The organism is Mucilaginibacter pankratovii, from assembly GCF_014773265.1.
Classification (GTDB): Bacteria; Bacteroidota; Bacteroidia; order Sphingobacteriales; family Sphingobacteriaceae; genus Mucilaginibacter; species Mucilaginibacter pankratovii.
On sequence record NZ_JACWMY010000008.1, the window covers coordinates 56428 to 287113 of the forward strand.

The following is a 230686-nucleotide window of genomic DNA, read 5'->3' on the forward strand; positions in this document are numbered from 1 at the left end:
TACGACTCACAATTTGGTGCCCGTCCGTTAAAACGTGCCATCCAGAAATATTTGGAAGACCCGATTGCGGAAGAGATCTTGAAAGGTGAACTGGCCGAAGGTGATACCATGGAAGTTGACTACGATAAAGAAGCCGACCAGGTGAAAATTGTAGCGAAACACAAAGCCGCCGGCGAAGACAAAACGCCCGAAGAAGAGCAGCAGCAATAAGCGCTAACGCTTTTAAATATTGTAAGCCCCCGGAGAAATTCGGGGGCTTTTTTTATACAATTCACCTCGACCCGCCCCTCAATAATTCATACTTATCAAAATATTTTCTTTTTGCTGTAATATCCACCTCCTTCGTGATACTCATTGTAAAAAATGATGACATGAAAACCTTATTATCTCCATCAGCGCAGTTATGTTCGGTAAAGTATAACCGCATAGCTTATGCAGGCCTGCTGTTTGCCGCAATTGTTTTGTTAATTTTAAAGGACTGGCAAAACGGCTTTTGCATGCTGGGTATTAGCCTTGTGGCCGACCCCTTTGACCACCGGGTTACCTGGGCCAAACGCCCGCTATGGCAGCGCAGCTGGTTGATAGTACACCTTGCCATTTTATTCGCGGCAATGCTATACCTTACGATATCTAAACTTTAATTGGAAGAGCAAGAATTTTTAACACAGGTAAAGCAATGCCATGGGCTTATCTTAAAACTGATAGGCTTGTATGCCTATTCGCTAAGCGACCGTAACGACCTGTACCAGGAAATCCTGTTGAACGCCTGGAAAGGGCGTGCCGGCTTTCGTAAGGAGGCTAAGTTCAGTACCTGGCTGTACCAGGTGGCTATTAATACCATATTTACGGCCAATCGCAAAACCAAGGCTGTAAGCTATTCGGATGCTATGGAAGATTTCGTCATCCCGGTGGTTCCGCAAACCGAGCAAAAAGAGGATGTACAGCGCCTTTATGCTGCTATAAGGCAGCTGGCAGAGATAGACCGCGTGGTAATAACCATGCACCTGGAGGGCTATGATAACCCGGAAATTGCCGATGTGCTGGGTATAAGCGCCAATTACATCGGCGTTAAGCTGCATCGGGTAAAAAACCAATTACAAATCATTTTAAAACAAGATTAAGCCATGGATATTGAACAAGTGTGGAAAGGGCACGTAGCCGAAACCGGGGGCTTGCCCGAAGTGCAAAACGTGGGGCAGCTAAAACCATCCAACCAAAACAGTCCCTTAAAAAAAATGAAGAAGCTTTTGGTACAAAACATGGTTGGCGTAGCCTTTTGTGTGGTATTATACGTTGCCGTTATCTGTTTTTTTAGTTTTTGGCAAATACGTGTTTTGGTAGGGATCACCCTTGCTTTTACCCTTTGGGCTTTGGCAAATGCCTGGCAACTTTATCGCAGGGTTGATGAGAAAGTACTGGCCAATAATTTACTCGCCGAACTTAAACGTAACCGGGACGCACTCCAGTCCTGGATGCGTGTACAAATGCGGGTGGCCATATTTATTTATCCTTTTAGTGCTGCCGGCGGCTATTTATGGGGTGGCGTACTGGGCTCGGGCCAAGATGTTTCGGTTTTTATGAGCAAACCAATAGCCGGCTGGGCATTAATAGCCTGTATTATCGTACTAACGCCGCTTGGCTACCTGGCAGGTAAATGGATGTTTAAAAAAACGTTTGGGAAGGTTATCATACAGCTCGACGAACACATGGCAAGTATTTCGGCCGATGCATCTGAATAATCTGAAAACCAATCAAAACGCTTATGGTACAAACAGGTATTTTGGCGGGCTTTACATTTAACACGGGTTTGTTATGGGGGCTTGATAATAAGCTGGATGTGATACTACCTATTCTTTTTATTGCGGCAATTATATTTATAGCTGTTAACCTTTTAATACAACAATCAACAACCCCTTCTTCAAAACAATAACTACCAATTGCAAAGCAAAAGGGCGGGTATGTCCCCGCCCCTTTGCCTGTTAAAACATTTGGTTTTAGTTCACTACTCTTTTGTCTTTAGCGGCAAAGCGGGCATATACCAGCAACGCGCCTACCACCATCATATTCCTAAAGATATTCAGCATATCATTCTTTGACTCGGCAGCACGGGGAATGTGCACCAAAAATATCATCAGGAAAACGTAGAGCGCCATTAATAACGTGGCCAGTTTATCGTACTTGCCTATAAGGCAGCTAACAATGTATGCAAGTATACAAACCCCGGTAAAGTAATTCCAAAATAAAGGGAAGGGTATCCAGCCCGGTACAAAAGCTGCGCCCATGGCAGCGTTACCAAAATGAAGCCCTACGTATAGCAGAAACGAAAGCGGAAAAAGCCAGGTTCCTATTTTTGTAAGTTTATCTGTCATGGCTTTTAGTTTATCGGGAATGGAACTAAAGGCCTTATCTCTACGCTGCTGTTAGGGTATTTAAGGATGGGACAGCTTTTGCTCCATTCTTGTACCTCCGCCAGGCTATCGGCCTTGCAAATAAGGTAACCGCTAACCATTACATTGTCCGCTTCTTTATGCGCGGTGTTTTCACCGCCATACTTAAACACGAGGCTACCGGCAAATTCTACGGGCGCGGTAGATACAAGCTTGCCTTGCATTGCGATACCGCCGATCCATGCTTGCCATAAGGGCATATCGGTAGCCATGTCTTGCGTGGTGCTTAGGTAACCTTCATCGCCCGCGCTGTTCCTGAATAATAAAAGATACTCTTTCATGATAATAAATTTTAGTTTATTTAATGCCCTAAAATTCATCAAAAGGAGGCCGAAGGGGTGTTGACAAATGTCAACGTTTTAAATTTTTGCTTTGAGCCGGCTAAAGGTCTCCTGCGAGATGCCGAGGTAGGAAGCAATAAGTTTGCTCGACAAGCGGCTCATCAGTTTTGGGCGATAATCCATCAGCCATTTTATCCGGTCGAGTGCGGAAAGGGATACAAAAGTATTGATACGGTAAACAGAATTGGCGTACGATGCTTCCAATATTTGCCTGTAAACCTTATCAAACTGCGGCACGGTTTGCATTAAGTGATAAAAATCGGCTCGGTTAATTGCCAGCAAAATGCAGGGTTCTACTGCCTTTATGTTTTCGGTGGCAGGCTGGCTGCCGCCAAAACTTATCAAATCGGCGCACCAATTATCTTCAATAACAATATCGCGCGTAGTTTCATTAACATCTGCATCGTACACAAAAACCTGTAAACATCCGCTGGCGATGTAATATACATGGTCGCAGTTTTCACCCTGCCTCACAACCAGCTCACCGCGTTTAATATGCCGTTCTTTAAAAGTTGTCAATACATCCTCCAGCCCGCTTACATCATTGCCAAGCCTGGTTTGTATATGCTGCCTAAGTAGGTGTATCACTGCAATTTATTTCAAGCTAATATAACTACAAAAGCCAATCACTTCCACTTAATTTCTAACGGCTCATAATCAACCGGCAGCAATTCCGCTATGCGGTAGCGGCCCCAGTAGCCTTCGTAAAGTACAATGGCAGGGTTTATAACGATTCCATTCTTATCAAAAAAAGCGTAAGTACCGTTGATGGTTACAACAGTCGATTCATTATTGCTGCGGTGCCTGATGTATAAAAGATCGCTGAATGCAATGGCGTATAAGCCCTCCTGATCTGTTTGCCGCAAAAAGTCGATCTCCTTAAGCGGTTCCTTTACCAGGGTTTGAATATACTTATTCGTCAGGTCCCCTTCCCCTGCCCATTTTGGGTTTAGCCGGCGTATCAACCGCTGAACTGTAAATCCTTCATACTTCATGGTATCTGCAATTACCGATCGTAGAAAATGCATACTCGACCCTATGTACGTTTCCTTACGCCTTTTTTCCCAGCGCCGCCTTTGCGAAAGCGAACCCTGCATTGGCTCAAACAAGGCCGATCCATCAAAATAAAGCATCCCGGTAGCTTCATCTTTGCTGAATGATTTGAGCAGGTATTTTATTTTATAGCCGAGGTATTTATTTTCGATCTCCAAAAAATCGTTCGATGAGCCGGTTAACTTTCGGGTTGCTTTATCATACTCAAGCGTAAGCGCGTCGTTATTGGTAATTTTGCAATCTTCGGCCGCTGTAGATGTTCCTATAAATTCCCGCTTAAACTTTTCGTAATTGCCTTCCCAATCGCTGGCAACAATTTTAACCTCGTTTAACGAGGTAGTTTTTGGCAATAGCTTGATGCCGGGCAAGCGAATATTTTCGTTGCCTGCCATTACAATTTGGCGGTAAGTTTCAAAGCCTACCACAGAAACCACAAATTCGTACTGGCCGGGTCGCACATAATTCAGCACAAACGCGCCATCATCTGTGGTTTTACTGCCCACCGTGGCGTTACTTAAAAACACACTGGCGTTGGACACGGGTTTGCCATCGGCACCGTTTACCACATTACCGGTAATTTTTATTTGTGCAAAACCGGCAAGCGGTAAAAGGAAAAGGAATAGGAGGTAGTATTTCATTTTTAGTTCAGACTAACAGATCACTATAAGGTTTAATAACGCCAGCTTTTAAAAGCTGATGGTCCACCTTATTTGGGCACGGCAACACACAAATCGCGCGTGTTCGGGCTTGTTCGGGCTGTTCGCGCCCATACGCGAACGCGAACACGCTCAATACCTCCGCTGCTTTTAACCAAATATAATAAATGCGGGCCTGTTAAACCTTTGCGTCTAAAAATATTCCTACTGATATATACACACAACAATATGAAACGAATTCTATCTATTTTATGCCTGGCGATCGTAGTATTGACAGCATCATCCTGCGTAAAGGAAAACTCCGTAGCACCAAATAACAACCTTACTATTCTTACCAGCGTAAGCACCAACGGATGGAGCACATTGGATAATGGCAAAACCTGGAAACAATCCATCAGCGTGCCCGAACTGGATAGCTATGCAAATGAAAATGCCGGTGTACTGGTGTACCTGTCATTCACCAACGGTGTTTACGAACAAATTCCCGAAGTTTTTAATGGTGTTAGTTACAGCTACATCCACGAACGTGGTTTGCTTACCGTTTATGCACAGGCTTACAGCGGCAACTTAACCACCCCCAATCCGGGCAGTGGTAATGTAAAGATCGTGCTTGTTGATTCTAATCAATAAGCGCCCTTCAATCTCTCCGCTGATTAGCGGGAGGTTTCCACATATATGTTCAATAAATTTTCAAAAAAAGAAAAGGCGCCGGTTGGGCGCCTTTTCTTTTTTTATTCGTTTCGTTTTTGCGAGCGAAGCGTGGACAACCGACCGAAGGGAGCTCATTGATACCTTAAAGAATAAATTTAAAACATCAATAATCATCGGCATGAAGAGCTACTTTGCAAATCCGACCTGCTTATCGGGGGATTGCTTCGTGCCTCGCAATGACGCGCGGGGTGTTGTGCGTTTGCGTGTGGTTTTCTATTTCTCCATCTGCTCTATCACCGCCTGTGTTACGCCGGTGTAAGAGAAACCGCCATCGTGGAACAGGTTCTGCATGGTAACCATACGGGTAAGGTCGCTAAACAGGGTTACTACATAGTCGGCGCATTGGTCGGCATCGGCGTTACCAAGCGGACTCATTTTTTCTGCGTAGTTTACAAAACCATCAAAGCCTTTAACACCGTTACCTGCGGTAGTGCGGGTTGGCGATTGCGAAATGGTATTTACACGTACATGTTTTTTAACACCGTACTGGTAGCCAAAGTTGCGGGCAATGCTTTCCAGGTAAGCCTTGTTATCGGCCATATCGTTATAGTCAGGAAATACGCGCTGCGCGGCAATATAAGTTAAAGCCAGTATCGACCCCCACTCGTTAACAGCATCCAATTTCATGGCTATCTGCATTACGCGGTGAAAGCTTAGTGCCGATATATCAAAACCCTTGTGGGTAAATTCGTAGTTGTTTTCGGTATAGTGGATGTTTTTGCGCACGTTTACGCTCATGCCTATCGAGTGCAGGATAAAATCCACACCGCCGCCAAAATGCTCCATGCTTTTGGTGATGAGGTTGGTAACATCCTCATTGCTGGTAACATCAGCCGGGATAACAGGGGCATTACATTCCTCTGCAAGTTTATTCAGTTCGCCCATACGCAATGCAAGCGGCGAGTTGGTTAAAACTATTTCGGCACCCTCTGCAACGCAGCGCTGAGCCACTTTCCAGGCTATAGATTGCTCGTTAAGCGCCCCGAAAATAATTCCTTTTTTACCTTTTAATAAATTGTAAGCCATTGTTTTTGGTTTTTATAATGGGGCAAAGTTATATATTTATATGTGAGAATAAAACCCTTACTTTAAGCTCTCATGGCCGGCGCAGAATACTTCAAACCACTTATAGTTTTTCTTACACCAAAGGATGTTAGGCACCATTATGAACCTGAAGCGCCCTTACCGGCCCACGAAACAGTGATACGCCCTTTGCTACTAAATAGCATTGCGGCTTATGTTTACAGGTTGAGCAAAGATGCCGACCTTTATAAGGACAACGCTGATATTCTGCTGCCCGATAAAGGCAAATATCGGTTAGACATATCAAAAGAATGTATCAAAGGGCACGAATTGCTGTGGAACAAAACGGCATGGGCAAGGGGTTCTATTGTAATTATCTGCAAGCCCGAAAACATCGATTTCGATTCGTTATTTAAGGGATGCTATGATATAGGGCTAAATAATACACCAAACTCCGGCAATTCGCCCGCTGCCCTAAAACTATGCCTGAAAGAAATAGAGGCCGGTAACGTTTCATTTTGCTTTAGCGCTTCTAATGGATTAGAGTGGATGAGCATTTATAGTACGGATGAACGACGTGAAACGTTGTACCGTACGGCACTTAAGAACATTAAAAAATAAATTAGTTGCCGCACAATTTGAGAAGTGAGGGCGGCGAAAGCACTATTAATTCTCCCCATCCGTTTAATTCGGTTCGAAAAATTTTTTAGGCGATGCCTTCGGCGCGGGCTATGCGCTCCAACTCCTCATTCCGCGCTGCTGATAGAAGCAGCACTTCATTCCGGGGTTTCCGCTGCTATCCCTATCGCAATTTTTTCTGAACCGTTGATTTAAATGATTTTAAGATTCCGTTGATACTTGGGTAAACCGCGTTCAAACTGGCTACTGAAAACTGCTATCTGCCAACTGAGTTCAATAGCTCCCTCGCATTCTGCAAAGCACTCTCGCCCGGCTTATCTCCGCTCAGCATTTTGGCAATTTCTAAAACGCGCTCGTCGTCGCTTAGCTTTTTGATGCGGGTTTTGGTTGCTACATCGGTGTCATCCTTATAAACGAAGTAGTGGCTCTTGCCCTTGCCTGCAATTTGCGGCAGGTGGGTTATGGTAATTACCTGCAGGTTTTGCGCAAGGCGCTCCATCACCTGCCCTACCTTGTTGGCTACTTCGCCGCTTACGCCTGTATCTATCTCATCAAAAATAATGGTTGGTAAGGCGGTGTATTCTGCAATAATGGATTTGATACTCAGCATTAACCGACTTAACTCACCGCCCGATGCTACTTTGCTCATATCCGCCAAAGCATGGCCCTTATTGGCCGAGAACATAAACCTTATACCATCCACACCAGTTTTGCCAAGTTCTGCCAACGGCGCCTGCTCTATTTCCAGCGCCGAGTTCCCCATACCCATTTCGGTAAGGTTGGCCAGTACTTTTTGGATGATCACCGGGATGGCCTTTTTGCGGTTAGCCGATAGTTCAGCGGCCAGTTTTTCAAGCTCCTGTTGTGCAGCCGCTATTTGTTTTTGAAGTTTTTCCACGGCTTCGTCGCCAAAAACAGCCTGGGCAATTTTTTCAGACAGATCTGTCTGTATGGCCAGCAATTCTTCGTTGCTGTTTACACGGTGTTTTTTTTGCAGATTGTACAACAGGCTAAGGCGGGTATTTACCTCTTCGGCACGGGCATCGTTGGTGATGGTATGTTGCTCGATGATCTCTATCTCCGCGGCGATATCTTTCAGTTCGATGAGCGTGCTTTTCAGGCGTTCGTGCAGTTCTTCTACCTCGCTGTTATACTTTTCTACTACCGATAGCTGCTGCCCTGCTTCCCGAAGTTGAATGATGGCCGAGGTTTCGCCCTCGTGCATTAAAAAGTGTGCGCCCAGCAGGTTGCGTTTTATTTCTTCGGCATTGTTAAGGGCATATAACTCTTTCTCCAATAATTCCTGTTCATCAGCCGCGATGCCTGCCTTCTCCAGTTCATCAAACTGAAACTGGTAGTAATCCAGGTCGGCTTTGGCTTTATCATTCTGCTCTATAAGCTGTTGTAATGCTGTGAGCGATTTGCGGTAGGCTTTGTATTTGGTTTGATAATCGGCAAGTAAATCATGATGTCCCGCCACGCCATCAACCACTAAAAGCTGAAACTCCGGGTCGTTTATTTCTTGCGTGGCGTGCTGCGAGTGAATATCGATCAGTTTCTCGCCAAACTGTTTAAGCAGGGTAAGGTTAACCGGGGTATCATTAATAAACGCGCGGGATTTACCATCGCTGGAGATCTCGCGCCGCAGCACGGTTTCGTCCTCATGGTCGAGGTCGTTATCTTCAAAAAATGAATTGAGGTGAAAGCCGGCAATTTTAAAGGAGCCTTCTATCACACATTTTTTTTGCTGATTAAAAAAGTAACGGCTCTCGGCGCGTTGTCCCAATATGAGCGATAGTGCCCCCAAAATAATGGATTTACCCGCCCCGGTTTCGCCGGTTAATATATTCAGGCCCTTATCAAACCTGATCTCCAGGTTATCAATCAGCGCGTAATTTTGTATGGTTAGCTTTTGAAGCATAAAAAAAGTACCCTCTTTTTTTGAAAGCACTAAATTACAAAAAGATACTTACCTGTGAGCTTTAACACGAAAAATGCTAAAAAAAATAGCGAAAGCCGTTTCTCGGTTGGAGGTTTGCGGTGAGCAGTTTGCACTCGGGCTATTTCTGAACCTTGATTCACTTGATTAAAGGATCGCTTGACAAACTGTAGGCATCATGGAATCCCATAATCCTAAAAATCATGGTTCAAAAAAAAAAGCGATGGGTTCAGTGCCCATCGCTATCAATATATTATCGAATTATACTTACGGTTTAACCGGTTCGGCAGGGGCTTGTGGTGCCTCTTTAACCTCAGATTCTGCACGTTCTCTTGCTTCTTTGATCTCCGACCTTATACGCTCGGCCTTGTCAATGTTATCGTTGTTGTTGTTGTTATTATCATTATCGTTATTCCAGTTGAAGTATTTTGCGCTGGCCCTATACTCTTTTACTTTTGCTCTAAATTCGGGGGTGTTGGTGTAAGCCCTTAGCTTATCAGACGCCTTCCTTAACAATTCTTTTTGTTTTTTAATTTCGGGGTTATCAGCATAAGCCCGCATCTGGTCGCCCAGTTTGCGCATTTCATCCTGCTGCTGTTTTATAGCCGGATTGTTGTAGGCCTCTCTCATGCTATCGCTCATGGCACGTAGCTTGTCGCGCTTGGTAACAAACTCATCAGACTGGTAAAAACTTCTCATCTTCTCGCCCAATTCACGCATTTCGGTAGTTTGCGCTTTTATTTCGGGCGAAAGCTTGCTTTGCAATTCGTCCTGGTATTTGCGGTAATTCTCGTCGCGGTCGTCGTTATAATCGCTTTTGATGCCGTATTTGGCTTTTAACTTGGCGTTCAGGCCTTTAAAGTCGGGCGAGCTAAAGTATTTTTCTATCTTTTTACCCAATACTTCCATTTGCTTACCATACTGCTCCGCATTCGGATTGCTGCTTATTGCGCCAAAGTCGGCACCCAGTTTAGATTGCTCAGCGGTTATGCGTTTAATACGATCACTGTTGTAAAAAGCATCTACCTCTTTACCATACTGATCCATCTGGGTACTGAAGGCTTTGAACTTGTTGCTGTCGTAATATTTACCTACAACCTCGGCATACCTGTTCACTTCGGCACTTAGTTTCTTCAGTTGCGGGTCGTTAAAGCCGTTATCGTAATAAACATCCCGGTCTGTATGATACTTGTCCTTATTGTCTTTTTGTACGATGTACTTGTTTTTTGCGGGCTTAGCCTTAGCAGCCTTTTTACGGGTACTATCTGCAAAAAGGCTATTCAGTTTATTAATAACTTCTGCAGGTTTTACTGCGTTAACGGCTACTTTACCGTTCTTAATTTCGGGGTTTAACCAGGCAATGCTGCTTAAGCTGCCGGCTAAAAGTAATATGGCAAGCACCAGGTGGCGTATGTTGCCTATGTTTTGTTTTGTTTTCATGATGCGTTCAATTCGGGTTAATAAATAGGTTTTTTTTGTGCTGGCGGCCAGCGCCAGCTGCAGGTTGGTTTGCCTGCTTTCTTCCAGTTTTAGCAATGCACGGGCATATACCAGCGGGCTATTGGTAGTTTGCACCACCAGGTCGTCGCAGCAGTTTTCGCGCTCGGCGCTTATTAAACGATTGATCATTTGGGCAAAAGGATTAAAGAACAATAAGGAATTTATTACCTGCTGCAGCAGGTTCACCAAATAATCGTTCCGTTTAATGTGGGCGAGTTCGTGCAGTAAAATAGCCTCTGTTTCGGCTACAGAGAGGTTTGCGGATAAAGAAATTGGTAAAAGGATGATGGGTTTAAGGTAACCGATCATACAGGGTACATCAACCAGCGAGCTGAAATTTACCCTAACATAGCGGCGGATATCTAATCTTTCCGAAAAATCGTCAACCAGCCATTGCATGTCCCCCGCCGGGAACAGTGCTTTTTTAATACGGAACAATTTAACCCTGCAATAACTCAGCTTAAGCAGGTTTACCACTAAACCTGTTATGTAGAGGATGGATATGTAGGGCAAATAACCAGCTATAACATAATAATACCTATCGGCCTGGGCTTTAAAAGGCGAGAGTTGGTTTACCAACCCTGCCTGAGGCACAAAGCCTGCAGATGGCGCATGCGCGACCGGCGACCAGTTAAAATTTCCGGCCTCGTTAAACAGGGTCACCATAAACCAGGCCGCAATACCCAGCATAGCCGCTGCGGCCATGTTGTATTTTTTTACGGCCGATAGTGATGGCACCGTGCTGAACACTACACGTAATAAAAACCAGATCAACAGCCCCTGCCATAACGAGTGCAGAATAGCGATACCTAAAACCTGGCTTATGTTATAAAAAAGGCTTTCCATAGCTTTTATTATTTAGTAGGCTGATCGAATTGTTTTAAATAATCCTTGATAGCGTCAATTTCATCTTGCGATGCGCGGTGCTGCCCCAGTGCCTGGATCACCAGGTCGCTGGTGGAGCCTTTGAACACGGTGGATATGATCTTATCCAGCGCGCCCTGCTGCGCCTCGCCGCGGGTGATAACCGCTTTGTACAGGTGTGTTTTGGCATCGGTGTTACGTTCAACCAGGCCTTTTTCGTGCATTATTTGCATCAGTTTCAGGGTAGTGGTATAGCCCGATTCTTTGTTTTTGGCAAGTTCTTCGTGCACGTCGCGTACTGTGCATTCACCCTTTTTCCAAATTACCTGTAAAATTTCCAGCTCGCTTTCTGTTGGTTTCAGTTCCATGTTTTCCTTATTACGAATTCCTTCGTACAAATATGTACGATAGTTTTCGTATATGCAAATTATTATTTGATTTTTTAACAAATTTTAACGGTTTGGCATGGATAAGACGAGCGGAGAGGCAAAACGTGACACCTATTCCAACGCCATCGTGATAAATCAACTGATTTTTAGCCTTGTTCGCGTTCGGCATGGAGCGCGAACAGCCCGAACAAGCCCGAACACGCGTGATTTTAATCGAGTCGCTATTTCATGGCCCTGCAAAAATGATAAAAGCAAACTGTCTGTCATTTATTCGCCCATAATATTACAAAACCCCTCCTACCCTTTATATTTGCCTTACTATGGAAATTTTTGCTTTAGGAGAGGGTTCGTATTCAGTTGATGCAACAAAAAAGTTTATCCCTTTTAACCCGGAAACGGATAACAAACGCGACCGCCCCGGTTCGCTGTTCATCCACGTAAACCCTTTTCTCATCAAAACCAATACAAATCTTATTCTTTTAGATGCAGGCCTTGGCTATAAAGATACGCGCGACGAGCTTTTGCTGCACCAACACATCCGCAACGCGGGCTTCGACCCGGAAGAGGTTACCCTGGTACTGATGAGCCATCTGCATTATGATCATTCCGGCGGGCTGGTAGTAGAGCGCAGCGGTAAACTGGAGCCAAGTTTCCCGGATGCCGAGCACGTGATCAATAAACAGGAATGGGAGTTTGCTTTAACAGGTGCATCATCATCTTACCACAAAGAAATTTTTGAGGGGCTGCGCGATAAAGTGAAAATGACGCTGGTGGAAGGCGAAGGCGAGTTTAAGCCAGGCATCAGTTATGAATGGAGCGGCGGGCACAGCAAATTTCACCAGGTATTTTGGTTTGATACGGAAGGTAGCAAAGTATTTTTTGGTGGTGATGAATTACCGGAGCCGGAGCAGCTGATCAGAAAATTTGTAGCTAAATATGATTACGACGGGCACCGATCGGCAGAATTAAGGATACAATACGGAAAAAAAGCGGCAACTGAAGGGTATACATGCCTGTTTTACCATGCGAGGGCTAACGCGGTTGGTAATGTAAGTTACCAGGACGAGCAGTTTACGGTTACGCCTCTTCTTTAACCCCAAAAAGTTCTTTTATCTTGTCCACGTTAAGCGGTTTAGAAACAAAATCTTTTACCAGCGGGTAGGAGCGTGCTTTGTTGATATCGTTGCTGAAAACGGATGAAGAAATAATATAAATTTTGCTTTTGCCCAGCGGATCGAGGTTGATACGCTTGTATTCGTCTAAAAACTCCCAGCCATTCATTATCGGCATATTAATATCCAGCAAAATATAATCAGGTAGTTTGCTTGGGTCCTTCCGTTGAATTTCTGCGAGCTGATCGATCGCAAATTTCCCATTCAGGCATGCCATGATGTCTGTGTTAATTAACGCTTTCTTTATCAGCTTAATAGAGATGAAGTTGTTTATTTCATCGTCATCAACCAATAAAACGCTTACGGCTTTGGTATTATTCGGGCTCATATCTGTTCCTTATACGGAAATAAAATTAAAAAGGTTTTACTCCTAAAGGTTGTAAATTAAAAATTTATCGCCTTTTATGAAGTACCGCAAAGTAGTTAAAACTTACAGTTGTACAGCATTATTAAATACCATAGCACTAATGTTACGTGTGTACGAACCCGCATGTTACAAATTCCATTAATATTACACCTTTGGGAATAACTTATACAAAAGTTGAAGCTGATTACAGTAAAAAGTTTAAACGATAAATTTTTAGAAATTAACGCCATTCGCCCTGTTTGTGTTGGCGTTACCGCCTATAATATCCCGTTTCATTAAAATTCGTAATCGCGCTCTACCAGGCAGATCCTTACTTTATAGTTCTCGTACCATTTCTCGCGCCCGTATTTTTGTGCCATCTGATGCCGGCTTACGGCTTTCCAGTTTTTAATGGCTTCCAGGCTTGCCCAATAAGACACCGTGATACCTGTTTCGTTACGAGCCGATTCTACGCCGAGGTAACCTTCCTGTTCGGCAGCAAGCTTACCCATCTCAGCCGCCATATCGCCGTAGCCATCATCGCCGGGGGTACGTACCGATGTAAAAATAACAGCATAATAAGGTGGTTGCGGGGTTTGTGCGATCATAATATTGATTTGCAGATATGCAAATGTGCAGATTTCAGATGAAAAAATACAAGGCGATGATCACAAGCATTTGCACATGAATGCCGTTTACTTAAGCAGCTTAGTAGCCTCACCTAAATCCTCTCCAAAGGAGAGGGGTTGGGGGTGAGGCTATGTAGCTGGCCAACTCTTAAGTAAACGACATTAATTTGCACATCTGAAATTTGCACATCTGCACATTTATTTTCTGCAGATTATTTAAAATGTTTCCCCTGGTTACTCGTCTACTCCCTTAAGGAGAAATAACCTGTATTAAACAAATGAGCACGATAAGAAATAAAAAGATAGCGATAATAGGTGGCGGCCCGGGTGGCTTAACGCTGGCACGCCTTTTACAAATGAACGGCGCTAACGTAAAAGTTTACGAACGCGATGCGCATAAAGATGCACGCGCCAAGGGTGCCACGCTCGATCTGCACGAGGAATCGGGCCTGGCAGCATTAGATGCAGCGGACCTGATGGAAGCCTTTTGGGCAAACTATCGCCCGGATGCCGACGCCCTGCGCATAGCAGATAAACACGCTAACCTGATACACGACGACAAAGACGCCCCGCGCGAAGAAACTATGCGCCCGGAGATAGACCGTGGGCCACTGCAAAATATCTTGTTAGATTCTCTGCTGCCCGGCACCGTGGTTTGGGACAGTCAGTTTGCCGTCCTTACGCCAAATGACAATGGCTGGAATGTAGGATTTAAAAATGGGGAAGTTGTGTATGCCGACCTGGTAATTGCTGCCGATGGTGCCAACTCAAAACTACGCCCCTACCTTACTCCTATTAAACCATTTTATGCCGGCGTTACCGCTATTGAAGGTGCGGTTTATAATTCTGAAACCGCAAGTCCCAAAATGCACGAACTATTAAACGGGGGTAAGATCTTTGCCTTCGGCGACGAAAAAACTTTGATCGTAAGTTCTAAAGGCGATGGTAGCCTGGTGTTTTACCCCGGTTTTAAATGCGATGAGCATTGGGTGCGCACCTGCGGGATAGATTTTACAGATAAAACACAGGTACTTAACTGGTTTAAAACCGAATACGCCGGTTGGGACGAGATCTGGCTGGAACTATTTGAGAACGCCAGCGGTCCATTCGTTGCCCGCCCGCAATATTGTATGCCTTTAGACCAAACCTGGGAAGCCAAACCCAACCTTACTATGCTGGGCGATGCCGCCCACCTGATGCCGCCCTACGCCGGCGAAGGCGTAAACATGGCCATGCTGGATGCGCTGGAACTTTCACAATGTTTATTGAATGAAGATTACCCCGACTCACTTTCTGCCATTGCTGCTTACGAAAAGCAAATGCGGGCAAGGGCATCTGAAACGGCAGAGATGACGATGTATTCTACCGGTGCGCTGCATTCTGATGGAGCTATAGAGTTTTTGATGGGGGTGATAGGGGGGTAGTTAATCCATTGGTACCTAAAAACACAGAATGATGTATATATTTACGTGACCATGAAACCAATCTATGATCTGAATTGGCTTACCAACAAGTTCGACACTGGTGAGCACCTAAAGTATATTTTCTTTTGGGGGCATACCAATAAAACAAACGAAGAAGTAGGGAAATTCTGTTTCAGTCAGTGGTTCGAATTGCCTTTCACAGTAGATGATATTACTTACCGCTCCACCGAACATTGGATGATGGCGCACAAGGCGCTGATGTTTGAGGATATAAAAACTTATGATAAGATCATTGCAGCTAAAAGTCCCGCCGAAGCAAAAAAATTAGGCAGAGAGGTACTAAATTTTGACGAACAGGTTTGGTTAGCCTACAGATATGAGATAGTTGTGAATGGAAACATCCATAAATTCAATCAAAGTCCAAAATTTGCTGAATTTCTCTTGAGTACCCATGAGCGAATTTTGGTTGAAGCAAGTCCAACAGATAAAATTTGGGGGATAGGAATGGCACAAAGCGAAGATGGCATCGACAATCCTTACTTTTGGAATGGACTGAATCTATTAGGGTTCGCTTTGATGGAAGCACGGGATTTTTTGATTAAGCACGGACATTTTTCAGTATCACCTGAGCCGGTACAACCTCCGTGGAAAATATATCCGGCAATAGACCCTATGGACATTTTTTGGCGGATGGGAAAAGGCGAAGACACAATAGTCGCTTTTGGCAACTATCACAATGGGCTTAGCGAAAGAGAGAAGATCATCTTCGACCTTACACATCCGGCGCCTTATGGTTGGCGAAAATACTTGTAAGGTTTAACTCATCCATTTTTGGTTGGCGTATCCACACTACCAACATTTAAGGCGATATACGAATGCCTGTTTAGAATGTGAGTGCATGCCGGTGAGGACGCTGGCAAGGTGATGAATTAATTAATAATCACTCTGTCAATACAATGTAAGCTCCCAATCTTCGTAGGGTGGCGTTACTTTAAAATTGCGGTCACAGTAACTACGGAGGTAGTCAGTCGCTCTTTTTTCGGCGTATTTAGCATTCAAAACTTTTCCTGTTTCGTCCATTTCAATTACATTGGCATAAATGGCAAATACCTGCTCTATCGCACTTGGTTCTTCTCCGTATAACGACAAATAATCAACCCCTTCCAGCGTATTCTGGCTACCGCTCGCCATAAAATAGGCAAATGTTCTAAGGGCACCGCTAAATGAATTACTTAGTTTCATAATCCTTTTAAATTTATCTATCAATTTAACCTATGGTTACTTTATAATAGCTTCCTACTTGTTCATACTATAACAAATACCCTTCAACACTTTTGCTGATGATTACATCGCCATCATCATCGGAAGGGCTATCGTTTTCATCAACCGGGTCGAGGCTTATGTAAAAGCCCTTTTCTGTTTTAAAGAATTTATATCGTTCCACATAGTAAAAGTGATGTTCAGCATTCCAATAAAAGGAATATTCCAGCACATTTACAAAGCGAAGTTTGATTTGTGTTTCAGCCCATTTTTTTGATTGAATCGAAGTAAAACATACATCTATGCACAACCGATGTTCTTGATAAGCTATATCAAACCGCGTAACGCTGGCATCATGAATAAAATATGTCCCTTGAGTTAACTCAAGGACTTCTTCATTCCTATATATTTTCTCCATAAAAAAGGCTCCCAAAAAGGGAGCCTCAATTTAATCATTCATGTGCACATTTAAAATCCGAAATCTGCACATTTAAAATCACGTTCCGTATTCAGGCGTGGTTACTTCGCTTTCTTCAAACTCGTAATCGCTTAGCGGCGGGCAAGAGCATATCAAAGTCCTGTCGCCGTAGGTATCGTTTACACGGCCTACTGATGGCCAGAATTTGTAAGCAGCTACATATGGCAGCGGGAAACCTGCTTTTTGGCGGGTGTACGAGTGCTCCCACTCATTGCCGGTAATTACGGCGGACGTATGCGGTGCGTTCTTTAACGGGTTATCTGTTTTATCTGAAAGCCCGCTTTCCACATCGGCAATTTCGTGACGGATAGAGATCATGGCATCGCAGAAACGGTCGAGTTCGTGTTTTGGCTCCGATTCTGTTGGTTCTATCATCACCGTACCCGCAACCGGGAAAGATACTGTTGGTGCGTGGAAACCGTAATCCATCAAACGTTTGGCTATATCCACTACCTCGATGCCGTAAGCTTTAAACGAGCGGCAATCCAGGATCATCTCATGTGCGCAACGGCCTTTGCTGCCGGTGTATAATACGTTATAATGCGCTTTGAGGCGGGTTTTAATATAGTTGGCATTCAGGATAGCGTAACGGGTAGCGTTAGTTAATCCGTCGCCACCCATCATAGCGATGTAAGCGTGGGAGATGATGAGGATAGAAGCAGATCCCCATGGCGCAGCCGAAACCGCGTGGATAGCTTTACCATTATCAATATCAACCACCGCATGGCCCGGCAGGTAAGGTACCAGGTGTTTTGCAACACCAATAGGGCCCATACCCGGGCCGCCACCGCCGTGTGGGATACAGAAGGTTTTGTGTAAATTCAGGTGGCAAACATCGGCACCAATATTGGCGGGACTGGTAAGCCCCACCTGTGCGTTCATGTTGGCGCCGTCCATATAAACCTGGCCGCCGTTAGCATGTATGATCTCGCAGATCTCGATGATCGATTCCTCGAACACGCCGTGGGTTGATGGGTAAGTCACCATCAGGCAGCTTAGTTCGTTTTTATATTGCTCGGCGCGGGCACGCATGTCCTCTACGTCGATGTTGCCATTCTCGTCGCATTTTACTACTACGATCTTCATGCCGGCCATAGCTGCTGATGCAGGATTGGTACCGTGTGCCGATGATGGAATTAAAGCAATGTTACGGTGACCTTCGCCCCTATCGTGGTGATAAGCACGGATAACCATTAATCCGGCATACTCGCCTTGCGCGCCTGCGTTTGGCTGCAGGCTCATGGCGGCAAAGCCGGTAATTTCGCTCAGCCATTTGTTCAGTTCATCAAACAATTGCATGTAGCCACCTACCTGGTCGGTTGGTGCAAAGGGGTGCATTTTGCTGAACTCCGCCCAGGTAACAGGTACCATTTCGGTAGTGGCGTTCAGTTTCATGGTGCAACTGCCCAGTGCTATCATCGAGTGGCAAAGCGAAAGGTCTTTGGTCTCTAACGATTTGATGTAACGCAGCATCTCGTGCTCGCTGTGGTGCGAGTTAAACAAGGCGTGCGTTAAGTAAGCCGAGGTACGCTGCAATTCGGCAGGTATTACGGTCTCCACACTTCCCCTCAGCTCATCAAAATTAGCATCGGTTAACGTTTTGCCTTTTACTTTGGCAAAGAAACGTACAATGTTCTTCACATCCTCCGGCGAGGTAGTTTCATCAAGGGAGATAGTAACCTCGCTGCCGTTATAATGGAAATTCGATTCGTTATTTAAAGCTTCTGAATGGATAGGCCCGGCCAATACGCCCAGGTCAAACTTCAGGGTATCAAAATAAACTTTATTTAGCTGCTCGTAGCCTAATTCGTTCAGCGACGAGGCCAGCAATACGGTTAAACCGTGGATGCGCTCGGCTATCAGCTTTACGCCTTTGGGGCCATGGTAAACGGCATACATACCGGCCATAATAGCCAATAGCGCCTGTGCGGTACAAATATTGGAGGTTGCCTTGTCGCGGCGGATGTGCTGCTCGCGGGTTTGCAGAGCCATGCGCAGCGCATAGTTGCCGGCTGCATCAATGGTTACGCCGATGATGCGGCCAGGAATAGAGCGTTTGTATTCTTCTTTTGTGGCAAAGTACGCCGCGTGCGGGCCGCCAAAACCCATGGGTACGCCAAAGCGCTGGGTGCTGCCCACTACGATATCCGCTCCCCATTCGCCCGGAGGGGTGAGCAGGGTGAGGCTCATGATATCGGCAACAACGGTTAGTTTTATACCTTTTTCGTGCAGTTGGTCGGCAAAGCCTTTGTAGTTGTACACCTCGCCATTGCCGGCAGGGTATTGCACAATGGCGCCAAACATATCATCGGTAAGTTCCACATTGGCGTGGCTGCCAATTTGCAGTTTAATACCATAAGGCTCGCTGCGGGTTTTTAAAATATCAATGGTTTGCGGGAACACCTCTTCGCTCACAAAAAACACATTGGCCTTTTGGTTTTTGCGCAGGCTGTATTGCATAAACATAGCTTCGGCAGCTGCGGTACCTTCATCTAATAACGATGCGTTGGCAATCTCCATCCCGGTAAGATCAATAACCATGGTTTGGAAGTTTAGCAGCGCCTGTAAGCGGCCCTGGGCTATCTCGGCCTGGTAGGGTGTATACTGCGTATACCATCCGGGATTTTCGAGGATGTTACGCTGTATCACACCCGGAACGATCACATCATAATACCCCTGGCCGATGTACGATTTAAAAACCTTGTTTTTTGATGCGGTTACTTTCAGCGTATTCAGGTAATCAAACTCGCTTTTGGCGGCAGGTAAATTTAGTGGCGCTTTAAGCCTTATTTTGGCTGGCACGGTTTCATCTATCAGTTGGTCAAGCGTTTCCACACCAATAGTTTTTAACATTTTATCGGTATCTGCCTGGTTTGGCGCTATGTGCCTGTGCTGGAATTTTTCCTGGTAATCTATGTTCAGCTTCATCAAATGGGTGTCCCTTAAATTTAGCGCAAAGGTACAATTTTAGGTATTGAATAACAATTGGGTAATGTATTAGTGACAATGGTTTTACAAGCGGAATTTGTATTTTGCAGGTTCTTAATTGATTTATGTTCGGCAGGCGGGTTTTACTTTTCTTATTGGTAGTTTTCTTATCTGCTAAGGTGCGTGCCGAAGTATTTACCGTAACCAGCAATGCCGATAGCGGCCCGGGCACTTTACGGGAAGCATTAACGCTGGCGGCGGCGAATGGGAGTGCAGAGAAGGACTTTATCTATTTTAATTTGCCGGATGTGAGCGAGGCGGGAAGAACGATTGCGCTGCTGACACAATTGCCTAACATCACATCCAACATCAGTATTGACGCCAGTACGCAACCCGGAGTAAAATTTGGCGTTACGGATGCCAAAGTTAAATTAACCCTTAAATTTACAATTCCAGACAATCTAAAGGTTTTCTACAGTAATGGAGCAGATTTTATTGAAATATATGGAGTTTGGTTTGATTGCGATAATAACAGCGTAGGTGGGTCTGCAATCGAACTAAAAAGTTTTAATACAGTAACTATAGGTGCACCCGGCAAAGGTAACTTTTTCGAGAGCGGGAATGTTATCGTAAATAATGGAAAGCTTTGTTCTTTTAAAAGCAACATATGCTGGGTGGATAAATCCGGCGAAATTGCCCGTGGAGGGGGGTTATACTTATTTAGTTGCGCTAATGTTATCATCGGTGGAAGCGCCGATGCAAAAAACGTTATTGCCGGATTAACGGAAATCTTTTTTGATGGCCCTGCTGTCAATAGTCTTGATTTGAGCTATAACCTAATGGGGACTAACTATACAGGAACCAAAGCACCATATGGCTTTAACTTAATAAATCAAACAAGAGTACGTGTAGAGGGCACTTACGTTGTATCTGGCACACGGCAATATACCCCATTAAATGCTGTAATAAAAAACAACATAATAGCAGATGTGTACGGTGCCGATTTGTTGTATATGAATTCAGTTAAAGGCAGCATCGTTATCCAAGGGAATGCTTTTAATACAGACTTTGCGGGGTTGGCCAATTTTAACGAATTCAGCCAGAGTATTGCATTTAATGCAATTTCGCTATCGGTTGATGCTGACGTTTTGATAGGTGGACCTACCCCCTCGGATAAAAACCTAATTGCGTATTGCCTGGATGGAATAGTCCTTAGTCCGCCGGATAATAAAAATCCGGCGAAAAAGTTTGTAATAAGCCGCAACAGCATTTTCTGTGTCGGATTTATAAGTGCTGTAAACTCAACGGAGGTGGATAAATTGCCCTTTGTTAAAATAGCTTCCGTTTCCAATACAGGCATAAGCGGCACCTCAACCCCAAATGCCGATGTGGAGTTATTTTATGCCGGTTGTGGATGTAGCAGCATTCCAACGCCCAAAGACTATTTTGCTACTGTTAAGGCAGACGCAAATGGCAACTGGGTTTACAGCGGCGCGGTTTCCGGCTATGTAATGGCATCAGCCACAATAAATAATTTAACCGGTTTGTTTACCGGATTAAATATTAATGAAGACAAACTTGTAATAGTAAACGAAACCTGCGGTAAGAAAGGATCGGTAACAGGCATTAATACTCCTTACACTTTTGGCTACCGATGGTATAACGATAAAAATCAACTGGTAAGTTCTCAACGAGACCTGATAGATAAAGACGCTGGTATATACACGCTTAAAGTAGGCTCGGGTGGCGAGTGCGATATCACCAAAACTTATGAGATTAAAGATATGTCAATAACTGTTGATCTCAACAACCTTCAATATACAGATGCAACTTGCACCGCCGCTGGTTCTATTAAGGGCGTTGTGATACATACACAGTCGGCCCAGTTTTATCACCGATGGCTTGATGCAACAGGTGCAGTGGTTTGCGATTGCACAGATCTTGATGCTGCAACGGCCGGGAGTTACACATTTGAGGTTGGCAACAACGACGGCACTTGCAAGCAAAAGTTTGGGCCTTTTATGGTAAAAAACAAAGATGCGCCCGTCATCGTCGAGTCGTCGTACACTACAAATCCAAGCAATTGTAACAGCCCTACGGGTTCTATTAAAGGCGTATATGCAACCGGTGGCACAGGCACCCTGCAATATAGCTGGCGCAATGCACAGGACCATGAAGTTGGTACCTTACCGGAGCTCACCAGCGCATTTGCCGGCAAATACCGTTTAAGGGTAAATGATGGCACAAGTTGCCCGCCGGTTTACAGTACCGAAATTGAGATACTCGAAAGCAACGGTGTATCGCTGGACCGTACTGGCCAGGGCGGCCTCTCCGCCACCTGTAACCAGGCAAATGGCTCTATTACGGGCCTGCAGGCTTCCGGCGCAACAACATATAAATGGGTGGTAACCGGTACCAGCACGACAATAAGCGACAAGCCTGATCTAAAGGACGTTGAAGCAGGGCTTTACACGCTTACCATAAGCAACACAACCTGTAGCAGATCCTACGATTTTGAGGTAGCAGGTTTCCCGCCAACGGTATTTACGGGCATCACTTATACCAAAACAAAAACTTGCGACGCTTTTCCTACCGGTACCATCACACTTAATACCGAAAACGCTAACGAACAACCTACTAAATACCGTTGGGTAAATAGTGCAGGCGAGAATGTTGGATTCGATAAAACCGTACAGTTTCTGCCGGCAGGTAACTATACGGTATATTTAACTGATAAAAACTTTTGCGAAAACCAGCTCCCCGGCACATTTACCGTAGAGACTTACCCCGAATTTAAAGTATTGAGTTTTGGCACGGTTACCAATACCCAATGCGGCGTAGGCACTGGCGGTGTATCCGAAACAAGGGTTACCGGCGGTACAGGTGCTTATACCTATCAATGGTTAAATGCCGACGACAACGACAACCCGATACCCGGCAAAAAAGAGGCATCGATAACGGGCCTTTTACCGGGGCATTATAAATTACGCATTACCGATGGAGGGTGCAACAAGGCTGAGCCGCCTTATAATATTGTAGATGTATCAGCTACACCTCCTCCGCCGTCGGCAACAAATATTGCGTTGTGCAGCGCGGGTCCGGCCATTATTACTGTAGATGACGCTTTCGCTACGGCTATTTACCGCCTTTACGATACCGAAACCAGTCTAACGCCTATTGATGAAGAGATCGGCGGCAAGTTCAATATCAACATTACGGGGAGCAGAAGCTACTACGTAACCCTTACCTATGGTTATTGCGAAAGCACCCGGGCGGAGGTAAAAGTGGCCCTGGGCACTATTACCAATGGCATTGCCAACACCTTCACGCCCAATGGCGACGGCATAAACGATTACTGGAACATTAAAGGAATTGAGAATTACACCAATGGTATAATCAGCGTATTCAACCGCGGCGGGCAACTGGTATTCCAATCAAAAGGATACCCCAAACCTTTTGACGGCACGTACAATGGCAAACCGTTGCCGGCGGGTGTTTACTATTATATTATCAATCTAAAAAGTTGCAGCCTTATATCGGGCAACGTCACCATTATCCGTTAGGCCAGCTGGCGCAGGTACATTTGGATGGTGTTTTCCAGTCCGTAATATAAAGCATCGCTGATCAGCGCGTGGCCAATGCTCACCTCATCCAGCGCCGGGATATTTTCTGCAAAGTATTTAAGGTTGTGCAGGTCCAGATCATGCCCGGCGTTAATGCCAAGCCCCAGTTTGTGCGCTACCTCAGCAGCTGCAACATAGGGTGCAACAGCCTGTTTCTTATTTTGCGTGTATTGGGTGGCGTAGGCCTCGGTATAAAGCTCTATCCGGTCGGTGCCGGTTGTAGCGGCGGCTTCCACCATTTCTATTACCGGGTCTACAAATATCGATACACGGATGCCCGCGTCTTTAAACACCTTAATAATATCCTGCAGGTAAGCCTGGTTGCTTATGGTATCCCAGCCATGGTTACTGGTTATCTGCCCCAAAATATCGGGCACCAGGGTAACCTGCTCGGGCTTATTGGCCAGCACCAGTTCTACAAACTTCTGCTCTTCGCAATTGCCTTCAATATTAAATTCAGTGGTCACTATCTTCTTCAGATCGAACACATCGTTATAACGGATGTGCCGCTCATCGGGCCGGGGATGTACCGTGATGCCCTGCGCGCCAAAACGTTCACAATCCTTAGCAACTTGTACCAGATCGGGGTTATTGCCACCGCGCGAATTGCGCAGTGTAGCTATTTTATTGATGTTTACAGATAAACGGGCCATGATGCAAAGTTAATACATATGGCATTAAATAAAGCCGCTGTATAAAAGTTATAACAAGGCTGAGCTGTGCACGCGCCCACAGTTTCCACAACCGATTGCATTTTAAACTAACCGCGCTTTTGTTACCAATATTAAAATATTTTTCATTACTAACTGAAATTCATGCTTTTAAGAAAGTAATAATTTAATATATTCGTAATACCAAATTATTAAAAACCACAGTGACCGATACCCCTGTACCAGTTAATGAAAAAGCGCGCCTTAAAGCGCTTGATGAGTACGAGATCTTAGACACCCTAAGCGAGCACGAGTTCGATCGCATTACCGAACTGGCTTCTATCATCTGCGAGGTGCCTATTTCTTTAGTTTCATTGGTTGACGAAAAACGCCAGTGGTTTAAATCTATGTTTGGGCTTGATGTGCGCGAAACCTCGCGCGATATTTCTTTCTGTCGCCACGCCATTATGGATACCAACCTGATGGAGATAAACGATGCGACAAAAGACCCCCGCTTTCAATCCAACATACTGGTTACCGGCGCGCCGGATATCCGCTTTTATGCAGGGTACCCGCTGATAGATCCACATGGCCACGCGCTGGGTACGCTGTGTGTGATAGACCGCGAGCCAAAGCAACTTACCGACAAGCAAAAACGGGCCATGCAGGTGCTTGCCGAGGAAGTTATCGTTTTAATTGTAGAACGACGCCAAAAACAGCAGCTGCAAAACTTCGAAAAGATCTTCAACTTATCCAACGACCTGGTTTTTGTAGGTGGCGAAGATGGTTTTTTTAAAAAGATAAACCCCGCATTTAAGCGTGTTTTGGGCTGGGAGGAAGAATACCTGTTAAGTACGTCCACGTTTGAGTTTATCCACCCCGATGATGTTGAGCCTACGGTTAAACAACTCGAAAAATTAACGCGGGGAGAACCAACCGTTAACTTTTTACAGCGTTTTAAAAGTATTACCGGCGAGTACAAAACCATCCAGTGGACGTCTACCCCCGAGGCATCTACCGGTAATATTTTTGGCATAGGCCGCGACGTTACCGAAAAGATAAAGCTCGAAAAAGTGCTCGCACAAACATCAGAGATGCTGGAACGCACTAATACTGTTGCCCGTGTAGGCGGCTGGGAGTTCGACCTTCAGCATCAAACCTTATACTGGACACCCGTTACCAAAGAGATACATGGCGTACCGGCAGATTATACACCTAACCTGGTGACCGCCATCGATTTTTATAAAATAGGCGAAAGCCGCGATAAAATGGCCGAAGCGATAAACAAAGCCGTTACCCATGGCGTTCCGTGGAGCCTCGAAGTGCAAATAGCCAACGCTAAAGGCAAAGATCTTTGGGTACGCGCCCTGGGTAACGCTGAGTTTGCAAACGGCGTTTGCAAAAGGCTTTATGGCACGTTTCAGGATATTGACGATTATAAGCGCACCGAACTTGCCCTGATGCGCGCCGTTACCACCCAGAAAAAGCTGAACGAAGAACTGAAGGTACAGGTAAGCCTGGTGCAAAAGCAGGATAAAACCATACAGGATATACAGGAGTTTAAGTTCCTGGCCGATTCTATCCCCGAGATCATCTGGACATCTAACCCGGACGGCAGCGTAGATTATTACAACCGCTACTGGTTTGATTATACCGGCCTTACGCTGGAAGAAACCAAAGATTTTGGATGGCCGATGGTGCTGCACCCCGATGATATTGAGAAAGATGGTAACGATTGGCACTACTGCCTGGCTACCGGTACCCCATATGAATCGGAGGTGAGGTTTAAGCGTAAATCTGATGGTGTTTATCGCTGGCACCTCTCCCGTGCCCTGCCCATGAAGAACGACAAGGGCGAAACCATTAAATGGTTTGGCTCCTGCACCGATATAGACGAATATAAGCGCGCGCTTAACCTCGAGAGCAAGATAAGCCAGTTTGAAGATTTTAACCGCATTATTGCCCATAACCTGCGCGGCCCGGCAGGCAGTATTGGCATGCTGCTGGATATGATAGCTGAAGAAGAAGAGCCTGCCGAAAAAGAGAACCTTTTAGGGATGCTGAAAACCAGCAGCCTCACCCTCAACGAAACGCTGAACGAACTGATGAAGGTGCTGGAAGTACGTAATAATAAAAACATGATGTACGACCTGTGCTACCTGCCCGAGATGGTGAACGTTACCGACGCTATGCTGAAGGGCCAGATAGCCGCCAAAAAAGCGGTAATTACAACCGACCTGCAAGTGGCCAGCATGAAATTTCCTAAAATGTACCTCGAAAGTATATTTTACAACATGGTGAGTAATTCGCTTAAATACAGCAAACCGGATATTGCCCCCCAAATAAATATTTCCTCCAAAATTATCGACGGCCGCGTAGTGCTTGAATTTAGCGATAATGGACTGGGGATAGACCTGAGCCGCCACGGCCAAAACATGTTTAAGCTCAACAACGTGTTCCACCAGGGGTACGACAGCAAGGGCGTAGGCCTTTTTATGACCAAAACGCAGATAGAAACCTTTGGCGGGAAAATTACAGTAGAAAGCGAGCCTAATGAGGGGACTACGTTTACGATTGTGTTTTAGAAGATCTTGGACATACCACGGGCAAACGCTAACTTTACCTTATGCCCTACACCTGCCCCAAATGCGAACGCGAACTAACCAGCGAAAGCCAAAGGCATTACTGCGCCAAAGTAAGTCTGGACAGCCTGTTTAAGGGCAAATCGCCGGAATTGATCTTACTCTTTGATAAACTCCTTGCCGAAGTTGCCGACTGGCCCGATGTTTTGGTAGGCACCACCCCAAACTGTATCACCTTTGTGCACCGGCAAACTTTCTTTGTTATCCGCCCAATGCAAAAGGTGCTTGATCTTAAATTCTACTCTGCCGAAAAAATGGAAGGCCCGCCGATATTTAAAAGCATAGCGACGGCAGGCAGGTTTCAAAATAATATCCGGCTGAGTAATACCAATGAATTACGCCCACAGCTTTTTAGCTGGATAAGGGGATCGTATGAATTATTGTAGACCTTAAACCACCATACTTTTAATTTATCAATCAAAAGCCTAAATTTAAACCGAACTTAAACCTGCACCTATGAGGCGTTTATCCGTTATTGCATTATTTATTATTATTTCTTTTAACAGCCGCGCACAATCGCTTTGCGAGAAATTGGCTAATCTAAAAACACAGTGCTACGGGTTTATTCCTACCTCGCTAACTACAAAACAACAGGAAGCAAAATCTGCCGAGCTGGACAAATTTTGGAACCTCGCCAAAACCGACCCGAACAAGGCTCTGCCCTGTTTAAAAGAGATGATCCTGAACGAAAATAACGACCCTTATTTTTGTTTTGATGCATCTACCCTAATACTAAGTCTCGATAGAAAACAACAATATTTGGATGTAGTATTGGCCGGCGTAAACAAAACCGACTTAAAACAACTGCAACTGGAAACTTATTTACAGGTATGCTTTTCCCTGGCCAAAAACGGCAAAGATATTACCGCGGCTACCGAAAAGTTGATAAGCACCCCGGGGGCACACGTTTACTTAACCATCCATGTGATAGACTTAAGCGCAATTGATGCCAGCTTGTTTTTGTATAATACCATGACAACCGAAAGTGCCGAACGCTGTTTAATTAATATCATCACCAATGGGAACCCAACCGGCAGGCACAACGCCGCTGTTGTTTTAAACATCTTAAGCACCGCGCGCGGCGACAGCTTATTAAACAAACTGATAGACGAAAACAAACTTGCCGACTCGACCAAGGCCTTTGTTTTAAAAGACAGGAAAGAGTTTATCAGCCAGGGCAAAACCGAATTAACCGCCACCAATGAAGAAGCCATTCGCAAAGAACGGCAGGAATCGATGCCTGGCTTATCCGATGAAGGCTTGGGAAGATACTTTAGGCTTACCGGAACGCTGATGGCGCTGAGAAATAAAAAATACGGGTTGCTTTATAAGCAGTAATTAAACGCGCATCACCTCCCCAGCCAAATTTCTATATACCCAGGCTTAGCTTTAGCATCCTGATAGAGGTTGGCGGCGTAAGCTTTATCATAATTAAAGCGCATAAATTCCGCCAGCTTCTCTGCCTGCTCTTTGTCGCTTTCGTTAAAGTATCGTATTTCGGGCTTATCAGCTCGGCCGGCGTCCACAATATATCGGGCGTTCATTACCGTATAACCAGCGGCTTTAAGCTGTGCGCTCAGGTCAACAAAACCTGTTGTTTTTGTTTTGTTGCCGGTAAGCAAATATACCCGGGCATTATCCACTATGGGTGCCTCTAATGTTTGCCCCGCCGTAGGTTTTACCTGCGGGATACTTTCCGGGTCCTTTTCCTTTTCGATGATGTAATTACTTACGCTATCCCTAACTCCTGATTGGGTTAACAAATTGGTGTGCACAAGCATTTTTAAGGTGAGCAACCGTTCCTGCGCAGATGCAGACTCCAGCGCTTTCATCACCAGGTCCGACTGGTACTTCTGCTCGGCAAGCCGCACGTTCCAGTAACCTTGTACTATACCGCCCACTATTGTGCCAAGTACCGCAAAAACACCGGATAATATCAGCGTAATCACCGCCGGACTTTTCTTTTCCATAAATTAAGTATTTATACTTAAAGTTATAGTAACAGCCTTATAATCAACACGGTGAAAACACCCTTTTTTAAACAGTATAATTACGTACGCACACTGGATTGGGTAAATGCCCGGCAACACTAATGGCCACAACAAAAAAGGGATGTAGTTTTCACCACATCCCTTTTAAAGCTTTCGCCTTTTAGCTTTAAGCTTTTACCTTCTTAGTAACGATAGTACTCCGGTTTAAACGGACCTTCTACAGTTACACCGATATACTCGGCCTGATCCTGGTCTAAAACTTCCAGTTCGACACCAATTTTGGCAAGGTGTAAACGGGCAACTTTTTCATCCAGGTGTTTAGGCAGGGTGTAAACTTCTTTTCCGTAAGCATCAGCGTTGGTCCAAAGTTCTATCTGGGCTAAAGTTTGGTTGGTGAACGAGTTGCTCATTACAAAACTTGGATGGCCTGTGGCGCAACCAAGGTTTACCAAACGGCCTTCCGCTAAAACAATAACGTCGCTGCCTTCAATGGTATATTTATCAACCTGTGGTTTAATTTCAATTTTGGTATTGCCATAAGCGCTGTTTAACCAGGCCATGTCAATCTCATTATCAAAGTGACCGATGTTACAAACGATAGCTTTATCTTTCAAGGCGCGGAAGTGGCTTTCACGAACGATGTTTTTGTTACCTGTTGCAGTAACCACAATGTCAGCTTCGGCAATAGCGGTAGAAAGTTTTTTCACTTCAAAGCCTTCCATAGCTGCCTGTAAAGCGCAGATAGGGTCAATTTCGGTAACGATAACGCGTACACCAGCGTTACGCAGAGAATCTGCAGAACCTTTACCTACGTCGCCATAACCGCAAACAACGCCTACTTTACCGGCCATCATTACGTCGGTAGCGCGGCGGATAGCATCAACCAACGATTCGCGGCAGCCGTATTTGTTATCGAATTTTGATTTGGTAACCGAATCGTTAATGTTGATAGCTGGCACCAATAAAGTACCGGCTTTCATACGCTCGTATAAACGGTGAACACCAGTAGTGGTTTCTTCAGATAAACCCTGGATGCCTTTAGCAAGTTCCGGGTAACGGTCGAAAACCATGTTGGTTAAGTCACCACCATCATCCAGGATCATGTTCAATGGCTGGCGGTCTTCACCGAAGAAAAGAGTTTGCTCGATACACCAGTCGAATTCTGTTTCGTTCATACCTTTCCAGGCGTAAACAGAAGTACCTGCGGCAGCAATAGCAGCAGCAGCGTGATCCTGGGTAGAGAAGATGTTACAGCTCGACCAGGTAACTTCGGCACCAAGGGCCTGTAAGGTCTCTATCAATACCGCAGTTTGGATAGTCATGTGCAGACAGCCCGCTATACGCGCGCCTTTTAATATTTGTGCTGGTCCGTATTCGGCACGCAGGGCCATTAAGCCCGGCATTTCGGCCTCGGCCAATTCAATTTCTTTGCGGCCCCAGGCGGCAAGTGAAATATCCTTCACTTTATTTTTAACGTAGGTGGTTTCTACTGTCGACATAGCTTTTCTAATTTTTTCTTCAAAAGTAAAGAATATAATTTTTTTAATGAAAGGTGTACGGGTTTAGTTGCCATAGGGCAAGCTGAACCGCTGATTTTTCGCAGGTTATTGTTTATTTAAGGTGCTCAGGAAGGCTTCGCCGTTTTAATGATTAAATGATAGGGCTGATTGTCTGAACCTTGATTGACTTGATTAGAGGATGAAAGGATTTAAAAAAATGCAATCAGGGCAATCTTTAAATCCTTCGCATCATGGTTCAAATAATTGGGGCGTTGCCTTCGGCCCGGGCTTTACGCTGCAAATCCTCGCCCTTGCCTACGCGCTAAGGCTCTCCCGCGGCTGTGGGTTTTCCGCTGCAATCCCTAACGCATTTTCTGAACCGCTGATTTTTCGCGAGTTATTATTTTTTCATGGTGCTCAACAGGGCTTCGCCGTTTTACTGATTGAATGATAACGCTGATTGTCTGAACCTTGATTTTTAGGATTAAAGGATTACTTGATGCTTACCTGCAATCAGGGCAATCTTTAAATCCTTCGCATCATGGTTCAGACAAACTATGCGGCTTTTTCCCCAATGGTTTTCCCGGCCACAACAGGCGCCATGCTCAAGCTGCCATTATGCACACCGCCCATTTCTACCTGCAGGGTTGCAGTTTTAATATCGCCGCTGATGTTGCCTGTACTGCGGATCTCTAAAGACGACGCGTTGATGTTACCCGTAACATTACCGTAAACAATGATCTCCTTGGTAACGATATTGCCTTTCACCAGGCCCTTTTCGCCCAGGATAAGGCCTTCGTCTACCGTGATGTTGCCGTTTACGGTTCCGTCAATACGGGCAAAGGCAGGGGCGTTAAGGTTACCATCGAGTACCGAGCCTTCGCTGATGAGGGTGGATATAGCCTGCAGGTCTAAAGCCACTTTTTCTTTTTTTGAGAATATTGCCATGGGGAGGGGGAGTTTGGTGAGTGGTTGGTTGGGTGAATGGTGAATAGTTGTATTGTGGCGAAAACTTAGTAGCGGGCTGCGAGTCGTTTTGCAACCACTCACCACTTAACTACTCACCACTCACTGTTATTTATTAAGCGTTAAAAAATTAACAGGGTTTACCGGGCGACCGTTCTTGCGCACCTCGTAGTGTAAATGTGTGCCTGTAGAATGGCCGGTGGAGCCTACCTCGCCCACTTTTTCGCCCACGCTTACCTCCTGCCCGACCTTCACAGTAATGCGCGACAAATGCCCGTACAAGGTTTGAAAATTATTACCATGCTGTATGCGCACGCATTTGCCGTAGCCACCAAACCAGCCTGCAAAAATAACTTTGCCGTTAGCGGTGCTTTTGGCTTCATCGCCCCGGCTGCCTTTAAAATCTATCCCGGGGTGAAATTCGGCACTGGCAGAGTTGAAGGGATCGCTGCGGTAGCCAAAAAAGGAGGAGAAGCCGCTTAGCCTGGGGTAGCCCATCGGGGTGAAAGCGATATTCCCCATCACCCGGCCCAGGTAATCGTTATACAGGCTGTAAACTTCCTTATCAGATAGCTTTTTGCCTTCGGCATTGTTATCGCCTCCGGTGCCTTTGGTACTGAAGCCCTTAAGGCCGCGGCGGCGCAGGTAATCGTTTATGGTTTTAAGTTTGCCCTCTATTTGCTGGATGTAGCCCTGGGCGGAATGCTCTTCCCCTGCCTTTTGCAGACTGGCGGGAATCTCGCCTTTGAGCTTTACAATTTGCGATAGCAACTGCATTTTCTCCTGCTCCTGCCGGGCGTTTTGGGCATGCAAATAAAAAATAAAGCCGGTTAATATGGCAAAAATGCCCGCTATACCGGCTGCGTAATGCTTTATTCTTTTTAAATGCTTTGTTTTTACCTGCAACGATTGGGTTTGCTGGTTGCGGTTTAAGATCACAATAGTACTTACATCAGATGTCTTCGGGTTCATCGATTTAATTAATTGGGATTGCAAAGTAATCAACGTAATCCAATTAATCAAATTAACATTACGTTAACTGTTACATTTACAATTAATTATAGTGAATGGTCAGTGGTGAGTAGTGAAGTGGCCACAATAAGCCGTTTTCTTTAGGTAGTTTGCTATGCACTCGCCACCAAATAAAAGAGCGATGAGTAAACCCATCGCTCTTCAATATCATCGGCAGTTAATCAATCAACCACTCGCTATTCACTACTCACCACTCACTTACATATTCAAGCTCAAATACTGTTTGGGATTAACCGGTCGACCGTTCTTGCGGATCTCGTAATGCAGGTGCGGCCCGGTGGAGCGGCCTGTAGACCCTACCTTGCCAATCACATCGCCTACGGTAACGCGCTGGCCTTCGTGTACGTTAATTTTTGAGAGATGGCCATACCATGTTTCCAGGCCGTTGGGGTGTTTGATGCGTACGCAGTTGCCATAGCCGCCCGCGCGTGCCGCGTAAATAACGTTGCCGCTTGCGGTGCATTTAACAGGTTCGCCTTTTTTGCCTTTAAAATCCAGCCCGGGGTGAAACTCTCCGCCACCAAAATCAAACGGATTGCTGCGGTAACCAAAAAAAGAGGTGAACGAGCTGATGCGCGGGTAACCCATTGGCATGTAGGCAATGTTGTTCACCAGCCTGTCCAGGTAGCTGTTAAACTCGCTGTACATTTTGGTATCGCTTTTTGCTTTATTGGTGCTCAGGTTAACGGTTTTAAAGCTGATGCTTCTTAAGCCGCGTTTACTTAAATAATTGTTTATACTTTTTAATTTGGATTGGATGCTCTCTATGTACCCAACGGCTTTGCTTCGGTTGCCCTCTTTCTCCGAGTTGGCCAGTAAAGCATCTTCGGTGGTTTTGTCTACCTCGTTTTGTAAAGTTGCTATTTGCGAGTGCAGGCGCGTGTTCTCATTAGTTTGCGCAACTACCTGGCTGTTTAAGCGCATAATGGCCGTCATGAGGACCATTACAATAATGAGGCCTGCCGCCATGGCCAGTTTAAGGCTGTTAAAATGCCTTGCCCTTACCTGTACTACCCTGGGTTGGATTTGATTTTTTTGCGTAAATATGCCCATTACCTAAACGTTCTGTTTTTAAGTTTTTTCTTTAGTTAATTAATCAGGGATCAGCGTTAACTGACGATGCAATATAATCATTAAGTTTAATCGCAGAGCAATGTAAACTGATTATAACCCGAACGTCAATTAATCGCGTTTATTCTTTTACGTATATTTTTTGTTAAATGATTTGGTATTTTTGTATAATAATTTAGAATTAAGCTAACATACATATGTACCCAGAATATTTAGTTACCCCAATGCGGGAAGAATTAACCCGGGTTGGGTTTGAAGAATTGAAAGATGCAGATGCGGTTAACAAAGCTATCAAAAGCGAAGGTACTGTATTTGTAATGGTTAACTCGGTTTGCGGTTGCGCGGCAGCTAATGCACGCCCTGCTGCACGCATGGCTTCAGCCAACGAAAAACACCCTGACCGTTTGGTTACCGTTTTTGCCGGCATGGAGCGTGAAGCTGTTGACGCTGCCCGTAACCTGATGCTGCCTTACCCTCCCTCATCGCCATCAATGGCTTTGTTTAAAGATGGTAAACTGGTGCACATCATCGAGCGCCACCAGATAGAAGGCCGCCCTGCACAAATGATAGCAGATAACCTGATCGGTGCGTTTGAAGAGTATTGCTAAGTTTAGATTCAAGAGACAAGAAGCAAGTTACAAGACAATAAAAAGGTTCGGTGCAAAACGCCGGACCTTTTTTATTGGACCAAAAATCCATTTACAACATGCTTCAATGTCATACCCTACTCTCACTATTTATAAAAAAAATATGTAAATTTGTTTAAAGGAGGATTAACTTATGGGAAAAACAGGAACGAAAACAGGAGGAGAAACGCAAAACTCCTTTTCCAAAATAAAATCATATTCTATTTCGGAAATCATGGCCGCCGGAGGTGCCGAGGCTTTTGCTACGAAAATGGGAAAGACATCTCAGCAACTTATCGCCCGTTTAAAAGAACTGCCAAAAGAAGCCTTTTTAACCGAAGAGGAAGCCGAAATAGCATTAGAAATGCTAAGGAATAACAAATGAAATTGTTATTCGATACGAACATTCTGGTTCATCTCGCGAAGGATCCTTCGCTAAAATTACTTCAGCAATTCAATCCTCACGACGCTAAGTTATTTGTATCTATTGCCACGGTTGCCGAATTAAGATCGCTGGCCCTACAAAATAGTTGGGGGCCGAGAAGACACGAGATCGCAATGCAGGAATACATCATTTACCACTTTCCCACATAAAACACCGAGAAATATGGGCAAAAATGATCTTTGGATTGCTTCAACTGCGGCATTGCTTGGATTAACGCTGGTTACCACCGATAACGATTTCGACCATCTTAACAATGTATTTTTTGACGTTCGTAAGATCAAACCGGTAGAACTTAAAGTTCAATAGCCAACCAGCAGAATAGCAAGAAGCTGAAAGACGCCCCTCCAGCTTCCTGAATCTAATCTCTTATCTCCAGCCTATAATCTATTCGCTCCTCAAACTCTTCACCGGGTTACTCAACGCAGCTTTGATGCTTTGATAGCTCACCGTTAACATGGTTATGCCTACCGCGCCTACCGCAGTAGCAGCAAAGATCCACCAGGATAGGTCGGCACGGTATTTGTAATTTTCGAGCCAGCCGCCCATAAAATAATAAGCTACCGGTATGGCAAACATCAGCGAGATACAAACCAGAGCAATAAAATCTTTCGACATGAGCTGCCACAGGCTAAATACTGATGCACCTAATACTTTGCGTACACCAATTTCTTTAGTGCGCTGCTCGGCCATAAACGATGCCATACCAAACAAACCCATACAGCTAATGAAAATAGCCAATAGTGTAAAGAACCCTGCCAGTTTGCCTACGCGCTCCTCGCTGGAGAATTTGCGGGCGTACTCCTCGTCGGTAAATTTATAGTCGAAGGGGCTTGCAGGATCGTATTGTTTAAATGTCGCCTCTATTTTGGCTAACGCATTATGCGTGCTCATTTTGGGGTTGAGGCGTATATCCACCAGATCTCCGCCACCGCCCTGCATGGAGAATAGCGTAGTTTTTACCGGTTCGTACGGCGACGACATTACCATATCTTTTATCACACCAATAACGTGATATTTATAGTCGCCACTTTTTACAGTAGCACCTACCGGGTGTTTCAAATTCATAAATTTCACCGATGCCTCATTAAGAATAAGTGCAGATGAATCGGCTTTTATATCTCTGGAAAAATCGCGTCCGTCTATCAGCTGCCATTGGGCAACTTTACCAAACTCGGGCGTTATGCGTATAAAGGCAAAATCGTCCTGCAGGTCGGGGGCTTTTCCTTCCCAATCAAAACCGCTGCTGTTTGAATATACATCTGTGAGCGGGCTGCCCGATTCTGCTATCTCCACAATTGCCCCGCTGGCAAGCAGATCGTTGCGTACGGCTGTAAAGTTGTTGTGAATATCGGTGGTTTTCATGCTCATTTGCAATACGCCGGTGCGCTCGTATCCAACGGGCCGGTTCTTGGTGAATTGCACTTGCCTGAAAACCACAATAGTGCCGATAATAAGCGTTGCCGATACAAAAAATTGCAGCACCACCAATATCTTACGCGGAAGAGCAGCATACCGCCCTGCTTTAAAGGTCCCTTTTAAAACCTTTACCGGCTGAAACGACGAGAGGTAGAACGCCGGGTAACTGCCCGCGATGATCCCGGTGAGCAGGCTAAAGCCAAGGCCCATTATCCAGAACACCGGATTACCCCACAGCACTTTCATATTTTTATCTGCAACCTGGTTAAACCATGGCAGCGTTACCCATACTAAAACAATACAAAGTATAAAAGCAAATACCACAACCATCAACGATTCGCTGAAGAACTGGGTGATGAGTTGCGAACGCACCGAACCTACCGCCTTACGGATACCTACCTCTTTGGCGCGCTTCTCCGACCGTGCGGTGCTTAAATTCATAAAATTAATGCAGGCCAGCAGCAGTACAAACACGCCGATGATACCAAACAGCCATACAAACTGAATAGCGCCGCCGGTGTTCTTTCCGTCTTTAAATTCGCCGTACAGATGCCACCTGGCCATTGGGTGTAAAAACACTTGCGGGTTAAAGGAAGCACCCACCTTATCGCCCTGTGCGGCAATATTCTTCTTTTTCAGGTCGCGAATGCGTGCGTTAACTTTGGCAATATCCGCACCGGGGTTAAGCTGGGCAAACAATTGGAAAGAGTTATTACCCCATTGTGTTGATGCCCGTTTTAACCATTCTTCGGTATTAAGGTACATCTGCCATGGCAGTATATAAGTAAGTTCGTTAAACTCGGTATTACGCGGCAGGTCCTCATAAACGCCGGTAACGTTCACTACTTTTTTGTTGTCTATTTTAATGGTTTTACCCATCGGGTCGGCATCGCCAAACATAGCCTTGGCAACTTTTTGCGATATAACAATGGATGATGGGTCCTTTAACCCTTTACGGGTACCTTTCAGCATTTTAAGCGTAAGCATGTCGGGCGCTTCGGGCTCCATATAGCTGCCGGTCATGCTCAGTTTTTTTTCGCCAACGGTAAGGATGTGCTCAAAATTCCAGCTGGACATTACCATGTATTTAAAATCGCGGTTAGGGCCGGTATAATCGCTGCGGAGCATGGTGCCCAGCGGTATAGGTATTGCTACCTGGCTGCCGGTTTTACCATTCAGGGTTTGATGCTGCATGACGCGCACCACCCTTTCGTAGTTATCATGGTATTTATCGTACGAGAGTTCGTCCCAGATCCACAGCCCGATGAGCATGGCTACCGCCATTCCCACAGATAGTCCCGAAACATTGATGAATGTATGCGTTTTGTTTTTGATGAGGTTGCGCCAGGCAACTTTTAAATAATTTCTTATCATAGACCGCTGATTTTACTGATTAAAGATTTCGTTGATTCTGATTCCAACTCATTATCTATCTGTAGCAAGCAAGCTTGCTACAAGGAATTGTATAAGATGCATGCCAATTTTATAAAAAACTAACAATCAAATATTTAACTCGAATTAAACCTGTACGGTTGTTCGATATCGAACGGTGGGGTGTTCGGTTATATGGCGGGTGGGTTCATTAATTAAGCAGAACGGCCACGGAGAATTTTATCCCGGCGGCCGTTGCTTTGTCTTGTTTCTTGTCTCTTGATTCTTATCTCTTACTTCTTCAACTCCTTTATCTTTATACTCCTGTAATTCACGTCAAAACCATGATCCTGCAGCAGCAGGTGGCCCTGTGCAGCTTCGCCAAAATCTTTCCAGATCTTGTATTTGCTGATGGCTACCAGATCGCGGTAGGCTTGCGAGCCACGGTCGTACTCCAACACTTTAATGCCGTTGAGATAGTGTTCTACATGATTATTGGGGTACACGATAATGCGGCCGGTATTCCATGCGCCTATCGGGTGTACAAAGCGGGTTTGTTTTTTGGCGGGGATGAGATCATATAGCGAGGCGAGGGTGCGGTTACCATCGCGACCCAGTTTGGCATCGGGGTGTACGGCGTCATCCAGCACCTGGTACTCCAGCCCAATGGCCGAGCCGGTTGTTTTTTCGCTCAGCGTAACAAAATATTTTACACCGCTGTTAGCACCTGTCGACATCCGGAACTCAAACGACATATCAAAAGCCTTGTACTGATCTGTGCTGATAATATCGCCGCCATTGGTAGCTTCGCCGCCTGTCGCCCCTATTACCGAGAGCATGCCGTCGGCCACCTTCCAGCCTTTCGCCGGGAATTGCATGCTGCTTGCGCTGCGCCATCCGGCACTGCTTTTGCCATCAAACAGCAGTTTCCAATCTTCCTGCTTTTCGTAAGCGGAAAGCTTGTTCGATTCTAAATTCACCACGTATACATCTTTGGCAAATGGCTGCGGTTTAAGGTTGGTGGTTTTTATTTTGATGTTCTTAAAAAAGATCTTTTTGCCCGCCTGCCCCGCATCGCTGATGGCATGCACCTGCAAACCTATAAAGCCCTTAGAATCTACCGTATCTATTACATAAGCCGTAGCGGTGCCATTGATCCAGGTTTTGGTGGCGTTGCCAATGCACTCTACTTTAATATGGTTATATACGCCGGGCTTCCAATTTATTTTTGCTTTGGCGTTTAGCTCCATGGGGTACAGCCAATCGCGACGGCCTTCGTCGTAAATGCCGCCTGTCCAGCTGCGCTCGCTGGGGTCAACCTCACATTGTTTGCCGTAAACAAGTCCCTTGCCATCGTGCCCGGTAGGGTTATAATGGCTGCGCAACTGCACGCCCGAGTTGGTGAGGTTGCTCTCGGTCATTACGTCCAATTCCAGCACAAAATCGCCGTATTCTTTTTCGGTCACCAAAAAAGTGTTCCCGCTGTTAAGTACCGCCGTACCGGTAATTACACCGTTGGCAGCGCTGTATTCGGCATTGCCGGCCAGTTTTTTCCAGCCTTTTAAGGTTTTACCATCAAACAGGCTGGTATAGCCGAGTTTTGTTTGTGCCGAGGCCGTTTGTACTCCGCAGAGAGTAGCCGCAGCGAGTATCCAAATTTTAATGTTGTTCTTCATGTTATTTAGGAGGATGTGTTTATCTACTATTTCTTTTTATGAGCGGGGGCATCGTGCGATTCCCCTCTTGAGAGGGGTGGAGGGGTATGTTAAGTTTGCGTTGTGGCTAACACACCCCTGCAGCCGCACTGCCTTTCGCGCCCCCTCTCAAGAGGGGAACTTTTAAAATCGCTTTTCCTTACACTTTCAAATTCCAGCCCGGTTCATAATCCCTGCTCCAAAGCTTCATCGCTTCGGGATCGTGCAGGATGTGGCCGTTGCTTGGGTCGCAATTCAATACCCGGCCCATACGCTGCGCGATGTTGCCAAGCTGCGGTATCACGGTAGATTTATGCCCGTTAATGATGGTTTGGTTCAACTGCGTATCGCCTTGTATAGAGGTGATAAAGTTTTGCAGATGCACCCTGTCCAGCAGTTCGGTTGGGCTTACTTTGTTGCCGGCATCCACCGGGGTTTCGTCCTTTATTTCTTTCACCAGTTTGTTATCATAATCATAAACCTGGTAGCCATTGCCGCCGCCGTAGTAAATGGTGCCTTTATCGCCATAAAATACTACGCCGCGGCCAACACCTTCGGAATTGTGGCTGTTGCAGCTTCTTCCCTCCCAGGATATAGCGGTATTATTGGGGAAATTCACCAAAATAGTTTGCGTATCAGGTGTTTCCCAATCATCCTTAAAAGCAAAACGACCGCCCGATGAGGTTACCCTATCCGGAAAATCGACACCCAAGCCCCAGCGCATTACATCAATTTCGTGTGTGCCATTGTTGAGGGCTTCGCCGGTGCCCCAGTTCCAAAACCAGTGCCAGTTGTAGTGGATCAGGTTATCTTTATAAGGCCTGCGTGGTGCATAGCCCTGCCACAGATCGTAATTTAAGTTGGATGGCACCGGTGCCGGTTTACCAAAGCCTATGGATTTGCGGTTGTTTACGTACCAACCCCTTGCAAAATAAGCCCTCCCGATGATACCATCGTGCAGTTCCTGCACCATTTTTTGCACGTTGCAGAATGAGCGGCGCTGGCTGCCCATTTGCACCAGCTTATTGTATTTGGCTGCGGCTGCTATGGCCATTTCACCCTCGTGCGGGTTGTGGCTGCAGGGTTTTTCTACATAAACGTGTTTACCGGCCTGGCAGGCAATAATGGTTGCGGGCGCGTGCCAGTGGTCAGGCGCGGCAATCACCAGCGCGTCCAGGTCTTTTTTCTCCAGCAGCTGGCGGATATCGGTAATACCTTTAGGCCTTTTGCCGGTTATCTTTTCAATTTCGGCAATGCATTTATCCATTGCTTTGCTGTCCACGTCGCAAATGTAACCTATCTCGGCATCGGGAATGGCGGCCAGTTTTGCCGCCAGGAATGCGCCGCGGCTGTTAACCCCCATCACTCCTAAAACTACTTTTTTATTTGGTGAGCCTTTAAAAACCCCACCCATAGCCATTTGAGAACCGACAAGGAAACTGGTGCCGGTAACGGCCACGTTCTGAATAAATTTTCTGCGTTGCATAAAACGGTTTTGGTAAATGTATTTTGCAATAATTGGTAAAGGCTAATTTAGGAGATTAGGTGATAAGATGTATGTAACAATTATCTGAATCTGAATTTACAGAATTTTAGAATTACAGAATAAAAAATGTAACTGTCAGGATATCTATTGACGCCCAGCAATTATTCTGAAAATTCTTTAATCCAGTAAATTCTGATTCAGCCCCCCGTCCCGCATTTGTCCCGCTCCCCGCTGTAACTTTCCTGCACCTAAAGCGTCTTAAATCGAATAAAAACTAATAATTTAGCTTTTATTATGCACGCATATCAATTAAACTGTTAACTATATATGAAAACACTCTACGCTGCCGTATTAGCCGGCGGCATCAGCGCCTGCGCCCTCAGCACAGCCCAAGCGCAAGCTCCCGCAGCCGAAACCCCGGCCTACAAACTTTACCGGGCAACTACCACAAAAATTAACGACCTGGTACACACCAAGCTGGATGTAAGGTTCGATTACAAAAAACGCTATATGTATGGCAAAGAGTGGGTTACTTTAAAACCCCACATGTACCCTACCGATAGCCTGCGCCTTGATGCAAAGGGTATGGATCTTAAAACCATTGCCATTGTAAAAAACGGTAAAACTACACCGCTTACCTTTACTTACGATAGCCTAACCGTAGCTATTAAGCTGGACCGTACCTACACCAATGCCGAAAGCTATACCGTTTATATTGATTACACCGCCAAACCAAACGAACTGAAGGTTAAAGGGAGCGCGGCTATTAACGATGCCAAAGGTTTATATTTTGTGAACCCGGATGGTACCGAAAAAGATAAGCCAACCCAGATATGGACGCAGGGCGAAACCGAAGCTTCTTCGGCATGGTTCCCAACAATTGATAAACCAAACCAAAAAACTACCGAAGAGATAAGCATGACCGTACCTAAGCAGTACGTAACGCTATCAAACGGCCGTTTGGCTTTGCAAAAAATAAATAAGGATGGTACCCGCACCGATACCTGGAAACAGGAATTGCCGCACTCGCCATACTTATTTATGATGGCCGTGGGCGATTTTAAAATTTACAAGGATAAATGGCGCAACAAAGAGGTAAGCTATTACCTGGAGCCAAAATATGCGCCTTACGCCAAAGATATTTTCGGCTTTACGCCGGAGGTAATGGAGTTTTACTCTAAAACCTTGGGCGTTGATTACCCATGGTATAAATACTCGCAAATAGTTGTTCGCGATTACGTGAGCGGCGCGATGGAGAACACCAGTGCTACCCTGCACGGCGTGTACGTACAAGGCACCAAACGCGAACTTGCCGACCGTTATTATGATGGCGGCCGCAGCACAATCGTGCACGAACTGTTTCACCAATGGTTTGGCGATTACGTAACTGCCGAAAGCTGGAGCAACCTAACGGTTAACGAATCCTTCGCTGATTTTAGCGAGAGCATTTGGGCCGAATACAAATACGGCAAAGATGCCGGCGACGCGCACAGCCTGGAAGCGATGCAAAACTACCTGGGCCAGCCAGACGCGAAGAAAAAAGATCTGGTGCGTTTTCATTACAATGACAAAGAAGACGTATTTGATGTGGTTACCTACCAGAAAGGCGGTCGCATCCTGTACATGCTGCGCAACTACCTGGGTAACGCGGCTTTTTATAAAGGCTTAAACATTTACCTGAAAACCAATGCCTTTAAAAATGGCGAAGCGCAGCAACTGCGTTTAGCGATGGAAGAAGCCAGCGGTCGCGACCTGAACTGGTTTTTTAACCAATGGTATTACGGTGCCGGCCACCCGGTGCTAAACATCAGCTACAAATGGGACGACGCTACCAAAACACAAACTGTTTACCTGCAGCAAACGCAGGATGGTAATGGCTTTACCCTGCCAATGGCCATTGACATTTACGCAGGCGGCAAAAAAACACGCCACAGCGTTTGGATGCGCACCAAGGCCGATACGCTTACTTTCCTGGTTCCATCAAAACCCGACCTGGTGAATGTTGATGGTGATAAGATTTTGCTGACCAAGAAAACCGACAGCAAAACGCTGGATGAGTACGCGTTCCAATACTTTAACGCCCCGCTTTTCCTGGACCGTTACGAGGCTATTGATTTTGCCAAAACCCGCCAAAACGAAAAAGGCGCGCAGAAGATCATCATCGCTGCCCTACAGGATAAATATTACGGGCTGCGCGTAAAAGCTATCGCCGCTGCAAACCTTACCAGTTACGATGATGTACGCAACGCTGCCGTACCCATTTTGGTTAAACTGGCACAAACCGACGAGAACAATTTGGTTCGCGCTGCGGCTATTACTGCTTTAGGCAAACTAAAAGCATCGGGCAACATGAGTCTGTTTAAACAGTCCCTAACCAGCCAAAGCTACGCCATACAGGGCGCTGCTATGAATGCTATCGGGATGATCAACCCAACCGAGGCCGTGGCTTTAGCGAAAACCTATCAGAATGATAGCGAAGGCGCGCTTAAACAAGCGGTTCTGGGTGTTTATGCCACTAACGGTACCGATGCCGAATGGCCTTACTACTACGATGCCTTTAAAAACGGCGACCCGAACGCGCAGTTCCAGATGATCAGGAAAGCTGCCGAGTACGCCGGTCGTGTAAAAAGCCCGGAATACGCACAGCAAGCCATTACTACCATTGGCGAGCTTGGCGTTAAATACAAACAATTCGGCGTAGCACCAACGGTGATACAATTACTCACCAGCATAAAAGATGCCCGCACCAAATTGGGCGATACCGCATCTGCAGCCGCTGCCGATAAAGCAATTGCCGCGCTGAATTAATATTCAACAATAAATTTTTGAGAGAGCCGCCCCGCGTATCTGGGGCGGCTTTTTTATGAGCACTAATTTCTCTTTTTAACATTTTTTAACCTTATTTAACAATTAAGTTAAAAAGCAAAATCGCTAACTTAGTAACATTAACCAAACCGATATGAAAAAGGCATTGCTAATTGTTGCGTTACTTACCGGCACCGGCCGGCTGATGGCTCAGAACGATCTGAAGCTCCCGGAGCAGGTTCCGTCGCCGGTGTTCCAGATAAGGGTTGATACCACCATCAATTCGCCATCGCTGAAAGACCTTACCAAACTACCGGATGCAAATATTCTAAAGAAATTATCCACGCTTGAAAATTTCAATCAAACGCCGCTAACGCAAACCAAATTGATAGGCCATATGGAAGGTTATCTGATGCCGGTAGCCGTGCTGGGCGGAAAATCGAAAATGCCGGTAAAAAAGATCGACGGGTTTTATACCATGCCGGTTGTTGGCCAGGATTTCAACAAGAAAAACGGCGTAACGCTTATCCATCCTTAAGGTAGCAAAGATTTTTTTTAAAAATCCTTATTCAGAAGCTTTTCTAACTCAGCGAAGCTGATATTCATTTTAATGCGGCCCTGTTTGGCGTAAGAGATCTCACCGGTTTCTTCCGATACGATGATGGCCGTAGCGTCATTAGCTTCGGTAACACCGATACCGGCTCGGTGGCGCAGGCCAAATTGCGCGGGCAGGTCGGCCTTCTCGGTAACCGGCAATATACAGCTGGCAGATTTGATCTTGTTTTCGGCTATTACCACGGCACCATCATGCAACGGGCTATTCTTTTGGAAGATACTTTCTAATAAACGTTTAGAGATCTTGGCATCCACCAGTTCGCAGCTGTTCTGGTAAAATTGCTCGTCGTAATATTTCGCAAAAACAATAAGCGCGCCGGTACGGGTTTGCTTCATGGTTTTGCAGGCATCTATAATAGGTTTTATACGGGCATAGTTGTTCTTCTCCGCCTCGGCTTTACCGAAGAAATACTTCCACCAGGCCTTATTGCGCTGCAGCGAGGCATTCTTACCCACCAGCAACAAAAACCGCCTCACCTCCTGCTGAAAAACAATTACGATGGCAATAATGCCCACGTTTGCAAACTTACCCAGGATGGCCGAAAGCAGCTGCATATGCAACAGATCTACCACCTTGTATAATAAACAAATAGCTATAAAGCCGATAAAAATATTGGCCGCAATGGTTCCCCTTATTAAATTATACAGCTGGTATAAAATAAATGCCACCAGCAGCACATCCAGTATATTGGGGATGGTAGGTTTAAGGAAGCTGAGGTCTAAGGAATGCATGATACGAAGTTAATAAGTTTTGGCTAACATCATGCCGGGGTGGTAATTATCCCGGCGAAATCCCTTTGAATTTTTACAGGCTTATTCAGTAATAATTGTTTAAAATCACGATGTTCGGGCTTGTTCGGGCTGTTCGCGCCCCATGTCGAACGCGAACAGGTAGTTATCCCTGCTATTTATTCCGCTCGGTAGTAAAGCGCACCAGTTGCTCCAGCCCCGTGCGGGCATCTCCCGCCGGGAAAGTATCCAATATGGCGAAGGCGGTTTCCTGGTACTTTTTCATCTGGATCTCGGAGTATTCCAGTCCGCCTTTTTGCTTTACAAAGGCGATGATCTCGGCTATCTTTTTGGGGTCGTCGTTATGGTTTTTCACCAGGCCTATCATGCGCTTTTTATCGCCGGTAGTACTGTTGTTCAGCGCGTAGATCAGCGGCAGGGTAACCTTTTTTTCTTTGATATCGATACCCAAGGGCTTGCCCACATCATCGGTACCAAAGTCAAACATATCATCCTTTATCTGGAATGCTATGCCGATATTTTCGCCGAAGAGTCGCATTTTTTCTACCACCTCGTCGCTCGCCCCGGCAGACGCTGCCCCGCAGGCACAGCAGGACGCAATAAGCGATGCCGTTTTTTGGCGGATAACCTCGTAATAAACCGCCTCGCTGATATCCATGCGGCGCACCTTTTCTATCTGCAGCAATTCGCCCTCGCTCATTTGCTTAACTGCTTCTGATACAATTTTTAGCAGATTGAAATCGCCGTTATTAATAGAAAGTAACAGGCCTTTGGAGAGCAGGTAATCGCCCACCAAAACGGCTATCTTATTTTTCCATAATGCGTTGATAGAGAAAAAGCCACGGCGCTGGTAAGAGTTATCCACCACATCATCGTGCACCAGGGTGGCGGTGTGCAGCAGTTCTACCAAAGCCGCCCCGCGGTGGGTAGATTCATTGATACCGCCGCAAATGCTGGCAGAGAAAAAAACGAACATGGGGCGGATCTGCTTGCCCTTACGTTTTACAATGTAGTGGGTAATACGATCCAGCAAGGGTACCGAGCTTTGCATCGAAGTTTTAAACTTCTCTTCAAAAACATCAATTTCTGCAGCAATAGGTTTTTTGATCTCGTTGATGTTCAGCATCTGCAATAAATGGCTTTTTTTTATGCCCTGGTTTGCCAACCGTTCAATTTGAAGCAAACATAGCTAAAAAAAATATGTGCGTAAACGTATATTTTTTATGCAACATTAAACCTTTGCCCGCCAAAACGCTCTATTAAGTGTATTTAGATACAGTATATAAGTTTTGATTTTGTGAGTTAGAGTTTTCGTTTGAGCAGGCTTCGGTAATACGGGGCCTGCTTTTTTTATGCTTAAAATCTACGCTATTCAAGCAGGCTTGAAGGGAGCTCAAATTTCTTTGCCCAATTATACAGAAGTTTACTACTTTTGCAATCCTTTAAAAAGATACGGAGAGGTGTCTGAGTGGTCGAAAGAGCACGCCTGGAAAGTGTGTATACGCCAAAAGTGTATCGAGGGTTCGAATCCCTCCCTCTCCGCAATTTATATATCAAACGATTCAAAAACGCCTTAAATGCATCATTTAAGGCGTTTTTTGTTTCAGGGTAGCACCAAATCATTCAATAAATCGCATTCTTCTGGTGACCTATTGGTGACCTATTGTACCTAGGCACTACAGGTCACCAGAAAGCTTATAAGTCGCTATTAACCAACCTGTTCAGCAATTGAACATCTTGACCGATAGCTAAGGAAGTAACTAATTTTATCCACTTAAAGCAGACTGCAATGAACAAGTCTTTTTCCCTGCTCTTTTACGTAAAGAGCTCTAAAATGAGTGCCGACGGCACCGCACCTATTTATTTACGCATTACCATCGATGGGCAACGCATCGAAGTCTCCTCTAAACGCAATGCCAATCCATCCAAATGGAACGCTTCCGCACAGAAACTGGCCGGTACAGGAGAACAAGTCCGTTCGGTAAACGAATACCTCAAAACACTGGAACACCAGATTTATGAGGTGTACCGGCAGATGATCGAGAAGAAACTGCCACTAACGGCCGCCAACCTCAAAAATGTTTTGCTCGGCAAGGAAGAAAAACCGGTAGGGAAAACTCTTATCCCCATATTTAAACAGCACAATAGCGAGGTAAGAGCACTCATTGGTAAAGAGTTCGCCAAAGGCACCTTTGACCGCTATGAAACAAGCCTGAAGCACACCAAAGATTTCCTACTATGGAAATATAAGGTGGCTGATATCGGCATTGATGGTATCGACCATGAATTCATCATGGCTTACGATTTCTACTTGCGCACCGAAAGGAATTGCAATAATAATTCTACGGTCAAGTATCTCAAGAATTTCAAAAAGATAATCCTGATATGCATCGCCAATGGCTGGTTGGATAAGGACCCTTTTGTTAAGTATAAGCCGAAAGTAAAACAGGTCAAACGCGATTTCCTGAATACGGAAGAGTTAGCAGCCATGGCAACAAAAAAATTGGCAAGTAGCCGCACGGAACAGGTCAGGGATATCTTCCTGTTCTGTTGCTACACAGGATTGGCTTATGCGGATGTAAAGAAGCTGAAACGCTCGGAGATCGTGCCGGGGGTTGATGGCGGTAAATGGATAGCAACAAGCCGCAAAAAAACAAATACGGCTTCTAATATCCCGCTCTTGCCACAGGCTATCGAATTGATGGATATTTACAGGGACCATCCGCAATGCGTGAATGAGGGCTTGCTGCTTCCCGTATTAAGCAACCAAAAAATGAATAGTTACCTCAAAGAGATAGCCGATGCCTGCGGGATAAATAAGGAGCTAACGTTCCATATCGCACGGCACACCTTTGCGACAACGGTAACGCTTGCCAATGGAGTCTCCATTGAAAGCGTTTCCAAAATGCTTGGGCATACCAATATCAAAACGACACAGCACTACGCCAAGATACTCGACCTAAAAGTGAGCGAGGATATGGCTCAGCTGAAGCAAAAATTCAATGCATTATAACTATATCGAAAATTAAAGTAAAATTGATATTATGACTACGCTATTAAGTGGCGATAAAGCCATTTCAGATAAAATATACTTACTGAGGGGTTATAACGTAATGCTGGACAGTGACCTTGCAGAACTCTACGAGGTAGAAACGAGGGTACTTAACCAATCGGTTAACAGGCACCCGGATAGGTTCCCGCCTGATTTCATGTTCGAGTTAACGGAAGAAGAATGGCAAAACTTGAAGTCACAAATTGTGACTTCAAGTTGGGGAGGCAGGCGAAAGGCTCCTAAAGCCTTCACCGAACATGGCGTGCTCATGCTTTCCAGTATTTTGAACAGCCAACGTGCTATACAATTGAACATACAAATCGTCCGTGTATTTGCACACCTGCGGGAATTCATAAATAGCAATACCGAAATTAAACTCGAAATAGAAAAGATCAAAAAGGAACTCAGCAATCAGGGCAAAACATGTAAGTGATCTTCAAGTACCTTGATGAACTATCCGCGTGGCTGCCAAAAGCCACGAGCAATACCAGGAAACGGCTCGGGTATAAGCCTGACGATATTTAATAACTTATAGTAAACAGCAGTTAAATTCTGATTTGGGTAATGCTGCCGAAATCTTGGTGCTACTGTCCCCGATTCAGATAATTTCGGGGAATTTATGGCTGCTGTTTACATCCGACAAAGGGGCAAGTTCCGCCGCCCTTGGTTTCCTTGTGGCAACAAGCAAAGTGGTTTTCGTGGACGAAAATACATCTTTGCTGGTCGCCTGCGGGACCAAAGAGAGCCTTGCCAAAAGCTGGTTATGACCATCGAAAAATGATTTTAATAATGCTTTTACTACTTAGGCCAGTCTACCTGGCTGCCTAATTTCGGATGATAGCTGGGGCGGTAAATGATGTATTGCTTTTCGCTCAGGTCCCTGATACACCGGTGATATGTGGCGATCGAGCTTATCTTGGAGATGCGCATCAGTTCCCGGCGGTTGACCCGAAATTATGCGGCATGCCCGTTTCGTTGCCAGCTTTTGAACAGCGCAAAAAACAGGGCTACATGCGATACCAATAATGTTGAGTCTCTGCTCAGGCGGGTAGTCAGCAGTTGAAGTGTTTTCATGACGTAAATCCTCCTTCCAGTAAAGCATTGATGTCATCCCGCTTATAGTACAGAGTCGAACCCACCTTGGTGAAACGCAGTGTACCGTTAATGCGGAGTTTTTGTAATGTGCCGGCCGAGATATAAAGTAAGTGCCGCACTTCAGCGCTTTTCAGCCATTGTTTTTGGTCTGCATTTACTGCAGGCTTCAGCAATTCTTTGAGTTCGTTAAGGAGTTCAGCATTAAAGCGGTTAAGGTCTTCCTGTGTGAGTAAGTCTATTGCTGCCATAATCTTTCTTTTATGGAGCGAAGGTGGAAATGTTTAGCGGGAGCGATACCCCGGGCGTTCCCGGAGGGGAAAGATTTTCCGCCTGGGGAATTCTATTTTCGAAAGTCTGCGCGCAATAGCCAAACGTGACAGCGCGAATCAAAAAGTGTCAAGGAATAAGAAAAATGAAAGTAAAAATTAACGTTTTGGCAGTCGCGGCCTTTTGCGTTTTGGCATTGACCGTGTCGCATCTATTGCCACGTGTTTAGGCGGCTTTGATGCAGTATGGTTTGGCGTGCCAGCTCCTCCTGCCATGTCTTCTGCGAACCTAACAGTAATGGTACGCCCGTCGATCTCGGCCTGGTCAAGCGCAGCGATCGCCCTTTCAGCTCCCGCATTATCCGCCATGGTAATAAAGCCATAGCCCTTTCGCCGGTAGCCCGGTCCGTAACGACCGTTAGGGTATTCACTATACCATATGCACTGGCCAGCTCTACGAGTTCGATCTCATCCATATCCCTCGGGATGCCGACAATAAACAGCTTGGCCATACCATGCAAATATAAATCAGGTTTGGGTTTATTGCACACAGCTATCCATTGCAATGCGTAAACAACCGGCAGCAGCAAGCAGCAAGAATGTCAAGGCCGGGACTCCGCTGATAAGCGCAGGCCCGCTTGTATAGCCTTGACGCTCTTGCTGCGGTGCTAATTTTGTGGGCGCAGTGCAGTGGATGGTGTTGAACTTTTTATGAGATAAAGCACTGCCGAATAACACACTTTACCTTCCCGCATAATTCTTCCATCGTAAGAAATACCGTGGAAATAGATTTTTTAGATTGAAATTGCTATCGCGGAATTAGATGAAGCAATATCAAAAAGTCGAAACATAAAGCACTATATAGTCTATTATTAGCAAGTTATAATATCCCAACACCGAATTAGAAACAATTTATTTAAGCTGAAATCAGGTCGTTTTGGGTACCATCCTGTTACCCCTCAGTGTGGATAATTTTACGATCGCAGGTACTTTTTTTAAGAATTTTGGCAGGCTACGGTTAAATATCACACAATGAACTGAGAAATATCTTTTATTACTATCTAATTATTTACCCTCTAATAGCCTATTTAACTTCGTTTTAATGCTACGCATCCCAGCATGCGTTCCTGCGCATCCACCTTTACCGAGGCTTTTTTTCTTCGGGATTGCGCCCTTATTTCTCGATCTTTCTAGCATATATGGCGGGCAATTACGATCATCCCCGCATGATGTGGAATCCGTTGGCTAGGATATCGGGCTTTTCGGCGGGCATAGCAGTTGGCAAACGGTTTCGTCAAAGCTTGTGTAGGCGTTCAGATTCGCGCCGAAGCGGACCTCAGCCTTTTGGAGGTAGTCGACAAGTGAACTTTTAGGGTAATGTCGGGTACCGTTGAGTTAATGTGTTAAAAAAATGCGCAAGCCCGAGCTTGCCTTCGTCTTCGAGTGTGGAAAATACTCTATTGACTAGATAGAGGTGGGCGCAATCTTCAAGCTCGGTATTGTACCGAATAAGGCTTGTAAAGCTGTGGGGCAATTTAAAATATATCCTGTTTTCGCGATAAAAATTATATACCTAACTTTACAATCTACGTGAACGACCAACAACTCCCTTCAGTAACATTTGAAAAACTTTGCGGTGTTATAAGCCAAGAGGTGAGGTCGTTTAGCAATATTATCGAAATAGTTTCCAATATACCGCCTGAATCAGTATTCATCGCTGGTGGTACTGTTCGTGATGCTTTTTTGCAACCAGAGCGAAAGATCAAAGATTTAGATGTTTTTCTGACAGATGTTGCATTTGAACAATTGGAGGCCTATTTGATGAGTGAAGGTACACTGCAAAGAAATCAATTTGGGACATACCGCTGGTTTGGCCGTGACGACGGGGATGTTTACTACGATATTATTATCATTGAAAATTTCTACAACGGACTATGGAACTGTAGGAATATAACAGACGTTCTTAACCAATTCGACATTACTGTTAATGCTGTAGCCTTCGATCTGTCAAATGGAACTTTCTATGATCCGGAGAATGGATTGCTAGATATTAATGCAAAAATCCTGCGGGCGGTAAGGTTTGATTACCCTGAAATAGTAGTTTCAGAAAGCATCCCGCTTTCACGCAACACGGTATTGTGGTGTCGTTATCATCATTATTCAAAGACTCTAGGACTTAGCCTTGACGAAATAACACGTCAATGGATGATACAAAATGATTATCGAAAGGTAGAAATACCAACCTTTACGCAATATTTCTTTGAACCAGAGGTCGATCATGTTTAACGAAGCCCAAATACGAGACGTAGCCGCCTCTGCAATTCAAGAAGATGTTATTGCCGTGAGAAAAATTTATGCTGGGGGCATGAATTTCGTATTTGAGCTTATATTAAAGCAACGGTCTTTAATGCTGAAAGCATACCCGCCCGCAAGGATCCACGCCGCGATCTCTGAATACAACATTTTGATTGCTGCAAGATCAGCGGGAGTAATTGTTCCGCAAGCGATGATGTGTGGCACAGAAGATGAATTCGGATATTTGATCTATGCAAGTGTTGAGGGTTCAAACCTCAACTTCGACATGTTAGGTGAAACGGAACAATTTCAAGTATCTCAAAGCATAATTGAGAATATCTGGTCTTTGACAAATGTAACCTTTACTTATTTTGGTAGTGTAACGGATGATGAAAACAAGTTTTCTACTTGGGGTGGCTTTCTCACTGATTGTATAGAAAGTGGCGAGCAGGCTTTAGCATCCACGGGCCATTTGGCTAGTAGCCAATTACATACAATGGTTAAATACATGACAACCCATCGATTGTTATCTATGCCTTGTAAGCCGGCTTTGGTTTGGGGTGATCCTAAATCCGAGAATATTTTAATGACTAACAATCAACTCTCTGCTTTGCTGGATTTTGAATCTTGTTTTTCAGGGGATCCATTACTTTCACTGGGTTATTTATTTGCAAGGGAAGGTGACAGCTCCCTTTACAAGGAGCTGTCCGCAAAATTCAATAAACTGATTCCTTTTACCGCTGACGACATTTATTTTTATGCATTGCTTAGGTTGATGCGTATAAGCAAATACCTGAACACCGTTTTACCTACTGGAAAGAAAAGGCTTCCTGTACTTAGCTATTTTCCAGGCATTCAAAAATCCTTAAACCGTATCAACTCACAACATGGATAAAAATATTATCTTCACAAGTTTGCTGCTCATCAGCATTGTCATTTTACTTGTCCCTCCAATTCTTGCACTATCCTTTAGGCGGCGGATGCGTATCCTTGATCGGTTAGGAAATCAGATTCAGGCCAGGATCAGGGCAGCCCAAACGGCCGGAAATACGAGCACAATACAAAATATAAATACACGGACTACTACTATTTGGACGGCTGCATTTATTGTATTTACTTCATTGCTATCATTAGCTGCATTCAATTCAACCCATCAGATTGTTGACAAGTTGGTTAAACCGGTAACTATTACCTGGATTAAATCTGATACACTTAAATTAAAACCCGGACCTGTATGGTTTTACTATGATAATAAAAACGGCGTTTTGAACACGCTGCATGTGATCAACGAAACTGAAAAAACGCAGTTGTCTGGTTTGATCAATGATGACGAGAAAATTTATGCAAGTTATAGCCAAGCTATAGACAAATTGGCCTTTCAGTCAAATCTACCCAAACCATCTACTTTGTATGTTTGGTTGACATTACTCTATGCGGTTGCGGGTTTGCTTGGCGTTCAATTGCGGACAATCAACAATTTTATTGGCCGTGCCTGCTATAGAAATTTCGATTTTCACGTCTGGTGGCCATGGTATCTGGTACGACCATTAGTTGGTTTTATAACCGGAGCGGTGGTGTTTTTATTAATTGACAGTAAGCAGTTACTTGCTGGCGATTCAGCAGGCGGTATGAGTGCCCTGGCTTTAGCCGCCGCATTTTTAGGTGGTTTTAGCGCTGACGAATTTTATGAGTTACTGCGAAAAATATCGAAACGGATTTTAGGATCTTAGGTATAATCGAATTAAGCCATAAAAATTCTTTAACGCCTTATTCAAAATCAAGCACTTAAAAGGTTAAATCGCTGTTGCAAAAAAGTATATTCTAAACATCAAGACCCTTTTTATTACGTACCAACTTCTTTTTAAGATTCAATTTATAATTAATATTAATGAAGATGTGATATAAGCGGGTGCTGGAGGCGTGCTCTGTTATGGCCATTTTTACTGATGCATTTGTTTTGTTATGTTCGGGTTGAATTGCTTTCCCTATCAGCTCGTAGCCTGATTGAAATTCGATAAAATCTTGTACAATGTCGATATAGCTTGCCCAGGTGGTGTCGAAGCTTTCCGCTTCGCCGAGGAAATAATTGACTATAAAATAAAGTTTGCGACTCGGGTCATAATTAAACACCTTGAGGTTATGCTTTTGGACTTCTGTAGTGTTTTTTCCTTCCAGAATCAAAGCTTCGCAAATAGCTAAAAGTTCGTGTTTGGCAGAGTAGAAACCAAAATCGATCTCTCCTACGTTAGCTTCAGGTTTTGTGCCATCGATAGTTGAGCCAGGCTCGTCTTCCTTTTTATCGGAGTAGCCGCCCCGTAGCGTTTCGATACTCCAGTGAAAATGCTGTAGCCTACTGTTGAGGATCAGCATTAAGAGATCAGAGTATTTATCTTCATAATGCACGTTGGAAAGTGCGTTGACCTTAAAGAGCATTTCACTACAGGCTTCCAGCAGCTCATTAAGAATAAACTCGGCAACTGTTTGAACGACAAGACCGTTCCCGGTAATGACCTGTACAAGTTTTTCGGGCGGAAGGGTAATGATCCGGTTGTGTTGTTCAGTAAGGTAGCTGATCGTTTCCGGGGTTATGGTCAACTGTTCCAGCTCAGTGATGAATGCCGGAAATCCGCCGCTGCTTAAAGCATGCGTGTTTTTGGCTTCCTGTAGCAACATTTCGGCCTGTGCCTGCATCTTCCGCCGCATCAAATTCTTGATCCTTATTTCCAAGAAATTCTGTTTTAAATGAATACCGTTGTCAAGTTCATGGTAAAGGTTATCAAAATCTTCGTCCATTGTTAAGGCCTCGAAGGCTTCCAGTTTGTTAATGGATATTTTTTCGCTTATGTAGGCAAGATTATCGCCGTTACTGACTTGTTGCTGATAGCTGTTCCATTCATCCAAAGCACTGGCATATATCTGCAATTGCTGTTGTTTATTCTCGGTGATACCCGCCCAGGCCAGATGGGAAGCAAAACGATTGAGGGCGAAAACCGGTTTGTCGGTGTGCGCATGTGATAAAAGTTTATTAAAGATATGGTAAGCCTTTGGGGGCTCTTTGCTGTCAAGATAGATAAGCCCTTCATAGAACTCCTTTTCTTGGGTGGATGAAAATTCCCGTCCATAACTCATTTCTTTATCGAGCCACTCTAGGTCCCTTATTCGCTGCAGATCCTTGTAATGGTAAGCGATCAATAAATTTGCTCGAAAATGAAAGACCTCATTCTCAAACTTTTGATGAGAAATACGCCTTCTTTCATTTGGATCTTCGGATTTTTTCAGGGCAGCCTCCGCCTGTTTGATGAACTCCGGGCTGTAGGTTAAGCTTTGTATAACAAATTGTTTATCGGCATAAGAAAGTTCGTCCATGACCTGCTGGATATTTTGCTCATTGAGTACAATGTTAAGCAGTTCTTTTTTCTCATCTTCACTTATGATAAACTCGATCATTTTAAGCGAACGGATCAGATGATCCGATTTGGTGAGTTCACGGATGATACCCCGGCGGTTTTCTTTGCTGAATTTATTGATCGTACCGCCGATCAGCGGTAATAGCTCTTCGCTCCTGGCGCCAAATGTCCAGCGCTCCAGTATTTCGTTAAAGATATTATACCTGGACCGGGTTGGGTCGGCAATGCAATACGAGGTGGTAAGCGTAGTCAGCTTATTTTCAAGCTTACTAAGTACCGAAGCAACCGGTAAACCGACAATCACGTTGGTTCCTTGGTGGCTATAAATTTCTACAAATCCTTTGATCAGGATAAAAATATGATTTCTCAATTTCTTACCGGCAAGCATATTCCCGTCATCATATTCGCTTGCCGCCTTACTGAACTTCAATTCTTCCGGCGACAAAAATTCATCAAAAAGAAAATTCTGCTCCATCAGGAGAAATAGCTTTCCCCAATAGATAAACTCATCTTTGTCTCCATTGCCCATCCAACTTGGCAAAGCGGGCTTCAACTTTCGGCCTTCCTCAAAATAGATCTTTTGAACTTCCTTACAGTTAATGGCTTCTAGATAGGAATTGATAAAGCCCTGCAGATAGGAAAGAACCTCTTCTTCATCAACGACTTTCTCACCTTCAGAATCGCGCTTCCGGCTGAGCTCTATCAACCAGGCCATTAGGTCCAGCTGCTCATGAAAAAGGCCAATAAGGCCGTTCCCGTAACTTTCAGGCTGCATAGCAACAATCTGCTTAAAAAGTTTATCCAAAACCTCGGGATAGAATAGTTTTTTAAACTTTAAGCTTCTGGAGTAAACGATCCCCGGTAGCTCTTCGCTTGTAAATCGTTTCCTTAATGTCTCGGAAAGAGTTGGCTGATCTGCCTGTTCATGATTTTGATAACCACGTTTATTGCTGATGGCAATAAACTTTTTGCGGGTACTCAATGCAAAACACTGAAACAGAATTTTAGCTTTACGGTCATTGCTGATCTTGTTGTCGCCAGAGAGCACTTTCAAGAGTAATTCAAAACCCTCTTCGATGATCTTTGATTTGATATGGCCAATATCAGTTCCCACCGCGTTTGCTACATTCATTTTAAACAATAAGCGAAAGCCAAGTGCGGCAGTTTTCTCATTGATGATCAAAAAAGGAAGAATTTCAGGATGCCAGTAATATAATAAAAAGCAGCTGTACCAAAATGCGTAAATTTTGTCACCCGCCGAACGAAGTAATTGGAAAGTGTGCTCGAACTTAAAAGCCTGGTCATTTGCGATAAGCTCAGTCAGTAAATAGGTTATGGCGTGACGGCAGCCTTGTTCGATAAGCAACTCATCTCCGTGATCATTGGCCAGGCCGGTTAGTAATTCATAAACTTCATAAAAGTCCTCCGGGATGGCCGATAGTTCCTGGTGATCATAATATTCGGGAATAATTTGTTCACGGTAAGCATGATGGCTGTCAAGCCTTAATTTGTCATACTCTGCCTTATGATTATCCAGGTCGGACTCCGTAGTTACGGCAAGCAATGCAGCCGCTAAAAACCGCCTTTTAGCATTGTCGGGCATTTTGGCGCACAAGCTTGAATTATCGCTGCGAAATACCATCCGGTAATACCAGTAGTTTAACCGATCGAAGTCATCAACGAAAGCATTATTTTCAAGCAATCGTTCCCAAAAAATCACCGCTGCCTCGCGTATAACATTGACATTTATATCTTCTTCGTTGTAGTCGAAGTGCACACTATACGTGCTATCCGCTTCATACTCCTGGAACACTTTATTGGCGATCAATTGTTCGAGTGGGGGTGTTCCGGTAAACATAACACAATGCTGTCCATAAATTATGCTCAAATCAGCCGCTGCAATTAGCAAGTCGTCATTTTTAGTGAACTCATGAAAAGCAGAAATAAACTCGAACGCCGAAAGATTTTCCAAAGTGTAGATGGCCTGGCGGGTATTGTAATATTCCAGCGTTCCGTTCTCATTTACCTTAAAATATTTGTTCTTCACTTTTGCCAGATCCGGCACCGTGCCGTTTAACTTGCCATATTCAATGGCCAGTTCATGCAGCTGATCAAACGTTTTATGCTTAACTCGGTCTGCATTGCTCATGCCGTCAAGGAATACGATCTCATTTTTAAAAAGCTTAAGCTCGTCTAGTTTATCAGGCCCGAACCAAATGGCTTTCGGCGTGCTGACCTGGCCAAATACCGACCGCAACCAACCTTTTTTAAAAAGGTCTTCCAGGTCGACCTGTTGCCCGGTTTCTTGCTGGAAGCTGTCCCTTAAATCATTTATTTTTTCCCGTGTAACGATCCGACCTTCGGCCGGAAAGGTTCTTTCGAGCACCGCAGCAAAAAAATAGGCAGCACCCCATAAATTTTGGCGGTTAGCAGAATCATTGTATGCTGATTTTCTTGGGTATGGTTTATAAAAGAAAAGTTTTTCGCCAAGCTTACGGGCATCGTCAAAGTTTTGCATCGAAAATTATCTAGGATCAGGTTTTATATATTTGATATCTTCACTAAATAACGCAAGTTAAGGAAACATATATAATTGCTGTGCCGATAAAATGGATAACGAGATACCATACGATGTAGAGAAAGAAATTTTTGGTTCACTTAGCGTAATCAAAAGTCTACAAAATGAGAAGGTTTATAAGATCAAAAGCCCCGACACACCTTTGGATAATAAACTGGCGACGATAGAAAAAGTCGGCGACAGTGATTTTTTATGCAAAGTATATTGTGAGGATCTCATCGAACCCCTTGCGAGTAGAAAAAGCGCAGGCTATGGTGCATTTGAGGATTTTTACCTGGAGTCCGGCGAGGAAATTTACTTCATAAGGGCGAAATCTGTTTTGGAAATCAGTAGATCGCTCAACGTCCCTTCGCTCCTGCAATTCAAACTGACCCATTTTCAAAAAGGCCGGGGAGAGGACTTTGACAATAAGTTGCTGCGCCTGATCATTCCCGTTAGCAACAAACCCAGTTTTACTGCGCTTTCCGACAAACGGCTCAAAATAGGCAATCATTATCTCCCATCCGGATTGGTAGAAATCAATGTCGACAATCTCCCCTTTCAGCTGTTTCGGTCCGTTAACGACGAAGCAAATCATCTGGTCATCGAATCGTTACACCCTGTTTCCCTTGAGAGCTTTAAAAAGCTGTCAGACAGTATCATCACGGGCTACGCATTGGTTTCCGGAAACCTGCATTTAGGTGAATACTACTATCATGTGATCGAAGCGGATTTCAATGCTAAACAACGTATCATCTATGAGAAAAATGAGCCTGCCGCGATTACGGATGTCACGCTGCTTAATCATAACGATTTTAAACATCATCTAGAAAACACCACCAGTTCCAAAGCGCTACACCATCATTGTATTCCTATGACAACGGCGGTTTTCTCCTCTCTTTGCCAAAGAGCCCATGACAACGAGGTTTATGCGCGTTGCTGCAGGTTCATCATAGAAGGACACCAATCCAAACAAGGTCTGCTCAAGGGTGGAATATATTCCATTGGGATTGAGACTATAGCCGGCATTCTTTATGAGGAAAACGCAGAACGTATCAATCCGATAGACGACAAGAAATTGGCTAAGAAAATAATCACTAAGGTCCGTGAGTCGATCAGTGAATATGATGCCTTTATCTCGGATTATGGCAAGGATATACTCGATGCCAAGATCAAAGCCTTAAATAGCCCCACAAATGCTAAAAAGCTCTCCAGGCCGTTCGAGTTGTTCGGCATTACTTTACCGGAGGAAGACGTCGCAGTGCTAAACACAAGGAACAAGTTCCTGCACGGTACATCACCATTAGAAAACAACGAAAACCCGGAGGAACTACAGGCCATCGTCAACAAACTGCTCTTCATGCTGATGGTGCTGATGTTAAAACATGCTGGGTATAGTGGCCATATTATACATTACCCTGACTATATCAAATACCGTTACACATCGCCGTACAACGGGCAGTTATTTTTTACGATATAAGAACAGTTCTGAGTTATTCTTCATAAGCAAAAACTTCTGAAAAGGCTATAGCAAATGGGCAACCATCTTGATGTCTATCTGCGCCAGGTTTGACGCGCTGGTAATATTTGTTGCCATCCATATCAGAGAATACGATATCGTAAGAGAATTTCTCGAAGTCGGCAGATTCTGGCCGCATGACATAGATCTTTACTTTGTCTGCGGGTTTAAAAAATGTGGATGGCGTGCCCGGATGAGTAAATGCATCTGTTTCTCCGATCTTCATTTTTATTGGGTAGCGAACATTGTGTAATGTATCGGTCGCGAATAAAAGTTTTCCTTCAGCGCCGATGCTGGTAAAACTGGCGCTTGTACCGATGTTGTTGTTGTCATCTACAAGGCTTTCGTCATATTGGCAATGGATGGTCGCGTCTAATATGGGCTTCATGTTTTCCGCCTTGGTTTTAGAAGTTGAGCTGAACATGGGGCCAAATACCTGCCAGAGCACGATGATGAAGCCTAATATGCCGCAGATGATAGAAATTATTTCCAGGTTGCTCCGAACCCGTTTAGCCCGCTCGGACGCATTTGGTGCATTTCGTTGATTTCGTCTTGGTGCCATATGGAAGTTTAAGCCATCATAAATTTTTCTATTTCTGTTAGTTCGCGTATGCCCAGCCGGAACCATTCGCCTCTGACCCGGCGCCCGGCATATTTTGCATGTAAATTCTTCTCCACGTCTTTACCACAACACCAATAGGCGATCAAATGAACTGTCGGTTCCTGCGAATGCAGGGTCCTTTCGCGGTAAACCGGGTTATTGCTTGTTCCGATCTTGATCAGGGAGGTTTGTGTGTTGACCATCAGGTAAACATAGTCTTTCGATTTATCTATCGGTGCGTTTACAATGTTATTAAAGAAATCCCGGTAAAATTCAACAGGGTCAATGAGGTCAATTTTGATGATTCCCCTTGGTGCAGCGCTCATCAAAACAGCATCTTGGCCTCTGAACTTTCTTAGCTCCGGGCTGGTTACCGTAGTAAACCTTTTCTTTTCCAGGAAGCCACGCAGTTTTTGCTGAAAAGTATTAAACGCACCTATTGCGTCGACATCCTGGTAATCTTCAGAAAGCAAAATGCAAAAACGTAATAACAGTTCGTAATAATCAGGGTCCTGTATATTAAGCGTAATGATATCTCCCTTTAACTTGCCTCTTCCATTAATAAAAAACATATCGGCAGACACACCATGCTGATCATCATAAAGGCGAACACCGTAACAACTGTAGGCTATTCCCGCAAGTACATTATTGATCGGGCCATTATCCTGTTCGTCGAATTTTAGGATATCAGCTTCGGACAATCTAAAGCAAGAAGAGTAAAATTTATCGTCCGTGTTTGATTTTGGGGTCATGTGATCATTTAGGGTTCATTTCAACCATAAAGTTAACAAACCCCGTGATTATATTTGAAGATGGATGAACTCAAACTCATATTTGACCCGACAAAAGAGCACTTGGCCCAGATCGAATCATGGCTTATTGAGGAGGATATGAACAATAAGAATGGTTTTTATTGCACCTGGATAATTATTGTTGATTACTTCGAAAAAAATAGGATAGGCGTTTTGTTATTAAATGATTGGGCTATTGGCTTTATAACCTGGTCAGAGTCAACAAAGATGGCAAGAATTGAAATAGCAGAAGTACATCCCGGGCACAGAAAAAAAAGCTACGGAGGATTTATGTTGAAATCCTTGGTTGAAGCCCTAAAGCCTAAAGGAATTGCTGTTCTTGATCTGCATTGCCAGCCGGCAAGTTCCGAAAAAGTTTGGAAGAAGCTGGGGTTTAAAAAGTTCCCTGACGTCCCCGGATTTGATAAAGAAAATTCTCTGAAAGACCCCCACTTGTACAGGATCATCGTAGCACATTTGAAACCAGCAAAAGCCCCAACGTCGAAAAATCTCCTGATTTTATGGTCCGTCGAACCCTATCAAGCCGACCGCGAACAACCCCGATGGGTCTGGGATGTTACTTTTCATCCAAATAGTTCACGGCTCACATTCCCCATTATCATCCCGGCTAAACGGGACTGGAATTTACGTTGGGCCATAGACGGGAAAACGGTAACGGAAAATAAAATTAAAAAGTTCGGTCAGAATGAAATCGACTTCGGCGACTTTTTGGTCATTGAAAGCTTGTAATTGTTTAAGCGGATTGCATCAACATATTTTTTTTAGTAACCCTGCCGATTCTTTTATCGAGTTCACTGATTAGCGCGCAGACCTGGATCGCCGATTCTTCAAAATCTTCATGCTGTTCTGCTAATTATAGCCATTGAGATACGGTGATCTCGCCTTCTTCAAACGAAAATTCTTTAATAGCCGGAATTTCTGTTTTAGGCTCATGTTCAGCTTTGTGAATCGCGATCCAAAGTCAGTTATAGTGTGGATTTCTTTTAAGCTTTCGAAGGATGAGGACGATCTTTTTCTCCTAGTAAACGAAATATATGGCGCACAATGTGATCTGTTTCTTTAAACACAATATCAAGTATTGTTTCTTTACATGTGCTTATGGCAGTAGCTACTTTTGAATCAAAATATCTATATGCCTTGTGGTAAATATTTTATACATTTTTATTAATAAGTTGGTAACATGTTTAGCCTTTTCTGACAAATCTAATTTGCAACCGTTACAAATTCGTAAGTTTCCATATTCAAATAAGCTGTTGTGAGCGCAGCGAACATCAGCGCTCCGCGCCGAGGCTTGCAGCGCAATGGAACCCGGCGCGGCAGCGCGTGGTGGAATGAAGCTGCATGCCGCAGGTGCCCGCTTTCAAACTTCAAGCTGTTGTTAGAATTTATCATAAACGCTCTGCCCTGCCTTCAACAACTTTACAGCTAACCCGTCCAAAGCATTGATAGTGTCTTCATCGACCTCGTAATTGCTCACATAACGGGCATTGGTATAAGCTGAACGCAAGACTTCAAATAGGTGTCTCCCTTTTTCTGTATCAAGCTGTAAAACTTCATTAAATTCTTCGGTGAACATTAATGAGATGCGCAGCATCCTCGGCAGGTTATGTACATTTATCTTGTAGCCTAAAACCGCTTTGATGACACCTATAAAAACACTTTCTACCGCCTGGTGTAAACTGAATGCTGCGAGGTTATAATTCTTTACTTCTTTATAATACCTCGCTCCTCTCAGGAAATCCTGCGCCTGCACATTCCATTTGGTAAAATCAAGCTGTGCTTTCGCTTTTACCTGCTCCGTAGTTAAAATTGGCAATTCCGGCATGACAAAATCTTCTGCCTGATAAACCACCGTTTTGGTCGTTAAAGCATCTATAAAGAAGCGCCGTTTAGCCTGCAAGGCTTTCTTCAAGCCGGATAGCTTATGAGCGAAAATAAACACCTTCGCCATGGGCTTTAATTTATCTTCTATTTTATTGGCTATCTCATGCTCCTGCAGCACTTCACCGGACTTAACCAACAGCAACAGGTGATAAGCAAATGGCTCCCGATGAGAATGTATGTGTACGATAAGCTGCACCGTAGGCATTTCTTTTACAATTACCTCAACTACCTTTTCCAGCCCCAGTCCCTCTGCCCAAGTCATGTTTTCATTACTTGGCCGCGCCGTAGCAATGGGCAAAATAGCCGTCGTTGGTTGAATGGCTTTCTTTTCTCTCGGTACCGGCTCTTTGCGGTTCCTTTGATAGATGACCCAGGCTGCGGCATAAAGGCGGCGCAGGTTATCGTATACTTTTATTACCTCGGCAGGGTCCATACGCTCATTGGTATGGCGGATGAACAATGCCTCCTGGAACCATTCATCTAAATGGTCGCGGTATTCCGGCAGCGAAAAGGCTTTGAATATTTTTTTGACGGCAACGAACGGATCGAGCAATTCTTCTTTTGACAAGTTTTTAGGGAATGACCGCCAAGCCGCCTTTTCATTCACTAATTGTTCTTCCGGTAACTTTTCACGTTTCCAGGCAAATTCATATTCCAGCAAAAGCAGGTACATCGCCTCCAATAAATTGAGGTTTATCTTGTAAGTAAAGACCAAGTTTCCAGGGCCGAACTTTTTATCGTCGTAATGCTCTTTGCCTATAGCATACTTACGCCATCTTTTCAATTGTTTCCGGTGCCCCTTAGGAAAATCGGCACTAAAGAAATCTATAAGTACACCAAAAGGGTTTTGTACCTCATCATGGCGCAAGGTTTTGGGATAATGGTCCCATGGTGCATATTTACCGCTATACATCGTATCAGAATTACCGCCGCCCTTCATTGGCCGGCAACACAAAAGAATAGCAGTACAGCACCGTACCGAACCACAGCGCATTGTACTTTACATTACGAGGGTTGTTTTGTACTTTTACGTTTAACATCTACATTTGAACCATGGCTGAAGCAATACACATCGGAAGAAAAATTAGCAAAATACGCGAACTGCGTGGCATGAAGCAGGAAACACTTGCAACAGAACTGGGCATCAGCCAGCAGGCCGTTTCTAAAATCGAGCAGAGCGCTGAAGTAGAGGATTCCGCTTTGGAAAAAATTGCCGGCGTATTGGGTGTTTCTATAGAAGCAATAAAAAACTTCAGCGATGAAGCTGCATTGAATTACTTTAATACATTTAATGACAATAGCACCGGCGCCTTTAATAATTTCAACTGTACATTCAACCCGATAGAAAAAGTCATAGAACTTTACGAGAGGCTACTTGCCAGCGAACGTGAAAAAATCGAATTACTGAAAGGCAATAAGTAATATTTGATTGCCCTTTTAGGCTTGGCCCGGGCAGGTATCATTAGCATGCGGCCCGGTGCCCTGCCGTACAAGATTATAATATGTTAACCCTCTACGATTTTCATCAAATGACGCTCGATGAAAAATGCACCGCTATATGGCAGGGTGAATTCATTGGCGATAGAAAAGACGGCGATAACAAAGCCCAACTATATAGTCTCGGTGGTTTTTATGCGGAAGTTTTCTATGACCCAAGCACCAATACTATCAATAAGATACGGGCATTTAGATCAACAAACCTTGTAGAACCCTATCTCTCGGGCATAAAGTTATCGCTATAGCTTTAAGGAGGAATTAAACTACTCAAAGCCCCCTATTATAATCTTTCCCTTTCTTCTTTCTCCTGCGCTTCAAATCTTCAGGTACCGGTGCAATGTAAACATTGCTGTCTCCCAAAAGTACATCCAGCAATCCTTTGCCGAGCTCTTGATGTTTAAAGTTAGTTATATTTGAATAATCCATAGCTTGAGCTTGCTGCCTTGCTTCTGCTTTCTCTTCATAGCTACCGTTCTTCATCGCGTTCGCGTAACTGAATGTCTCTTTAATATTCCTATCGTAACCGAACATGCTATCGAACAAAGTTTCCGCCGACTGCTTGAAAGCTACCCTGTCGAACTGCCCTACCTTTTGGCTGTGAGCAGCGTTAGTACCTTTGGAATTATTCAGCGGGCTTAACTTGATACTATTGCTTGCATCCTTCCTGCTGACGATGACCTGTACATGCATTTGTTCGCCGGGCTTCCTATCTCCTCTTTTCGCTATACCCTTCCGCACTTCCAAATCTTTGTACGTGTAATAACGGCTATTCTCCAGCTTGCCGAAGTAAACCAAATCATGGTTACTGTTGATGCCATTACGCTTAAAGTTTTTAGCGTAGGCATCCATGACTTTATTGGAGTAATCTTTCAGGTATTCTTTCGTCTTTTCCTCACCGTATTTCGCTTTCAGGAAAAGCAGTTCCTTGCTACTCGGGCTGATATTCACCAGGAAGAATTTAGCTTCATCTTTCGAAAGCTTGGCAACATTATTATCGATGGTTTGCCTCACTTCATAAGGCTGTATTTTGTTACCGTTTGGGTTGAACCAGTATTCCGGCAGCGCCGGGGTTCTCCCTTGCTCCATCTTCTCCCTATTCTCCTTTTCAAGGTAAGCTACCAGTTGGCTGCTGCTGCCTTTGTTATTGCCTGTTTCACTTTTGCTGATATTGATGTGCATGGCTCTTTTGTTGAATCGTTACTTTTCTATTTTGATAGAATGATATATTGGTAGAGTGATAGGTTGCTATATGGTTAGTTATATACAATGCTATTGATAGGTTACTATCTCTCTAGTTAGATATATAGCTTTCTATCATTCTCACAAGTTATTTAGCTGTTGCCTCACGTTTTGAATTAGCGCTTCCTTATCTACTTGCCGGCTCATCATACCCATTTGTTCACGGGCGTTGATATAAAACTCCAATATGGCAGCGAGCTTCGTTTTGAGCAGCTTCTTTTCGTATTGGCTGCTATCAAGCCTTTTCAGGAAATCCCCTATCTTCCCAATGTGGCTTGCCTGCTCTTGTAAGGTTGCTTTCTGTTCTTCATTATGCTTAATGATATGCTGGTTAAAAGCAGCGATAACCAGCATCTGGCTGGCGACCATCCGCTCGGTATCTTTCTTTACCGGTATCAATAACTCCTGTTCCTGGGTTTTGATAAAGGCGATGATATTATCTGTCTTCCTGTTAATGGCATTCTTCAGCAATTCATCATTGAGGTCCCGTGGGTCCTTCTTGCTCTTATAGAAATAATCTACCATATGACTGAAAAAAGCCAGTTTTGTCAGCCCGCTCTTGTTGGCGATAGCCGTTAGTTTCTCATCCGTCTTTACTGGAAACCTTATGGTTTTTACATTTTCGTCAATTGCTGATTTCATTCAAATAACTTGTTGAGGTATACCTACAGGTATACTGTTTTCATCTTTTGTAACTCATAGCGGGGGTAAAGTATACCGCAGGTATACGGGAATCTGCGTTGCCCCGCAGGGCGAGCGGAAAAAGTCGGGTGTGCCCGACTTCCGCTCGCTCCCCCGCTTTCCGTGGGACAGCGCAGCATAGCTGCGCCCCTTCGCAATGCTCTTTTCTTCCCTCGCTGCCTTGCTGATTGGTTATACGGCTATGCAGGTGCAGCGCTGTAGCGCTGCACCGATACACTGCTACATGTGTACCACTCATTCCCCTACCTCCCATCCGGCAGGCCAGTGCACCTGGCTGCCGAGCTTCGGGTGGTACGATGGCTGATAGCTGATATAGCCATATTCATCCAGTTCTTTGATACACTTGTGGTAGGTAGCAATGGAAGCTATTTTGCTGTAACCCATCAGCCCTTTTCGCGTTACCGCGAAAGGGCTGATGTAATTATTCCGCTGCCAGTGGATGAACAAGCCCGTGAACAGGCTGAGGTGCGTAGCATTCAGTCGTTCGTCTTTGCTCATCCTGCGCAGCAGCTTGCCGTAGCCAGCAAGTTCTGTAGGTGCCGCTATGGTGGTTATGTTGGTGTGCTTTACTTTCATTGCATCCCTCCTTCCAGCAGCTTATTGATATCATCCTGTTTGTAATAAATAAGGCTGCCGATACGGGTAAAGCTTAGCGTACCGTTAATGCGCAGGTTCTGGAGCGTGCCTGGTGATATTTTAAGCAGTTTCCTTACCTCGTTGCTTTTAAGCCATTTCTTTGCCGTGTCTTCCCCGTCCATCGGCACAAGCTTTTTAATTGCCGCGAGCAGCCTGCTTTCCAGTTCCAGCAGATCTTCTTTAGTTACCAGTTCCACAGTCATCTTTCCCTCCTTGTTTGGTTAAATAATAAACCTGTTCAGTAGCGGCACGAAAACGTGCTGCCTGAACCGTATTGAGGCAAAGGTGAAGCTGAAATTAGCGAAATGGATGACCAATGGATGCGTTTGGTCATGGATGGAGGGCGTAGGTTACTTCTTTTCTCTGGAGGTTATTTGAAATAGCTTATCCTTTTCGGCGATGTTGATGTATTTGGACGGCTTATCCCCTTTTGTTGCCGGAAAGTAGTTACGGGCGGTCTCTTTAGAGATAGCTTCACCGCCATGCGCAAAATACTTGGCCACCATTTTATACCAGGGGCTTTGTCCCTGTGAGGTGGCAAGCCTTTTATCGCCTACGGTCAGGTTTTGCAGTTGGCTTAGCAGGTCCATAAAAGTTCCGAAGTACCCATTCGCGATAACTATCTTTTCATTGGCATCGAGTTCCCTGGCTTGTTTTAACTGCGCTTCCAATTCTGATATGCGCTGTTGTTGCTCCTCTATCAACCTATCTTTTTCTCCAATGACCGACTCCAGTGGTTCGGACTTATGCCATCGGTCTTTTGTTTTAAGGACAGCTAAAAAGGCTTCCAGCTTCCGCGTTTGCTCCAGCCCCGCGGCAAACTTCGCCGAGAACGGGTCCTGCCTTTTAAAGTGGCGGATGCGATTGGTTACGATATCGTGGACGTGGTTGAAAAAAGCTTCTTCTTTTCCGGGGTTAGCTTTAAGGTTATGTTCTAATTGATAACTATAAAATGGTTCGTACTCGCTTCCATCTATTTCGTAAACCTTTAACAAAAAGAAATTATCCTCCAACTTTCTATTGCTTAAAAACACCCTGCCTATATCGTACCGGTGAGGGGAAAGATCAAAAGGGGTGCGGAATTTGAAAAAGGTGTTATGTGTTGGCATGTATCGCTAATTAAACAATACAAACGCAGGGATGAGCACTAAGGTTTATCGAAAAATGTAAAAGGTGTTTTATAAGTAAATCGTCTGCCCTTAAAGACAGCCATTTTACCTGGCAACTAGAATGTTCATTATATTTCGAATAATTTTGAGAACTGGAAGGCATACATCTCGGCTTCTTTAACCTCGCAGAGAATGACTTCCATGCCAAAAACCAGCATGTTAAACTACCCTTGTTTTGCGTCAAATCAGGGTTGGTCGCTCAATTAGAAATGGAGCCACACGCAGGGCTTATTTCTAATTCCCGTAGTTTTAATTTCGATGCCTTGCTTATATTCAGCTTATCCTCATGAGCGTTATACGCTGTAAATTTATTCAACAGCGGAAATTGACCGCTGAAGTTCAAATCTTTATATTATTGTGAACGAATCACAATCCAACTGCGGTAATATAATCCATATAATGGGCAATGATTGCATCTTTTAACGTGCCGGTGTTGTCAGTATCTAAAGGCTTAACCAACGAATCGGTTGAATCCTCTGTAGCAATTTAATTGATTGGGAGCAAAACCTTAAATTCGGTGTATTCCCCCGGTTTACTAACAACTTCCATACTGCCTCCGTGCCCTTTTACTACAATATCATGGCTTATTGATAAGCCAAGCCCCGTTCCTTCGCCGGTGGGTTTCGTGGTAAAAAATGGCTACATAATTTTATCCCTAATCTCTTTGGGGATACCGCTACCGTTGTCTGTTACCGTTATTTCAACGTGGGTTGTTTTGTATACTGTTGCCAGGGTTACTAACGGCTTAAAATCGTTCTCCTCTGCTTTCATTCGTTTGTTAACTGCATAGAAGGCGTTGTTATAAAGATTAAGAAATACACGCCCTAAATCCTGAGCTACTACATTGATTTTTGGCATACCGGGTTGAAAATGCGTTATCAGTTCGGCGTTGAAGGTTTTGTCTTTGGCGCGGATGCCATGGTAGGCCAGGCGCAGGTATTCGTCGGCAAGTTTATTAATGTCTGTCGGTTCTATTTCGCGGGTTGTGGTGCGCGAGTGCTCCAGCATGCCTTTTACGATGCTGTCGGCCCGTCGGCCGTGATGGTTTATCTTCTCCAGGTTTTCGGCCAGACTATCGGCAATATCTATTATCTCGGCAACGTCTCCGCTGTTTATGCCATCTTTCAATTCCGCTACCAGTTCTATACTTAAGTCCGAAAAGTTATTTACGAAGTTGAGCGGGTTCTGTATCTCATGCGCAATACCCGCAGTAAGCTCGCCAAGCGAGGCCAGTTTTTCCGACTGTATCAGTTGGTGCTGGGCCGCTTTTAATTGGGTCAAACTTTCCGAAAGCTGGTCGCGCTGGGCGGTTATCTCCTCCTGCTGTTCGTGCAGTTGTTTGGTGCGGATGTTCACTTTCTCTTCCAGCAAAGTATTCTCCCTTTTCAGCGCGCGCGAGCGGTAGGCAATAAATGCGTACAATGCCCAGGCAAAGGCTACAGTATAAAGCAGCCAGGCCCACCAGCGCAGCCACCATGGTGTGGCGATGATGATGGTTACGCTGTCGCCTTTACTGTTCCAAATACCATCGCTGTTGCAGGCTTTTACTTTAAACACATAGGTACCTGGCGACAGGTTAGTGTAGGTAACACTGCGCAAAAGGCCGGCATTTATCCAGCCTTTATCATATCCTTCTAAGCGATAAGCATAACGGTTTTGCGACGGGTCATCAAAATGAAGGGCCAGCGTCTCCTCTATGGACGCGTCCTTCACCTTCACCGAAATAGAAGGCAGCTTCAGGTCCGCGTCATACAAGAAAACATAGGCACTCTGTTTCTCGATCGCCCTGACCACCTGATCCAGGCTGGCGCTTTTCTCATTCAGCGTGATCTGGCTGAAAGCCGTTTTGGCCGTTGCCGGGATGAGGGCTATGAGCAATAAGAATGTGGTAAGCTTCATAACCAATAGAACTTTTTTTAGATGATGGTGCGCGATAGGCACACCCATGCACTGAGCACGAAATTTCATTACATTTGTACTGTTTGGGTTTTCAATTAATGCTATCTCAATATTGTTTAAGCCTTTCCATCCATGGAAAAGCAAGGGACCCAAACTTCGACCGTAGTTGTGCTCGTAACACAGCTGCGGCTTTTTTTTGGTGTCCCGGGTATAGTTATGGTAAAGCTGCTGTCATAGTTTTAGTGTTGGAGGTTATCAATTCTGTTCATTAACCAGGTTTTTCAAGATGTAGGTATCAGCTCTTGATGATCACTTTTTTGCCTTCGATGCGGTATTTCACATTGAAGAAACTCAATATTTTCAGCGCCTGACTGGCGTTCACGTTCCGGTAGAGTTTACCCCGGAAGTATTTCTTCGGCATCGGGCCTTCATAGACCACTTCCATATCATACCAGCGGAAGAAATGTGCCATGACCTGTTTCAGGTCAGCACGTTCGAAAAAGAAATAGCCTTTCTGCTAGGCGATCACGCCGTCGACATTCACGTCCTTCAATAATTCTGTATCACTATCGGTTACGGAAGCCGCTTGACCGGGCTTTAAGGTCAGCGTCTTCGCATTCGCGGTCAGCCTGATACTGCCTTCGATCAGCGTGGTCTGTGCCTCGTCATCGTCTTTATAGGCACTGATATTGAAGGTCGTACCCAGGTCTTCCACTAGCTGTTTACCTGCTTTCACAGAGAATGGCTGTTTCTCATTATGAACCACCTCGAAGATCATTTCCCCATCGGCAAGTTCCACCTGTCTTTGCTGCCCCACGAACAGTTCCGGGTAGATAAAAGTTGTAGCTGCGTTCAGCCAGACCTTACTGCCGTCCGACAAGCGCACCATGATCGGCCTGCCGCCTCTTGGATTGATGAGCGTATCATAAACCACCAGTCCATTTTTGGTAGCGGAACTGTAGGTCAACGCTTCATCGCTCACCTTATTGATACCGGCTACCAATTGCACGTTCTGTTGTGCCGAAAGGATATAATTTTTGCCATGGCCGGTCTTCAGAACAGCTTTATTCGTGGCAGGTGCGATATCATGGGCATTGTTCTGCGCGGTCTGCGGCCCGGTGTCCTTTTCTTTGGTAAGTAAATAATAACAGACCGAACTGGTCAGCATCAGGATAGCTGCCGCACTGGTCCAGCGCCAGAACGGGCGTATGCGACCCCGTTCCTCACCGATCTCATGCAGTAGAGATGCACGTACCGTATCCATATCGGCCATGCGTTCCTCTTCCGGCAGATCGGCCGGGTCACGGTGCTGATGTTGCAGGTACCAGCTTTCCAGTAAAGCTTTTTCCTCATCGTTGCAAAGTCCGGCGTTGTACTTCGCGAGCAGTTCTTTGGCGTCTCTTTCTTCCATGTTCTAGTAGTGATACTATTGAAAGGAAGCCAGGGGGTAAAAGAATTTGAAAAAAAATTGAGGTGACGTTGACCTATGAACTCACCGAGTTCAGGTAAGGTAGTTCTGAACAAAAGTCGGCACTTCTATAACAGTGAAGCTAAAATAATTAAATAGTGAGTTTGTTGAGGGAGGAAATGCTACCTTATTCGTAGTACCCCTTTTTTAGCCAGGTTACAAATAAGCTGGGTCAGGATATCAGCAGTATCGGTTATCAATGTGCTTTTCTTGATCAGATGAAGTTTGGCGACAATCAGATCAAAATCGCGGTGATGATGCAATTCTTCGATCAGCCAACCTTCTAATTTAGAGATGCGTGTATCTTTTGTAGAATCGTAAGAATATTGTGCGACCAGGCCTTCTTTTTTTTCAAAGCGTACCAGAAACGCATCCAATATGATCTTGTTAAATAATTCGAACGCAAGACCTACATGCAGGTCGGCACTAACGACCATCGGAAGTACCTCGTCCAATTGGCTCGTGTTAAATAGTTTTTCGAATTGCTTAATGCGACGTACCTTCAACTTTCGTTGCAAGCCATCTTCCACCACAGGTGCATAGGACAGTGTCTCTCCAAGCGGTTTAATATCCTTATTAAATGCGGGCTTTAACAAATGGCGGTAGGACGACTGGTATTTCAAATTAGGATCTGCCTCCAAGTATTTCCCAAAACGGGCCTGCCGGGTTTCATGATCGGCGATGTGAAAGATCCGGACATTGGCCAACTTGACCTCATCGATCGCTATTTCTAGTGGAAGTATCCGGCAATGCAGCCGTTTATTATCAAATGTGTAACCGGTACGATACCGGAACATTTTATGTCTGAATTTTTCACGAATGACGACGCCATTGTCAACATCATCAAAATGGAAAGCCAAAGCACGTATGGTGTTCGGTATATTATCGATATCGTTTTTGATCCATTGAAAATGATCATCAAAGTATTCATCAGCATCCATCGCGATCACCCAACTGGGTTCATACTTTGCTGCAGCCAGGTAGAGTTCGAGTCGATTTTGGGCATCGTTCCACTCAACGAGTTTTTTACCCGTTTTTACGATGATCTCAATAACCTTGGGACAACTACGAAGCAGATCCAAAGTTTTGTCAGTACTGCCGTCGTCCAGGGCAATGATCGCGTCGACATTAGACGCCAGGTTTTTCAGGGTCACAGGCAACCATGTTGCTCCATTAAAGACCGGTAAAAGTGCGATCAGCTGAAATCGTTGTGTATCACCTTTTTTAAAATTCAAAGATCCCCGTACATCCAAGGGAGGTTGTTTGTCCGGCTTGCGCCTAATGGCTATTTTATCTTTCTTACTGTAACCGGTCATTTTCTATCTAAGTCGTACTACTTGTTGATCTTCGCTCGAATCAATTAACCAGTCATCGCCTTCTTTACGAAGTTGATAAGCCATTAACCGATCAACATTTGTTTTATAAGGTTCAGTGAACATTACCTCCATATCATCATCACTTAACTTGCAAACTACCCGAATGTGCTCTGAAAGCGTTGGTTTGAAAAACATGTTCAGATGGAACGTCTTTAACATCGGCTGTTTATCAGGTTGAAATTGCTTTATAAATTTATCGACGTCATTGGCAAAATCCTTTGCATTTCGCGCTTTATAACCGCGATTCCCGCTGGCAAATTCATTGGTACTCCTAACCCTCATTTGGTCTTTGTAATACACGAGGCACTCTATCACGTTATCACTATTATCATGAGGATACCTATGCCCAAAAACATGGATCTTGTGTAGGCCTAAAGTATTTTTATAGCCTTCTGCGAATTTTTTGATCGCTATCAAGGTTTGTGCTTCCGTGGGTTCCTTATCATCTTTTTTCTCATACCATCTATTTTTGAACCGCGATGACAGTAGTCCCCAAGCCGCTTCGTAATTTTCCCGGGTATTCAGATGTTTGAAAAATGATTCTACTACCTCGGTCACCTTTTGAAATTGTTCTTTTTGTTTAGCGGGGTTCTCTAATGTGATCAGGGCCGGCTCGGCCTTTGTATCCATTTTAAGAAGTTCCGACTGAAACAACCTGCTTGCTTTCTCAATAGCCAAATATTCATCGAAACACTCTCTATCCTTTGCAAACTCCTCTAATTTACGTTGGGCATGCTCCTCATGGCTGATGTTCTTCTTTTTATCTGCTGCGTCATATTTTTTATCAATGTAATCCAACGCTCTCAAAAAAGCCATCGTGTTTATACTGATGAAAAGAACATCAGGGAACGGAAATTCATTGACCTTGCGGGATAAATACTTTTCATCATTCAGTCCTGCAAGAGAGAGAACTTCTTTAAAAAATCTCGTCGTTCTTTTAAAGACGTCCGTCGCCTTAGTAACCTTTTTGTTTTTGAATTCCTGCTTGATAATGGCTTCTCTGAGAGCAGCAATGAACTCTCTGTAAATAAAAGTATTTATTTTAAAAATTGACATAAACTGTAATAAGCGGTTGTTGACTGTAATTCACAGTAGAATTTTCGCAAACTACAGTGTTATCCCGTAAGTCACAAGTATCCGCGGTAAAAAAAAATAAAGTGCCACCGTGGTTCCCGCTCTTAAGGTTTTTCGCTCTCTGCTTCGGAATATTTGCCTTCGAACGGGCTCCCTCTCCCGATCACGGGCAAGATGAAAGAAAGAAATGGAAATTATAAAATAAGCACCGATGTGAACCTGGCGCAGGTGCGGGTTGGTGCTATCAAAGCTACAGGAAAGTATCCAACCTTCCAAGACTATACGGTCTTAGAAGATTCCACATGACCTGACTCCCCTGTATCGACCGATAGCCTGTCACTTAGAAAGAAATTGCGATCATTAATAAATAAGAATCATTATGAAAAATTCTATACCCAGCATATCCTTAAAAGGCGTATATGCCATCTTCTTACAACTATTTTTATTGATCTTACTGCCAGCAGGTTTCACCGGCTGCAAAAAAGTAATTGAGAACCCGAACACTCCCGGGAACACACCTTCAACTAACACCGGCTCGACCGTTACGGTGCCGAATTTGTATATGCTTGGCAAGGGCTATGATATTACGGGCTATTACGCGGATAAAGCATCTGTCAGAGCAGCCGTGATCGATAACAACAGATTCTATAAAGATTACATAAACCGCGTTATCGACGAAGCCATGTTAGAACAAGGGAACACGATGATCGCCGGTGAGAATATTTCAAGCTATACACGAAACATATCCGGTAAGCTTAAAGTTTCCGGCTCACTGGGCTTATTTAAGTCGTCGGTATCATACTTCGACTCGGTATCTTTCCGGTCCGACTTCGTATACGCCGGTTATAACTTTTACATCAAGCGTAAGCACCTTAAGTACAATGCAACAGCAGAACTGCTTAAAAAATACATCAACAGTGAATTTAAAGAAGATCTGGCTACCCTCACACCAGCGCAGATCGTTAAGGCCTATGGTACTTCAGTGATTGTAGATGTTTTGCTTGGAGCCCGCTTTGAAGCGCTGTATCGTGCCCGCACAACAAGCAGTGACCGAAAAACGGCCGCCAGCGCCGGGTTATCGTTCGCTGTAGAGAAGTTGTTCGACTTCAAGGCATCCGGAAGTTATAACTCTACTGCTTACCAATATAACCAGGAGCAACAGCTGGCATATAAGGCAATTGGCGGTGACCCATCGGTAAGCTTGACGGGTACCATTAATCTTGGCCCAACTTTGCCGCCGCAGATCTCTACCGAATCTTGGCAGCGGAGCGTTTCGACCACGAATATCGAAATGATTGACTGGGGAACAGATGAATCGCTGATCAACTTAGCGGACCTTGTTGACGACAGAACGAAGAGCGACGCCTTACGTGCTTACATCGCTCAATATCTTGCCGACCGGCAGGTAAAAATGGTAGATGGCCCGACACAAATTTACCAATACCAGGACTTTAGCACAAGTGCTATCGCTTACAGCTCCCAAAATGAACCTTCCATATATGGCAGGTTCACCTTGCAAGGGCCGGCTTTCCGGGCATATGCAAAACAGGTAGATGGTACAGAACCTGTGTATGGCTGGTATAATCCTTCAAGAGGCGACTTTACTTACAGTCGTGCGACCAGCGTAGCCGGCGCAACTAATTTTGGGGTTTGCTTTTACGCCTATCCTAATTCCAGTGTGCCGGGAACTATCCCGGTGTATGAATACAGCTATAACGCAAAGATCCACAAGCAATGGTACTATTCTCACCTGTACTCGACCAGTAACCAAAAACCACAAGGTAACGATTGGGCTTATACCGGAGTTATTCCGTTCTATACTTTTTCGCTTTAATTTTAAAGCCGCCCGTCAGCAACGGGCGGCTTTATGTTTTGCCTTCCATGCCTTCTTAAAACGCATTCTAGGAGTGCAAAACCCCAGCTGGTTATTATGAATGAACGTAGCAACCGTTTTACTTACCATATCTGCGTTAATACCTTCTTCTTATAAGTACTATGCTCGGTATGATACTCCACCCAAAAAAGATCCGGCATCTGTTTCGTCAGTGCTCTGGCCGTGATACTATCGAAGTACAACAGTAGAGAAAAAAGATCTAAGAACTGAGCAGATAATCGATCACAAGTAATCTGATGAAGGAAAAAAGCGTTAAATTCGTTCATCGGGAACTATTGTCAGGGAAACCAGAACGGTCTATTGCCCAATTCACCTCAGATACAAACTTAAAATTACCTATTCTATCACATGCTCATTACCGAACTCGAAACGCTTGGTTATTATGAACCCGGATTTTTGCATCTTAAAATAAATACTGATGAGGAGATCTCAGACCTGAATCAATTTGCGAAGGATCCCCTTACCGCCCCCTATTTCTCGACCTTCTTTCACGAATACATTCATTTTCTGCAAAACCTGACGACAGTATCAGGTTTAATGACATCGCTTTTTATGATAGATCTCATCAAGGATATGAATTGGGAAGTTATTCATGACGGCGATCCTGAATTTAAAGTACCTTATGTTATCACGAATAAAAATAACGTCAAAGCCAATATCGAACTAAGAAAGATATATGCAGGAGACGGTAGAACGATACCTTATATTTTGTATGATTGCTATGTTGTGGAGGCAGTCAATGTGGAGGATAAAGATGGACGTGTCGTTACGGTTGAACGATATCGGGTTCTTTACATTGATAACGCCCGCCAGCAAGGCTCTTTCTATTTTGGATCGACCTGCCTTACAGAATACGTTGCGCACTCCTTACAAAATCTATTTTCAAAAAGAGATCATCCTGATGTACCCTATCTGGCACCGGAGATTATTCTTCGAAAAGAGTACCCGGAATTTGGCGACGACCCAATGATGATCGCTGCATTATGCGATGCCTGCATGATGAGTTTCCACCCTGCGCAAACTTTTTTCAACACCATCGAAAGAATGAAGAAAGAAGGGTTCATACCTGTATCGTCGGCTGACGTTCACGCGTTCGCGCTTGAGAAGCTTACTTTTAAGAATAAGGATGGAGAATATACGCCTTTGGAATTATTTGATCATTTAATGGGCCTGGTTTTGAAAAGTTATGATGATGCGACCGCCTCAGAGATCTTTAAACCAAATAACACCTGGCTTAAACATATCTTCACTGCCGCGAAGAGCCTGCGGCACCAGCATTCGCTGTTCATGACCGGGTTGGTCAAGGAAGAAGGCAAGCTATCAGACCTTTTTTATTTTATCTTTCGTTCGATCGGAACTCCATTTTTTACGAATAAAACCCACAGCGGAGGATTCGTTCCGCCTGACAGTATCGACTATGCCGGCATTCAGCCATATCAGTTGCTTGTGTTTAAAGAGGTCATTCAGGTTTATATGGGTGGAACGAAGTGCGGCCTGTATGATTTTTGCAAAAAACGCCCCGACAAAGATATCACGAATGAACATTGTTTAACAGCGCCATGGAAACGCGGTATGGAGGCTGAATTATGCCCGTTTGGGCAATTTTGGAAAACCTGGGGCTTAAACGGGGAAACACCGGTCAGATAGTAACATGCCATATCAACGAATTGGCTTGAAGATTGAGTAAACAATTTTGTAGTTGATATATTCGCGGAATTTCTATCTTTATAAAGATCAAATGAATCAAGACCTGCTATTCAGACTTTTCCGATCGATAGATGGCGAACAGACGGATGATATCGTCATGGTCGCCGAGTCGATCATCGCAGATGAACGGAAGAAGGGGCATAACCGCCTCGCTGACCGGCTGGCCGGTATTTTGCAAAAAAATATCAAAAATAACCAGTCTTTTAAAGGTGAGTTAAGGCAGATCTTCGGCAGTTCGATCATGATCCCGACCGATAACCGAAGCAACATACCTTTGGCTGTCGAAGTGCCTGCAGCACACCTGCGGCGTGAAATGATCCTCTCGGACGAGGTCGATGAAAAAATAGTCCGCATAGAAAAAGAATACCTGGCGAGGGAACGCCTGGCACATTATGGCCTGAAGCCGAGAAGAAGGATATTGTTCCACGGCCATCCCGGCTGCGGGAAAAGTATGAGCGCAGAGCGCATCGCATGGAATATAGGGCTACCATTCCTGAAGGTCAAATTCGAAGCAGTCGTTTCTTCTTATCTCGGAGAGTCGGCCAGCAACTTGACCAAACTGTTCGAGTCCATCAAAACCTTCCCATGTGTGCTGTTGCTGGATGAGTTCGACTTTATCGCTAAATCGCGTGGCGACAAACAGGATGTCGGTGAAATGCACCGGGTCGTGAACATATTACTCAATGTCCTGGAAGAATTCAATGGCCCGGGCCTGATCATTGCGACGACCAATCTTGAGGGCACATTGGATAAAGCGCTTTTCCGTAGGTTCGATGACATCATTGAGATACCCAGGCCCGGTAAAGACGAGATCAAACGTTTATTAATGACAACGCTGTCATCTATCAAATATCAAAAGATCGATTGGGACAAGATCGTCACAAAACTGGATCAGTTCTCCTCTGCGATGGTGGTCAAAGTAGCGACGGACGCAGCAAAATTTGCGGTCATCCAGGGTAATGGGATCGTTGATCAGGCAAGTTTCGCGCAATCATTGAAAGAAAATCAAATGTATCAGAAGAATTAATGCCAGATTTTCCACACCTAAACCTAAAACGAAAATTACGGGGAGCCTATCACTTTACAGGTGTTCCGATCAAAAAGAAGATCGATCCGACCACCCAGGCGAATCTCGAAGACCGGCCAGCGCACGGGGCAAAATTAAGAACAGCCGCTGATACGCTCCTCTCTGACTACACGGCATTTTTAGAAGAAAGGAAAGAGCAGGGTCTGCCGGATGCATTACCGGAAGAAGTATTACCAATATTTTTAAAGGTGGACCCCAATGACTTTGATATCGAAGCCTTAAAAGGATTCGGTATAGAGATCGTGGCGGAAGAAGAGAACGGTTATATCATAGGGGCCAATGCAGATCGATTCAGCTCCCTTGCCAAAAAGATACAGGAATTTATCGATATCAAAGGACGATCCAAGGACCAGGCGGCAAAGTTATGGGAGATCGTGATCGGCAATCAATGGCGTCCGGACTACATTCTTTCCCCTAAGTTGAGAGAACGTTACCCGGCGAACATCGCGGATGACGAAGTACTTACGCTGGATATTTCCGTTGCCTGCTATCTGAAGATGCCGGACCTGCCTATGAGGGTCTTATTCGAATCCGAAGAGGATTACGAAGGGGCAAAAGCCCGGTGGGGAGAGCATAACAAAAACAACCCGGAGAAAGGGACCTACAGAAAACGCAGGGTACCCGATACGGACAAGCAATATCAGCGGAAGATCGATCGGTGGCGGGAGACCACCACAGATCTTGATATCCAGCGAGATGAGATAGCGATGGAACGCCAAGATCATCTTGCTGACTTTATCGTCAATAAATATGGTGGCGAAATACTGAGTACTTTTGTAGAAATGGAAGACAGTTTTGGCTTCCGTGCAAAAATGAGCGGCCAGGCATTCAAGGACCTTGTCAGGGGATATGCCTATATTTTTGAAATCGTTGAGAGTGATGAGATTTTCGTCGAAGATCCCACGACCGAAATGGCTGATAATGACGGCGTAGAGATATTACCCCCGGAACAGGACGCGCCGGTCTTTTGTGTGATAGATAGCGGCATTCAGGAACAACATATCCTGCTTGCCCCGGCCATACTGCGGCAATATTCAAAAAGTTATGTTCCCGGGGACGCGAGTACTGCTGATGCAGTACCCAATGGAGGCCATGGTACCCAGGTCGCGGGAGCGATATTATTCGGTAATACGATCCCTGAAGAAGGGCAACACCAACCGCCTTGTTTCATCATCAACGCGAGGGTTCTTGACGGCCAAAACAGCCTGCTGGGTTCTCTCTATCCTGCTGAGTTGATGGAAACGATCGTGGATGATCTTGACGGGATCAAATTGTTCAATATGTCCGTCGCTTCCCAGGGGCCATGCAGAACACTTCATATTTCCTCCTGGGCGGCAAAACTTGATAGCTTGATCCATGGCCGCCAGCTGCTATTCGTGTTAGCGGCAGGCAATCTTCTAAGAAGTAGCCGGGCACAGGACAGGCCTGGTGTCCGGGAACATTTGGAAGCCGGAAGAACATACCCGGGTTATTTACTTCAGCCATCTTCACGAATTTCGAATCCCTCACAAAGTTTGCTTAGTCTGACGGTGGGATCCGTATGTAGCGCTGATTTCAAAGATGCGGATAGGACCTCGTTCGGGGAGCGTGACCGTATCTCGTCGTTCTCCAGATGTGGCCTTGGTATGTGGGGAAGCGTGAAGCCCGACGTGGTGGAATATGGCGGCGATTTCCTCCGTGAGATCAATAGCCCAATGGTAACACAGCATGACAGTGTATCGGTCAAGGTGGTGAAAAGTGGCGGGACGCGGACCGGCTTCGCTGTTGGCACCTCCTTTGCAGCGCCAAAAGTATCCCATATCATTGCACACCTCGCCAAACGATTCCCGGACTTCAATCCGCTTTTTTACAAGGCTTTGGTCGTTCAATCGGCCCGGCTGCCCGAACGTGTTTTTCACGATCCTAATATCAATGTTCTAAGAGCGTTCGGCTATGGCATACCCGATCTGGACCGCGCACTAAATAACTCACCGTTCCGCATTACTTTTTTTGCTGAAGGCAATGTCGCTGCCCATCAGGCCAACCTTTACACGGTCAAGATCCCGAAAGAGATCAACCGTGCAGGTACGGACCACGATATCCTTCTTGAGGTCACCATGGTCTATACTGCTGAGCCCAGACGTACGAGAAGGCGGTTAAGGTCTTATTTCGGGACCTGGCTGACATGGGAATCGTCTAAGTTAGGTGAGCCTTTCGAGGTATTTTCCAATCGTATCTTAAAAGACATGGAAGAACCTGACACAGGCGAAGGGGATGAAGCTGCTGCGGATGTCGATAGTATTAAATGGACCCTATCCACCTCGCCGAACTACGGCAAGGTAAGCGGCGCAAAAAGACAAGATAGCGCCACACAAAAAGATTGGGCCATCCTTAAATCGAACACACTCGGCGACGAGCTGACATTTGCTGTTGTCGGGCATAAAGGTTGGGATAAAGATACAACTAAGGAAATGCCGTTCACACTGGCGATCAGTTTTGAGATACTTTCAAAGGAGATCGAAATATATAAGCTTATCGAAGTAGCCAACCAGGTAGAGACCGAGGTCAGGGCCGAAGCAGCACAAGCGGTCGCAGTTCAGATAAGTACCTGAATAAACACTGAGAGGTCCATTTGTTTCGTTCAGAAATTAGTACTAAATTCGGAGAAACCTTTCACCGTGATAGACACTCGCGAAGAACTACTGAACGCGCTCGCAGAAGCTGCCGAACTGGAGCATGGCCTCCTTGTCCAATACCTTTTCACTGCATTTTCTTTTAAAAGAAGGCTTGATGAAGGCATCACACCGCTCCAGCAATTGATGATGGAGGATTGGGAACGTACGATCCTTAGCGTCGCCCATCAGGAGATGTACCATCTTGCCAACGTTTGCAATTTGCTGGCAGCCATTGGTGGCGCGCCCCGCTTTGACCGGCCAAACTTTCCGCAACCCCTTAAAAAATATTACCCATTCGATTTCGAACTGACCAGGTTCGGTGATGAGGCCTTATACCGTTTCATTGTTTTTGAGTTACCTGAAGGTGTGGAACCTCCGCCATTGCCGCATGTACCGGGTAACGTCAAAACCTTCGCTTTCGAAAAGATCGCTCCGGACCCCTTGGTGTACAACCATATCGGGGAACTTTACGAACGTATCGCCGAGGGTTTTAAGAACATCCCGGAGAATGTGCTTTTCATAGGCCCCGAAGATCAGCAGGATATCGACGAATGGACCTTGCGTTTAAAAATGCATAAAGTTCATGACCGTGCGTCAGCACTGGAGGCGATCAAAGAGATCGTTGAGGAAGGCGAAGGCACGAAGGCCGACAGGGCCGGGTCCCATTATGATAAATTCCTCCGTATAAGGCAGGCTTACCTGGCAGAAAAAGCGAAAGATGCCAGTTTCGAGCCGGCGCGGAACGTCGCCACGAACCCGAGAACGCGCGAACATCGTGATGCCGGTGGCGAAGGGACGATCATCACCCACCAGGCTACGTTGAAGCTCGCAGAGCTTTTCAATACGACCTACACAACGATGCTAAGCATGTTGATCCAGTATTATAGTTATGGCGGCGAGACCCAGGAACAGCGGGAGATCCTTCGTGATTCCTCCAGGAGAATGATGAGCGCGTTTATCCGACCGATGGCAGAGGTACTCACAGAGATGCCCGTTACCGACGACCTCACTGATGGCGTGGCCGGTGCCGGATTTGAATTATACGGACCGATGAACTACTCGGGCCAGCTCAAGTCGCGCTGGATCATTTTGCAGGAACGTTTCCGGCAACATATCGCCGATATCGAAGAGATCCTTGAGTTCCAAAATGAATTTCCTGTGCTTCAACGTATCGCTAAACTACGTGAGAACTATGAAGGCACCCTTATCAATTTAAAAAACTTCTTTTAACGAAATGACCGAATTGCATTTTGATGGTTGGTTCCAAGTCAGACTGGCTACCGACCCGGACCCCTCGGACGAGACCAGGGGCATCAGCGGCATGATCCACGTTTTTCCGGGGGAACCTGACCTGGACAGGATCATCAGGTTGCAACCTCCGGCTTTGCAAAGAAGTTACTGTCCCGCTGTAGGTGTATTCGTGAGGAAGGTCATCACGGAAGGTAAACCTGTGTCTGAACATCCCTTGATCGGAGCGAAAGTGAATTTGGCCAATGACCCTGTTTTCAAAGGCGACAACGGTATCGTGGCGGAAGATGGTTACGAACCCATTGTCCCTTTTATTTTAGAAGTGGAAAAAGACGGCTTTTATTTGAACAGGGCCTGTACACAAACCCCTGAATACCTCGAATTTCCATTCATGGCACTGCAAGCGAAGGAAATCAATGGCGACCCCGCAGGTATCCGTAAAGCTACGAACATACCTGACCCGGTCAAGCACTTTGCCGCCAGGGCCGCATCATTAAAAGCCGATCTGAAAAAAACGAAAGACCCCTTCTCAGCAGAAGTACTTAAAAGACGGATCGCGTTTTTGACCTCCCGCAGTGCGGCCGCGTTCTTTGATGCTTTTATGCGTTATGAAGTAGAACTTGGTGGGCCATCGCAAGTGAAAGATGAAAAGAAGGTCTTTGGCACTACATTAGACGAAACGCAGGCCTGGTCGGTCGAGATACGTTTTTGCGGCTGGGACCCTGATGCATTGACCGGCTTTGTGCAGGGAAAATTAAGATTACCGTAGAGTATTTCGGAAATCACTTGATCAGAAAGGGTCTACGAAATGTTACTTGAGCGGCACTTTTCAAATTTAACGAATGATCTGGATCCGTTCCAACGTGGAAATATCATCTACTACTGCCTTTCTTTTGAGCATGGCAGGCATGCCGGCCCGCAACTGGAATCTTATGAGATGCGTTCACGAGGAAAAGCAGAGGATCAGGTCCATTTCGTCACGGATGAAACGCGGCCTTTTAAGCGGGAGGCTTTGGCAAGTAAAGTAGGTTGGACAATTCGGATCGGTAAAAAGATCCACGATCTGCGAGCAGCCGGAGGCGAGCGTTTTACATTCATATTCGATCCGCTACCCATGCACACGTTTATTCGGCATTTGGTAGAGATAAGATTAAAAAATCATTTAAAAACTAAAGGTCGATAAATTCTAACTTCAACACGTTCTATCCCCTTTCTATTTTTTCGATCACAGGCAAGCCTATTGGCTTTGTTTGCCGTAAACCTTGCCTACGCAGTGGCCATACAACAATGAGATCGCAGTCGGCTTCAGCCTTAGCCGCAGTACGTATTGAGTGGATTTTGAGCGATCGAGTTATTTTGTTATATTTGGTTTCAGCATCGCAAAGTGCGCATCCGCGCCGAATCGTTTCCATCAAGATCGTTAACATTTTAAACTCATCAAGATGAGCAAAAAGATCATTTACGTCAAGGAAGCGCCTGGTTCGGTGGTTTCCTTTTATGCGCCGGTAAGCCCGGACTATTATGCAGGCCGTGAACTTGTGCTTCAGGCACTCACCGGCTGGTATTGTTTTAAAACCGTTGACCGGGTTTATGACCAGGGCAATGGCTGGTGCCGGGTATTCCTCGAATAGGTCGTGATGGGTTACAGCCCATCACGCTATGCAGATAAAAAGCTAACTTTGAGGTACACCAAGCCGATGAGTACGAACCTATTGAACCTTTTTAGCAAAGCTACCGACGCCACCGCCACGGAACAGGGCTTCCATTACCAAAAACTGAAGACCCTGAAGACTTGGTTGGAGAACCGAATCGCGGGAAAAGATGAGCTGATCTTCTGCGACACGGACGATGATATCGTGCAGCGGGATACCGCCGCAGGCGCAACTAAGTTCAGACAGGTAAAACTTTATTCTACTAACTTTTCGTTCTCAACAGATGAGGTCACTAAAAGCCTGGCCAATTTTTTCATGCTTTACACCCAGGGCGAGTATCTATTCGAGGAGGTCGTTTTCGCTTTTGAGACCAATGCCGGTATCGCAAAAGAAACACGCGGTAACGATGCCGACCTGTTGCGCGAGTGGGCCGAGCACCAGGGTGACCTCAGCGACGAGCTGCTGGAAAGGTGTGTAACCCGCGTCAAGCAGATCTTAGATCCTTATATCGCGGATGGCTATGCCAAAGAAAAAGCCAAAGATCACGAAGGCTTGTTCCTCAAAGCTAAAAACCTTTACGAGCGTTTACCGGATGACTTCTGGCGCTCATTTGTAAAGTCAGTTCGATGGGAGTTCGATGTTATACCACGAGACACGGCCATACCGCAACTAACCGCTGAGATAGCGCAACTCATCGGGCAACTTCCGCTACCCGTCAACACCAAACAGGTTTCCAGCTATATCGCTGACCTGCACTGGGAGATCGTCCAGCGCACGATCGACAAAGACCCGGAACGCCGGGTGTTAAGCAATGGTTTGCTGGACTACCTTATCCTTCATCATGGTGACAAAGAAAGTCATTGGTATGCTGCCTTGTTCGACAAATGGTCGGCTGACCCCAAAGTTGGCCGGTTTCACGTTGGTAGTTTCCTTGAGGTGGTTTCCGCTACACGGCATTGCCGCTGGAACCTGATCGAAACCGGTCATGCTCCTTTATGGCTGGAGGTCATGCAACAATTCATCCGGCTTCCAGACATCCCGATACCGTTCAAGCGTAAAGCGATCTACGAATACCTGTTCCTGAAAATGCAGGCCGCCAGGGCCAAAGGTGAGGCTGATGCTTCGATGGCCGCTGACGCACCACTAGTGGTCGAGTATTTTGAGCATTTAGAGGAGCGGCACGAACTGGCCGATATTGAGGAGGATATCTCTTTTTTACAGATCGTGACCGCGGAATCAAAGATCACGGAAGGGTTCGCTGACGATGCGGCCATTGAGGCCTGGACGGAAAAATTAAGATCGTCGATAAATACTCATTTGAATAACGCGCGTGATGTCAATGAACATTGCCTGATGCTGGAAATGAAAGGGACAGCGTTGATGAGTTTGCGGCATGGCATGCACGATATTGAAAAAGTTAAAGCGGCGATGGATATTTTCCGGCAGATCGTGCCATTACTTCCTTCAGCGAACCACTATACCATTTCCCTCCTCAGTGAATTGCTTAAACAAATGGCCGATGTCTACCGGTTACTTGGCGAGAAATTCGAAAATATGGTGGATGAGATCGAGCGTTTCCGGCTGGAGATCGCCATGGCCGCCCCTGAAACAGACCGCAGGCTGAAAGCGGCTAAAGACCTTGTTCAAAGCGGTGCTACCCTTTTAGCTGCGGGCGGGACACGTAACTTTTTACGAGCATTGACTATTTTCCATAAGGTAGTTGAAGTGTGGCGGATGCAGGAGACAATGGACGCACACGTATTAGCGCTTCTTGGAATCGGCCAGGTTTACCATGCATTGGGTGCCAATTTTGCCGGTAAGTATTATGCCCTCTGTGCGATATGGTCAGCGTGGCATACCGGCGACGAAAAAGTGATGGCAAAGCTTGGTGATTGTTATGGGATGGTCTTCCATGCAGATTACCTGCAAGGGGCCTGGTTCAGCGCCTTGGGGGAGTATTTACCCTACATGAATTATCAGAAAGAGCTAAAGAACGGTGGTCATTTGACGGACGACAGGGTGATCAAGAACTTTCTTGACCTTGTTCTTATACTGGAGTCCGCTGAAAAGGTTCATCCAGATCTTGTCCACTTGATCAACGATTACAAAACACGCTTGGGGGACTTATATACCAAAGAAATGGCTTATCTCGTCGAACCGCTGCAAGCACATCTCAAGGCTACTGAAGACCATCGCAGTTTCGTAGTTGAAAGGGTCATGGACGCACCTTTCAACGATGCAGGAGCGGAACGGTTCATCCGGTTTAAAATGCTCGGTCCGACATGGGAGATCCGGTTTCAGAATGATCATGTGATGACCGCCATCGCCGAAGAATTTGCAGCTGTTTTACAGGTCATTCTTTGCGAAATAGGACGTTCCGGCAAGGATATAGCGTTGCCTGAAAAGACCATCTGCATCAATATCGAGCAATGTGATGGTCAAATGGAATGGCCTGTTCTGGAGGGGGAAATATGGACATTACGCATTCCTGCTGCCGATAAACATGAGCCGGGAACAATTCGCATGCATTATGCAGGCGTCGGAAACCATGTCCGATCGATCTTATCAGAGATCAGCTTGCTACCGAAAGATGAGGTTGAAACGTTCTATTTATCCCTGCTCAAAGAAAGACAGATGGGTCAGAAGGCGTTATCGGTCACCTCGTATCAGCGGGCCTACTTTCAAGCAATGGATGAAGAAATATTCGATCTCCTGGCGCGCCGGCACTTCAGTCAAGTTCCCGGTCGTTTTGATCATCCTTTGATAGATACACTGGCGGTAACCGCATAAAAAAACGATCTTAAAAATGATAGCAAAGGGCTATCTTGATCACCCGAACGGACTTGAATGCGAGTGTTAAGAACAGGCATCAATTGCTGCTCCATGTTGTATAACAATTTTAGATAGATCAATGTACAGGAAGGTATTCATCAGCTACGCAAAGGAAGATATCCGTTTTGCCAACGAACTTTACGACCATCTTAACACTAAAAAATATGACCCCTGGTTGGATAAGAATAAGCTGCTGCCGGGTGACAATTGGGACGTAGCCATTAAGAATGCGCTCCGGGAGGCTGATTTCATTATTCTATTACTTTCATCGAGGTCGGTATCCAAACGAGGCTATGTACAAAGGGAATATAAACTGGCGTTACAGCACTGGGAGGCCAAGTTAGAATCGGACATTTATATCATACCTGTTTTGATAGATGATTGCAAAGTTCCCGAAAGCCTGACCCGTTTCCAGTGGATCAAATATGATAACAGCAATACCTATGAAGCGATCTTAAAAGCATTAGACGTTCAGCGCAACATCTATTTGAAGGATGCATATCATACCGATCTGACCGACGCTCATTATACCAAGTCGCTGCCTTTGGATCTGTATATCCCGTTGAATATTGAAAGCAGTGTCGAGTTTCCGCAGTTCCCGCAGAATCCATTGTTCAATGCCGAATATGTAAATGCTTTCATCCAGCATGATATCATGGAACAAATGAGTTATTATGCATCATTCATGAGTGATGAGGACTATTATAGAGAATTACCAGAACACTTAAGGGAACACTTATATTTTTCAAGCAACTATGAGATCCATTATATCTCTAGTAAATATCTTAGTTTGATCTTATTCGTTAGTGCATACTGGGGAGGCCCTCATCCCAACCATCGCATCGTTACGAAAAATTTTTCGTTCAGACCTGTCAAAAAATTAAGCCTGAAAGATGTTGTTAAATTCGATGACATTAAAGATTTTATCGCTGACAGTTTTACGCGGTACACGAACGAATATCTTCATAATGAAGATGAAGGACATCTGGTTAATAGAATAAAAGAAGAATTCGAGCAATGGGGGGCTACTGATATGGATTTTGTATTCAATGCCGATTTACTGACCCTGATGTCTAACAATATGCTTCCGCACGCTTTTCAGGGCGCCGCTAACATTGAGATCCCTTTAAAGGACGTTGAACTTTTGATCGCACCTTAATTTAAAAGCGACGATAAGCGGTCCAGACCGGATAAAGAGCCGCAAGCACTTCTGAGCTCGTCAAAAGTGATGATGATCTCGTGTTGCCCATAGGCGCGGGCGGTAAGTTGGTAAGGGACGAAAATAAAGGTCAACGTCTGATCACCCACGTAAAAGTTCCGGAAAAGATCCCAATTCAAATTGTCTTCGATACGATGAAGAAAGAATTCTTCTTCGTTGTCTATTTCGAATACCTGAAGTGCCCGCTGAAGGAGCTTTTCTTTGCAAAGAAAGGCAACGGCCTTAAGGTTTTCCGTGAAGTAGTCCAATAGCTCTTCCAGCTCGATCTTCATTAAGGGTTGAAGTTGGAAATTCATGCCCAGCGTGCCATATTGACCATGGGCTCCACCTGTATAACTGGAACTGTAAACAGTTAAACTGATAAATTCTGTTGTGATCAATTCAAAATTATATATGGTCCCTAACTCATTGCCAGGGTGATGTGGGTTGCCGTTAGGTTCATCCGGACAACTGATCTTAAGAAAGTCGTTATACATCCGGTAAACGTCTGCCAGGATATATGCATTCAAATGAACTAAGGCTTTAATGGAGGTTTTTATAAATTGCGGATATGTGATATTTATTTTGTGGAACACTTTAGTTCCGATGGTTTCGTCGATGGTTTCGATACCATACTCGTAGGAAAGATCCTGCGCAACTTTGGACATTTCTCTTTGCACATAAATATCCCGTTGTTTTCGTAGCGCCGAATGGATCTGATTATAAGCATCCCAGTCACCCAGGCTTACCCACTGGTATTTAGCAAATTTTTCAGGTATGACACAATTATCGACCAGCACCGGTATGATGTAGATACTATCCTCCGGCCGCTCATCACAATAGTCCAAGGCCAGTTTGAACTCTTTTTGTACATACCCTGTCTTGGCGACCGCGATCTTTGAGAACAAAACGATGATAAAATCCGCATGCCTTAAAGCCTGTCCGATCTCATCCCGCCAGTTGTTCCCCGGCAAGAGGTCTACTTTATCTAGCCACGGCTTGAACGGAGTGGAAATATTGAAGTGATTGTACAGTTCGCGTGCGACCGCGGCGTCCTCTTTCGCATGAGCGATAAAAACTTTGTTGAACATCGGCAGCAACTTCTTAGATCAAACCTTTGTCTTTACAGTAAGCGACCAATTGCTCATTTTTGCTGAATGCAAGCGCTTCTCTGATCAGGGCTAAACGCTTTTCCACGCTGCTTAAACCAGCAGGACCAAGTTCTTTTTCTTTGAGAACGGCAGTGATACCTTTTTGCATAAATCCCTGTGAAAGAAGGCTGATCAGGGTAAGGTCATAAGTTGTAAAATCATGCCCCTTTATATCATCATTCGCATTTACGGGTTCCGGGCTAAGGTCATAATGAACCTGTTGGGTCTGCTGTTGCCTTTCTATCGCCTGGATAACTGCCGGGAACGCTTCGTCATATCTTACCCATTGGAAGCGTCCCAAACTTTCAGGAACTACACAATCATCAAGCAATACGGGTATGATATAGATATCGTCGTCCAGTTTCGTTTCCCAATACTGTAATGCCAGCTTGAACTCACGCTGGACATAACCCCGTTTGGAAACTGAGGTCGAGGATAAAAGGAGGATAATAAAGTCGCTATTCTTTAAAGCGCGTTTGATCTCCAGATCCCAGTTGCTGCCTGGTAACAATTTCCTTTTATCTAACCACGGTTCGTAACCTAAATTTTCGAAGTGGTCGTAAAACGCCAGAGCGTATCGCTGATCTTCTTTTGCGTAGCTAATAAAGACCTTATTGAAGATGGACATGTCGGTTCAGATTTGGAGAAGCTAAAGATGCTAAATTCTCGCAATGGGGCAAAATCAAAAGAATGGTAAACCGGAGGTTATTTCATCAGAAGGCAAGCCAGCAAAACCAATTCGACCCGCGGACGCAAAACCTTCAATGCGTTATGCACATGCTTCTTCACGGTCTCTTCCGAGATATCGAGTTGTTCAGCGATCTGCCGATGTGACTGGATATTCCGGAATGCTTGACCATGCTGTTTCGAGCTAATCAGAGCAATGCGTTGTGTTTATGAATTTTAAATTTAGCTATCTAGTTCAACAAGGCAGCAAGTTCAAAGTGTAACGGAACGCTTTGAACTTGCTTCTGGAATCCATTGGTCAATGGTTCCGGAATGTCCAGCGATAATCCTGTTATCCTGCGGCATCCTGAAAAAGCCTACGCCTTCTTGGATGACCTGATTTTTCCGTTGGCGCCTAACAAGGTTTTCTTTCGCATCAAAGGAATGCGCGAAATATTTGCGCCGAACATCAAATTTTACGTCGATATGCTGTTGGTACTACAGGCCCAGAAATATGTATGCTGCGTTAACCACGATTACATCCCATGGTTAATGGCGGTCTTTGAGCAAAATTTTAGCTCCGTAAACAAGGTAAGGGAATGTATTTTCGAGCATTTGACTAGCTGAATTTCGAAACTCACATAAAAGACATCCAGCACTTCGATTGACAAAATGACTTCCAGGTTATCCAATACTTAATGAAGCCTTCGGCCGCTGCTGCCAAGTATTAATAGACCAACTGATTCGATTATTAAAAAAATGATTGAACATCCTTGAACTATCAAACTATACATTTCTACTATCGATGAAGGATGACTAAACGTTTTCTCTTATTAACTAAGCCGTTAAACTCATGCAATGGGAATACCCAGACGACGCATTTAAATGGCTCGATGGGTTTCGTCGATGTATATAAATTAACATTAAAGGGAGCAAGTTTGATTTTTCAAGATTTTTTTACGAAATTTATATCATAAGCATTAGGGATTATTGAATGACTTGTTTGGTGACCTATTAGGTGTCCTACGATACTACCAATAATATAAATAGCTGGTATAGAGCGCGCAAAAGTTCAGCGGTTGTTCCCTCCCTCTCCGCAATAAAATTGTAAAAAATGCTCTTATTATATCAATAAGGGCATTTTTTATGCTTAAAAAATTAAAGGGGTGTAAAATGGGGTGCAAATTATTCATAAGATACTACTGTTTGATTAGCAGTGATTACTTTCAATTTCAACATTCAACTGATAGGCTATTATCTTTTAAGCTGAAAGATTGATAATATAGGGGCAAACCAGTAACCTCGCGTAGATGCGTAAAGTACTCCCTCACATTTCGATTTGCTGAAATTTGACTTACAATCACCATTTTCTTTGCCTTTCTTTCCTTTGGCCAAAGGCAATATTCCAGTAGTTGTCCAACTGCTTCGCGAATACAAGTTTGTATTGAATTGTAGCTTTTGATTTCGTAAAAAATTAAACCATCTGTGTCCTTTACAATTATGTCGACACGGTTCTGACCATATCCGGCTGAATGTTCAGGCTTAACGTTATAATTGCCGTAAATTTCCCTTAGTTTTACAACCATATTATCACTAATAGCTCTATGAATATACGTGATTTCAACAGCACGGGGTGGTCTAACCGTCCGCTTCTTTTTAGGTTGTTTTGGAACTTCACCCTCACCGATTACCGGTTGTTCGAAACCAAATGCGTTACTGGTATCTGATACAGAACTTTTGTATTTATCCTGCATAGAAAGAAATGTATATCGATCAACATTATTTAACGCATGGCCTTCAGGAATCTCAAAATAGGGGTCATGGATAAATAACTTCTCAGGCTTAAATTTAACATTAAAAATATTGATAGCATCCTGCTTAATAAACCCCTTACTGTTGGCTTCCGCAATTTTCACCTGCTCATCCATCTCATTCAACCACCCCCTTGTCGTGTATTCCGCCTTAATACCTTCGGCTTCAACACTATCAATCACTTCAAGCTCATCAATACCACCCACCCAAAACCTTACCTTAGCCGCCCCATCTAAAGTGTAAAACCACACATCGTAAATCTTACCTTGATGGGTCAATTGCTGCTTTGCAATTGGTTCGATGAAACCATAGTGATAACCATCTATCAACTTACTGGTGTCAAAAAGCCATTCTTCATGTCCGAAACCAAACTTACCTTCATGTGTCCCTTGGTCGTTACTTTTACCAACTATTCCCGACGGATATATATATCCATTATCATTCCAAATCAATCTTGCAACCCGCTTGAAGGTTTTCAAATAATCGAAAACGAGTTCTAAATCCTCTGCCCGCTTAATCTCGGTGATAGTTAACCACCAATTACCACTACCTGAGCCTGATGGAACTGCGCCCTTGTATTTGCGCGGATTATAATCCCACCTTACCGACAGCTTTCCGTTCGTGATTTCCGAAATATCAGTCACCGTTCCTATGGCTGCAATTTCTACCGTACCGGTTTTGCGACTATAAGATCGGATTGCAATCCTGTCATTTATTTTGATCCTTTTTAGCGTTTTAAACACCCGAAAACCCTCACCTATCGTTAAATCATGGTCAGTTTTCCAGTACCCTCCCTCCATAAACTGGTCAAACATTGGTATCAGATGAGGTTCTCTGCCATAGAAACTACCAACAACAAAAAAGTTTGGCTCGCTCTCTCGATAATTCCAGTCACGATATTGTATAGGAAATCCAAGTTTGGCAATCGTTTTTCGGTATCCCTCATTACTTTGGAAGTCAGTAGTAAGTAACCGTTCGGAAGCTGATAAATATGAGCTTGCCAATTCAACGGAATATTTAAAAGGATAAAGTCTACCTCGGTAACTTAGCCAGTAGTTATTATATTCATTATCTTTTGGTATGCCCGATTTGTCAATCTCTGAAAAAGCTCGGATTAATAAATTTGACGTTATAGCGCTTAATTTGTTCGGCATTGTGATTTAGTAGGAGTTTCCCAAATATATAACGATAGGCTTAAAAACTCATCCCAACTCGTATATTTGTTTATCAAAGATGTTGGGAGTTAAGATTGGTTTAGCTCTTGTACTGGATTGTGCCTTTGGGGTGGTGTTTGGCGTTATTCTCCATTCGTTAATGGAAATAATTTTTAAACATTTAAAACAAGGAATTATGAAAATAGAAACAAAAACTATGGTCAAAAAAATCTGGTGTGGGGCCCTTGCGGAGATATGGTTGAATTACCACCCCATGATAGCATAATAAAGTAAAGATCAAAGCTTTACCGATTTCCCAATTCTCGGGCTGGGGGGTTCGATTCCCCCCTCTCCACCAATCCAAGTAATAATATTCTTATTTATCGGCATCAGATCAAAAAGGAAAGGTATGCTTTACCTTCATAACCGTTCTTGTGGAAACACCAGCTACTTTTGCGGTTTCTCTTATTGTAAATCCCTTTTCGAGACATTTGGATATTTGCCTGGAAACATCTTTATTTAAAAATTCCTTTTCGCTTTCATTTGTGCCTTTAGGTCGACCTAATTTTCCGCCATTTTGCAAATATATAAGGCGGCCTATTGCAGTTTATTTGACAACGCTAGAAATGATCAGATGTTTAAATGGTTGACACTCCTAAATAATAGAGGGGTTCGATTCCTCTATGGGTTGTAACGGCAATAACAAGGTCTACCGCTTCAGGACGGACACCATATTCGTCCAGCTTTTTCATAAACAGGTCATTGCATTTAGGAGCACTTAGACGAACGCCACAAACACAATGGTAATAGTAATAATGTAGCCGTTTCCCCTTGCAGCGTGTAAACCGGGGCCGGGTGCAGGGTTCGCGCCGGGCCCCGGCAAAAGAGTTAATTTACCTTAAAATTAAATATAGCAGAATTAGATGCGTTGCCTTTTGCATCTTTTGTAACAACTCTCCAGTAATAACTTGCGCCCGATGTTGCGGCATTGCCGTTCAGAAACTTGTCAGTAACATTTGCTTTTGCCAACACCATAGTTGCGGCGCTTGCGCCCAGGTAAATGTCGTAGCCGCTTATATCGTTATCCGGATCGGAGCCTTGCCAGCTTAGGTTGATCTTACCGTCTGCCGCTGTAACGGTTGCGCCTATTGCCGGGGCTATAGCATCTGCAGGAAACGGGGCATAGTAAACCGCACCCGGGCCCGGGTTGTAAAATTTCCAGGTATCGCTTATTGTTACCGCTGTTGTTTTGGTAGACTTTGCTACTACAAACCACGAATAAGGCATGCTGCGTTCCAGCGTTTTTAGCAGCTTTGGCGCCACTGTGTTTTCTGTAGACAGTTGGCCCGAAATTAAATTTTTAACGGTAACATCGTAGCTATCGGCATATTTTACGGTATCCCAGGTTAACAATACCGTACTTTGGGTTGAGGATAATACCAGAGCCGGTGTGCAGGCCGAGTTTTGGGCCGGAAAAAGCAATACCGGTTTTTGCGGCACCTGGTCTTCGGGTGTTGCGTCGTTGCCCTTATCGCCGCAACTGTACAAAACAACCGCCATGAGTAATAGCAGAGCATTTATCTTCATTTCTTTATTATCTTAAAAATATTTTGCTCATCATCGGTAATTAGTTTGAGCGTATAGGTACCTACCATAGTTATACCCGATAGGTTAAGCTGCAACGGGTTTGCCGGGTTGACGAATTTTTGCACATAAACCAGGTTGCCCATTGCCGAGTATACCTCGGCCTGTACACTGGCGGGGTTTCGCCTTCCCAGGTTTATATTCATCAAATCGGTAAAAGGGTTGGGGTAAGGTATTATCTGATCATTAATATTGATCAGCTTTCTGATAATTCCCTGGCAAAGTTTATCACTGGTAACCAGCAGTTCGTTTTTACCAGCTATCAACGGCAGGTTAATGGAGCTATCGGTAGTGGTATACAAAACGCCATTCAGTTGGATATTATATAAACCGCCACCGCCTAGGTTTAAAAGCACGTTCTTTTTGTCGTTACTAACGGTTGCATAAAGCGAGAGGTCTTTAGGTTCTGATATCACTACCGTAAAGCATTGGCTATAGCTGGTTTGCCCGGCTATGGTAATACATACATTATAGGTACCGGCCGCCAAATTATTGAATGATGTTGTAGCAGTAAAAGGCTGCGAAAGGCTTGCTGCACCGGTTATGCTTGCAGTGTAGCTTAAAGATTGTTTTGCAGCTATTGCAATACTACCATTGCTGTTGCCTTTACAGGTTGCCCCGGTTGCTGCAATAATAAAGTTATCGTTAGGGAGGCTACTAATAGTTAAGATACCAGGTACATACGTAAAAGTATAATTTGCAGACACCGCGCCGCCGGGTGTAATAGGGTAGCTACCCGGTACCGAGGTTGTTGTTGCAGTAGTGGTGGCGGTGGGCAGCACGGCTATATTTGCCTGCTTATCTGAATTAACAAACCCGCTGTAGGTAAATGTAAACACGGGGTTTGCAGCACCCGGCAAGCGTGTTTTATCATCGGCCTTAACGGTAAGCTGTGCCGGTTTTATAACCAGTACCTGTGTGGCCTGGCTAACATAAAGCCCTGCAGATGTAGCAGTAATAGTAGTGGTGCCTGCCCCGGTAATGTGAATGCTGTTGTTAACAATGGTTGCTACCGCAGGGTTACTGCTGGTGTAACTTACGGTGCTAATGGTTGGGGGTACCGCATTCAACGCCACATCGGCACTGCCGTAAACCGTTTCAGGTATGGGATTTAATACCACCACTTTATTGGCATCGGCCGTGGCAATAAAAGATTTAGATATGCTGGTGCCTGCTGCATCAGTAGCCGTAATATTCACTGTGATATTAGTAGCGGCGTTTAAGCGGGTGCCTGCTGCCGGCTGTTGTGAAATGCGAACGCCGGCTGTACCGCAACTGCTGGTTACTGCTACGCCTGTTGTATGATCGGGCAGGGTGGCCATACCATCGGCCTGCAACGGTAAAAGCTTATTTTCAAAAGTTGAGGTAATGGCCAGGTCGCCTGTTATATTCACTTTTACCTGCGCCGTTGTAATTGATGACGGTGAGCCAATACTGCCATCCTGGTAACCAGCCTCGCCCCCAGCAAACGTGCTTACCAAGCCCGTCGTGTCAATCTTACGGATGGTGTTATTGAGGGCATCGGCAACATAAATGTTGCCTTTACTATCAAGTGCTATGCCTTTGGGAAGCCTAAATCTTGCTTCGATACCCTGCCCGTCGGCGTTCCCGGCAACATCTTTGTTCCCTGCTATCGTTTTAACATAACCATCGGCAGATATACTTGCTACAGAATGGCCGTTAATGATAAACAATGTGCCATTATTGTTTACGGCTATACCGGTTGGGTAAATAAAGCTTTCGGGGCCTTGTAAACTTAACGTAGATGCCACGCCTGCCGGAGTGACCTTGCGAATGGCATTAGCGTTAGATTCGGCAATAAACAGTGTGCCGCTTTTATCTACCGTAACACCCATAGGGCCGTTGTAATAGGCATCGCGGGGGTTGCCACCCGGGCCACCGGGAATGTATTTGCCAGAAAAGACGGTAACAACTCCTGTTTGAGCCACCTTTGCTATCAACCCTATACTATTATCGGTTACGTATAAGCCACCATCGGGTGCAACGGCCAAGCCTGTGATTCCCATTGCTGCGGATATATCCAACCCTGGTATAGAGTAGCCATCGGCAGTGCGAAAGCCACCTGCCAGGGTTGTTACATTGGCTTGCGCATCTATTTTACGCAATCCGTTAGCGCCTATGTAAACATTGTTAAATGCATCTACGGCTATATTGCCTGGGTAGGGCAGGCCTGCTTCGGCCCCTTTGCCATCTTTATATGTATCGGTACCATTACCTGCCAAAGTTGTAACCACACCACCGGCGCTTATTTTACGTACCCTGAAATTATTGTATTCGGTAACATATAAGTTTCCGGCGGCATCAAACGCCACGGCGTTAGGATAGTTAAATTTTACGGCCGCGGGGTTGAAAGACGAGCCGGCATCTTCAACTTTCACCGTTACCGTTTGGTTGCCGAGCGTAGCACAATTGAAGCTTGCGGGTGTTAAGGTAATTTTGGGCGAAGATGTTGCAGCGGCTACCGTAGCCACATCAGCCAGCGTAATGGCCCTGGTACCGGTATTACCCAATTTTAACGATACCACATCGGCCAACGGTGTTATGATGGTTGCATTTGCGGCGGGTGTGCCGTAAGAGAAGCCAGGCAAAGAGGCCGTGCCCAATGGGGTAGACACTGATATCGCACCGCTATTGCCGCTGGCCACTATTGCGGTTATAACACCTGGCGACCGTACAGTGAAAGAAGCTGCAGGTGTGCCACCAAAACTAACTGCGGTTGCGCGGTTAAAGTCGGTTCCCTTTATGGTAACCACCGTGCCCTGCGATGAGATAGCAGGGCCGAAAGCAATTAGTGTTGGGGCAGCCGGCACATGCGGGCTGTTAGCAAATATCGCATTTAGGCCATATAGGCTTGTAACCAGGTCGGGCCGGCCATCGCCATCAAGGTCGCCGGCCGCCATTTGCACAATACTGCCAATTTCCAAATCTATTCTTGGCGCAAGCGAGTTTTTATCGAAACTACCCGGGTTACTTTTATTTAAGTATATGCCTAAGCCGGTTGGTTTAGTGGGGTTATTTTGCTGGTTAGTTATGATATCCAGCCTGCCGTCGCCGTCTATATCGGCCAGCATAATCCTGTACAATTGTATCGAACTAAATTCAACTTTTGGGGCAAAACTGATATTGCCTGTAGTAGATGTGTTGCGCAATATACAAAATGTAGAATCGACCTGGTTGGTAACAATAACATCCGGTTTGCCATCGCCGTCAATATCGCCGATAGCGGCCACCCCGGGTAACGATTTGCCAATGGTGAAATTTTTCTCGGGAGCAAAAGATGCTGAGTTGATAGCGTTTGGCATGGCCGTATTCCGGAGGACAGAGATACCACCATCAGAATTGCTGGTAATAATGTCTGGCTTGCCATCCCCATCTATATCATTTACTACTACACTTGCCGGAAAGCTGCTAAGCGCGAAAGCCTTTTCGGTACCAAATTCAAACGACGTATTCCTGGATATATTTTGTGATACGGTTACCGATTTTGCGTCGCTACCTCCGGAGGCCACAACATCCATTAAACCATCCCCATCAATATCAACTGCAGCAACCGCAAGTGTAGAGTATGCCGTGCCATTGTAAACGGGGGGGGGCAAACGAAAAATTACCGGGTGTGGATGTGTTGGCCAACACGCTAAAACTCCCGCCATAATTGAACGGCCCACCGCCGCGGCTTAGTATATCTGGTTTACCATCGCCGTTAATATCTCTTATTGCAATAATGTTATCAGCTGCAATATCAACCTTTGGCGCAAATGAGGCAGCGCTAAGCGGAGTGCCTTTAACTGATATGTTGCGGTATACCGTCATCTTACGGTAGGCATAACTAGAATCTATCAAATTTACCATGTCTAATTTTCCGTCACCATCAATATCTGCCAGTACCAATCCGTTATTGCTTCTGTATGTACGGATGTATACAGGGTCGCTAAAGTCAGTTAACGAAAAGTTGTTTTTGGATGAGAATGTGGTAACAAATGGTTGCCAGGAGTTGCTTACCCGCTTATTTTCATTATTGGTAACGGTAATGCCTTCGTACATACTGCTTACGGGTACAGTTACTGTTAAACTGGTAGCAGAAGCAGCGGTTACGGTAGCTACTACGTTGCCCATAACAACCGTGTTGCCTGCCGGCGAGGGGCTAAATCCGCTCCCTGTAATGGTAAGCTGCGAACCAACAGCGCCCTTTAAAGTACTTACAGCAGTTATTCGGGGCGGAGTAACGACCACTTGCGGGTGGTAATACACAGGTTGTATTATGTTGTAAGCGGTAGATGCCAATATATCAGGGTAACCATCACCATCTATGTCGGCCACGGTTAAATTATCAGGTTCGGCGGGCAGGTCAATATTTACCGGCAAGTCAAAAAGAATATCTGTTCCGGTAAAAGTATTGCGGAATACCGACAGCGTATTATGGTTATTATTATAAGCATTGGCAACTACTACGTCGGGCCTTCCATCGCCATCCATATCGGTAATATTAAACGCGCTGAATGCATTTATGTACTGAATGTCTCCGATGATAACCATGGGAGCAAAGGACGATGTATTTATAACACCTTTAATTGCGGTGTTCTTAAGAATGATCTGGCCTGCCGAAATTATGTCCAGTTTATCATCGCCATTAAGATCTGCAAGTTTAAAATTATGGTAAGCGCCTTCCGCGGCCAACTCGCTCTGATCAAATGATAGCTGGCCGGGTGTCGATGTGTTTCGCGCTACGTATATCCCGGTCCCGTACGAGTAGCTGTTATAACCATACACCAGATCGGGCTTGCCGTCGCCATCTATATCTCCAATTTGTGCGTCTGAACCGCCGCTTCCGCCAATTGATGGAAAAGCGGCTGTAAAGAAAATACCCGCCGTAGATGATATGTTACGATAGATGGTAAGTGTGCTAAAAACATTCCCCAGCACAATATCGGGCTTACCGTCGCTATCCATATCTCCCAGCGTTATATTATCTACAGAGCCATACTGATCTACAGTTATAGTATTTGCAGGTACAAATGACAGGTTACCCGGCGTTGAAATATTGCGGAGTATATAAATAACTTTTGCAACGCTGGAAAGAGCGGCTATATCTGCCTTGCCATCGCCGTCAAAATCGGCAATTTTAAGCATATAAATACCCTTATCAACCGTGAATTCTACAGGTGCATCGTATTGGTCGGTAGTATGCCCGGTTACCAGCCCTTTGCTTTTGCTTATATATATCACGTTTTTGGCTCCTGCAGTATTTATCATGTCGGGTGCCCCGTCATTGTCCATATCCACCAGGTCGATACCGGTATATCGTGCTGAGGAATAAGCATATCCTATCGCCACATCAAAATCGGCCGCCCTAATACCTGTGTTGCCGCTATAGGTAACATTGAACGGTTTTGATGAATAAGCAGCGCGTATGGTTTCGGTGTTTAAAACAGATATAGGCTGAAACGGAGAGCCTGCCGGCACTTTGGTTACGATCTGCGTTTCGGTGGCCGATATCACAGTGGCTTTCGCACCGCCAAAATAAACTACATTTTTGTATATAGCATATTTATTAAAATTGGTGCCGGTAATAGTTACGGTTGTGCCTACCGGCCCGCTCATGGGTATAATAGATGTTATGGCAGGGGCTATAACCGGGTTGTTGCGTAAAACAGAAACAACATTGGTGCCGCTAATGCCTAAGATCTCCGGCCGCCCATCACCATCTATATCACCCATGGCCACCGACGGAGCGGAGCTGCCCAACTGCATATCCAATTTGGCAGCAAAAGTGCCGCTGCTGATCGGGCCTGTTGCATTGATGCCCTTGAATATGGATAATCTGCCATTTCCATGTACCGATGCCACCATATCTAAAATATCGTCGCCGTCTATGTCGTCAAACGCAAGGCCGGTAGGTAAAGACGCAGGGTAGATGCCCGTAGAAAAAGTGACGTTAGGTAAAAATGAGCCGTTGTTAATGCCGGTGCCATTTGTTGCATTTGGCAAAATGTTGATGTTACGGTCGTAATAATTCAGGCTTATTAATTCTGGTTTATTGTCTTTATTCAGGTCTACGGCTATCAGTTGTTTAGGCCCTGCGCCCGAAAAAAAAACAACATTAGGCGCAAACGAAGTAGAATCTATTATGCCTGGCGTGGCTATTGTATTGCGCATTACAACAACGGTACTTGCATTGTATACGCCCGCCAGGTCGGGTTTGCCGTCGCCGTCCAGATCGGCAACTATCACGGCATTCAATGGCCTGGTAATATCATAATTATGAGCAAATGACGAAGCGTTTATAACACCTTTTGTAGTTTTGTTGAGTAATACCGAAACTACTGCGTTGTTAGATGTAACAATATCGGGCCGGCCGTCGCTATCAATATCTCCAATGGCCAGCGACTGCGTATTGTCACCGGTAGTAAAGCTCACTTTTGGTTCGAATGAATTTGCTGTAATACTACCCGGCGTTGAAATATTGCGGTAGATCGATACGCTATTTTCATTCTTGTCGGTAACTACAAGGTCGGGTTTGCCATCGCCATCCATATCCTGCAGGACCAGGCCGGTTGGTACGGGGCCGATGGGCAGATCTACCGTTGACGCAAAAGAAGCTTTGGTTATAGCACCTTTTATACTGCTGTTGCGCAATACCGATATACTGGTAGTGCCGCCGATATAAGAGGTGTTTAAAACGGCCATATCAAGTTTACCGTCGCCATCGATATCGGCGGTGCAAATGGTTTGAGGCAGGGAGCCGGCAGCAAACTCTACTTTAGGGTCGATATCTGACAGGGTTATGGTATTTTTAGTATCGGCCGTTACCATGAACGATACATTACTGTAACCTGTAAGCCCGTTTGATGTATTTAAAACTGATATAGGTTTATAAGTGGCCCCAACGGGTACGGTTACAGTGAGCGATGTATTATTTGCAGCGGTAACTGTTGCCCTTACACCACCAAAAAACACCTGGTTGTTTGCCGCCACTGTATTAAACGAACTGCCGTTGATGGTTACTGTAGAACCAACTTTACCGCTTGCCGGCAAAAAGGAATTTACACGGGGTGCCTGCGCAAATAAATTGGCAGCAAACAGCAGCAGGAATACGCAAAAAAGTAAAGGTTTTTTCATTTAGGGGGTTTAGGTTATATAATAACTATTGATGCTGGTCTGAGGGTTTTTGTGATATGTAAAGTTATTAATTCTTAGGTAATTAATAAAATAAAACTGTAGATAAACGGTATTATCAGTGGGTATTTATTGCAAGAGGTTTGCAGTATGCTTCATAAGTAATTTACCGCGGTTAACCGCAAGCTTGTGCCCGGTACGCTTTTTATAAACGAGGGGGATGATGATGGAGGAAGGTTATGGTAATGCCGCGCAGTATGTTGGCCTGCATATTACCAAAGGCGTTTTCGCTTATGGCAAATAGCTCCCGAGATTCGTTCGTCTTTGGTTATGGCAAAATTTAATTTTAGCAATAATGCTTTGGTTAAACCCACCGTACGGTCAAGCAAATTTGCAGGCTTTTCTTTTAACAGCGAAATACTCTCGTCAAGGTGTTTCATGCCTTGATCCTGCCTGCCATTACTCATACAAAAGACAGCATAGTTACGTTTGGCAAACTCTTAAATGCGCTTGCAAAGACCGATCCCCCACTAAAGCGTCAGATTTTTGCGAAACCGATCAATTGCTTTGCGGTCATTGTCAGAAAATTCCGAAGAACTGTAGCTATATAGGTTACGGCCGTTCATAGACTCCTCGTCTCCGGCTATGTGTATGTCTGATCTCAAATATGCTACATTAGCAACCCAGGGAGATTGTTTGGGTTGAACAATACAACCCGCAAAGGTTTGCAGGATCGCTCTTCCGCCCCCCTCCAGGCTACTTAAAACAACGCCAAAAGGCCGCAAATAGCTAATTTACAGACTTTTGGTATATCAATCAAAATGCTACTTATTCACCAGCAACTGCAATTTTAATTTTGTTATCCAAGGTATGTTGTGCCAAATATCAGTTGTTCAAAAAATGAAAGCAAATCACAACCATACTATTGGCCGTGCGGCAGCAGAGGTATTTTTTGACGATCAAAAAATACCTCTGTACGCTTTACGCTAAAACCAATTGTTAATTTCTAAACAATCGCAGTTTGGTAACCTGAAAATAGCTGCCGGGGTTGCCACTGCCAACAACGTTTCCTAAAAACCCTATGGAGACAACCTGCGGCGAGGTAAGTACAAATTCAAAAGTTTTTGTTTCTTTAGCGCTTGGAGATGTTTTACCTATGGCTGCACCATTGTACATACTTGCATAGCCCAGCGAAGAAGTAAGGTTAGCAAGTACCGGTAAACCGGCCCCACCCGCTGCTGCAACGCAGTATACCGTTGAGTTAGCCTGCACTTCGGAGTAATAGCTAAACGAAACCTGGTAGGTACCTGCCGGTAAGGCAGCAGATGTTGGCTGGTAAACTATACCGTCAACCACCGGGGAATTGTCCCATGTTTCCCAGTTGATAACGCCGCCTTCGTCGGCAGAGAAGCCGCCGTTGGTGCGGCCATCTTTATTTTTTGCTGCGGCATTGGTTATCCATGGCGCGGCAAGTACACCCCATCTCCCGCCCGGGGTTGCTCTTGTAAAAGGCCCGGTGTTTGATAAATAAATGCTGGTTACCTCGGCTTTAACGCTTTGGTCCTGGTAATCGGTATAAAATATATCAATAGCCGTTTTATTAGGCTTGAAAGCTGTACGGTAACTGATGGAAGCACCCGCCTTATAGCTGGGTAAAGATGTGCTTTGGCCAGTAGCCTGCGATACAATTAAAGTATCGTGCAGTTTATTGGCAACGTCGGTGTATTTAATTTGCATAGAAAGCACGCCATCATCGGCATTAACATCAGCCCAATTGATCAGCGCCGATCCATCCGCCTGTAATTCAGCCTTGGCTACTCCCCTGTTAATCAACGAACTCTGATACAAACTACCGTAAACATTCCCGGCCAGTGTAACGGGGATAGATATGTTTCCCCCGTTATCATAAGTGCGTATCTCAAAGGTCATCACTCCTTCGGGCAGGTTTGGTATAAAAAGTTTAGCGGTATCCACGCCATTTGTACGGGTTACCGGTGTTTCTATAGAATCTTGCTTACTGTTCCAATACACCTTGTATTTTACAATTTTGGGGTCGGATGTAAACAGGCCCATCAACAGAACCCTGTTTCTACCCGAAAAAACTTGTACTGAATCTAATTTACCTGGGTATGAAATTGCTCCGTTTGGCTCGTACTTCTTTTTGTAATCATCCATTTTAGTGCAGGCGCCAAGCGCAAATACCATCAGCAATAAAAGGCAGTGTGATATGTTTTTATATTGTTTCATAATTGACATTAAATTGAAAATCTCCTACACAAATTACTTCCCGAATAATGTAAGCTCACTGATACTCATAAAGTACGAGCCTGTCCAGTTACGTAAGCTCCTAATTCTCAAATACCTGTAAGGGCTTACACCAGCCGGAAAATCGAACCCCCACCCGTCATTACCATACTTAAAATCGGCGGCAGTTTCGGTACCGGATGGCGAACCCGAAGGTTTCACCACATTGCAGGTTAATAATTTAGTCCACGATGCATCAAGGGCGCCATTCACATTAGGGGAGTTTGATCCATATATTTCAAAATCTCTTAAGTTACCGCGTACATAGTATACGTTACCGATCTCCAAAAAGGGATTCATAATAAAGCGGCTAAATACTCTTTGTTTACCCAGGTCAAGCGTTACCATTTGAGGGCTGCCTGCACTTTCTACTGTAAATAAACAATTGGGCCAGCCACCTGTAAAGTTGCCGTCGTATATTTTGGTTAGATCCGTATAGGAATACAAGTTGGTTGCATCGCCGGGCAAAACGTACGGCGACCAGTCCAGTTTGGAGAACTGCTCCTCATAAAACGGAGTGAGGTTCAAAAACAAGGTATCAGAGAGGTTTAAGAACCTGTCGCGAACAAAAAATGCATATTTTCTTGCTATCGCCGGCTGTCCTCTTACCGATGCCTTAATAGCAACGCTGTTACTGTAAATATTATCCATCCCTTTTGGTTGCACAAACTGTCCGTTATTGGCGGTATCTACCAAAGGCACTATGGCTAAGTTATCTTTTGTAGGGTTATCTACTGCAATGTTAAACCCGCCAAAAGTTGCAGTAACCTTAAGCGAATTAAAAGCCAGTATATATGGCGGCGTAAGGGGTTTTACGGTAACACTAACTGGTGCCGAAGCCTTTTCGCTGGAGTTAACCGCGTATAGTTTTACCTCATGTTCCTTCGTGTCGCCAAAGCCATCAACGGTTAAAGTGTTGGAGTAGCGCGATGCAATTACCTCGCGCGATTTGCCGGGAGTTGTTTCGTAAACCGCCCGTACATAAAAAAGGTCGTCATCACCCGGCAGGGCATACGTTAAAACAGATAGCCCGTTTTTATTCTCTACCTGCACATTGCTCACAACACCCGGAGGGGTGGTATTATTTGTAAGGGGTTTGTTAAGTGTTTCCTGCTTGCAACCCGATGCTACTATTGCTAATAGCCACATGCTAAAAGCAATTTGTAATTTTATTGATCTCATGCTAATGTTTTTATTGTTAAACATTTAATTAAATAAATTACCAATTAGGGTTTTGTACCAAATTCTGATTGATAAGTAAATCGCTTTCCTGAATTGGCCACAAGTAATCGCGGGGGATTACAAAGCGCCTCGAGTAGATAGAACGTTCGCGGTAGTACAACTCGGGCGAGTTCTCACTTATCGACCAACCTGTTACGTTACTATTGAGCTCGACACCTGCGGTTTTCCAGCGTAACAGATCCCAAAAGCGTTGCCCTTCAAAACAAAGCTCCACGGCGCGCTCACGCTGGATAATAGAGCGCAAGCCATCTTTTGTAGTATACTTTGTTGGGTTGATGCTGTAGTTTGTCCACGAGTCCTGAACGGTAGGCAAACCTGCCCTTACCCTTACGCGATTTAGATAAGTATAAGCAGCAGCCCCCGGGCCTTGTGCCTCATTCATCGCCTCCGCGTAAAGTAAATACAGATCGGCCAAACGCATCTCCGGCCACGCGTAATTCAAATAAGTAACAGTTGCCCATTCGTAATGCCAATTAAGAGCCTTTTTCATATAAAATCCGGCGATGGGTATTGGCGACGACTGGCCAATTTCGGCGCCGCGCGATTTGAGCCACCAGGTATCAACGTCTGTTTTTGTTGGGCTGTTGGCCATATACCAAATGCCACGGTCGAAACCAAGGTCGGCATAGTAACGCGGCTCCCTATCAAAATTAAGCCTTGCGGTAGTTTCGCCTTCTTTAATGTTAAAACGCTCGGCATGGTTACCAACACGTAGCTTAGAGATGTTGCTAAAATCGAGTGTTTTATCCTCGTTGATAGGCACACCATTTTTGGTGTAGAACATTTTCGCCATTTTTATAGTTGGCCCAAGCAAGGGGCGGTTTGCCGATTTAGCAGCATCGGCGTTATTAAAGTCGTACTGGCCGGCACACATCGACTGGAAAAACGAACTGAAGCCGATGTTATTGACGGTTAATCCCCATATCAACTCATCGTTCCATTTTTCGCTCATCGCATTCCTGATGCTCATTTGCGTCATGGTAGTATCGCTCAGTTTAACTGTTTGCACCGGAAACTGGTACAATTTGATGCTCTGCGACTCGCATGCATCTATAGCCGCTTTACAGGCATCAGCAGCCAGCTGCCATTTTTCGGCGCTGTAAGTCGAGTTAAATAGTGCCTCCCCGTCTTTGTTTTTAAATGAATTATAGTCGGGGTTGCCGTTAAACAGCGGGCTTGCAGCGGTAACCAGCAATCTTGCTTTCATACTTAAAGCAATTGGCTTGGTTAAGCGGCCCAAATCGCTGCCTTCGTTTTGGATGGTTAACGGTAATTTTGAAGCGGCAAGGTCATATAAACCGGCTATATAGGCAACCACCTCATCAACCGGGCGGCGTTTTACCCTTACATCATCTATAGAAGCATCTATGGGAAGATTTTTATCAATAATGGGTATTGGCCCATAAGCACGAAACAGCTGGAAATGATAAAAAGCCTTTAAAAATTGCGCCTCGGCTATCCAACGTTCGCGCGTGTCAATATCAAGGTCGCGTACCTTATTCAGGTCGCTTACGTTTTCCAGAAAAACATTACAATCGCGTATGGCACGGTAGTTTCCCGCTGCATCCCTGGTTCCGTTCATATAATTGGCAATAGGATCTGATGAGTTTTGGAAACCTCTTGGCAATTGCAAAACGTTTGTAGAGCGGATGTGATTCGCCGGGTCTTCCACCCATACCTCATCACCAGCTGTAAGGCCAACGTTGTAAGTGGGGTCGGCCCCGGTTGGCAGGTACGAGTAGCAGGTAAACAAGTATTTTTCGGCCTCTGCTTTAGAAACAAATGCATTGGCTATTGTAGAAACGTTATCCGGCACAACATCCAAAAAAGGTTTCTTGCACGATGACATTGGCAGCGCCATTATTAAAAAGCCCATCAGCAAGGTGATTCCTCCCCTTGGTGCGCTGCCTGATAAAGTGTGCTTAATTTTTTGTATATAATTAGTTTTCATATAATTAATTTCTAAGCTTTTAAAATTCTACCCTTAAGCCTAAGTTAAACACACGCTGAATTGGATACCCCAAGCCCGATGTACCCATCTCAGGATCCCAAAGTTTAAAGCTGCTTAGGGATAATAGATTTAGCCCGTTTACATAAATACGCGCGCTGCTTAAATGGATGTTTTTTAGTGCGTTTTTAGTAAAGTTGTAACCAAGCTCTGCTGATTTTAAGCGAACAAAAGAACCGTTGCGCAACCACCAGGTAGAGGCTTGTGTGTTATTACCCTGTATTTGGGTGCTTAGGCGCGGATAAAACGCGTAAGGGTTACGGTTATCTTCAGACCAATGGTCATCAGCAATAGCACTCAACAAGCCGCTTTGGTTGCCTCTATCTAGCCTGTTCCACGACTGATAACCGCTAATCTGGTAAAAGGGAGAAATATCTGCCGAGTTGATGAAAAAGGATGACCGTGCAGAACCTTGGAAGAAGGCGCTGATATCGAAATTTTTATAGCCTACGGAGAAACCAAAACCATAGATGATCTCGGGTACCTGAGGATGGCCTATAGGCACCACATCCGAGCTGGTAATTTTACCATCACCATTCATATCCCGGTATTTTATATCGCCTGCTTTGTAATCACCAAAGCCTTGTACCGGTGAGTTGGCCACATCCTTATCGTCAATAAACAAACGCTCGGCAATAAGCCCGTATAGCTGACTTAATGAATTACCCACCCTCGAAAGGTACTGCAGGTTGGCAGGATAAATTGGCTCTTCATTTTTTAGCAGTTTGCTTTTTGAATAGGTAAGCGTACCGCGCGACTGGATCCAGAATGAATTGCTGAAATTTTTCTTATAATCCATAGCAACATCTACCCCGCGGCTGGATGATTTACCCGCGTTTGATGAAATGTTGGCCTGTAAGCCCATTGATGTAGGGATAGTGCTGCGTACCAACAAAATATTATCGCGGTTTTGCTGGTAAGCATCTAATGTAAGGTTAAAGTTTTTAGCAATAGTCAAATCCATACCAATATTGGTTTGGCGCGATTGCTCCCACGTAATGTTCCGGTTTTCGTAACGGTAGGTAACTACACCCGGCCTGCTGTAGGTATAGTTGGTACCAAACTGACCAATGCTGCCATTGTTAAGGTTTACATCAGATAGGTAAAAGAAACGATCGTTAGCAGAGCCTATTTGGTCGTTACCCACTAAACCGTAAGTGAACCTAAATTTAAGGTTATCAATAGTTGAGAGTAGCGGTTCAAAGAATTTCTCGTTTGATACCACCCAACCGGCACCAACAGACGGGAAGAAACCGAAGCGGTGATTGGCAGCGAAACGCTCGGAACCGTTGTAACCAAAGTTAAACTCAACCAGGTAGCGGTTATCATAACCGTAAGTAAACCTGCCCGATACACCCTGGTTACGCGAAGGTAACGACAGCTGAAGCGATGGCGCGTTACCGGTAAGGTAATTACGCATAGTACCAATCAACAAACCACTTACCGCATGTTTTTGTGCGAATATGCGGTTGTAGTTGATGGCAGTTTCTATATAGGTGATTGAGTTTGAAATATTTGCCGCCGGGTTTTGGTTGTAGGTTAAGTATTCTGTGGGCGTGGCGCCTATGCTACCTACCGAACCGTTGTTAAGCAAACTTAAACCGCTGAAAGTTCCATTTGATACGTTTGACTGATAATAATACGGGCTATACTGGCGCGATACGGTGAAGTAAGAATAGCGGGTTGTATAACCCATTGTCCTTGCCGATAGCCCCTCAGTAATAAAATCGAGTTTTTGGCTTAAGTTTAATTGTGCCGTTAGCGTACTGGTATTTGAGCTTTGGAAACCGGATAGTGATTGTGCGTACGGGTTCATATAAAGCGCGCCTCCCGGGATAATTGCGTTGCCAAAAAGCGGGTGGTTCTCAAACGGTAGTAAACTGGCCGGATAAATGGCCGGAAAGGCAACCGGGTTACTCCACAAAGCATTTAAAAAAGTATACCCGCCGCCGCCAATTGGCCCCTGATAGCTATCAAACTGGCCTTTTAAACTTACCACTGCTTCGGTGCTTTTGGTAAAGTTTAAAGTTGTGTTTGATAAAATAGAGTACGATTGAAGCTTAATGTTGTTACTGAAATTGTTGAGGCTATTCTCGGCCAGGTTACCATTATCAATATTGTAGGTCATGGCTAAATAGTATTTAGCTTTTTCGCCCCCACCGCTGGCGTTCATGTTGTACCGCTGGTTATTGGTTTTGGTTTTTATCAACTGCTTTATCCAGTTGTTGCTCGGGTATAACAAAGGATCATCGCCGGCAGCCGTGTGGTCTATTTTGTTTTGCGAATAAGGTAAAATACCCAACGGGTTACGGGTTAACACGGCTTCGTTGGCCAGTGTCATGTACGTAATGTTATCTGCCAGGGCAATATTTTTAATATTAGACGATGTTGAATTCTCAGCACGCATGTTGAATCTAACGGCACCTGTTTCGCCACGTTTTGTGGTAACCAGTATTACACCGTTTGCACCGCGTGCACCATACAATGACGATGCAGTAGCATCCTTAAGTACCGAAAAACCTGCAATATCATCCGGCTGTAAGCGGGCAAGATCGGTAGTGGTAGATTCTATGCCATCTATCAATATCAAAGGGTCTACCTTACCCGCACCAAATGTACCCACACCGCGAATGAAGAACTGGGCATTATCTGCACCCGGCTCACCGCTTCGCTGGTAAGAGATCATTCCGGGCACAACACCGGCAAGCATGGTTGTTAAGTTGCTGGTAGCACCTTTAAGCTGCTTGGTGCTTACGCTGGTTATAGAACTTACCAGGCTGGTTTTCTTTTGCGTACCGTAAGCCACAATAGCTACCTCCTCCAATGCATTTTTATCCGTATCCATTTGCACATCTACCTGGCAAGCACCATCTGCGCCAACAGGGTAGTTGGCGAGGTCGAACTCCTGTGTTTTAGAACCTACAAATGAAAAGGAAACGATAGTTTTGGCGGCGCCCTTCAGCACTATGGCATATCTACCATTAACATCTGTTTGTGTGCCAAGGGTTGTACCTTTAATTTTTACAGTAACACCCGGTAAAGCAAGCCCTTTTTCATCAGTAACCGTACCTTGCACTTTCTTTGGCACCACAACGCGCACGGGATCTTTCTGGGGTGCTTGCACAGGAGGCGCCGCATTTGTTTTTTCAATAACGATGAGTTGATCGCGCAACGTGTATTTTAGTTCTTTGCCTTTTAGCAAAACTTCAAAAACTTCGGGCAGCTGAGCATTGCTGAAATTTGCCGAAACAACCTCCTTATCATTGAGGAGCTTGTTGCTGTAAAACACCGTTAGGCCGGTTTGTTTTTTAATGGAATCGAATACCTCTGCTAATGTGATGTTAGCTTTTTGGATGGTAACCGGCCCTGGGCTTTGCGCCTGCACAGTGTTGTACCGGGTTAACAATAAAAGAAACAGAACAGGCAGCATGAGTCGCCGGTTAAATAAAATTTTCTTCATATATGTGTTAGATCTGATTGGTTTACACTAAGACCGGATCCAACAAAAACGGGTGAATAAAAAAACAATAAACTGTAACATTTATATATACACACAATAAATGCACTGTTTTTCAGTAGTAAAAAAAATAACGGAGATGACGAAGAAATTTGCCGGGACGTAAGCTGGTATTTCAGCGGTTTGCAAATAAGAGTGTAATTGTGCTCTGCAATTCCCTATAACGCGAACTTGCCTATTTGATGTGTAAAACCCCGTCTTTGAAATCGGCTTTCACTTGTGCAGAGGCCTTTATGTTTCGTATGAATATTTCAACAGGCTGTTTTTTATCAATTGCTCCGCTAAAAGTTTCCTCGGCCTTAGCCGCATCGTCAAATACTACTTTAACATCAAACCATCGCGATAGCACACCGCTTATTTCACTAAGCCTGGTATTATGAAAGTAGTAAACATCCTTCATCCAGGAGAGTTCGACAGCGGGGTCGAATGTTTGCCTGGAAAAGCCCGTGCCGCTTTGATAAACTGCCTGATAACCGGGCTGCAAAAGCAGCTTTTGGTTATTTTCTGCAGTTGTTGATACAGAACCTTCTACCAGTGATGTAACAGTTTTATCTGCCTGATAGGTATTGATATTAAACTCTGTCCCCAAAACTTTCACCTGGGTTTGCCCGGTGTGTACGATAAAGGGCTTGGCTGGGTCTTTAGCAACTTTAAAAAAGGCTTCGCCGGTTAAATATACCTCGCGCGTTTGCCGTAAAAACGAAAACGAAAACCGCAGGCTTGATGCGGAGTTAAGCCACACCTTAGTTCCGTCGGAGAGGATTATTTGATAGGTTAATGTAGGCGGAACCACCAGTGTACTCCACTCTTCGGCTTTCCTGTTTTCAAGCTGATAGCTTAGGCCTTCCGCGTTTTTGGTTAAATGTGCTGAAGCAGTATTCAATTCCCGGCTTGATGTATCAGAAAGGTTAAGCTGCTGTCCATTCTCCATCCGCAGTAAAATTGCCGGCTTAGCGGCACCGCGGTTTACGGTTGCAATATTACTTGCAGCCCGCTGGGATGGGTAAAAACGAAAGACGGCAACAGCGACGCATAACAATGCAGCCACAGAAAACCATGTCAATATCTTTTTTTTATAAAGTATGCTTTTGGGTAATACGGGCTGGATATCCGGCTCTACTTTATACCAGGCCTTATTTTCGTCAATACTATCAAAAAAGTTTTTGGCACCCGGTGACGCCAGGCCTTGTTGCATAGACTCCCAAAGGAGTTTAACTCCGGGATCTTGCACTATCGCCTGCCTGAGTACCTCACTATCTTCCGTGCTAATGGTACCGGCGAAATGCTCAATGATTAAATCCTGAATATACTCCCTATTATACGTCATTACTTAGTAGACCTAAAAATAGGGAAACGGGTGAATTATCTCGCATTTTTAAAACTATCTTTCAAGGTACGTACCGCCAGCTTCAAATGCGTTTTCAACGAATTAATACTAATGCCCATTTCAAAAGCGGCATCTTTATAACGTTTATTCTCATAATGAACAAGCGTAAAGGCTTGCATTCGTTGCACAGGCAATACCGCCAGCATTTTCTCGGTACAAATTTGCGGCACCTGCTCTTCTTCCTCCCCATCAATTTCGGTAAGCCCGTAACTATACTCAACCAACTTTTTCTGCAGCCTTGCTTCAGCTTCAACTTTCTTTAAGCATCTGTTACGAATAGCGGTAGTTAAATACGCCTTCAGTGACAAGTTAATATTACAATACAGTTGCCGGTCCCAAAAATCAACAAAAAATTCTTGCACAGTTTCTTCTGCATCAATTTCATCGCGCAAAATATAAAACGCCGACACATTGAGCAGCCTGTAATACCTTTTAAATAAAACTTCAAAAGCGGTTTTGTTCCCCAATTTTAATTGCTCAATAATTTGAGTATCGTTCAAAATTTCCATGAAATGGCATTCAATTGGTTTGTAATTGATAAGCGAGGTGCCTATTGAAAGTTAAATGTACAATTATTTATTGTTAAAACAACAATTAATAAAAAAATGATATTCTCTTATTATTATTAAAAAATAGCAAAAATAGTTCCGTCAATCTTGCGCTCGTTTTATTAATTAATGTAAACAAAGGCGCAAAAAAATTATTAACATAGTAATAATCTAATCATATTATTTAATTAATCGCCAACAATAAACCTGTATAAAAGCTAAAAATTAGGTATATAAAAAGATTAATAAGTTAAAAAACACGTCACTAAATGCCTGTAAAATATTATTACGTTCGCTCAACCAATCATCAACACGGCCTATAATGTCTATGCAAATAAATTTAATACTACCTAAAATCGCTAAAAAATTTACTGATATTTATAAGTGTTTTATTTACACTAATAACAATATTACGATCTGTTATTGCCTAAAAAAAACACACAGCTAATGTTTGGAGTGGCTTATTACGATGAGGTATGCCTTGGGAAAGGCCGGAGAAAGAGGTACGCATGATGAAGAAAGCCAGGATTAACGTTGTACGCATTGAGGAATCTACCTGGAGCACTATAGGAACCGCGGGAAGGCGTAACCCAAAAAGTTGTTATTGTAAAAATTTACATAAATGGCGCCTATCGTTGACACATGTAAAATCAAGGTTAGTGTAAATTCCGAGTCTTGATTTTTATTGCACAAATTGTTATGATTGCTTTATAAGAATTAGCAATAATTGAATGATTTTTGAGGTGACCTATTCGGTGACCAATCAAAAATTTATCTATATAAAACACTGATTTAGAGCGTACAGATTGTTAACATTTGTCCCCTCCCTCTCCGCGAAATAAAACCGAACCCAAAAGTTCGGTTTTATTATGCTTAGTTGAATTATATAACTAATTGATAGTCAATTCCAATCAAATTAATTTAGGGGATTCGAGGGTTCGAATCCACCAAATGCAAAACGAGTATAAAGCAGGAGGCAAAACATCTATAAATTGCCTAAAGCCTGCAATAGTAAAAACCGTTTTGATTAATGCTGCAATCTTTGCAGTTCACCAATCACGGGGATCTGGCTTTGCAGGTTCGCCTGTATGGCCGTTTGGATGTAGATCTCGATCTGGAATAATGTAGCTGCCTTTACTCCACCAACCAGTTTTTTAAACCTTTTAAAGTAGACCTTATACAGGGCGTTATATTTAGTTGTATTATTTAAATACTCCCCGGCTATCTTTGTGGCAAGGCTATCATTCAGCGTGTTATAGTTGTCTGTATATTGTTTGATTAAGGCTAACCCTTCCTGGTTGATTGCATTGTCTTTATATTCATACTGATCGTACATATCCCAAAATGCCTTGCTGTCTTTGTCTGCGATTTGCATATATTGAGTAATAATGGCTTTTTTTGTTTTTCCGAAAATCGAGGTGGCAATAGCCATGTCTTCCTTTTCTGTTTGAGCTGCCGCCAGCATGGAGAAAAACGAAATAAGAATAAGGGTAAGTGATATTTTTTTCATGATTGGTTATTGTTTGATGGTGATTAGTTTTCTTTATTATCTGATCCGCATGACCAGAACTTTTATATCCTTCAGTCGAATAAGATTAACTGGGTGAATGGGATCTTATGCGCTTATTAAAGAGCTTTTATTTTGTTGGTGGGCTGCAAAGGCGCCCGGATCATTTGTGCTGTGTTAGTGATGGTTTAAGAATGTATCAAATTGTTTGCCTTTCTTTTTTCATTTACAAACTTACCGGGTTAACAAACCACTATGCTTTTAAAAACACCCGAAACTCTTTTAAAATCAAATGGAACTTGAAATAATCAGGGTGTAATTATTGTGAAACCCGCTTATTTACTTAGGCAAATTTATTTAGGCAAAGAGCTTAAAGACGATGAAATATCGAAGCAAGGATAAATGCCAGCACAGCCACCACAAGCCCAAACATGAAAACGCTGTAAGCAGTGCGTAACAAATGGTATTTTTTTCCCAATACTTGTCCTTGCGCATACACATCTTTAATGAGCATCTCATGAAGGATTTCCCGATCCTCCATCATCATATGCATTCCCTGGCTGTACTCATCCGGTTCCATATGATAAAAATTGCCAAAAAACAGCAGGTTTATTTTTTCAAGCTCCGGGGTTTTCAAATTGAATTTGCGCCTCGGTAAAGCAGGGCGGGTTGATAATATGGAGAAGATCATAGAAAACAGGTTTACAGCCAATAAGATGAATGTCGGTATCATCAGGTAAGTGTTCTCCGATAGTTTCCTCAGTAATAAACTGATAATCGCGGATAAAATAATGGAATTTACGGTAATCAAAATATGAGCTTTATTATCAGCCATACTGCTCAACCGCTGGCTGTTACCGGAAGCGATCCTGAACATGGTATCAATCGCTCTTTCGTTATCATTTATCTTTTTCGAGCCTTTGTCCGGCTTTAGATCCAGCCTGTTACGCGCATCCTTTTCAGTTAACTTTAAAAATCTGGTTTTCATCCTGCGCAGGTTATCATTCTTTCTTTCCTGCAACGATTGCCGGCAATATGTTGTATAAAATTGTAAAGGTTCTAAAAAATCGATCATGTCCCGTAGCCAGCTGATCTCATCAATTTCTTTATTGTTTAAAAGTTCGGTCTCCTTCCTTAATGCCTCACTTCTCTTAAAAAAGGAATTCCGGCCGGTATGATATATGTCCGCATCGCAGATGATCTGCTCTGTAAGGCTTGCCGGCATTCCATTTCGCTGTGTCGACAAAATAATGGCAGTTACATGCTCAATAATCGGCGGCGCTACTTTGTGTTGTTCTAAAAAGTGGGAGGCAAACTGAGCGCCAGCTAATTCATGGTCGCGCTCGCCCTGCAGGTAGCCGATATCATGGAACCAGGCAGCTATGGTTAGCGCGAATAAATCCTCCTCATTCAAACCGGAAAAGCCGGCGATCTTGATAGCCGCTTTTACAACATAACGGGTACGGTCGAGGTTGTGATATAGTAAGGCCTGGGGAGAATTGTCCTCAAAGTAATCCGTCACAAATTTTTCGGATTTTTTAATGAGTCGTTGGTAGTTCATAAAGATTGATAAAAAATTAAATTAAGCCGACACTTAGGTATCGCTTTCCTATTGACTGTCCTTCGCGCAGTCAACAGGTTGCCATTTGAGATTGGCCACTTTATTGCCCATGGCCTTTCGCTGCCGGTGATGCCTGCGCGTCCCGAACAACCTATCCAGTGGTTGTCAATTACTGTTAATGATCCCAAAAAGGTCTGTCCTTATTATTGCCTAAGAGCATAATGCTCCCCTGGTTTTTATATGCGCTAACAACCTCCATACCCGTTGCCGTCACTATTCCGCTTATGAGGCAGGCAAATAATTCGTCGGTTAGTTTAATCCCACTATGATGAGTCTGGGCAAATACTCCGGGATTTGATATGAGGGATAAGCTTTCAAGGAAGAACTTTGATATAATATCGATATCAAAATCATTGCGGTATAACCCCATTTTAATGCCGCGTTCTATATTTGTTTTAAGCGTTTGATAAACGAACAGCGCCTTATGATCTTTAAATTTTTCATACGCTAATTCGTGGTTTTTTTCAAGGTCGTAAATGATGGCCGGAGTTAAAATATCATAAAGCTCGTGTATATATACCAGCAAAAAATACAACTCTATAATTGCGTCGCTTCTTTTTGAAATGAGGTGATTACAGCGACCGATGTGTTCTTCGGTTGCTTTATCTACCAATCCTTCCACCAATGAATCTTTATTGGAATAAAATTGATAAACTGTTTTTTTACTGATCCCTAAGTCGGATGCTATATCATCCATACTGGTGCTGCGAATACCATAACGGATAAAAAGGTTATGCGCCTTGTCGGCTATTTTTTTGGAAGTGTCCATTGGTTTGAATTGTGGGCTCTAATTAAGAAACTGAAATTGTGCATTTGAAAGCTGGCCGGCACAGCATTACTCTGTTTTAAGATTAAGATCTTGATGGTAATATTGACAGATCGGTCTCCAACGAGCGTCGTTTAATATGGTAGCCAATTCCATAAAAAACGCCTGGCTGAACAAAAAAGGAATATCGATAGTTAACGTAAGATCTCTTTCGCCGGTCGGCCGTTTCCAACCACTGTAAAACTTTCTAAGCACAGCGATTCTGTCATCATTGTACATACCATACCAGGTTTTCACGGCTGTGCAGGCTGAACTGGCGAACACTTTATTATCGTTTTTAGCTCCTATTATACTTTTTATAAATTCTTTTTCACTGTTTGGGGTATCAAAAGAGCAATAGCTATTATTAAGGTATGAGTTGAACCCGTTCTTTTGGAATAGTTCATCCAATTTAAACTCAAGGCAACAGCGTAGTTTTTTGGACAGGTTAATAAGATTTTGCCGTTCTTCGGATGTTAAAACAGGTTGCTCTTTCATTTTAATTGAAATTTAGATCGGGGGAATTAATCAAGTTATGACAATAGGCTCCCGGCATTCGTGCTATTTCTAAGTTTCCTTAGGGCCTTTGCCTTTAGCCGTCCTACATGCTCTTTGGTAACATTCAACCTCGTTCCAATTTCTTCGAGCGATGATGGCGTATATTGTCTGAGTCCAAAAAACATAAAAAGAACCTCGCGTTCACGTTCGTCCAATAGTGTTAATGAGCTATAAATCTCTTTGGTAGCAGATTCCCGCACTATATCATCATCGGCCTTTAAGTCGTTACTTTGCAAAACATCAAGCAGATTATACCCCTCTTCACCTTTTAAAGGTTCGTCAATGGAAACACTTACTCCCGATTTATTGATCAATTCCGCTACCTTTTCCACTGTTATGTCGATGCTCTCTGCCAGTTCCTCAATACTTGGTTTACGGCCCTGCTGCTGCTCTATTTTGGCAGACGCCTTATAAAGCTGACTTAGCAACCGAAGCTGGCTAAGTGGCAAACGGACGGTTCGGGCGTGGTCGGCAATCGCCGAACTGATCGACTGACGTATCCACCAAACTGCGTAAGAAATAAACTTGAAGCCGCGCGTTTCATCATAGCGTTTCGCCGCAGTTATTAAACCGATATTCCCTTCATTGATCAGATCACCAAGCGTAAGCCCCTGGCTTTGATACTGTTTTGCCACCGATATTACAAAGCGAAGGTTCGCTTTGGTTAACCTTTCCAATGCAGCCTGGTCGCCATTCTTTATGCGTTGCATCAGGCTTACTTCTTCCTTGGTTGATAACAGATCTATTTTGTTTACCTCGCTAAAATATTTGCTTAACGACTCGTATTCGCGATTGGTAATGCTTTTTGATATAACTAATTGTTTCATGGTAATTTGATTAATACAGTAACCATATCTGCCAGTAATTGCAACCTTTATTTAGACATGGATTTGCCTGGGAATAAGGATGTAGTTTAAGCTTCACCTACTGTTATCAGATGTGTAATTGCAATCCATCTCACGCTTTCTCAACCTTATCCCAGCCATTCATCTACTATCCGATAAAAATCGACAGTAAGGCCACGGCGGCGAGTAAGAGTGACAGGTGGCCGATTGATATTGATTTAACTTTTGATACCTCGCTGCTCCATTTCGAAAAAATCAACTCTATTTTATCTGTGAGCTCACAAGGCATCGAAATGTAAATTATGCTGAGTATGCAGATCAACATAACGTCATGTGTTATTTCATACATTAATTCCATGATTGTTCTTAGTTAAGCTTTGCTTTGAAATTAGCGCTCTTTTCCGTGGGTTATGGGCGTTCGTGCGAACTATAGTTGTTTTTGTGATTAATAGTTATTGAGGAAATTTTAACTGATCTATAAGTTTTTTGAATGTGTTTGCCTAATAAATAGCATACGATCAGTGCTGCGACTACGATTAAGTTTTTAACCGTCAGCCGGTCAAAACCAACGCTGTTCTTTCTTTGATAACCATGCTTCAAATTGTTCATAAACTTATTTTTTTATGTCCTCGCTATACATACAAAACACAGAGATTAAAAATTGCTATCATTTAAGATTTCTTAAAAAACAGATGAAAATCCGGAAGCTCCCTTCTTACTTATCACGTTTTTGTGTGCACCGGCTCCCATTTGCATTAGTCGCTATTCAATCACTTTTTAGGGCGGATAATTAACCGCAATGCCGGGTCGTTCGTCATCAAACTCAAGAACCAATTATAGGCGAGTTTAACCTTGTTCCCAAACCCAACAATAGGGATGATATGAACAAATAACCAAACAAGCCAGGCAGGCAATCCTTTAAAAAACGCCTTTGGTAAATCAACTACAGCCTTATATTTCGAGATAATGGCCATACTCCCCTTGTTTTTATATTTGAAAGGTTTTAGCACCTGCCCGGAGTGTAATCGCTTAAGATTTGAGGCAAGGCAAAACCCTTGCTGAATTGCCACTTGTGCAAGTTGGGGGTGCCCGTTTGGATAATCTGCATCCGTTGTTTGAAGGCATTGATCTCCAATTGCAAAAATGTTTTCTGCCCCCTTTACCTTATTAAATTCATCAACTATAATTCGGTTGCCCCGGCCTATACAATCGTTAGGAAGCCCCGGCACTTGCCGTGCAATAACACCTGATGTCCAAACCAGCGTTGCTGCCGGGATACATCCTCCATTGGAAAGATGAACATCTCCGTTAATATAACCCTTAACGGCAGTATTTAATTTTACCTGCACACCCAATTTGTCTAAAACCTTATAGGCCTCCGCCTGCGATTTTTTGCTCATAGGGCCAAGTAAAGCGTTCCCTGAGCTGATCAGATAAATATTGGCATCAGCCTCTTTAAGCTCCGGGTAATCTTTATTAATAAGCGACTGAATCATCTCTGCCAACATGCCGGAAACTTCCACACCGGTTGGCCCACCTCCGGAAATCACAATGTTCTGCAGTCTGCATTTATCCACCGGGTCATTTGTTCTTACGGCTTTCTCGGCATTCAACAATAAATGGTTACGGAGATGGATTGCATCGTCAATTGTTTTTAAGGGCAGAGCGTGCTTTTCTATACTTTCCAATCCAAAATAATTGGTCTCCGTCCCCATCGCGAGCACTAAAATATCATAACTCAGATCGCCATTCGATGTCTTAATTTTATTATCTGATGCTACAACCTCCTTCAATTCACCGAGGTGAAAACGAAGGTTTTCTTTGTATTGAAACATTCTCCTAAACGGGTACGTTATATTCGACGCTTCGATAAAAGCAGTAGACACCTGGTACAGCAGCGGTGGAAAAAGGTGATAATTATTCTTATCCACAAGTGTTACATTAAATATTGGGTTTCCGGCAAGATGCTTTGCCAGGTTCAGGCCCGCAAATCCCCCTCCGATGATTACTATTTTCATATAATTCCCTTTTTATTCGCCTGTCAGGATTTTCAGATCTGAAACCGCGATCAAATAAGACAACTGCGCGGCATACATATCGGCCTCGGATCTTGCCAGCATCGACTTTGTACTGAGCAGGTCGGTTTTTACATTAAGACCGGCAGCTTGTTTGCCTTCTTGTACTTTCAGTTCCTCTGTCTGGTAAAAAACAACCTTTCGTGTAACTGTAATGAGCGCCTGTGACTGATTGATTCTCCTGTAAGCCTTTTCGATATCATTATTTACCTGCTGCTGGGTATTAAGAAAGTTCTCTTCGGATTGCTTTAGCTGAAATTGTCTCTGTTTTACAATCTTTCTGTTTGAAAAAATATCCTGCAGGTTCCATTTCAAATTCACACCTATGTAGGGGTTGTTGGAGGGTAATACAGCACTTCCGAATACATAAGAGTACCCGCCAATTAAACCTATATCAGGTATATTACTTTGCCTGGCTGCTTTTATTCCCAATAAAGCTTTTGATTTATTCAGGGTAGCTATTTGCAAGTCGGCATTTGAACCGGATGCTACGTTCTTATACTCTTCTAAACCATTTATCTGTTGAACAGTTGGCTCTATCCCGGCAAGCTTTAATGAACCCGTATTGATACCTGTAAGGTTGGTCAGATCACCAGTATAATCCTGTATTTGGATGTTTATCTTCAGGATGTTCTGTTCTGCGTCGGCAATATTAGCCTGCAACCCTGCTTTATCTGCCGTTATTGTTTTACCGGCTAATAATGCATTTTCAACATCAGTATATTTCGACTTAGCCAGCGCCAGCTTTGCCTCTGCTTCATCCAGTTGCTTTTGTAAGATCAGCGTTCCGTAATAAAGCTTTACTATTGCCTGCTTTATTTGCAGCGACGTTTTGAATTTTTCCCTTTCGGTTAATGCCTCGTCCGTTTTGTCCACTTTTAATAATGTACCGATTTTGGCCTGTTGGGTTATGGGCTGGTAAACCGATATCCCTGTGCTGTAGTTATTTTTTTGACCTACGTTAAAAGTTCTGTCGCTGTTGGGAAACAACTCATTATTTGTTTCCCCAAGCGTGCCTTTAGGGATGGTGATCTCTCCCAAATTGAAAATATGCTGATAGTTCCCATTTAAGGTAGGCGTGGGATACCTCTTGATCTCATCTTCTTGAGTCTTCGCCTGCTTTTCTTTAATTTCCCACTGTTTTATAGCTAATACGTGATTGTTCTTCAAGGCAGAATCTTGTAATTGTTTTAATGTGTAAGATTCTATATTTTGAGCATGCAATGAGATACTGCGGCATAAGAGCATAAATATTGGCAGTAAAAGGCATTTTATAATTTTTTTCATTTTGCGGTTGGCTTTAATTTTTTTCTAAATTGTTCTGTTTTGGCTTTATCCAGGCAATGTATAGTACAGGAACAGAGATTAGCGCCATAACCATGCTCCATACCACGCCAAATGCCAGTACACTTGCAAGAGGGGCCCACATCGCAGATCCGGATATGATCATTGGCAACACACCAATTGCAGCCGCCATGGCCGTAAGAAAGATGGGCCTTAAGCGCCTTTTCCCTGATTCTATAGCCGCTGCTTTTAAATCAAGCCCGTGTTTCATCAGTTCATGGGTATGATCTACCAGGATGATCGCATTACGTACCACAATTCCCGAGAGTGCTATCAAACCAATAAAAGAGGTGAAACTGAAGTAGTTACCGGTGAGATAGAGGCCCATGATTGCGCCAAACAAGCTTAATGGTATCGTAAGCATTACTATCGCCGCCTCTTTCAGATCGCGGAATTGGAAAAGAAGGATAAAAAATATCAGCACAAGGCTCACAAGCAATGCAGTAATTAATTGCCCCAGTGCTTCTTTTTTGTTAAAATCTTCGCCGCCATAATCAATGCGATATCCGTTGGGCAATTGTAGTTTAGCTATTTCAGGCTGTATAGCTGCCAATAGTTCTGACGGAAGTACCTCGTGTGTTGTTTCGCTTTGCACGGTAAGCGTTCTCACACCGTTTCGGTGCATGATACGGCCGGTTTGCCAGCGAGGTGTTAAATCTGCAATTTGCCTTAGCGGAACATCAGCGCCGGTAACAGGGGATCTCAAATAAATATTCTGGAGATCGTCAGTGGTCTGCCTGTTTTTTGCATCCAATCTAAATACAACATTTACCGGATTATTGCCTTCATAAATGGTAGAAATAGCAGCGCCGCTAAACCCGGTGTATACTGATTGAGAGATACCGGTTGTAGTATAGCCCAGGCGGCTGGCTTCTTCTTTTAATTTTATTCCAATTCCATAATAATCTTCTGCAAAGTCGCTTCTTACAAAACGACTGCCTTTCGCTTTTTTTATAATATCACTTACCTGTATTCCAATAGATTTCAAATGATCGATATCCTCGCCGATAATTCTAACCTCTACCGGCGCTTTGAGCGTTGAACCCTGTTGCATTAATTTAACGTAGGTTGTTCCCTCTGGTATTAATTTATCTACTTTGCTGCTTAATTCCTCGGCGAGTTCGTCAGTAGTCTGTTCTGTGGTTGTATTAATCAGTATCTGTGCATAATTATTTGTGGGGAATTCCGGCGAGAAATTATAATAGAACCTTGGAGAGGCAGTACCCGAAAATGTTGCATAAGACACTACTCTTTTGTCATTTTTCAACAATGCTTCCGCCCTTAAAATCGCCTCCTGGGTCTTTTCTATTTTTGTACCGGTAGGCATCCATAATTCTACAACAAACTGGCTCCTTTCTGCCGCCGGGAAGAATTGTTGTCTTATTCCCTTTGCAAACAGTATCAATGCAAATACAATAGGTACTAAACTGCTTATGATAGTTATCTTTGGATGATTGACGCACCAATCTAAAAGCTTGTTATACCCATTCTGCATTAAATCCAGCAATGATTTTCTTTGTTTCTTTTTGGTTGCTTCTTCTTCGGGAGCATCGCTTTTTTGGTGTAACCCTTTTTTGATAAAGGTGTAACAAAGCATAGGGGTTAATACCATTGCTACTATAAATGATGATGCAAGGGCTACTGCCACGGTTATAGGCAATGCATAAATAAATTCACCCGTAGTTCCCCGTAACAAAATCATCGGCATAAATGAAGCGATGATAGTAACAGTTGCGGCAAGTACCGGTACTACTAAATCATTGGCACTCCTCCATGCGGCGGTGGCCCTGTCAACACCTTCGTCCAGCAGTTCAACATAATTATCGGCAATTACAATAGCATCATCCACTACCATCCCTAAAACGAGTATCAGCGCAGCCAGGGAAACCTGGTGCAATTCAATCCCCAATGCATGCATTATGGCAAAGGTTACCGCAACGGTCATCGGGATTGCCATAGCTGCAACGGTAGCTATACGTAGGGGCAAAAGCAATACAACCACCACGATCACGGATACGATGGCCAAAAAGAATTCATGGATGAAATGCGATATGTTTTCGTCAACCACCTGGGGCTGATTAACAACAGTGGTGATTTTGATATCGGATGGGATTACCTTTCTGGCTTCTTCAATCTTGCCGGTTATTTCTTTACCAAATTTCACGATGTTATTACCTTCCTGCATCTGAACCGAGAGGATCACGGCTTTATTGCCATCAACTGTAATAATGGTCTCCGGATCAGCGTAATCCCGGGTTAAGGTGGCTACATCTCCCAGTTTTGCTACAGAACCCGATTGGGATGTGCCAACTATTTGATTGGCCAGGTCGGTTTCGGTATTATAGTAGCCATTTGTATAAAGCGGCGTTTTGTTGCTGCTTGTTTTAACCTCGCCGGTTGGATTAATGTTGTTTTGAGATTGGAGGAGCTTTACCACCTGTTGGGCGTTAACACCATATTGCGACATTTTCTCTGTGTTTGACGACACCACAATTTCCTCTTGCTGCTCGCCTATCCGCTTTATTTTTGAAGCAGCGGGTATAGTGCGCAAATAATCTTCCAATCTTTGGGCATAATGTTTTAATTCTTCGTAGCTGGCGCTCTTGCTTTCCAGCCCGATCACCAGGGCTTCGGTATCGCCGAAATCCGAGTTTACAACAGGCCCTTTAACACCGTCCGGTAAATCAATTTGCTTGGAAACTAAAAGCTGGTGGCGAAGCTTACTCCAAAATATGTCGGGTTGTTTTACACGCTCGGTAAGCTCTACGTTTACTACCACAATGCCATCTCTTGTAGTAGAGTATGTTTTTGATTTATCTACCTCTTCATACTGAAAAAGATATTGTTCCAGTTTTTTTGTAACCTGGTCTTCCACCTGTGCGGAGTTAGCTCCCGGGAAAGATGCAATTACTAAGCCCTGGCGGATGGTAATTTTAGGATCCTCCCTGCGTGGCATATTCAATAGGGAATTTACACCAACCGCAAAAAGCAATAGCAATACCGATAATGTGACTTGCTTATACTTAAGCGATGCTTTTATAATATTCATTTCAGTTTTATTTATTGGTTATAGAAATTGATGAACCGTCAGACAGTCTTTTCTGGCCGCTGGTAACCACCACTTCGCCGTTAATAAGCCCCGAAATAATTTCAATTTTGTTATTAAACATATTCCCCAGGCTGATTCTGCGCTTAAATACCTTGTTCTGCGTTTTATCCAGCACAAAAACGTAGCTCTGATTTGCCAGATCCTGTTGAACGCATTCTGCCGGTAATAATATCATCTGCTTTTTTTCTGTGGTAGCAATCTTTGCCTCGGCAATCATTCCTGGCCGGATAAGCGATGCCGGGTTATCCAGTTCAATTTTAATGGTGAAAGCCCTGGATGTAGCATCTGCTGCCGAGCCAACTTCAATTACTTTACCTGTGAATACCTTATCAAGTGAGGAAATATTAATCTTGCTTATTTGCCCAATCTTTACTTCATGCAGTTCCGACTCCGGAACGTAGGCCAGCACTTTTACCTTTCTGATATCTGCTATAACAAACAACGGGGTACCAACACCCACAATCTCGCCTATCTCTGTTTGTTTTTTGAGCAATACACCGCTAATTGGCGAATACAACCTCGTATCCGACAGATTTTTTTGCTGTAACCGTTGTTGAAGTTTTGCCTGCTGTAAATTGAACCCTACTTTGGAAAAGTCACTTTCACTTAAACTGCCTCTGTCATGCAATATGTTTAAGCGGTTAAACTCGTCGGTAGCGGTGCTAACCTGTACATCGGCTGTTCCCTTGGCAATGGAATAATTGGTTGGATCCAGGCTGGCGATCATTTGCCCTTTTGTAATATTTTCCCCTTCTTTATTGGAAATGTAGTTGATTTTGCCACCCACCATAAAACTAAGCCTAACGGTGGTGTTACCTTCTATATTCCCGCTTACAGATACTTCTTTAGCGATGGTATCAGGATGAACCACTTCCGTTTCTACTGCTGTACTTAAAGGCGCGTTCTGGGTGGCATGCTTGTCTTTAGTTTTACAACTAAAAAGTAAAAACAGCGGCAAAAAAGCCGGGAAAATCAGGGTTTGTATAAGTTTTTTATTTTGTCTCATGTTACTCTATTTTATTATTCTGTGAAAAATTGTTCTTGTATTTGTACTTCGTTTATGTCAAAAAAAAACAGGATGCTTTTTATTTTCTCAATAAATTCTTCATTGCCTGAAAGGATAAAATCCAAGCGTTGCATGGTGTTGGCGTTTAAGACAGCTTCTATTTCCTCGTTTGGAGATAAAGTTGTCGCTTGGATGTCTTTTGAGGTATAGCTTACATATAGTTGGGTAAGAAAACGCCTCTCAAGTATTTGCAATTCTTTTCGGAATACATATTGCTCGTTCACAGAGAAATAGAGTAGAGAGACCTGCTGATATTCCTCGTCAGTCAGTTTTAATTTTATCGTCGGAAAAACGGACGCAATCCCAAGATCATCTGTTATATATATATAATGAACACCCATTCCTTTAACATCCTTATGCATTAATAAAAATTTATAATGCAAAGGAAGGCAAGAAGAATGAGGCTGCTTTTAAGATATCTTAAAAAATGAAAAAGTATCTAAATCAATATTCGAACCTCGCAACATGCCTTAAATCACCTTGATTCGATCCTGTTTTGTCGCGATAGTAGTAACCTATCGGCTTATACCTCCTGGCCACAGTAATCAGGCCCCAATTCCCCTCGTCGATGAGATCACCAGGACCGGGTCCGATGGTAATGTTTTTTGATATAACTAATGATTTCATTTTTTTCCGTTTTAATATGAAATGGTATATGCAGGGTATTTATTTGTTTTTTCGGTAACCATTAGGCCTCGCTCCTTTTTTAAATCGTCCGCTTCACGAACAAATTTCCGGGATAAAAGCGCACCAGCGCTTTCATTTTCAAACGAATTGATATGAAAAACAAAGTATCCGGTTGAACCCCTGAGAGCGATCGCCTGGCCAAATGAATACTTTTTCCGGCGGGTTTGTAAGATGGCTTTGATTTAAAGACAGAGATGGCAGGGGAGCGACGCAGTCTGAATCGGTTTGTTCCAGCAGCCAAATGGTATAATAAAAACCGGAGCAGCGACCTGCCCGCATTAACGATGTTCTGCAACCAAACCTTAAAGGGGGGTAGGGCCCCAAACAGGCAAAACTGCTATGGGCCAGGCAATGTGAACTGTAACCCACAAAATCTGTGAAATATCAATACTTATATTGAAATATCAATACTGTTTCCCCCAAATACTCTAATTAACTAATTGATTATCATATACTTAATAAATCGGCACGATATTTCAATGGGGTTATGCAATTAAAAGGTGCTGGCGATAAAGCACCTTACTCTTTTCATCATTGATCTTTAGCGCATGAGCATGACCTTTACTAATAACGATATTGATAGCGGCCTGGGGTTAATTCAAAAATACCGGGATGCTTTTGATAAATACCAAAATGATGGCATTATTGAGATGGATAAGAGGGTGAAGTATCGGTTTGATTTTCAGATATATCGCATGGAAGATATTCTTCCAATTGTTAGCAGAGTAATACCCCCGATGCGGCAGTCTACCTATTCCATTGCCTTAATAAAAAAAGGGGCGGGGGAACAATCCATAGGACAATTTACTTTTCCAATTACGGATAACAGCCTATTTGTAGTGCCAAGATATGTAATACACTCCAGCAAATATACATCAACCGATTGCTCGGGATATTTACTAATGTTTGATATTGACTTTTTTTTAAACTCCTCCTTTATCAAAGATCGGATCGGCAGAAACAGGGTATTAAAAAATCCTCCCCAGCCTTATCTGCACATTGATGAACAAAAAGCCCGGGCCCTTGCAAAGATCTTTGAATGTATAATTGAAGAATTTACTTCGGGCGATGAAGCAAACCGGGAAATGATCGCCATAAAAATTCTTGAATTGCTGATCAACTTTGACCGGTTTTTAATAAAGGCTGAACTGTCAGTTAAAACGGTCAACTTTCACCCGGTGATCGAAAAATTCAACGAACTCCTTGAACGTAACTTCGATAAATATAAAAGCGTTCAATATTATGCTGATGCATTAAGTATTCATCCTAACCATCTTAATTTTCTGTTAAAAAAGTATAACGGAACGAATGCAAAACAGAGTATAAACAACAAAATCATAGTAGAATCAAAATATCTCCTATCAGATCAAAAACTCATCATCAAAGAGATCGCTTATAAATTGGGATTTGAGGACCCCAATAATTTTTCAACATTTTTTCAAAAACATGCCGGCATCTGCCCGGTAGCTTTCAGGAATTCATTAAATAAAAGAATGACAGGCACTTTTGGTTAAGTGGTATAACATGCTTTAAACTGTTTTAGAACATTTTCAAAGGTGATCAATCTTTTTGTTCGATCTTATGAGGCCCAATTTTTTTATCCTCGAATTCAGCGTCGACACATTGATCTTCAACATTTCTGCAGCACCATCTTTGCCGCTGATCTTCCATTTACATTTTTCAAGTACCGCCAAAATATGGTCGCGTTCGTTTTCCTCAATAGATTTCATTTGTCCTCCATTATTAAGCAAAAGATCGCTATTTATCTGTTTGGGAAAGTTGATCGATTCTATCATCGTACTTTTTGCCAGCAAGACACTTCGTTCCATTAGGTTTTCCAATTCCCTCACATTTCCGGGCCACGAATAATCAAGTAATTTTTTCATCACGCTTTCCGTAAACCCCGTAATTATTCTGCCTTCTCTCTGAGCGAAAATATTGATAAAATGGTTTGCTAATGATATGATATCTTCCTTCCGTTCGCGAAGAGCAGGCATTTCAATAGGAAAAACATTTAGCCGATAATAAAGGTCCATTCTAAATCGGCAGGATGCTATTTCATCTTCCAATTTTCGATTAGTGGCCGCAATAACACGAACATTAATTTTTTTTGTCGATCCGCCGATCGGCTCAATGGTTTTTTCCTGTAGAACGCGTAAAAATCTTACCTGCAGCTCCAGCGGCAACTCCCCAATTTCATCCAGAAAAATTGTACCACCGTCGGCCTGTTCAAATTTCCCCGTTCGTTTGTTGATAGCCCCTGTGAACGAACCTTTTTCGTGACCAAACAGCTCCGATTCTATCAGGTTTGCAGGCAGTGCTGCACAGTTAACGATCACTAATGGTTTTGCTTTGCGCGAAGAGATCTGGTGAATGCACTGGGCCACCAGTTCTTTTCCTGTTCCGCTTTCACCCAAGATAAGTACCGAAGTATCGGACTGGCCTACGATGTTAATATTTTCAATTACCTCAAGTATACTCCTGCTCGTACCGATGATATTACTCAGAGCTGCATTGTTTAAAAGAGCGGGAGAATTTTTAGAAAGCCCCTCGCGTATTTGAGCCGATTCCAGTTTTTCCCGCTGAAGGTAGCAGGCAATGTCCAGCATAACCAATACATCCTTTTCGCGGAACGGCTTTACCAGGAACCCATACGGTTTAGTTAATTTTGCGGCTTCCAGAAACTGCTTTTGTGAATTGGCCGACAAGAATACAAAGCCTATATTTTTTTCTGATAGCGCCCTGGCCAGGTCTATACCATTAAGGTTACCCTGCAGAGAGATATCAAGCAATACCATATCCGGTTTTTCCTTTTCAACAATGATCAATGCTGTAGGAACAGACCTGGCAACTGAACATACCTGGTAGCCGGCGCGTTCGAGTATCGCCTGCAAATTAAAAGCTTCAATAAACTGATCTTCTACTATAAGTATTTTGCTTTTAGTCATGAGTAAGCTTCCTGTTGCGGTTGATTTAAAAAGTCCGAAGTTTCATTAAATTGATCGTTTTTAAAGGTGATAGTGACCTTAGTGCCGTGATCATTTTCAAACCCGGCCTGCGCATTTATGTCCTGGCAAAGCCCCCTGATCAAATTGAGCCCAAGTGAACCCCTTGGCGTGTAAATCATCTCCTGGGGCATACCGATGCCGTTGTCGGCTATCATTAAGGTAATTTGGTCATCGCGTTGAACCATTTGGATCGTTATAGTGCCATTGGGGTTTTCGGGGAATGCGTATTTAATTGAATTAGTGACCGCCTCATTAATAATTAAAGCAAGGGGTATAGCTTGTGAAACGCCAAGTTTCAAATTTTCAATATCCAGGTTAAATCTTATTTGCTGCAGAATGCCAAAGCTTTCGCTTAAATAGTTGATAAATTCGGGAAGGTAAACGGCCATGTCGATAGTTTTTAGCTCATCAGACTGATATAACTTTTGATGGATCAAAGACATGCAATAAATACGGTGCTGGCAATTTTCTATCGCAGTTAATGCCTCACTTTCCAAATTTGCTGCCTGCAATTCCAACAGGCAGATAACCGTGTGCAAATTGTTTTTAACCCGATGATGAACCTCCTTTAACAACCAATCTTTTTCGGACAGCAATTGTTCCAGCAGCTTATTCTTGTGCATAATAACCATGTTGGCTTGCTCTTTATTCCTGAATTGTTTGTAAAGTAATCCAACAATGATAACGAGCAAGAATATGCCGCCTATAGTTAAATTTCTGACAAGGTTAGCTGTTTTGTTCTCTTGTGTAAGCAAGCGGATATCCTTGTCTTTTAACGTGATCTGGTGTTCTTTCTTTTCAGTTTCAAACTGGATCTGTAGTTGCTGAATTTGCTTGCTTTTGGCTTCATTAAATAGCGAATCCTTGATCTGGTGGTACTTTAACAGGTATTGATTCGCAGATCTGAAGTTCCCCTCGGCGCTATCCAGTTTAAACCATTGGAGACTGTTACGTCCGATCATCGCAGGCTCATTTATTTTATGCACCAAATTTGTGGCTTTAATTAAATATTGGCGTGCCAATGAATACTGCCCCGAAGCGAAATAATATCTAACAAGCAGTGTATAAGCTAAATCAAGGACCTCTTCACTGATTTGCTGATGATTAATTATATCAACAACCCTATTGCAGTACGGTATCGCCTTACCATATTGCCGAAGAGCGGTATAAACGTATATAAAAGAACCATTTATCACAATAGCGGACCCATAGTCCTTCGATTCCAGATATTTCTTTGGGAAATCCCTCAATAATTTCGCCGCTTCTTCGGTTTTATTTAACCTTATGTAGCTCTTCACAATATTCCACAATACCGTACTACTATTTGAAGCGTCATTATATCTTTCTGCTATTTGCAATGCATTTTTTAAATAAACTATTGCTTTTTCATTTTGATCTGTATCCATAAGAATTATGCCTATGGTATTATATATTCCGCAGAGTTGCATCGTGGTATCTTTAAGGCTTTCGGCAGTATGCAATGCGGTTAAGCCGTAATTTAACGCCTGCTTATAGTTACCCAAACTAAAGTAGGCACTTGCAAATTGAAGATAAACACTATGTACCTTGCTGTAATGCGCAGACTTATAAGCTGCAATGGACAGCTGAAGTACTTCTATCGCTTTCTCGTATTCATTATTGAGCATGTATAAATCACCCAAAAAACCGTAAGCTTTTGCTGCTAACATTACCTTTCCGGCCAACTGGTAGGCAGCGGCTTCCGCCTTGATAATTTTTATCTTGGTAACAAGTTGTTTTGGATCATTATCATCATAATAATGTGATAGTTCGGAGTAAGCCTGCGCCAACAGGTATTTATCACTATTTTGGTTCAGAACTTGTATCGCCTTTTCTCCAAGGGCTATTCCGGCATCACGCTGCCCTATTTTTCGTAGTAATGACGATTTCGCCATTAAAATACGCCCATTGACGAGATCTGATTTAATTCTGGCATTCAATCGTTCGGCTTGTGCAATATATCCTGCGGCACTATCCACACCTGCTTTATTTTCGCCGGCTTTTGAGATTTGAAACTCTGCCAGTTTTAAAAGTGCGCTGACATGAGCCGTATCCGGCAAACTTTTATTCAGTATTTTAATCAAAGAATCCACGCTATGACGTGTTTGATCTTGCCCGCGGACAGATGAAAGCAGGAGTAAGAATGAGATAGTTAACACGAATCGGTTCATCGTCTGAATGGTCTAACTTAAACCAAAACCTTTGTTATAAAATTTCAAATTGATTGTCAATTGGATAATGCACTGTCAACACAAATGCCTGGTTTACGTACACAGAGCAGGAACGACTATTCAAATTCGAACTTTACATTAGCTAAAATATTTCGTGGCTAATTATTAAGCTAATTTACTTATACACCTTTAAATAATCACCATTAATATCAAAAAAAGTATTGAATTTTCGTTTATTAAATACTTGCTTGGGCAGTGGGGCGTAAACCGAAATTCAGAAAAGAATTCATTTTCAAATAAGGCAGGATTTTTATCTGAGACACAAAAAAAGGACCGAAAACACGGCCCTTTTAACATTATCCAGTTTAGTACCAGGCTGGGTTCAACCTCGGAAACGATAGATCTACTATCCGGCATTCTCCTTATTGGTTTTCCGTCAATCCAGGTCACATAATGCAGCGAAAATGGTGGCAATCTTCATTAAATTTTTCATTCGTACGTGATTTAATTCTTATTTATTATTGAGCTCATCTTTGAAGAAATACAGAATGGCTGAGAAGCGCAGTGGGTAACTATATTTTGTCCCGGTGGCCATACATACGGCAAAAATTATCCCTTTTTGAAGTTTCAATTCCAACATCACAAAAGTCCGGTGATTAGTTTAGGACAACCTTTAATTTTCAAACAATACCATTTAATAATCAAATAATATTCTATTTTTTGATGTGTTTGATCCGGAAACCTATAAAAGTTAAATAGTCAATACTTGTAATCTCTATAACAGTTATTTAGAACCATCGTTAATCAGGGCCATTATTACTATTCCATTTTCATAACCTGCCCATCCGATGCAAGGCTGGAAATGAATAATAGTTGCGCTACCGTACTATCATTGGCCTTTAACACAGCAACGGTAATATGTATTACTACTAAAGCACAACAAATTGATTATCAAAGGTCATCGTTTGATTTTAAAAGTTCTGATAACCGAAAATGGTGGACTTTTACTTAAAGCAAACAATAACACTTGGTTTATTTATTGGCGACGACTTAGCCTACCCGGATGTTTCTAAGGTTACCAGGTTATATCGTTATTGCGGAATTAGTATTGCTATCAATATGGCTGTACCGGTGATACATTAATACTCAAAGAGATGAACAAACAAACAAAAAATGGTAAAATAATAAATTGTTTACTGACACGAACAATTATTAAACTGCATGAAAATGGGTTTTCGGAAGACTTTACTGAAGAGGAAGGAATTTATACCTGTATTCAATGCAATATGCAATTTTCCAGTTCATATATCCAAATCAATATCTGCGATCTGGTCTTTGATGATTTTTCCGGCCGCTATAAATATATCTACACCATCGAGTCTTATTCTGGGCTTAAAGGGGTCTTAATTGCAGATTCGCCATATTTCAATACTGCAAACTAACATGCAAGTGAGCCGACTTAGTTATTTCGGTTATCCTAATAATTAAAATTAGTTGAATTTTAAAGGTATTGCTATAATTGTTAAAGACTTTTTATGCATCAAAGGGATAAATTTGTCTGTATGTTTTTTTATACCTGTAACGGTGTACAAAATCAGAATGGTTATGGTAATAAACAGAGAAGAAAGTTACCTTAACTTGAATGGCCAATGACATTAAAGTTGCCTTGTTATAACTCGAATGACATAGGCGCGGGCAACGTTTGAACAGGTACCGCGAAAAATTTTATGCCTAAGACTTATTGCTTTGCAATTGAATGCAACTAAAAAGTATTTGAAAGAGACAGGAATATCATTCAATGTATAAATTAAACTTATGACAGGCCAATTTTGCGGAACTAATGAGGATATGTACATGCTTCAGCAATACTCCGACGTTTATAATAAATATCTGAAAGATGGTGTAATAGATCTGGATAAACGGCTTGGCAAGCAATTCAATTTTCAAATCTATCGCATAGAGGATGTTGTACAAAGCGTGAGGGGCATTGTGCCGCCGGGCCGCCAAACGCCGTATTGGATCACTTTTGTTAAAAAAGGCACCGGAGAAAAAATGATTGGCACATTTACTTTCCCAATTCAGGATAATTTATTGTTTATTGTTCCCAAACAGGTTATTCATAGCAGCAGGTACACATCATCTGTAGATACCGCCGGATATATTTTAAATTTCAGTATCGATTTCTTTTCAAATAAACCTTTCCCTGTACAATACATTGCGGACAGAAAAGTGCTAAAAAACTCAATCAGGCCGTACCTGCACGTCGACGAAAAACAAAAAACGGAGCTTTCCGAAATATTTGAATACATCCTAAAAGAACATGGTGCTAATGAACACGAGAATAAATTGATGATTGCAATAAAGATTCTCGAATTACTGATCTATTGCGATAGAATCTTTGCAAAAGCCAACCTGATAAATGATGAGATCATGTCACATCCAACAGTTGATCATTTCAACGAATTGGTTGAAAATAACTATAATAAAAAAAGAATGGTGCATTTTTATGCCAACGCGTTAAATGTACATCCTAACCACCTAAATTTCCTTTTAAAGAAATATAGCACTATGACCGCGAAGCAAAATATCAATAAGCGGATCATCGTAGAAGCCAAATTTCTTTTAGTAAGTTCTAAATTGCATGTCAAACAAATAGCTCTCCGTCTCGGATTTGTAGATGCCAACAATTTTTCGAGCTTTTTTCAGAAACTTTCAGGCATTTCGCCGCTGGCCTACCGAAAGAATGCCGGCGGACCGGCTGATTTGTTTTAACCGCAGGCTCACATTTCCATGAATCGATCGTAAAACTACAGCACTTCAATCATCCTTTCTGTTGATTTGATCTCCAATAAGTGCCCCGCCGACAACAGGATCATTACTTTCATTGGAACACTGCGAAATTTCCCTTATTACGGTATTTTACCTTTTTCCCAGGCTTCACAACAACTTCATTCAACAGGTGGCTGTCTTCGGACAGGGATGCATTGATCATTTGTTGTTTGCCAAGAATAACAGGAGTGTGACCGACTTGTAGCCAATAAAGGAAAGAGTGACCGTTTTGACATATAGAATTACTGGCGAGGTGATAGCGACCATCGCTGCCGGTACTTGTCCCTATGGCGGTTCCGGTAATCAACGGTAAAGCTAATGTGTAACTACAGCGCAAAAATATCCTACTTGAAAATCAAAGTCTTTCATTTGAAATTCAAATCCGCAGGTACATCCTTGCCGGTAGCTTTGTAATGTACCGGAAAAGGCCGGTGATCCGGAAGAAACGATTAGCTTGAAATTTTTTTCGCGATAATTAATACTATCCGGATTAATTAAAAATTATCGGAAAATATATGAGAGAATTTGTAGTAAAAACAACTTTAACCCAACGGGATGACCGGTCGCTCGACCTCTATTTCAACGAAGTTGAAAAGATTCGCCGGATTGAAATAACCGAAGAGGAAGCACTTTTTAAGCGAATTGAACAAGGCGACAGGCAAGCGCTTCGCCAATTAATTGTTTCCAACCTACGCTTCGTTATATCTGTAGCCAAACAATATCAAACCCAAAGTATAAGTCTGAACGACCTGATCAATGAGGGAAACCTTGGAATGATACGAGCTGCGCGCAGTTTTGATCCTAAAAAAGGCTTCCGGTTTATTTCCTATGCGGTTTGGTGGATCCGGCAAGCCATTTCAACAGCTGTACAGGAACAAAAACGTTTCATTCATTTACCTTTAAATCAGTTGACCATGCTGAATCAGTATGCCCGTACAGCGGCAAAAATGGAGCAGCAGATGAACAGAAAACCTACCTGTGAAGAAGTGGCCTTGGAACTTGGCGTAGATGTACAAAAAATGGAAGAACTACTTTCCAATGCAGAATTAACCACCTCCATTGACCACCCTGTATCAGGTGGTTCTACCACAGTATTGAGGGAGTTGTTACCTGATGATTCAAGACCTCCTGACGAGGTGCTTATCAAAGAGTCGGTTATTTTCGAGGTTAACCGGGCGCTGAATATTCTTGGTAAAAGAGAAAGGGAAATAGTCATGCTCTTTTTTGGGCTTAGTTCATTTATACCGCATCGCCTCGAAGAGATTGCCGGGAAGTTATGCCTGTCCGTTGAACATACAAGAAGATTAAAAGACCAGGCCTTGGATAAACTGCGGAGCTCTACGCACGCCCCCTCTCTAAAATCCTGCTTTAGTTAAACTAATCATAAAATGAAGGACATTTTTTTGATCGGGATATCAGCTGGCCGACCTGTTATTTGAATTTCAGACCAAACCCTTTGATTTATAAAGAGCATTGCAATTACCCCCCTATACCTTAGCCTTTTTAAATCGAAGAACGTATGGGAATGAAAAATGCTGAAAAGAAACGACTGCTTGAACCAGCCTGGAAAAACTGGGGACCATACATCAGTGATCGCCAGTGGGGAACGGTACGGGAAGATTATAGCAAAAATGGCGATGCCTGGTCATTTGTAACGCACGAGATGGCGCGCAGCAAAGCGTATCGATGGGGTGAGGATGGTATAGCCGGGATTTGTGATAAAGAGCAGCTGCTCTGCTTTTCAGTGGCATTCTGGAACCGCCATGATCCTATACTCAAGGAACGATTCTTTGGCTTAACTAACCAGGAAGGTAATCATGGCGAGGACGTAAAGGAATGCTACTATTATCTCGATAATACACCCACACATTCTTATATGAAGATGCTTTATCAGTATCCGCATACATCATTTCCCTACAATGACCTCGTTACTGAAAATAGCCGCCGGTCGAAGGCAGATTCCGAATACGAGCTACCGGATACCGGTGTTTTCGATCATGGCCATTTCGAGCTCACCATTGAATATGCCAAACGGGATCATGACGATCTGCTTATCCGAATAACCATAACGAACCATGGGGAAGCAGCCCAAATAAATGTAATACCTACACTGTGGTTCAGGAATACATGGTCATGGAATGAGGGAACCGAAAAACCTGAGATTAAAAAATCAGGCCCGAATTCAATTGCCATCGATCATTCCGGCTTGGGCAACTGGAAACTAATTTGCTCCGGCGCGCCTGAATTATTGTTTTGCGAGAATGAAACCAATACCCGCAAACTCTATCAATACGGTGAATCCGGTCAGTTTTACAAAGATGGTATCAATGATTTTATCGTGTCGGGTAGTACAACGGTTAACCCCGACCTAAAAGGAACCAAAGCTGCGGCAAACTACCTGGTAAATTTGGCTGCAGGCGAAAGCCATCAGTTATATTTAAACCTCTCATGCAAAGGCAAAGGGCTTAACGGACTGGAAAAGGTCTTTTCCAACCGGATTACCGAAGCTGATGAGTTTTATGAGGGATTAATGGCTCCGTTAAATGCAGAAAATGGAGCAGAAATCCGCCGACAAGCTTTTGCGAGCCTACTTTGGAATAAACAGTTTTATGCACTAAACGTAAACACCTGGCTTGATGGTGATGACAATACATTTCCACCGCCCCAGGAACGAAAGGAAGGCAGAAATCATAAGTGGAGACACTTTGATAGCAAAGAGATTATTTCGATGCCTGACAAATGGGAATTTCCATGGTTTGCTTCCTGGGACCTTGCTTTTCATTGTTTGCCCCTGGCAGAAATAGATCCGCAATTTGCTAAAAACCAACTCCTTTTACTGTTAAAGGAGAATTTCATGCATCCCAACGGACAGTTACCCGCCTATGAGTGGAATTTCGAGGATGTAAACCCACCAGTTCATGCGTTTGCCGCTTTAGCTGTATATCAAACAGATAAAAAATTAAATAACGGACAGGGGGATGAAAAATTTCTTGCAAAAATATTCCACAAGCTGATGCTTAACTATTCCTGGTGGTTGAACAGAAAGGACGCCGAGGGCAGCAACATTTTTGAAGGAGGGTTCATGGGATTGGATAACGTCGGTATTTTCGACCGGGGAATGCAATTCGATAACGGCATTCGTCTTGAACAAATCGACGCTACCAGCTGGATGGCGATGTACAGCCTTAACATGCTCCGCATTGCCCTTACCCTGTCCAAACATAATGATGTATACGGGGATATGGCTGCCAATTATTTCGAGCATTTCTTATCCATAGCCGGTGCGATGTCTTATCTCGGCAACCGGCAGAGCGGGCTTTGGGATGATGAAAGTAAATTTTTTTACGACCAGCTTCGGTACCCGGATGGCAGTTTCGAGCCAATCAGGATAAGAAGTATCATTGGTTTTTTGCCGCTGTTGGCCGTTGAAATCGTAAGTGAAGAAGAAGCGCTTTCGCCTGATTTCCGCGAGCGTCTTAAATGGCTGAGTGAAAACCGCTCGCACCTTGCTTCGCTGGTTTCAGAATGGAGGGATCAAAATGAGCACGGAGAGCACCTGATGAGCCTGTTAAGGCGGTTCAGGATGAAAAGTCTGTTAGCGTATATGCTCGACGAGAAGGAATTCTTGAGTCCCTATGGTATACGCTCACTTTCTAAAGCATATGCAAATGAACCCTATAAAGTGAATACAGGTGCCAGGGACATGGTCATTCAGTACCTGCCGGCCGAAAGCGACTCTTCCATGTATGGCGGAAATAGCAACTGGCGCGGCCCGGTATGGATACCATTAAATTACATGATTATCGAAAGTCTTAATCGTTTTCACCGGTTTTACGGCGACCGGTTCAAGGTTGAATGTCCTACAGGCTCAGGCACCCTCATGAATTTAAAAGAGGTAGCTGAAGAACTCTCGCGACGACTTGCAGCAATATTTCTTCCCGGGAATGATGGCGATCACCCGTTTCGGGGAGCCGCTGATAGGAATCCAAATAGCGATAGTATGCTGTACTGGTTTAACGAGTATTTCAATGGTGATACAGGAATGGGACTTGGCGCAAGCCATCAAACCGGATGGACGGCACTAATAACCAAGTATTTATAATTCAACAAATATAACCGATGGAACCCCAATTCGCGCTTCTGGCGAAACAAGTTCGTATTTGAACAGTGAATGCGTTTTAAAGGTTAGTGCTAAGGTATGCAACCTTTGTTTAAAATTCATGGTCGTCAGCGCAGTTGCGCCGGCTAATCTAATTACCCTAATACAATTCGCCGCTATGTTACCTGCAATAAATCAGATAGTCGCTAAAACGTGGGCAAAGTTAGCTGCTCGCGCAAAAATCAAACCTCTACCAAAGATGGAAGCAGGTAAAAAGGAAATTGCCTTTGGGATTGATATCGGCGGAACGAATTCGAAGTTTGGATTAGTTACCCGTGATGGAAAGATTTTAAGTGAAAGCAGCGTTAAAACCAGGCATTACGCCACCCCGGAAGATCTCATAGCAGACCTTTATACAAAATATATACAGGTCATCCCCGAATATTTGGACGAATACCAGATCATCGGCATTGGCATCGGCGCGCCGAACGGGAATTATCATACCGGATGCATAGAACATGCCCCTAACCTGCCATGGGCAGACATTGTGCCTATCCGCGAAATCGCCAGCCGGATGTTTGGTTTGCCGACAGCGTTGACCAACGATGCGAATGCTGCAGCGTCAGGTGAACTGATCTTTGGCGCAGCAAAAAACATGAAGCATGTCATCGTCGTAACCCTCGGTACGGGCGTAGGCAGCGGGATAATTATTGACGGTAAAATGCTCTATGGAAGCACCGGAGTTGCCGGGGAACTTGGGCATACAGTGATTCGCAACCACGGGCGACAGCATTGGACCACGGGGTCTAAGGGGGTTTTGGAAGCATACTGCTCTGCAACAGGAATAGTACTAACCGCGTTGGAATTAGCAAAATCATCAAAAAGGAGCTCTTCTTTGCAGCAAATACCAGAAGCGGACATAAATGCGAAAAAAATTTATGAATGCGCAATTGCAGGTGATACTTTGTGCCAGCAGGCCTACCAGATGACCGGTCAGTTGCTCGGCGAGGCATTGGCGAATTTTGCCATGTTTTCAAGTCCCGAAGCGATCATTCTCTTTGGTGGTGTAACCCAGGCGGGGGAATTGCTAATGAACCCAACAAGGCATTCTTTGGAAAAAAACCTGCTGCCGGTTTTTCGCAATACCATCAAATTGATGTACAGCGCGCTTCCTCAATCTGATGCCGCTATTCTCGGTGCAAGTTCGCTCGCATGGCATGCGTTACTTGGGAATTAGTCTTATAACAAGACGAATACCAATGAAGACATAGGTATGAAGGCGCATTCCATAGTAACATTTATTATTATACAACTCACTATTTACGAATAGACGGGGGCAATACAATTCCCGAAATCATTGCTCCGGAACTTACCAATGCATACGGCTGACCATATAGCGATAAGGTACTTTCCGAAGCCGTAACAAAACATACAGTACAGGATAGTTTGTGTTTTATATTTATTGATATTTGATACCAACCAATTTTTCAAAGCCAGGGCCGGCGGCTTTTATTATTATTAAAGTCCTGTTTTTGCTGTTTTGCTAAATCCCTTATACTCTATTTCATGAAGCCACTAAAAGCGTTATTGATCTTACTGAACCTGTTTGCTTTTCCATTCCTGTGTTATAGCCAGGCCCCGTCTGTCCGGCTGATCAATCTGAAGACCGAATATACATCAAGGCCACTGGGGATTGATGTTAGCAAACCCAGGTTTAGCTGGCAGATGGCCTCAGCGCTGCCGGGCTGTTATCAAACAGCTTTTCAGATCGTTGTAACCGATGAGGGCGGGAAAACCGTATGGGACTCCGGCAAAAAACAGGAAAGTGGATCGCTGAATATCAGGTATGCCGGAAAGCCGCTCAAAGCCCGTACCCGTTATAGCTGGCTTGTAAATGTATGGGATCAGCAGGAAAGCAAACACAGCAACAAGTCGTGGTTTGAAACCGGGCTGATGGATCCGGACGGACAGCTTTCGGCGTGGAGCGGCGCTAAATGGATCGGGGGTAGTGATGATGACCTGCCGCTGTATCCCCAATACCTGCCTGTTTTCAGGCTCAGCTTTTCTATTCAGCTCGACGAGGCCTCCGGCAGCACACATGCCGGGTTTATTTACGGGGCCAATGACAGCCGCCTGCTGGATAAGAACAAAAATTATTACGGGATACAAAATAAGAAGGATAGTACTTATATCCTCCTGGAACTGGACATTGCACCGCTCGGCTCAGGCGGATCGGCGCAGCTGAATATTTACCGGGTGGGTTATAAACCCGGCGACCGGAGAGACAAGCCCTTTAAAAGCTTCACGATACCGGCCTCGCTGATCGGCAACAATAACAAATATGAAAAACATACGGTTTTCCTGTCATCCGTAATGGGGACCACCCAAATATACCTTGATGCCGAAAACAAACAGCACCTGGTAGGCAGCGTCGGGCTAAATCCCCTGGGGCAGGGTGGCGATTACATAGCTTTCCCGGTACTTGCGCAGATCGGATTCAGTGTCCCCAACGGGCAGGCCGCTTATTACTCTAACATCCAGATCAGAAATTTCCGAAGCCCGGCTAATGTTTTGTATTCGGGTTATACCTCGCAGGTAAAAGTGAAAGGAACAGCCGTGCAAACGATAACGTTAATTGATCCGGCCCGGAACGCTATGCCCATGCTGCGCATGGTGTTTCCTGCCGTAAAAAAGACGATTGCAAAGGCCCGTCTTTATGTTACCTCACGCGGTATCTATGATGTTTATTTAAATGGCCGGAGGATCGGCAGTGATTATTTTAACCCGGGTTTAACTCAATATAATAAAACACATCTTTACCAAAGCTTTGACGTTACCAGCCTCGTCGTTCCGGGTAAGAACGCGATGGGGGCCGTGCTGGGTGAAGGATGGTGGAGCGGTGGTAGCACCTATTCCGGCGATTTTTGGAATTTTTTTGGCGACCGGCAATCCCTGCTTGCCAAACTCGTGATTACTTATGCCGACGGTAAAGAAGAAACGGTAGTAACCGATCCTCAAAAGTGGACCTATTTTAATCAGGGCCCGGTGGTTTGTGGAAGTTTTTTCCAGGGAGAGGTTTACGATGCTTTAAAAGAGGCTGGGATACAAGGCTGGTCGAAGGCTTCTTTTGACGATTCAAAATGGCACCGTGCCGTTGAAGTAGGCCTCGCCGGGCACATTAGCCTCGACCCCAAAAACAAAGCATCCGGCATACCGGCGGTTGATGACTACAGTGAACTTAAGCTCATCGGTCAGTTCGGCGAAACAGTGAGGAAGGTGAAGGAGTTAACTGCAAAAGCGGTGGAAGAAGTACGCCCGGGTGTGTTTGTTTACGATCTGGGGCAAAATATGGCCGGCGCGCCGTATATTTCCCTTTCAGGTATGCCTGCCGGGAAAAAAATTACAGTTCGTTTCGCGGAAGTAAAATATCCCGATCTGCCTGAATATAAAAGCAACATCGGCATGATCATGTTAGAAAATATCCGGGCCGCTATGGCACAGGAGATCTATATTACCCGGGGCGGAAAGGAGATCATCAGCCCGCGGTTTACCTATCACGGCTTCCGTTATATTGAAATTACGGGAATAGACAGAGCGCTGCCTTTAACTGCGGTAAAGGGCGATGTTTTAAGTTCGGTGCACCGGTTCAGCGCATCATATGAAACCTCCAATACAGCGGTGAACAAATTGTGGCAAAATATCACCTGGTCTACACTCGCCAATTTCATGTCGATTCCTACCGATTGCCCGCAGCGGAACGAACGATTGGGCTGGAGCGGCGATATCTCCGTTTTTAGTGGCACTGCAACTTACCTGGCGGAAGTACCTCAATTTTTGCGAAGGCACATGCTGGCCATGAGAGATGTGCAACGGCCGGATGGACGGTTTTCTGACGTTGCCCCACTCGGCGGAGGATTTGGCGACACCTTATGGGGAAGCGCGGGCATTGCCGTTGCCTGGGAAAGCTACCAGCAATATGGCGATATTGATCTGCTGGCAGAGCATTATGATGCCATGAAGGGCTACATCAAATTTTTGATTTCCCAGATCGATCCGAAGACTCATGTACTGGATGACAAGAACAGGGAACACTGGGCCAGCCTGGGAGATTGGTTGAGCCCTGAGTATAATAAAACCGAAAAGACATTGTTATGGGAAGCTTACTTTATCAACGACTTGCAGCAAATGGCAAAAATAGCCGCAGCATTGGGTAAAAAAGAGGACGAAAGCTGGTTACTTAACCTCAGCCTGGAACGGACAGCTTTTTTTAACGCTACCTATATCAATCACCAAACCGGCGAAACCGCTTTCAGAGATAAGGTTGTTGATACCCAAACTTCGTATGCGGTTCCATTGGCGTTTGGTATAATTGACGGCCAGGAAAAAGATCGCAGCGTAAGCCACCTTGCGGCGGCGGTTAAGCGGAAAAACATCAACGACCAGGGAAAGTTGCTTCCTTCTTATTCGCTAATGACCGGCTTTATCGGTACGGCATGGATCTCAGCAGCGCTTTCAGACAACGGCCTCGCCGAACTGGCTTACCGCCAGCTTCAGCAAACCAGCTATCCCTCCTGGCTGTACCCGGTTGAGCAGGGTGCAACAACCATATGGGAAAGGTTAAATTCCTATACCCATACCGAAGGTTTTGGCGGCAATAACAACATGAACTCCTTTAACCATTATTCTTTTGGCGCGGTGGGCGCCTGGATGTGCAGCCGGTCTTTAGGTATTCAGCGGGATCAAACTACGCCGGGTTTTAAACATTTTATCCTGGCACCAGAGCCCGACCCTACCAAAAAAATGACCTATGCCAGGGGCTTTTACGAATCTCTGTACGGCAAGATCGAAAGTAGCTGGCGTTTGGATAATAAAAACTATTATTATCATTTTCATGTTCCTGCCAATACATCTGCCACGCTTTATCTCCACACAAATGAGGGTGATGACAGTGCTGACGCGGATAAGCCACTTGTTAAGGGAGTGGGCGCACAGTATCGCGGCCAGCAAAAAGGGAAATTTATTTTTGAACTCTCTCCGGGGGATTATGATTTTCAGCTTAAAAATTAAAATACTCAATAACAGGTATAACCGTTGTGATACAATAGTTTTTACAGCCGCAATTTTCGTGGTCAAGAATTTAGGGCCCCAGTCATCGATCTTAACATCTGTATCTTTTCCCGGAGCTCCACGCCACCCGGGGCCAGTAACCGTTTGATGCACTGTTCCGCTTATATTTATATTGACCTGTGCAAGCCCGACCCAAAAAGCGAGACTTGATTTAATTGAAAAAGCAGTAACTTCCGCAACCTGCGCTAAGCGGTTGTTAAATTAATTTGAATATGAAAAAGATAGCTATTGGAGTTTTGGCTTTGGTATTTGCAGTGGTTAGTGATTGCGCCGCTCAAAACCCGGTTATTGATGTTTTTCCAAAGGGTACCATTTTGCATGGCAATATCCCCTATAACCATGACAGCCTTTCAAAACACCTGTTGGATATTTACCTGCCTGCCAACGCCGGTAAAAAACTTCCTTTGGTTATATTTATTCATGGCGGTGGTTGGCTCGGCAATAACAAATATGCAGATATAGGTTACATGAAGAAAACGGTATATGAGATGGTTGCTGCGGGGTATGCTGTGGCATCTATCGATTATCGGTTTAGCACGCAGGCCGTTTTCCCCGCGCAGATACAAGATTGCAACAGGGCGGTTTCGTTCCTTTATGAAAACGCCGGCAAGTATGGCTTAAACAGGGAACGGTTTGCGGTGATGGGCTTTTCAGCAGGCGGGCATTTGGCTTCTATGTTAGGCCTGGCTAAAAACAATAACGTAGAAGCTTTCTTTATCCCTGGCACTTCAAAAACCTTCGATATTAAAGCAGTAGTTGATTTTTATGGTCCTGCCGAATTGTTGTTATTCCCGGGAGCCAATGACGCGAAATCGCCGGAGGGGCTTTTAATTGGCGCGGCTCCGCTTGCCCGGCCAGATTTGGCTAAGGCTGCCAGCCCGGTTACTTATGTGGATAAAAATGACCCTCCGTTTTTGATCATTCATGGAGAAAAAGACGACTTGGTATCACCACGGCAATCGCAATTATTAAGCGCGTGGTTGGGTTTAGCAGGCGTTAAAAACGAACTGATAATTGTAAAGGGTGCGCCGCATTTTGGTGATATGTTTGATGTAGATGAAGTGAGAAACAAGGTTATGAACTTTCTGAAAAAACAATTGGAGTGATAAATCGGTAAAATGGTAGATTACGCCGTAATCTTCAAGGCTTGTCAAACTCATTAGAGTAAGTAAAGGTTTTGTTTGATTTTCCAGGAAGATTTCCACGTAGTCTTTCCCCTACTGGCGCGAGTATGCAGCGTAGGGAAAAGCGTGGCGTACTCGTGCCTCTCTTCCCTGGCCCAAATTACATTACCACCGGATCAACTAATTTACGTCGAATAAAGCGGGCAGACTATAATAGTTGCGGGCACTGCTATATAAATAGTCTTCAGGCTTTTCTACTATACCAGCTTCAACGGGGTTGTTGTGAATATAATCCAGCTTTTGATGTAATATTTTATCGTCGAACAGTTCGATGGGGTGGTTACCCTGTTGCCACAACCGGAAGCTGATACTCTGGCTGTTCTTTTTGCCGGCCCGCTCCATCATCCATAATAGCCACTCGCGGCGGCTTTACTGCGGATGCTCTTTGATAGCCTGTTTTAACGCTATCGAAGTATGCTTTTTCATGTCGCGCATAATATCTTCCCGCTTATCGCCATACGTGCCTACGATCATATGCACATGGCTTGTCATAATACACCAGCCATAAATTTCCAGCCCTTTATGGGCGCGGCAAGGCTGTTCTGCCCGAGAGCCTGTCCCAATGAGGCGTTTCCGCCCGCAATTGACCGCAGGAAGGCAACGGACGTTGCACCATATCCTGCAACGGTTAAAGGCTGTACAGGGGAGGTTGTATTGCCAATACCGATACCTATGTTGCCCGTAGGGGGCCAGGGATATGTGTTTTGGGCATTGGCACCTGCAAATGAGAGCAGGGCGGCGAGGGAGAGGATGAGTCTTTTCATTAGGATGGGGTTATCATGTAAATATTTAGGCAAGGAACACTTTTCAGGGCATTCAGGTATTTCAAATCAAGAAGGATTACCGTGTATTATCCAGTAGGAATCATGCCCGGAAACAGTTTACCTCTAACGGGGAAGAATGGCATTGTTTCGCAAACTAATCTATAAAAAGGAGGGCCTGGAGTACTGACTGGCTTCATAAAATATGGGATAAGGTGGTTAGGTTTGTTATTATTTTTTAAATATAGAAATCAAATATTATAGTCCAAGTAATATCTGAAATTATATTATGGCAAAAAAACACTTTAGCGTTAGCTTATCGTTTCGTGCTTCTAAAACTAAATGGGTATTTTCGATACGTTTTAAACGTGGCGCTTTTAAACCTATATAAGGCTTGCAACGGTCGATGTAAAAACCCGGCGGTCAACTATCCACGTTACCATGTTCAAAAAAAATAAAGATCTCACTCCTGCTATTTACTTAGTTCTGTTTGATATAGAACCTTACCGGAGGCGTTTATGGCTTTAACGTTTATTTTTTTATTATTTACAGCAAAGTACATAAAACCATGGTCGGATGCCTGGAAACGGCTATAAGATACCCCGCTGCTTACATCTGTTAGTTCGGAACCGGCACCGGAGATGAATTGATGCGTAAACCCTTCGGGTTTTAAGTGCTGCAACGAATGATCGTGCCCGGATAGGTAAACATCAACCTTATGCGCCTCTAAAACCGGGGCAAGCTTTTCCCTTACGGTTAATGTATCATAATTTTTTATACGCGGGCCAACCGTGTAATATGGATGGTGACCTACTACAATTTTCCATTTCACATCGGCGGAGGCGCTTTCAAGCGTTTGGTTTATCCATTTCATTTGCTCGGCCACCTGCTCTTTCCTGTTATCGTGCAGCATAGGGTCGGTATCTATCATCAGCATTAAAACCTTATCGCCGGCTTTGCCCAGTGCAAATTCTTTGGAATAATATAGCGCGGGCATGTTCCACCTGCGGCTCACTTTGCTGTAACGCACCTGTGCTTCGGGTTCCGAGCCATAATCATGATTACCCAAAACAGGGTACCAATCGCATTGCAAAGAATGAGCAGTGTAAATATTTTCGAACGAATAATGCCACAGTGGGTCCATTTCGCTCACCACACCTCTCGGATAAAAGTTATCACCAACGGACACCACAAAGTTGTTAGGATTGTTTGCGGCCCATAGTCCCATTTGTTTGGCAACCTCCTGCTGATCGTATTCGCCGTTACGGCCCCAATCGCCAATGGCTATAAAATGCACATCAAATTCATCCTTTATTACGGATGCAGACAAGTCATCACTTTCCAGGTGGGTTACCTTTTCGCCGGCCGCTAAGGTGGCAACGGGGTTGATAAACGATGCGCCCAGGGTGGTAAGCGCGGTGTTTCGGATAAAATTTCTGCGTTTCATGACGAATTAATTGGGGGCTATTTTTAATGGCTTACGGTAATACTTATTTATAATAAAAGCCCGGCTTTATTGTAAGGACTAAAATAATTATTTGGCAGGTTTAAACAAGGGGTTTAATCTAAAGTACTCACCACCTGCGAAAGCAATGGTGTAATCAGATCTGAAGTGCTCGCTTTTTTTATAATAATCTGTAGAGATAATTTGCGCACCTGATAGCATGGCAGCATCAAAACTGCTTTTATCGTTGGCACGGGCTTCCTGGGTATCACTATCGGCACGTGTACGGATGATATAGCCTTTTTTAACCAGCGCAGTAATTTGTGGCATTTGCTTTTTAGCATTATTCATTACATAAATAGCAGCCTCCGGCGTGCCGGGTTCCGAGTTGGTAAAAAGTACCCGGCCCTTAAGCGAGGGATGGCCCTTAATGTATTCGCCCAGTTTGGGCGCTGTTTCGTCCAGCAGGAAAATAAATTTGCCTTTTGCCTGCTTCAGCAAAGGCCAGTTTTGATGCAATACAGCCTCTTCAAGCGTATTGTATTTGCCTCTTATTTTATCCGGCGTAATTACACGCTCCAAGCCAAGGTTATCGGCAATTTCCTTATCAAGCTTATCGTAAATTGATGAGGTGAATTTATCCGGCACGGTGAAGCCGGGCCTTTTCATTACTTCATCCTTCGCGTTCATGGTAATAAAAATGGGCTTATGGTCCGGGTGCGCTTCCGACCATTTTTTTAGTTCCTGCAGGCAACCCTTAAACGTAGGGCAATTGCTCCTGAAATCGATATCCTGGATGTGGAAGACCTTAAAGCCGGGTTGTTTCATCACACCATCGGCATCATATGCCGGTTGGCCGGATGCCCAATCCAATCCTTTTGGATGCGCGTACTTCCCTCCCGCTGTATCCGCATAAACATCTATCTCCAGATCTAATAACCCTAAGTTAAGCTGATCTGTGAGGCTGATATGGCTGTAGTCAATCTTGCTCATTGCAGCCGAATCTGCACGCTGCAGCATTTTGAACAGTTTTGGATCGATGGCCCTTTTATAACTGTTGTGCGAACCGATAACCTGTATATGATTAATAGGTACATTATCGCCGGGGTTATTTGAACCGGATAATGCTAAAAGCCCTATAGCTAATAAACCGAGTGTGAATTTCATGGCGGATAAAATTAAAACAGCCGGTTCGTTTTGAACCGGCTGTTGGTAATGTGTTTATTAATAACCCGGGTTTTGAACCAGGTTAGGGTTAAGTTTTATCTCCTGTGCAGGTATAGGGTACAACCTGCGGTTAACGTCCTTATTCATGGTAAGTACGTCGTTCGGCAGCGGGTACTCCACTTCAAACTGTCCAAAGCGGATCAGGTCGTTACGGCGCCATCCTTCCCATGAAAACTCGCGGGCGCGCTCGTCCAGTAAACCCGGCAGATCGATACCGGCAACAGCAGGAGCACCTGCACGGGCGCGGATCTTGTTAACCAAAACATCCGGTGTTTGCAATTCGCCGTTAACAGTGGTAGCTGCTGCTCCGCGCAAAATTGCTTCTGCTTTCATCATCATTACATCGGCTAAACGAAAAACAGGCACATCGTTACCATTTAAACGGGTAGCTTGTATGATAGTTGGATCGGGATAATATTTCATAGACCGCACACCTTCCGACTGGCTGGTAATGGTGTTGCCAAGGTCCATAGGCTTGCCCGGTACCAGGGTTAACTTTGGTTCAATGTAGATCTGGGTGGTGGTACCCGGGTAGTAAACCGGTTGCGTTGTAAAACCGCCGTTGCCATCAGGTGCAAACTGCGGGCCGGCCAGCCATGTTTTGGTACGCACATCATTAGGCAGGTTAAACCTGTTGTAAAACTCGGGCGTGGTGCTCATGGCAATACTTAAACCTACGTTAAAACCGTAAGCATTAACCAGGTAGTAAAAGAAACCAAAACGGGTAAACTGGTTGCCAGGTATTTGCTGATCGTAAGGGATAGCAAATATAGTTTCGCTTACACCCGGGCCGTTAGTAGGTAAAAATATATCGCGGTATTTAGCGTCAAGGCTATAGTTGGTGTTCTTTAAAACGCTATCGGCCATGGCAACAGCCTCGGTGTATTTGGCTGTGCCGGTGTACACCTGTGCGTTCAGGTACATTTTCTCCAGCAGGGCAAATACCATCCCCTTTGTTGGCCGGCCATAGTATAAGGTATTATTGGCACTGTTGTTTGTTTTTTGTGGAAGCAATTGCACCACGCTCTTCAGTTCGCTTTCAATATATTCGTAAGCTTTTGCACGACTTTGTGTAGCCGGCTGCGTAGCTACCGGAAACTCGGTAATAAGCGGGATGTTACCGTAAAGGTCCATCATAAAGTAGTTGTACAGCGCACGCATGGCCCTTACCTCGGCAATAGTAGCTGCCTTTTTTGCTTCAGATGATGGCGAAGCATTCACCAGGCTGATGATACGGTTACAGGTATTAACACCACCAAAACCCCATTGCCAAATGGTAATAACGTTGGGGTGATCGAAGGTCCAGGTGTGGTAATGCAGCTGGCGGTACTGGCCACCATCATCAAAGTTACCATCGCGGGCGGGTAAAATAGCCTCATCTGTAGATAGCTCCTGCATACGCCAGTAAGGCACCGCGTAGTTAGAAGATAAGTTAGAATAAATGGTACCCAATAACGCGTTATAATCGGCATCGGTAACCGGGAAGTTTGATTTAACGTACTGCGATTCTACCGGCACATCTAACTTTGTGCAGGAGTAGGCGCCGGCAAGTACTGCAATGCTGGCACATAATATAAATATCTTTTTCATCTGTATTTATTGATATGGATGTTTAAAATGAAGCGGTTACACCAACACTAAATGTGCGGGTTTTAGGATAAAAATCTTTGTTATCAATACCCGGAGTTAAGCCACCGATATTGATCTCAGGATCTACACCGCGGTATTTGGTGATCACAAAAATGTTATTGCCCGATAGGTACAGGCGGATGTTTTTGATAGCCTTTACATTGGGGCGGATGGTGTAACCCAGCGTAGCGTTATCCAAACGCAGGTAAGAGCCACTCTCCAGGAAACGATCCGAGATCAGGTATCCGTTGATATCTTTAAAAGATTCACCTAAAGTAAACCTCGGGATATTCTGGAATTTAGAATCGGCAGGGTTGTTTAAACCTGCGAGGGTTGCGTTCAATATTTGGTTGCCGTAAACGCCGCGCACCAGGAAGTTGAAGTCGAAGCTTTTATAATTGAAGCTATTACTCCATCCGTACACCAGCTTCGGTTGTGCGCTGCCGGTAATACGCTGATCAGTAGTAAGCGGCTGCGCAGCAGTTGTACTGCCATCGGCTTTTTGATAAGTGCTTACTCCGTTTTCGTTTTTACCTAAGTAATGCCACAGGTAATAGGTGCCAATGGCATAACCCGGCTGTATTACCTGGCTGTAGTTACCCGACTGGCCTTTACCGCCTAATTGAGCTGATAGGATATTTGGTACCGCAAACTGGGTATTTGATAAACTCTCTACCACGTTTTTATTATGCGATACGTTGAACGATGTGCGCCAGGTAAAAGCTTGTGATTTTACCGGGATAGCGTTTATAACAACCTCGATACCGCTGTTTTTTATTTTACCAACGTTAGCTGTTAACAACGGGAAGAAGTATTGCGTGGTAGACACCTGGTAAGTGTAGATCAGATCGGATGTTTTTTTGATGTAGTAGTCTACCGAACCTGTGATACGGTTATTTAATAAACCAAAATCTAAACCGATGTTGGTAGTGGCAGTGCTTTCCCATTTCAAATCGGGGTTATCATTACGTACGGGGCCAATTGGGTTGGTAATTACACCATTATTTAAGAATTTACCACCACCCGGAGGGATACCGTAGATCAACTGCGCGGTAAAGGCATCAAAACCTAGACTGTTACCAGATACACCATAACCTGCGCGCAACTTCAGATCGCTTATTACAGGCAGTTTCTCCATGAATTTTTCGCTGATGATCCTCCAGCCTACAGAAACTGCCGGGAAGTAACCATGGCGCTGGTTGATACCAAAGGCCGACGAACCATCTTCTCTTAACGATGCCTGCAACAGGTACTTATCGTTGTACTGGTATTGCACACGCCCGTAGTAAGATATTAGCCTAAGTGTAGAGATATAGTTAGGATCGAACTTGATCTGCGCCAGGTTGCTTGGGTTAGAAAGGAACAGGTTGTTAAACGTTAAATTATCGTTAGAGAAACCCTGGGTTTGTACGCCAAAGCCATCGTTAGTACGATCTTGCTGGTAGGAGTAACCACCCAATAATTTAACTGAATGCAAGCCAAACTCTCTGTCGTAATTTAAGTAGGCTTCTACCACATCACTTGTGTTTTTGTAAGCAGTGCGGTTAGCAACACCACCTAAACCTACGGCCAGGCCCGATTTGCTGTTGTAGTAAGTATTTACGTTGTTCTGGTCTTTCTGGGTAGAACCGTTCAAGGTGAATTTTAATCCTTTTAATATATCTACCGATGCAAAACCATTTATAAGGGTTTTATTATTGTCGGTTTTGATAAAGTTGTTATCAATTAACGATAGCGGGTTTAAGGTACCACTGCCGGTACGCTGATAGTTTTCTTTGTAACTGCCATCGGGGTTAAAAGGGCTCACCGTTGGCAGGTAAAATAATATGCCCGGTAATACCTGACTTTGAACAATATCATCGCTTTTTGTTGCGCTGTTGGTGAGTGTTATACCCAGTTTAAGCCTGTCGTTAAAAAAACGCTGATTAATATAACCTTTAAAAATAGTACGCTCCAGGTTGGTGTTCTTTAGTATACCATCGTTTTTAAAGTAGTTAACACTGGCACCGTATTCGCCGCTATTACCTGCTCCGCTGTAGGATAGGTTATGATTTTGCGAATAACTTGTTTTTTGCGCAAGTTTTTGCCAATTGGTGTTAGAACCATCATCGTCTAACGGTTTTGCTAACGGTACCACACCATTATCTGCAAGGTATTTGCGCAATTCGTCGGCGGTTAACACATCAATACTTTTTGATACTTTCTCCGTTGCGCCATATGCGCTGTAGGTAAGCCTGGTTTGGCCGGCTCTTGCTTTACGTGTGGTTACAATAATTACCCCGTTTGCAGCACGCGAACCGTAAATAGCGGTTGAAGATGCGTCTTTTAAAACGTCGATGCTTTCGATATCAGCAGGCGCAAGCAGGTCTATCGAAGCACCGGGCACACCATCAATTACATAAAACGGCTGCTGCGCAGCGCCTTCACGTAAAGTAGATGGGCCACGCAGTATTGTAGCGGGTTGTTTATTGGGGTCGCCGCTTTTGGTAATGTTTAAGCCGGCAACCTTGCCTTGCAGTAACTCGGCTGGCGTGGTTAAAACACCCGCGTTAAATTCTTCCGCTTTTACTGATGTTATGGCGCCTGTTACATCTTTTTTGCTGGATGTACCGTAACCAATCACAACAACATCCTTTAACTGCCTTGCATCGGGCAATAAGGTAACGTTAAGGGTGTTATCCGCGCCAACTTTTACCTCTTTTGGCAGGTAACCAATGTAGCTGAATTTTAAAGTAACAATATTGCCCGATACAGTTAGGGCGTAGTTGCCGTTCACATCAGTCATTACACCGGTGCTGGAACCTGCTACTACTACAGAAACGCCGGGAAGCGGCTGGTTTTTTTCGTCGGCAACGTTGCCTTTTACGATGCGGGCGGTTTGCGATAGTGCCGGCGATGCGCTAAATATAATAGCGCAAAGCAACAGTATCCATTGCCTCGAATGATAGCTTGTACCATTAATAAAGCGCTGGTAAATTTGTTTCATAAATAATTTGATTAATGGGGATGTAGATTATTTTAAATTAAATGCAAAGTAAAACATGCTTTATTATCAAAATATCAACTGCTGATTAGCATATTGATAACATTTGCAATTCGCGATGTGTTAAAACTCAAATAATCCACACTGGCTTAACACTCCGTTAATAAAAATTAAAGATGTATACAGCGCACGCCCTTCGCATTTTAAAGTAACATTTTGATAAGAATCAGTTTACATGAATTTTGTAGCATTGCCGGCTAATATATATCAGCATTTCTAATAACTCCCCATCTATATCATGTATAAAAACGTCCTTAAAAACACATCTGTTAACCTTTTCAGTATAATACTTGTCGCCATTCTCTTTATCAATAGCGCGGTGTCGGCACAATCTACCGGTAAAAACCCATGGGCTATTAAAGATGTTGGTACACTGCCACCAATCAGTAGCTTGACTAAAGGCTTTTGGCTGAAAGGCGAGCTTCACATACACTCCAGCCACAGTAAAGAATCTTCCAATAATTCCGTTGCCAAGATCCTCGCGTTCTCACAATCTGTTGGGATGGATTTTATTTGTATTACCGATCATGATAACCATGTAGATGGCGATGTGGCCCACAACACCTGGACGGACCCGGAATTCAAATCTGATTCTGTATTGTTACTATACGGTGCCGAGTGGACCACCACCCGCGGGCACGGCAATGTATTTTCCGCAAAACCTTATAACCACCAGCTGCTTTACAACGTGCGCGACCAGCGCGACACGGTAATAGGAAGGATAAAAAGACAACTTGGCATTCACCTATCCGCCAATCACCCCAGCGGGAAAGACAATTTTGGGTATTCTTACGACCTGGTTAACTCTATAGAAGTATGGAACTCCGTAGTTTGGAGTAAAAATGCCAACGCCATAATGATCTGGGACGATATGCTATCCTCGGGCCGCAAGCTTACCGGCAGAGGCGGAAGCGACGCCCATCACGGAACCCCGGATTCGCCCGACAAAGCAACGGCCAATAGTGGCCAGCGAAACGCCAATTACGTGGGCACCCCAACAACCTGGGTTTTTGCTAAAGAGCGCAGCTCGCAGGCCGTGATAGACGCGCTTACAAACGGCAGGGTTTCCATCAGCTCTAACCCGTATGCCCCACGCGTTGAATTTTATGCCGACCTTAACCAGGATGGCACTATGGATATGATGATGGGCGATAACGCTAAGGCCACCGGCAAGCCGGTTAAGTTTCGCGTTCAGCTTACCGGGGAGCACATACCGGAGGGTAAGTTTACCATAACGGTAATTAAGGATGGCAGCAAATTCGGCACGTTTGAAGCCGAAGGAAAAATGCCGATGATAGATTTTACAGATACTCCCAAGATGCTCGGCCGAAGTTATTACAGAGTAATCGTAGAAGGCCCGGGCACGCCCTACCCCCAGGTTCCGGGAGCGATGACCGTAAACGGCAACATGGTGGGTTTATCAAATCCTATCTGCTTCAATTTCGATCCGAATTTTTAAAGGTTAAAGCGTAAAAATCTATCTTATCTATAAATTTAAAAATGGTGCTGTAAGCTACCAGGGCCGCCGCTGTGTGCTTCGGTAATGAATACCGGATAAGGTATATCAGTCCTTTTAAAAAAGATAAGCCCGATGATACACCGGGCTTATCTTTAATGCAATTAATCGTTATTTCGCATCTACCTCGCCCGAGTATTTATTGCCAAACCTATCGGTTACTTCCACTTTTACCTTATTTACCGATGGGGCGAAATGAGTTACAAACAGGTGGTCGGTTTGTGTGGGTTCAACAAAATGCCTGCCCGCAGGTAATTGGTCGCCCTTGTAGAGGGTTACCGCCAGCGGGTCGTAACCAATCTCTTTTGGCAACACGCCCATCGGCTTATCATCCAGCAGGTATTCTACCTTCCATTCGGGGTCATAGTTCCAAACATTGGCTATCAGGCGCATCTGGTTGGTTAGCTTCTCCACGTACAAACTAAGCTGGTTTTCTATAGGCAGGCCTGTCGATTTATAATACCATTTCAGCTTCGCTCCGTTAACTTCATACACGGCGTAGCCGCGCGGGGTACCGTCACCGCAGATGGGGCCAGTCCACCAGCCGCCGCAAACGGTGCCGTGGTTATGCTCGAAAACGCCGTTGCTGAGGTTGTTGGCATTATAATGCGTATGGCCCGACATGATGTGCACATTTTTAAACCCTGCCAGCAAAGCGTAAAAATCCTTATTGTTCTTCACCTGGTTATAAACGGGGATGTGCAGGTTGATGATGAGCAGCTGACCTTTATCCACATATTGCAGGTCGTTCTCCAGCCACGCCAGCTGGTCTTCGGTGATGTAGCCATCGTACTCGCGTTCTGTACCCAGGTAACGTACATCGTCCAGTACCACATAGTGTGCCTTGCCGCGGTTAAACGAGTAATATGTAGGCCCGTAAACTTTTTTAAAGGTAGCATCAGATGTTTCATCGCCGCCCATGCGGTAATCCATATCATGATTGCCCAGCGCCTGGAAGAATGGGATGCCCATCTGCGCCACAGCTGCGTTGTAATCGGGGAACAGATCGTGGTTATCCCATACAATATCACCCACGCAAATGCCATGTACCAGCGCATCTTTGCCGAGTGATTTAATGGTTTCGATGGTATCGGGCACCGATGTATCCATCATTTGCTTTACATCCTTTTTGTTCTTCACCTGCGGATCTGCCCAAATGATGAAATGGTGCTTATCATCGTTTCGCTTCAATGGTTGCAGCTTAAAATCGAAGGTGTTTTTATCGCCGATGTTTTCGTAATGGCGGGCAACGTTGTAATCCGCTTTAAACTCGTAGCCCGAAGGTGTACTCATGAATATGCTGGTCGCCTTAGCGTTTGGCGTAAGCGAATAGTTCCCTTTGGCATCGGTTAATACTACCGAGAAACCATCAGATACCGCCACGTTTTTTATGCCTTTTTTTCCGTCGGTCACTTTCCCTTTTACCGGGCCGTTTCCGCCTGTTGTAAAAGCATGTGCCTTAAGCGCGATGAAGGCGCTGCCGGTTATAACACCAATGCTTTGTATAAATTTTCTTCTGTCCATTTGTTTTTCAAAGAAAAGCAAGCCGGTTTTCGCCGGCTTGCTAATGTTTTAATTTTGTACTGATGTAAAGCCCGTTCCTGTTTCAATAGTGCTTAACGGCGATGTTAAGGTTAGCGGGATACTTGTTACCGTGCGCCCGGATATCCATCTGCCGGTAACGGCATCGTAAACGCCGCCCAGCGCACTAAAGTTGCCGGTAGCAGGTAATGTTAGTTTAGATTTGTTGGTACCGCCGCCGTAAAATGCCTGGTTTTGGCGGGTTACGGGGTTAATGGTGCTGTAATAATCGGTATTGGTAATTCGGTAGCCTATCTCCGGAGGGCCGGCAGCATAAACGGTACCGTTACCGCCGTACATAATGATATCCAATGGCACCGTGGTGGCATCTACCGTAGTACCGGCAAATACAGATATACCTGCCACGTTACCGCTGTTGGCCAGCAGATTTGCTGTGGCGGTACCAAAACCGGCACCGTTTACGGTAGAGTATTGCGTGCTGCTGATCCAGTTGGCTGCGCTGATATCGGTTGAGCCCAGGCCCCAGATGTTTTTATTGCCGCCCACATAAAAGAACTTCCCTTTTTTTACAGTGCCCGATGTGAGGTTTATTTTATAGCTGCGTGCCCCGCCAACGGCCCAGCCGGTTGCCGGGGCCGGGTTAGTACCCGCGTTATTACAGGTTACGATGGCAAAGTTGGTCACCGCGAAGTCGATATCGCGCGTAGCCATTAACTGAATGTACTCCTGGTTGGCATCGCCGCCGGTTGGGTCGGTAAGGTAACCAGTAATAATAACCGGCGATGGTTTGATCACCGCCAACGCGAACATATCATCGATGGTACGCGGCCATACCTGTATAGTGGTATCGGCGGCGGTGATGTTTGCAAAAGGGATCCCCGTAAAATTAGCGCTGAAAGGCAAAGACGCGGTCGAAAAATTTGCTGTAGCTTCGGTATGGAGCGTTACCCTGCCAAAACCATCGTTAATAGTTTTATCGCCGGCATAGGTTTCGCCGGCCTGTGGCTCGGGTTCGGTAATAGCCGAGCTAATGGTTACCAGGGTACTTTCGTAAACATCCGGCGAAGCAATAATACGACCGGATGGTACCGCTTGTACTGTAATAGCTTTGTTTGATGCCACTTTGGTGATTGCTGCGTCGGTAAGCCCTTTTAGGCGCATGCTGCCGTTTATTTTGCTGAGCGTAGCGCCGGTTATCTGTACCATTACCGAATCGCCGGGAACGTAATTTGACGCCGCAGCACCAACATCAATGGCAATACCGCGGATAGCATTGCGACGGTTATTTTGCACCACCAGTATGCCCGCCGGGCTGTTGCCGCTTGCTGCGTTGGAAATTACCACGCCTACTATCTCTTTTGCACCGCTCATGTTATCGGTAGTAAGGGTTACGTCGGCACCTTTGTATAGCGCCTTCATATCAACTACAGCTATAATGGGGCTAAGTGTGCCTTCGGCATAATCGTGTTTTTTACAGCCGGCTACGGCTATAATGCCGAGTGCTGCCAGGTATAAATATATCTTTTTCATCGTTTGTATCTTTCTGAAGGTTTGGTACAATTATGGTTTTTGCCACCACACATTGGTGTTTATTTCGTCTGCCCCCTGCGCGGCTACTGCCGCGGTATAATTGGTGGGGTTGGCGCTTTGCACGTACACCGGGTAGGTTAATCTTGCGGGCATAATGCCGTTGTTGCGCAACCCGTTGCCCTTTGGTAAAACAGGGTGCCCGGTGCGGCGATACTCAAACCACTGCTCAAAATCGGTCCAGAACATGGAGTAGTATTTTTGCAGGTGAATCTGTTCCATCTTATCATCCAGGCTGCCTGCTTCGTTCCAGGCTATATCGCCGGTGGCTAAGTAGGTATCTATCGGGGTGGCAAATGTGGGGATCCAAAAGGTAATGCCGCTTTGTACGCCTGCTTTGTAATATGCCTCTGCCGAACCTGCTATCCAGCCTTTTGCAGCCGCCTCTGCCAAAATAAACTGCAGCTCGCTGTAATTCATGATGTTGCCCATCAGCGGGTCGTTCATCAGCGTGGTGGTTGATGTGGTAGAGAGAAAGTACGATTTATGGTCCACCCCTTCGCCCGGTGCGTAACCGCTTGGCGCACCTACATAACCGCCCTGGTAAGTAGCTATCGACCAGCGATTGGCAGTCAACCTTGGGTCGGCCCAGCGGTTAAGGTTATTGATGAAAAACTCTGCAATGCTGGGTTGTCGCCAGTCCTGTTCGCGCACGCCGCCAATAAAGGGCGAGGTTAACGCGCCAACACCGTTCCAGCGCAGTACGGCAGCATCATCATTGCTCGCCATCAGCGGGTATAGGGTTGGGTTGGTATCTACAATGTCTTTTATCTTGGCAATTACATTTGCACTTGCTTCTGCCTTGCCCGATACACGGAGCAATAAACGCAGGTACAAAGTATTGCCGAATTTGCGCCATTTGGAAGCGTTGCCATTGTAAATTGGGTCGCTGCCGCCGTTTACGTTGGCCGCGCCGTTCAGCAAAGTATCTGCCTGCTCCAGCTTTTTAAAAATATCCAGGTAAATATCTTTCTGCTTATCAAAAACCGGGGTAAAGTTGCCGTCCTTACCTTTATTCGAATCAAAGTATGGCACATCGCCGTAGGTATCCGTTAGCATGGAGTAGATCCACGACTGGCAGATGAGCGAGATGCCCATGTATGTTTTGTTGTAGGTAAGCGGCTGGCTGGCAATATTGTAGATATCCTTAAAGTTGGTAAGCTGCGTGTACCAGCCGTTCCAGGTATAATCTGCCCAGGTGCGTTTTACATCGTAGCGAAAAACTTTGCCTTCCGAATCGCCAGGGTCTACCGTTACCTGCATCAGTTCGTTATTAAAGTTGCGGGCACGCAGCATGTTTATGCTTACGGTATTTACCAGCGCCGGTGCAAGCAGTTGCTGCGGCAGGGCGTTTGGCGTGCCGTTAGGGTCGGTATTCAGGTCGACAAAGCCCTTTTTACACCCTGCCATGGTAATGGCAAGCAGTATAATTAAGGGTATGAGTTGATATATATTCCTTTTCATGATTGATAGTATTAAAGGCCAATAATGATGTTAAAGCCAAATGTGCGGGTAGATGGGAATTGTGCTATCTCGAAGCCTTGCACAATATCGCTGCCTGATAGCGTTCCAAATTCCGGATCGAAAACCGGCCAGTTGCTCCAGATAACCAGGTCGCGACCGTAAACGCCTACCGATGCACGTTGCAGGCCCAGTCTTTTAGTAAAGGCGGGATTCAAAGTGTAATCGAACCTCGCTTCGCGGAATTTGATAAAATTGGTAGAGAAGGTGTTGCCCTCGGCGTTATCAATACCGTAGTGCGAGCGGTAGTACCCATCAATATCAGATGCAATTACATCGTTAGGGCGGTAAGTGCCATCGGGGTTGCGGATAACACCCTTACCAATGATGCCGTTGTAACGGCCCGGTAAAGTAAGCGTGGTTTTACCCTGCTCGGCAAGTTTGTAGTTGGAGAGCGAATAAGCCACGCCGCCCACCTGCGCATCAAACAATACGTTGAGGTGGAACCGCCTGAATTTAAAATCGTGCCCCATGCTGGCTTTATACTTTGGCATGGTATTGCCCAGGTACACCAGGTTGTCTGATAGCTTTGCGAAACCGGTAGCCGCGTCGTAAACGATCTGCCCATCTGGCGAGCGCAGGTAGCCGCGGCCATACATATCGCCCATGCTACCGCCAACACGTGCTACAATTTGCCCGCCGCCTGTTGGGCCGGTGCGCAATACTACCGAACTATCGGCAAGTTCCTTAATAGTGTTTTTGTTGGAGGTAAAAGTACCGTTGATGGTCCATTCAAAACCGCCCCGCTGGCGGATAGGTGTGCCGTTGATGGCCAATTCCAGGCCGCGGTTACTTACCTTACCTACGTTGATAACCGCCTGGCTAAAGCCCGACGACTGATCTACCGTACGATTCAGGATCTGGTTTTTGGTGTTACCTGTGTACAAGGCGAGATCGAACCCTAAACGATTGCCGAAGAAACGCATCTCGGTACCTATCTCAATGGTAGTGGTACGCAGCGGTTTCAGATCGGGGTTGGCCAAAGTACGCGGATTTTGCAAGCCACCGTTATAGGTGCCGCCTGCTGTTACGTAATTAAATGTAGTTTGATAGGGTGTTGTGGTACCGCTGCCCACGCCCGCAAGCGATGCACGGAATTTCATATAATCAATCCCCTGCGGTAATTTAAATGCCTCCGATGCAAGGAAGCTTAAACTTGCCGATGGGTAAAAGAAGCCTACCTGGTCGGTACGGTTGGCGGTAGCCAGCGTGCTCACCCAGTCCTGGCGGGCAGTCATATCCAGGTATAAATAATCTTTAAAGCTGGTAGATACCAGGCCGTAAAAACTATTGATAGCATAAGTAGAGCGGAATGGCGACGTAACCAGCGGACCAGCATTGTTGGCCAGCGAATACACGCCCGGGTAAACCAGCGAATCGGCACGTACCTCATCGCGGTTGTAGGTATTGCGCAGCATGCTACCACCTGCCGTGGCGGTAACGTTAAAATCTTTGCTCACCTTTTTGTTATACCTCAACAGGAAATCGCCGCCGGCTTCCTGCGAGTAGATATTTTGGGTACGGTAACTTCCTTTTGGGAACTTGCTACCGGCATCGTAAGGGCGCTGCTGTGAGCGCTGCTCGTAACCCATGTCCATCGTTGCGCGTAATTGCAGGCTAAGCGCTTTGGTGATGCTATAAGCAGCCTGTACATTGCCCGTAACCGAGTTGCGGCTCGATTTGTTGATGAACTCGTACGATACCGCGTAAGGGTTCTCGGGGAAGGAACTGAAAGGATAAAATATCGCCTTATCGGTTTGCCCGTTTTTCCAATAGTTTTTCAGCGAGTTTAAATCTGCATTGGGCTGCCAAAAGATGAACCAATACATCAGCGACTGGTTACCATATCCCGCGCCGGGCAGGTTATCGCTGTGCTTGTTATTATAGTTGACGTTTGAGCTGATCGTAAGCTTATCATTAATTTTTGAATTGACAGATAACGACAAGCTGTTGCGCCCGTAACCCGTATTGGGGGTGATCCATTTATTGGTAACATTGGTTGCCGAAAAGCGTGCGGAAGTTTTATCGGTACCGCCATCAATGCTTACGGAATTAGTTTTGGTTACTCCCGTTTGGAAAAAATCGCGGATCTGGTTTTTGTAGGGCACCCATGGTGTGCGGGTTTTACCTTGCGCCTGTGTTGTGGGATCTAACTGGTAAAAGCTCTGCCCGTCAAACTTAGGGCCGTATGCCGAACTTGTTGCGCTGGTACTTGCCCCATCGGGCCCTGTTCCAAACGAGTAGTAGTTACTTCCCGCAGTTCCCTGCCCGTACTCATATTGCAGATCGGGCCAGCGGTTAACTTCCTCCATAGAGGTATTAGAGTTAAAAGTAATACCCAAACCGCTATGTTTTGCACCCGATTTGGTGGTGATTATGATAGCTCCGTTTGCACCACGCTGCCCGTAAAGCGCAGCGGCGCCGGGGCCTTTCAGCACGGTTACATTCTCAATATCATTGGGGTTCAAGTCGTTAAGGTTGCTGCCATAATCGGCGGGCATAATGTCGCTGCTTACGCCGTAAGCCGTTTCGCCTGCATTGGCCGTACGCCTGCCGCTACCCTGGTTTATCACCACACCATCAACCACAATTAAGGCTTCGTTATCGCCGGTGAGGTTGTTCTCGCCGCGTAAAATAATTTTGTTGGAACCTGCGGGGCCGCTGTTAGAGCGGATAAGGTTTAAGCCCGCCACCTTGCCCGAAAGCGCGTCCGTCCAGTTGCCTGAGATAGCGTTGGTGAGCTGCTCGCCTTTTACCGACGTTGCCGCATAACCTAATGCCTTTTCCTCGCGTTTGATTCCCAGCGCGGTTACCACTACCTCGGTAAGGGCGGCAGATGATGGTTTCAGGGCGATGTTTAGGTTGGTAGTAGCATTCGCGCGAACACTAACATCGGCTTTCTTTACCGTTTCAAACGAGATAAAGCTTACCTCTACGCTGTAAGTACCCGCATCTACGCTCAACGAAAAACTACCATCGGTAACCGCCACGGCCGATACGCCTGCCGCCGGTACCCTGATGGATGCACCCGGCAAGGGCTCGCCTTTTTCGTCAACTATCCTGCCTTCTATCTTGCCTTTTCCCTGGCTGCGTGTAACAATCAGAATACTGTTATCGCCAGCCTGGCGAAAGGTGAAGTTTGTGCCCTTTAAAAGCAGTTCCAAAGTTTCCTGTACGGTACGCTCGGCTTTGCTCAGCCTTACGGTACGTTTATCATTTAACGTGCTGTTGTTGTAACTGATAGACAGCCCGCTCAATTTCTCAAGCTGCTGAAATGCATCTTTAAGCGCGATGCCATCGGCACCAAAATTAACTTTCTTATTTATTGCCGTTTGTGCGCTGGCCGTTGTTGTGCCTAAAAAAGGCATCAGCAATAGCGCCAGTATGGTTATTAGCCATAACTTTTTCATATATTTACTTAATTTATACTTGTTTATCGTGAGTTTAAATTCATAACAGTGGCCCGGGTTGTTTGCAGCAATTCGGGCTTGTTTTTATAAGCAGCGTAAGTTTATTGCATTATCCTCCCTCCCTTTTCGTTGGTGTTTGATATAAATAGGTGTTTTCCGTTTTGCGTATAAGCCAGGCCCGATAAGGCTGTAAGATTATCCATCGCCTGCTCCAGCGGCAGGTTCATTAGCCTGGTGGTAAGGCGTACGCTGCTTAGTTCCGGCTCTGTAAAATCAATCTTCACGCCGTACTGGCGTTCCATCGCGGCAGCAATGTCCTTTAATGAAGTGTTATAAAAAATAAGGTTGTTGCTCATCCAGGCGCTTACGTCGGCGGCCCTTGTTTTGTTGAAAGCAAACAGCCCCGTTTGGGTGTTGATGTTGATCTGCTCATCAGGTGTTAAATATTTCACCAACTGGCTTTTGCCGTTCACATTGGCCAATACCCCTACTTTGCCGGTATTTACTGTTATAATAACTCTACCGTCGGCACCATAGGCCTTTACGTTAAAGGATGTGCCCAGCACAACCGTGCTGATCTCCCCGCTTTTTACTACGAAGGGTTTATCCGCCCCGTGCACCACATCAAAAAACGCCTCGCCATTCAGGCTTAGTTCGCGTTTATCGCCGCCAAAGTTTCTTGCATATTTAAGTGTGCTTCCACCGGCTAAGTATGCAACCGAGCCATCGGGCAAAGTAAGTTTGCTGCGTTTACCATTAGGGTTGCTCACCACAGCAAAAGCATCGGCGGTAGTTTTATAAAAAATATTTTTGTAGCCAAACCAGCCAGCCGCGCATACCACTAAAACGCTGGCAGCATAAGCCAGCCACTTTCTTTTTATCGGGCGAACTACCGCGGGTGTTTGCGACTGCGTGATATGCGTATTTATTTTAGCCCAGGTTTCCCCTGCGTTATCGGGCCGTTTAAGGCTCGCCTTTGCAGCCTCCAGTATGTGGATGGTATCGCTAAACTGCGTGAGGTTATCGGGGTGTTCCTCAATCCAATCCTGCAAGGCAGTTAAGCCTTCATCGCTGATGGTTTTCTCGAAATATGCTATAATTAACCGGTGGTGACGTTCTTCCATGATCTTCTTCTGATAACAAAGACAGATTATGGCGACCCGCTACGTAGCGAAGTTGGTTAACATTACATTAAGAAATAGTTAAGCGCCCGTAGTGAAATTGGTAGAACCCTTAAGCAATTCGCGGAGTTTTTTGATGGATTGATAAAGTGTGGTTTCTACCGTACGCACGGTGATGCCCAAAATGCCGGCAACTTCCTGCTTGCACATACCGTCTACCCTGCTCATAAGCAGCACCTGGCGCTGTGCGGGAGGCAGTGTGTTGATAAGGGAGAGCATTTTATTGTATGATTCGCGGGCGGACAGGATCTTGAAAGGGGTATTGGTATCCTGTAGCAATTGCTGGTGGATATCAGCATCCTCAATAGCGCATACAGGCTCCTTCTTTTTTTGAATATGATTGAGCGATAAGTTTTTGGCAGCCGTAAACAAATAGTTCTTCACGTTAAGCACCCGCGTTTCGCCGCGGTTATCCCAAACCTTCATAAACAGGTTGGCAATGATCTCCTCGGCAATGGCGCTGTCCTTAATGTAGACAGCGCAAAACTGGCAAAGCGACCTGTAGTAGCGGTTAAAAAGAGCCTCAAGTGCCTGCGGATCGTTTTGGCGCAACAGATCCATCAGTTCTTCATCAGTAAGGGATAGCTGCATACCAAATTTCGTTTTGGGCAAAACTAAGGATGCAATGTTAGCCTAATGTTAAATAAACTATTAAAACAAAAACGTTTATTATTAAAATTAAAATACTGTGACTGATCTATACATTTAGTCAAATCAAAAAGCCTGCGGATATAATATTGCATGTAGTGCTATCCGCTGTTTCTACATTTCATCATCCTGGCCGGGCTATGCTGCTCGTGGCTATCGCTGCATAAGATCTACCTGGCTTCGGCCAAATAGCAGCAGGTTAAACGCCTATTCCTCGCGAAACGTAAACCGGTTAATAAAATGATCTAACGAAAGCGGGCCGGAACCTATCACCACGAATAGCATTAACAGGGCCATTACCAGTGCCGACAACCATAATTCTGAATTGACAAAACTGGAGAGGATATTGATGAAAAAAATAGCTCCGAATACGATAGGTAGCTGCAACAACGCCGCCACCCTGGTATAAAGGCCTATAAATACCATTACACCACCCACAATATGTACATAAGTAACGTAGTTGATAAGAAAGGCAACCATATCTTCAGATTTGGAGAGGCTGCCTGACGACATAATAATGTCTCGCAAAAAAGCATATTTGGTGAAAAAAACGGCCCCTTTCATCATCAGGAATAGTCCAAGCAGCATTCTAACCAGGTCGAATAATTTAGGGTGATACCTGTTACCCCAGGTTTCAAATCTATGCAGCGCTTTCATGAGGGTTTATTTTGATGAGGTATTGGTAAAGTTAGGTATTTTATTTTTCCAATTACATCAAAACCAGGCATCCGGGGGTGTCCAATGCGTCTACTTTAAAATATTAGACGGATTGGACGGCCGCCGCTTACTCAACAACCGCTTTGGCGGTAAACATGCCGCTGTAATATTTTTTCCAGCCAATGCCCAGCAACACATTCGGTACAAACAAAAACACGCCCATCAGCCATCCCGAAGGCACCAGAATGGTGTGAAACAGCAGCACATTTAAACTGATAGGGAAAAGCACCACGGCAGAAAATGGTGCATAGCGGTTAAACATCAGCGATAAGCCACCTACTATCTGTATCACCTTCATCATGGGGTAAAAGTACCCGATGCCTTTTAACCCGGCAATAAAAGCGCCCGTTACCCCAGGGTGAATGGGCTGCACAGGAATAAAACGAAAGAAGTAATCGAGTCCGAACACGAGGTATAAAAAGCCAAGGAGTATACGGGATATTAAAACGGTAATTTTCACGGGGGCGTGGGTTAATTGACTGCATTCAAAAATTGGTAATTAGAAGCACATTTTCAAATACAAAGCCGGTTTTAAAAAAGATTGTGCATACCGGCTAATTCGCCCGCCGAGTTGACTCACCCCGAATACGCTTCGCTGTTCGACCCTCTCTGCTTCGCAAAGAGGGTGAGGAGAATAAAGGTATTCTAAGCCCTCTTTCCGCTTGCGGAGAGAGGGCCGACGCACGATAGTGCCGTCGGGGTGAGTTAAATAGCCACGCGAAAAAACTGGATTGTAAGCATATGAAGGCTAAAGCAATTCTCCGCTTAACATTATTTGCATAAAATTGATCAAATAGTATTACAGGGCCGTTTCGCCATCGGCTAATTTTACCGTGGCCGAAAAACATCCAAATCCGGCCACTCCTAAATTGCTATGAAAATTAAATTTACTCTAATTGCCGCGGGTTTGCTGTGCTTTACCGGCATCCATCAAGTAAAAGCGCAATCCACCGCCAAAAAACCGGGCATGGTGCTCAACAGCCTGGAATACCTGGAATATGGCAGCGTAAACGTAATGCTGGCGCACGATTTTTACCCCGAAGGGCACCAGGGGGGTGTGGGCATTATCCAGAACGGGCAGCGCACCGCCACCAACGGCGATCTGCGGCTGGAGCCCACGCCGGGGCAATGGTCGCCCATACCTAAGGTGGGTAAGCGCGTGGTGAACAAAGCTACGCACGAGATAAGCGTACGCATGGAGTACCCCAACCCCGAGATAAACCGCAAAGGTTTTAACCCCATCATTTATCCCGATCTGAATTTTGCCTACAACATCCGCGTGTTGCCGGTTGGCAATGCCTTTAAGATCATTATCGACCTGGATAAACCTCTGCCCGATGCCTGGATAGGTAAAGTGGGTTTTAATATAGAATTGTACCCCGGCATTTTATTCGGCAAATCGTTTTACGCCGATGAGCAGTTTGGCGTTTTTCCGCAGCAATCAAACAGCCAGATGCTGAAAGATAAAGAGGGCGTTTACGAGACCGAGGCTATCGCCAGCGGCAAGAAAATAACAATCGCCCCCGAGTCTGATGCGCAGCGCATGGTAATAGAAAACCTGAAGAGCGATAAGCTGCAACTACTGGATGGCCGCAGCAAACACAACAATGGCTGGTTTGTAGTACGCTCGCTAATTGCCAAAGGGGCAACAAAGGGTGCTATTGAATGGCTGGTTACGCCAAATGCCATAAAAGGCTGGTTATCGCCGCCGGTGGTGCAGGTATCGCAGGTGGGTTACCACCCCGATCAGCAAAAAATTGCGGTGATAGAACTGGATAAGAACGACAAGCAAAAACAGCAGGTTTCTTTACTCCGCGTAAAAGAGAACGGTGGCCTGGAAGCCACCATTACACAAGTCCCTGCCGAATGGGGTAACTTTTTGCGTTACCATTACCTGCGTTTCGATTTTTCGACGGTTAAAAAACCGGGGATGTACGTGGTTAAATATGGCAAGTATCAAAGCAGTCCGTTCCAGATAGGCAGCAAGGTTTTTACGAATGATGTTTGGCAGCCTACGCTGGAATATTTTTTACCGGCGCAGATGTGCCACATGCGCGTAAACGATAAATACCGGGTATGGCACGGCCTCTGCCACATGGATGATGCCCGTATGGCCCCTATCGACTCCAACCATTTCGATGGCTACATCCAGGGCCACTCTACCCTAACCAAGTTTAATCCCGGCGATAATGTACCTTTTCTTAACCGCGGTGCCTGGCACGATGCCGGTGATTTTGATATCCGTGTAGAATCGCAGGCTGAAACCGTTCACGGTTTAACCTTAGCTTATGAAGCTTTCCATGTAGATTATGATAACACCACAATCGATCAAGACAACCACACCGTAGAGATCCAGCAACCCGACGGCAAACCCGATATGCTGCAGCAGATAGAGCATGGCTTGCTTACCATTACCGGCGGCTACCAGGCCATGGGCAGGTTCTATCGCGGTATCATCGAGCCTACCATCCGCCAGTACGTTTTGCTGGGCGATGCCGCCAACCTTACCGATAATCTCCCGTACAAAACCAACGGCGTAAATACCGATCCTATTTTAAATAAACCCGCACCTGCAGATGATCGTTGGGTATTCACCGAAGAGAACACCGGCCGCAGTCTGCAAACCGCTGTTGCTTTAGCCGCCGCCAGCAGGGTAATGAAGGGTTACAACGATACCCTCGCCACGCAATGCCTGCAAATAGCTACCGAGGTTTGGAATAAAACCAACGATAAAAACATTGGCCGCTTTGTACCCCTTGCCGTGGAACTATTGCTTACCACCGGCGATAAAAAGTACGCCGACTTCCTGGTGAAAAATAAGGACCTGATCGCCCAACGTATCGACAATACCGGCTGGATGGTTGGCCGAACCCTAAAAGCGGTTAACGACCCGGCCTATACCGAGGCTATCACCGCAGCGGTTAAAAAAATGTATGCCAACATACAGCAGCAGGGCCTAAAAACCCCATATGGGGTGCCTTACGAACCCAACATCTGGGGAGCTGGCTGGGGCATCCAAAACTTTGGTTACAAACAATACTTCCTTTGCACAAATTTCCCGCAGATCTTCAGCGATGAATATATGCTCAATTCCATCAACTTTATTTTGGGCTGCCACCCGGGCTCGAACACCTCATCTTTCGTATCCGGCGTTGGGGCGAGATCGATGACTACGGCCTATGGCTTTAACCGTGCCGACCGCTCGTATATCCCCGGCGGCAGCGCATCGGGAACGGCCTTGATAAGGCCCGATTTCCCGGAACTGCTGGATTGGCCATACCTGTGGCAGCAAGGCGAATATGTATTGGGCGGGGGCACGTCTGATTACCTGTTTTTAGTTTTGGCGGCGGACCATTTGTTGAACAAGAAAAAACCGTAGCATGGCCTCTATCCTAAAAAAGTTTGGCATTGCAGCAGCTGTATTCCTAACCACGGGCAGCTACAGTTACGCGCAATCCCCGGTAACCAATACCCGCAAGCAGGTTTATGGCGAAATGAAAAGATCGATGGTGGATGAATTGCTGAAGCAATGGTACCCCGCCGCTATCGATACCACTTACGGCGGCTTTTTAAGCACATTCTCTTTTGATTTTAAGCCGCAGGGCGCGCAGGATAAAATGATCGTTACCCAGGCACGCCATGTTTGGAGCAACGCCCGGGCGGCGGAGTTATATCCATCCGTTAGCTATTACAGCAAGGGCGCGGCGCAGGGTTTTCAATTTTTAAAGAACGTTTTGTGGGATAAGCAATACGGCGGCTTTTATACGTATACCGACAGGCAGGGTAAGCCAAAAAACGGCGGCTTCGCTCCGAAGGAAGCCTATGGAAATTCTTTCGCCCTTTATGCTATAGCCGCCTATTATCACCAAAGCGGCGATACCAGCGCGCTCAACCTCGCTATAAAACAATTTAACTGGCTGGAGCAGCACGCCCACGACCCGGTGTACAAAGGTTATTACCAGCACATGGAGCTGGATGGTACGCCGATAAAGCGGACAGCTGCTACCCCATCACGTGCCGAAACAGGCTATAAGGACCAGAATACCTCCATCCACCTGCTGGAAGCTTTTACCGAACTGTACCGCGTTTGGCCGGATAAACTATTGAAGGAACGCCTCCAGGAAATGCTGTTTCTCATCCGCGATAAAATTGTTACGCCAAAAGGTAACCTCACCCTGTTCTTTCAGCCCGACTGGACACCGGTTAATAACCGCGACTCATCGGAAGCTTATATCCTGAGCCACCGGGGGCTGGACCATGTTTCCTTTGGGCACGATGTAGAAACCGCCTATTTAATGCTGGAAGCATCGCACCTGTTAGGGCTGAAAAATGATGTAACTACCCACACCGTGGCCAAGCGCATGGTAGACCACGCGCTGAAAAACGGCTGGGATAACACCACCGGCGGCTTTTACGATGAAGGCTATTACTTTAAGGACAAACCCGGCATCACCATTATTGCCGATACCAAAAACTGGTGGGCACAGGCCGAAGGCTTGAATACCCTGTTGATGTTTGATGATATGTACCCAACGGACAGCCTGCAATACGGCCAAAAGTTTTACAAGTTGTGGAACTATACGCAAACCTACCTGATAGATCACGAACATGGCGACTGGTACCAGGGCGGGATTGATAAACAGCCCAATTACAAAGCAGCCTTAAAAGGGCAGATCTGGAAAGGCACTTACCACGTTTTACGCGCCTTTATCAATTGCACCAACCGCCTGCAGCCCGATAAACAGGCACCAACCGCGCCACAAAAGATATCTTTTAAAGGTTTTGGCAACCGGAAACAGTTGAGCTGGCAGGCAGCTAAAGACAATACTGGACTTTATGGGTATAATATTTATTTAAACGGCCAACGCATAGCCTTTACCCCGCTAACGCATTGGCAACCCCTAACCGGGCAAGCCTGGCCTAAGGGGAAACTTTCGGTTAAATCGGTCGACCTTGAGGAGAATGAATCGATGCCGGCAACATTAAAAAAATAAGCACAACATCTTTGTTCGGGCTTGTTCGGGCTGTTCGCGCTACCTGCCGAACGCGAACAAGCCCGAATGGCAATTGCTAAGCCTCTCCTTTTACCAGCGCTTGCAATTTTGTATTGCGGAAATAGATGCCTGCCCAGGTTAATGCACCAAATAAAAAGGGGAATAAGTAAGGTTGCCCCGGCGTCCGCATCATAACAGCAACCGCGCCGCCAAGGTAGCCAGTAATTAATACGGCACCTAATACTGATGTACGCGGAATGGCGTAAAGGATAGTACACGCCAATAAAATAAAGCCAATAGTCGGGATGTGTTCTATCGGCCAGCCAAGCGCTACGCTGCCGTCTACCGAATGCTTTTCTTTAACGATTTTACCAATTGCATCAAAAAGGTAAAATGCTATAATTAGTCCGCTGATGATCCAACCGGCCCATAGGGCTGATTTTGAGATTGATTTAGTTTCGGTCATGGTTTAAATTTTTTGTTGAGTAAAATTACCATCATAAAACCGCATCGCAAAGGTGTGAATACGACATAATAAGGGTGTATAAATGCGCCCCAAATGCCCATTTAAAACAAGGGGGACATATCGCCATAGTAAAGCGCCAATAGCGCCCGGGCTAACAGCCATGCTTGTAAGCGCCATAAAATGCTTCCATTTTATGGCGCTTTGTTTTTACTGAAATTAAATAGCCGCAAATAGCATGGCTTTTGTGTACCTTGTGAAAATCCGGTCTTTTTAAGTATAGCAGCTCAAAATCACTTACCATAATTGCATCTTTCCGTTCGGACGGGGATTAGCACGCACTAAAACGACAACAGTTGGCCCTAATTATGGATAAAAGAGACCTATCGGATGAATTGATCTTTGCTAATCGCGAATTGGTTATTCAAAACCAGGAAAAAGCAAAACTGGCTGCAGAGCTGATCCTCGCCAACATCGAACTCGACCTTCAAAACGAGGAAAAAATAAAACGGGCAAATGAACTGGCCATCGCCAATAAAGAGCTCGATTTTCAAAATTCCGAAAAACTGAAACGTGCAAAAGAACTCATCTCCGCAAATAAAAAACTCGATCTTTTATACGAGGAAAAAGAAAAGCGGGCAGCGGAGCTCATCATCGCCAATATAGAACTGGTTTTTCAAAATGAAGAGAAAGAGAAACGCGCTGCCGAACTGGCCATTGCTTACGCCCAACTCAGTTTTCAAAACCGTGAGAAAGAAAAACGGGCCGCCGAGTTGCTCTTAGCGAATACCGAACTGATATTCCAAAACCAGGAGAAAGAGAAACGGGCAGCTGAATTGATCATTGCAAATGCCGAGCTGGTTTTTCAAAACCAGGAGAAGGAAAAGAGGGCGGCCGAACTGATCATTGCTAATGCCGAGCTGATCTTTCAAAACCAGGAAAAAGAAAACAGGGCTGCTGAATTAGCTATTGCCAATACCGAATTGATCTTTCAGAATGAAGAAAAGGAGAAGCGGGCGCAGGAACTGATCATTGCCGATACCGAACTATTGATACAGGCAAGGGAAAAAGTGAGACGGGCAGAAGCGGAAGCAAAAAAGGACGAATTTTTCAACATAGTAAGCCACGAGTTTAAAACACCCTTAACCAGTATAAAAGCCATTAACCAGCTGCTGGAGAAAACAGTCAACAAAACCGATAAAAGCTACGCCTTTATATTAAACGCCAGCCACAGCATAAAACGGCTGGAAAGGTTAATAGAAGATCTGCTTGATGTTACCAAGATAAACGCCGGGCAAATTGACCTTAACATCACCGAGTTCAATTTCGCGGATGCGCTGGTCAACAGCATTTTTAATGTGCAGCAAACATCAAATCAACACCAGATACTGCTGGAAAATGACATTGATATCCGCTACATGGGCGACCAGTTCCGGATAGAGCAGGTGATGGTTAACCTGCTGAATAATGCCATTAAATATTCGCCAAACTCATCATTGGTACTTGTAAAAGCAGAGGTGGAAGCCGGCCGCATAATAGTGATAGTGCAGGATTTTGGAATAGGCATTGCAAAAGAAGATATCAACCAGTTATTTAAACGTTTTTACCGGGTAAGTAAAACTGCCATGCATTACCAGGGTGTTGGCCTTGGGCTTTATATCGCATCAGAAATTATTAAAAAGCACAATGGCAGTTTTACCATAGAAAGCGAACCGGGCAAAGGCAGTAGTTTCCATTTTTACCTGCCTTTAGAACCGCAGGAGGTTAATCAATCAGCCATTAGTTAATTCATTCGGGCTTATCTCCAATTAAACCGGAAACTTGCACTACATCCATGCCGAATACTTGCATGCGCTTTCTTCCGCCCCTGTTTTTATCTCGACCTTCAGGAACACCCGGTAAGTTTACTATTTTTTTCGCATAGCGTCTCTTGTGTCCAGGTAGGCTTTTACCATATAATGCTGGCCATCCGGCCAAAGTGTTTCGCCTTTGGTAAGCCACGATACCGCAAAAGCCTCAACCGCTATCGTTTCAAACACATACACGATCGGAAAAGCCCCTAAATCAATTTTCTTATAAAAAATGAAATAAACGCCCAAAACCGCCAGGCTTGCTACCATTATCCAACCACATATTTTATATACCCTGTTTCTTTTTGCCTTTTGAGTAAGCTTACCGTTCTTTTTTGTGGAAGTGGCGCTTGTTTTTGGAAAATACACTAATGACATAATTGCCAGGCAACCCAAAAAAGTAGCTGCAAAAATAAAATGGGTGTTTTCGCCCGCCATTGGGCCAATTACGCCACCGCTGTTTGTATGTACACTTAGGGTACAAGGCAAACAAACTTGTTTTGTGGGCACAAAGGCCACGCCAATACCTGCTACCCCAGCTAACAACGTTAAGCCCCTTTCTATCCAGGTATAACCCTTATAGGTAAACAAAAAAACACCTATTATACAAAGTGTTACTACCAAAATATCGCCCCGGTCGGTATAAAAATAATCGCTGATGGAGGGCTCAAAATTATGGTACGCGGATGGCCTTGACGGATAAATGGCCACTAATACCGGTAACAACAAGCCGCTGAAACCTATCAGGTTACGCAAGGTGAGGTAAGAGAATACCAGGTTATTGTCTGCCTCTTTCGCCCTGTCGGGCTGATTGCCGTTTTGTGCTGTTGTAGTTGCCATTGTTTAAAGGTTTTGGTTTATTATATAAATATACATTATAAACTTATTAATCAGCAAGTTGTAAATAAATTAAACTAATAACCAGGTAACCTGCATTTGCATCTTCAGCAAAAAAAAGTCAAAATACCCCTTGCGCAATCAAATGATTGCATTTATATTTGCAACCATATACTTGCATATGATCGTTAGAAGAGATGTTTTCCAGGCCATTGCCGACCCTACCCGCCGCCAGATTATCAGCCGCATTGCTGCTGAAGCCATGAATTTGAATGCCGTGGCCGAAACCTTTGCCATCAGCCGGCAGGCGGTATCAAACCATATCAAAATTTTAACCGAATGCGGTCTGGTTACCATTCGCCGACAGGGGCGCGAACGTTTTTGCGAGGCCAAACTCGATCAGCTCACAGAAGTGACCGATTGGGTAACCGAATCGAAAAAACTATGGGCCGGCCGCTTTACCGCGCTTGACAATTATTTAACCGAAATACAAGCAAAACCTACAACAGATGGAACAAAGTAAAAACACCGAAACTAAACCAAAAGAAGTTTGGATAAGCCACCTGTGCGATGCCCCGCGCGAAGTGGTATTTAAAGCATGGACAGAGCCGGAACAATTGAAACACTGGTACGCGCCCGATGATTGTACCATAGACATCCTATCGATGGATGTAACACCCGGCGGCACCTTCCAAACCTACATCCATAACCCAACTTATGGCGATTGCTGGTGCAAAGGAGAATACCTGGAGGTTGTTTACCCGGAAAAGTTGGTATTCTCCATCTACATCACCGACCCGGAAGGGAACCGCCTGGCCGACTCGGGCAAGGATGAGAAATGGCCGGGTACCATCATCACCACGGTAACTTTTAAAGCCATTGGCGATAAATGCAGTTTCACACTGCACCAAACCGTACCCGAAGAGCTGGCTAAACAAACAGGTGCTTACCAAAGCTGGCTGCAGATGTTTAACAATTTAGATAGCTTAATATCCTGAGGTATGAAGACAACATCAATTAGAGTGCGGGTGCTTTGCCTGCTGAGCATTGTCCTTTTTGCTTGTGCATGTGGGGATACCACCAACAATAAAATTTCAACACCAAACACTACAGCCATGAAACCAGACAGCATCAGCGGATATAAAGAGGTAAACGGCATTAAGATGTATTACGAGATCCATGGCAAAGGGATGCCGCTTGTATTGATCCATGGCGGCGGCTCTACCATCCGCACCACCTTTGGGCGCTCGCTGCTGCTTTTTGCACAGCACAGGCAGGTAATTGCTGTAGAATTGCAAGGCAACGGCCACACCAGCGACCGTAACGCGCCCTACTCTTTTGAACAGGACGCCGCCGATGTTGCCGAACTGCTCAAACAGCTGGGCATTAAACAGGCCGATTTTATGGGCTTTAGCAATGGCGGGCACACCACGCTTCAAATAGCCATGAGCTACCCGCAGCTTACGCGCAAAATAGTAGTGGCCTCGGCGTTTACCAAGCGCGAAGGTGCCAACCCCTGGTTTTGGGATTTTATGAGCAAGGCTACATTTAAGGATATGCCGCAACAGTACAAAGATGAGTTCCGTTCTATCAACCCATCTCCACAGGCGCTGCAAAACATGCACGATAAATCACTTTACCGCATGCAGCATTTTAAAGGCTGGCCCGATGATGCTATTCGTTCTATAAAGGTCCCGGCCCTTATTATCACCGGCGATGCCGATGTTGCCCCGCCCGAACATGCTGTAGAAATAACGCACCTAATAGCCGGTTCCAAACTCGCCGTCTTTCCCGGCGGCCATGGTGAGTATCTAGGCGAACTGGTAAACGGCAAAAAAGGCAGCAAAGTGCCTGAATTAATCGTGGCGCTGGTGGAAGAATTTTTGGAAGAATAGTTTCATAAAGGCATTTATTTTGTATGAATAAATAAATGTAAATTTGCTTAAGCCATAATAATTGAAATGATGAATACTCTAAAATATCCATTAAGTAACGCACAGATGGAGCTGATGAAATTGCTTGGCACCAACTTATCTGACAATGACCTTAAAGAACTGAAAACTGTACTCGCCCGCTTCTTTGCAGAAAGAGCTATGGATAAGGCTGATAAAATATGGGATAAAAAAGGCCTGACTGATGATGATATGGATAAATGGCTAAATGAGGGAAATTAACGATTTAATCGTTGTCATCGACACTAATATTTTATTAGTTTCCGTATCGCGTCGTTCAAAATACAACTGGGTTTACCAGGCTTTGTTACAAGGCAGATTTCAACTTGCAGTTACGCAGGATATATTGTTAGAATATGAGGAAAAAATTGGCATCCATTGGAATGAGCAAGCGGCCTTAGATGTCAGCCGGTCGCTCACAGAGCTCCCAAATGTTTTATTCACCAACATTCACTATCAATTAAATTTAATTACAGCCGACGACGACGATAACAAATTTGTTGATTGCGCATTCGCTGCAAATGCTGATTACATTATTACTCACGATCATCACTTTAACATCCTCAAAACCGTTGCATTTCCTCGCATCCCAATATTGGATATACATCAGTTCAAACAAGTTTTGGAGATCGACGACTGAAACCTCAATAACAGTAATATTTCATCTCTAATTATTTCACTTGCGGCACGTACTGGTAAACCACCTCGTACGGAACGTTTTTCAACTTCGCAGAGATCTGCCCAATGCGCAGGTCTCCCCGCTGCGGGGTGGGCTCGCAAACGGAGTAGGTGTTGCCCTTATAAACAATGGGGCTGCCTACCGGCTTGCTAAATTGCACAGCCATGGTAATATGGGTTGGGTATAGCAGTGCTATCATCGGCAGGTTGTAAATTTCCTTTACGAGATAGAAGAATAAAGCGGCGCGATCATCACAATCGCTGTACTTGGCAAACAGTGTTTCCTCCGGCGAGAGGCGCTTTTCTTTACCGTAGTTATCTTCATCATCCTCGTATAAAAAAGCATAACGGGTAAAGTGCATCAGGTAATCAACCCCCTTTTTTTGGTTCATACCCTTTAAATTTTGTTTCAACAGGGGGATAAGCGAACTATACGTTTCCTTACTCAGCGGGATATTAAAGTAAGTTTCAAAGTCTACGCCCGGGTAATTCATAAAAATGGTTTCCACATCAGGGTTCAGTTTGATGTTGAAATAGTAAACCTTGTGGCGATAGGTAAATTGCAGTTCTTTCTCCTGATAATCGGCTGCCTTAAAATTTGGCATCCGGGTAACTTTGTAGGAGAATGCTTTTTTTGCCTCGGGGATGTTTAACATTACCGGCACAGGCGGATACTGGTTGATATCGGCGCGGACATAATCGTGGTAGTTGAGGCACATATATTTTTCACCATCTACTTTAAACGAAGGGATATCTGATATATCCTCATCATTCAGCACATAAAATATTACCTTATTATCGCCGGTGAGCGCCAGCCGGGCATCGTAACCGCTTTTTGCCAGCAGGAACCATTTATATAAAGTATACCGCCCGTAGTTATCTGTTTTGGGGCTTATTTGCTGCGCCGTTTTGCGGATGAGCTGGTAATACAGCCAGTCGTTTAACTGGTATCGGTTTTTGTAAGCAGTTAACGAATCTATAACCGGCTGGTAATTGCCGGCGTTAAGTTGCCTGTAAAAATCTTTTACTGATGCCTGGGATAATTGCGCGGGCACATCCAGTATCAGCGCCCTGTCTATCTGGCTGTTGAAGGTACCGTTGTAAAATTCAAAACATATCCGCTGGTCATCTGCCCGTGCGTTTAAGCAGCACAGGAAAAAAACCACCAGGCAGGTGAAATATGTTTTAACAAGACAGTACAATTTAGATTTATAATTGGTAGTTTAAATTTACAAATAATTAACTTAATAATAACAAAGAATTAACACTTAAATTATTCTAACGCTTAAAAACACCAAATCTGTGCCGTAATCCAACTTAATAGTATTGATACTTTCAGTTAACATCAGTTAGCTACTTTTGCAGGATAATCTCCCGAAACTATGCCCGCCATTTCCAAAGCAGATTTTTCTAAGGCAGCCGGCATAAATGGCCTCCCCCTGCTCTCTTCGTTTTTAATGAACGCCCTAAAAATTGATGCTTTTAACAGCATGATGGAAAACGCCAGGGCGTTAAAAGGTGTGGCGTTTGCCGATCACCTGCTTAAAATATTAGGGGTTACTATCGTAGTTGATGATGAGGCGCTTAGCCATATACCTGCCGATGGCGCTTTTATTACGGTTGCTAATCATCCGTACGGCGCTATCGAATCGTTGGCCTTGCTGAGCATACTGGTGAAAAAACGCCCCGAAACCCTGTTCATGGGTAATTTTTTGCTGAAGAAGGTCCCAAACCTTGCCGATCATATCATCGCTGTAAACCCATTCGAAAACATCAAAGATGCATCCAGTATCAGCGGGTTGAAAACCACCCTTAAAGTATTAAAAGAGGGTGTGCCGGTGGCCATTTTTCCGGCCGGGGAGGTTTCATCCTATTGCCTTAAGAGCAAGAAAATAACCGATAAAGAATGGCACCCGGTGGTAGGCAAGATCATCGCGAAAGCAAACCAGCCTATCCTTCCGGTATATTTCCACGGCAACAACGGCCTGTTGTTTAGCCTGGCCAGGTTCATACATCCTTCATTACAAACCATTATGCTTTTTTCGCAGCTGTTTAACAAACGCGGGCATAAATTATACGTTAAAATAGGCCAGCCCATATTTCCGGGCGAGGTTGTAGAACACAACAATAACGGCACTACGCTAAGTTACCTGCGCGAAAAAACCTATGCGATGGGTAGCGGTTTAAAATAGGCGGCAAAAAGGCTTATGCCCCCAAGATGCGCCGTTATAATGGCTATTAATTTCTAAAGGAGATGGTAAACCGGGCGCCCTTATTCACTTCGCTGTCAATAGTAATACGGCCACCAAGACTGGTAATGTGGTTATAAATTAAATACAACCCGATGCCCTTACTGTCTATATTTTCATCGTTGTGGAATTTTTGACTAAAACCGAATAGCCTGTCTTGTACTTTTTCCATATCAAAGCCCCGCCCCTGATCGGTATAAACCAATTCGCTGACACCGTTGCGGTGGTGCGAGCGAATAATGATCATGGGGACGCTATCCGGTTGCGCGTATTTTACCGAATTGGTGATCAGGTTCAAAAAAACACTCTCCAGGTAAACTTTATTGAACTTCACGGTGGGCAGCTCAGAAAAATCAACGTCGATAACCGCCCTCGAATCCTTTAAAAAGGCGCGTAGTGATAATAATACTGCAGCAAGGCATTCATCCAGGTTCAATGTTTCTACCGTTGCGTTTAAAACATTATTCTGTTTTAATGCATCCATATAGCCGTTCAGGGTATCCTTTAAATTATTTGTCGCGGTTTTAAGCATCCCTATAAACTCCAGGGTCTCCCGGTCCTTAATTTTGCTAACGTTCAGCATACTAAATACCGATAGCAAATTACCCACCGGCGAGCGAAGATCGTGCGAGGTAGCGTACGTAAGCTGTTTCAGGTCGTTATTGTTACGGGTAAGGTTAGCTATCTCGGTATTACGCGCCTCTTCCTGCTTCTTTTTATGGGTGATATTTTTGGCGATGGCAAAAACCACTTGTTCGTTCTCTATGGGCATGGATGTCCATGATAACCAAACCACCTCCCCGGTTTTGGTTAGGTACCTGTTCTCGAAGTTGAGCAGCGGCACGTTTTTAGTAAGATTTTGCCGGCTGTTGGCGGTCAGTTGCTGGTCATCCGGGTGTACAAACGAATTAATGGGGCTGGCAAACAATTCCTCGTTGCTGTAACCCAATGTTTTAGCTACCGTTGGGTTTATCCGTTTAAAAAAGCCATCATAGCCGGCTATGCATAAAAGATCGGGCGAAAGCTCAAAGAAAAGCTCGAGGTTATAATTTTTGGACGCTTTACCGGCGGAATTAAAAACAGGAGCTGACATGAGTATAAGTTTACGTATTAACAGGGATGAAGCGCTGGATAAATAACATTTGTAAAACTAATAGTTATAATATCCGCTCACTATTACGGTAAATTTATCCTAACAGTTATAAATATTCATTTTAATATTTTTCGCGGGGCAGGAATTAGGGAGCGAGTTTTATTCATAATTCCTATATTTACTTACCTGTTAGGAAAAGGCATTTTTAACTTACGCTTTAGCAAAAGATTGCCTTTATTCTTCCACAATAATAGATTTTTCTTTTGTGCCCATGGCACACTAACCTACGCCGATACAAAATGGATAAAACGAATACATCCACCGAACTTATAATTGCCAATAAAGAACTGGCCCTTCAAAATGAAGAAAAAGAAAAGCGTGCCGCTGAACTGATCATTGCCAACAAAGAGCTTGCGTTTCAAAATAGCGAGAGAGAAAAACGTGCCGCCGAGCTGATCATCGCCAACCAAGAGCTTGCTTACCAGAATGAAGAAAAAGAGGCGCGGGCGGCAGAGCTGGTCATCGCCAACATGGAACTGGCTTACCAGCATGAAGAAAAAAGCAAGCGGGCCGAAGAACTCATCATTGCCAACCATGAGCTTATTTTTCAGAATAACGAGAAAGAAAAACGGGCGGCAGAACTCATAGTGGCCAATAAAGAGCTCGCTTATCAAAATGATGAAAAGGAAGCGCGGGCTGCGGAACTCATCATTGCCAATCACGAGCTTACTTATCAAAATGAAGAAAAAGAAAAACGTGCCGAGGAACTGATCATCGCAAACAAAGAACTTGCCTACCAAAACAAAGAAAAAGAAAAACGTGCCAACGAACTGGCATCTGCCTACCAGGAATTAAAAAAAGCCGAAGAATATTTAAAAGACTATGTCAAAAGCATGGAAGAAATGATGTTCATCACTTCGCATAAGGTGCGCCAGCCGGTAGCCAATATATTAGGCATCACCAGTATCATTGGTGGCTTTCTTAATTCGCCGTTTCAGTTAAAAAAGATGGTTATTTTTCTTAAAAGGTCTGCGCAATCCCTGGATAGCTATATCAGGGAACTCACCGTATTTATCGGCGAAACGGAGCAGAAAAGGAAGAGCGACTAATACCCTCTTAAGCTAATTGCAGGCGCTAACGCTTTCTTTAACTTTGTATCCGTCGTATGCCATCTTTAGTAAGTTAACCGCATATGCGGCATCCGCTTCGGTTTTGATATAAAAGCTTATCCAGCCTGTGTTTTTAAAAACATGATGATGTGTCACGCGATCATCGGCAGCCATTAGCTGCTTTTTCATTTCCCTGGTGAAAAGCATATCCAGCAAACCATTGCTGTGGATATGCCCAAGTTCGTGCTTTGCGCAATTAAACCGCATGCCGCCGTATTTGTGGATACCCGTACAGATATTATCCCAGCCGGAAACCTCGCGTTCTATGCTATCGATATAGCCGGACACGTCCGGATGAGTAAAGAGGGTTGCTATGCGCAGCCAGGCATCAAATACCAACGCGGCGCCAGGCACCGCTTTTAAAAAGCCAAAATATTGGGTTACAAACCTGAGCATCTACTTCACCTCGCTTATTTGTTTAATATGCTCCATCACTCTTAAATGCACATTGCGGGTAATGCTTTTTGCCCAAATATCGTAATACCATACCGGGAAAACGTAAAGCCGGTACCAGCTGTTGCCAATTACGGTTGTGGTATTATTGCCGTTATCCTGCAATAAAAATTGCCCGCGCAGGATATCAATATGCCCCATTATCTCCGGGTCGCGCGGTTGTTCGGTGATATCGAAAGTGAGATTCTTGTTCTCCTGGTACACCACTATCTTTTCATCAAAAACATAGCCGTTGCTAAAAATACATTTCCGTTTGGCACCAACGTAATAACCTTCGGTGGTAGATTCTACCGGGCTGGGCATACCCATCTTAAACAGCCAGTATTTATCGGGCGAGGTATTGCGCTTGTAGGCCACCACGTTTTTCCAAACCTTGCTTACCGGCGCGTTGATCACTATTTTATCGGCAACCATGTTCTCATAATGGTGTACCGAGGTAGAATCTATCACAAACACAACAAGCAGCGCCAAAACAACACTTACGTTCAGGGTGTCATTATTATGCCGGAACATGGCGCGGCCCGTAAAAGCCCCGGCTACAATAAAAGACCACACCAAAGGCGATACAATAACCAGGCAAATTATGCCTTCGGCAAAAAGAATTACTGTTAACATGATAGCTATAAAGCAGGTAAGAACGCACCTGGATACCAGGGTCATGCTATCTATTTTATCGTTGCGCCAAAACCAAGCGCTGATAAACCCGATCAAAAACGGGACGATGGTAAATTCCGAAAAAATAAGCACACCGTTGCCGCTCGGCCCCGACAGATATTTGGATAGCCAGATAATAGCAAAGCCCATGGCGTTGGAAAACAAATACCCGTTAACCTTTGGTGTAAATATTCTATTCATGTGTGATAAGGTTATAATTAAATTTTCAGTAATATTTGAAATATAGCGACAAAAAAAATGTTTACTTAAACATTTTAAAGATGGATTTCCAAAACCAGTTCTCCTCTGCCTTCAGCATGGTCTCCAGCGTTTTATCCACGTTTTTGGCCAGCTTGTTTATATCGGTAACCGATTTATTAAAAGTTTTAAAAGCCTCGTCCTTGCTGTCACCTTCTACCTTGCTTAGCTCGTCCAGTATCTTAATAATGGGGTCCAGTTCGCGTTTGCGGCGCTCTTTGGCTACCTGGCGGGCAATATTCCAGGTATCTTTATCAGCATAAAAATACTCTTTACGTTCGCCGGCCTTATGTTGTTTTTCTACCAGGCCCCAGCTGATGAGGTCGCGCAGGGTCATGTTAGCATTACCGCGCGAGATCTTCAGCTCTTCCATGATCTCTTCGGTGGTCAGCTCATTTGGGCTCACCAAAAGCAGCGCATGCACCTGCGCCATAGTGCGGTTTATCCCCCACTCCGATCCTAATTTACCCCATGCCTCTATAAACTTGCCTTTTGCCTCTGGTAATTGCATATACAAATATATGTATGTTATTTAACTTTCAAAACAATTTGAAAGTTTATTTGTTTATTGCTCTCCCGTATTTAACCAAACTACCTTTTGTTCGCTTTGGTGCGGCTGGCCAATAATATCGGCATACAGCTGTGGCCGGCGCGCCTTCCGGTAACGGTAGCCACCGGCTTTTGTTAAAGCATCGGCATTAATTTCGGCTATGACTATCTCGTTATCCAGGCTGGCACATTCGGCTATAATATCGCCATAAGGATCGAGGATCATCGAGCAGCCGTTCTTCAGCTGGTCGTCGTCCATACCTATCGGGTTTGAAAACACGGCATAAAGGGCGTTATCATAAGCGCGGGCCGGCAGCCATTTCATCAGCCAGGCGCGCCCTTTTAGGCCGGTAAACTCTTCGCGTAAAATGTGCTTGTTCGTTTCCTTGTCCTTCCACAATTCGGCATCCACAAAACCGGCTCCGGGCCGGGTAGATGGTGTACACATGGTTACGTGCGGCATAAAAAGGATATCGGCTCCTAACAATGCGGTTGCCCTTACGTTCTCTATAATATTGTTATCGTAGCAGATGAGGATGCCGCATGTCCACCCCAAAAGCTGAAATACGGTATAGGTATTGCCCGGTTTTATATGCGGGTTGATGAACGGATGCAGCTTGCGGTGTTTGGCAACCAGGCCGTTTTTATCCACACATATATAAGCCTTGTAAATATCACCGGCAGCATCGCGCTCAAACAGGCCTGCCAGTATGGCGATATCATATTCAGCAGCATAAGCCGTCAATTCCTTTACGCTCGGGCCGTCCGGTATAGCTTCGCACACGTCTAAAAGCTGGTCGCGGGTAAGGTGCCTTGCAAAACTGTAACCCGTAACACTGCATTCGTGAAAAGCAATTACGTCGGCTCCTTCGGCAGCGGCTTTGGCGGTTAACTGTTTTATTACAGAGAGGTTATAGGCTTTGTCGCCGCTTTTATTCTCGAACTGGGCTGTAGCAATTTTTATGGGCTGCATGGCTTATGGTTATGCACAAATGTAATAACATACGGATAGTTTAAGCCCATGCCGGTAAACAAAAAAGCCGCTTCATACTGCTATGAAACGGCTTTACAGAAATGCTTTCGCAAAAATTAGTTTGAGGCGGTAGAGCTCCAGCCATCGCTCCAGCCGGTGCTTGCTTTATCTTTGCCGCTTACCATTTTTTCGTATTTGGTAACCTGTGCAGTAGTTAAAACAGCTTTAATTTTTTTAACGGTAGTTGCGCGCAAAGGGCGGATAGCAACCAGCATTTTATCGTTATTACCTTTATGGGCCACTTTAATTTTATCAAATTTTTGTGCCGATTCGGTGTAAATAGCCGCAATTTTAGCGGTTTGCGCATCGGTTAATTTTAACTGCTGTTGCAATTCCTTTGCCTTTTCAACAGGATCTGTAGTGCCGGGGCGGCTTTGTGCATTAGCCGCTACTGTTAAGCCTAAGAACAGGCAGCACATTAACATTATTTTTTTCATGATTTATGGATTTACGTATTTTCTAATAATTTATAAAATTAGTATTTAGTTTTAATATTATTTAAATAATCCAAAATATTAACGCAACCGATTAACTACAAGCACATTATCATTATTTAAGGCTCGCCGTTAAAGGCGCGCATATAGGCATACCTTTCTTATTTTTAAAAACGAGTTTTGCCAGCTGTTTTACCTTTAAATTCGCGTCGCCCTCCGTTATTTGCAAAAACTGGTTAGGCTTTACGTTCTTAAACCGCTGCACCGTTTGGCTGCCGGCCCAGGTTATTTCAAGTTCATCAATTACTGTAGCCTGGCCAATGCCTATCTCCTGCTGTAAAGGCGAAGAGCCGAAACTGCCGCCCGAGTTTACGTCCTTATAAACGCTGCGCTTTACCCCATTTTCGGTAAAGGATAGTTTAATATGGCTGCCTATAGCTGCTTTATTGGCCTTCACCCCTTCCAGCTTCAGGCTTATCCAGTTGTTGTTGCTTTGCCCGGGGTTAAGGTACAGCGAACTGGTGTACGAATCGCCTTTGTAGGCGCCGCCCATCTCGGCATAAATATCCTGCACACCGGTGTTCCTGAAATCGGCAAAAGCAACGCCGTGGCCTTTTTGCAAATTACCCAGGCGCGACGAAGTAGTAACATCAGCAAAACGCTTGCCGCCTATATTGCGGAAAAGCTTATTTGGCACCAGCGATTTAAAATCGGGGTTACCCGTACCAAAATACATATCGGGGTAGCCATCGTTATCAATATCGCCAAAATTACCGCCCATGCTGTATACCACCTTATCCAGCCCCGCCTTAACGGTAACGTCGGTAAACTTCCCGTTATGGTTGTTACGGTATAAAAACACGTTGCCCGCCAGCGGGACAGGCTGGCCCAAAGCCTTGGCGGCCGAGTAATAGCCCAGGGAGGTGGTAAAGTTATAATCGCTTACTACAATGTCCTGCCAACCATCGTTATCAAAATCAAAAAACCAGGTAGTAAAGCTGCGCTCTTTATTATTAGCAAGCCCGGCTTCTTCGGTAGTCTCTTCAAAATCAACCATGCCACCCGGTTTGGTTTTGTTTTTAAGCAGATGTTTTTTACCATCCATGGTCGATAGGAAAACATCCATCCTGCCGTCTTTATTGTAATCTGCCGAGGTAACGCCTTTTACGTAGCCCTCCAGGTTACAATGCGCCAATGCGGCCACATTGGTAAACGTGCCATTTTTGTTATTGAGGTATAACATACATTGGTGCATGCCGCCGCCATCCATTACCGGCAGGTTTTCGGTACCTATAAATACATCCAGCCAGCCATCGTTATTAAAATCGGCCCAGGTGGCTGCCTGGGTTGGGTGAAAATACAGCAGCCCGCTTTCGGTGGTCACATCGGTAAAGGTGCCGTCGCCGTTATTGCGCAAAAGCGAGGATGGCTGATTGCCAAAACCGTCCCTAAGCCAGGCGCCCCGCAGCACAAAAATATCAATGTTGCCGTCGTTGTTATAATCGGTTTGCTGGATGTTGAGCCCGCCTGTTATCCCGGTGAGCCCGGCTTTCTCGGTAACGTTGCTGAACGTACCGTTACGGTTGTTCTGAAAATAATGCATGGGGTCTTCCAGGTCCCAGCCGGAAGTAATGATATCAATGTAGCCGTCGTTATTAAAATCATCGGTAATTACACCGCCTGCGCGGCCATTAATATTAATCCCCAGCCCTTCTGCAACATCAACAAAAGGCTTTACCTTTTCGGTGGTATCAGAATCAAGCCCCTTGATCAAAAATTGTTCGGGTACACCTTTAGGGTATTGTCCCAGCGTCATGTAAGCGATGTTGAGCAGCCAGCGCGATTGCAGATCGTGCGGGTCGGCTTTTAAAACAGCCTCGTAAATCTCGATGGCTTTTTTAGAGCCCGTTTGCAGCCGGTGCACACCGTCATCTTTTATCGGGAATATACAGGATGATCCTGTATGGTTAAGCATACAATTGCTCCGTTCGCCCAGGCGCATATAGGCTATGCCGGCAAAGGGCATCATTTCTCTTAGCGACATATAATCTACGTTCTGCAATAAATATTTGTATGCATCAACAGACTGTTGCTCCTTGCCCACTTCCAGCGATAATTCTGCTTTGGAGTAAAGCACATCTAAATTACTGCCCGGAGGGCTAACAGTTAGGATAGAGTCGAGCGAATCGAGTTTTACCTCGGGGCAAAATGAGTTTCTTGGGTTACGGTTCTCTTTAGACAGGTTGGCCAGCAACGTCACCATTTCCTGGTGCGAAGTAGTGCGGCGGCTGAATGCGATAATGACCACAAACATGGCGACAAAAAGCACGCCCGCGCCTATATATTTTATATTGTTTTTCATTTTGGGTAATACATCTTATGCTGCAAGCCGGTAAATGGGCCCGCAGCGGCATCATGTTAATATGGGCAGCCCATAGTGGGTTGCCGGTTAAGAAATTGGATTACGTGTTTTGAATGTTAAGCATAGCCGGGGTTTACAGCGCTATGCATTGCAAACTCCCGTTATATCAAACGGCTAACATTAAATAAAATTCAGGAAAGAATGCCAGGGCCGTCCGGTGGTTGCCCGGGGCCTTCAATGCTGGAGCTGGAGATATCCTGCTGTATATGTGGATGTATTTTTTTGAACGTAGTGACAATGGGGGTAGCGAACCGGTATTGCAGATGCTGGTGGCTATAAGCCACAAGCAAAAGCTTGCCAAAGGGCACATGATTTTTTTTGGGGACGGGCATATCTTTAATACCCCTGGCCTCGATGATGTTTTGACCCGAAAGTTTGGTGGTTTCGTAATTGGGCACGCACATAAGGTACATGGCCGTTTTGGTGAGCTTCATTTTTACATAGTTGTAACTGCTGCTCTCAAAATTTATTTGCCCGGCAATGTCCTCGTAATCGGCATCGTCGCCAAGGTTTGGCAGGTTTACGGCGATCTTTACTTCGGTAAGGTCTTTTAAATTGTAATGGTTCTGGGCTATCTGCTGGTTAAAGAATCTATCGCATTTATAAGTAAAATATTGATGAAAAAGCAATTGCCCCCCGATGTTGAACAACAGGATAGCAAGCAAAAATATAGCGATAGGCTTTTTCAACAGAACACAGGTATTTAATAGATGCCTAAAGTTGGCAAATTTCTATCGCTTTTCAAAATTATTCTTAATAAGAATATAACTTAATGTTAAAAAACCAGTAAAAATTAACTGCTATTAAATATTAATGAGCTTCTCAATAATATCTGCCGGGCCGGCCGGGTTGCCTTTGAGGTTCAACTGGTCGAAATAATTGTACCAGCCGGCACCCGTTACCAATGCTTCAAATGATTTGGCTAACTCATCCGTAGGGAATTTCCATATGGCAAAAAAATCATATCCAAGGCGTTCAACGGTATCAACATCGTTATCGCTCCAGGTAACTATTTCTACGCCCTGCTCCATCAGTTGCTGAACAGCGGGACCAACCTGCCCCATGTACGCGCCTCTTTCTTCAATACTCAGATCGCGCCAGGCCTGTTTGGCCGACCATACCTCTATGTAAAATTTCATTTTGCCTGGTTTTTATTTGGTAAAGCAATAATACTGATTTAAAGCACATTAATTAGTTTATCGTAATTAAATAACACCCTAAATAACGCTATTTCATCTTATCCAGCTTAGCTAAAAAAGCTTCGGCATTGGTGAGATGTTTTTCTCTTTTTTCAACTGGCATTTTATCGAAAGTTTTAATGAGCATACCCAGCCGTGGGTTAGCCAAAAAGAAATTTCGATGCACGTGCATAAACCGCCAGAATAAACCATCCCACACATCCTGCCAGGGGCCTTTTGGCCAATCGCCCATTTTTAACAGGTAATTGCTGCCGCTGATATAGGGTTTGGTGGTCATCAGCCCGCCATCGGCAAACTGTGTCATACCGTAGGTGTTGGGTACCATTACCCAATCGTAAGCATCAATGTACATTTCCATAAACCAGCGGTAAACGTCATTCGGGTCAAATTCGCACAGAAGCATAAAATTGCCCATAATCATCAGCCGTTCTATGTGGTGCGAATAACTGGTACGGAGCAGGCGTTTTATCACAATATCAACCGGGGCGATACCGGTTTCGCCTTTCCAGAAAGAGTAGGGTATTTTGCGGGTAAAGCCCCAGTAATTTTTGGTGCGTTGTTTTACGTGTTCGCGCTCGTAAACAATATGGATAAACTCGCGCCAGCCCATTACCTGCCTGATGAAGCCTTCAAGCGAATTTAAAGGCACATCGTACTCGCTTGCCGCCTCCATTGCCTTATCTATTATTTGCTGCGGGTTTAATAAACCGATATTGAGCATGGGTGTAAGTACAGCGTGATAAAGAAAGCTTTCGCCCGATACCATGGCATCTTCATAAATACCAAAATTGCCAAACCGCTGCTTTAAAAAATCATCCAGCCATTGTTCTGCCTCTTCAAAATTAACGGGGTAAAAGCCACTAAGATTACCAAAGGGCGATGCGGTACTGCCGGGGTTATCCGGGTAATGTTTATCCACCCATTCGGATGCTTCCACAACGTGCATGTTCTTTTTCGGAACATTCAACAGCGGCACTGCACCGCTCTTCGGAAACTTAAGGCGATTTTCGGTATCGTAGGTCCATTTGCCGCCAATGGGTTTTCCATCCGCTTCCAACAGTATATTTCTTTGCTTGCGCTGGGCGATATAAAAATCAGTCTGGAAATAAGTTTTCCGCCCGTCAAAATAATCGGCCACGTCACCAGCGCTATTGAGCCAGTTAGGGCTGCGGTATTGGGCAAGTTGTATGCCATGCTCCGTACATTTCCTGTCGAGGCGTTTTTCCAGCCAATCGTCGGCCACATGAGCATAGTGAACGGTTTTTACGCCTTGCTCCGCAAGGTGCGGAATAAGTTTCCGGATATCGCAAAGCGGGTTGGTGGCTTCGATGTAAGTAACATCTATACCCAGGCCACTGAGGTGTTCGGCATAGCATTTCATCGATGCCCTATGCAGTACCAATTTCTTTTTATGGAAATTGTATTGGTTAAAAAACAGCCATTCTTCCACCAGGTAAACCGGGCGGGATGGATTAACTGCCGGATGATGCTTGAATAGCTGATGCGGAAAAATCAGGGTAATATGATCCATTTTTACTAAACGTTCGGCGCTGGCGAATGTTCAGCGAAAGACGAAGTGATGCGCAGGAAATTTAACGTTCGGCTAATTCGGGCCGGGGCCGATAAAGAGAAGTGATGACTTTGCGAAGGGGTTTTTCTACAAAAAGGTGCGTGAGACTGGCGAAGCATATCAACGCCACAATATAGTTAACCAGCGCCGTAGGCGTTGCAACCGGCTGTATGTAACGGATGTAAAATACATATAAAGGGTACTGCATAATGTACATGGCGTAACTAATGTCGCCTAAAAAAATAATTGGCCGCGAGGTAATAAATTTTGTATGCTTTGTTTTAAAACTGGTGATGGCCATTATAAACACAAAATAAACCGGTGCCAATAAGCCTCCCTTTAAAAGTGCAGAGCTATGAGGGGCATAATATTTCGCCAGCAAGATTACTACACCTGCTACAATTGCAGCAATCAGGCTGTTACGCGATCTGTTAAAGAACGGAATGCTTTTCTTATTAAAACACTCCCCGGCCAACATCCCGAACATAAACACCGATATCAGCAATAGTGGGTTCATGTAAATTGCATCTACAAGCCGTCTCGTAATAAACGGCAGGTCGGCCTTGTACCAGGGATAAAGCAAGTACGTGGCCGCCACAGTTACTAAATAATAAAACCAAACAAACCATGTAAAAACGTTACTGTTCCTCCGCATGCGCTGTGCAATAAACGGAAAAAGTAAATAAAACATAATCTCGCAGGAGATGGACCAGCCCGGATAATTAAATGAGCCTACGTAAAGCCATTGTTGCACGCCCAACATTTCAAACAAGATCTTGTATTTTACTGATGGGCCGTCGATAGCTTGTATGCCGTAATGAAAGAACAATAGTATTAAAATGGCGAGTAGATATAACGGGTAGATGCGGGCTATCCGCTTAATGTAAAACTCTTTTTTCGGAAACACGCTTTGCGCGTTACCCAAAAACCTGGCGTTAGAAACGGTTAACACAAACCCGGATATAAAGAAGAAAATATTAACCGCTTCGTTACCGTTTTTTATAACCGGCGTAAGATCAGTTCGTACCCCGGGCGGGCTATAATGAAACAATACAACTACCAAAGCTGCTATAAACCTAACTGCGTATAAAGTATTGGTGTTTCTCTCCATTGATGTGTATACGAAAATAGGATAAATTATTTATCCGTAAAATAGGGGTAAAACCCCTGCCCCTTGTATTAAGGGTATGATAAAGATATTAGTTACAGGTGCCACGGGTTTTATAGGGCGCGAGCTTTGCCTGGCGCTTGCCGGTAAAGGTTACCAGGTAAGGGCGCTTTGCCGCAACACCAATCACCCTTATCTCATCAAACATAAAAATATTGTACCCGTGCAGGGGGACATCCTGTATCCCGATAGCCTTAAAAAAGCCATGCAGGATTGCACACAGGTTTACCATACCGCCGCCCTCGCCAAAATGTGGTGTCGTAACCCCGATGCTTTTTACGATACCAATGTTATTGGCACCCGCAATGTGCTTAGCGCTGCAACAAATGCAGGCGTTGCAAAATTGGTGTATACCAGCACCTGTGGGGTATGGGGGCCAACGCTCAATTTCCCGCTGAGCGAGGATGAGCCGCGAATAGTGGGTTTCCCCATTGTTTACGAACGCACCAAATACCTGGCCGAACTGGAGGTACAGCAATTTGTAAACCAAGGATTAAATGTAGTTACCGTAAACCCGTCCCGCGTTTTTGGCGAAGGGCCGGTTACCGATAGTAATACCGTAAGCAAAATGGTGAGCGGCTATTTGCGCGGTAAATGGCGCATTATCCCCGGCAATGGCGAGCAGGTGGCCAACTACGCCTACCTGCCCGACGTGGTAAACGGGCACATTGCAGCCATGGAAAAAGGGTTGAAGGGTAACCGCTATATTTTAGGCGGAGAGGATATCAGCTTTAACCAATTCTTTAGTACAGTAGGCACTGCATCGGGCATAAAACATCGCATGCTGCGTGTTCCGCAAAAAGCTATTAAACTTTACAGCCACGTAGAGCAATTTAAGACCCGCCTAACGGGATTACCACCCTTCTTTTTACCCGAATTTGCCGATCGCCTGAAATTCGATCAAAAATACAGCAGCCAAAAAGCTGCCATGCAACTGGGCTACCGCATCACCCCCTTTGGCGATGCCATGCAAAAAACTGTTGACTACTTAAAGCAAACCTGAGCCATGCAACAACTAACCGCAATTATTACCGGTGCGAGCGAGGGTTTGGGCAAATCCTTCGCTATTGAACTGGCGCGTCGCAACATCAATTTGGTACTGGTGGCATTGCCCGGCTCGGGGTTGCCGCAATTGGCCGCATACATCCGCAAGAATTTCAACATCCGGGTTGATGAGCTGGAAATGGATCTCACCGATGCCGAAAACTACCACAACATATTTAACTACCTGCAGTTGGTTGGCATTACGGCGCATATGCTCATCAACAACGCCGGACTGGGGAACTGGTCGTGGTTTGAGGATAAGAATATCATCTTCTATAAAAAGCAAATAGAGCTGAACGTGATCACCCCGGTTTTGCTAACGCGACTGTTTTTAGAACAGGCCGGCAGCAAAACAACATCCTACATCCTGAACGTGGGGAGTTTGGGCGGCTTATTTGTGGTGCCTAAGAAACAGGTTTACGGGGCAACCAAATCTTTCATCCGTTACTTTACCAAATGCTTGCAGCTGGAGCTGTCGGGCAGCAACGTGCGGATCAGCCTGCTGAGTCCGGGCGGCATCAACACTAAGCCCGAACTGCTGGTGATGAACAATAAGCTAAAAGGCATCGCCAGGGCAACCATACTGGAGGCTGAAGACGTAGCGCGTATAGCGATAGATGGGATGCTAAGAGGAAAAAAAGAGATCATCCCCGGAGCTGTTAACCGCTTGCTGGTTTTGCTAAACAGTATGCTGCCCGCGTTCGTTAAGGAGAGCATTATCAGGAGCCGTTTAAAATTGATCCTTAAAAGATAATGATACGCGCTATAAACACCTCCCGCCACGTAAAAAATCTGCAAGGGTTTTTCAACAGCATCCGCAACACCTTCGAGGTGCCTGACAGCGAAACCCTAACCGTGGTTTCGGGTAAATTCAGCGGGCTTACTTTTGAATTTGAAACCGGCGTTTGTAATGTAGTTACGCTCAACGGCTGCATCTCCTTCGATCTCACCGGCGACTTTACTCCCGAGGCATTAATAAGGGGGCTGGTGAAACACCATATTATTAAAGATGTAGACCTGGACGAGGCGTAAAGCCATCAGCTTTATTATGCAAGCATAGCTTTTCCATCTGTAAAAATTACCTAATTTTACCGGCGAACCAATTACGCCTGCATGGAAAGCATAGCTCCTTATAGATCTCAGCACAAAATCCGTTTTGTTACCGCCGCATCGCTTTTTGATGGGCACGATGCCACCATTAACATTATGCGCCGCATATTGCAAAGCACCGGTGCAGAGGTGATCCACCTGGGGCACAACCGCAGTGTGGATGAGGTGGTAAACTGTGCTATACAGGAAGACGTGCAGGGCATAGCCCTCACCAGCTACCAGGGCGGGCACGTAGAGTACTTTAAATACATGCGCGATCTGCTCAACGAGCGGGGCGCACAGCATATTAAAATTTTCGGCGGCGGCGGCGGCGTGTTCCTGCCGCATGAGATAGCCGAACTGCACGCCTACGGTATCACCCGCATCTACTCACCCGACGATGGCCGCACCATGGGCCTGCAGGGGATGATAAACGACATGATGCAGGCTTGCGATAGCCTCACCCCAACCCTCTCCAGAGGAGAGGGGGCTATTGACGGAAACAAGAAAGTACTCTCCTTTGGAGAGGATTTAGGTGAGGCTACTATAATAGCCCAGCTAATAACAGCTGCCGAACTCGGCAATCCCCACATACAACCACTCACCACTCACCATTCTCCACTCACTACCCCCGTCCTCGGCATTACCGGTACGGGTGGTTCGGGGAAATCATCGCTGGTAGATGAGTTTGTACGGCGGTTTTTGATGGAGACGGATAAAACGCTGGCCATTATCTCCGTAGATCCATCCAAACGCAAAACGGGCGGCGCTTTATTGGGCGACAGGATACGGATGAACGCCATAAACAGTCCGAAAATTTACATGCGTTCATTGGCTACCCGGCAGGCTAATCTGGCTTTAAGCAAACACGTACAGGAGGCTATTGATATTTGCAAGGCTGCCGGTTATGATATGGTGATCGTAGAAACCAGCGGCATCGGCCAATCGGATACCATGATCACCGATTACTGCGACCTCTCTTTATATGTAATGACACCCGAATTTGGCGCGGCCACCCAGCTGGAAAAAATAGACATGCTGGATTTTGCCGACCTGGTGGCACTCAACAAATTCGACAAGCGTGGCGCTTTAGATGCCATCCGCGATGTGCGCAAGCAATATAAACGCAACCACATGCTCTTCAGCGCCAAAGACGACGACCTGCCCGTTTACGGCACCATGGCCTCCCAGTTTAACGACCCGGGCATGAACACCCTTTTTGCCGCCATTATGAAAACGGTTAAAAACAAAACAGGTGTTGACTTACTGGAAGGCAAGGAGCTAAAGGTAAAAGGCGACGAATCGGAAAAGATCTACATCATTCCGCCGGACAGGATCCGCTACCTGGCAGAGATAGCCGAAAGCAGCGCGGCTTATACCGATTGGGTGAATGAGCAGTGTAAGATAGCGCAGCAGTTGTTTCAGGTAAAGGGGACTATCGATTTATTGGCGAAACACACCCCTAACCCCTCTCAAGAGGGGAACAAAAACGTAGAGACGCAATACTTTGCGTCTCCCGCTATGCAAGGCGCCGATGCAAAGGCAGTAGAGATGCGAAGTATCGCTTCTCTACAAGATATCTACACCCACCTCGAAAGCCACCTGCATCCCGATTGCAAGCGCCTGTTAAAAGAATGGCCCGAAACTGTTGCCAAATACAAGGCCGAAAATTTCATTTATAAAGTGCGCGATAAGGAAATAAAACAACCTTTATATTATACCTCGCTATCGCAATTAAGTATCCCCAAAATATCCCTGCCCAAATACGAGGCCTGGGGCGATATTTTGCGCTGGCTGCTTACCGAGAATGTTCCCGGCGAGTTCCCCTACGCGGCGGGTGTATTCCCTCTAAAGCGCGAGGGCGAAGACCCCACCCGCATGTTCGCCGGGGAAGGCGGCCCCGAGCGGACCAACAAACGTTTCCATTATGTATCATTAGGGCAACCGGCGCACCGGCTCTCCACCGCATTCGATTCGGTTACGCTGTATGGCGAGGACCCGCATATCCGCCCGGATATCTACGGCAAAATAGGCAACTCCGGTGTAAGCATCGCCACGCTGGATGATGCCAAAAAGCTGTACTCTGGTTTCGATCTCTGCCATGCCAGCACGTCTGTAAGCATGACCATCAACGGCCCTGCCCCTATGCTGCTTGGCTTCTTTATGAATGCCGCCATAGATCAGCAATGCGAAAAATATATTGCCGAACATCAACTGGAGCATTTGGTAGAGGCAAAGTACAAGAAATTGTATGATGATAAGGGGGTGGTGAAGCCGCAGTACCAGGGCGGTGATTTACCAGCAGGAAATAGCGGTTTAGGTTTAACATTGTTAGGGCTAACCGGCGACCAAATTCTCCCACCGGAGGTTTACGAAAAGATCCGCGCCTATGCCATTGCCACCGTGCGCGGCACCGTGCAGGCAGATATTTTAAAGGAGGACCAGGCGCAAAACACCTGCATCTTCTCCACAGAATTTGCCCTGCGGATGATGGGCGATATCCAGCAGTATTTTATAAAGGAGAAGGTGCGGAATTTTTATTCGGTATCTATCTCCGGCTATCACATCGCCGAGGCGGGGGCCAACCCAATAACACAGCTGGCTTTTACACTGAGCAACGGCTTTACTTATGTGGAATACTATTTAAGTCGCGGCATGCATATCGACGATTTCGCACCTAACTTATCGTTCTTCTTCAGCAATGGTATCGATCCGGAATATTCGGTTATTGGTCGTGTAGCGAGGCGCATCTGGGCAAAGGCCATTAAAAATAAATACAAGGGTAACGACAGGTCGCAAAAGCTGAAATACCATATCCAAACCAGCGGCCGCTCGCTGCATGCACAGGAGATAGACTTTAATGATATCCGAACCACCTTGCAGGCCTTATACGCTATTTACGATAACTGTAATTCGCTGCATACCAATGCATATGATGAAGCAATCACTACACCTACGGAAGAATCCGTACGCCGGGCAATGGCTATTCAGCTCATCATTAACCGCGAGCTCGGCCTCGCCAAAAATGAGAACCCGATACAGGGCGCCTTCATCATCGAGGAACTAACCGACCTGGTGGAACAAGCCGTGTTGACCGAATTCAAGGCCATTAACGACCGCGGCGGCGTGCTTGGTGCCATGGAAACCATGTACCAGCGCAGCAAGATCCAGGAAGAATCGCTCTATTACGAAACCCTTAAACACACCGGCGAATACCCCATCATAGGTGTAAATACCTTCCTTAACAAAAAAGGCTCGCCCACGCTGATCCCATCCGAAGTGATCCGCGCTACCGAGGAAGAAAAGCAATACCAGATAGAAGCCCTGCACCTGTTTCAAAAACGGAATGAGAAAAAAGCCCCCGGCTTATTAAAGGAATTGCAGCAACGCGCTATAGCCGGCGATAACATCTTCGAAAGCCTGATGGAAGCCTGCAAATATTGCAGCCTTGGGCAGATAAGCCATGCGCTTTACGAGGTTGGCGGGCAGTACAGGAGGAATATGTAGGAGCGGCGAGCCCTCCCTGAAGGGGGAGCTTTTGATTTGCAGGACAGGTGCAATAGGGATTGTAAGGGTTTAGCCACGGGTGTGTCGGGCCAGTGCGCAATGGCAGCGGGGCCGCAGCGAAGCGGAGCCCTGCAAAGCCCGGCCCGCAGGGATTGCCAATGAAAACACGATTACTGCTGCTGCTCCTCGGCGGTGCCCTCGTCTATCAGCAATTTAAAGCGCTTAAACATGTTGCCTTCAACGCTGATGGACTTGAGTATGCCGCCGAGCCGCCATACTTTGCCGTTGTTTGCGTTGAGATCGGCCTCCGTCCATTTATTTTTTAACACAATATACTCAAAAGCAAATATCGATGTGGCCTTTCTGTTGGATGCAGTAACAAATAAGGTATCGGTACCATTAGATGCACTGGTAATACTGTTAAAGGCTTGCTTTACCGATACGGGGTGTCCTGGTAACAGGATGGGTTTACCCACAAATCCGATCACTTTTTTCAAAGCTTCCGGTTTGGTAACCGTGCCCAGATCCATTAAGCCCGATTCGGAAAGAATATACATGTAGCGCAACGCCGCTGCCCGGTTCCCATTTATATCTGCCTGTGGGATACTGTTTAAAAGAGATTGCGATAATTTATTCGCAGTTGGCCAGTCCTCGGCTTCGAGACTACTGATCAGGCTGCTCCATTTTTGGTCATCGTCGGCAGATTGCGCCCGGGCTACAGAAAATGAAAGAAAAATTAACGCTGCAAAAAGAAGTCTTTTCATTGTTAAAGTTTTACTTCACTTTCACAAAATCCAGATCCTGGAAATCGTAGCTAAAATCTGTCGCGGGGCTTATGGCTTTCATTTTCAACCCCAATGGTTTGCCATTCTCATCAGTAGTGAACATGGCGAAGGCGTCGGCGTCCATACTGCGTTTGTTCCATTTTACCACAAAAGTGTTGCCTTTATAAAAGAACATTTGGCCGGTTAAGTGCGGCGAACGTTTGGATGCGAACCAAAGTTGCCCATCCTTTTGGCTGATGGTAACATCGCCCAGCCAGTTATCGTGGTAAGTGCCCGCGTAAAGGCTGCCATCCACCGCCGCTTTCTTTTGCTCTTCCACCTGTTTCCAAACATCGGCCACTACTTTACCCGCACCAGCCATACCGGCTTTTTCGTTGTCGCTGAAAACTTTAACCCAGTCGCGGCCGGTATCGCCGATGTAGCTGTCGATGATCTCGTTGGTAACAGAACTAAATGCTCCGCCCGATTGCTGGTTGGTGAGCACGATAATGCCCAGTTTCAGCTCGGGGAATAGTGTTACCTGCGTAACCATGCCATCCAGGCCGCCAGTGTGACTAACCTTTAAATAGCCTTTTGCATCGTTCAGAAACCAACCTAAACCGTAACCTGCAAAGTGTGTATTGTATGAACCCGGCCCGGAAGGCAACGGCGTTTGCACCGACCACATTTGGCGATGAATGGTGCTGCTGAAAATATTTTTGGCCAGCGCATCACCGTATTTACCGTCGTTCATTTGCATAATGGCCCATTTGGCCAGGTCGTTTACGCTACTGTAAATACCGCCTGCAGCATTGGTAGGTTCGCTGGTATTGCGGGGGATAACCACTACCTTGCCATCAACCGGCGCATGCGCATCGATATAGTTCTTTGTGTTTTTTATACGACTGTATGAGGCAAAGCTGCCCGTCATTTGCAGCGGCTTCATAATGCGGGTCTCAATAAAATCTTCCCAGCTCATTCCGCTTACCCGGGCAATTACCTCGCCGGCTACAATATATAGCTGGTTATCATAATCAAACTTGCTGCGGAAACTGCTCACCGGTTTCAGGTAGCGCAGGTTGTGGATAATATCTTTTACCGTAAAATCGGTCGAATCCGGGAAGATCATCAGATCGCCCGCACCAAGGCCCAAACCGCTGCGGTGGGTAAGCAAGTCGCGGATGGTGAACTCGGCGGTAACATACGGGTCGAACATCTTAAACTCGGGGATGTAGTCTGTTACCTTATCATCCAGTTTCAGTTTACCCTCATCCACCAAAATTCCAATAGCGGCAGTAGTAAAAGCCTTGCTGTTTGATGCAATGCCGAACAGCGTATTACCGTCAACCTTTTTCTGCGTACGCAACGATGCCACCCCATACCCGTTAGCATACACCAGTTTGCCATCTTTTACAACAGCCACGGCAATACCGGGCACATCAAAGGTCTTAAGCGCGAGTTGAGCCAGGCTGTCGATCTTTGCCGGGGCCATTTGGGCGGTTGCAGTATTAAATGCCAATGCGCAAAACGCGAGCGTAAGTATAGGGCGGAGATTCATGGTGATAATGTTTATGTTGAGTAGCTAAATATAAGAAAGGGAGATGATAAATCAGCGGTTCTCTATTAGCTAATATTTATTGCTTTTTGCTCTTCAGTTCTTCGTTAGGAACTTGCAGTAAGTTATGCTAAGCCTGTGGATGTTACTTTCTTTTTTTCCGCTAAAAAGAAAGTAACCAAAGAAAAAACTCTCGGCTGCGCCCTGTTCTATGAAAGATTCTGCTTTAGCAAGCCAGTGGTTAACGAACAGGACAAAGCCGATTAGAAGCGGGCTTCGCTGGGTTCGGTAAGTTAATTTCCTTATATCAGCAGATAAGCTTCGAGCGAAAGCGGGCAGAACGTGGTGGGCTGTGCGCAGGGAAAGGGCATAGTGAATTTTTGCTGAAGCGTGGGGCATGAGCGGCAAAGCAAGGGGCAAATTTTCACAGCCCGTGAGTTCTGCCCGGTTTGCAGGGCAAAGGCCTGTGCGGCAAAGAAGCCTCTCTGCTGAAAGCAGTTATTCGCTATCGCTCATGAGACCGCTGCGCTAAGTTTTGCTTCTTTTGGTGCATCAAAAGAAGTAGCCCCTGCGGCAATGAGCAGAACGGATATATTTAAAACCCGAAAATCACCCCTTACCCAAAAGCATCTTTAATAAATGCAGCTACCCATCAGTTTACTTCCGCCAACGATTTGCCCGATAGGGTAACTTTTGCATAAGCCAGGGCGGCAATAATATCATCCCGTTCCAATTCCTCGTGGTCGGTTAGTATTTCATCAAACGACATTCCAGAGGCTATCATGTCAATAATAACTTCTACCGGCCAACGCATGTGGCGAATACATGCTTTACCATGGCACACATCAGCATCTACCGTAATTCTTTCTAGATTGTTATGCATAAGGTAAATTTACAAATAAATATGCATCAATAAAAATATCAACATCCGGTAAACGTGCCTCGCCAAAAACCACCGCCTCCCTTATCTTTGCCCCATGCAATCCCTCCACGAAGACCAAACTTTCACCAAAATTTCCGCCGACCAATTAAAAACCGCCCAAACCTATGAGCACTGCAAATTCATCAGCTGCAATTTCGCCAATGCCAACCTGGATGGACTTATTTTTATGGATTGCACCTTCGAGGATTGCAACTTGCTGCTGGCGGGCGTGGGCAGCACCGGTTTTCAGAACGTGCTATTCAAACGCTGTAAGCTAAGCGGCGTAAACTTCAGCAAGGCCCGCGACTTTTTGTTCGAGGTGAATTTTGAGGGCAGTATTTTGGATAATGCCATCTTCTATCAAAAAAAGAACAAAAAGTCCAAGTTTACCGATTGCTCCATGATAGAGACCGACCTCACCGAGGCGGACCTTACCGAAGCCAAATTCATCAATTGCAACCTGCACCGCGCTTTCTTCAGTCGCACTATATTAAAAGGTGCCGACTTCCGCTCCTCTTACAATTTCACTATCGACCCGGACGATAACGCGATCAAAAAAGCCCATTTCTCGCTGCACGGCTTGCCCGGGCTTTTGGGGAAATATGATATTAAGATAGAGGGGTAAATTCCCCTAACAAACACCTCACCACCAAGTCATTGCGAGGCACGAAGCAATTTCTACGTTGGACAATCCACCTGCACGGTGCACGTGCTTACCTGGAGATTGCTTCATGCCTCGCAATTGACGTTGTTAAAAAAAGCAACCATATAGATAAACCTCCCGTAATCTCTAAGCCCGTTGGGGTATTTATCCTCCCGAAACAATTTAAGCCTTTACGTTATTAGTACATCATACAATCCGCCCCCAAGTATATGCCATCTATAGCTTCAGTATCAGGCGTAAGCCTCCCCTATAAAGTAAAACAACAGGACGTGAAAGCCCAGGCCCGCGCCCTGTTTGTAGAACATTTCCCGCAGGTAGACCGCCTGATGCCTGCCTTCGATAATACCGAAATTGTTACCCGCAACTTCTGCAAGCCCATCAGCTACTACGCCGAGCCCAACACCTTCGAGCAGCGCAATAACGATTATATCGAAAATGCCCTGCAATACTCCATCCAGGCGATTGAAGCGGCCCTTGCAAAAGCAGATGTAAGTAAAGATGATATTACCGACCTGATATTCGTATCTACCACCGGCCTGGCCACGCCAAGTATAGATGCGCTCATCATCAACAAAATGCGCCTCAACCCGCATATCAACCGTATCCCCGTTTGGGGTTTGGGCTGTGGTGGCGGTGTATCGGGCATGGCAAAAGCAAATACGCTGGCAAAGGCAAACCCCGATGCGTTGGTGCTGCTGGTAGCGGTAGAGCTTTGCTCGCTCACGCTCATTAAAAACGATTACAGCAAAAGTAATTTCATCGGCAGCAGCTTGTTTAGCGATGGTATAGCAGCCGCTATCGTAAAAGGCGATAACCATAAAACGGAAGAGAAGATCAGGGTACTGGCCGCAAGCAGCAAGCTCTATTACGACTCGCTGGAAGTGATGGGCTGGGATTTTAAAGACACCGGTTTTAAGGTGCTCTTCTCCAAAGATATCCCTACCTTCATCCACGAGAACATCCGGGGCGATATTGATGCCTTCCTGGCCAAACAAAACCTGGAACTGAAGGACATCAAAAACTTTGTGTTCCACCCCGGCGGTAAAAAAGTACTGGATGCCTATGCCGATGCCTTGCAGGTAGAAGACGATTTCCTGCATAACACCCGCCAGGTAATGAACGAGAACGGCAACATGAGCAGCGTAACCGTGCTCTACGTGCTCGAAAAATTTATGGAAGAAGGCTACGAAGACGGCTACGGCCTAATGCTGGCCATGGGCCCAGGGTTTAGCAGCGAAATGGTTTTATTAAATATGAAAAACTAAGCATGTATTTTATCCTCTTTATCAGCTTCGTCATATTTCAGCGACTGCTCGAACTCGTGGTAGCCAAACGCAACGAAGCCTGGGCACGCAGCCAGGGCGCGGTAGAATACGGCAAAGCCCACTACCCCTTTATCGTAGCGCTGCACACCCTGTTTATCATCAGCATGATAGCCGAATATTTTTACTTAGGCGGCGAATTCAGCATCTTCATGATGGTGATCTTCCTCCTCCTCATTTGCCTAAAGATCTGGACCATTGGCTCCTTAGGCAAATATTGGAACACCAAGATCCTCCGCATCCCCAATTCCATCTTCATCAAAAAAGGGCCCTACAAACTATTTAAACACCCCAACTACTTCATCGTCATCTGCGAAATCATCGTAATACCGCTGGTGTTTCACCTCTACGCCACTGCTATTGTATTCAGCCTGTTAAATGCAGTAATGCTAACCGTGAGGATACGGGAAGAAGAGCGGGTTTGGAACGTCTGAACCGGGATTCAACAGATTTTTACGATTCATTGGATTTTTACCTGCTAACTGAAAGCAGCCCCCTGATTTGGGCGTTGCCTGCGGCCCACGCTTTCCGCTACAAGTCCGCACTTCGCTGCGCTCCGTTTACGGGCTTTCCGCTGCAATCGTTAACGCATTCTGAACCGTTGATTTTATTGATTTTAGGATTCCGTTGATGCTTTTCGAAGGAGGATAACATCAGCAGCTAAGCTTCGGGCGAAAGCGGACAGAACGTGGTGGGCTGTGCGGAGGGAGGGCATAGGGAATTTTTGCTGAAGCGTGGGGATCGAGCGGCGAAGCAAGGGGCAAATTTTCCCAGCCCGTGGTTCTGATCGTTTTGCAGGGCAAAGGCCCGTGCGGCAAAGAAGCCTCTCTGCTGAAAGCACTTTTTGGTTACTTTTTGGTGCTACAAAAAGTAACGAGCCCCTCGCGGCGAATGAGCGAGCCGATGATTTATTTGAGTACAAAACACTTTATAAAACGGTATAAAGAATTGCGTCCAGAAATACCCCTTGCTTCCCTCAACAATTCCCCCTAAATTTAATCACCATTATGAAAAGCATCTTAACAATCCTTATACTCCTCATAGCTTTCCCAACCCTTGCCCAAACCGATACGGCCAAGTATAAAAATTTCAACACCTTTAATAATGAGGTACTAAAAGGCCACATCAGAAAGCTGGAAGCCCAAAAGGTCATTGCCGAATTTGTAAAACAGGTAAACAGCGATTACGCCGCACATAACCCAGCCCCGGCGAGTACCCAATGGACCTTCCCGCTGCAGGGCTACAACTACCGCGCCGCTGGCGGCACAAACGGCAACGGCTATTTTGATAAAGGCTTCAACTATATCGATGGCAATAAGCACGGCGCCCACCCCGCGCACGATATTTTCATTAACGATAAAAACCAGGACTGCCTGGACGACCGCACCAGCCAGCCTGTAAATGTACTGGCCATAGCACCGGGCATTGTTGTAGCCTGTATCAACGAGTGGGACGCAGCCGGCGATATGCGCGGCGGCCGCTACATCTGGATCTATCACCCCGCCGCCAATAACCAGCAGGGGTATTTTTCCTACTATGCACACAACCGCATCATTTTTGTACATCCCGGCGAGTATGTTAAACAAGGCCAAAAAATAGCCGAAGTGGGCCGCACCGGCTTAAATGCTTACAAAAAGCGCTCGCCAACGCATTTACATTTCTCCACCTTTAAATTAGTGGATAATATCCCGGTTCCTTTTAATAGCTTTAAGCAGCTTAAAACCGCAGTCACCAAATGAAACACTTTATCGCCATAATCTTATTAGCCTGCATCAGCTTTACCCCGGCAGATAAGGTATCCAGCCGTTTTAAAACACCTGCAGGCTACCAGCAGGTGGCCGTTGCTCCCGGCAGCTTTGGCGCTTACCTGCAAAACCTGCCGCTGTTGCCCGCAGGCACCCGCACCAAAACCTACGCAGGCGACATTGCCCGTACCGACCCATACACCGCCGCCGTTATTGATATAAGCATAGGCAGCCAGGATCTGCAGCAATGTGCCGACGCCGTAATGCGTCTCCGCGCCGAATATCTTTTTCAGCGGCAGGATTACAAGGCCATCAGTTTTAATTTCACCAGCGGCTTCAAATGCGATTTTGAGCACTATGCCAATGGCTACCGCTACAGCAACAATCGCTGGATACTAAAAGCCAAAAAAGATTATAGCTACGCCAGCTTTATGCGATACATGACTTTAGTGTTCAGCTACGCCGGCACCCTCTCGCTGGAAAAAGAACTAAAGCCGGTTACTAACGCCGATGAATTAAAGGCCGGCGATGTATTTATCCGTGGCGGTTCGCCGGGGCATTGCTTTATTATTTTGGATGTTGCGGAGAACGCGTCCCATAAAAAAGTGTTCCTGCTGGCGCAAAGCTTTATGCCCGCGCAAAACATCCAGGTATTGCAAAACGATAGCCCCTGGTTCGCCCTCGGCCAAACAGCAAACATCCCTTACGGTGAACTGATGGATAAAAAGTATTTGAAACGGTTTTAGGTTTAGAGGCCAGCGGTGCAGTTTGCATTATCTGTAGTGTTAACCATACACTATTATCCCCCTGCGGCACAACACTTTAGCATTACCTTAGTCATAATAGTATGCTCGTTTCTTTACCAATTCCCCTATAACAATGCACTTTTTTTAATTTTTTTTGCCAAAACGGGCACGGCTATTGCCTTAACGGTAATACCAAAAGAATTTAACTATGCGACATTTACTCACCGACGCGCTCCACATATTTGTCATTTTCATGATCGCCGCCTTTGTTATTGGCGGTATATTGGCCATAACCGGCACGTTCGATCACTGGGGTTCGCGCTATGTTCTCAAACGCCGCCGCAAACGTTTACTGCGTAACCGCCGCGCCGATATTCGCGATGATAAACCGCAGCAGGTTGACACTACCCCTTACTACTCAACAGACCCCGACCGGCCGGTAACCGGTCAAAAAGGCAAATACGTTTAAAAAAAATAAAAACCTTCAATAGTTTATATGAAGCCTCCTGTAACCGGGAGGCTTTTTTATTCACCACGCTTTATAAATATTTAAAACACCATCCGGCTAATGGAGTTACTGGTATGTGTAACACATATATATTATACGTGTTACATCAATGCCGTTTACTTAAGAGATGTTCCGCTATATAGCCTCACCCCAACCCCTCTCCAAAGGATAGGGGCTAAAAGTCCTCTCCTTTGGAGAGGATTTATGTGAGGCTATTAAAACATTACGTGTTACATATTAAACCTTAGCCCCGTAAACCTATCTACATACACATAACAACAAAAGAGACCTCATGAAAAAATTAGTATTAGCAGCAGTTTTAGTTGCATCAACAATTACAGCAACATTTGCGCAAACCGTAGATCTGCGCCGTAAAATAGAAGTTACAGGCATTGCCGAGTTGGAAGTTACTCCCGATATCATCAACGTAACCATCACCCTCAAAGAATACCTGGATGGCAAAAAGAAAACAACCATTTCGCAACTGGAGAGCCAGCTGGAAAAAGCTGTTGCCGAAGCCGGCATAGCCAAGGAAGATTTTACCGTGAACAGCCTTTCATCCTGGAACTATGCTACCGAGAAAAAGAAGAACCCCGATTTTTTAGCAAGCAAAGCCTATGGCATTAAATTCCGCGATTTGAATAAGTTCGACCAGATCCTGAGCAAGATCGACCCGAAGGGTATTCAGGCAACCAACATCGATAGCTACGACTACTCCAAGCTAAACGCGGTGAAGAACGACCTGAAGCTTAAAGCCCTTTTGGCAGCGCGCGATAAGGCAGCGTTCTTAGTTGCCGGCCTTGGCGATAAGCTGGGCGGAGCCATTAATATTGTAGAAAACGATAACAGCAGCTTCCCGTCGCCGCGTAATGTAATGTACATGTCTAAAAGCGCGATGGCAGATGTAGCCCCCGAATCGGATATTGATTTTAAGAAGATAAAACTAAGCTTCCAGATCCAGGCTGTTTTCGAAATAAAATAAGCTTCTAAGATAATTTTAGTGCGCTGGGTGTAATTTTTACATCCGGCGTTTTTTTTGCTCTTTTATTAACATTAATTTAATCATCAATACTCAAATAAATACGAATTTTATAGGGGCAAAGGCTTGATAATGTAAAAAGTACATTTTATCTTTAGGCACCCCAATTGATTTGAGCATGATTCGTTCGCGTACTAAAAAGGTGCTTTTGGTAGCCCCAAAAGCCTTCCCCGATGCGTTGATCGCCGGTTACAACACCGTGCGCCAGGTCTCTGTACAAACAGCGATCTTTCCCTCTATCCATGAGGTGAAACCCGACGTGATTTTATTCGACTACGAGTACATGGGGCCCGAACTCGAAAAGGTGCTGCGCCGCCTGCAATCCAACAGTTTTTACCGTAATATTAAAATTTGCTGCTACAAAAACAAAGAGCATACCCGGATAGACGGATTGCTTAAAGTTTTGGGCGTAAACCACTTTTTTTACCAGGAAGATGTAGAGAAGGTATCAAAAAGCAAAGCCGCGCTCAACGCCGTAAATAGCGTGCTCGATGCAACCATCGTAAACTGGGTTGCCGGGGTGGCGTAATTGTTTATTGGTTCACTGGTTCACTGGTTCATTAGTTCATTGGTTGCCTGTTATGTATTAAAAAGCTGTCATGCTGATGCATATCGGCACCCCACACGGCAGGTAACAACACGCAAAGCGGTTAGCACAATCGCCACTTTAATGATGGGGTGCTGAAATAAATTCAGCATGACGTGAATTCATACCTATTGCCTTCTTTATTCTTCACTTCCCGTCTTGATTCTTGCCTCTTAACTCTTGCTTCTCTTCCCCACCCAAACTTTTACACGCAGGTAACACATTTATAATAAATTGCTGTTAAACTTGTACGCTTTATAACGGCTATCTATAAACCTCATATATTCATAAATATTTGGCCCGGCATTAGTTATAACAGCTTAAATCGTATCAGTATAAAATGAAGATAGGCATTGTTTGTTACCCTACATTTGGCGGTAGCGGGGTTGTAGCCACAGAATTAGGTAAGGCCCTCGCCGATAGGGGGCACCAGGTTCATTTCGTTACCTATAATCAGCCTGCACGGCTTGATCTTTTTTCGGAAAACCTGTTTTACCACGAGGTTGCCGTTTCTAATTACCCTTTGTTTGATTTTCCGCCTTATGAGCTCGCTTTGGCCAGCCGTTTGGTAGATGTGGTACGCTTTGAAAAACTGGATGTGCTGCACGTACATTACGCTATCCCCCATGCTTCCGCAGCGTTTATGGCGAAGCAGATCCTGGCTACTTACGGCATCAACATCCCTTTTATAACAACGCTGCACGGTACCGATATCACCCTGGTTGGGCAGGATCGCACCTACAAGCCCGTTGTTACCTTCTCCATCAATAAATCCGACGGTGTAACAGCCGTATCGGCCCACCTGCGGGAGGATACCTATAAATATTTTAAGATAGAAAAGGACATTAAGGTGATCCCCAACTTTATCGATCTTACCCGTTTCAGCCTCAAGCCAAAAGACCACTTTAAAAAAGCCATAGCGCCAAACGGCGAAAAGGTTTTGGTGCATACTTCCAACTTCCGTAAGGTAAAACGTACCGAAGATGTGATCAAGATCTTCGCCGAAGTGGTGAAAACCATCCCTGCCAAACTGCTAATGGTTGGCGATGGCGGCGAGCGCTCGGTTTGCGAGCGGCTGGCCCGCGATTTGGACATTGCCGAGCATGTGCGCTTTTTGGGTAAACAGGATGCCATTGAGGAGATCTTGTCGGTGTCGGACTTGTTCCTAATGCCATCCGTATCAGAAAGCTTTGGTTTGGCCGCATTGGAGGCTATGGCCTGCAAAGTTCCTGTGATCAGCAGTAACGCCGGTGGCCTGCCCGAACTGAACGTAGAAGGCGTTACAGGCTTCCTGCGCGACGTTGGCGACGTAGCCGGCATGGCAGAGCGCGCCATTTATATATTGGAAGACGAAGAACGCCTTGCCCAATTTAAAGAGAACGCCCTCGCCCGCGCCAAAGAATTTGAGTTAAGCAACATCCTGCCCGAGTACGAAAACTACTATAAAGAAGTAATAGAGAAGAGCAAGCAGGAGCAATAAGCAAGTATTATTGTTGGTTATCGTTGCGACGCGTTAGTCGAGCCTACTGAAATATCAAACTCGCCATAGGTGGCACCTACGGAGCCGGGATCTTGTTTGCTATTTTTGCTATAAACAGGTGGCTCCGCTGGAGCCTAAAGAATGGTAAAAATTACGATCCTGATAAGATATTATTGGTAGAAATAATTAACGTGCCTGCAGCGTGCTCTGATTGTTAACTCTTATAAACAGAAAAGCCTAAGCAACAACTAATTTGCTATTGGCACCCCGGAGGGGTATCCTGTTTATAGAATAAATTGCTCGCGCATTATGGCTCCGTAGGTGCCTCCTAATACCCATACAATAAGATTATTTTAATGAACCTGCCTCCCTATTCCCAATTCCCTCAACTTACCGGCGATGGTATCTTGCTGCGCGAAGTTTTGCCTGCGGATATCCCGGCGTTAATACCCATTTCCTTTTACGACGGTAAACCAGCCACTACCTTTGCCGAAGCCACCGAAATGCAAGTGCGCATAGATAAAGATTACGCAGACCGTAACTCTATCCACTGGTGCATTGTTGATACGGCTACCAGCCAAATAACCGGCACGCTTGGCTATTATAGGGGCTTTGCCAATAATACCGGCGAATTGGGCTTTGTGCTGCTGCCGCGATACCAGGGTAAAGGTTATATGAGCAAAGCGATAAACCTGGCTGTTAATTTTGGCCTGGATATCATCGGCCTAAGTCGGGTAACGGCCATCACCACAAAACAAAACCTTAAGGCGGTACAATTACTTACCCGGCTCAATTTTGCTAAAGTGAAGGAATTGAATGAGGACGAGGTGGAGTATGAGACAGTGGCGTAGCCTTAGCTACGCCAGCGCGATACACTCCACCGAAAACAAGATCCCTCCCGGGAACGGCATCAACTGGGGCGAACTTCTGGCCGGCGCCTCTTCACCAAAAACATCAGCATATATTTTGTTGACGATGCTAAAATCGGGGTCGCATCCGCTTACCATAAACATGCTGGTTTTAACAACTTTATTTAGGCTGCTGCCTGCAGCCTCTAAAATGGTTTTAAGGTTGGCAAAGGCCTGCACAACCTGCTCCTCAAAACTATCGCTGATGAGTTTGCCGGTTGCAGGGGAAAAGCCCACCGTGCCGGATAGGAAAATAAAGCCATTGGCAATTACCGCTTGCGGAAATACTTTGGTACCACGGGGAACTGCATCAGTGTTGAAGTTTTTACGATCTGCCATTGTGTGTGAGTTTGGGATTAGTTGTATAAAAATAATCAATTGCGTGAATTGGCAAAAGAAGCAGATAAGGTTTTAATTAAGATTAGGGGTAACAGATAAAAAATTTAAAGCCAAACGGGGCAAACCATTAACCCAAACGATAATAAAATATCATTATAACCTTTTGGCAAGATTTGTGTTATGTTGGTAATAATTATACATAAAGAAACCATGAAAAAGATATTCCAAACATCCCTTGCAATTTTAGCCCTGAGCTTTGTTTTTACAGCCTGTTCCAGCACAAAAAATACTAGTACCACGCCGGCTGCAGAAACATCCGCCACCAGCGTATCGCGCGGTAAATTTGTTGGCACCTGGACGCTTACCAACGTTACTTACGACGGATTGGTACCAAACGCCGTACAAAACGTGTTCGACCAGGCAGCACCAAGCGCCTTTGTGGGCAGCACCTGGAAATTCACCAACAGCGGTAACGGTTTATATACCTTAACCAACGGGCAATCGCAAACCATCTTCTGGTCGGTTTTTAATGGTGGCACTACAGGCACGCAGTTTCAGTTTAAAAAATTATACGAGGGCGATAAAGCCAAAAACGTGCAGGAAGGTTACCGCCTAAACATAGGCACCGTAAGCAGCACCGGCATGACATTGATGTCGCCTGTAGCGGTAGGCGGCGGTACCGGCTATATTGTATACACCTTTGTGAAAGCGTAATTTAGCTATAAGCAGAAAGACTAAAGCAAAAGCTTTTTTTTACAGCGAAGCCGAAAGTTAATCACTTTCGGCTTCGTCATTTATAATACTTTTTTAGCTTTCAACTTTAGTCTTTCTGCTTTAAGCTTTCGCCGCTTACTGCGCCGGCGCAAACTTCAAACACACGGGGTTGCCAATATCTATCTTGTAAACAATGCCCAGCATTTTACCGGTGGTTTTATCAAGGCGGTACACATAAACGGCATCGGTGTTTTGGTTGGCTACGATAAGGAAAGTGCCGGTTGGGTCGATAACGAAGTTACGTGGAGCCTTGCCATTGGTAGATCTGCGATCTACAAAGGTAAGTTCGCCTGTTTCCTGATTGATGGAGAACACCGAAATATCGTTGGCATCGCCACGGTTGCTGGCATACAGGAACAGCCCGTTTGGCGATACGTGGATATCTGCCGCGCCTGTTGCGCCGGTAAAGCCATCCTTAAGCAGTGTAACGGTTTGTTTTTCGGTAAGCTTACCGTTGTCATAATCATACATGGTAACGGCGCTGCCCATCTCCTGTACCAGGTACAGGTGTTTCTTATCTGCCGAAAAATCTAAGTGGCGCGGGCCACCACCGGGCGCAACCGATACAAAGGGCGGTTTAACACCTCTCAGTGGACTATCCTTACCCGGTTTGTAGCGGGTGATGTGTAATTTATCGGTACCGAGGTCGGTGTAGAAAACATATTTTTCGTCGGGGCTCAGTACGGCGGTATGTACGTGGGCTTTCTCCTGCCTCTCTTTATTAGGACCGAACGGGCCGCTATCGCCGATGGTTTGTACAGCCTGGCCAATAGAGCCATCTTCGTTTAAAGGCAGCACGGCAATATTACCGCCGCTATAATTGGCTACAAACAGGCTTTTATTGGCTTTATCAACCGATACATAGCATGGCGAACCGCCAAGGGTAGATTGTTTATTGATGAATTTTAAAGTACCCATCTTCGCGTCGAAGTTGAAGGAACTTACCTCGCCCTGGTCATTCTCGTTAACCGCGTATACAAATTTATTATCCGCAGATACGGCAAGGTACGATGGGTTGCTCACGCCGTCTATCTGGCTCAGGTAAGCCAGCCTGCCGGTTTCGGCATAAAAGCGGAAAACCGAGATGCCCTTGCTGGTACCACTGGTATATGTGCCAACCAGCACGTCGAATGTTTTTGGCAAAGGTTTAGGTTTCTGTGCAAAAGCCGCTATCGGCAATAGTATGGCAGCAATTAACGAGAAGTTTTTCATTGAGCAAATATTGGTTTATGTGTGCAAGTTAATAAAATCTGTTAGAATTTATCCAACGCTATCTCCGCCCGTCATTGCGAGGCACGAAGACAACCGACCAAAGGGAGCTCATTGATTCCTTAGCGGAAAAATTAAACCATCAATAATCTCTACGTAGGACAAGCAAACGTGCAAATCGTTTAAGCATAGTCGGGAGATTGCTTCGTGCCTCGCAATGACGCGTGGGGAAGTTTACTCAACAAAAAAGGCCCCGATAACCGGAGCCTTTAAATATGCTGTAAATACTGATGATACTACGTCAGCTGTATCAAATGCTTCAGCTGTATCACTTCTTTCTCGTCTAAAAATCTCCAGCGGCCGCGGGGCAGGTCCTTCTTGGTAAGGTTAGCGTAAACCGACCTGTCCAGTTTCACCACCTCGTAACCCAGGCTTTCGAAGATACGGCGTACAATGCGGTTTTTTCCGCTGTGTATCTGGATGCCTACTTCTTTCTTGGTGCCACCGGCTACGTAAGATATGGTATCGGGCTTTATAAAACCATCCTCCAGCTCCAAACCGAAAGCGATCTTGTTCAGGTCGCCCTGGCTAAGGGCCTTGCTTAGCTCTACGTTGTATAGTTTTGTAATACTGTTACGCGGATGCGACAGTTTATCGGCAAGATCGCCGTCGTTGGTCATTAATAATAAACCGGTTGTGTTACGGTCAAGGCGGCCAACGGGGTAAATACGTTCTTTGCTGGCTTTCTCAACCAGGTGCATTACAGTGCGGCGCTCCTGCGGGTCGTCGGTAGTGGTAATGTAATCCTTTGGTTTGTTCAGCAGCACGTATATCATTTTCTCGCGTTTAAGGGCTTCGCCGTTGTAGCGTACCAGGTCCTTCATCGGGTCTACCTTATGGCCAAGTTCGCTTACTACTTCCCCGTTTACCGATACCACACCCGCGGCTATCAGCTCATCGGCCTTGCGGCGACTGCAGATACCTGCATTGGCAATGTAACGGTTAAGGCGTATCAGCCCGTCGTCCTTAGGTTTTGGTGCTGCCGGGTTTTTACGGCCACGCATGGTGCGGGTAGGTCCGTCTGTTGCCGGGCGGTCCTCATCGCGTTTTTTAAAGCCCGAAGTAGTGTTGGCAAAATCTTTTTTACCTGTACCTGTAGCACCTGTTTTAGGCGTACGGTTGTATGGTTTGCGCTCGCCGCTGGTATCGCCAAAGGCACGCTTTGGTTTTTCATCGCTGCCGAAGCTGCGTTTAGGGCGGTCGCTATCGGTGCCGGTTGCGCGGCTGCCGTACGGTTTATCTTTTGTAAATGTTTTTTTATTGGGGAACGATGACGGGCCCAGGCCACGTTTCGGGCGGTCCTCTCCGCTATCGCCGGTTGGGCGGCCGCTGTATGGGGCGCTTTTAGGGCTAAAGGCTTTGCGCTCGTCGCCGCCGAAGCTGCGTTTAGGGCGGTCGCTGTCGCCGGTTTGGCGGCCGCTGTATGGCCTTCCTTTTGGTACAAATGCTTTTTTCTCGCCACCGCTAAATGATGAGCCTGATGAGGTACCGCGTTTTGGGCGCTCACTTTCACCTTCGGTACGGTCGGCGTATGGTTTTGAGTTCGTTGATGACCTCTTATCAGTACTGTAGTGGTTCTTACTGTCGGCACCGCGGCTGCCGTAAGGCTTGCCTGCTGATGAAGATGAGGTACGTTTTGATGGTCCATCGCCTGATTTTGGGCGGGCTGATGATCTGTTTGGCTTGTCGTCGCGACTACCGCTTGGCTTCTTAAATACCATGTTAATTTTAATTTGCGCTTTCGCAGCGTGAGGGTCAAAATTACGAAAATTAACGGGCTTTTTATTAAAAAATTCAAAAAACTATATGGGTGCAAAAACGTTGTTTAAAGTAGTTTAAACGGCGTTTTTAGACGGTTCCGGAAAACGGTCAATACACTATCCCCCTACTAAGTGGTTGACAATGTGATTTATATAGCATACCTTTGCAGCACATCATACCAAATGTTTAATTAATGAGTAAACTCGAAATGCTAAAAAAACACTTAATTACGTGCTCCGTAATCCTGGTGCTGGTTACCATTTCCGCGCTTAACATCTTCGGTACAGAACCTGTACTTTTAACAAAAACTACTCCAAAAATTAAAACTTATATGCCCGCTTCGCTTGTATTTTACAAGGCAGAAGAAGCTGAGGCAGGTTTTAGTTTCGCTAACGAGGCATTGCCACTTAACGACAAACGGGTAAACCTTAAACTGAAAAAATCCATCACTAAAAACAGGTTCCGCAATGTGCAGTCAAATCTCCTGCACAGTAAGGCCGACAAGCTTTTCCCTATTATCGAACCTATCCTGAGGGCCTACGGTATCCCCGAAGACTTTAAGTTTGTTCCCCTGGTAGAGAGCGGTTTATGCGAAGGCACATCGCCAAAGGGCGCACGTGGCATATGGCAGTTTATGCCGGGCACCGCGCGCAGTTACGGATTGAAAGTACGCAACGGGGTAGATGAGCGCCTTAACGTGCGCAAATCAACCATCGCGGCCTGCAAGTACATTAAAGAACTGTACGGCGAATTTAACAGCTGGACACTTGCCGCCGCCGCTTACAACAACGGCAGCATTAAACTGGCACGCGCTATTAACAGGCAAAATGAGGATAATTATTTCCGCATGAGCCTTAACCGCGAAACCGGCAGCTACGTGTACAAGCTTATCGCCATGAAAGAGATCATCAACAAGCCGCGTAAATACGGCTACAGCAACTACTACGGGTACCTGCAAAAGCCGATACCGTACCTGGTAGCATCAAATTAATTAGTAATTCCTTAAAAAATTACGGAGCACATGTAAAGCCGTCCCAAAGTTGGGGCGGCTTTTTTTATGGAGTTGACAGATGCGGTAGTGGTGCAGTGATAATACCAACGATTCCCCTCTTGAGAGGGGTGGAAGGGTGTGTTTCTGCCCGATGCATTTCACAATCGCATGGTGGCTAACACACCCCCAGCCACTCCACCGCGCCCCCTCTCGAGAGGGGAATAGCCCATGACTTGACAGGCTGCAAATTTCATCAGACGTTCCGATGGAACGTTGCATGTTTGATGCTTTTTCTACCAACCAAACATCCCGAAGGGATGAAAAAAAGATCGTTCCATAGGAACGGCTGGTTGGTAGAATAAATTTAATAGTCGTTTGTTACGTTCCATCGGAACGTTTGGTGTAAGCTGTCTAATGATGCGCTATTACTTCGAGAGGGAATAAAGACTCTTCCGAACAGCTATGGTGATAACACCGACCACGGGCTTCATACGATATTAAAGGAAGGATATGGTTTTAGAGTGAAATAGCCTGTAACCTAAGTTGCCAATACATATTCAGATCCAGGCTTGTTCCACATGAACGCAGAGGAAACTTGTTTAATATTTATATGGGTGCAGAATTTAAATTATATTTAACTATCAAAATACGATCAACAATGAAAAGGAAGCTTTTACTACACCTTATCTTAGTTTTCGTTTGCGCGGAACTCGTTTTTTCACACTCAAAAAATATTAAAAAAAGCGATGAATTTTCTGCCTTTCAAATTGGGGAACCTGAGGAAGAAGGCTTTTCCTCCTCGAAATTAAGCGCTATTTTCCCTTATGTCCGGAATCAACAGGTAAATGTCCAAAGCCTTATGATTATAAGGGATGATAAAATCGTCTTTGATGCCTATTTTTATCCTTATGCTAATGGCTTGCAACATGATATCGCATCCTGTACAAAATCAATTACCTCCTTATTGATAGGTATTGCCATAGATAAGGGCTTTATCCGCAACGAAAATGAATTAGTCAAAAATTATTTTCCGGAAATCAATTCATACAGTAAGAACTTTCAAACTTTAACTATAAAAAACTTACTTACCATGACCTCCGGTTTGAACTGCGGGTCTGATAATGAAGAAACCGTATTCTCCGGGCTTTTTAAAGCGTCCGATTGGCCGGCATATATTTTTAATATTCCAAGCACAAATCCTCCTGGTAAACAGTTCTCTTATTGCAGTTGTAATTTCTACCTGCTTGCGGAAATCCTATACCGTTCCACAAAATTATCTCCCGAAAAATTTGCGAATAAATACCTGTTTAAACCAATGGGGATTAACAATTTCTATTGGACGAAAAATAATAAGGGTGTTAATTATGGATGGGGAGACCTGGCCCTCAATCCATATGATATGGCTAAAACAGGACGTTTATTATTGAATAATGGAAAATGGAATGGCGCCCAGCTTATTTCAGAGAGTTATATCAAGAAAGCGACCGGCATGCAAGTCACTTTCAATGATCATAAAGGGTATGGTTATGGATTTTGGGTAGATAATGACCATTCCTTTAATGCGGTAGGTCGAGGCGGGCAAAGAATTCACGTTGACAGGTTATATAACGCCATTGTCGTTGCAACCGGCGGGGGTTATGATTGGGATGAAAAAGGAGGATTAAGTGATATTATTGGAGGTTCAATTCACCTGGATGCTTTAAGTAAAAATCAACCCGCCTCCGATAGTCTGAAAGCAGCTATTGCCAATGCCGCAAAAATGAGTGGCATTCTGCCTGTAGTAAGTTTGGCAAACGCTCGCCAGGATGTTTTATTCAACCGTACGTTGATTTTTGAAAAAAACAGCCTGAATATTTCGACGGCCCGGATCATCACCTCCGGTTATGCTGATACTATATTCAGAATTACCAACTTATCAGGAAAGGTTGTCAATTATCCACTGGGTAAAGGAACAAAATATAATTATTTTAAAGATACTTCTTCGAATCATGTCTATGCAATTAGAGGTTATTGGAAATCGCAAGATGACTTCGTGGTAGACTTTAATACATTAACAAAAATTAATGCCTATAAAATTGATTTCACGTTAAAAGATAAGGCGATTCAAGTAACTATTAAAGAAGGCACCCAGGGTATCAACGATACGTTGCAAGTTCACTTTGATAGTAATCAATAAATTTGTTATTCAAGGCGATACTCAAACATCCCTCTTGTATTATTTTTAGAGGAACCTTATGAAATTACTCCACTTATCGTTATTAATAGTTACTATGCTAACGGGCTTCAACAGTTTCGGGCAAAAAAAGCATAACATAAAGTTTATTTACTATGGCCCGGAAACTAAACCAGTGGGAACAATATTAATAAGTGTGGAGAAAGCTGAAAAAACCATCGATAAGCCATTTGATGCACACTTTGGTAGCAGTGTAAAAACGGATATGGGAACTTATAATGCCATAAGCCGATTTTTAAAAGAAAAAAAGTATACGGCTTCAACCGTTAAACCGAATTACGTTTATAAAGTAATTGACAGTGACGGATTTAGTTTAACTGTTTATCCGAAAGATTGTCCACAATTTTTTCATGACCTGCTTTATTTGATTGAAGCTAATCATTTGGACAGATCTGTGAGTAAGGCATTGGAATAAGCCCCCACTTGTCCACCGCTGCCGCAAGCGTCCCCGGCTTGTGGCCCGCATGCAAGGTAACCAATTGCATATTCCGCCCCCTAAAACAGCCGGACAAAAACATACCTAACCCGGGTGTACGGAATGCCCGCTTCCATCATCGGCTTTTCCGCCAATCGGGTTTAGGTGGGTTGGGGCAGTGCTAAAAATGGACGGGTAAGAAAAGCAAAAAACCGCCCTGAATTAAGGCGGCTTTTTTTAACAAGGTTTAGACAGGATCTTAATGTATAGCTTACGGGTTTATCTTTTTAAAGTATAAACGATTGTGATCTACCGTGCCGCTGCTTGGTAAAAGCTTGGCCATGAAACCGCTGGCGCCGTTATCCACAACACCAAAATCATCGTCGTTTGATATCACCAGGATGTTGCCTTTCAATAACGAAATGCCTTCTGCCTTATCGTGCGGGTACACGGTTGGCAGATCGGTAAGCAGGTTAAGCGCCAGTGTTTTGGTAACCGGCACAATGCCCGCACCTGTGATGCCGGCGGAAGTTTGCAACTCTTCCGGAGTTTTACCGCCGAATAATTTGCCGGTAGCGCTGTTGGCCGGGTCGGATACATCGGTAGCGCCACTGATATCTATCTTAAAGATCTTTTTGAAAGTAGCCGGATTGGTTGGCGCACCGCCGTAAAGGCCATCGCGCTCGATGGTTAAGAACGTGGTAGCGCTTAATGCCATGATCTCGCTGCAGCCGGTTAGGCCCGCATCTTCCATCAGGTAAATGTATTGTTTGGTTGCACCGGTAGCTATGTCAAAGGTGAGGATGCGCAGCACTACCGAACCCGTTGCCGAAGCTTTTACCGGGTTATACATAGGCGATTGCATAATGCCTACCAGTGTTTTACCATCGGGGGTAATAGTTAGGCCTTCCATACCGCGGTTGGGCCTGCGTTTTGCAAATACCAGTGGCAGGGTGCGGCCGCCTGTACCTGTACCGAATGGATTGATGCGCTCTAAAGTTTTACCGCTCGCATCAAAATGGACAATGTGCGGGCCGTATTCGTCGCTCACCCAAAAAGAGCCGTCGCTGGCTAACACCAGGCCTTCAGAATCAAGTCCGTCGGCGCTTGGGGTAAGCAGGGCACCGTTTAGGTCGTAAGGAATTTCGCCGGTAGCGCCGCTGCCCGCCGGATTTGGCAGGCCATTAAGGTTAGCACCGGCGGCGTTCTTCAGGTTAATAGTAGCTTCCAGTATCAGTTTGCCATCCTTCAGGCGGAATTTGCCTATGGCCGGGGTAAAATCGGGCTTGCCGATGATGATGGAGTTGGCGATAGTACCGGCAACGTTTGGCCCCCTATCGGTAAGTAAATAAAATACGGCGGGGTCGTTAGGGTCGGCAGCTACAGCCGAACCGAAGCCTCCGTTATAAACCTTTACGCCGGCGGTGGTGGTCATCAGCAGGGCTGGATCGCTGGCTTCGGCCATATCTGGGTATACTATGGGCTGGTCTACAGTAACTTTATCGGCTTTTTTGCAGGCGGTGAAACCCATGGCGATAAGCGCCAGTAAAGCAAGTACAGATCTTTTCATTTAGCGGGATTTATAGTTTAAAGTATCTGCAAATGAAGGACACGCGTGTGAATAGAGTATTAAGCTAAGGATAACTTATGGGGAATTAAAACCACTCCCCCCACGCCGAGTAACCGCTTTGCATATTCCGCTCCCTAAACAGCACAGACCAAACAACCCTAAACCCGGGTGTACGGAAAGCCCGCTTCTATCAGCGGCTTGGAGGGAACACCTGCCTGCCGGCAGGCAGGCGGGGCTATCTTTGCCTAAGAACCACTGCCTTTGCTTTTTTAAATTTATGGTGGTTAATGCATAGTGGCCAACTTTATGCTGAGGTTGCCGCGCTTCGCTCGCAAGGACATGATGGAAGCACGCCACGATTATGCATGACCACAAACAACACAACACCACTCACTTCTCACCACTCACTATCCCCTTTCAAATATTTTTTTTATCTTCGTTTGCCCTTGCCCCCGGCCTTAACATAATTGTGTTGTATGCTGTTCAACTCGCTGCATTTTATTGTATTCTTCCTGGTTGTTACGCCGCTTTACTTTATTTTACCGCATAAGTTCCGTTGGATATTGCTGCTGATAGCCAGCTGCTACTTCTACATGACGTTTATCCCCATCTACATCCTCATCCTCATTTTTACCATTATTGTAGATTATTTTGCGGGGATCCTGATAGAAAAATCGGAGGGGCGCGAGCGGAAACTCTACCTCATTGTATCGCTGGTGGCCAATATTGGCGTACTGGCATTTTTTAAATACTTCAACTTTTTAAACGAAAACCTTACCCTGGCGATGAGCGGGATAGGCCTGCGTAATGCTATCCCTTATTTATCTATTGTGCTGCCGGTAGGCTTGTCGTTCCACACCTTCCAGGCCATGAGCTATACCATTGAGGTGTACCGCGGCAACCAGGCTGCCGAGCGGCATTTTGGCATCTACTCGCTTTACGTAATGTTTTACCCGCAGTTGGTGGCCGGCCCTATAGAGCGCCCGCAGAACCTGCTGCACCAGTTTTACGAGAAGCACCCCATCACCTACGAGAATTTTTCCATCGGCTTTAAAATGATCCTTTGGGGCTTTTTTCAGAAGCTGGTAGTGGCCGACAGGCTTTCGATATTTGTATCGGCGGTGTACCAAAACCCGGGGGCCTACAGCTCGTCCATGCTGCTGGTTGCCATTCTGTTCTTTGCCTTTCAGATCTATGCCGACTTTGCGGGCTACTCCAATATCGCCCTGGGTACGGCCCGCATTATGGGCTTTAAGCTGATGACGAACTTTAATACGCCCTTCTTTAGCACCAGCGTTACCGAGTACTGGCGCAGGTGGCACATCTCGCTCAACACCTGGTTCAGCGATTATTTGTTTACACCCCTGATGATTGCCAACCGCGACTGGGGCAAAGCCGCCGTTGTATTCGCGCTGATGATCACCTTCGGCCTCAGCGGTTTATGGCACGGCGCCGGGTGGACCTACATTGTTTACGGCCTGCTGCACGGCGTGGCGGTTACCTATGAGTTTCTCACCAAGAAGTTCCGAAAAAAGCTTTCTAAGGCTATCCCTGCCGTTATTTATAACAATGTAAGCATGCTGCTGGTGTTTACCTACGTATGCCTTACCTGGATCTTCTTCCGCGCGCAAAGTTGGGGCGATGCGCTGCTTGTGTTTAAAGGATTGTTTGCCTTTAAGGGCAGTTTCTTTGTGTTCGATAATAATTTAGGGGTGATCATATACTCGCTGGTGGCTATCGCGATATTGCTTGCCCATGATTTGAGCGTACACCTCAACCATGGCAAAAGTTACTTTTTGTATCATAAGTCGGCGGCTGTGCGCATGGCTACCTATTGCTTTATACTGGTAACCATTGTGCTGATAGGTGTGTTTGATGGCGGGCAGTTTATCTATTTCAAATTCTAAACATGGCGGATTATAAATTAATACTGAAACGCTTTGCGATACTGGCCGTAACCATCTTTGTGCTTGATTGGGGAATAGGTGCCGTGCTGAAACATTTTTTCTTCACCAAAAAGAATGGGGCAGATTACCGCACCAATCACGTCATCAACACCGTTAAGGCAGATGTGCTGGTGTTTGGCTCCTCCAAGGCGGTTTACCATTACGATACCAAAATTATCGGCGACAGTCTGCATCTATCCGTTTATAACGCCGGGCGCGACCTGAGTTACATTTACTACCATTACGCCCTGTTAGAGGCCGCCCTGAAGCGTTACAGTCCAAAACTGGTGGTATTGGATACCCGCGCAAACGAGTTCCAGCGGTTTAAGAACGGCGAGGACCGCGACCGCCTCAACGTGCTGCTGCCCTACTACGATTCGCACCCCGAGATCCGCGAAGTGTGCCTGCTGCGCGGCCCCTACGAAAGGTATAAGCTGCTCTCTAAAATGTACCCCTACAATTCGCTCATCCTGAGCGAACTGGTGGAGCTGCTACCAATTGCCCGCTACAAAAAAGATGACTCGCAGAATGGTTACATTGCCAAACACGGGCAGTTTAAGAGTGGCCTGCAGCCCTATACCGTAAACGATGCGGTAGACACCACTGCCGCCAGTTATTACAAAAAATTTGTAGAGCTGTGCAAGGCTAAGAATATTCCGCTGGTGGTTACCTACTCGCCTATCTACCAAAATATCAATGCGGCTGCAAACCGCAATGTGCAGGTTGTGATGCAGGTTTGCAGGGATAACAATGTGCCGGTGCTGAACTACCTGCGCGATACCACTTTTAATAACCAGGCATACTTTTACGATGCGCTGCACCTGAACAAGCAAGGTTCGGTTATCTACAGCAGTATGGTTGGAGGTAAGCTAAAGCAATTCCTCACTCACAAATAAAGCTTATTATTGCAGTATGAAGGATTTTGCCAACCTGAAACGCAACCTGAAGAAAGATGCATCGGCATTAAAGCCTATAAACGTGGCCCTGTTGGGCGATACCGCTACCCAGTTCCTGGCTAAAGCGATACAGGGCGCGGGTTACGAATATGGCTACAACCTGCAGTTATGGGAAGCCGATTTTAACCAGGTAGAGCGCCAGGTAGCCGACCCATCCTCGGAACTGCACGAGTACGGTGCCGAGCTGATCATCATCTTTCAATCATCGCACAAACTGCTGGGCAAATACAATAAGTTTAAAGGCAGTCACACCGCTTTTGCAGCAGACGAGCTCAATAGCATTAAAGCCATTTATGATACCCTTGCCTCGGTAAACCCGAAGGTAAAGCTGATCTACTATAACTATACCGAGATAGACGATAACGTGTTTGGCAACTATGCCAACAAGGTTACGTCGTCTTACCTGTTCCAGTTGCGGAAGCTGAACGTACTGCTGATGGAGTACGCTGCCGATGTGCCGAATTTCCATATTTGCGATATTTCCTCGGTACAGAATTTGGTAGGTAAAGCAGCCTTCTTTCAACCCTCGGTATATATCAATTCGGAGATGGTGTTGAGCATCGAGGTGCTGCCTGCAATCGCTTACAAAACGCTGGGTATCATCAGCGCCTTACAGGGTAAATTCAACAAATGCGTCATCCTCGATCTGGACAACACCACCTGGGGTGGCATCATCGGCGACGATGGTATCGAGAATATTCAGATAGGCGCCCTTGGCATCGGCAAGGCCTTCTCCGAATTTCAGTACTGGGTAAAAAAGCTCAAGAATCGCGGCATCATTGTAGCCGTGTGTAGCAAAAATACCGAAAGCATCGCCATGGAACCTTTTGAGAAGCACCCGGATATGGTGCTGAAGATGGAGGATATTGCCGTGTTTGTGGCCAACTGGGAAAACAAGGTGGATAACATCCGCAAGATCCAGGGCATCCTCAACATCGGGTTCGATTCGATGGTTTTCCTGGATGATAACCCTTTTGAGCGGAACATGGTGCGCGAGGGCATCCCCCAGCTCACCGTACCGGAACTGCCCGAGGACCCTGCCGAATACCTCGAATATCTGTACACGCTCAACCTGTTCGAAACCATATCGTTTACCGAAGATGATGCCGCCCGTACCAAACAGTACCAGGTAGAGGCGCAGCGTGCAACCCTGTTCGAAAAATTCACTAACGAGGATGATTTTCTGCAGAACCTTAATATGGTGAGTGTGGTAGAGCCCTTCACCAAATTTAATACACCCCGCGTAGCGCAACTCTCCCAACGCAGCAACCAGTTTAACCTGCGTACCGTGCGCTATACCGAGGCCGACCTGGAAGCCCTCGCCGCATCGCCCCGTCATTTTACCTTCTCCTTTACGCTGGAGGATAAATTTGGCAATAACGGGTTGATCTGTGTGGTGATACTGCAGCAGGAAAGTCCCGAAGTATTGTTCATCGATACCTGGCTGATGAGCTGCCGGGTGCTTAAACGAGGCATGGAGAATTTTACCTTAAACACCATCGCCAGTTTCGCGCAGCAAAAAGGCTATAAATATTTAAAAGGCGAGTATATTGCCACGCCCAAGAACGGCATGGTGGCAGATCATTACAGCAAGCTGGGCTTCGAGCCGGATGGCGATAACTGGCTGCTCAACCTCAACCAATACCAAGACAAAAAAAGTTTCATCGATAAAAAATAACTACCGTGGAAAGACAACAAATTATAGCACAGGTTACCGATATCTTTCGTGATGTGCTGGATAACGACGACATTACCCTTACCGACGCCACCACTGCCCGCGACGTGGAAGACTGGGACTCCCTCAACCACATCCAGCTGGTAGTAGGTATCGAAAAACACTTCAAGATCCGCTTCGCCGCAAAAGAGATCCATAGCTGGCAAAACGTAGGCGAGCTGGTGGATAGCGTGGCGGGTAAACTCTGAACCGGGATTTAGCGGATTTTTATGATTTATTGGATTTTGACTTGCGTGGACAGGGCCTCACCCTGCCCTCTCCAAAGAGTAATAGCCCATCATTAGACAGATTCCATAAAACGTTCCGCTGGAACGTAAAAATTGCCGTTGTTTTTTCTACCCATGAGACGTTCCTACGGAACGATTTTGTTTTTTCATCCCTTCGGGATGTTTTATGGGTAGAAAATGCCAAAGAACCCTCTAACGTTCCTGCGGAACGTCTTATGAATTACCCGCCTGTCTAATGATGGGCTATTACTATCAAAAGGAGAGGGTTCTTTTTATAGCATGAACCCAGCGAAGCCCGTCTTAATTCGGCCTTGACCTGTTCTGTAACCACTGGCCCTGCTTCTGCACAAACTTTCATAGAACAGGGCGCAGCCGAGAGTTTTTTCTTTGGTTCGTTTCTTTTTTGCGGAAAAAAAGAAATGAACTTCCACAGTCTTAGCATAACTTACTGCACATTCCTAACAAGGTGCAAACAGAACCGACCGCCACGTTTCCCCAACCACAAACCATCCCTCCCCCTTTTGAAACTTACAAAAGAAACCCTATCTTAGTAACAGCCCCCGCCATCGCATTTTTTGCTATGGCGCGTATTATCGTAATATGCTGTTTAACTCGCTCAGTTTTGCTGTTTTTCTTCCCATAATTTTCATACTTTACTGGCTTATAGGCAGTAAGCACCTCCGCTTCCAGAATATTTTATTACTGGTGGCCAGCTACTTTTTCTACGCTTTTTGGGATTACCGCTTCCTGTTCCTGCTCATGTTCTCCACCTTTTTAGATTACTCCACGGGCATAAAAGTACACGAGGCCGAGAGTAAGGCCCTTAGAAAATTCTGGCTTTGGCTCAGCGTTATCATCAACCTGGGTTTTTTATGCGTATTTAAATACTACAATTTCTTTACCGACAGCTTCTCGGCACTACTCTCCAACTTTGGGCTCCAATCAAACTTTGGGGTAATAGATGTGGTATTGCCCGTAGGCATTTCGTTTTACACCTTCCACGGGCTCTCCTATATTTTCGATATCTATAAAAAACGCATCGAACCCACCAAAAACTTTGTCGATTACTCGCTGTTCGTCAGCTTTTTTCCCTTGCTGGTTGCCGGCCCTATAGAGCGCGCTACGCACCTGCTACCGCAAATAAAGGCCAGGCGCGAGTTTAACTACACCCGGGCGGCCGACGGGTTGCGGCAGATCCTTTGGGGTCTGTTTAAAAAGATAGTGATAGCCGATAACTGCGCCGAATACGCCAACATGGTGTTTAACAACTATACCCACTACCCCGGCAGCGTGCTGGTAATGGGCGCCGTGTTTTTCGCCTTCCAGATCTATTGCGACTTCTCGGGTTACTCTGATATCGCACTGGGTACGGCCCGGCTTTTCGGCATCGAGCTCATCCGCAATTTTGCGTTCCCCTATTTTTCGCGCGATATAGCCGAGTTTTGGCGGCGCTGGCATATCTCATTATCGTCCTGGTTCAGAGATTACCTGTACATTCCCCTGGGCGGCAGCAAAGGCAGCAAGCTAAACCAGGTACGCAATATCTTTATCATTTTTGTTGTAAGCGGCCTTTGGCACGGCGCCAGCTGGAATTTTATTGTTTGGGGCGCTTTAAACGCCCTGTATTTTATGCCCTTATTACTATTGAAACGCAACCGCAATAACATAGAAACCGTGGCCCAGGGCAAATTACTGCCCGGCCTTACCGACGTGCTGAAAATGGGCACCACGTTCGCCCTCACAACTTTGGCCTGGATCTTTTTCCGGGCGGAGGATATACCGCATGCGCTTAGCTATATCAGGGGGATATTTTCACGGTCGATACTGGTGCTGCCTACCGGCGAATCTTTTATGGGCGGCACGGTAAATGTGGGCGCGGTTATGGTGTTAGTGGTACTGTTTACGCTGGTAGAATGGATAGGGCGCGAACAGCAGTTTGCCATCGCCAAAACGGGCCTCGGCTGGCCCAAACCGGTGAGGTGGGTGTTTTACCTATCGGTTGTAGTGTGTATATTTTATTTTACGGGCGTATCTCAGCAGTTTGTTTACTTTCAGTTTTGATATGAAAAAGTTCGTTTTGAATTGCCTTGTTTTTGTACCGTTGGTGGTATTGCTGGTTTTTGTGATGAACCGCAACTACTTCCCTACCAAAGCCATGGGCAGCGATGGCTACCTCGGCGCTATGGTGGATAAACATGCCTATGCCGCAAAGCTTGCATCGCCGCGCATCATCTTCTGCGGGGGCTCTAACGTGGCTTTTGGTACCGATAGCAAGAGCATCCAAAATGCAACCGGCTTGCCTGTGGTAAATATGGGGCTGAACGCCAGCCTGGGTTTAGAATTTATGCTGAATGAACTGCGCGATATTGCCCGCCCGAATGATATTGTTGTAATTTCTCCCGAGTATTACCTATCGGTATACGGCGACTACAAGTTTAAAAAAGAGGCCCAGCGCATTTACCCGCCCGCCGGTAAATACTTTAAGCAAACGCCTGCGCAGTTTCTGCACGATTTTTTTATAGACGATCTGCAGAAGAACTTTTTCATCACCTTTTCGCACCTAACGGGGCACCAGATACGCCGTTTCCCAACCAATGTAGTTTACTCGCGCGGCTCGTTTAACCAAAACGGCGATGTGGTGCGCAATTTTGACCCGCACCCGTCGCACGACTTCCTTAAAAAGTTTGTGCTCGATTATCAGAAGAACCCCGACATACCCCTGTTGAACGATTTTAAAGACTATGCCGACGCGCACCACATCAGGGTTTATTTTATATACCCCAGCCTGGATGAGCTGGCTTATAACCGCAAATCGAAGCTTATCACATCCATTGATGCCGAATTCAGGAAAAACATGAGGATCACCATGCTCAATCATCCCGAAGACTCCGTTTTACCCGACAGCCTTTTTTATGATACCGAATATCATTTAATACCGCAGGGTAGCCACCTGCGCGGCCAAAATATCATCAAACTGCTCAAACAAAACGGCGTAGGGAAATAAGCCGACAATACACAATTTCCAGCTATCCTTTTCGGCTGGTCAACTATGGCCATGTGGCGGCACACGCCCGAAAAAAAAAAATTAAAAAATATTTGGATGTATTATTACTTAGTGTTACTTTTACACTAAGTAATAATAATTACGCATAACAAGTCTTCTCATAATTTAGGTTTATAATTGGTTAGTAAAGGCCCCTGCCCATCAGGGGCTTTACTTTTTTGCCCCCCCCCCGCGCCCTGAAGGTACATAGTCGTCAACTTAAGAGGTAAAGCAGACGCTTAGCGTCGACCGATATTGTAGCAACGGATTTCAATCCGTTGTCGCAAGATAACACCAACGTAAAGAACCGTCGGTTCGGCCGATATAAATCTTAAATATGGGTCGTACCTGCGGCACTCATCAAAACCCTCGACTCCATCGGCGGGTTAAAACCCGCCCCTACAACATTTGTCGAGCCGATGGCTCTTTAAAATTCATTAATTCTTAAGTTGGCGTCTATGTCTTTCAGGGGGATAAGCACCCCAAATCTTCATGCCTTTCAATTCCACAGCAACAAAAAAACGGCTACCCGTTTGCGCGGATAGCCGTTTAATATCTCATTGATGGTGTCTTTATTTTACGCGCTCCACGTATTCGCCGGTGCGGGTATCTACTTTAACTTTATCGCCCTGGTTTACAAACAGGGGCACTTTTATCTCTACGCCGTTCTCGGTAGTGGCATTTTTCAGCGCGCCCGATGAGGTATCGCCTTTTACAGCAGGTTCGGTGTAGGTAACTTCCAGTTCTACGAAGTTTGGTGCGGTTGCCATGATAGGCTCCTCGCTCTCGAAAGAAACCACAACGCTCATCCCCTCTTTCAGGAATTTAACCGCCGGGCCAAACAAGGTTTTTGGGATGCTGTGCTGATCGTAGGTGGTGTTATCCATTATCACCAGGTAATCGCCTTCCTCGTACAGGTACTGGTAATCGTTGGTTTCTACGCGGCAGATCTCTACCTGCTCGTCGGTACCAAGGCGGGCCTCTACAATACGCCCGGTTTTAATGTTACGAAACTTGTCCAGATAAAACGCACCGCCTTTACCCGGGGTACGGTGTAATACTTCGGTAGTAATTACCAATTCGCCGTTGTAGCGTAAAATATTTCCTACTTTAATTTCAGATGCCTTTGCCATGTAAATCCTATTGTAAAATTTTGACTGCGAAGATAGATTAAGTTCTGTAAATCATTATCATAAAATAAAAGCTATTGCACTGAAAAAAAGCATACAAGGCCCGCGCCCAACAAAAAACCGCACCCGGCAATGCCGGATACGGTCCTACGATCAGTATAAATTAAAAAGCGGTCCTCTATTGTTTCACCCGCTCGCCGGTACATTCAAACATGCCCAGCAGGCTGCCGGTAACGTGGTCGTCGTCCTTTTTCTCCATGGTGATATTTACATCATAGCCTTGCGTGGTAAAAAAGATGGCTATGCCTTTCTCGTTCTTCTCTACCTTGGTAACGGGTTCATCCTTCTTGGTTTCGGGGTTCTCCATGGTACCGGTGAACGCGCCATCCTTCTCGGTTATGGTGAAAAACATATGCACATCGCCGTTGGGCGTGCCTTTTACTAAAATGTCCCATTTACCGGCAAAATAGGTTGCCGGTGCGCTTTGGGCCTTCGCGTTAGTGGCGATGAATACAAATGCCAGTAAGCCGGCAAGCATTAAACTTAATTTTCTCATGTTGTTGTTGATATCTCAGGGTTATTAAATTGGTTACTTATTGATTTTACTTTTTTACGGCCCACTTCACCTCGTTCTCCAGCAGTTTTATAAAGGGGGCCTGTTTCCATGCGCTGGCGTCGTGGCCGATGGAGGTGTAAAAAGCCCTGCCTTTATCTACCGTGCGGTACCAGGCCACCGGGTGGTCCTTCCCCATGCCGAAGTTTTTATCTTTTACAAACAGGATATTACCGCTAGGGTTGATCTTTTCGCCATCGATGGACCAGATCACATGCGCGCCGTGGCTGCGTGGGTTATCAAAAAACACGTACCACTCATCCGTTTGCTGCCAGGTTTGGGGCAGGCCCGGCACCACCGCGCTATCGGGTACCGGGTTGAGGGTTACGGTGGCTTCCTGGAGGTGCTTTTCTATCGGGTGATGCGAGAAGCCAGCGCCCGCCAGGTTCTGCGCGTACCAGGCCCACTGGTGCGAATTATCGCCCGCGCCGTGGATGCCCAGCCAGGTGCCGCCCTGCTTTACATAATTTTCCAGCGCGTGTTGCTGCTCATCGTTCAGCAGGCGGCCGGTGCAGCTGTTAAAAATAACCACATCAAATTTGGCCAATTGCGCCGCGTTGAACACGCCGCCCTCTTCGCTGCTGTATAAAAACCAGTTGTTTTTTTTGGCCAGATCTGCAAAGGCCGCTTTGCCGGCTTCTATCGATTCATCGTGGCGGTAACCGGTTGTTTTGGAGAACAGCAGCACCGCGGGCTTACCTGCCGGGAAGCTGATGGCGGGCACCTCCGTTTCGTACGAAACCGGGAAACCATGCGTTACTTTATACGCAAACAGCATCATCCCCGCTACCGCCAAAACAATGAGGGCCAAAACCGACCACAGTACAATTTTTAATGCTTTCATGAGTTTTATGGCAACAGGGGCTTATAATTTATTAGAACTTAATAAATGAAGGTAGCACTATTTTTATTACATTTATTAAAATTTAATAAATAATTTTTTTCTACGTTTGTTTGGATGGAGAACTTACAGGAAGCACGCGATTTTTTTGAGAAGGGTTACCTGGAATACCGGCCCAACCTCACCATTGATTGTGCCATATTTGGCTACCACAACGGCGAGCTGAACATACTGCTGGTGAAGAATAAGGTGATCAAAAAATGGAGTTTACCGGGTGGGTTTATAAAGAAGACGGAGAACCTTGACCATGCCGCCGCCCGCATTACCGCCGAGCGTACCGGACTGGAAGGCCTCTTTTTGAAACAGGTGAAAGCCTTTGGCGACCTCGGCCGCAACGCCGCGCGCGACTTCTTCGACCATGAGGCTTTTGAGCAGTTGATGGGTTTCCGCATCAACAACGATAGCTGGCTGGTTGGCGAAACCGTTACCCTGGGCTTTTACGCCATTACCGATATTGTGAACGCCAGCCCCCAAACCGATTTCTTTTCGGAGGAGTGCCAGTGGTTCCCCATCTACGCCCTGCCCTCCTTAGCGTTCGACCATGCCGAGATAGTGGCCGAAGCGCTTTTACGGATGCGGATAGACCTTTACCACTTCCCCATCGGCAAAAACCTGCTGCAGCCCAAGTTTACCTTAAAGGAGATCAAAACGCTGTACGAGGTGCTCTCCGGCAAAAAACTCAACGCCACCAATTTCCCCAATAAATTGATGTCGCTTGGCCTGCTCATCAAGCTAAACGAAAAGCGCAGCATCGGCGGCCACCGCTCGCCCACCTACTACAAATTCCACCAACCCACCTACCAAAAAGCCCTCGAAGAAGGTTTGGTGCTGGTGTAGTCTGAACCGCTGATTTTTCGCAGAGTAATTGTTTAATAAGGTGCTCAAGAGGGCTTCGCCGTTTTAATGATTTGAGGATTTCGTTGATTCCAAAAAACGCATAGCGCTGGCGAGCTATAATTATCCACCATGTCATTGCGAGCGAAGCGCGGCAACCTCAGCATAAAAGTAGCCGCCATGCAATAACCACAATTTGTCTGAACCTTGATTTATAGGATTTGATGATTACCTGATTGGTTACTCCCATCCCCACCCCATCTTCCACCATGTCATTGCGAGCGAAGCGCGGCAACCTCAGCATAAAAGTAGCCACCATGCAAATCTTACTGTTATGAAAAGCAAAGGCAGAAGCAAATAGGCCCCACCAGCCCCGCCCTGCCTGCCGGCAGGCAGGTTTCCCTCCAAGCCGCTGATAGAAGCGGGCTTTCCGTACAATCGGGTTTAGTTGGGTTGCGCTTGTGCTGAAGATTGGCGCGGGATACCCTCTTATGCTACCGCAAGCGTCCTCGCTTGTGTGTACGGTAGTTTAGCGGCATTGCTATTAAATACGTCTATTGCATAGTGGCTACCTTGCATGCGGGCCACAAGCGAGGACGCTTGCGGCAGCGGGGGAGCAACACCACAACCTTCCCCACTATAGCACACTCAACACGCGTACGCTATAGTGGTACCATTAAGCATATTATAATGTAAAGCTGATGGGGGTATTGTACAAGTTAATATTGTTATCTCTCTCTGCGGCTAATATATTTCTCATAGGTCTCGAAAAATATACTGTTCGTTTTAGCGCTGCGTTACTTTTGTTTCCATGCTCTAACAATATCTCATCAATTAACGCTTTAACGTCTTTATCCAATTCAGGATATTCTCCATTTAAATTTCCAGAGAATAAATCACTTGCGTTTTTATAGATTAGAATATTCGAAGCACTTAATACTTTTGAATCCAAGTAAGACAAAGCTTTCTTTATTTTCAATATGTGTAATTCCGTGCAATATGGCCCATCCTTTTGCCTAACGATATAAGAATTTGTCAGCCTAAAGCCGAACTTAAGAACACTTTTATATTCAATCAAATAAAAAAGTTTATGCAAAGCGAAATATGTAAAAGAGTCCTTTTTCTCAAATAAGTAGTTGATTATTGCAACTACACCAACATTTACTATAGTGCCATAGCTCTTGTTTTTTTTCTTGGTGAAGTTTTTAGCAGTATCAGCAATAAATTGATAGTCGGACCGCTGATTAGCCATGCTTCTATGAATCATGGCCCTTTGACCTGGATGATAAAGCGGTATTAAAAGCCTATCAAACCATTTGTTAGCTGTTCTTACCGAGTCTCTTAAAGTTAAATCATGTTTCGAAATGTAATTAAGACTTTCTAAAGCTACGCCACCAAGTGTTACAACAATTTTAGGATTAACTAATTTTATTTGCTCTTCTAAAAATTTCGAACAGTTTTGTATTTCAGTCTTTGTAGGTGTTGAATTATTTCCATTTTCATCCCTAGGATTGCATAGAACAGCATTAGTTACGAAGATATTTGACCGATTTATATTGGCAAATTCTAACAATTCTTCAAAGTTGTGGCCAGCTTTATCACCATGAAACGGTATGCCGCTACTATCTGCACCCAGTCTCCCCGGAGCCTCGCCAATAAACATAAGTTCAGCATTTAAAAACCCGGCCGACCTATTTAATATTTTCTGAACATTGCACATTCTTGGACATAGTACGCAGTTCTGAACATTCTCGCTTAAGATATTAAATTCGTTGCCATTAAATAAATCCATTCCCACTTTACCACGTTAAACTATCAATGCAATCTTTCACTTTTCTTTTATTGTTCAAATAGTAATGGATAGAATGACAAGTTATACTACCCAATTGCGAATTGGTTTTGTCGCAGACAAATGCAAGCAATCTTGTTAACCCGATATAATTCCCGAGTGCTTTTGTGAGAAAGTCGTGATTTCGGTAAACAGCTGTTAAGTTTAAATTACCACCAACTTGAGCAAATTGAACATATTGTAAACAGGGGTTTCCTATAATCCTTGTATTACTATCGTAATCAACAGAAGAGACATGCATAATATAACATGCAGACTGCATGTTAGGCCTGCTGTTTATGTCATTAATTATCTTTTGAATTTGATTTTCCTTATTTACTCCAAACTTAGTAAATCTTAAAAAATAATTACCCCACCTACTTCTATTTTTTTTGTGCAGCGTTTTACCTCGGTGATATAGCTTCTCATGCAAATCATAAAAAACATTGACATTATTTGCCTTATTACGTTGATAAAGTTTGAATGGGAAAATAGTATTTGCTACGTCTTGTAGTTGACTATGAGTCGTAATGTTAGCAGTGATTATTTCATCTAAATGATTGTTATTGATGTTACCCGGATTTATAATGTGGACTATCAAATTAAATCCATCACCGGAATGTAAGATATGCAAACACGCTGCCTTCCAAGCTGTCAAGCAATTTTGAGATTCTATAAGTTTAGGCATTTATTTATTTAGTTTATTAGTCGATAAATTTTATTTCTCTGTTATTTAAATCAACTTTCACTCTACCCCCGCCATTTTTTATTAATTTTCTAAAAACTTCGTAACCCATTAAGATTGCTACTTCCCATTCGGCAATATTACATTTTGACACCTCCAAATTTGATGATAAATTCCTTATGGTTTTAATCAGTTGGTTATCAACTTTTTCTATATTTTCATAAAATTTGTGGTCTTTTGCAAATTGATAAACAAATGCGCTGATAGCTTCTTCTATGATTGCCGCTCTGGCGCCATCTTCAATCTCATCTATGAGGGGATTACTTTTCCTCTTTATACCCATTATACTTCTAACAACGGGTGACCACCCCAGAATTGCAGCGTA

191 protein-coding genes, 1 tRNA gene and 2 pseudogenes (2 of these 194 running past the window's edge) are annotated in these 230686 nt (G+C 44.9%); 84 read left to right on the forward strand and 110 right to left on the reverse strand.

Going from position 1 to position 230686, the window contains the following annotated elements; genetic code table 11:
* The 4 genes from IDJ77_RS15955 to IDJ77_RS15970 form a co-directional block, all read left to right on the forward strand.
* On the forward strand, nt 1-210 hold the end of the coding sequence (locus tag IDJ77_RS15955; RefSeq protein ID WP_191189972.1) for an ATP-dependent Clp protease ATP-binding subunit. It extends 2334 nt beyond the left edge of the window; 210 of the gene's 2544 nt are visible here — the last part of the coding sequence; its start codon lies off the left edge, out of view; its stop codon occupies nt 208-210.
* Between the two features lie 161 nt (nt 211-371).
* The gene (locus tag IDJ77_RS15960) at nt 372-641 is read left to right on the forward strand and encodes a hypothetical protein (RefSeq protein ID WP_191189973.1); all 270 of its coding nucleotides are present in this window, start codon (nt 372-374) and stop codon (nt 639-641) included.
* Nucleotides 642-1121, forward strand: coding sequence for an RNA polymerase sigma factor (locus IDJ77_RS15965; RefSeq protein ID WP_191189974.1), 480 nt, complete (start codon nt 642-644; stop codon nt 1119-1121). It abuts the gene before it with no gap.
* 3 nt (nt 1122-1124) lie between these two features.
* Nucleotides 1125-1739: a hypothetical protein gene (locus tag IDJ77_RS15970; RefSeq protein WP_191189975.1), complete on the forward strand. Its 615-nt coding sequence runs from the start codon at nt 1125-1127 to the stop codon at nt 1737-1739.
* A gap of 255 nt (nt 1740-1994) precedes the next feature.
* Here IDJ77_RS15970 and IDJ77_RS15975 read toward each other — a convergent pair whose 3' ends face one another.
* From IDJ77_RS15975 to IDJ77_RS15990, 4 genes are all read right to left on the reverse strand, one after another.
* Complete coding sequence (locus IDJ77_RS15975) at nt 1995-2369, reverse strand: DoxX family protein (protein ID WP_191189976.1); 375 nt, start codon at nt 2367-2369, stop codon at nt 1995-1997.
* A 5-nt stretch (nt 2370-2374) separates the two neighbouring features.
* The gene (locus tag IDJ77_RS15980; RefSeq protein WP_191189977.1) at nt 2375-2728 is read right to left on the reverse strand and encodes a YciI family protein; all 354 of its coding nucleotides are present in this window, start codon (nt 2726-2728) and stop codon (nt 2375-2377) included.
* Between the two features lie 78 nt (nt 2729-2806).
* Nucleotides 2807-3376, reverse strand: coding sequence for a Crp/Fnr family transcriptional regulator (locus IDJ77_RS15985; protein ID WP_191189978.1), 570 nt, complete (start codon nt 3374-3376; stop codon nt 2807-2809).
* A 38-nt stretch (nt 3377-3414) separates the two neighbouring features.
* A complete protein-coding gene (locus tag IDJ77_RS15990; protein WP_191189979.1) occupies nt 3415-4479 on the reverse strand; it encodes a carboxypeptidase-like regulatory domain-containing protein in 1065 nt (354 codons plus the stop codon).
* Between the two features lie 246 nt (nt 4480-4725).
* On the opposite strand from IDJ77_RS15990, the gene IDJ77_RS15995 reads away from it, so the two are divergent.
* The gene (locus IDJ77_RS15995) at nt 4726-5127 is read left to right on the forward strand and encodes a hypothetical protein (protein WP_191189980.1); all 402 of its coding nucleotides are present in this window, start codon (nt 4726-4728) and stop codon (nt 5125-5127) included.
* Nucleotides 5128-5421: 294 nt separating this feature from the next.
* Here the strand turns inward: IDJ77_RS15995 and IDJ77_RS16000 are convergent, their stop codons facing one another.
* Nucleotides 5422-6234: an enoyl-ACP reductase FabI gene (locus IDJ77_RS16000; RefSeq protein ID WP_191189981.1), complete on the reverse strand. Its 813-nt coding sequence runs from the start codon at nt 6232-6234 to the stop codon at nt 5422-5424.
* A gap of 72 nt (nt 6235-6306) precedes the next feature.
* On the opposite strand from IDJ77_RS16000, the gene IDJ77_RS16005 reads away from it, so the two are divergent.
* Nucleotides 6307-6852 (forward strand): hypothetical protein, encoded by a 546-nt coding sequence (locus IDJ77_RS16005; RefSeq protein WP_191189982.1) that lies wholly within the window; start codon nt 6307-6309, stop codon nt 6850-6852.
* 274 nt (nt 6853-7126) lie between these two features.
* Here the strand turns inward: IDJ77_RS16005 and recN are convergent, their stop codons facing one another.
* The 3 genes from recN to IDJ77_RS16020 all read right to left on the reverse strand — a co-directional run bounded on the left by recN (nt 7127) and on the right by IDJ77_RS16020 (nt 11541).
* The gene (recN, locus tag IDJ77_RS16010) at nt 7127-8791 is read right to left on the reverse strand and encodes a DNA repair protein RecN (RefSeq protein WP_191189983.1); all 1665 of its coding nucleotides are present in this window, start codon (nt 8789-8791) and stop codon (nt 7127-7129) included.
* A gap of 285 nt (nt 8792-9076) precedes the next feature.
* Nucleotides 9077-11155: a M56 family metallopeptidase gene (locus IDJ77_RS16015; RefSeq protein WP_191189984.1), complete on the reverse strand. Its 2079-nt coding sequence runs from the start codon at nt 11153-11155 to the stop codon at nt 9077-9079.
* Nucleotides 11156-11163: 8 nt separating this feature from the next.
* A complete protein-coding gene (locus IDJ77_RS16020) occupies nt 11164-11541 on the reverse strand; it encodes a BlaI/MecI/CopY family transcriptional regulator (RefSeq protein WP_191189985.1) in 378 nt (125 codons plus the stop codon).
* A gap of 341 nt (nt 11542-11882) precedes the next feature.
* Between IDJ77_RS16020 and IDJ77_RS16025 the strand changes: the two genes are divergently transcribed.
* Complete coding sequence (locus IDJ77_RS16025; RefSeq protein ID WP_191189986.1) at nt 11883-12656, forward strand: MBL fold metallo-hydrolase; 774 nt, start codon at nt 11883-11885, stop codon at nt 12654-12656.
* Here the strand turns inward: IDJ77_RS16025 and IDJ77_RS16030 are convergent.
* Nucleotides 12640-13062 (reverse strand): response regulator, encoded by a 423-nt coding sequence (locus IDJ77_RS16030; RefSeq protein ID WP_191189987.1) that lies wholly within the window; start codon nt 13060-13062, stop codon nt 12640-12642. The two genes, IDJ77_RS16025 and IDJ77_RS16030, sit on opposite strands and share 17 nt — an antisense overlap.
* Nucleotides 13063-13376: 314 nt before the next feature.
* Nucleotides 13377-13688: an antibiotic biosynthesis monooxygenase family protein gene (locus IDJ77_RS16035; RefSeq protein WP_191189988.1), complete on the reverse strand. Its 312-nt coding sequence runs from the start codon at nt 13686-13688 to the stop codon at nt 13377-13379.
* Between the two features lie 299 nt (nt 13689-13987).
* Here IDJ77_RS16035 and IDJ77_RS16040 point away from each other — a divergent pair, with 299 nt between their 5' ends.
* Nucleotides 13988-15133 carry an FAD-dependent oxidoreductase gene (locus IDJ77_RS16040; protein ID WP_191189989.1) on the forward strand — a complete coding sequence of 382 codons (1146 nt, stop codon included), beginning with the start codon at nt 13988-13990 and terminating at the stop codon, nt 15131-15133.
* Between the two features lie 51 nt (nt 15134-15184).
* Nucleotides 15185-15946: an NADAR family protein gene (locus IDJ77_RS16045; RefSeq protein WP_191189990.1), complete on the forward strand. Its 762-nt coding sequence runs from the start codon at nt 15185-15187 to the stop codon at nt 15944-15946.
* A gap of 135 nt (nt 15947-16081) precedes the next feature.
* On the opposite strand, the gene IDJ77_RS16050 is transcribed toward IDJ77_RS16045, so the two are convergent.
* The 3 genes from IDJ77_RS16050 to gcvP form a co-directional block, all read right to left on the reverse strand.
* Nucleotides 16082-16375 carry a DUF7677 family protein gene (locus tag IDJ77_RS16050; RefSeq protein WP_191189991.1) on the reverse strand — a complete coding sequence of 98 codons (294 nt, stop codon included), beginning with the start codon at nt 16373-16375 and terminating at the stop codon, nt 16082-16084.
* A 67-nt stretch (nt 16376-16442) separates the two neighbouring features.
* Nucleotides 16443-16811: a hypothetical protein gene (locus IDJ77_RS16055; RefSeq protein WP_191189992.1), complete on the reverse strand. Its 369-nt coding sequence runs from the start codon at nt 16809-16811 to the stop codon at nt 16443-16445.
* Nucleotides 16812-16889: 78 nt separating this feature from the next.
* On the reverse strand, nt 16890-19799 hold the full coding sequence (gcvP, locus tag IDJ77_RS16060; protein ID WP_191189993.1) for an aminomethyl-transferring glycine dehydrogenase: 2910 nt from the start codon (nt 19797-19799) through the stop codon (nt 16890-16892).
* A gap of 125 nt (nt 19800-19924) precedes the next feature.
* Here gcvP and IDJ77_RS16065 point away from each other — a divergent pair, with 125 nt between their 5' ends.
* Entirely contained in the window at nt 19925-23362 is a 3438-nt protein-coding gene (locus IDJ77_RS16065) for a gliding motility-associated C-terminal domain-containing protein (RefSeq protein ID WP_191189994.1), read from the forward strand.
* On the opposite strand, the gene IDJ77_RS16070 is transcribed toward IDJ77_RS16065, so the two are convergent.
* The gene (locus tag IDJ77_RS16070; RefSeq protein ID WP_191189995.1) at nt 23359-24075 is read right to left on the reverse strand and encodes a pyridoxine 5'-phosphate synthase; all 717 of its coding nucleotides are present in this window, start codon (nt 24073-24075) and stop codon (nt 23359-23361) included. The genes IDJ77_RS16065 and IDJ77_RS16070 overlap by 4 nt on opposite strands.
* A 221-nt stretch (nt 24076-24296) precedes the next feature.
* Here IDJ77_RS16070 and IDJ77_RS16075 point away from each other — a divergent pair, with 221 nt between their 5' ends.
* From IDJ77_RS16075 to IDJ77_RS16085, 3 genes are all read left to right on the forward strand, one after another.
* Entirely contained in the window at nt 24297-26657 is a 2361-nt protein-coding gene (locus IDJ77_RS16075; RefSeq protein WP_191189996.1) for a PAS domain-containing protein, read from the forward strand.
* Between the two features lie 41 nt (nt 26658-26698).
* A complete protein-coding gene (locus IDJ77_RS16080) occupies nt 26699-27100 on the forward strand; it encodes a DUF5655 domain-containing protein (protein WP_191189997.1) in 402 nt (133 codons plus the stop codon).
* Nucleotides 27101-27170: 70 nt separating this feature from the next.
* A complete protein-coding gene (locus IDJ77_RS16085) occupies nt 27171-28052 on the forward strand; it encodes a hypothetical protein (protein ID WP_191189998.1) in 882 nt (293 codons plus the stop codon).
* An 11-nt stretch (nt 28053-28063) separates the two neighbouring features.
* On the opposite strand, the gene IDJ77_RS16090 is transcribed toward IDJ77_RS16085, so the two are convergent.
* Nucleotides 28064-28684: a hypothetical protein gene (locus tag IDJ77_RS16090; RefSeq protein ID WP_191189999.1), complete on the reverse strand. Its 621-nt coding sequence runs from the start codon at nt 28682-28684 to the stop codon at nt 28064-28066.
* Between the two features lie 203 nt (nt 28685-28887).
* Nucleotides 28888-30204 (reverse strand): adenosylhomocysteinase, encoded by a 1317-nt coding sequence (ahcY, locus tag IDJ77_RS16095; protein ID WP_191190000.1) that lies wholly within the window; start codon nt 30202-30204, stop codon nt 28888-28890.
* Between the two features lie 199 nt (nt 30205-30403).
* Here ahcY and IDJ77_RS16100 point away from each other — a divergent pair, with 199 nt between their 5' ends.
* Nucleotides 30404-30655: a hypothetical protein gene (locus tag IDJ77_RS16100; protein WP_191190001.1), complete on the forward strand. Its 252-nt coding sequence runs from the start codon at nt 30404-30406 to the stop codon at nt 30653-30655.
* A gap of 104 nt (nt 30656-30759) precedes the next feature.
* Here IDJ77_RS16100 and IDJ77_RS16105 read toward each other — a convergent pair whose 3' ends face one another.
* The 3 genes from IDJ77_RS16105 to IDJ77_RS16115 all read right to left on the reverse strand — a co-directional run bounded on the left by IDJ77_RS16105 (nt 30760) and on the right by IDJ77_RS16115 (nt 33255).
* A complete protein-coding gene (locus tag IDJ77_RS16105; RefSeq protein WP_191190002.1) occupies nt 30760-31152 on the reverse strand; it encodes a bactofilin family protein in 393 nt (130 codons plus the stop codon).
* A 126-nt stretch (nt 31153-31278) separates the two neighbouring features.
* A complete protein-coding gene (locus IDJ77_RS16110) occupies nt 31279-32142 on the reverse strand; it encodes a M23 family metallopeptidase (RefSeq protein WP_191190003.1) in 864 nt (287 codons plus the stop codon).
* Nucleotides 32143-32400: 258 nt separating this feature from the next.
* The gene (locus IDJ77_RS16115) at nt 32401-33255 is read right to left on the reverse strand and encodes a M23 family metallopeptidase (RefSeq protein ID WP_224751123.1); all 855 of its coding nucleotides are present in this window, start codon (nt 33253-33255) and stop codon (nt 32401-32403) included.
* A gap of 215 nt (nt 33256-33470) precedes the next feature.
* Between IDJ77_RS16115 and IDJ77_RS16120 the strand changes: the two genes are divergently transcribed.
* The 3 genes from IDJ77_RS16120 (at nt 33471) to IDJ77_RS27680 (ending at nt 34650) form a co-directional block, all read left to right on the forward strand.
* Nucleotides 33471-33881: a BrxA/BrxB family bacilliredoxin gene (locus IDJ77_RS16120; protein ID WP_191190004.1), complete on the forward strand. Its 411-nt coding sequence runs from the start codon at nt 33471-33473 to the stop codon at nt 33879-33881.
* A gap of 172 nt (nt 33882-34053) precedes the next feature.
* Entirely contained in the window at nt 34054-34284 is a 231-nt protein-coding gene (locus IDJ77_RS16125; RefSeq protein ID WP_191190005.1) for a hypothetical protein, read from the forward strand.
* 222 nt (nt 34285-34506) lie between these two features.
* The gene (locus IDJ77_RS27680) at nt 34507-34650 is read left to right on the forward strand and encodes a PIN domain-containing protein (protein ID WP_224751124.1); all 144 of its coding nucleotides are present in this window, start codon (nt 34507-34509) and stop codon (nt 34648-34650) included.
* A gap of 78 nt (nt 34651-34728) precedes the next feature.
* Here the strand turns inward: IDJ77_RS27680 and IDJ77_RS16135 are convergent, their stop codons facing one another.
* The 3 genes from IDJ77_RS16135 to IDJ77_RS16145 all read right to left on the reverse strand — a co-directional run bounded on the left by IDJ77_RS16135 (nt 34729) and on the right by IDJ77_RS16145 (nt 40311).
* Nucleotides 34729-37134 (reverse strand): ABC transporter permease, encoded by a 2406-nt coding sequence (locus tag IDJ77_RS16135; RefSeq protein ID WP_191190006.1) that lies wholly within the window; start codon nt 37132-37134, stop codon nt 34729-34731.
* 290 nt (nt 37135-37424) lie between these two features.
* On the reverse strand, nt 37425-38807 hold the full coding sequence (locus IDJ77_RS16140; protein WP_191190007.1) for a 3-keto-disaccharide hydrolase: 1383 nt from the start codon (nt 38805-38807) through the stop codon (nt 37425-37427).
* Nucleotides 38808-38985: 178 nt separating this feature from the next.
* A complete protein-coding gene (locus IDJ77_RS16145) occupies nt 38986-40311 on the reverse strand; it encodes a Gfo/Idh/MocA family protein (protein ID WP_191190008.1) in 1326 nt (441 codons plus the stop codon).
* A 327-nt stretch (nt 40312-40638) separates the two neighbouring features.
* Here IDJ77_RS16145 and IDJ77_RS16150 point away from each other — a divergent pair, with 327 nt between their 5' ends.
* Nucleotides 40639-43119, forward strand: a complete 2481-nt coding sequence (locus tag IDJ77_RS16150; RefSeq protein WP_191190009.1) for a M1 family aminopeptidase — start codon at nt 40639-40641, stop codon at nt 43117-43119.
* A 151-nt stretch (nt 43120-43270) separates the two neighbouring features.
* Complete coding sequence (locus IDJ77_RS16155) at nt 43271-43654, forward strand: hypothetical protein (RefSeq protein ID WP_191190010.1); 384 nt, start codon at nt 43271-43273, stop codon at nt 43652-43654.
* 17 nt (nt 43655-43671) lie between these two features.
* Here IDJ77_RS16155 and cdaA read toward each other — a convergent pair whose 3' ends face one another.
* Together cdaA and IDJ77_RS16165 are read right to left on the reverse strand one after the other, a co-directional pair.
* On the reverse strand, nt 43672-44463 hold the full coding sequence (gene cdaA / locus IDJ77_RS16160) for a diadenylate cyclase CdaA (RefSeq protein WP_191190011.1): 792 nt from the start codon (nt 44461-44463) through the stop codon (nt 43672-43674).
* Between the two features lie 172 nt (nt 44464-44635).
* Nucleotides 44636-45607 (reverse strand): polyprenyl synthetase family protein, encoded by a 972-nt coding sequence (locus tag IDJ77_RS16165; protein WP_191190012.1) that lies wholly within the window; start codon nt 45605-45607, stop codon nt 44636-44638.
* A 328-nt stretch (nt 45608-45935) separates the two neighbouring features.
* Here IDJ77_RS16165 and IDJ77_RS16170 point away from each other — a divergent pair.
* The 3 genes from IDJ77_RS16170 to IDJ77_RS16180 all read left to right on the forward strand — a co-directional run bounded on the left by IDJ77_RS16170 (nt 45936) and on the right by IDJ77_RS16180 (nt 47966).
* A tRNA-Ser gene (locus IDJ77_RS16170) sits at nt 45936-46023 on the forward strand.
* A 247-nt stretch (nt 46024-46270) separates the two neighbouring features.
* Entirely contained in the window at nt 46271-47494 is a 1224-nt protein-coding gene (locus IDJ77_RS16175) for a site-specific integrase (RefSeq protein ID WP_191190013.1), read from the forward strand.
* 31 nt (nt 47495-47525) lie between these two features.
* Nucleotides 47526-47966 (forward strand): ORF6N domain-containing protein, encoded by a 441-nt coding sequence (locus tag IDJ77_RS16180; RefSeq protein ID WP_191190014.1) that lies wholly within the window; start codon nt 47526-47528, stop codon nt 47964-47966.
* Nucleotides 47967-48331: 365 nt separating this feature from the next.
* On the opposite strand, the gene IDJ77_RS27850 is transcribed toward IDJ77_RS16180, so the two are convergent.
* From IDJ77_RS27850 to IDJ77_RS28030, 3 genes are all read right to left on the reverse strand, one after another.
* The gene (locus IDJ77_RS27850) at nt 48332-48463 is read right to left on the reverse strand and encodes a hypothetical protein (RefSeq protein ID WP_262892799.1); all 132 of its coding nucleotides are present in this window, start codon (nt 48461-48463) and stop codon (nt 48332-48334) included.
* Between the two features lie 140 nt (nt 48464-48603).
* Entirely contained in the window at nt 48604-48876 is a 273-nt protein-coding gene (locus tag IDJ77_RS16190; RefSeq protein WP_191190015.1) for a helix-turn-helix domain-containing protein, read from the reverse strand.
* 177 nt (nt 48877-49053) lie between these two features.
* A complete protein-coding gene (locus IDJ77_RS28030; protein ID WP_191190016.1) occupies nt 49054-49263 on the reverse strand; it encodes a hypothetical protein in 210 nt (69 codons plus the stop codon).
* A 1221-nt stretch (nt 49264-50484) separates the two neighbouring features.
* Between IDJ77_RS28030 and IDJ77_RS16200 the strand changes: the two genes are divergently transcribed.
* Genes IDJ77_RS16200 through IDJ77_RS16210 form a run of 3 tightly spaced genes read left to right on the forward strand, consistent with a single transcriptional unit; the run spans nt 50485 to nt 52919 of the window.
* Nucleotides 50485-51180, forward strand: a complete 696-nt coding sequence (locus IDJ77_RS16200; protein WP_191190017.1) for a tRNA nucleotidyltransferase/poly(A) polymerase family protein — start codon at nt 50485-50487, stop codon at nt 51178-51180.
* The gene (locus tag IDJ77_RS16205) at nt 51173-52084 is read left to right on the forward strand and encodes an aminoglycoside phosphotransferase family protein (RefSeq protein WP_191190018.1); all 912 of its coding nucleotides are present in this window, start codon (nt 51173-51175) and stop codon (nt 52082-52084) included. The genes IDJ77_RS16200 and IDJ77_RS16205 overlap by 8 nt, the downstream gene beginning before the upstream one ends.
* The gene (locus tag IDJ77_RS16210; protein WP_191190019.1) at nt 52077-52919 is read left to right on the forward strand and encodes a hypothetical protein; all 843 of its coding nucleotides are present in this window, start codon (nt 52077-52079) and stop codon (nt 52917-52919) included. The genes IDJ77_RS16205 and IDJ77_RS16210 overlap by 8 nt, the downstream gene beginning before the upstream one ends.
* Nucleotides 52920-53010: 91 nt before the next feature.
* Here the strand turns inward: IDJ77_RS16210 and IDJ77_RS16215 are convergent, their stop codons facing one another.
* On the reverse strand, nt 53011-57114 hold the full coding sequence (locus tag IDJ77_RS16215) for a hypothetical protein (RefSeq protein WP_191190020.1): 4104 nt from the start codon (nt 57112-57114) through the stop codon (nt 53011-53013).
* A 91-nt stretch (nt 57115-57205) separates the two neighbouring features.
* Between IDJ77_RS16215 and IDJ77_RS16220 the strand changes: the two genes are divergently transcribed.
* Nucleotides 57206-58633: a HEPN domain-containing protein gene (locus IDJ77_RS16220; protein WP_191190021.1), complete on the forward strand. Its 1428-nt coding sequence runs from the start codon at nt 57206-57208 to the stop codon at nt 58631-58633.
* Between the two features lie 13 nt (nt 58634-58646).
* Here IDJ77_RS16220 and IDJ77_RS16225 read toward each other — a convergent pair whose 3' ends face one another.
* A complete protein-coding gene (locus IDJ77_RS16225; protein ID WP_191190022.1) occupies nt 58647-59234 on the reverse strand; it encodes a hypothetical protein in 588 nt (195 codons plus the stop codon).
* 8 nt (nt 59235-59242) lie between these two features.
* A complete protein-coding gene (locus tag IDJ77_RS16230; protein ID WP_191190023.1) occupies nt 59243-60025 on the reverse strand; it encodes a GIY-YIG nuclease family protein in 783 nt (260 codons plus the stop codon).
* A 60-nt stretch (nt 60026-60085) separates the two neighbouring features.
* Between IDJ77_RS16230 and IDJ77_RS16235 the strand changes: the two genes are divergently transcribed.
* Entirely contained in the window at nt 60086-60814 is a 729-nt protein-coding gene (locus IDJ77_RS16235) for a GNAT family N-acetyltransferase (RefSeq protein WP_191190024.1), read from the forward strand.
* Nucleotides 60815-61463: 649 nt separating this feature from the next.
* On the opposite strand, the gene IDJ77_RS16240 is transcribed toward IDJ77_RS16235, so the two are convergent.
* Nucleotides 61464-62882: a HEPN domain-containing protein gene (locus IDJ77_RS16240; RefSeq protein ID WP_191190025.1), complete on the reverse strand. Its 1419-nt coding sequence runs from the start codon at nt 62880-62882 to the stop codon at nt 61464-61466.
* Nucleotides 62883-63022: 140 nt separating this feature from the next.
* On the opposite strand from IDJ77_RS16240, the gene IDJ77_RS16245 reads away from it, so the two are divergent.
* Nucleotides 63023-63391: a helix-turn-helix domain-containing protein gene (locus IDJ77_RS16245; protein ID WP_191190026.1), complete on the forward strand. Its 369-nt coding sequence runs from the start codon at nt 63023-63025 to the stop codon at nt 63389-63391.
* A gap of 80 nt (nt 63392-63471) precedes the next feature.
* Nucleotides 63472-63711: a hypothetical protein gene (locus tag IDJ77_RS16250; RefSeq protein WP_191190027.1), complete on the forward strand. Its 240-nt coding sequence runs from the start codon at nt 63472-63474 to the stop codon at nt 63709-63711.
* Between the two features lie 22 nt (nt 63712-63733).
* Here IDJ77_RS16250 and IDJ77_RS16255 read toward each other — a convergent pair whose 3' ends face one another.
* From IDJ77_RS16255 to IDJ77_RS16300, 11 genes and pseudogenes are all read right to left on the reverse strand, one after another.
* A complete protein-coding gene (locus tag IDJ77_RS16255) occupies nt 63734-64645 on the reverse strand; it encodes a DUF5712 family protein (RefSeq protein ID WP_191190028.1) in 912 nt (303 codons plus the stop codon).
* A gap of 141 nt (nt 64646-64786) precedes the next feature.
* On the reverse strand, nt 64787-65347 hold the full coding sequence (locus IDJ77_RS16260) for a BfmA/BtgA family mobilization protein (RefSeq protein ID WP_191190029.1): 561 nt from the start codon (nt 65345-65347) through the stop codon (nt 64787-64789).
* Nucleotides 65348-65641: 294 nt separating this feature from the next.
* Complete coding sequence (locus tag IDJ77_RS16265) at nt 65642-65983, reverse strand: hypothetical protein (protein ID WP_224751125.1); 342 nt, start codon at nt 65981-65983, stop codon at nt 65642-65644.
* Nucleotides 65980-66246 carry a helix-turn-helix domain-containing protein gene (locus IDJ77_RS16270; RefSeq protein ID WP_191190030.1) on the reverse strand — a complete coding sequence of 89 codons (267 nt, stop codon included), beginning with the start codon at nt 66244-66246 and terminating at the stop codon, nt 65980-65982. Before IDJ77_RS16270 ends, IDJ77_RS16265 begins: the two co-directional genes overlap by 4 nt.
* Before the next feature lie 147 nt (nt 66247-66393).
* Nucleotides 66394-67152, reverse strand: a complete 759-nt coding sequence (locus IDJ77_RS16275) for a hypothetical protein (RefSeq protein ID WP_191190031.1) — start codon at nt 67150-67152, stop codon at nt 66394-66396.
* A gap of 546 nt (nt 67153-67698) precedes the next feature.
* Nucleotides 67699-67839: pseudogene (locus IDJ77_RS28035) on the reverse strand (ATP-binding protein); the annotation flags it as partial.
* Between the two features lie 12 nt (nt 67840-67851).
* Nucleotides 67852-69111, reverse strand: a complete 1260-nt coding sequence (locus IDJ77_RS16280) for a triple tyrosine motif-containing protein (protein ID WP_224751126.1) — start codon at nt 69109-69111, stop codon at nt 67852-67854.
* A gap of 295 nt (nt 69112-69406) precedes the next feature.
* A pseudogene (locus IDJ77_RS16285) lies at nt 69407-69607 on the reverse strand (DUF4974 domain-containing protein); the annotation flags it as partial.
* Between the two features lie 21 nt (nt 69608-69628).
* Nucleotides 69629-70522, reverse strand: coding sequence for a FecR family protein (locus IDJ77_RS16290; protein WP_191190033.1), 894 nt, complete (start codon nt 70520-70522; stop codon nt 69629-69631).
* Nucleotides 70523-70701: 179 nt separating this feature from the next.
* The gene (locus IDJ77_RS16295) at nt 70702-71895 is read right to left on the reverse strand and encodes a glycosyltransferase (RefSeq protein ID WP_191190034.1); all 1194 of its coding nucleotides are present in this window, start codon (nt 71893-71895) and stop codon (nt 70702-70704) included.
* A gap of 3 nt (nt 71896-71898) precedes the next feature.
* Nucleotides 71899-73011 carry a hypothetical protein gene (locus IDJ77_RS16300; protein WP_191190035.1) on the reverse strand — a complete coding sequence of 371 codons (1113 nt, stop codon included), beginning with the start codon at nt 73009-73011 and terminating at the stop codon, nt 71899-71901.
* A 397-nt stretch (nt 73012-73408) separates the two neighbouring features.
* Between IDJ77_RS16300 and IDJ77_RS16305 the strand changes: the two genes are divergently transcribed.
* The 10 genes from IDJ77_RS16305 (at nt 73409) to IDJ77_RS16350 (ending at nt 87262) form a co-directional block, all read left to right on the forward strand.
* Complete coding sequence (locus IDJ77_RS16305; RefSeq protein WP_191190036.1) at nt 73409-74863, forward strand: MAC/perforin domain-containing protein; 1455 nt, start codon at nt 73409-73411, stop codon at nt 74861-74863.
* A 408-nt stretch (nt 74864-75271) separates the two neighbouring features.
* Complete coding sequence (locus IDJ77_RS16310; RefSeq protein WP_191190037.1) at nt 75272-76570, forward strand: hypothetical protein; 1299 nt, start codon at nt 75272-75274, stop codon at nt 76568-76570.
* A 91-nt stretch (nt 76571-76661) separates the two neighbouring features.
* A complete protein-coding gene (locus IDJ77_RS16315; protein ID WP_191190038.1) occupies nt 76662-77657 on the forward strand; it encodes an AAA family ATPase in 996 nt (331 codons plus the stop codon).
* A complete protein-coding gene (locus tag IDJ77_RS16320; protein WP_191190039.1) occupies nt 77657-80308 on the forward strand; it encodes a S8 family peptidase in 2652 nt (883 codons plus the stop codon). Before IDJ77_RS16315 ends, IDJ77_RS16320 begins: the two co-directional genes overlap by 1 nt.
* Before the next feature lie 66 nt (nt 80309-80374).
* A complete protein-coding gene (locus IDJ77_RS16325) occupies nt 80375-81601 on the forward strand; it encodes a ferritin-like domain-containing protein (RefSeq protein WP_191190040.1) in 1227 nt (408 codons plus the stop codon).
* Nucleotides 81602-81605: 4 nt separating this feature from the next.
* Nucleotides 81606-82388, forward strand: coding sequence for a hypothetical protein (locus IDJ77_RS16330; RefSeq protein ID WP_191190041.1), 783 nt, complete (start codon nt 81606-81608; stop codon nt 82386-82388).
* 39 nt (nt 82389-82427) lie between these two features.
* Entirely contained in the window at nt 82428-82802 is a 375-nt protein-coding gene (locus IDJ77_RS16335; protein ID WP_191190042.1) for a hypothetical protein, read from the forward strand.
* A gap of 259 nt (nt 82803-83061) precedes the next feature.
* Complete coding sequence (locus tag IDJ77_RS16340) at nt 83062-83250, forward strand: hypothetical protein (RefSeq protein ID WP_191190043.1); 189 nt, start codon at nt 83062-83064, stop codon at nt 83248-83250.
* Nucleotides 83251-83316: 66 nt separating this feature from the next.
* A complete protein-coding gene (locus IDJ77_RS16345) occupies nt 83317-86061 on the forward strand; it encodes a dsDNA nuclease domain-containing protein (RefSeq protein ID WP_191190044.1) in 2745 nt (914 codons plus the stop codon).
* A 121-nt stretch (nt 86062-86182) separates the two neighbouring features.
* Complete coding sequence (locus tag IDJ77_RS16350) at nt 86183-87262, forward strand: TIR domain-containing protein (RefSeq protein WP_191190045.1); 1080 nt, start codon at nt 86183-86185, stop codon at nt 87260-87262.
* Here the strand turns inward: IDJ77_RS16350 and IDJ77_RS16355 are convergent.
* From IDJ77_RS16355 to IDJ77_RS16365, 3 genes are all read right to left on the reverse strand, one after another.
* Entirely contained in the window at nt 87259-88392 is a 1134-nt protein-coding gene (locus tag IDJ77_RS16355) for a TIR domain-containing protein (protein WP_191190046.1), read from the reverse strand. The genes IDJ77_RS16350 and IDJ77_RS16355 overlap by 4 nt on opposite strands.
* A gap of 13 nt (nt 88393-88405) precedes the next feature.
* Nucleotides 88406-89080 (reverse strand): toll/interleukin-1 receptor domain-containing protein, encoded by a 675-nt coding sequence (locus IDJ77_RS16360; RefSeq protein ID WP_191190047.1) that lies wholly within the window; start codon nt 89078-89080, stop codon nt 88406-88408.
* A gap of 77 nt (nt 89081-89157) precedes the next feature.
* Nucleotides 89158-89337 (reverse strand): sigma factor-like helix-turn-helix DNA-binding protein, encoded by a 180-nt coding sequence (locus IDJ77_RS16365; RefSeq protein ID WP_191190184.1) that lies wholly within the window; start codon nt 89335-89337, stop codon nt 89158-89160.
* A 114-nt stretch (nt 89338-89451) separates the two neighbouring features.
* Here IDJ77_RS16365 and IDJ77_RS16370 point away from each other — a divergent pair, with 114 nt between their 5' ends.
* Nucleotides 89452-89745, forward strand: coding sequence for a hypothetical protein (locus tag IDJ77_RS16370; RefSeq protein ID WP_191190048.1), 294 nt, complete (start codon nt 89452-89454; stop codon nt 89743-89745).
* A gap of 605 nt (nt 89746-90350) precedes the next feature.
* Here the strand turns inward: IDJ77_RS16370 and IDJ77_RS16375 are convergent.
* From IDJ77_RS16375 to IDJ77_RS16475, 21 genes are all read right to left on the reverse strand, one after another.
* The gene (locus tag IDJ77_RS16375; protein ID WP_191190049.1) at nt 90351-92084 is read right to left on the reverse strand and encodes a hypothetical protein; all 1734 of its coding nucleotides are present in this window, start codon (nt 92082-92084) and stop codon (nt 90351-90353) included.
* Nucleotides 92085-92972: 888 nt separating this feature from the next.
* On the reverse strand, nt 92973-93671 hold the full coding sequence (locus tag IDJ77_RS16380; protein WP_191190050.1) for a hypothetical protein: 699 nt from the start codon (nt 93669-93671) through the stop codon (nt 92973-92975).
* Entirely contained in the window at nt 93668-97345 is a 3678-nt protein-coding gene (locus IDJ77_RS16385; RefSeq protein ID WP_191190051.1) for an FG-GAP-like repeat-containing protein, read from the reverse strand. The genes IDJ77_RS16380 and IDJ77_RS16385 overlap by 4 nt, the downstream gene beginning before the upstream one ends.
* Nucleotides 97287-100865, reverse strand: a complete 3579-nt coding sequence (locus IDJ77_RS16390; RefSeq protein WP_191190052.1) for an FG-GAP-like repeat-containing protein — start codon at nt 100863-100865, stop codon at nt 97287-97289. Before IDJ77_RS16390 ends, IDJ77_RS16385 begins: the two co-directional genes overlap by 59 nt.
* A gap of 269 nt (nt 100866-101134) precedes the next feature.
* The gene (locus IDJ77_RS16395) at nt 101135-101302 is read right to left on the reverse strand and encodes a hypothetical protein (RefSeq protein ID WP_191190053.1); all 168 of its coding nucleotides are present in this window, start codon (nt 101300-101302) and stop codon (nt 101135-101137) included.
* Between the two features lie 559 nt (nt 101303-101861).
* Entirely contained in the window at nt 101862-103109 is a 1248-nt protein-coding gene (locus IDJ77_RS16400) for a DUF4998 domain-containing protein (RefSeq protein WP_191190054.1), read from the reverse strand.
* Between the two features lie 33 nt (nt 103110-103142).
* Nucleotides 103143-104348: a DUF5000 domain-containing lipoprotein gene (locus IDJ77_RS16405; protein WP_191190055.1), complete on the reverse strand. Its 1206-nt coding sequence runs from the start codon at nt 104346-104348 to the stop codon at nt 103143-103145.
* Between the two features lie 37 nt (nt 104349-104385).
* The gene (locus IDJ77_RS16410; protein ID WP_191190056.1) at nt 104386-106359 is read right to left on the reverse strand and encodes a RagB/SusD family nutrient uptake outer membrane protein; all 1974 of its coding nucleotides are present in this window, start codon (nt 106357-106359) and stop codon (nt 104386-104388) included.
* A 19-nt stretch (nt 106360-106378) separates the two neighbouring features.
* Nucleotides 106379-109876 carry a TonB-dependent receptor gene (locus IDJ77_RS16415; RefSeq protein ID WP_224751127.1) on the reverse strand — a complete coding sequence of 1166 codons (3498 nt, stop codon included), beginning with the start codon at nt 109874-109876 and terminating at the stop codon, nt 106379-106381.
* 232 nt (nt 109877-110108) lie between these two features.
* Nucleotides 110109-111128, reverse strand: coding sequence for a FecR family protein (locus IDJ77_RS16420; protein ID WP_191190057.1), 1020 nt, complete (start codon nt 111126-111128; stop codon nt 110109-110111).
* Between the two features lie 167 nt (nt 111129-111295).
* Nucleotides 111296-111829, reverse strand: a complete 534-nt coding sequence (locus IDJ77_RS16425) for an RNA polymerase sigma factor (protein WP_191190058.1) — start codon at nt 111827-111829, stop codon at nt 111296-111298.
* 1066 nt (nt 111830-112895) lie between these two features.
* A complete protein-coding gene (locus IDJ77_RS16430) occupies nt 112896-113378 on the reverse strand; it encodes a hypothetical protein (RefSeq protein ID WP_191190059.1) in 483 nt (160 codons plus the stop codon).
* A gap of 367 nt (nt 113379-113745) precedes the next feature.
* Nucleotides 113746-114936: a Pycsar system effector family protein gene (locus IDJ77_RS16435; protein ID WP_191190060.1), complete on the reverse strand. Its 1191-nt coding sequence runs from the start codon at nt 114934-114936 to the stop codon at nt 113746-113748.
* A 175-nt stretch (nt 114937-115111) separates the two neighbouring features.
* Nucleotides 115112-115765: a TetR/AcrR family transcriptional regulator gene (locus tag IDJ77_RS16440; RefSeq protein WP_191190061.1), complete on the reverse strand. Its 654-nt coding sequence runs from the start codon at nt 115763-115765 to the stop codon at nt 115112-115114.
* Nucleotides 115766-115831: 66 nt separating this feature from the next.
* Entirely contained in the window at nt 115832-116299 is a 468-nt protein-coding gene (locus tag IDJ77_RS16445) for a hypothetical protein (protein ID WP_191190062.1), read from the reverse strand.
* 35 nt (nt 116300-116334) lie between these two features.
* On the reverse strand, nt 116335-117186 hold the full coding sequence (locus IDJ77_RS16450) for a sigma-70 family RNA polymerase sigma factor (protein ID WP_191190063.1): 852 nt from the start codon (nt 117184-117186) through the stop codon (nt 116335-116337).
* Between the two features lie 788 nt (nt 117187-117974).
* Nucleotides 117975-119222 (reverse strand): NAD(P)/FAD-dependent oxidoreductase, encoded by a 1248-nt coding sequence (locus IDJ77_RS16455; RefSeq protein ID WP_191190064.1) that lies wholly within the window; start codon nt 119220-119222, stop codon nt 117975-117977.
* Between the two features lie 12 nt (nt 119223-119234).
* The gene (locus IDJ77_RS16460) at nt 119235-120566 is read right to left on the reverse strand and encodes a TolC family protein (protein ID WP_317174352.1); all 1332 of its coding nucleotides are present in this window, start codon (nt 120564-120566) and stop codon (nt 119235-119237) included.
* Between the two features lie 13 nt (nt 120567-120579).
* On the reverse strand, nt 120580-123672 hold the full coding sequence (locus IDJ77_RS16465; protein ID WP_191190065.1) for an efflux RND transporter permease subunit: 3093 nt from the start codon (nt 123670-123672) through the stop codon (nt 120580-120582).
* Nucleotides 123673-123679: 7 nt separating this feature from the next.
* Nucleotides 123680-124738, reverse strand: a complete 1059-nt coding sequence (locus IDJ77_RS16470) for an efflux RND transporter periplasmic adaptor subunit (protein ID WP_191190066.1) — start codon at nt 124736-124738, stop codon at nt 123680-123682.
* 14 nt (nt 124739-124752) lie between these two features.
* Nucleotides 124753-125160: a hypothetical protein gene (locus tag IDJ77_RS16475; RefSeq protein ID WP_191190067.1), complete on the reverse strand. Its 408-nt coding sequence runs from the start codon at nt 125158-125160 to the stop codon at nt 124753-124755.
* Nucleotides 125161-126033: 873 nt separating this feature from the next.
* Between IDJ77_RS16475 and IDJ77_RS16480 the strand changes: the two genes are divergently transcribed.
* A complete protein-coding gene (locus IDJ77_RS16480; RefSeq protein WP_191190068.1) occupies nt 126034-126999 on the forward strand; it encodes an AraC family transcriptional regulator in 966 nt (321 codons plus the stop codon).
* Nucleotides 127000-127035: 36 nt separating this feature from the next.
* On the opposite strand, the gene IDJ77_RS16485 is transcribed toward IDJ77_RS16480, so the two are convergent.
* Both IDJ77_RS16485 and IDJ77_RS16490 read right to left on the reverse strand, forming a co-directional pair.
* On the reverse strand, nt 127036-128433 hold the full coding sequence (locus IDJ77_RS16485; protein WP_191190069.1) for a sigma-54-dependent transcriptional regulator: 1398 nt from the start codon (nt 128431-128433) through the stop codon (nt 127036-127038).
* Entirely contained in the window at nt 128430-130682 is a 2253-nt protein-coding gene (locus IDJ77_RS16490) for a tetratricopeptide repeat-containing sensor histidine kinase (protein ID WP_191190070.1), read from the reverse strand. The genes IDJ77_RS16485 and IDJ77_RS16490 overlap by 4 nt, the downstream gene beginning before the upstream one ends.
* A 1154-nt stretch (nt 130683-131836) precedes the next feature.
* Here IDJ77_RS16490 and IDJ77_RS16495 point away from each other — a divergent pair.
* The 7 genes from IDJ77_RS16495 to IDJ77_RS16525 all read left to right on the forward strand — a co-directional run bounded on the left by IDJ77_RS16495 (nt 131837) and on the right by IDJ77_RS16525 (nt 143843).
* Nucleotides 131837-132124, forward strand: coding sequence for a hypothetical protein (locus IDJ77_RS16495; RefSeq protein WP_191190071.1), 288 nt, complete (start codon nt 131837-131839; stop codon nt 132122-132124).
* Nucleotides 132125-132497: 373 nt separating this feature from the next.
* Nucleotides 132498-133454, forward strand: coding sequence for an AraC family transcriptional regulator (locus IDJ77_RS16500; protein ID WP_191190072.1), 957 nt, complete (start codon nt 132498-132500; stop codon nt 133452-133454).
* A 572-nt stretch (nt 133455-134026) separates the two neighbouring features.
* On the forward strand, nt 134027-134887 hold the full coding sequence (locus IDJ77_RS16505) for a sigma-70 family RNA polymerase sigma factor (protein ID WP_191190073.1): 861 nt from the start codon (nt 134027-134029) through the stop codon (nt 134885-134887).
* A 143-nt stretch (nt 134888-135030) separates the two neighbouring features.
* Nucleotides 135031-137613 (forward strand): MGH1-like glycoside hydrolase domain-containing protein, encoded by a 2583-nt coding sequence (locus IDJ77_RS16510; RefSeq protein ID WP_224751128.1) that lies wholly within the window; start codon nt 135031-135033, stop codon nt 137611-137613.
* A gap of 256 nt (nt 137614-137869) precedes the next feature.
* On the forward strand, nt 137870-138847 hold the full coding sequence (locus IDJ77_RS16515) for an ROK family protein (protein WP_191190074.1): 978 nt from the start codon (nt 137870-137872) through the stop codon (nt 138845-138847).
* A 329-nt stretch (nt 138848-139176) separates the two neighbouring features.
* Nucleotides 139177-142677: an alpha-L-rhamnosidase gene (locus IDJ77_RS16520; protein WP_191190075.1), complete on the forward strand. Its 3501-nt coding sequence runs from the start codon at nt 139177-139179 to the stop codon at nt 142675-142677.
* A 272-nt stretch (nt 142678-142949) separates the two neighbouring features.
* Nucleotides 142950-143843 (forward strand): alpha/beta hydrolase, encoded by an 894-nt coding sequence (locus IDJ77_RS16525; RefSeq protein WP_191190076.1) that lies wholly within the window; start codon nt 142950-142952, stop codon nt 143841-143843.
* Between the two features lie 198 nt (nt 143844-144041).
* Here IDJ77_RS16525 and IDJ77_RS16530 read toward each other — a convergent pair whose 3' ends face one another.
* The 7 genes from IDJ77_RS16530 to IDJ77_RS16555 form a co-directional block, all read right to left on the reverse strand.
* Entirely contained in the window at nt 144042-144266 is a 225-nt protein-coding gene (locus tag IDJ77_RS16530; protein ID WP_191190077.1) for a hypothetical protein, read from the reverse strand.
* Between the two features lie 24 nt (nt 144267-144290).
* Entirely contained in the window at nt 144291-144413 is a 123-nt protein-coding gene (locus tag IDJ77_RS27860) for a hypothetical protein (protein WP_262892801.1), read from the reverse strand.
* On the reverse strand, nt 144410-144685 hold the full coding sequence (locus IDJ77_RS16535) for a hypothetical protein (RefSeq protein WP_191190078.1): 276 nt from the start codon (nt 144683-144685) through the stop codon (nt 144410-144412). The genes IDJ77_RS27860 and IDJ77_RS16535 overlap by 4 nt, the downstream gene beginning before the upstream one ends.
* A gap of 469 nt (nt 144686-145154) precedes the next feature.
* Entirely contained in the window at nt 145155-146129 is a 975-nt protein-coding gene (locus tag IDJ77_RS16540; RefSeq protein ID WP_191190079.1) for a purple acid phosphatase family protein, read from the reverse strand.
* Between the two features lie 87 nt (nt 146130-146216).
* A complete protein-coding gene (locus tag IDJ77_RS16545) occupies nt 146217-147293 on the reverse strand; it encodes a phosphatidylinositol-specific phospholipase C1-like protein (RefSeq protein WP_191190080.1) in 1077 nt (358 codons plus the stop codon).
* Between the two features lie 57 nt (nt 147294-147350).
* Nucleotides 147351-148943, reverse strand: coding sequence for a RagB/SusD family nutrient uptake outer membrane protein (locus IDJ77_RS16550; protein WP_191190081.1), 1593 nt, complete (start codon nt 148941-148943; stop codon nt 147351-147353).
* A 22-nt stretch (nt 148944-148965) separates the two neighbouring features.
* Nucleotides 148966-151968, reverse strand: coding sequence for a SusC/RagA family TonB-linked outer membrane protein (locus IDJ77_RS16555; protein ID WP_191190082.1), 3003 nt, complete (start codon nt 151966-151968; stop codon nt 148966-148968).
* Between the two features lie 295 nt (nt 151969-152263).
* Here IDJ77_RS16555 and IDJ77_RS16560 point away from each other — a divergent pair, with 295 nt between their 5' ends.
* Complete coding sequence (locus tag IDJ77_RS16560) at nt 152264-153484, forward strand: CehA/McbA family metallohydrolase (RefSeq protein WP_191190083.1); 1221 nt, start codon at nt 152264-152266, stop codon at nt 153482-153484.
* 168 nt (nt 153485-153652) lie between these two features.
* Here the strand turns inward: IDJ77_RS16560 and IDJ77_RS16565 are convergent, their stop codons facing one another.
* The 8 genes from IDJ77_RS16565 to IDJ77_RS16600 all read right to left on the reverse strand — a co-directional run bounded on the left by IDJ77_RS16565 (nt 153653) and on the right by IDJ77_RS16600 (nt 164607).
* Entirely contained in the window at nt 153653-155065 is a 1413-nt protein-coding gene (locus IDJ77_RS16565) for a calcineurin-like phosphoesterase C-terminal domain-containing protein (protein ID WP_191190084.1), read from the reverse strand.
* A 48-nt stretch (nt 155066-155113) separates the two neighbouring features.
* Nucleotides 155114-156613 carry a DUF5689 domain-containing protein gene (locus IDJ77_RS16570; RefSeq protein WP_191190085.1) on the reverse strand — a complete coding sequence of 500 codons (1500 nt, stop codon included), beginning with the start codon at nt 156611-156613 and terminating at the stop codon, nt 155114-155116.
* A gap of 30 nt (nt 156614-156643) precedes the next feature.
* Nucleotides 156644-158134, reverse strand: coding sequence for a SusD/RagB family nutrient-binding outer membrane lipoprotein (locus IDJ77_RS16575; protein ID WP_191190086.1), 1491 nt, complete (start codon nt 158132-158134; stop codon nt 156644-156646).
* A gap of 11 nt (nt 158135-158145) precedes the next feature.
* Nucleotides 158146-161601 (reverse strand): SusC/RagA family TonB-linked outer membrane protein, encoded by a 3456-nt coding sequence (locus IDJ77_RS16580; protein WP_224751129.1) that lies wholly within the window; start codon nt 161599-161601, stop codon nt 158146-158148.
* A gap of 101 nt (nt 161602-161702) precedes the next feature.
* Nucleotides 161703-162725: a FecR family protein gene (locus tag IDJ77_RS16585; protein WP_191190087.1), complete on the reverse strand. Its 1023-nt coding sequence runs from the start codon at nt 162723-162725 to the stop codon at nt 161703-161705.
* A 78-nt stretch (nt 162726-162803) separates the two neighbouring features.
* Entirely contained in the window at nt 162804-163373 is a 570-nt protein-coding gene (locus IDJ77_RS16590) for an RNA polymerase sigma factor (RefSeq protein ID WP_191190088.1), read from the reverse strand.
* Nucleotides 163374-163637: 264 nt separating this feature from the next.
* Nucleotides 163638-164087 (reverse strand): DoxX family protein, encoded by a 450-nt coding sequence (locus tag IDJ77_RS16595; RefSeq protein ID WP_191190089.1) that lies wholly within the window; start codon nt 164085-164087, stop codon nt 163638-163640.
* A gap of 127 nt (nt 164088-164214) precedes the next feature.
* Nucleotides 164215-164607 (reverse strand): DoxX family membrane protein, encoded by a 393-nt coding sequence (locus tag IDJ77_RS16600; protein ID WP_191190090.1) that lies wholly within the window; start codon nt 164605-164607, stop codon nt 164215-164217.
* A 414-nt stretch (nt 164608-165021) separates the two neighbouring features.
* On the opposite strand from IDJ77_RS16600, the gene IDJ77_RS16605 reads away from it, so the two are divergent.
* Together IDJ77_RS16605 and IDJ77_RS16610 are read left to right on the forward strand one after the other, a co-directional pair.
* On the forward strand, nt 165022-167526 hold the full coding sequence (locus IDJ77_RS16605; protein WP_191190091.1) for a glycoside hydrolase family 9 protein: 2505 nt from the start codon (nt 165022-165024) through the stop codon (nt 167524-167526).
* Nucleotide 167527: 1 nt separating this feature from the next.
* Nucleotides 167528-169141 carry an AGE family epimerase/isomerase gene (locus IDJ77_RS16610; protein WP_191190092.1) on the forward strand — a complete coding sequence of 538 codons (1614 nt, stop codon included), beginning with the start codon at nt 167528-167530 and terminating at the stop codon, nt 169139-169141.
* A 76-nt stretch (nt 169142-169217) separates the two neighbouring features.
* Here the strand turns inward: IDJ77_RS16610 and IDJ77_RS16615 are convergent, their stop codons facing one another.
* Nucleotides 169218-169607: a DoxX family protein gene (locus IDJ77_RS16615; RefSeq protein WP_191190093.1), complete on the reverse strand. Its 390-nt coding sequence runs from the start codon at nt 169605-169607 to the stop codon at nt 169218-169220.
* A 365-nt stretch (nt 169608-169972) separates the two neighbouring features.
* Between IDJ77_RS16615 and IDJ77_RS16620 the strand changes: the two genes are divergently transcribed.
* Nucleotides 169973-171391: an ATP-binding protein gene (locus IDJ77_RS16620; RefSeq protein ID WP_191190094.1), complete on the forward strand. Its 1419-nt coding sequence runs from the start codon at nt 169973-169975 to the stop codon at nt 171389-171391.
* A 120-nt stretch (nt 171392-171511) separates the two neighbouring features.
* Here IDJ77_RS16620 and IDJ77_RS16625 read toward each other — a convergent pair whose 3' ends face one another.
* Entirely contained in the window at nt 171512-172294 is a 783-nt protein-coding gene (locus IDJ77_RS16625; RefSeq protein ID WP_191190095.1) for a hypothetical protein, read from the reverse strand.
* Between the two features lie 178 nt (nt 172295-172472).
* On the opposite strand from IDJ77_RS16625, the gene IDJ77_RS16630 reads away from it, so the two are divergent.
* The 5 genes from IDJ77_RS16630 to IDJ77_RS16650 all read left to right on the forward strand — a co-directional run bounded on the left by IDJ77_RS16630 (nt 172473) and on the right by IDJ77_RS16650 (nt 174883).
* On the forward strand, nt 172473-172814 hold the full coding sequence (locus IDJ77_RS16630) for an ArsR/SmtB family transcription factor (protein WP_191190096.1): 342 nt from the start codon (nt 172473-172475) through the stop codon (nt 172812-172814).
* A complete protein-coding gene (locus tag IDJ77_RS16635; protein ID WP_191190097.1) occupies nt 172801-173289 on the forward strand; it encodes an SRPBCC family protein in 489 nt (162 codons plus the stop codon). The genes IDJ77_RS16630 and IDJ77_RS16635 overlap by 14 nt, the downstream gene beginning before the upstream one ends.
* 3 nt (nt 173290-173292) lie before the next feature.
* Nucleotides 173293-174186: an alpha/beta fold hydrolase gene (locus IDJ77_RS16640; RefSeq protein ID WP_191190098.1), complete on the forward strand. Its 894-nt coding sequence runs from the start codon at nt 173293-173295 to the stop codon at nt 174184-174186.
* A gap of 66 nt (nt 174187-174252) precedes the next feature.
* The gene (locus IDJ77_RS16645; protein ID WP_224751130.1) at nt 174253-174465 is read left to right on the forward strand and encodes a hypothetical protein; all 213 of its coding nucleotides are present in this window, start codon (nt 174253-174255) and stop codon (nt 174463-174465) included.
* The gene (locus IDJ77_RS16650) at nt 174452-174883 is read left to right on the forward strand and encodes a putative toxin-antitoxin system toxin component, PIN family (RefSeq protein ID WP_191190099.1); all 432 of its coding nucleotides are present in this window, start codon (nt 174452-174454) and stop codon (nt 174881-174883) included. The genes IDJ77_RS16645 and IDJ77_RS16650 overlap by 14 nt, the downstream gene beginning before the upstream one ends.
* Nucleotides 174884-174914: 31 nt before the next feature.
* Here the strand turns inward: IDJ77_RS16650 and IDJ77_RS16655 are convergent, their stop codons facing one another.
* Nucleotides 174915-176123 (reverse strand): hypothetical protein, encoded by a 1209-nt coding sequence (locus IDJ77_RS16655; protein ID WP_224751131.1) that lies wholly within the window; start codon nt 176121-176123, stop codon nt 174915-174917.
* Between the two features lie 180 nt (nt 176124-176303).
* Here IDJ77_RS16655 and IDJ77_RS16660 point away from each other — a divergent pair, with 180 nt between their 5' ends.
* Nucleotides 176304-177113, forward strand: coding sequence for a lysophospholipid acyltransferase family protein (locus tag IDJ77_RS16660; RefSeq protein WP_191190100.1), 810 nt, complete (start codon nt 176304-176306; stop codon nt 177111-177113).
* Between the two features lie 46 nt (nt 177114-177159).
* On the opposite strand, the gene IDJ77_RS16665 is transcribed toward IDJ77_RS16660, so the two are convergent.
* The gene (locus tag IDJ77_RS16665; protein ID WP_191190101.1) at nt 177160-178263 is read right to left on the reverse strand and encodes a PAS domain-containing sensor histidine kinase; all 1104 of its coding nucleotides are present in this window, start codon (nt 178261-178263) and stop codon (nt 177160-177162) included.
* 299 nt (nt 178264-178562) lie between these two features.
* On the opposite strand from IDJ77_RS16665, the gene IDJ77_RS16670 reads away from it, so the two are divergent.
* A complete protein-coding gene (locus tag IDJ77_RS16670) occupies nt 178563-179372 on the forward strand; it encodes a diguanylate cyclase (RefSeq protein WP_191190102.1) in 810 nt (269 codons plus the stop codon).
* Between the two features lie 12 nt (nt 179373-179384).
* On the opposite strand, the gene IDJ77_RS16675 is transcribed toward IDJ77_RS16670, so the two are convergent.
* From IDJ77_RS16675 to IDJ77_RS16720, 10 genes are all read right to left on the reverse strand, one after another.
* Nucleotides 179385-179828 (reverse strand): luciferase domain-containing protein, encoded by a 444-nt coding sequence (locus tag IDJ77_RS16675; RefSeq protein WP_191190103.1) that lies wholly within the window; start codon nt 179826-179828, stop codon nt 179385-179387.
* Nucleotides 179829-180740: an SRPBCC family protein gene (locus IDJ77_RS16680; protein WP_191190104.1), complete on the reverse strand. Its 912-nt coding sequence runs from the start codon at nt 180738-180740 to the stop codon at nt 179829-179831.
* A 61-nt stretch (nt 180741-180801) separates the two neighbouring features.
* A complete protein-coding gene (locus IDJ77_RS16685) occupies nt 180802-181308 on the reverse strand; it encodes a GbsR/MarR family transcriptional regulator (RefSeq protein ID WP_191190105.1) in 507 nt (168 codons plus the stop codon).
* A gap of 54 nt (nt 181309-181362) precedes the next feature.
* Nucleotides 181363-182319, reverse strand: coding sequence for a nitrilase family protein (locus IDJ77_RS16690; RefSeq protein ID WP_191190106.1), 957 nt, complete (start codon nt 182317-182319; stop codon nt 181363-181365).
* A 116-nt stretch (nt 182320-182435) separates the two neighbouring features.
* Nucleotides 182436-182816: a hypothetical protein gene (locus IDJ77_RS16695; RefSeq protein ID WP_191190107.1), complete on the reverse strand. Its 381-nt coding sequence runs from the start codon at nt 182814-182816 to the stop codon at nt 182436-182438.
* Between the two features lie 112 nt (nt 182817-182928).
* Nucleotides 182929-185175, reverse strand: coding sequence for a CRTAC1 family protein (locus IDJ77_RS16700; RefSeq protein WP_224751132.1), 2247 nt, complete (start codon nt 185173-185175; stop codon nt 182929-182931).
* A gap of 191 nt (nt 185176-185366) precedes the next feature.
* A complete protein-coding gene (locus IDJ77_RS16705; protein ID WP_191190108.1) occupies nt 185367-185924 on the reverse strand; it encodes a hypothetical protein in 558 nt (185 codons plus the stop codon).
* 114 nt (nt 185925-186038) lie between these two features.
* Entirely contained in the window at nt 186039-186374 is a 336-nt protein-coding gene (locus IDJ77_RS16710; RefSeq protein ID WP_191190109.1) for a DUF6616 family protein, read from the reverse strand.
* A gap of 88 nt (nt 186375-186462) precedes the next feature.
* Nucleotides 186463-187965: a cryptochrome/photolyase family protein gene (locus IDJ77_RS16715; protein ID WP_191190110.1), complete on the reverse strand. Its 1503-nt coding sequence runs from the start codon at nt 187963-187965 to the stop codon at nt 186463-186465.
* A gap of 61 nt (nt 187966-188026) precedes the next feature.
* Nucleotides 188027-189115 carry an acyltransferase family protein gene (locus tag IDJ77_RS16720; protein ID WP_191190111.1) on the reverse strand — a complete coding sequence of 363 codons (1089 nt, stop codon included), beginning with the start codon at nt 189113-189115 and terminating at the stop codon, nt 188027-188029.
* Between the two features lie 76 nt (nt 189116-189191).
* On the opposite strand from IDJ77_RS16720, the gene IDJ77_RS16725 reads away from it, so the two are divergent.
* From IDJ77_RS16725 to IDJ77_RS16740, 4 genes are all read left to right on the forward strand, one after another.
* Nucleotides 189192-190175, forward strand: a complete 984-nt coding sequence (locus IDJ77_RS16725) for an NAD-dependent epimerase/dehydratase family protein (RefSeq protein WP_191190112.1) — start codon at nt 189192-189194, stop codon at nt 190173-190175.
* A 3-nt stretch (nt 190176-190178) separates the two neighbouring features.
* On the forward strand, nt 190179-190970 hold the full coding sequence (locus tag IDJ77_RS16730; RefSeq protein ID WP_191190113.1) for an SDR family NAD(P)-dependent oxidoreductase: 792 nt from the start codon (nt 190179-190181) through the stop codon (nt 190968-190970).
* A complete protein-coding gene (locus IDJ77_RS16735) occupies nt 190970-191248 on the forward strand; it encodes a hypothetical protein (RefSeq protein WP_191190114.1) in 279 nt (92 codons plus the stop codon). The genes IDJ77_RS16730 and IDJ77_RS16735 overlap by 1 nt, the downstream gene beginning before the upstream one ends.
* An 81-nt stretch (nt 191249-191329) precedes the next feature.
* Nucleotides 191330-194812 carry a methylmalonyl-CoA mutase family protein gene (locus tag IDJ77_RS16740; RefSeq protein WP_191190115.1) on the forward strand — a complete coding sequence of 1161 codons (3483 nt, stop codon included), beginning with the start codon at nt 191330-191332 and terminating at the stop codon, nt 194810-194812.
* A gap of 170 nt (nt 194813-194982) precedes the next feature.
* On the opposite strand, the gene IDJ77_RS16745 is transcribed toward IDJ77_RS16740, so the two are convergent.
* The 3 genes from IDJ77_RS16745 to IDJ77_RS16755 all read right to left on the reverse strand — a co-directional run bounded on the left by IDJ77_RS16745 (nt 194983) and on the right by IDJ77_RS16755 (nt 198014).
* Nucleotides 194983-195576: a hypothetical protein gene (locus IDJ77_RS16745; RefSeq protein WP_191190116.1), complete on the reverse strand. Its 594-nt coding sequence runs from the start codon at nt 195574-195576 to the stop codon at nt 194983-194985.
* A 10-nt stretch (nt 195577-195586) separates the two neighbouring features.
* Nucleotides 195587-197134, reverse strand: coding sequence for a serine hydrolase (locus tag IDJ77_RS16750; RefSeq protein WP_191190117.1), 1548 nt, complete (start codon nt 197132-197134; stop codon nt 195587-195589).
* A gap of 649 nt (nt 197135-197783) precedes the next feature.
* Nucleotides 197784-198014, reverse strand: coding sequence for a DUF433 domain-containing protein (locus IDJ77_RS16755; protein WP_191190118.1), 231 nt, complete (start codon nt 198012-198014; stop codon nt 197784-197786).
* A 94-nt stretch (nt 198015-198108) separates the two neighbouring features.
* On the opposite strand from IDJ77_RS16755, the gene IDJ77_RS16760 reads away from it, so the two are divergent.
* From IDJ77_RS16760 to IDJ77_RS16805, 10 genes are all read left to right on the forward strand, one after another.
* A complete protein-coding gene (locus IDJ77_RS16760) occupies nt 198109-198678 on the forward strand; it encodes a pentapeptide repeat-containing protein (protein ID WP_191190119.1) in 570 nt (189 codons plus the stop codon).
* A gap of 248 nt (nt 198679-198926) precedes the next feature.
* Entirely contained in the window at nt 198927-199982 is a 1056-nt protein-coding gene (locus IDJ77_RS16765; protein WP_191190120.1) for a type III polyketide synthase, read from the forward strand.
* 2 nt (nt 199983-199984) lie between these two features.
* A complete protein-coding gene (locus IDJ77_RS16770) occupies nt 199985-200473 on the forward strand; it encodes an isoprenylcysteine carboxyl methyltransferase family protein (RefSeq protein ID WP_191190121.1) in 489 nt (162 codons plus the stop codon).
* 573 nt (nt 200474-201046) lie between these two features.
* A complete protein-coding gene (locus tag IDJ77_RS16775; RefSeq protein WP_191190122.1) occupies nt 201047-201778 on the forward strand; it encodes a M23 family metallopeptidase in 732 nt (243 codons plus the stop codon).
* On the forward strand, nt 201775-202530 hold the full coding sequence (locus IDJ77_RS16780) for a DUF4846 domain-containing protein (protein ID WP_191190123.1): 756 nt from the start codon (nt 201775-201777) through the stop codon (nt 202528-202530). Before IDJ77_RS16775 ends, IDJ77_RS16780 begins: the two co-directional genes overlap by 4 nt.
* A gap of 208 nt (nt 202531-202738) precedes the next feature.
* Nucleotides 202739-202999 (forward strand): hypothetical protein, encoded by a 261-nt coding sequence (locus IDJ77_RS16785; protein ID WP_191190124.1) that lies wholly within the window; start codon nt 202739-202741, stop codon nt 202997-202999.
* A gap of 331 nt (nt 203000-203330) precedes the next feature.
* Nucleotides 203331-204020 carry an SIMPL domain-containing protein gene (locus tag IDJ77_RS16790; protein WP_191190125.1) on the forward strand — a complete coding sequence of 230 codons (690 nt, stop codon included), beginning with the start codon at nt 203331-203333 and terminating at the stop codon, nt 204018-204020.
* A gap of 175 nt (nt 204021-204195) precedes the next feature.
* On the forward strand, nt 204196-204606 hold the full coding sequence (locus IDJ77_RS16795; protein ID WP_191190126.1) for a hypothetical protein: 411 nt from the start codon (nt 204196-204198) through the stop codon (nt 204604-204606).
* 397 nt (nt 204607-205003) lie between these two features.
* Complete coding sequence (gene bshA, locus IDJ77_RS16800; protein WP_191190127.1) at nt 205004-206143, forward strand: N-acetyl-alpha-D-glucosaminyl L-malate synthase BshA; 1140 nt, start codon at nt 205004-205006, stop codon at nt 206141-206143.
* Nucleotides 206144-206499: 356 nt separating this feature from the next.
* Complete coding sequence (locus IDJ77_RS16805; RefSeq protein ID WP_191190128.1) at nt 206500-206994, forward strand: GNAT family N-acetyltransferase; 495 nt, start codon at nt 206500-206502, stop codon at nt 206992-206994.
* A gap of 6 nt (nt 206995-207000) precedes the next feature.
* Here the strand turns inward: IDJ77_RS16805 and IDJ77_RS16810 are convergent, their stop codons facing one another.
* A complete protein-coding gene (locus tag IDJ77_RS16810; RefSeq protein ID WP_191190129.1) occupies nt 207001-207390 on the reverse strand; it encodes a RidA family protein in 390 nt (129 codons plus the stop codon).
* A 210-nt stretch (nt 207391-207600) separates the two neighbouring features.
* On the opposite strand from IDJ77_RS16810, the gene IDJ77_RS16815 reads away from it, so the two are divergent.
* Nucleotides 207601-208104, forward strand: a complete 504-nt coding sequence (locus IDJ77_RS16815; protein ID WP_191190130.1) for a hypothetical protein — start codon at nt 207601-207603, stop codon at nt 208102-208104.
* Between the two features lie 135 nt (nt 208105-208239).
* On the opposite strand, the gene IDJ77_RS16820 is transcribed toward IDJ77_RS16815, so the two are convergent.
* Nucleotides 208240-209376, reverse strand: coding sequence for a lactonase family protein (locus tag IDJ77_RS16820; RefSeq protein WP_191190131.1), 1137 nt, complete (start codon nt 209374-209376; stop codon nt 208240-208242).
* Between the two features lie 293 nt (nt 209377-209669).
* Nucleotides 209670-211154: a pseudouridine synthase gene (locus IDJ77_RS16825; RefSeq protein WP_191190132.1), complete on the reverse strand. Its 1485-nt coding sequence runs from the start codon at nt 211152-211154 to the stop codon at nt 209670-209672.
* A 233-nt stretch (nt 211155-211387) separates the two neighbouring features.
* Here IDJ77_RS16825 and IDJ77_RS16830 point away from each other — a divergent pair, with 233 nt between their 5' ends.
* From IDJ77_RS16830 to IDJ77_RS16840, 3 genes are all read left to right on the forward strand, one after another.
* Entirely contained in the window at nt 211388-212185 is a 798-nt protein-coding gene (locus tag IDJ77_RS16830; protein ID WP_224751133.1) for a lytic transglycosylase domain-containing protein, read from the forward strand.
* A gap of 658 nt (nt 212186-212843) precedes the next feature.
* On the forward strand, nt 212844-214361 hold the full coding sequence (locus tag IDJ77_RS16835) for a serine hydrolase domain-containing protein (RefSeq protein WP_191190133.1): 1518 nt from the start codon (nt 212844-212846) through the stop codon (nt 214359-214361).
* A 58-nt stretch (nt 214362-214419) separates the two neighbouring features.
* Entirely contained in the window at nt 214420-214833 is a 414-nt protein-coding gene (locus IDJ77_RS16840; RefSeq protein WP_191190134.1) for a hypothetical protein, read from the forward strand.
* A 271-nt stretch (nt 214834-215104) separates the two neighbouring features.
* Here the strand turns inward: IDJ77_RS16840 and IDJ77_RS16845 are convergent, their stop codons facing one another.
* Nucleotides 215105-216403 (reverse strand): esterase-like activity of phytase family protein, encoded by a 1299-nt coding sequence (locus tag IDJ77_RS16845; RefSeq protein WP_191190135.1) that lies wholly within the window; start codon nt 216401-216403, stop codon nt 215105-215107.
* 476 nt (nt 216404-216879) lie between these two features.
* Between IDJ77_RS16845 and IDJ77_RS16850 the strand changes: the two genes are divergently transcribed.
* The 6 genes from IDJ77_RS16850 (at nt 216880) to IDJ77_RS16875 (ending at nt 224271) form a co-directional block, all read left to right on the forward strand.
* Nucleotides 216880-218310 carry an MBOAT family O-acyltransferase gene (locus tag IDJ77_RS16850; RefSeq protein ID WP_191190136.1) on the forward strand — a complete coding sequence of 477 codons (1431 nt, stop codon included), beginning with the start codon at nt 216880-216882 and terminating at the stop codon, nt 218308-218310.
* 2 nt (nt 218311-218312) lie between these two features.
* Complete coding sequence (locus IDJ77_RS16855; protein WP_191190137.1) at nt 218313-219245, forward strand: hypothetical protein; 933 nt, start codon at nt 218313-218315, stop codon at nt 219243-219245.
* Between the two features lie 16 nt (nt 219246-219261).
* Nucleotides 219262-220983, forward strand: coding sequence for an HAD-IIIC family phosphatase (locus tag IDJ77_RS16860; protein WP_191190138.1), 1722 nt, complete (start codon nt 219262-219264; stop codon nt 220981-220983).
* A gap of 5 nt (nt 220984-220988) precedes the next feature.
* Nucleotides 220989-221228, forward strand: coding sequence for an acyl carrier protein (locus tag IDJ77_RS16865; protein ID WP_191190139.1), 240 nt, complete (start codon nt 220989-220991; stop codon nt 221226-221228).
* Nucleotides 221229-221867: 639 nt separating this feature from the next.
* Complete coding sequence (locus tag IDJ77_RS16870; protein ID WP_191190140.1) at nt 221868-223328, forward strand: MBOAT family O-acyltransferase; 1461 nt, start codon at nt 221868-221870, stop codon at nt 223326-223328.
* A 1-nt stretch (nt 223329) separates the two neighbouring features.
* Nucleotides 223330-224271 carry a hypothetical protein gene (locus IDJ77_RS16875; protein WP_191190141.1) on the forward strand — a complete coding sequence of 314 codons (942 nt, stop codon included), beginning with the start codon at nt 223330-223332 and terminating at the stop codon, nt 224269-224271.
* A gap of 611 nt (nt 224272-224882) precedes the next feature.
* Here IDJ77_RS16875 and efp read toward each other — a convergent pair.
* The 3 genes from efp to IDJ77_RS16890 form a co-directional block, all read right to left on the reverse strand.
* On the reverse strand, nt 224883-225443 hold the full coding sequence (gene efp / locus IDJ77_RS16880) for an elongation factor P (RefSeq protein ID WP_191190142.1): 561 nt from the start codon (nt 225441-225443) through the stop codon (nt 224883-224885).
* A 175-nt stretch (nt 225444-225618) separates the two neighbouring features.
* Nucleotides 225619-225996, reverse strand: a complete 378-nt coding sequence (locus IDJ77_RS16885; protein ID WP_191190143.1) for a hypothetical protein — start codon at nt 225994-225996, stop codon at nt 225619-225621.
* 46 nt (nt 225997-226042) lie between these two features.
* The gene (locus IDJ77_RS16890) at nt 226043-226897 is read right to left on the reverse strand and encodes a ThuA domain-containing protein (RefSeq protein WP_191190144.1); all 855 of its coding nucleotides are present in this window, start codon (nt 226895-226897) and stop codon (nt 226043-226045) included.
* A gap of 114 nt (nt 226898-227011) precedes the next feature.
* Here IDJ77_RS16890 and IDJ77_RS16895 point away from each other — a divergent pair, with 114 nt between their 5' ends.
* Entirely contained in the window at nt 227012-227791 is a 780-nt protein-coding gene (locus IDJ77_RS16895; protein WP_191190145.1) for an NUDIX hydrolase, read from the forward strand.
* A 682-nt stretch (nt 227792-228473) separates the two neighbouring features.
* On the opposite strand, the gene IDJ77_RS16900 is transcribed toward IDJ77_RS16895, so the two are convergent.
* The 3 genes in view from IDJ77_RS16900 to IDJ77_RS16910 are tightly spaced (at most 16 nt apart) and all read right to left on the reverse strand, a layout consistent with a single transcriptional unit that may run on beyond the window.
* Nucleotides 228474-229580 (reverse strand): uracil-DNA glycosylase family protein, encoded by a 1107-nt coding sequence (locus tag IDJ77_RS16900; RefSeq protein ID WP_191190146.1) that lies wholly within the window; start codon nt 229578-229580, stop codon nt 228474-228476.
* A 7-nt stretch (nt 229581-229587) separates the two neighbouring features.
* Nucleotides 229588-230304 (reverse strand): thymidylate synthase family protein, encoded by a 717-nt coding sequence (locus IDJ77_RS16905; RefSeq protein ID WP_191190147.1) that lies wholly within the window; start codon nt 230302-230304, stop codon nt 229588-229590.
* A 16-nt stretch (nt 230305-230320) separates the two neighbouring features.
* A protein-coding gene (locus tag IDJ77_RS16910) for a nucleoside triphosphate pyrophosphohydrolase family protein (RefSeq protein ID WP_191190148.1) crosses the window boundary here: on the reverse strand, nt 230321-230686 show its end. 513 nt of this gene lie beyond the right edge of the window; only the last 366 of its 879 coding nucleotides appear in the window; the start codon falls outside the window, past its right edge; the stop codon is at nt 230321-230323.

Coding starts and splice junctions, on each gene's coding strand:
- IDJ77_RS16495 (WP_191190071.1), top strand. CDS start 131,837: ATGAACAAACAAACAAAAAATGGTAAAATAATAAATTGTTTACTGACA.
- IDJ77_RS15990 (WP_191189979.1), bottom strand. CDS start 4,479: ATGAAATACTACCTCCTATTCCTTTTCCTTTTACCGCTTGCCGGTTTT.
- IDJ77_RS16785 (WP_191190124.1), top strand. CDS start 202,739: ATGCGACATTTACTCACCGACGCGCTCCACATATTTGTCATTTTCATG.
- IDJ77_RS27850 (WP_262892799.1), bottom strand. CDS start 48,463: ATGCGCATCTCCAAGATAAGCTCGATCGCCACATATCACCGGTGTATC.
- IDJ77_RS15980 (WP_191189977.1), bottom strand. CDS start 2,728: ATGAAAGAGTATCTTTTATTATTCAGGAACAGCGCGGGCGATGAAGGT.
- IDJ77_RS16330 (WP_191190041.1), top strand. CDS start 81,606: ATGACCGAATTGCATTTTGATGGTTGGTTCCAAGTCAGACTGGCTACC.
- IDJ77_RS16355 (WP_191190046.1), bottom strand. CDS start 88,392: ATGTTCAACAAAGTTTTTATCGCTCATGCGAAAGAGGACGCCGCGGTC.
- IDJ77_RS16505 (WP_191190073.1), top strand. CDS start 134,027: ATGAGAGAATTTGTAGTAAAAACAACTTTAACCCAACGGGATGACCGG.
- IDJ77_RS16110 (WP_191190003.1), bottom strand. CDS start 32,142: ATGAACCCGAAGACATCTGATGTAAGTACTATTGTGATCTTAAACCGC.
- IDJ77_RS16640 (WP_191190098.1), top strand. CDS start 173,293: ATGAAGACAACATCAATTAGAGTGCGGGTGCTTTGCCTGCTGAGCATT.
- IDJ77_RS16725 (WP_191190112.1), top strand. CDS start 189,192: ATGATAAAGATATTAGTTACAGGTGCCACGGGTTTTATAGGGCGCGAG.
- IDJ77_RS16485 (WP_191190069.1), bottom strand. CDS start 128,433: ATGACTAAAAGCAAAATACTTATAGTAGAAGATCAGTTTATTGAAGCT.
- IDJ77_RS16645 (WP_224751130.1), top strand. CDS start 174,253: ATGATGAATACTCTAAAATATCCATTAAGTAACGCACAGATGGAGCTG.
- IDJ77_RS16470 (WP_191190066.1), bottom strand. CDS start 124,738: ATGAGACAAAATAAAAAACTTATACAAACCCTGATTTTCCCGGCTTTT.
- IDJ77_RS16280 (WP_224751126.1), bottom strand. CDS start 69,111: ATGAAGCTTACCACATTCTTATTGCTCATAGCCCTCATCCCGGCAACG.
- IDJ77_RS16165 (WP_191190012.1), bottom strand. CDS start 45,607: ATGCTGAACATCAACGAGATCAAAAAACCTATTGCTGCAGAAATTGAT.
- IDJ77_RS16490 (WP_191190070.1), bottom strand. CDS start 130,682: ATGAACCGATTCGTGTTAACTATCTCATTCTTACTCCTGCTTTCATCT.
- gcvP (WP_191189993.1), bottom strand. CDS start 19,799: ATGAAGCTGAACATAGATTACCAGGAAAAATTCCAGCACAGGCACATA.
- IDJ77_RS16105 (WP_191190002.1), bottom strand. CDS start 31,152: ATGGCAATATTCTCAAAAAAAGAAAAAGTGGCTTTAGACCTGCAGGCT.
- IDJ77_RS16500 (WP_191190072.1), top strand. CDS start 132,498: ATGACAGGCCAATTTTGCGGAACTAATGAGGATATGTACATGCTTCAG.
- IDJ77_RS16565 (WP_191190084.1), bottom strand. CDS start 155,065: ATGGACAGAAGAAAATTTATACAAAGCATTGGTGTTATAACCGGCAGC.
- IDJ77_RS16000 (WP_191189981.1), bottom strand. CDS start 6,234: ATGGCTTACAATTTATTAAAAGGTAAAAAAGGAATTATTTTCGGGGCG.
- IDJ77_RS16100 (WP_191190001.1), top strand. CDS start 30,404: ATGAAAGGATTTAAAAAAATGCAATCAGGGCAATCTTTAAATCCTTCG.
- IDJ77_RS16840 (WP_191190134.1), top strand. CDS start 214,420: ATGAAATTACTCCACTTATCGTTATTAATAGTTACTATGCTAACGGGC.
- IDJ77_RS16700 (WP_224751132.1), bottom strand. CDS start 185,175: ATGAAAAACAATATAAAATATATAGGCGCGGGCGTGCTTTTTGTCGCC.
- IDJ77_RS16415 (WP_224751127.1), bottom strand. CDS start 109,876: ATGAAGAAAATTTTATTTAACCGGCGACTCATGCTGCCTGTTCTGTTT.
- IDJ77_RS16805 (WP_191190128.1), top strand. CDS start 206,500: ATGAACCTGCCTCCCTATTCCCAATTCCCTCAACTTACCGGCGATGGT.
- IDJ77_RS16190 (WP_191190015.1), bottom strand. CDS start 48,876: ATGGCAGCAATAGACTTACTCACACAGGAAGACCTTAACCGCTTTAAT.
- IDJ77_RS16890 (WP_191190144.1), bottom strand. CDS start 226,897: ATGAAAGCATTAAAAATTGTACTGTGGTCGGTTTTGGCCCTCATTGTT.
- IDJ77_RS16335 (WP_191190042.1), top strand. CDS start 82,428: ATGTTACTTGAGCGGCACTTTTCAAATTTAACGAATGATCTGGATCCG.
- IDJ77_RS16085 (WP_191189998.1), top strand. CDS start 27,171: ATGAGGCGTTTATCCGTTATTGCATTATTTATTATTATTTCTTTTAAC.
- IDJ77_RS16005 (WP_191189982.1), top strand. CDS start 6,307: ATGGCCGGCGCAGAATACTTCAAACCACTTATAGTTTTTCTTACACCA.
- IDJ77_RS16760 (WP_191190119.1), top strand. CDS start 198,109: ATGCAATCCCTCCACGAAGACCAAACTTTCACCAAAATTTCCGCCGAC.
- IDJ77_RS15960 (WP_191189973.1), top strand. CDS start 372: ATGAAAACCTTATTATCTCCATCAGCGCAGTTATGTTCGGTAAAGTAT.
- IDJ77_RS16230 (WP_191190023.1), bottom strand. CDS start 60,025: ATGACCCCAAAATCAAACACGGACGATAAATTTTACTCTTCTTGCTTT.
- IDJ77_RS16695 (WP_191190107.1), bottom strand. CDS start 182,816: ATGAAAAAAATAATGTTAATGTGCTGCCTGTTCTTAGGCTTAACAGTA.
- IDJ77_RS16790 (WP_191190125.1), top strand. CDS start 203,331: ATGAAAAAATTAGTATTAGCAGCAGTTTTAGTTGCATCAACAATTACA.
- IDJ77_RS16780 (WP_191190123.1), top strand. CDS start 201,775: ATGAAACACTTTATCGCCATAATCTTATTAGCCTGCATCAGCTTTACC.
- IDJ77_RS16175 (WP_191190013.1), top strand. CDS start 46,271: ATGAACAAGTCTTTTTCCCTGCTCTTTTACGTAAAGAGCTCTAAAATG.
- IDJ77_RS16450 (WP_191190063.1), bottom strand. CDS start 117,186: ATGAAACAATTAGTTATATCAAAAAGCATTACCAATCGCGAATACGAG.
- cdaA (WP_191190011.1), bottom strand. CDS start 44,463: ATGCATTCCTTAGACCTCAGCTTCCTTAAACCTACCATCCCCAATATA.
- IDJ77_RS16870 (WP_191190140.1), top strand. CDS start 221,868: ATGCTGTTTAACTCGCTCAGTTTTGCTGTTTTTCTTCCCATAATTTTC.
- IDJ77_RS16480 (WP_191190068.1), top strand. CDS start 126,034: ATGAGCATGACCTTTACTAATAACGATATTGATAGCGGCCTGGGGTTA.
- IDJ77_RS16235 (WP_191190024.1), top strand. CDS start 60,086: ATGGATGAACTCAAACTCATATTTGACCCGACAAAAGAGCACTTGGCC.
- IDJ77_RS16885 (WP_191190143.1), bottom strand. CDS start 225,996: ATGAGAAAATTAAGTTTAATGCTTGCCGGCTTACTGGCATTTGTATTC.
- IDJ77_RS16300 (WP_191190035.1), bottom strand. CDS start 73,011: ATGTCAATTTTTAAAATAAATACTTTTATTTACAGAGAGTTCATTGCT.
- IDJ77_RS16740 (WP_191190115.1), top strand. CDS start 191,330: ATGGAAAGCATAGCTCCTTATAGATCTCAGCACAAAATCCGTTTTGTT.
- IDJ77_RS16820 (WP_191190131.1), bottom strand. CDS start 209,376: ATGAAAAACTTCTCGTTAATTGCTGCCATACTATTGCCGATAGCGGCT.
- IDJ77_RS16145 (WP_191190008.1), bottom strand. CDS start 40,311: ATGCAACGCAGAAAATTTATTCAGAACGTGGCCGTTACCGGCACCAGT.
- IDJ77_RS16635 (WP_191190097.1), top strand. CDS start 172,801: ATGGAACAAAGTAAAAACACCGAAACTAAACCAAAAGAAGTTTGGATA.
- IDJ77_RS15970 (WP_191189975.1), top strand. CDS start 1,125: ATGGATATTGAACAAGTGTGGAAAGGGCACGTAGCCGAAACCGGGGGC.
- IDJ77_RS16685 (WP_191190105.1), bottom strand. CDS start 181,308: ATGCAATTACCAGAGGCAAAAGGCAAGTTTATAGAGGCATGGGGTAAA.
- IDJ77_RS16710 (WP_191190109.1), bottom strand. CDS start 186,374: ATGAAATTTTACATAGAGGTATGGTCGGCCAAACAGGCCTGGCGCGAT.
- IDJ77_RS16120 (WP_191190004.1), top strand. CDS start 33,471: ATGTACCCAGAATATTTAGTTACCCCAATGCGGGAAGAATTAACCCGG.
- IDJ77_RS16420 (WP_191190057.1), bottom strand. CDS start 111,128: ATGCAACAAGGCCTGGCGTCACCGGGTGCCAAAAACTTTTTTGATAGT.
- IDJ77_RS16070 (WP_191189995.1), bottom strand. CDS start 24,075: ATGGCCCGTTTATCTGTAAACATCAATAAAATAGCTACACTGCGCAAT.
- IDJ77_RS16580 (WP_224751129.1), bottom strand. CDS start 161,601: ATGAAAAAGTTATGGCTAATAACCATACTGGCGCTATTGCTGATGCCT.
- IDJ77_RS16650 (WP_191190099.1), top strand. CDS start 174,452: ATGAGGGAAATTAACGATTTAATCGTTGTCATCGACACTAATATTTTA.
- IDJ77_RS16520 (WP_191190075.1), top strand. CDS start 139,177: ATGAAGCCACTAAAAGCGTTATTGATCTTACTGAACCTGTTTGCTTTT.
- IDJ77_RS16155 (WP_191190010.1), top strand. CDS start 43,271: ATGAAAAAGGCATTGCTAATTGTTGCGTTACTTACCGGCACCGGCCGG.
- IDJ77_RS16625 (WP_191190095.1), bottom strand. CDS start 172,294: ATGGCAACTACAACAGCACAAAACGGCAATCAGCCCGACAGGGCGAAA.
- IDJ77_RS16830 (WP_224751133.1), top strand. CDS start 211,388: ATGAGTAAACTCGAAATGCTAAAAAAACACTTAATTACGTGCTCCGTA.
- IDJ77_RS16630 (WP_191190096.1), top strand. CDS start 172,473: ATGATCGTTAGAAGAGATGTTTTCCAGGCCATTGCCGACCCTACCCGC.
- IDJ77_RS16065 (WP_191189994.1), top strand. CDS start 19,925: ATGTTCGGCAGGCGGGTTTTACTTTTCTTATTGGTAGTTTTCTTATCT.
- IDJ77_RS16540 (WP_191190079.1), bottom strand. CDS start 146,129: ATGAAACGCAGAAATTTTATCCGAAACACCGCGCTTACCACCCTGGGC.
- IDJ77_RS16015 (WP_191189984.1), bottom strand. CDS start 11,155: ATGGAAAGCCTTTTTTATAACATAAGCCAGGTTTTAGGTATCGCTATT.
- IDJ77_RS16530 (WP_191190077.1), bottom strand. CDS start 144,266: ATGATGGAGCGGGCCGGCAAAAAGAACAGCCAGAGTATCAGCTTCCGG.
- IDJ77_RS16380 (WP_191190050.1), bottom strand. CDS start 93,671: ATGAAGATAAATGCTCTGCTATTACTCATGGCGGTTGTTTTGTACAGT.
- IDJ77_RS16465 (WP_191190065.1), bottom strand. CDS start 123,672: ATGAATATTATAAAAGCATCGCTTAAGTATAAGCAAGTCACATTATCG.
- IDJ77_RS16395 (WP_191190053.1), bottom strand. CDS start 101,302: ATGAAACACCTTGACGAGAGTATTTCGCTGTTAAAAGAAAAGCCTGCA.
- IDJ77_RS16460 (WP_317174352.1), bottom strand. CDS start 120,566: ATGAAAAAAATTATAAAATGCCTTTTACTGCCAATATTTATGCTCTTA.
- IDJ77_RS16180 (WP_191190014.1), top strand. CDS start 47,526: ATGACTACGCTATTAAGTGGCGATAAAGCCATTTCAGATAAAATATAC.
- IDJ77_RS16720 (WP_191190111.1), bottom strand. CDS start 189,115: ATGGAGAGAAACACCAATACTTTATACGCAGTTAGGTTTATAGCAGCT.
- IDJ77_RS16690 (WP_191190106.1), bottom strand. CDS start 182,319: ATGCAGCCCATAAAAATTGCTACAGCCCAGTTCGAGAATAAAAGCGGC.
- IDJ77_RS16425 (WP_191190058.1), bottom strand. CDS start 111,829: ATGGAAATTTTGAACGATACTCAAATTATTGAGCAATTAAAATTGGGG.
- IDJ77_RS16795 (WP_191190126.1), top strand. CDS start 204,196: ATGATTCGTTCGCGTACTAAAAAGGTGCTTTTGGTAGCCCCAAAAGCC.
- IDJ77_RS16370 (WP_191190048.1), top strand. CDS start 89,452: ATGTCCAGCGATAATCCTGTTATCCTGCGGCATCCTGAAAAAGCCTAC.
- IDJ77_RS16475 (WP_191190067.1), bottom strand. CDS start 125,160: ATGCATAAGGATGTTAAAGGAATGGGTGTTCATTATATATATATAACA.
- IDJ77_RS16775 (WP_191190122.1), top strand. CDS start 201,047: ATGAAAAGCATCTTAACAATCCTTATACTCCTCATAGCTTTCCCAACC.
- IDJ77_RS16560 (WP_191190083.1), top strand. CDS start 152,264: ATGTATAAAAACGTCCTTAAAAACACATCTGTTAACCTTTTCAGTATA.
- IDJ77_RS27860 (WP_262892801.1), bottom strand. CDS start 144,413: ATGACAAGCCATGTGCATATGATCGTAGGCACGTATGGCGATAAGCGG.
- IDJ77_RS16855 (WP_191190137.1), top strand. CDS start 218,313: ATGGCGGATTATAAATTAATACTGAAACGCTTTGCGATACTGGCCGTA.
- IDJ77_RS16850 (WP_191190136.1), top strand. CDS start 216,880: ATGCTGTTCAACTCGCTGCATTTTATTGTATTCTTCCTGGTTGTTACG.
- IDJ77_RS16080 (WP_191189997.1), top strand. CDS start 26,699: ATGCCCTACACCTGCCCCAAATGCGAACGCGAACTAACCAGCGAAAGC.
- IDJ77_RS16845 (WP_191190135.1), bottom strand. CDS start 216,403: ATGAAAAGATCTGTACTTGCTTTACTGGCGCTTATCGCCATGGGTTTC.
- IDJ77_RS16260 (WP_191190029.1), bottom strand. CDS start 65,347: ATGAAATCAGCAATTGACGAAAATGTAAAAACCATAAGGTTTCCAGTA.
- IDJ77_RS16670 (WP_191190102.1), top strand. CDS start 178,563: ATGGATAAAACGAATACATCCACCGAACTTATAATTGCCAATAAAGAA.
- IDJ77_RS16895 (WP_191190145.1), top strand. CDS start 227,012: ATGGAGAACTTACAGGAAGCACGCGATTTTTTTGAGAAGGGTTACCTG.
- IDJ77_RS16745 (WP_191190116.1), bottom strand. CDS start 195,576: ATGAAAAGACTTCTTTTTGCAGCGTTAATTTTTCTTTCATTTTCTGTA.
- IDJ77_RS16375 (WP_191190049.1), bottom strand. CDS start 92,084: ATGCCGAACAAATTAAGCGCTATAACGTCAAATTTATTAATCCGAGCT.
- IDJ77_RS16255 (WP_191190028.1), bottom strand. CDS start 64,645: ATGCACATCAATATCAGCAAAAGTGAAACAGGCAATAACAAAGGCAGC.
- IDJ77_RS16390 (WP_191190052.1), bottom strand. CDS start 100,865: ATGAAAAAACCTTTACTTTTTTGCGTATTCCTGCTGCTGTTTGCTGCC.
- IDJ77_RS16340 (WP_191190043.1), top strand. CDS start 83,062: ATGAGCAAAAAGATCATTTACGTCAAGGAAGCGCCTGGTTCGGTGGTT.
- IDJ77_RS16150 (WP_191190009.1), top strand. CDS start 40,639: ATGAAAACACTCTACGCTGCCGTATTAGCCGGCGGCATCAGCGCCTGC.
- IDJ77_RS16250 (WP_191190027.1), top strand. CDS start 63,472: ATGTTAACCCTCTACGATTTTCATCAAATGACGCTCGATGAAAAATGC.
- IDJ77_RS16610 (WP_191190092.1), top strand. CDS start 167,528: ATGGCCTCTATCCTAAAAAAGTTTGGCATTGCAGCAGCTGTATTCCTA.
- IDJ77_RS16265 (WP_224751125.1), bottom strand. CDS start 65,983: ATGAAAGTAAAGCACACCAACATAACCACCATAGCGGCACCTACAGAA.
- IDJ77_RS16715 (WP_191190110.1), bottom strand. CDS start 187,965: ATGGATCATATTACCCTGATTTTTCCGCATCAGCTATTCAAGCATCAT.
- ahcY (WP_191190000.1), bottom strand. CDS start 30,204: ATGTCGACAGTAGAAACCACCTACGTTAAAAATAAAGTGAAGGATATT.
- IDJ77_RS16675 (WP_191190103.1), bottom strand. CDS start 179,828: ATGCTCAGGTTTGTAACCCAATATTTTGGCTTTTTAAAAGCGGTGCCT.
- IDJ77_RS16620 (WP_191190094.1), top strand. CDS start 169,973: ATGGATAAAAGAGACCTATCGGATGAATTGATCTTTGCTAATCGCGAA.
- IDJ77_RS16680 (WP_191190104.1), bottom strand. CDS start 180,740: ATGAATAGAATATTTACACCAAAGGTTAACGGGTATTTGTTTTCCAAC.
- IDJ77_RS16275 (WP_191190031.1), bottom strand. CDS start 67,152: ATGCCAACACATAACACCTTTTTCAAATTCCGCACCCCTTTTGATCTT.
- IDJ77_RS16245 (WP_191190026.1), top strand. CDS start 63,023: ATGGCTGAAGCAATACACATCGGAAGAAAAATTAGCAAAATACGCGAA.
- IDJ77_RS16295 (WP_191190034.1), bottom strand. CDS start 71,895: ATGACCGGTTACAGTAAGAAAGATAAAATAGCCATTAGGCGCAAGCCG.
- IDJ77_RS16215 (WP_191190020.1), bottom strand. CDS start 57,114: ATGCAAAACTTTGACGATGCCCGTAAGCTTGGCGAAAAACTTTTCTTT.
- IDJ77_RS16595 (WP_191190089.1), bottom strand. CDS start 164,087: ATGAAAGCGCTGCATAGATTTGAAACCTGGGGTAACAGGTATCACCCT.
- IDJ77_RS16045 (WP_191189990.1), top strand. CDS start 15,185: ATGAAACCAATCTATGATCTGAATTGGCTTACCAACAAGTTCGACACT.
- IDJ77_RS16545 (WP_191190080.1), bottom strand. CDS start 147,293: ATGAAATTCACACTCGGTTTATTAGCTATAGGGCTTTTAGCATTATCC.
- IDJ77_RS16825 (WP_191190132.1), bottom strand. CDS start 211,154: ATGGTATTTAAGAAGCCAAGCGGTAGTCGCGACGACAAGCCAAACAGA.
- IDJ77_RS16665 (WP_191190101.1), bottom strand. CDS start 178,263: ATGTCAGCTCCTGTTTTTAATTCCGCCGGTAAAGCGTCCAAAAATTAT.
- IDJ77_RS16320 (WP_191190039.1), top strand. CDS start 77,657: ATGCCAGATTTTCCACACCTAAACCTAAAACGAAAATTACGGGGAGCC.
- IDJ77_RS16135 (WP_191190006.1), bottom strand. CDS start 37,134: ATGATAAGAAATTATTTAAAAGTTGCCTGGCGCAACCTCATCAAAAAC.
- IDJ77_RS16290 (WP_191190033.1), bottom strand. CDS start 70,522: ATGGAAGAAAGAGACGCCAAAGAACTGCTCGCGAAGTACAACGCCGGA.
- IDJ77_RS16315 (WP_191190038.1), top strand. CDS start 76,662: ATGAATCAAGACCTGCTATTCAGACTTTTCCGATCGATAGATGGCGAA.
- IDJ77_RS16210 (WP_191190019.1), top strand. CDS start 52,077: ATGGATAAAAATATTATCTTCACAAGTTTGCTGCTCATCAGCATTGTC.
- IDJ77_RS16735 (WP_191190114.1), top strand. CDS start 190,970: ATGATACGCGCTATAAACACCTCCCGCCACGTAAAAAATCTGCAAGGG.
- IDJ77_RS16400 (WP_191190054.1), bottom strand. CDS start 103,109: ATGAAACAATATAAAAACATATCACACTGCCTTTTATTGCTGATGGTA.
- IDJ77_RS16765 (WP_191190120.1), top strand. CDS start 198,927: ATGCCATCTATAGCTTCAGTATCAGGCGTAAGCCTCCCCTATAAAGTA.
- IDJ77_RS16770 (WP_191190121.1), top strand. CDS start 199,985: ATGTATTTTATCCTCTTTATCAGCTTCGTCATATTTCAGCGACTGCTC.
- IDJ77_RS16615 (WP_191190093.1), bottom strand. CDS start 169,607: ATGACCGAAACTAAATCAATCTCAAAATCAGCCCTATGGGCCGGTTGG.
- IDJ77_RS16590 (WP_191190088.1), bottom strand. CDS start 163,373: ATGCAGCTATCCCTTACTGATGAAGAACTGATGGATCTGTTGCGCCAA.
- IDJ77_RS16360 (WP_191190047.1), bottom strand. CDS start 89,080: ATGTCCATCTTCAATAAGGTCTTTATTAGCTACGCAAAAGAAGATCAG.
- IDJ77_RS28030 (WP_191190016.1), bottom strand. CDS start 49,263: ATGGCGGATAATGCGGGAGCTGAAAGGGCGATCGCTGCGCTTGACCAG.
- IDJ77_RS16435 (WP_191190060.1), bottom strand. CDS start 114,936: ATGAACTACCAACGACTCATTAAAAAATCCGAAAAATTTGTGACGGAT.
- IDJ77_RS16555 (WP_191190082.1), bottom strand. CDS start 151,968: ATGAAACAAATTTACCAGCGCTTTATTAATGGTACAAGCTATCATTCG.
- IDJ77_RS16550 (WP_191190081.1), bottom strand. CDS start 148,943: ATGAAAAAGATATTTATATTATGTGCCAGCATTGCAGTACTTGCCGGC.
- IDJ77_RS16750 (WP_191190117.1), bottom strand. CDS start 197,134: ATGAATCTCCGCCCTATACTTACGCTCGCGTTTTGCGCATTGGCATTT.
- IDJ77_RS16730 (WP_191190113.1), top strand. CDS start 190,179: ATGCAACAACTAACCGCAATTATTACCGGTGCGAGCGAGGGTTTGGGC.
- IDJ77_RS16535 (WP_191190078.1), bottom strand. CDS start 144,685: ATGAAAAGACTCATCCTCTCCCTCGCCGCCCTGCTCTCATTTGCAGGT.
- IDJ77_RS16350 (WP_191190045.1), top strand. CDS start 86,183: ATGTACAGGAAGGTATTCATCAGCTACGCAAAGGAAGATATCCGTTTT.
- IDJ77_RS16125 (WP_191190005.1), top strand. CDS start 34,054: ATGGGAAAAACAGGAACGAAAACAGGAGGAGAAACGCAAAACTCCTTT.
- IDJ77_RS16090 (WP_191189999.1), bottom strand. CDS start 28,684: ATGGAAAAGAAAAGTCCGGCGGTGATTACGCTGATATTATCCGGTGTT.
- IDJ77_RS16875 (WP_191190141.1), top strand. CDS start 223,330: ATGAAAAAGTTCGTTTTGAATTGCCTTGTTTTTGTACCGTTGGTGGTA.
- IDJ77_RS16440 (WP_191190061.1), bottom strand. CDS start 115,765: ATGGACACTTCCAAAAAAATAGCCGACAAGGCGCATAACCTTTTTATC.
- IDJ77_RS16115 (WP_224751123.1), bottom strand. CDS start 33,255: ATGGGCATATTTACGCAAAAAAATCAAATCCAACCCAGGGTAGTACAG.
- IDJ77_RS16310 (WP_191190037.1), top strand. CDS start 75,272: ATGCTCATTACCGAACTCGAAACGCTTGGTTATTATGAACCCGGATTT.
- IDJ77_RS16755 (WP_191190118.1), bottom strand. CDS start 198,014: ATGCATAACAATCTAGAAAGAATTACGGTAGATGCTGATGTGTGCCAT.
- IDJ77_RS16605 (WP_191190091.1), top strand. CDS start 165,022: ATGAAAATTAAATTTACTCTAATTGCCGCGGGTTTGCTGTGCTTTACC.
- IDJ77_RS16660 (WP_191190100.1), top strand. CDS start 176,304: ATGCCCGCCATTTCCAAAGCAGATTTTTCTAAGGCAGCCGGCATAAAT.
- recN (WP_191189983.1), bottom strand. CDS start 8,791: ATGCTTCAAAAGCTAACCATACAAAATTACGCGCTGATTGATAACCTG.
- efp (WP_191190142.1), bottom strand. CDS start 225,443: ATGGCAAAGGCATCTGAAATTAAAGTAGGAAATATTTTACGCTACAAC.
- IDJ77_RS15995 (WP_191189980.1), top strand. CDS start 4,726: ATGAAACGAATTCTATCTATTTTATGCCTGGCGATCGTAGTATTGACA.
- IDJ77_RS15975 (WP_191189976.1), bottom strand. CDS start 2,369: ATGACAGATAAACTTACAAAAATAGGAACCTGGCTTTTTCCGCTTTCG.
- IDJ77_RS16205 (WP_191190018.1), top strand. CDS start 51,173: ATGTTTAACGAAGCCCAAATACGAGACGTAGCCGCCTCTGCAATTCAA.
- IDJ77_RS16025 (WP_191189986.1), top strand. CDS start 11,883: ATGGAAATTTTTGCTTTAGGAGAGGGTTCGTATTCAGTTGATGCAACA.
- IDJ77_RS16225 (WP_191190022.1), bottom strand. CDS start 59,234: ATGGCACCAAGACGAAATCAACGAAATGCACCAAATGCGTCCGAGCGG.
- IDJ77_RS16585 (WP_191190087.1), bottom strand. CDS start 162,725: ATGGAAGAACGTCACCACCGGTTAATTATAGCATATTTCGAGAAAACC.
- IDJ77_RS16835 (WP_191190133.1), top strand. CDS start 212,844: ATGAAAAGGAAGCTTTTACTACACCTTATCTTAGTTTTCGTTTGCGCG.
- IDJ77_RS27680 (WP_224751124.1), top strand. CDS start 34,507: ATGGGCAAAAATGATCTTTGGATTGCTTCAACTGCGGCATTGCTTGGA.
- IDJ77_RS16305 (WP_191190036.1), top strand. CDS start 73,409: ATGAAAAATTCTATACCCAGCATATCCTTAAAAGGCGTATATGCCATC.
- IDJ77_RS16905 (WP_191190147.1), bottom strand. CDS start 230,304: ATGCCTAAACTTATAGAATCTCAAAATTGCTTGACAGCTTGGAAGGCA.
- IDJ77_RS16525 (WP_191190076.1), top strand. CDS start 142,950: ATGAAAAAGATAGCTATTGGAGTTTTGGCTTTGGTATTTGCAGTGGTT.
- IDJ77_RS16345 (WP_191190044.1), top strand. CDS start 83,317: ATGAGTACGAACCTATTGAACCTTTTTAGCAAAGCTACCGACGCCACC.
- IDJ77_RS16220 (WP_191190021.1), top strand. CDS start 57,206: ATGGATAACGAGATACCATACGATGTAGAGAAAGAAATTTTTGGTTCA.
- IDJ77_RS16455 (WP_191190064.1), bottom strand. CDS start 119,222: ATGAAAATAGTAATCATCGGAGGGGGATTTGCGGGCCTGAACCTGGCA.
- IDJ77_RS16035 (WP_191189988.1), bottom strand. CDS start 13,688: ATGATCGCACAAACCCCGCAACCACCTTATTATGCTGTTATTTTTACA.
- IDJ77_RS16900 (WP_191190146.1), bottom strand. CDS start 229,580: ATGGATTTATTTAATGGCAACGAATTTAATATCTTAAGCGAGAATGTT.
- IDJ77_RS16140 (WP_191190007.1), bottom strand. CDS start 38,807: ATGAAGAACAACATTAAAATTTGGATACTCGCTGCGGCTACTCTCTGC.
- IDJ77_RS16515 (WP_191190074.1), top strand. CDS start 137,870: ATGGAAGCAGGTAAAAAGGAAATTGCCTTTGGGATTGATATCGGCGGA.
- IDJ77_RS16270 (WP_191190030.1), bottom strand. CDS start 66,246: ATGACTGTGGAACTGGTAACTAAAGAAGATCTGCTGGAACTGGAAAGC.
- IDJ77_RS16815 (WP_191190130.1), top strand. CDS start 207,601: ATGAAAAAGATATTCCAAACATCCCTTGCAATTTTAGCCCTGAGCTTT.
- IDJ77_RS16410 (WP_191190056.1), bottom strand. CDS start 106,359: ATGAAAACTAATTATATACAAAAAATTAAGCACACTTTATCAGGCAGC.
- IDJ77_RS16055 (WP_191189992.1), bottom strand. CDS start 16,811: ATGGAGAAAATATATAGGAATGAAGAAGTCCTTGAGTTAACTCAAGGG.
- IDJ77_RS16810 (WP_191190129.1), bottom strand. CDS start 207,390: ATGGCAGATCGTAAAAACTTCAACACTGATGCAGTTCCCCGTGGTACC.
- IDJ77_RS16570 (WP_191190085.1), bottom strand. CDS start 156,613: ATGAAAAAGATATATTTATACCTGGCAGCACTCGGCATTATAGCCGTA.
- IDJ77_RS16240 (WP_191190025.1), bottom strand. CDS start 62,882: ATGTATAGCGGTAAATATGCACCATGGGACCATTATCCCAAAACCTTG.
- IDJ77_RS16030 (WP_191189987.1), bottom strand. CDS start 13,062: ATGAGCCCGAATAATACCAAAGCCGTAAGCGTTTTATTGGTTGATGAC.
- IDJ77_RS16445 (WP_191190062.1), bottom strand. CDS start 116,299: ATGAAAGAGCAACCTGTTTTAACATCCGAAGAACGGCAAAATCTTATT.
- IDJ77_RS16575 (WP_191190086.1), bottom strand. CDS start 158,134: ATGAAAAGGAATATATATCAACTCATACCCTTAATTATACTGCTTGCC.
- bshA (WP_191190127.1), top strand. CDS start 205,004: ATGAAGATAGGCATTGTTTGTTACCCTACATTTGGCGGTAGCGGGGTT.
- IDJ77_RS16040 (WP_191189989.1), top strand. CDS start 13,988: ATGAGCACGATAAGAAATAAAAAGATAGCGATAATAGGTGGCGGCCCG.
- IDJ77_RS16050 (WP_191189991.1), bottom strand. CDS start 16,375: ATGAAACTAAGTAATTCATTTAGCGGTGCCCTTAGAACATTTGCCTAT.
- IDJ77_RS16430 (WP_191190059.1), bottom strand. CDS start 113,378: ATGAAAAAAATATCACTTACCCTTATTCTTATTTCGTTTTTCTCCATG.
- IDJ77_RS16510 (WP_224751128.1), top strand. CDS start 135,031: ATGGGAATGAAAAATGCTGAAAAGAAACGACTGCTTGAACCAGCCTGG.
- IDJ77_RS16405 (WP_191190055.1), bottom strand. CDS start 104,348: ATGAGATCAATAAAATTACAAATTGCTTTTAGCATGTGGCTATTAGCA.
- IDJ77_RS16860 (WP_191190138.1), top strand. CDS start 219,262: ATGAAGGATTTTGCCAACCTGAAACGCAACCTGAAGAAAGATGCATCG.
- IDJ77_RS16020 (WP_191189985.1), bottom strand. CDS start 11,541: ATGGAACTGAAACCAACAGAAAGCGAGCTGGAAATTTTACAGGTAATT.